Source organism: Serratia sp. X3, from assembly GCF_014982455.1.
GTDB lineage: Bacteria > Pseudomonadota > Gammaproteobacteria > Enterobacterales > Enterobacteriaceae > Serratia > Serratia ureilytica.
Genome location: NZ_JADCNB010000004.1, coordinates 113,658 through 304,202 on the forward strand (window position 1 = coordinate 113,658; position 190,545 = coordinate 304,202).

170 protein-coding genes, 6 tRNA genes and 1 other RNA gene (1 of these 177 cut by a window edge) are annotated in these 190,545 nt (G+C 59.2%); 129 read left to right on the plus strand and 48 right to left on the minus strand.

All coding sequences use genetic code 11. The annotated features are described in order from the left end of the window. Positions 1–73: the end of an acyltransferase gene (locus IMX17_RS17425; RefSeq protein ID WP_033652295.1), read on the plus strand. It extends 920 nt beyond the left edge of the window; 73 of the gene's 993 nt are visible here — the last part of the coding sequence; its start codon lies off the left edge, out of view; it ends in the stop codon at positions 71–73. Here IMX17_RS17425 and IMX17_RS17430 read toward each other — a convergent pair. The 3 genes from IMX17_RS17430 to IMX17_RS17440 all read right to left on the minus strand — a co-directional run bounded on the left by IMX17_RS17430 (position 68) and on the right by IMX17_RS17440 (position 3,034). After that, on the minus strand, positions 68–991 hold the full coding sequence (locus IMX17_RS17430; protein WP_193550025.1) for a GlxA family transcriptional regulator: 924 nt from the start codon (positions 989–991) through the stop codon (positions 68–70). The two genes, IMX17_RS17425 and IMX17_RS17430, sit on opposite strands and share 6 nt — an antisense overlap. A gap of 2 nt (positions 992–993) precedes the next feature. After that, positions 994–1,545, minus strand: a complete 552-nt coding sequence (locus IMX17_RS17435) for an isochorismatase family protein (protein WP_046898791.1) — start codon at positions 1,543–1,545, stop codon at positions 994–996. Between the two features lie 100 nt (positions 1,546–1,645). Beyond that, entirely contained in the window at positions 1,646–3,034 is a 1,389-nt protein-coding gene (locus IMX17_RS17440; protein ID WP_046898792.1) for an amidohydrolase family protein, read from the minus strand. Between the two features lie 206 nt (positions 3,035–3,240). On the opposite strand from IMX17_RS17440, the gene IMX17_RS17445 reads away from it, so the two are divergent. Both IMX17_RS17445 and IMX17_RS17450 read left to right on the plus strand, forming a co-directional pair. Then, complete coding sequence (locus IMX17_RS17445) at positions 3,241–3,861, plus strand: nucleotidyltransferase domain-containing protein (protein ID WP_046898793.1); 621 nt, start codon at positions 3,241–3,243, stop codon at positions 3,859–3,861. Beyond that, on the plus strand, positions 3,812–4,252 hold the full coding sequence (locus IMX17_RS17450; protein ID WP_046898794.1) for a hypothetical protein: 441 nt from the start codon (positions 3,812–3,814) through the stop codon (positions 4,250–4,252). Before IMX17_RS17445 ends, IMX17_RS17450 begins: the two co-directional genes overlap by 50 nt. A 6-nt stretch (positions 4,253–4,258) precedes the next feature. Here the strand turns inward: IMX17_RS17450 and IMX17_RS17455 are convergent, their stop codons facing one another. Further along, positions 4,259–5,113: a LysR family transcriptional regulator gene (locus tag IMX17_RS17455; RefSeq protein WP_193550026.1), complete on the minus strand. Its 855-nt coding sequence runs from the start codon at positions 5,111–5,113 to the stop codon at positions 4,259–4,261. Between the two features lie 126 nt (positions 5,114–5,239). On the opposite strand from IMX17_RS17455, the gene IMX17_RS17460 reads away from it, so the two are divergent. The 6 genes from IMX17_RS17460 (at position 5,240) to IMX17_RS17485 (ending at position 12,043) form a co-directional block, all read left to right on the plus strand. Continuing rightward, the gene (locus IMX17_RS17460; protein WP_072056095.1) at positions 5,240–6,439 is read left to right on the plus strand and encodes a cyanate transporter; all 1,200 of its coding nucleotides are present in this window, start codon (positions 5,240–5,242) and stop codon (positions 6,437–6,439) included. A gap of 75 nt (positions 6,440–6,514) precedes the next feature. Beyond that, positions 6,515–7,858, plus strand: a complete 1,344-nt coding sequence (locus tag IMX17_RS17465) for an esterase-like activity of phytase family protein (RefSeq protein WP_193550027.1) — start codon at positions 6,515–6,517, stop codon at positions 7,856–7,858. A gap of 98 nt (positions 7,859–7,956) precedes the next feature. After that, positions 7,957–8,051, plus strand: a tRNA-Sec gene (locus IMX17_RS17470). 162 nt (positions 8,052–8,213) lie between these two features. Beyond that, positions 8,214–9,392 (plus strand): integrase arm-type DNA-binding domain-containing protein, encoded by a 1,179-nt coding sequence (locus IMX17_RS17475; RefSeq protein ID WP_193550028.1) that lies wholly within the window; start codon positions 8,214–8,216, stop codon positions 9,390–9,392. Beyond that, complete coding sequence (locus tag IMX17_RS17480; RefSeq protein ID WP_193550029.1) at positions 9,389–10,888, plus strand: hypothetical protein; 1,500 nt, start codon at positions 9,389–9,391, stop codon at positions 10,886–10,888. Before IMX17_RS17475 ends, IMX17_RS17480 begins: the two co-directional genes overlap by 4 nt. 57 nt (positions 10,889–10,945) lie before the next feature. After that, a complete protein-coding gene (locus IMX17_RS17485) occupies positions 10,946–12,043 on the plus strand; it encodes a serine/threonine-protein kinase (protein WP_193550030.1) in 1,098 nt (365 codons plus the stop codon). Positions 12,044–12,308: 265 nt separating this feature from the next. On the opposite strand, the gene IMX17_RS17490 is transcribed toward IMX17_RS17485, so the two are convergent. After that, positions 12,309–12,563 carry an ogr/Delta-like zinc finger family protein gene (locus IMX17_RS17490; RefSeq protein WP_015376189.1) on the minus strand — a complete coding sequence of 85 codons (255 nt, stop codon included), beginning with the start codon at positions 12,561–12,563 and terminating at the stop codon, positions 12,309–12,311. Continuing rightward, a complete protein-coding gene (locus tag IMX17_RS17495; protein ID WP_193550031.1) occupies positions 12,560–13,285 on the minus strand; it encodes an NAD-dependent aldehyde dehydrogenase in 726 nt (241 codons plus the stop codon). Before IMX17_RS17495 ends, IMX17_RS17490 begins: the two co-directional genes overlap by 4 nt. Before the next feature lie 530 nt (positions 13,286–13,815). Here IMX17_RS17495 and IMX17_RS17500 point away from each other — a divergent pair. The 11 genes from IMX17_RS17500 (at position 13,816) to IMX17_RS17550 (ending at position 24,084) form a co-directional block, all read left to right on the plus strand. After that, positions 13,816–14,079 (plus strand): AlpA family transcriptional regulator, encoded by a 264-nt coding sequence (locus tag IMX17_RS17500; RefSeq protein ID WP_193550032.1) that lies wholly within the window; start codon positions 13,816–13,818, stop codon positions 14,077–14,079. Next, positions 14,076–14,321: a hypothetical protein gene (locus IMX17_RS17505; protein WP_193550033.1), complete on the plus strand. Its 246-nt coding sequence runs from the start codon at positions 14,076–14,078 to the stop codon at positions 14,319–14,321. The genes IMX17_RS17500 and IMX17_RS17505 overlap by 4 nt, the downstream gene beginning before the upstream one ends. 5 nt (positions 14,322–14,326) lie before the next feature. Then, entirely contained in the window at positions 14,327–14,869 is a 543-nt protein-coding gene (locus IMX17_RS17510; protein WP_193550034.1) for a host cell division inhibitor Icd-like protein, read from the plus strand. Beyond that, positions 14,866–15,129 carry a hypothetical protein gene (locus IMX17_RS17515; RefSeq protein ID WP_015376559.1) on the plus strand — a complete coding sequence of 88 codons (264 nt, stop codon included), beginning with the start codon at positions 14,866–14,868 and terminating at the stop codon, positions 15,127–15,129. The genes IMX17_RS17510 and IMX17_RS17515 overlap by 4 nt, the downstream gene beginning before the upstream one ends. Then, complete coding sequence (locus IMX17_RS17520; RefSeq protein ID WP_170852952.1) at positions 15,126–15,461, plus strand: DUF5375 family protein; 336 nt, start codon at positions 15,126–15,128, stop codon at positions 15,459–15,461. The genes IMX17_RS17515 and IMX17_RS17520 overlap by 4 nt, the downstream gene beginning before the upstream one ends. Positions 15,462–15,472: 11 nt before the next feature. Next, the gene (locus IMX17_RS17525) at positions 15,473–17,806 is read left to right on the plus strand and encodes a primase-helicase zinc-binding domain-containing protein (protein ID WP_193550035.1); all 2,334 of its coding nucleotides are present in this window, start codon (positions 15,473–15,475) and stop codon (positions 17,804–17,806) included. Between the two features lie 1,089 nt (positions 17,807–18,895). Next, positions 18,896–19,657 (plus strand): WYL domain-containing protein, encoded by a 762-nt coding sequence (locus IMX17_RS17530; protein WP_193550036.1) that lies wholly within the window; start codon positions 18,896–18,898, stop codon positions 19,655–19,657. Between the two features lie 562 nt (positions 19,658–20,219). Beyond that, the gene (locus IMX17_RS17535) at positions 20,220–21,263 is read left to right on the plus strand and encodes a virulence RhuM family protein (RefSeq protein WP_193550037.1); all 1,044 of its coding nucleotides are present in this window, start codon (positions 20,220–20,222) and stop codon (positions 21,261–21,263) included. Positions 21,264–21,479: 216 nt separating this feature from the next. Continuing rightward, the gene (locus IMX17_RS17540) at positions 21,480–21,992 is read left to right on the plus strand and encodes a DUF962 domain-containing protein (protein ID WP_046898875.1); all 513 of its coding nucleotides are present in this window, start codon (positions 21,480–21,482) and stop codon (positions 21,990–21,992) included. Between the two features lies 1 nt (position 21,993). Then, positions 21,994–22,734 (plus strand): nucleotidyltransferase domain-containing protein, encoded by a 741-nt coding sequence (locus IMX17_RS17545; protein ID WP_193550038.1) that lies wholly within the window; start codon positions 21,994–21,996, stop codon positions 22,732–22,734. Between the two features lie 183 nt (positions 22,735–22,917). Further along, complete coding sequence (locus IMX17_RS17550; protein ID WP_046898799.1) at positions 22,918–24,084, plus strand: MFS transporter; 1,167 nt, start codon at positions 22,918–22,920, stop codon at positions 24,082–24,084. Between the two features lie 87 nt (positions 24,085–24,171). Here the strand turns inward: IMX17_RS17550 and IMX17_RS17555 are convergent, their stop codons facing one another. Genes IMX17_RS17555 through IMX17_RS17565 form a run of 3 tightly spaced genes read right to left on the minus strand, consistent with a single transcriptional unit; the run spans position 24,172 to position 27,772 of the window. Next, a complete protein-coding gene (locus IMX17_RS17555) occupies positions 24,172–24,771 on the minus strand; it encodes an NADPH-dependent FMN reductase (RefSeq protein WP_193550039.1) in 600 nt (199 codons plus the stop codon). Continuing rightward, entirely contained in the window at positions 24,771–25,967 is a 1,197-nt protein-coding gene (locus IMX17_RS17560; RefSeq protein WP_046898801.1) for an MFS transporter, read from the minus strand. The genes IMX17_RS17555 and IMX17_RS17560 overlap by 1 nt, the downstream gene beginning before the upstream one ends. A gap of 5 nt (positions 25,968–25,972) precedes the next feature. Further along, positions 25,973–27,772 carry a WD40 repeat domain-containing protein gene (locus tag IMX17_RS17565; protein WP_152665263.1) on the minus strand — a complete coding sequence of 600 codons (1,800 nt, stop codon included), beginning with the start codon at positions 27,770–27,772 and terminating at the stop codon, positions 25,973–25,975. Between the two features lie 489 nt (positions 27,773–28,261). On the opposite strand from IMX17_RS17565, the gene ribA reads away from it, so the two are divergent. From ribA to IMX17_RS17580, 3 genes are read left to right on the plus strand one after another with little or no spacing between them, the layout of a single operon-like run. Continuing rightward, positions 28,262–28,885 carry a GTP cyclohydrolase II RibA gene (ribA, locus tag IMX17_RS17570; protein ID WP_046898803.1) on the plus strand — a complete coding sequence of 208 codons (624 nt, stop codon included), beginning with the start codon at positions 28,262–28,264 and terminating at the stop codon, positions 28,883–28,885. Positions 28,886–28,903: 18 nt separating this feature from the next. After that, positions 28,904–30,619, plus strand: coding sequence for a WD40 repeat domain-containing protein (locus IMX17_RS17575; protein ID WP_046898804.1), 1,716 nt, complete (start codon positions 28,904–28,906; stop codon positions 30,617–30,619). Further along, positions 30,612–31,592: an SUMF1/EgtB/PvdO family nonheme iron enzyme gene (locus IMX17_RS17580; protein ID WP_182265633.1), complete on the plus strand. Its 981-nt coding sequence runs from the start codon at positions 30,612–30,614 to the stop codon at positions 31,590–31,592. The genes IMX17_RS17575 and IMX17_RS17580 overlap by 8 nt, the downstream gene beginning before the upstream one ends. A 20-nt stretch (positions 31,593–31,612) precedes the next feature. Here IMX17_RS17580 and IMX17_RS17585 read toward each other — a convergent pair whose 3' ends face one another. After that, the gene (locus IMX17_RS17585) at positions 31,613–32,314 is read right to left on the minus strand and encodes a LuxR family transcriptional regulator (RefSeq protein ID WP_046898806.1); all 702 of its coding nucleotides are present in this window, start codon (positions 32,312–32,314) and stop codon (positions 31,613–31,615) included. A gap of 387 nt (positions 32,315–32,701) precedes the next feature. Here IMX17_RS17585 and IMX17_RS17590 point away from each other — a divergent pair, with 387 nt between their 5' ends. Then, positions 32,702–33,160 (plus strand): bifunctional diaminohydroxyphosphoribosylaminopyrimidine deaminase/5-amino-6-(5-phosphoribosylamino)uracil reductase RibD, encoded by a 459-nt coding sequence (locus IMX17_RS17590; RefSeq protein WP_072056096.1) that lies wholly within the window; start codon positions 32,702–32,704, stop codon positions 33,158–33,160. Here the strand turns inward: IMX17_RS17590 and IMX17_RS17595 are convergent. Beyond that, entirely contained in the window at positions 33,138–33,887 is a 750-nt protein-coding gene (locus tag IMX17_RS17595) for an NAD(P)-dependent oxidoreductase (protein ID WP_046898808.1), read from the minus strand. The genes IMX17_RS17590 and IMX17_RS17595 overlap by 23 nt on opposite strands. A 660-nt stretch (positions 33,888–34,547) precedes the next feature. On the opposite strand from IMX17_RS17595, the gene bglF reads away from it, so the two are divergent. From bglF to IMX17_RS17610, 3 genes are all read left to right on the plus strand, one after another. After that, positions 34,548–36,413, plus strand: a complete 1,866-nt coding sequence (bglF, locus tag IMX17_RS17600; RefSeq protein WP_193550040.1) for a PTS beta-glucoside transporter subunit IIABC — start codon at positions 34,548–34,550, stop codon at positions 36,411–36,413. A gap of 14 nt (positions 36,414–36,427) precedes the next feature. Beyond that, a complete protein-coding gene (locus IMX17_RS17605) occupies positions 36,428–37,831 on the plus strand; it encodes a glycoside hydrolase family 1 protein (protein ID WP_046898810.1) in 1,404 nt (467 codons plus the stop codon). 150 nt (positions 37,832–37,981) lie between these two features. Then, positions 37,982–39,352 (plus strand): carbohydrate porin, encoded by a 1,371-nt coding sequence (locus IMX17_RS17610; RefSeq protein WP_370571523.1) that lies wholly within the window; start codon positions 37,982–37,984, stop codon positions 39,350–39,352. Here IMX17_RS17610 and IMX17_RS17615 read toward each other — a convergent pair whose 3' ends face one another. After that, complete coding sequence (locus tag IMX17_RS17615; RefSeq protein ID WP_033652280.1) at positions 39,353–39,952, minus strand: HD domain-containing protein; 600 nt, start codon at positions 39,950–39,952, stop codon at positions 39,353–39,355. Between the two features lie 97 nt (positions 39,953–40,049). Here IMX17_RS17615 and IMX17_RS17620 point away from each other — a divergent pair, with 97 nt between their 5' ends. The 8 genes from IMX17_RS17620 (at position 40,050) to IMX17_RS17655 (ending at position 47,061) form a co-directional block, all read left to right on the plus strand. Beyond that, entirely contained in the window at positions 40,050–40,514 is a 465-nt protein-coding gene (locus IMX17_RS17620) for a MarR family winged helix-turn-helix transcriptional regulator (RefSeq protein WP_033652279.1), read from the plus strand. A 160-nt stretch (positions 40,515–40,674) separates the two neighbouring features. Beyond that, on the plus strand, positions 40,675–41,100 hold the full coding sequence (locus tag IMX17_RS17625; RefSeq protein ID WP_004934114.1) for an organic hydroperoxide resistance protein: 426 nt from the start codon (positions 40,675–40,677) through the stop codon (positions 41,098–41,100). 226 nt (positions 41,101–41,326) lie between these two features. Beyond that, positions 41,327–43,021: a kdo(2)-lipid A phosphoethanolamine 7''-transferase gene (gene eptB, locus IMX17_RS17630; protein WP_046898812.1), complete on the plus strand. Its 1,695-nt coding sequence runs from the start codon at positions 41,327–41,329 to the stop codon at positions 43,019–43,021. 119 nt (positions 43,022–43,140) lie between these two features. Further along, positions 43,141–43,731: a transcriptional regulator UhpA gene (gene uhpA / locus IMX17_RS17635; RefSeq protein WP_033645065.1), complete on the plus strand. Its 591-nt coding sequence runs from the start codon at positions 43,141–43,143 to the stop codon at positions 43,729–43,731. Beyond that, positions 43,728–45,272 carry a signal transduction histidine-protein kinase/phosphatase UhpB gene (gene uhpB, locus IMX17_RS17640; protein WP_182265635.1) on the plus strand — a complete coding sequence of 515 codons (1,545 nt, stop codon included), beginning with the start codon at positions 43,728–43,730 and terminating at the stop codon, positions 45,270–45,272. Before uhpA ends, uhpB begins: the two co-directional genes overlap by 4 nt. 95 nt (positions 45,273–45,367) lie before the next feature. Beyond that, positions 45,368–46,699 (plus strand): MFS transporter, encoded by a 1,332-nt coding sequence (locus IMX17_RS17645; protein WP_182265636.1) that lies wholly within the window; start codon positions 45,368–45,370, stop codon positions 46,697–46,699. A 120-nt stretch (positions 46,700–46,819) separates the two neighbouring features. Further along, positions 46,820–46,896, plus strand: a tRNA-Pro gene (locus IMX17_RS17650). Between the two features lie 36 nt (positions 46,897–46,932). Continuing rightward, a non-coding RNA gene (locus IMX17_RS17655) (RtT sRNA) lies at positions 46,933–47,061 on the plus strand. 48 nt (positions 47,062–47,109) lie between these two features. Here IMX17_RS17655 and IMX17_RS17660 read toward each other — a convergent pair. Next, the gene (locus IMX17_RS17660; protein WP_046898815.1) at positions 47,110–47,457 is read right to left on the minus strand and encodes a glycosyl transferase family 1; all 348 of its coding nucleotides are present in this window, start codon (positions 47,455–47,457) and stop codon (positions 47,110–47,112) included. After that, positions 47,457–47,744: a DUF6516 family protein gene (locus tag IMX17_RS17665; RefSeq protein WP_182265637.1), complete on the minus strand. Its 288-nt coding sequence runs from the start codon at positions 47,742–47,744 to the stop codon at positions 47,457–47,459. The genes IMX17_RS17660 and IMX17_RS17665 overlap by 1 nt, the downstream gene beginning before the upstream one ends. A 397-nt stretch (positions 47,745–48,141) precedes the next feature. Between IMX17_RS17665 and IMX17_RS17670 the strand changes: the two genes are divergently transcribed. The 6 genes from IMX17_RS17670 to dppF all read left to right on the plus strand — a co-directional run bounded on the left by IMX17_RS17670 (position 48,142) and on the right by dppF (position 56,126). Beyond that, the gene (locus tag IMX17_RS17670; protein WP_193550041.1) at positions 48,142–49,833 is read left to right on the plus strand and encodes a glycosyl hydrolase family 18 protein; all 1,692 of its coding nucleotides are present in this window, start codon (positions 48,142–48,144) and stop codon (positions 49,831–49,833) included. Between the two features lie 601 nt (positions 49,834–50,434). Next, a complete protein-coding gene (gene dppA, locus IMX17_RS17675) occupies positions 50,435–52,042 on the plus strand; it encodes a dipeptide ABC transporter periplasmic-binding protein DppA (RefSeq protein ID WP_042783430.1) in 1,608 nt (535 codons plus the stop codon). Between the two features lie 168 nt (positions 52,043–52,210). Then, positions 52,211–53,230 (plus strand): dipeptide ABC transporter permease DppB, encoded by a 1,020-nt coding sequence (gene dppB, locus IMX17_RS17680; protein WP_033645060.1) that lies wholly within the window; start codon positions 52,211–52,213, stop codon positions 53,228–53,230. A gap of 11 nt (positions 53,231–53,241) precedes the next feature. After that, positions 53,242–54,144, plus strand: a complete 903-nt coding sequence (dppC, locus tag IMX17_RS17685) for a dipeptide ABC transporter permease DppC (protein WP_033645059.1) — start codon at positions 53,242–53,244, stop codon at positions 54,142–54,144. Between the two features lie 15 nt (positions 54,145–54,159). Beyond that, positions 54,160–55,140: a dipeptide ABC transporter ATP-binding protein gene (gene dppD, locus IMX17_RS17690; protein ID WP_033645058.1), complete on the plus strand. Its 981-nt coding sequence runs from the start codon at positions 54,160–54,162 to the stop codon at positions 55,138–55,140. Further along, positions 55,137–56,126 carry a dipeptide ABC transporter ATP-binding subunit DppF gene (dppF, locus tag IMX17_RS17695; protein ID WP_015376237.1) on the plus strand — a complete coding sequence of 330 codons (990 nt, stop codon included), beginning with the start codon at positions 55,137–55,139 and terminating at the stop codon, positions 56,124–56,126. Before dppD ends, dppF begins: the two co-directional genes overlap by 4 nt. A 296-nt stretch (positions 56,127–56,422) precedes the next feature. On the opposite strand, the gene bcsG is transcribed toward dppF, so the two are convergent. The 3 genes from bcsG to bcsE are packed head-to-tail and all read right to left on the minus strand — an operon-like array spanning position 56,423 to position 59,836. After that, positions 56,423–58,078: a cellulose biosynthesis protein BcsG gene (bcsG, locus tag IMX17_RS17700; RefSeq protein WP_193550042.1), complete on the minus strand. Its 1,656-nt coding sequence runs from the start codon at positions 58,076–58,078 to the stop codon at positions 56,423–56,425. After that, on the minus strand, positions 58,075–58,281 hold the full coding sequence (gene bcsF, locus IMX17_RS17705) for a cellulose biosynthesis protein BcsF (protein WP_033645228.1): 207 nt from the start codon (positions 58,279–58,281) through the stop codon (positions 58,075–58,077). The genes bcsG and bcsF overlap by 4 nt, the downstream gene beginning before the upstream one ends. Beyond that, the gene (gene bcsE / locus IMX17_RS17710) at positions 58,268–59,836 is read right to left on the minus strand and encodes a cellulose biosynthesis protein BcsE (protein WP_046898817.1); all 1,569 of its coding nucleotides are present in this window, start codon (positions 59,834–59,836) and stop codon (positions 58,268–58,270) included. The genes bcsF and bcsE overlap by 14 nt, the downstream gene beginning before the upstream one ends. 189 nt (positions 59,837–60,025) lie before the next feature. On the opposite strand from bcsE, the gene bcsR reads away from it, so the two are divergent. The 9 genes from bcsR to IMX17_RS17755 all read left to right on the plus strand — a co-directional run bounded on the left by bcsR (position 60,026) and on the right by IMX17_RS17755 (position 76,073). Then, positions 60,026–60,217: a cellulose biosynthesis protein BcsR gene (bcsR, locus tag IMX17_RS17715; protein WP_046898818.1), complete on the plus strand. Its 192-nt coding sequence runs from the start codon at positions 60,026–60,028 to the stop codon at positions 60,215–60,217. Between the two features lie 3 nt (positions 60,218–60,220). Beyond that, entirely contained in the window at positions 60,221–60,970 is a 750-nt protein-coding gene (gene bcsQ / locus IMX17_RS17720) for a cellulose biosynthesis protein BcsQ (protein ID WP_193550043.1), read from the plus strand. After that, the gene (bcsA, locus tag IMX17_RS17725) at positions 60,967–63,570 is read left to right on the plus strand and encodes a UDP-forming cellulose synthase catalytic subunit (protein WP_046898820.1); all 2,604 of its coding nucleotides are present in this window, start codon (positions 60,967–60,969) and stop codon (positions 63,568–63,570) included. The genes bcsQ and bcsA overlap by 4 nt, the downstream gene beginning before the upstream one ends. Positions 63,571–63,632: 62 nt before the next feature. Beyond that, the gene (gene bcsB / locus IMX17_RS17730) at positions 63,633–65,939 is read left to right on the plus strand and encodes a cellulose biosynthesis cyclic di-GMP-binding regulatory protein BcsB (protein ID WP_193550044.1); all 2,307 of its coding nucleotides are present in this window, start codon (positions 63,633–63,635) and stop codon (positions 65,937–65,939) included. Between the two features lie 5 nt (positions 65,940–65,944). Continuing rightward, complete coding sequence (bcsZ, locus tag IMX17_RS17735) at positions 65,945–67,057, plus strand: cellulose synthase complex periplasmic endoglucanase BcsZ (protein WP_193550045.1); 1,113 nt, start codon at positions 65,945–65,947, stop codon at positions 67,055–67,057. Next, positions 67,039–70,512 (plus strand): cellulose synthase complex outer membrane protein BcsC, encoded by a 3,474-nt coding sequence (gene bcsC / locus IMX17_RS17740; protein ID WP_193550046.1) that lies wholly within the window; start codon positions 67,039–67,041, stop codon positions 70,510–70,512. The genes bcsZ and bcsC overlap by 19 nt, the downstream gene beginning before the upstream one ends. Before the next feature lie 228 nt (positions 70,513–70,740). After that, a complete protein-coding gene (hmsP, locus tag IMX17_RS17745; protein ID WP_042783438.1) occupies positions 70,741–72,747 on the plus strand; it encodes a biofilm formation regulator HmsP in 2,007 nt (668 codons plus the stop codon). Positions 72,748–73,020: 273 nt separating this feature from the next. After that, a complete protein-coding gene (locus tag IMX17_RS17750) occupies positions 73,021–74,307 on the plus strand; it encodes a dicarboxylate/amino acid:cation symporter (RefSeq protein ID WP_033645049.1) in 1,287 nt (428 codons plus the stop codon). A gap of 260 nt (positions 74,308–74,567) precedes the next feature. Further along, positions 74,568–76,073 carry a pitrilysin family protein gene (locus IMX17_RS17755; RefSeq protein WP_193550047.1) on the plus strand — a complete coding sequence of 502 codons (1,506 nt, stop codon included), beginning with the start codon at positions 74,568–74,570 and terminating at the stop codon, positions 76,071–76,073. Positions 76,074–76,097: 24 nt separating this feature from the next. Here IMX17_RS17755 and ppiC read toward each other — a convergent pair whose 3' ends face one another. Continuing rightward, complete coding sequence (gene ppiC, locus IMX17_RS17760; RefSeq protein WP_004934175.1) at positions 76,098–76,379, minus strand: peptidylprolyl isomerase PpiC; 282 nt, start codon at positions 76,377–76,379, stop codon at positions 76,098–76,100. Between the two features lie 109 nt (positions 76,380–76,488). Here ppiC and rep point away from each other — a divergent pair, with 109 nt between their 5' ends. Continuing rightward, positions 76,489–78,513, plus strand: a complete 2,025-nt coding sequence (gene rep, locus IMX17_RS17765) for a DNA helicase Rep (protein WP_033652441.1) — start codon at positions 76,489–76,491, stop codon at positions 78,511–78,513. A gap of 32 nt (positions 78,514–78,545) precedes the next feature. Here rep and ppx read toward each other — a convergent pair whose 3' ends face one another. After that, a complete protein-coding gene (gene ppx, locus IMX17_RS17770) occupies positions 78,546–80,042 on the minus strand; it encodes an exopolyphosphatase (RefSeq protein WP_182265643.1) in 1,497 nt (498 codons plus the stop codon). 5 nt (positions 80,043–80,047) lie between these two features. Then, positions 80,048–81,334: an ATP-dependent RNA helicase RhlB gene (gene rhlB, locus IMX17_RS17775; RefSeq protein ID WP_025160400.1), complete on the minus strand. Its 1,287-nt coding sequence runs from the start codon at positions 81,332–81,334 to the stop codon at positions 80,048–80,050. 131 nt (positions 81,335–81,465) lie between these two features. Here rhlB and trxA point away from each other — a divergent pair, with 131 nt between their 5' ends. From trxA to IMX17_RS17870, 19 genes are all read left to right on the plus strand, one after another. Beyond that, positions 81,466–81,792, plus strand: coding sequence for a thioredoxin TrxA (trxA, locus tag IMX17_RS17780; RefSeq protein ID WP_004934187.1), 327 nt, complete (start codon positions 81,466–81,468; stop codon positions 81,790–81,792). A gap of 400 nt (positions 81,793–82,192) precedes the next feature. After that, the gene (gene rho, locus IMX17_RS17785; protein ID WP_004934188.1) at positions 82,193–83,452 is read left to right on the plus strand and encodes a transcription termination factor Rho; all 1,260 of its coding nucleotides are present in this window, start codon (positions 82,193–82,195) and stop codon (positions 83,450–83,452) included. A 296-nt stretch (positions 83,453–83,748) separates the two neighbouring features. Then, positions 83,749–84,846 (plus strand): UDP-N-acetylglucosamine--undecaprenyl-phosphate N-acetylglucosaminephosphotransferase, encoded by a 1,098-nt coding sequence (wecA, locus tag IMX17_RS17790; protein WP_025160399.1) that lies wholly within the window; start codon positions 83,749–83,751, stop codon positions 84,844–84,846. A 27-nt stretch (positions 84,847–84,873) separates the two neighbouring features. Next, complete coding sequence (gene wzzE / locus IMX17_RS17795; RefSeq protein ID WP_182265644.1) at positions 84,874–85,929, plus strand: ECA polysaccharide chain length modulation protein; 1,056 nt, start codon at positions 84,874–84,876, stop codon at positions 85,927–85,929. A gap of 87 nt (positions 85,930–86,016) precedes the next feature. Further along, positions 86,017–87,147 carry a non-hydrolyzing UDP-N-acetylglucosamine 2-epimerase gene (wecB, locus tag IMX17_RS17800; protein ID WP_004934198.1) on the plus strand — a complete coding sequence of 377 codons (1,131 nt, stop codon included), beginning with the start codon at positions 86,017–86,019 and terminating at the stop codon, positions 87,145–87,147. Beyond that, positions 87,144–88,406 (plus strand): UDP-N-acetyl-D-mannosamine dehydrogenase, encoded by a 1,263-nt coding sequence (wecC, locus tag IMX17_RS17805; protein WP_193550048.1) that lies wholly within the window; start codon positions 87,144–87,146, stop codon positions 88,404–88,406. Before wecB ends, wecC begins: the two co-directional genes overlap by 4 nt. Continuing rightward, positions 88,403–89,470 carry a dTDP-glucose 4,6-dehydratase gene (rffG, locus tag IMX17_RS17810; protein ID WP_182265646.1) on the plus strand — a complete coding sequence of 356 codons (1,068 nt, stop codon included), beginning with the start codon at positions 88,403–88,405 and terminating at the stop codon, positions 89,468–89,470. Before wecC ends, rffG begins: the two co-directional genes overlap by 4 nt. Positions 89,471–89,518: 48 nt before the next feature. Then, a complete protein-coding gene (gene rfbA / locus IMX17_RS17815) occupies positions 89,519–90,400 on the plus strand; it encodes a glucose-1-phosphate thymidylyltransferase RfbA (protein ID WP_193550049.1) in 882 nt (293 codons plus the stop codon). After that, positions 90,378–91,109, plus strand: a complete 732-nt coding sequence (gene rffC / locus IMX17_RS17820; protein WP_193550050.1) for a dTDP-4-amino-4,6-dideoxy-D-galactose acyltransferase — start codon at positions 90,378–90,380, stop codon at positions 91,107–91,109. Before rfbA ends, rffC begins: the two co-directional genes overlap by 23 nt. Further along, on the plus strand, positions 91,096–92,226 hold the full coding sequence (gene rffA, locus IMX17_RS17825; RefSeq protein WP_033631478.1) for a dTDP-4-amino-4,6-dideoxygalactose transaminase: 1,131 nt from the start codon (positions 91,096–91,098) through the stop codon (positions 92,224–92,226). The genes rffC and rffA overlap by 14 nt, the downstream gene beginning before the upstream one ends. A 1-nt stretch (position 92,227) precedes the next feature. Beyond that, positions 92,228–93,478, plus strand: a complete 1,251-nt coding sequence (gene wzxE, locus IMX17_RS17830; RefSeq protein ID WP_033631479.1) for a lipid III flippase WzxE — start codon at positions 92,228–92,230, stop codon at positions 93,476–93,478. After that, a complete protein-coding gene (locus IMX17_RS17835; protein WP_033631480.1) occupies positions 93,475–94,560 on the plus strand; it encodes a TDP-N-acetylfucosamine:lipid II N-acetylfucosaminyltransferase in 1,086 nt (361 codons plus the stop codon). Before wzxE ends, IMX17_RS17835 begins: the two co-directional genes overlap by 4 nt. Continuing rightward, a complete protein-coding gene (gene wzyE, locus IMX17_RS17840; RefSeq protein WP_033631481.1) occupies positions 94,557–95,924 on the plus strand; it encodes an ECA oligosaccharide polymerase in 1,368 nt (455 codons plus the stop codon). The genes IMX17_RS17835 and wzyE overlap by 4 nt, the downstream gene beginning before the upstream one ends. Positions 95,925–95,938: 14 nt before the next feature. Continuing rightward, positions 95,939–96,679: a lipopolysaccharide N-acetylmannosaminouronosyltransferase gene (wecG, locus tag IMX17_RS17845; protein ID WP_033631482.1), complete on the plus strand. Its 741-nt coding sequence runs from the start codon at positions 95,939–95,941 to the stop codon at positions 96,677–96,679. A gap of 365 nt (positions 96,680–97,044) precedes the next feature. Continuing rightward, positions 97,045–98,448: an amino acid permease gene (locus IMX17_RS17850; protein WP_004934226.1), complete on the plus strand. Its 1,404-nt coding sequence runs from the start codon at positions 97,045–97,047 to the stop codon at positions 98,446–98,448. A gap of 135 nt (positions 98,449–98,583) precedes the next feature. After that, a tRNA-Arg gene (locus IMX17_RS17855) sits at positions 98,584–98,660 on the plus strand. A 63-nt stretch (positions 98,661–98,723) separates the two neighbouring features. Further along, positions 98,724–98,799 (plus strand) — tRNA-His (locus tag IMX17_RS17860). A gap of 42 nt (positions 98,800–98,841) precedes the next feature. Then, positions 98,842–98,928: transfer RNA gene (locus tag IMX17_RS17865), tRNA-Leu, on the plus strand. A gap of 74 nt (positions 98,929–99,002) precedes the next feature. Next, positions 99,003–99,079, plus strand: a tRNA-Pro gene (locus tag IMX17_RS17870). 869 nt (positions 99,080–99,948) lie between these two features. Here the strand turns inward: IMX17_RS17870 and hemY are convergent. Genes hemY through hemC form a run of 4 tightly spaced genes read right to left on the minus strand, consistent with a single transcriptional unit; the run spans position 99,949 to position 103,974 of the window. Next, the gene (gene hemY / locus IMX17_RS17875) at positions 99,949–101,145 is read right to left on the minus strand and encodes a protoheme IX biogenesis protein HemY (protein ID WP_033645031.1); all 1,197 of its coding nucleotides are present in this window, start codon (positions 101,143–101,145) and stop codon (positions 99,949–99,951) included. Between the two features lie 3 nt (positions 101,146–101,148). Beyond that, entirely contained in the window at positions 101,149–102,273 is a 1,125-nt protein-coding gene (gene hemX / locus IMX17_RS17880; RefSeq protein ID WP_046898830.1) for a uroporphyrinogen-III C-methyltransferase, read from the minus strand. Positions 102,274–102,295: 22 nt separating this feature from the next. Then, on the minus strand, positions 102,296–103,036 hold the full coding sequence (gene hemD, locus IMX17_RS17885; RefSeq protein WP_033645028.1) for a uroporphyrinogen-III synthase: 741 nt from the start codon (positions 103,034–103,036) through the stop codon (positions 102,296–102,298). Further along, on the minus strand, positions 103,033–103,974 hold the full coding sequence (hemC, locus tag IMX17_RS17890) for a hydroxymethylbilane synthase (RefSeq protein ID WP_182265650.1): 942 nt from the start codon (positions 103,972–103,974) through the stop codon (positions 103,033–103,035). Before hemC ends, hemD begins: the two co-directional genes overlap by 4 nt. A gap of 316 nt (positions 103,975–104,290) precedes the next feature. On the opposite strand from hemC, the gene IMX17_RS17895 reads away from it, so the two are divergent. Next, positions 104,291–106,843 (plus strand): class I adenylate cyclase, encoded by a 2,553-nt coding sequence (locus IMX17_RS17895; protein ID WP_193550051.1) that lies wholly within the window; start codon positions 104,291–104,293, stop codon positions 106,841–106,843. Positions 106,844–106,879: 36 nt separating this feature from the next. Here the strand turns inward: IMX17_RS17895 and cyaY are convergent, their stop codons facing one another. Further along, positions 106,880–107,200 (minus strand): iron donor protein CyaY, encoded by a 321-nt coding sequence (gene cyaY, locus IMX17_RS17900; protein WP_094141601.1) that lies wholly within the window; start codon positions 107,198–107,200, stop codon positions 106,880–106,882. 78 nt (positions 107,201–107,278) lie between these two features. On the opposite strand from cyaY, the gene IMX17_RS17905 reads away from it, so the two are divergent. The 6 genes from IMX17_RS17905 (at position 107,279) to uvrD (ending at position 112,956) form a co-directional block, all read left to right on the plus strand. Then, positions 107,279–107,485 carry a lipoprotein gene (locus tag IMX17_RS17905; protein WP_080350231.1) on the plus strand — a complete coding sequence of 69 codons (207 nt, stop codon included), beginning with the start codon at positions 107,279–107,281 and terminating at the stop codon, positions 107,483–107,485. Between the two features lie 71 nt (positions 107,486–107,556). After that, positions 107,557–108,381 (plus strand): diaminopimelate epimerase, encoded by an 825-nt coding sequence (gene dapF, locus IMX17_RS17910; RefSeq protein WP_004934244.1) that lies wholly within the window; start codon positions 107,557–107,559, stop codon positions 108,379–108,381. After that, a complete protein-coding gene (locus tag IMX17_RS17915) occupies positions 108,378–109,091 on the plus strand; it encodes a DUF484 domain-containing protein (protein ID WP_193550052.1) in 714 nt (237 codons plus the stop codon). The genes dapF and IMX17_RS17915 overlap by 4 nt, the downstream gene beginning before the upstream one ends. Then, positions 109,088–109,999 carry a tyrosine recombinase XerC gene (xerC, locus tag IMX17_RS17920; protein ID WP_033645020.1) on the plus strand — a complete coding sequence of 304 codons (912 nt, stop codon included), beginning with the start codon at positions 109,088–109,090 and terminating at the stop codon, positions 109,997–109,999. The genes IMX17_RS17915 and xerC overlap by 4 nt, the downstream gene beginning before the upstream one ends. Then, on the plus strand, positions 109,999–110,715 hold the full coding sequence (gene yigB / locus IMX17_RS17925) for a 5-amino-6-(5-phospho-D-ribitylamino)uracil phosphatase YigB (protein WP_033636653.1): 717 nt from the start codon (positions 109,999–110,001) through the stop codon (positions 110,713–110,715). The genes xerC and yigB overlap by 1 nt, the downstream gene beginning before the upstream one ends. Before the next feature lie 78 nt (positions 110,716–110,793). Next, on the plus strand, positions 110,794–112,956 hold the full coding sequence (gene uvrD, locus IMX17_RS17930) for a DNA helicase II (protein WP_046898834.1): 2,163 nt from the start codon (positions 110,794–110,796) through the stop codon (positions 112,954–112,956). 43 nt (positions 112,957–112,999) lie between these two features. On the opposite strand, the gene IMX17_RS17935 is transcribed toward uvrD, so the two are convergent. Continuing rightward, positions 113,000–113,473 carry a WbuC family cupin fold metalloprotein gene (locus IMX17_RS17935; protein WP_025160392.1) on the minus strand — a complete coding sequence of 158 codons (474 nt, stop codon included), beginning with the start codon at positions 113,471–113,473 and terminating at the stop codon, positions 113,000–113,002. 446 nt (positions 113,474–113,919) lie between these two features. Between IMX17_RS17935 and corA the strand changes: the two genes are divergently transcribed. Then, positions 113,920–114,870 carry a magnesium/cobalt transporter CorA gene (gene corA / locus IMX17_RS17940; protein WP_004934262.1) on the plus strand — a complete coding sequence of 317 codons (951 nt, stop codon included), beginning with the start codon at positions 113,920–113,922 and terminating at the stop codon, positions 114,868–114,870. Between the two features lie 16 nt (positions 114,871–114,886). Here corA and rarD read toward each other — a convergent pair whose 3' ends face one another. Next, complete coding sequence (rarD, locus tag IMX17_RS17945) at positions 114,887–115,774, minus strand: EamA family transporter RarD (RefSeq protein ID WP_074055635.1); 888 nt, start codon at positions 115,772–115,774, stop codon at positions 114,887–114,889. Between the two features lie 66 nt (positions 115,775–115,840). Beyond that, positions 115,841–116,311, minus strand: coding sequence for a thioesterase family protein (locus tag IMX17_RS17950; RefSeq protein WP_193550053.1), 471 nt, complete (start codon positions 116,309–116,311; stop codon positions 115,841–115,843). A 199-nt stretch (positions 116,312–116,510) separates the two neighbouring features. Between IMX17_RS17950 and recQ the strand changes: the two genes are divergently transcribed. Both recQ and rhtC read left to right on the plus strand, forming a co-directional pair. Then, complete coding sequence (gene recQ / locus IMX17_RS17955) at positions 116,511–118,343, plus strand: ATP-dependent DNA helicase RecQ (RefSeq protein ID WP_193550054.1); 1,833 nt, start codon at positions 116,511–116,513, stop codon at positions 118,341–118,343. 12 nt (positions 118,344–118,355) lie between these two features. After that, positions 118,356–118,976: a threonine export protein RhtC gene (gene rhtC, locus IMX17_RS17960; protein WP_046898835.1), complete on the plus strand. Its 621-nt coding sequence runs from the start codon at positions 118,356–118,358 to the stop codon at positions 118,974–118,976. A 48-nt stretch (positions 118,977–119,024) separates the two neighbouring features. Here rhtC and rhtB read toward each other — a convergent pair whose 3' ends face one another. Beyond that, positions 119,025–119,645, minus strand: coding sequence for a homoserine/homoserine lactone efflux protein (rhtB, locus tag IMX17_RS17965; RefSeq protein WP_033645013.1), 621 nt, complete (start codon positions 119,643–119,645; stop codon positions 119,025–119,027). A 147-nt stretch (positions 119,646–119,792) separates the two neighbouring features. Between rhtB and pldB the strand changes: the two genes are divergently transcribed. Continuing rightward, complete coding sequence (gene pldB / locus IMX17_RS17970; RefSeq protein WP_046898836.1) at positions 119,793–120,836, plus strand: lysophospholipase L2; 1,044 nt, start codon at positions 119,793–119,795, stop codon at positions 120,834–120,836. A gap of 4 nt (positions 120,837–120,840) precedes the next feature. Beyond that, positions 120,841–121,638, plus strand: a complete 798-nt coding sequence (gene yigL, locus IMX17_RS17975; RefSeq protein ID WP_046898837.1) for a sugar/pyridoxal phosphate phosphatase YigL — start codon at positions 120,841–120,843, stop codon at positions 121,636–121,638. A 217-nt stretch (positions 121,639–121,855) separates the two neighbouring features. Here yigL and glpQ read toward each other — a convergent pair whose 3' ends face one another. Both glpQ and glpT read right to left on the minus strand, forming a co-directional pair. Then, positions 121,856–122,935, minus strand: coding sequence for a glycerophosphodiester phosphodiesterase (glpQ, locus tag IMX17_RS17980; RefSeq protein WP_193550055.1), 1,080 nt, complete (start codon positions 122,933–122,935; stop codon positions 121,856–121,858). Positions 122,936–123,017: 82 nt separating this feature from the next. After that, positions 123,018–124,370 (minus strand): glycerol-3-phosphate transporter, encoded by a 1,353-nt coding sequence (gene glpT / locus IMX17_RS17985; protein WP_015376273.1) that lies wholly within the window; start codon positions 124,368–124,370, stop codon positions 123,018–123,020. A 364-nt stretch (positions 124,371–124,734) separates the two neighbouring features. On the opposite strand from glpT, the gene glpA reads away from it, so the two are divergent. Genes glpA through glpC form a run of 3 tightly spaced genes read left to right on the plus strand, consistent with a single transcriptional unit; the run spans position 124,735 to position 128,838 of the window. Then, positions 124,735–126,384, plus strand: a complete 1,650-nt coding sequence (glpA, locus tag IMX17_RS17990) for an anaerobic glycerol-3-phosphate dehydrogenase subunit A (protein WP_193550056.1) — start codon at positions 124,735–124,737, stop codon at positions 126,382–126,384. Further along, the gene (glpB, locus tag IMX17_RS17995; RefSeq protein ID WP_038874127.1) at positions 126,374–127,642 is read left to right on the plus strand and encodes a glycerol-3-phosphate dehydrogenase subunit GlpB; all 1,269 of its coding nucleotides are present in this window, start codon (positions 126,374–126,376) and stop codon (positions 127,640–127,642) included. Before glpA ends, glpB begins: the two co-directional genes overlap by 11 nt. Then, positions 127,639–128,838, plus strand: coding sequence for an anaerobic glycerol-3-phosphate dehydrogenase subunit GlpC (gene glpC, locus IMX17_RS18000; protein WP_182265654.1), 1,200 nt, complete (start codon positions 127,639–127,641; stop codon positions 128,836–128,838). The genes glpB and glpC overlap by 4 nt, the downstream gene beginning before the upstream one ends. A 34-nt stretch (positions 128,839–128,872) precedes the next feature. Here glpC and IMX17_RS18005 read toward each other — a convergent pair whose 3' ends face one another. The 3 genes from IMX17_RS18005 to IMX17_RS18015 form a co-directional block, all read right to left on the minus strand. Next, positions 128,873–129,436: a DcrB family lipoprotein gene (locus IMX17_RS18005; protein ID WP_025304887.1), complete on the minus strand. Its 564-nt coding sequence runs from the start codon at positions 129,434–129,436 to the stop codon at positions 128,873–128,875. Between the two features lie 80 nt (positions 129,437–129,516). Then, entirely contained in the window at positions 129,517–129,951 is a 435-nt protein-coding gene (locus IMX17_RS18010; protein ID WP_182265655.1) for a GNAT family N-acetyltransferase, read from the minus strand. Between the two features lie 41 nt (positions 129,952–129,992). After that, positions 129,993–130,652, minus strand: a complete 660-nt coding sequence (locus IMX17_RS18015) for a 7-cyano-7-deazaguanine/7-aminomethyl-7-deazaguanine transporter (protein WP_182265656.1) — start codon at positions 130,650–130,652, stop codon at positions 129,993–129,995. A 220-nt stretch (positions 130,653–130,872) separates the two neighbouring features. On the opposite strand from IMX17_RS18015, the gene tusA reads away from it, so the two are divergent. The 3 genes from tusA to IMX17_RS18030 all read left to right on the plus strand — a co-directional run bounded on the left by tusA (position 130,873) and on the right by IMX17_RS18030 (position 131,656). After that, the gene (tusA, locus tag IMX17_RS18020) at positions 130,873–131,118 is read left to right on the plus strand and encodes a sulfurtransferase TusA (protein ID WP_025304890.1); all 246 of its coding nucleotides are present in this window, start codon (positions 130,873–130,875) and stop codon (positions 131,116–131,118) included. Positions 131,119–131,180: 62 nt separating this feature from the next. Continuing rightward, positions 131,181–131,381 (plus strand): stability determinant, encoded by a 201-nt coding sequence (locus tag IMX17_RS18025; protein ID WP_227414621.1) that lies wholly within the window; start codon positions 131,181–131,183, stop codon positions 131,379–131,381. Continuing rightward, positions 131,381–131,656 (plus strand): type II toxin-antitoxin system RelE/ParE family toxin, encoded by a 276-nt coding sequence (locus tag IMX17_RS18030; protein WP_094141612.1) that lies wholly within the window; start codon positions 131,381–131,383, stop codon positions 131,654–131,656. The genes IMX17_RS18025 and IMX17_RS18030 overlap by 1 nt, the downstream gene beginning before the upstream one ends. Positions 131,657–131,715: 59 nt before the next feature. Here the strand turns inward: IMX17_RS18030 and IMX17_RS18035 are convergent, their stop codons facing one another. Next, a complete protein-coding gene (locus tag IMX17_RS18035) occupies positions 131,716–134,034 on the minus strand; it encodes a zinc/cadmium/mercury/lead-transporting ATPase (protein ID WP_182265657.1) in 2,319 nt (772 codons plus the stop codon). Positions 134,035–134,714: 680 nt separating this feature from the next. On the opposite strand from IMX17_RS18035, the gene IMX17_RS18040 reads away from it, so the two are divergent. Both IMX17_RS18040 and IMX17_RS18045 read left to right on the plus strand, forming a co-directional pair. Beyond that, a complete protein-coding gene (locus tag IMX17_RS18040) occupies positions 134,715–136,178 on the plus strand; it encodes a serralysin family metalloprotease (protein WP_046898846.1) in 1,464 nt (487 codons plus the stop codon). A 54-nt stretch (positions 136,179–136,232) separates the two neighbouring features. Continuing rightward, complete coding sequence (locus IMX17_RS18045; RefSeq protein WP_025304893.1) at positions 136,233–136,610, plus strand: AprI/Inh family metalloprotease inhibitor; 378 nt, start codon at positions 136,233–136,235, stop codon at positions 136,608–136,610. 40 nt (positions 136,611–136,650) lie between these two features. Here the strand turns inward: IMX17_RS18045 and IMX17_RS18050 are convergent, their stop codons facing one another. Together IMX17_RS18050 and IMX17_RS18055 are read right to left on the minus strand one after the other, a co-directional pair. Beyond that, positions 136,651–137,277 (minus strand): lysoplasmalogenase, encoded by a 627-nt coding sequence (locus tag IMX17_RS18050; protein WP_046898847.1) that lies wholly within the window; start codon positions 137,275–137,277, stop codon positions 136,651–136,653. Positions 137,278–137,535: 258 nt separating this feature from the next. Next, the gene (locus tag IMX17_RS18055; RefSeq protein WP_193550057.1) at positions 137,536–138,102 is read right to left on the minus strand and encodes a hypothetical protein; all 567 of its coding nucleotides are present in this window, start codon (positions 138,100–138,102) and stop codon (positions 137,536–137,538) included. Positions 138,103–138,529: 427 nt separating this feature from the next. On the opposite strand from IMX17_RS18055, the gene IMX17_RS18060 reads away from it, so the two are divergent. Continuing rightward, positions 138,530–138,886: a DUF2500 domain-containing protein gene (locus IMX17_RS18060; RefSeq protein ID WP_046898849.1), complete on the plus strand. Its 357-nt coding sequence runs from the start codon at positions 138,530–138,532 to the stop codon at positions 138,884–138,886. A 3-nt stretch (positions 138,887–138,889) separates the two neighbouring features. Here the strand turns inward: IMX17_RS18060 and IMX17_RS18065 are convergent, their stop codons facing one another. Beyond that, positions 138,890–139,162 (minus strand): DUF1145 family protein, encoded by a 273-nt coding sequence (locus IMX17_RS18065; RefSeq protein ID WP_004934327.1) that lies wholly within the window; start codon positions 139,160–139,162, stop codon positions 138,890–138,892. Continuing rightward, positions 139,152–139,772 (minus strand): 16S rRNA (guanine(966)-N(2))-methyltransferase, encoded by a 621-nt coding sequence (gene rsmD / locus IMX17_RS18070; RefSeq protein ID WP_042783457.1) that lies wholly within the window; start codon positions 139,770–139,772, stop codon positions 139,152–139,154. The genes IMX17_RS18065 and rsmD overlap by 11 nt, the downstream gene beginning before the upstream one ends. 242 nt (positions 139,773–140,014) lie before the next feature. On the opposite strand from rsmD, the gene ftsY reads away from it, so the two are divergent. From ftsY to rpoH, 4 genes are all read left to right on the plus strand, one after another. Beyond that, positions 140,015–141,472, plus strand: coding sequence for a signal recognition particle-docking protein FtsY (ftsY, locus tag IMX17_RS18075; RefSeq protein ID WP_193550058.1), 1,458 nt, complete (start codon positions 140,015–140,017; stop codon positions 141,470–141,472). Between the two features lie 5 nt (positions 141,473–141,477). Next, on the plus strand, positions 141,478–142,149 hold the full coding sequence (ftsE, locus tag IMX17_RS18080; RefSeq protein WP_004934337.1) for a cell division ATP-binding protein FtsE: 672 nt from the start codon (positions 141,478–141,480) through the stop codon (positions 142,147–142,149). Next, entirely contained in the window at positions 142,139–143,092 is a 954-nt protein-coding gene (gene ftsX, locus IMX17_RS18085; RefSeq protein WP_004934340.1) for a permease-like cell division protein FtsX, read from the plus strand. Before ftsE ends, ftsX begins: the two co-directional genes overlap by 11 nt. A gap of 317 nt (positions 143,093–143,409) precedes the next feature. After that, positions 143,410–144,267, plus strand: coding sequence for an RNA polymerase sigma factor RpoH (gene rpoH, locus IMX17_RS18090; RefSeq protein ID WP_004934345.1), 858 nt, complete (start codon positions 143,410–143,412; stop codon positions 144,265–144,267). A gap of 64 nt (positions 144,268–144,331) precedes the next feature. On the opposite strand, the gene IMX17_RS18095 is transcribed toward rpoH, so the two are convergent. From IMX17_RS18095 to panM, 3 genes are read right to left on the minus strand one after another with little or no spacing between them, the layout of a single operon-like run. Next, on the minus strand, positions 144,332–146,344 hold the full coding sequence (locus tag IMX17_RS18095) for a hypothetical protein (RefSeq protein ID WP_370571524.1): 2,013 nt from the start codon (positions 146,342–146,344) through the stop codon (positions 144,332–144,334). Between the two features lie 43 nt (positions 146,345–146,387). After that, positions 146,388–147,605 carry a DUF3142 domain-containing protein gene (locus tag IMX17_RS18100; protein ID WP_182265660.1) on the minus strand — a complete coding sequence of 406 codons (1,218 nt, stop codon included), beginning with the start codon at positions 147,603–147,605 and terminating at the stop codon, positions 146,388–146,390. After that, positions 147,602–147,994 (minus strand): aspartate 1-decarboxylase autocleavage activator PanM, encoded by a 393-nt coding sequence (gene panM, locus IMX17_RS18105; protein WP_004934355.1) that lies wholly within the window; start codon positions 147,992–147,994, stop codon positions 147,602–147,604. Before panM ends, IMX17_RS18100 begins: the two co-directional genes overlap by 4 nt. 405 nt (positions 147,995–148,399) lie before the next feature. Here panM and IMX17_RS18110 point away from each other — a divergent pair, with 405 nt between their 5' ends. From IMX17_RS18110 to IMX17_RS18165, 12 genes are all read left to right on the plus strand, one after another. Continuing rightward, positions 148,400–149,515 carry a branched-chain amino acid ABC transporter substrate-binding protein gene (locus IMX17_RS18110; protein WP_033639000.1) on the plus strand — a complete coding sequence of 372 codons (1,116 nt, stop codon included), beginning with the start codon at positions 148,400–148,402 and terminating at the stop codon, positions 149,513–149,515. 117 nt (positions 149,516–149,632) lie between these two features. Beyond that, positions 149,633–150,559, plus strand: coding sequence for a high-affinity branched-chain amino acid ABC transporter permease LivH (livH, locus tag IMX17_RS18115; protein ID WP_015376290.1), 927 nt, complete (start codon positions 149,633–149,635; stop codon positions 150,557–150,559). Next, complete coding sequence (locus IMX17_RS18120) at positions 150,556–151,839, plus strand: high-affinity branched-chain amino acid ABC transporter permease LivM (RefSeq protein ID WP_193550060.1); 1,284 nt, start codon at positions 150,556–150,558, stop codon at positions 151,837–151,839. Before livH ends, IMX17_RS18120 begins: the two co-directional genes overlap by 4 nt. Next, positions 151,836–152,603, plus strand: a complete 768-nt coding sequence (livG, locus tag IMX17_RS18125; protein ID WP_046898854.1) for a high-affinity branched-chain amino acid ABC transporter ATP-binding protein LivG — start codon at positions 151,836–151,838, stop codon at positions 152,601–152,603. The genes IMX17_RS18120 and livG overlap by 4 nt, the downstream gene beginning before the upstream one ends. Positions 152,604–152,607: 4 nt before the next feature. Then, on the plus strand, positions 152,608–153,309 hold the full coding sequence (gene livF, locus IMX17_RS18130; protein WP_015376292.1) for a high-affinity branched-chain amino acid ABC transporter ATP-binding protein LivF: 702 nt from the start codon (positions 152,608–152,610) through the stop codon (positions 153,307–153,309). A 44-nt stretch (positions 153,310–153,353) separates the two neighbouring features. Continuing rightward, a complete protein-coding gene (locus IMX17_RS18135) occupies positions 153,354–154,541 on the plus strand; it encodes a PLP-dependent aminotransferase family protein (RefSeq protein WP_046898855.1) in 1,188 nt (395 codons plus the stop codon). Between the two features lie 311 nt (positions 154,542–154,852). Beyond that, positions 154,853–156,172 carry a sn-glycerol-3-phosphate ABC transporter substrate-binding protein UgpB gene (ugpB, locus tag IMX17_RS18140; RefSeq protein ID WP_046898856.1) on the plus strand — a complete coding sequence of 440 codons (1,320 nt, stop codon included), beginning with the start codon at positions 154,853–154,855 and terminating at the stop codon, positions 156,170–156,172. A gap of 78 nt (positions 156,173–156,250) precedes the next feature. Continuing rightward, complete coding sequence (gene ugpA, locus IMX17_RS18145; protein WP_193550061.1) at positions 156,251–157,138, plus strand: sn-glycerol-3-phosphate ABC transporter permease UgpA; 888 nt, start codon at positions 156,251–156,253, stop codon at positions 157,136–157,138. Further along, positions 157,135–157,980 (plus strand): sn-glycerol-3-phosphate ABC transporter permease UgpE, encoded by an 846-nt coding sequence (gene ugpE, locus IMX17_RS18150; protein WP_004934403.1) that lies wholly within the window; start codon positions 157,135–157,137, stop codon positions 157,978–157,980. The genes ugpA and ugpE overlap by 4 nt, the downstream gene beginning before the upstream one ends. 5 nt (positions 157,981–157,985) lie before the next feature. Further along, positions 157,986–159,056 carry a sn-glycerol-3-phosphate import ATP-binding protein UgpC gene (locus tag IMX17_RS18155; protein ID WP_193550062.1) on the plus strand — a complete coding sequence of 357 codons (1,071 nt, stop codon included), beginning with the start codon at positions 157,986–157,988 and terminating at the stop codon, positions 159,054–159,056. Then, positions 159,056–159,793 (plus strand): glycerophosphodiester phosphodiesterase, encoded by a 738-nt coding sequence (gene ugpQ / locus IMX17_RS18160; protein WP_193550063.1) that lies wholly within the window; start codon positions 159,056–159,058, stop codon positions 159,791–159,793. The genes IMX17_RS18155 and ugpQ overlap by 1 nt, the downstream gene beginning before the upstream one ends. Positions 159,794–159,853: 60 nt before the next feature. Further along, positions 159,854–160,810, plus strand: a complete 957-nt coding sequence (locus tag IMX17_RS18165; RefSeq protein ID WP_046898859.1) for an AEC family transporter — start codon at positions 159,854–159,856, stop codon at positions 160,808–160,810. Here the strand turns inward: IMX17_RS18165 and IMX17_RS18170 are convergent. After that, positions 160,791–161,120, minus strand: a complete 330-nt coding sequence (locus tag IMX17_RS18170; protein ID WP_193550064.1) for a hypothetical protein — start codon at positions 161,118–161,120, stop codon at positions 160,791–160,793. The two genes, IMX17_RS18165 and IMX17_RS18170, sit on opposite strands and share 20 nt — an antisense overlap. Before the next feature lie 151 nt (positions 161,121–161,271). On the opposite strand from IMX17_RS18170, the gene IMX17_RS18175 reads away from it, so the two are divergent. Beyond that, entirely contained in the window at positions 161,272–162,132 is an 861-nt protein-coding gene (locus IMX17_RS18175; RefSeq protein ID WP_182265662.1) for a carboxylate/amino acid/amine transporter, read from the plus strand. Positions 162,133–162,147: 15 nt separating this feature from the next. On the opposite strand, the gene metR is transcribed toward IMX17_RS18175, so the two are convergent. Beyond that, complete coding sequence (metR, locus tag IMX17_RS18180; protein ID WP_016929455.1) at positions 162,148–163,092, minus strand: HTH-type transcriptional regulator MetR; 945 nt, start codon at positions 163,090–163,092, stop codon at positions 162,148–162,150. Between the two features lie 90 nt (positions 163,093–163,182). On the opposite strand from metR, the gene metE reads away from it, so the two are divergent. Further along, complete coding sequence (gene metE, locus IMX17_RS18185; RefSeq protein WP_080350232.1) at positions 163,183–165,471, plus strand: 5-methyltetrahydropteroyltriglutamate--homocysteine S-methyltransferase; 2,289 nt, start codon at positions 163,183–163,185, stop codon at positions 165,469–165,471. An 84-nt stretch (positions 165,472–165,555) separates the two neighbouring features. Here the strand turns inward: metE and IMX17_RS18190 are convergent, their stop codons facing one another. Beyond that, a complete protein-coding gene (locus tag IMX17_RS18190; protein ID WP_046898861.1) occupies positions 165,556–166,383 on the minus strand; it encodes a dienelactone hydrolase family protein in 828 nt (275 codons plus the stop codon). 487 nt (positions 166,384–166,870) lie between these two features. On the opposite strand from IMX17_RS18190, the gene udp reads away from it, so the two are divergent. The 12 genes from udp (at position 166,871) to hemB (ending at position 177,490) form a co-directional block, all read left to right on the plus strand. Further along, a complete protein-coding gene (udp, locus tag IMX17_RS18195; protein WP_004934432.1) occupies positions 166,871–167,632 on the plus strand; it encodes a uridine phosphorylase in 762 nt (253 codons plus the stop codon). 129 nt (positions 167,633–167,761) lie between these two features. After that, positions 167,762–168,544: a tyrosine-protein phosphatase gene (locus IMX17_RS18200; protein WP_193550065.1), complete on the plus strand. Its 783-nt coding sequence runs from the start codon at positions 167,762–167,764 to the stop codon at positions 168,542–168,544. A 79-nt stretch (positions 168,545–168,623) separates the two neighbouring features. Continuing rightward, the gene (locus IMX17_RS18205; RefSeq protein WP_019455291.1) at positions 168,624–169,154 is read left to right on the plus strand and encodes a DedA family protein; all 531 of its coding nucleotides are present in this window, start codon (positions 168,624–168,626) and stop codon (positions 169,152–169,154) included. A gap of 140 nt (positions 169,155–169,294) precedes the next feature. Then, a complete protein-coding gene (rmuC, locus tag IMX17_RS18210) occupies positions 169,295–170,842 on the plus strand; it encodes a DNA recombination protein RmuC (protein WP_193159563.1) in 1,548 nt (515 codons plus the stop codon). 78 nt (positions 170,843–170,920) lie between these two features. After that, positions 170,921–171,676, plus strand: coding sequence for a bifunctional demethylmenaquinone methyltransferase/2-methoxy-6-polyprenyl-1,4-benzoquinol methylase UbiE (gene ubiE / locus IMX17_RS18215; protein ID WP_004934443.1), 756 nt, complete (start codon positions 170,921–170,923; stop codon positions 171,674–171,676). A 13-nt stretch (positions 171,677–171,689) separates the two neighbouring features. Further along, a complete protein-coding gene (locus IMX17_RS18220; protein ID WP_046898864.1) occupies positions 171,690–172,298 on the plus strand; it encodes an SCP2 domain-containing protein in 609 nt (202 codons plus the stop codon). After that, on the plus strand, positions 172,295–173,926 hold the full coding sequence (gene ubiB, locus IMX17_RS18225) for a ubiquinone biosynthesis regulatory protein kinase UbiB (protein WP_182265664.1): 1,632 nt from the start codon (positions 172,295–172,297) through the stop codon (positions 173,924–173,926). The genes IMX17_RS18220 and ubiB overlap by 4 nt, the downstream gene beginning before the upstream one ends. An 80-nt stretch (positions 173,927–174,006) precedes the next feature. After that, positions 174,007–174,270 (plus strand): Sec-independent protein translocase subunit TatA, encoded by a 264-nt coding sequence (tatA, locus tag IMX17_RS18230; protein WP_004934452.1) that lies wholly within the window; start codon positions 174,007–174,009, stop codon positions 174,268–174,270. Between the two features lie 3 nt (positions 174,271–174,273). Further along, entirely contained in the window at positions 174,274–174,843 is a 570-nt protein-coding gene (tatB, locus tag IMX17_RS18235; RefSeq protein WP_046898865.1) for a Sec-independent protein translocase protein TatB, read from the plus strand. A 3-nt stretch (positions 174,844–174,846) separates the two neighbouring features. Next, complete coding sequence (gene tatC / locus IMX17_RS18240; RefSeq protein WP_046898866.1) at positions 174,847–175,617, plus strand: Sec-independent protein translocase subunit TatC; 771 nt, start codon at positions 174,847–174,849, stop codon at positions 175,615–175,617. A 53-nt stretch (positions 175,618–175,670) separates the two neighbouring features. After that, positions 175,671–176,453, plus strand: a complete 783-nt coding sequence (tatD, locus tag IMX17_RS18245) for a 3'-5' ssDNA/RNA exonuclease TatD (protein ID WP_182265665.1) — start codon at positions 175,671–175,673, stop codon at positions 176,451–176,453. Positions 176,454–176,467: 14 nt separating this feature from the next. Next, positions 176,468–177,490 (plus strand): porphobilinogen synthase, encoded by a 1,023-nt coding sequence (gene hemB / locus IMX17_RS18250; protein ID WP_042783470.1) that lies wholly within the window; start codon positions 176,468–176,470, stop codon positions 177,488–177,490. A gap of 42 nt (positions 177,491–177,532) precedes the next feature. On the opposite strand, the gene rfaH is transcribed toward hemB, so the two are convergent. Continuing rightward, positions 177,533–178,021, minus strand: a complete 489-nt coding sequence (gene rfaH, locus IMX17_RS18255) for a transcription/translation regulatory transformer protein RfaH (RefSeq protein WP_033644965.1) — start codon at positions 178,019–178,021, stop codon at positions 177,533–177,535. 245 nt (positions 178,022–178,266) lie between these two features. Between rfaH and pepE the strand changes: the two genes are divergently transcribed. The 3 genes from pepE to fre are packed head-to-tail and all read left to right on the plus strand — an operon-like array spanning position 178,267 to position 181,312. Beyond that, the gene (pepE, locus tag IMX17_RS18260) at positions 178,267–178,992 is read left to right on the plus strand and encodes a dipeptidase PepE (protein ID WP_033644964.1); all 726 of its coding nucleotides are present in this window, start codon (positions 178,267–178,269) and stop codon (positions 178,990–178,992) included. Positions 178,993–179,039: 47 nt separating this feature from the next. Next, positions 179,040–180,560, plus strand: a complete 1,521-nt coding sequence (gene ubiD / locus IMX17_RS18265; protein ID WP_193550066.1) for a 4-hydroxy-3-polyprenylbenzoate decarboxylase — start codon at positions 179,040–179,042, stop codon at positions 180,558–180,560. Positions 180,561–180,610: 50 nt separating this feature from the next. Next, positions 180,611–181,312 carry an NAD(P)H-flavin reductase gene (fre, locus tag IMX17_RS18270; RefSeq protein WP_069100519.1) on the plus strand — a complete coding sequence of 234 codons (702 nt, stop codon included), beginning with the start codon at positions 180,611–180,613 and terminating at the stop codon, positions 181,310–181,312. A 172-nt stretch (positions 181,313–181,484) separates the two neighbouring features. On the opposite strand, the gene fadA is transcribed toward fre, so the two are convergent. Next, a complete protein-coding gene (fadA, locus tag IMX17_RS18275) occupies positions 181,485–182,648 on the minus strand; it encodes an acetyl-CoA C-acyltransferase FadA (RefSeq protein ID WP_033644961.1) in 1,164 nt (387 codons plus the stop codon). A 10-nt stretch (positions 182,649–182,658) separates the two neighbouring features. Next, positions 182,659–184,848 (minus strand): fatty acid oxidation complex subunit alpha FadB, encoded by a 2,190-nt coding sequence (gene fadB / locus IMX17_RS18280; protein WP_193550067.1) that lies wholly within the window; start codon positions 184,846–184,848, stop codon positions 182,659–182,661. Between the two features lie 233 nt (positions 184,849–185,081). Between fadB and IMX17_RS18285 the strand changes: the two genes are divergently transcribed. The 5 genes from IMX17_RS18285 (at position 185,082) to hemG (ending at position 190,378) form a co-directional block, all read left to right on the plus strand. Continuing rightward, complete coding sequence (locus IMX17_RS18285) at positions 185,082–186,278, plus strand: MFS transporter (RefSeq protein WP_182265667.1); 1,197 nt, start codon at positions 185,082–185,084, stop codon at positions 186,276–186,278. A gap of 112 nt (positions 186,279–186,390) precedes the next feature. After that, the gene (gene pepQ / locus IMX17_RS18290; protein ID WP_046898871.1) at positions 186,391–187,722 is read left to right on the plus strand and encodes a Xaa-Pro dipeptidase; all 1,332 of its coding nucleotides are present in this window, start codon (positions 186,391–186,393) and stop codon (positions 187,720–187,722) included. Next, the gene (locus IMX17_RS18295) at positions 187,722–188,336 is read left to right on the plus strand and encodes an IMPACT family protein (protein WP_182265668.1); all 615 of its coding nucleotides are present in this window, start codon (positions 187,722–187,724) and stop codon (positions 188,334–188,336) included. Before pepQ ends, IMX17_RS18295 begins: the two co-directional genes overlap by 1 nt. Positions 188,337–188,371: 35 nt before the next feature. Further along, entirely contained in the window at positions 188,372–189,823 is a 1,452-nt protein-coding gene (trkH, locus tag IMX17_RS18300; protein ID WP_004934492.1) for a Trk system potassium transporter TrkH, read from the plus strand. A 21-nt stretch (positions 189,824–189,844) separates the two neighbouring features. Continuing rightward, entirely contained in the window at positions 189,845–190,378 is a 534-nt protein-coding gene (hemG, locus tag IMX17_RS18305) for a menaquinone-dependent protoporphyrinogen IX dehydrogenase (RefSeq protein ID WP_182265669.1), read from the plus strand. Positions 190,379–190,545: the final 167 nt, after the last annotated feature.

Here is a 190,545-nt window from a genome sequence, read left to right on the forward strand (position 1 = left end):
CGTGGCGCTGGGGGGCAGCCTGCTGCTGTCTGTCGGCCTGCAGCGGCTGGATACCCGCCGGCTGGTGTCATAGCGACGAGCGCTGGCGCTGCTGGGCGCGGCGCAGCTGCCGCCCGGAAGAAAACCCAGCCGCCAGCGCGGCCTTCTCCAAGCCATACCCTTGCTGCAGGCGCTGTTGCGCCACCGCCAGCCGCAGCTGCTCATGATATTCCCGCACGCTGATGCCGACGTGGTTGCGAAACAGCCGCGCCAGGTGGCGGCTGCTGACGTGCGCCTTCTCCGCTATCTGCGGCACTGACCAGTCGGCCTCCGGCTCGGCGGCCATCACGTCCTGCGCGCGGTGCACCGCCGGGTGCAGGTGGTTGCGGTAGCGCAGCCAGGGCGACAGCTGCGGATCGTCACCGGCGCGGCGGAAATAAACCACCATGTCGCGTGCGACGTCGCGCGCCCGGCCGGAGCCACAGTGGTGGTGGACCAGGTGCAGCGCCAAATCGATGCCGGTGGTTATGCCCGCGCTGGTGTAGACGCCACGGTCTTCGACGAAGATGCGGTTTTCTTTCACCTGCGCCGCCGGCGCCTGCAGGCGGATACGTTCGATGACGTCGTGGTGGGTGGTGCACTGATAGCCGTCGAGCAGCCCGGCCTGCGCCGCCAGCAGCGCGCCGGAACAGATGCACACCAGGGTGATGCGCTGCCGTTGCAGATCGGGCCGCAGCGTCGCCAGCCAGCGGCGCGCCTGCTCGGCCTCCTCTCCGGCGAAATAGCGCTGCGAATCGCCGACGCCCGGCAGCACCAGGATGGCGCCGTCTTCCAGGCGCTCGGGCAACGGCTGCAGGCCGCTCAGCGTCATGCCGATGGAGCAGACGATCTGCGGCGCCGGGCTGAGGTAACGCAGGCTGAACTGCCCGGCGAGGCGCAGGGTTTCCGCCGGGCCGCTGACGTCCAGCGACAGCACGTTGGGCAACAGCAGAAAATAGACGGCCTGCGACATGGTTACTCCTGTGCGAGTTGCGCCAGCGCCTCATCCACGCTGGCGATGCGGGCGAAACGATCGACCAGTACGGTTTCAGTATGCCGCTTCAACTGCGCGGGGGTAAAGACTTCGCCGTCGGGATGGCGCATCGGGAAGGTCAGCGTCGCCTCGGTGACGAAAGTCACCCGATAACCGAGATCGGACGCCACCCGGGTGGTGGTTTCGCAGCACTGTTCGGTGCGGATGCCGGAGACGATCAGGTGGTTGATGTCCCGCTCGCGCAGCCAGGCGTCGAGGCCGGATTCGGTCAGCGCATTGTGCACATGCTTGTGTACGGTGATATCCGCCTGATGGGTGAGGAACGGCAGGCGCTGCACATGGCCCGAAGCCAGTGAGAACGGACCTTGCGGCGAAACGTGCAGCACGTCGACCAGGGCCGCGCCGCGCTGTCGGCAGCCCGCAATCAGGCGGGTCAGCGCCTGTTGAAACGCCGGCAGATCGTCCTCCTGCCAGAATGGACGGTGCTGGAATGATTGCTGGACATCGATGATCAATAACGCGCTCTGTGACATTTTCGGCCCTCCGCCAGTGTGTGTGGCGACCATCTTGCGCCGCGCCTTACTCTGGCAGAAGGCCAAAAACGGCCATCATGATGACAACAACGGACCGACCTTAGGCTTTGCTCACCTGACCGGCCACCAGGCGCCCCTGATGGAAGGTGGCGCTGCGCGCCGGCAGACGGGCGACCGCCTCGGCGGAACAGCTGGCGTTGACCAGCACGAACTCCGCGGCATCGCCGGCTTTCGGCCAGGCGCGCTGGCCCTTATCGTCCAGCGGCAGCACGCCGCCGGTGGAGATGGCCATGGCGCGCGACAGGTGATACTCGTCGGAACCGCGGTACAGCTGGGCGTAAAGGTTCGCCTTCTCCAGAATGTCGCCGGTGCCGAACGGCGACCAGTGGTCGATTACGCTGTCGGTGCCGGTCATCACGAACACCCCTTTCTCGCTGAGCTGCGGCAGCGGCATCATCAGGCCGCCGATCGGCACCGTGGAGGCGATGGTGATCTGCTGCGCCGCCAGCCGGGTGGCGGTTTCCGCCAGTTCACCCGGCGTCAGCGTGGTCAGGGCGAAAGCGTGGCTGATGGTGACCTTGCCGCGCAGCGCCGGGTTTTTCTCCACGGTGGCGATCATGTAGTTGATGGCGGCGACCCCGGCCGGGCTGGTTTCATGCAGGTGGATATCCACACCTTTGCCGGTATCGAGGGCGATCTGGAACATGGCGTCGAGCGATTTCTCCATCGCGCCGTCGACGTTGGTCGGATCCAGCCCGCCGACGTACTGCACGCCCATCTGCATCGCTTCACGCATCAGCGCATCGACCCTGGAGTGCAGCAGGCCGTGCTGCGGGAAAGCGACGATTTCACAGCTGAAGTCCGCCCGGTGGTTTTCCAGCGCGCGCTGCAGGTGTTCCAGGCTTTTCAGGCCGCTGACCGGATCGATATTGCAGTGGCTGCGCGCCACGGTGCTGCCTTTGGACTGCAGCAGGGCGATCAGGTTTTCCGCCCGTTGCTGCGAGGTGGGCAGCAGTGTCGGGATCAGCGTCTGCTCCAGCGCGATCATGTCCATGATGGTCTTGCCCTGACGCGGGCGCGGCGCCTGCCACGGCCCGCTGTAGAAGGTTTTGTCAAGGTGGATGTGCATATCGCGAAACGCCGGCAGCAGCAGTTGGCCCTGCGCCTTATAGCGGGGCGCGCCGGCGGGCAGCGCGGCGTTGGCGGCGTGAATGGCGGCGATCTTGCCGTCTTTGATCTCCAGTGTGTACAGCGCGGTGCGGGTGCCGATCACCGTGTCGCCGTCGTATTCAAAGCCGTCTTCCAGCCGCACCTCGCTCAGGCAGTAGTGACGATCGGTCAGGGTCATCGGCGTTGGCGCACACGGCTCGCCGCCAAGAGACGCGGCCTGTGCCACACCGCCGGTCAGGCCGATCACCGCGCAGGCGGTGGTGAGTTTGCCGGTTTGGCTGAGGAAGGCTCTGCGGCCCGGTTGTTGAGGGTTTTCCACGTTCGGTTCCTTAATCCAGAGGTGAGGGGTGAAAACATCCTCCAATTTAGGAGAGGAACCGGCCGGTTGGCAGCGACATTTGCCACTGGTGACTATTCGATTTGGTAATGATCGGCGTGCGGCCGGGGCAAGGATTTTCCTGGCTTGCTCTTTCGTAGCTTTAATAGCTACATTTGTAGTCATTAAAGCTACATGAGGTTAGCGTGATGCACGATCCGATGCTCGAATTGCTGTTCAGCGAATACCGTAGAAAAGTGCTAAGCCTGCTGTTTATTGAAGCCGGGCGTGCGTTTCATGTGCGAGAAATTGCGCGGCGCACCGCAACTCAGGCTGGCACTTTACATAAAGAGTTGAGCAGGTTGGCGGAGAGCGGCATCTTGCTCAGGCAGCGGCAGGGTAACCAAATTTGCTATCAGGCCAACGCCGATTGCCTGATTTTCCCTGAGCTGGCGGCGATTTTCCGCAAGGTTTGCGGGCCGGCGGAGTGCTTAAGGCAGACATTGGCAGCGTTTGGCGAAGCTATTGAACGCGCTTTTATTTTTGGTTCTGTCGCCAGTGGCAAAGCGACGGCGGCCAGTGATATCGATGTTCTGATTGTCGGCAAACTGTCTTTTGCGGAGGTGATTCAGGCGGTTTACCCGCTGCAGGAAACGCTGGGTCGGGAAATTAACCCCAAACTGTACTCGCCAGAAGAGTGGCGAGCGGCTTTGGCCGAGAACTCCGCGTTTATACAGGACATTATGCAGAAACCCCAACTTTGGATTGCGGGAGACAAGGATGACGCTGGACAATCTGGTCGGGCTGGGACTGGAGGTGATAACGCCTGACGCGGGGGCGATTAAAAAATTGCTGGCCGCCGCCGCTCGCAATCGACGCGATGCGGGTATCACTCAGCTCAGCAATGAGAGCCGTTTCGACACGGCATATAAAGCGGTCATGCAAATGGCGAATGCCGCTTTGCAAGCCAAAGGATACCGCACGCTGACCAGCAAACCCGGCCATCACCAGATCATGATCCAATCGTTGCCGCTCACCGTAGGGCTGCCGCGAGAGGAAATGATCTGCCTGGATGCATTGCGAAAGCAGCGCAACGTGGCGGATTATTCCGGCGACTTGGTGACGGACGCGGCGGTACAGGCTTGCCTTGAGCAGACAGAAGCGCTGTGGGTACGGATTATCGACTGGCTGCAGCGCGAATATCCGCAGATAGTGGCGTAAGCTGCCTTACTTAAGCCCGCAAAACGCCGCCAGCCGCTGGGCCAGCGCCAGCGTGGCGGCGGGGGCGCCGTCGCGGTAGTAGAGCGCCAGTTCGAAGCTGTCTATCGGCGGCAATCCTTCGGCCGCGCCCAGCACCCGGTGCGTTGGCAAACGGCAGCCGGCCGGCAGCAGGGTGACGCCCAGCCCGGCGGCGGAGGCGGCGGTCAGCGCCGCCAGGCTGGCGCTGCTGTAGCCGATGCGCCAGCGTTTGCCGAGGTTGTCGAGCGCCTGGCACAGCTCGTCGCGGTACAGGCCGTTCAGTGGAAATACCGCCAGCGGCACCGGCGATTGCTCGATGGCCGGGAAGGCCAGGCTGTCCAGCCACAGCAGCGGTTCCGGCCGCGCGGCGCGCGGCGGTTGCCGGCGGCGCTGCTTCACCATGATCAGATCCAGCTCTTCACGCGCGTAGGCGCTGTGCAGATCGGCGCTCAGGCCGCTGGCGACGTCCAGCCGCAGGTGCGGGTGCTCACGGTTGAATTCGGCCAGCAGCCCGGTGGTGGGCACGGCGAAATCTTCCGGCATGCCGATCCGCAGCACGCCGTCGCGCCAGATGCCGGTCAGCGCATCGTGGGCTTCTTCATTCAGCGCGATAATGCGGCGCGCGTAGCTCAACAGCTTGACGCCTTCTTCGGTCAGCAGCACCTGATGCGAGGAACGCTCAAACAGCGACTTGCCCAGCATCTCTTCCAGCCGGCGCACCTGCTGGCTGACGGTGGACTGCGACAAAAACACCCGCTCTGCGGCACGGGTGAAGCTGTTGCTGTCGCACACGGCGACGAAGCTGAGCAGCAGCTGCGGATTGAACATCGGGTAACGATTCATTTTCCCACTGTTGGCTATTTTATTATTTAATTTCCCAATACTAGCGGCGTTGCCTACAGTAACGCAACGCTGCGGCGATCGCGCTGTGACGCCGCACTCTTCATTTCGCAGTACCAGGAATATACCGTGTTAAATCATTCTGTTAATTCATCTTCTCCACGCCGCTGGCTCAATCCTCTGCTGCTGGCGCTGGTGTTGATCGGCCTGAACATGCGGCCGCTGTTGACCTCGATTGGCCCGTTGCTGCCGACGTTGCGCCAGGCCACCGGGCTGAGTTTTGGCGGCGCGGCGCTGCTGACCACGCTGCCGGTGCTGATGATGGGGCTGATGGCGTTGGCGGGCGGCGCCATCAATCGGCTGTTCAACGAACGCAGCGCCGTGGCGTTGAGCCTGCTGGCGATCGGGCTGGGCGCGCTTTGGCGCGAACTGGCCCCCGGCAGCGTGCAACTGCTGATGAGCGCGGTGCTGGGCGGGCTCGGCATCGGGGTGATCCAGGCGGTGATGCCCGGCATCATCAAGCATCACTTCCTTAAAAGCATGGCGCTGGTGGCCGGGCTGTGGTCGGCGGCGCTGATGGGCGGTGGCGGGTTGGGGGCGGCGATCACCCCGTGGCTGATGAGTACGGGGCACGACTGGCACAGCGCGCTGGCCTGGTGGGCGTTACCTGCCCTGGTGGCGCTGCTGGCCTGGTGGCCGGTCAGCCGCGGGCTGTCTCGCCTGGGCGCGGCGGGCGAACACCGCGGGCCAGGCCTGCTGCGCAACCGGCGCGCCTGGCTGCTCGGCGCCTATTTCGGCCTGATCAACGGCGGTTATACCAGCCTGATCGCCTGGCTGCCGCCGTATTACATGCAGCTCGGCTGGCAGCCGCAGGCCAGCGGTTCACTGCTGGCGCTGATGACCTTCGGCCAGGTGATGGGCGCGCTGCTGCTGCCGGCGCTGGCGCGCAATCATGACCGGCGGCCGCTGCTGTTGTTGGCGCTGATGATGCAACTGATCGGCTTTATCGGCCTGATTTATCTGCCGCAGACGCTGCCGTGGCTGTGGGTGTTGCTTTCCGGGCTGGGGCTGGGCGGCGCGTTCCCGCTGTGTTTGGTGCTGGCGCTCGATCACCTGCACCAGCCAGCGGCGGCCGGGCGACTGGTGGCCTTTATGCAGGGCGTCGGCTTCCTGCTGGCGGGCGTGACGCCCTACCTCTCCGGCCTGCTGCGCGACTACAGCGGTGGCTTCGTGCTGGACTGGCAGATCCACGCGCTGCTGGTGGTGGTGTTGATCGCCATCACCTGGCGCTTCCATCCGCACAGTTACCGGCGGGCGTTCGCCGAATAATATTTCTGTCATTGCCGCTCCCTATAGTGACGTTGCTTTTACTTCTGGGCGATAACAACGAAAAGGGACAATGACATGCACAACACCAAAACCCGGCTGGCGCTGCTGGTCGGCTGCATGGCGCTGAGCGCCAACCTGTGGGCCGAGGCGCAGCCGGTGCCGGCGACGCTGGCGGGGCATGCGCTGCTGCCGGTGAAATCCGCCGTTTCCACACCGAAGGACGCGCCGAGCGATCTGCAACAGAGTGGCAAATACACCAGCGGTAAACGCGTCACCGAGTTGGGCAGCGTGGCGGGTAAATCCGCCGATCGCCTGACCGGCATCGGCCTGCCGATCAACGGCCAGCCGCTGCAGGGCCACTCCGGCATCAAACACATGCCCGACGGTACCTACTGGGTGCTGACCGACAACGGCTTCGGCAGCAAGGCCAACTCCCCGGACGCCATGCTGTACCTCAACCACTACAAGATCGATTTCAAAGACGGCACGGTCGCGCCGCTGAAGACGGTGTTCCTGCACGATCCGGATAAAAAGGTGCCGTTCCACATCATCAACGAGAGCACCGAGCAGCGCTATCTGACCGGCAGCGATTTCGATCCGGAAAGCTTCCAGTTTGCCGACGATGCCTTATGGATCGGTGAAGAGTTCGGGCCTTACCTGATCAAGGCCGACCTGAACGGCAAGGTGCTGGCGGTGTTCGACACCAAAGTGGACGGCAAGGTGGTGAAATCGCCGGACAACCCGACGCTAACCCTGCCGGGCGCGCCGGACGGCAAACAGAACTTCCAGGTGGCGCGTTCCAAAGGCTTTGAAGGCATGGCCGCCTCGCCGGACGGCAGCAAGCTGTACCCGCTGCTGGAAGGGGCGCTGTGGGATGGCGAACAGTTCGAGAACGTCGACGGCAAACGCTACCTGCGGGTGCTGGAGTTCGACGTCAAACAGCAGGCCTGGAGCGGCCGCAGCTGGCAGTACGTACTGGAAGACAACCAGAACGCCATCGGCGACTTCAACATGATCGACGCCAGCCACGGGCTGGTGATCGAGCGCGACAACGGCGAAGGCACGCCGGATAAAGCCTGCGCCGCCGGCGCGCCAACCGACAACTGCTTCAGCCAGGTGGCCAAGTTCAAGCGAGTGTATAAAATCGCTTTCTCGGACGCCAACGTCGGCAAACCGGTCGAAAAACTGGGCTATATCGACCTGATGAACATTCAGGATCCGAACAAGCTGGCGCGCAAGCCGCTGAACGACGGCGTGCTGACCTTCCCGTTCTTCACCATCGAGAACGTGGACGTGGTGGACGCCAACCACATCATCGTCGGCAACGACAACAACTTCCCGTTCTCCTCCAGCCGCCAGCCCAATATGGCGGATGACAACGAGTTCATCCTGCTGGACGTGAAGGATTTCCTGAAGTAGCGCTCCCCGGCCGCCGAATCGCCGGCGGCCGCCATTTCCCGCTTAGCGCAGCGAACAAACTGCGCTATAATCAGCGCCTTGCTTCTTCTCTTCTCCAAGGAAGATCCTCGTCCCCGGTGGGGCGGCCGGACTTCAAATCCGGTTGGGGCCGCCAGCGGTCCTGGGCAGGTTCGACTCCTGTGATCTTCCGCCAAAGCTTGTCCGGGTAGTTCCTGAAAAGTCAATTAAAATGCATAAAATCAATTGATTATATGGTTTTCTTGTCCGCTGGAGTCCGTGTATAACCGCCTGAATCCGAGATAAATGTGTATAATGGTGCGTATAACATTTTTATACACAGAATCCACTTATACACATGCTTCTAACTGACATACAAATTCGACGTTCCAAACCGCAGGAAAAACCCTACACCCTCAACGACGGCCAAGGCCTGTCCCTTCTTATCAATACTGATGGGAGCAAAGGTTGGCGTTTTCGCTATCGCTATGCCGGAAAAGCCAAGCTGATGTCCTTTGGCACCTACCCCTTGGTAACGCTGGCCGACGCACGAGAAAAACGCGGGGAGGCCCGTAAGCAGGTTGCGAATGGCATTGATCCAGTAGCCGAGAAAAAGGCGCAAAAGCTCGCTCAGCAGCTTTCGGTTGAGAATTCCTTTGAAGCAATTAGCCGCGAGTGGCACAAGCACAAGGCTGATCGGTGGACTTTGGCCTATAGGGAAGAAATCATGCGTACCTTTGAACAGGATGTGTTTCCGTATATTGGTCAACGCCCCATTGCCGAAATTAAGCCCTTAGAGCTGCTGGAAGTGCTACGGCGCATTGAGAAGCGCGGGGCATTGGAGAAGACCCGTAAGGTTCGCCAGCGTTGCGGAGAGGTCTTCCGCTACGCAATTATTACCGGCAGGGCAGAATACAATCCCGCTCCGGATCTCGCCAGTGCTCTGGCCGTCCCTAAACAAAAGCATCACCCGTTCCTTTCGGCCGAGGAACTGCCTTACTTTGTTAAGGATTTGGAAGGATATACCGGCAGCATCATCACGAAGAATGCAGCTAAGATCGTTATGCTGACCGGCGTCCGCACGCAAGAAATGCGTTTTGCTACATGGGAAGAAATTGATTTTGAACGGGGTATCTGGGAGATCCCAGCCGAACGTATGAAAATGCGCCGTCCACACATTGTGCCGCTCTCTACTCACGTGGTTGAGCTATTTAAACAGCTACAACCGATCACCGGTCACTATCCTTACATTTTCATTGGACGAAACAACCGCAAAAAGCCTATAAGTAAGGAAAGCGTGAATCAGGTTATAGAACTGCTGGGATATAAGGGACGAGCCACCGGTCACGGTTTCAGGCATACGATGTCTACTATCCTGCATGAAAATGGGTTTGATTCCGCATGGATTGAGATGCAATTAGCGCATATAGATAAGAACGGTATTCGGGGTACTTATAATCATGCTCAATATCTTGAGAACAGAAGAAAGATGTTAGAATGGTATTCCAATAGCGTAATAAATGGGTTTCGAGAATGAAAAAAATAGTGAAACAGGATGGTTTTAATGAGTCTGAAAGGTATTTAGCAGACTTGTGCAGCAAGACTTTCTTAAGCTTGTGGAGTTATCCTAACGTCTATACTGATGAGGGTAAGAAAAGTGATAGTGGTGATGGTAAAGAGCTATGTGATTTATTGGTGGTATTTAATCATCATGTCATTATCTTTTCTGATAAAGATATTAGTTTTAAAGATACCGGGAATATTGAAGTTGATTGGGGTAGATGGGTTAAACGAGCAGTTTTAAAGTCGGCAAGCCAATTGTACGGCGCCGAAAATTGGATCAGGGAAAGGTCAAACAGAATATATCTCGACCCTAAATGCAAGGATAAGTTTCCACTTAGCTTCCCTAGCACAGAAGTTATTAAAATACATAGGGTCGCCGTAGCTAAGAATGCGACCAAGCGATTTTCTTCGATAGTTCAAGGTTCAGGAAGTCTGATAATCAACCCATTAATAACAGGAGATGAACACTTTAAAAACCCATTTATGATTGGCATGCCTATACCAAATAAGCCATATGTTCATATTTTTGATGATGTCGCATTAGATGTTGTATTAAATGAACTGGATACGATATCAGATTTTATTGATTACTTAGAGAAAAAAGAAGAGCTCATAATCTCAGGGAAATTAATTTCTGCTGCTGGGGAAGAAGATTTACTAGGTCATTATTTAATGAGTGCAGAGAAAGGCCGTGATCCTGGGTTTTATATCGAGCATAATCATAAGGCAGTGATTGTAGAGGGTCAGTATGAGTCTTTAATAAAATTACCTCAATACGTACGAGGTAAAGAATATGACAGAATATCTTATTTCTGGGATGAATTCATTGAGCATTTCTCCAGACATGCTTTGGGAGGGACTTTACTATATGAGAACAAACACCCATTATCAGATGCAACTTTAGGCCTACAAATAATGGCATCAGAGAGGAGAGTAGCCCGTCGAGTATTATCAAGATCAATTTTAGAAAAAATAGAGAGCACTCCACCACAAAAAAAATCAGTTCGTATCATGGGCTCACCCACCAATCCAAATTATGGGTATGTTTGGCTGATATTACCCATTCCACCTCAAGCTCAATCATATGAAGATTATAGGCACTATAGAAAGGAGTGCCTTTATATTTATTGCACATCCGCAAAGTTATTATACCCGAATTTTAGTAATATCGTTGGAGTAGCTACTGAGCCACGTGACGGTGGGGGTGGAGAGGATATGATCTATCTTGATACTAATAATTGGGAAGCGGCTGATTTCGAGCAAGCGGAGCAAGATCGAAAAAATTTTGGGATATTACTACCTGAAAATGTTCAGCAGTTCTCTGGTGTTGAATATCAGTATCCAGTAAATGATGATGAGGGTTTGTATTCAGAAAAACAATTACGGCCCGTTATAAATATTAAGCAAAAAAAGAAAAATAAAAATAAAGCTCAAAAGAAAGCTAGAAAATTAAATCGTAAGCAAAAGTAGTCATAAGTTAATTGGAATAAATCTAGGAAAGCAAAATATAGTTAATAGGAATTAATTATGGATAAATACTTTAGAATACGCCCTCAGTGGAGCTTAGTAGAAGCATTTGAAGAGACAAATAAATACTATCAGCCAGGGAGCATGGTAACAGGTGCCGCCCGTAACGTTCAAATTGAGAATTGGGGTATATTGATCGGTAGAACTAGGGCATTAGCTGAAATAAAATATGCCATTAGTTTATTCGGTTCGAAAAGTAAACTATGCGAGCATATAAAAATGTCAGCAAAATACTTTAATATGTTGGTGGATTTCTATCAAGAATTACCGGATGATAAAAAACCCGGAAAAATTTATCAAGGAATGACTATATCAGGATATTTCCTTTTAAAGAAAATTGGTGGTGGTGGTAATGCTGTAGTTTGGGAGGTAAGGGATCCTAAAGGCAAAGTCCACGCTTTGAAAATCCTAAAAAGACCTAATGCCACATCAATAAATCGCTTCAATGACGAAATTTTAACATTAAAAAAAATTGAAGACTTAAATGATAGCATGATGAATGTTATCAATGTTACCGATAGCTATCAACTTGGTTCCAAGGATAATCTGCCATGGTATGCAATGCCTAAGGCCATCTCACTAGATAATTACATTGAAAAACATTCCCCCTCGCCGTTGAGCATACTAAAAGGAATGCTAGAGATATGCATAACTATTGAATCCCTTCACAAACAAAAAATATTTCACAGGGATATTAAACCTGACAATATTCTTATCTACAAAAATAAATGGCATCTATGTGATTTTGGAATTGCCACTTTCCCGAACAGACAAAGGATCACAAAGGAGGGGGAGAAATTAGGCTCATTGCACTTTCATGCCCCAGAAATGCTAATGACTTCAGAGCAAGACTCGGGAGAGAGTGCAGACATATATAGCTTTGCTAAAACACTATGGGTTCTTTTGAGTGGACACAAATATCCGATTGCAGGCGAATTGCGTTTAGATCGAAGTGAAGCTTTATTATCAACTTATTGTCAGATGAAAAACATCCATTATCTAGATTCAGCTATATCTGAATGTACACGGTTTAACCCAAGTGAAAGACCAAAAATGGAGTCGGTAAGGTGCTACATTGAAAAGGTATTATCGGAATAAATATTATTGAAGGCAGCGCGCAATGCTATCCCCGCCTCGCCTGCGCGCTTCATGTGTCACTTTTCATGCAGTTGCATGAACGGCCGTAGGCCGCGCCAGTACTGGTGCTGGCGGGGATGAAAAGTGCATTTTCTTGCATGCAAAATCATGCACCCTATGCATGCACGCGCAATTTGAGGCTGGCTAGCCAGGAAAAAGGCTGTTTTGGGCGAGGCGGAAGGGGAATGCCCCGCGAGGCTGTCGAGAGCGGCGGGGCGGAGTGTGCTTAGTGCAGGGTAGGATTGCTGTTGTAACGGCGATAGCGGTTCAACGTCCGTTTCTCGGGCGGTGGCAGGGCATTCTCATCGACCGGTTGCGCTTGTATCGGCTGGCACAGGATTTTATCGACGCTTTCCACCGTCTTGAATGTGCAAGAACAGGTCAGGCTCTGACATTGGTAATACGCCTCTTTCGTCCGCTCCGTGATATAGCGGCTGGTTCGTGTATAGGACGCATGAGTGCACAGCGGGCAGCGCATCATGATTTGGCCCCTTTCTGCTGCAAGCGTTGACGTTTTTCCTTCAGTTCTGAGATAACCTGCATACGCTTGGCAGGACTGCTTTGCAGTTCCGGCAATGCGCCGGTTTCTTGCGGTATCGTCAGGCCAATCTCATTAAGCACCGGGTGGTCGATATTTTGCGTAGCCATGGTAGCGCGAATGCGGCCTTGTAGCGTGCCCAGTACCTGTTGCTCAATCATCCTCATCGGATTGTCCGCATAGACGCCGTAAGCCCGTGAAGCCAGTGCACACGCCTTGATAACGTCAGGGCTGATAAGCGCTGTGCTCAGCGCATCCACCGCCTGATGCATCGCATGAGCAGCAAAGGTCGTGAGGGCGTCTTTGTGCGCGTTCACCACCTTCGGGGCTGTACCGCCGCAGCTGAGGTGAAGCTGCATTTTGTCCAGCTCCATCTCTTCAATCAGGCCGTCGAACTCTTTCGCCAGCTCCCGCTTGGAAATCCGACTGTGGTGCTGTGCTTGCAGTTCCGGCGTCATTTCTCCGCGCAGTTTGCGAAACAGGGTGCGCCACTGGTTTTCTGCCTCCTGGCTCTGCACTTCGGTGTCTTTCTTCTGTTGGTGGCAGCGGGCAATGCCGGTTACGACGTCGGTCAACGCCTGATAGTTTTTGTCGTGGGCGGCGCGAGCGTCACGCAGGGCTTGCAGTTTATCGGTGATGTATTTCGGTAAGGCGGTGCTGCTCATGGTCATGTCTCCGGTGTCAGTCAATGTGAAGCTATTCTGCTGACCGCCGTACAACATCGCCATTCATCCCGGTTGGACTGTCCCCAGGACAACAGCCTTGAGCACTGATGAGAAAACCATCAAGCCGTTTTTAGTTTTACCTAAAACTATTCACTACTGTTCACCTAAATAAAAAGTATAGATAAATCAGTAAATAAGTGGGTGAACAGTTTTCTACAAACTCTTCACCCGGTGTTCACCACTGTTCACCCGGCCCAAAACGACCTTTTCCCTGGCTAGCGGTGGTTAGTCTGTTTATACCTATTTATTAGCAATGAATTCATTGTTGAAAACTATGGGGTAATGTTGAGGAAGGGTGAGGAGTGGTGAGGATTGCTGAGCTATTATAATTTGTTGTTTTTATGATCATTTCTTAATGGGCCACACAACAACGTCTTGTTGCCACCCCGGTAAATATTCACATAATAGGGCGCTACCGAAGTTCACACAGTCCCGGCCAGCGTTGGCCGGACACAAAGAGGTAGCGTTTTATGTTGACCGTTTCCACCCCCTCTCCATCCACCCCGTCGCCGGTGTTTCAAAATGGCTACACCCCGCGCGAGCGCTTTATTCGCTTGCCGGAAGTGCTCTACACCACCGGTCTATCCCGCTCCACCGTGTACGAGATGATGAGCCGTAAGCAGTTCCCGGCCCAGGTCTCCCTCGGCGGTAAAAACGTCGCCTGGCTGGCCTCCGAGATCGAGCAGTGGATGGATGAACGTATCGCCAACCGTCACCAGGGGGCCGCCGTATGATGCAGCTAACCTTTGGTCGCCAGCATTTTACCCTCGATGAGCGCGACGCGCTGTTTGTGGCGGAAGCTATTCTGTTACAACGCAAAGAGCCTGGCGTCGTCTTGCCGGAGCACCGCAGCGAAAAACACGGCGTTATTCGTCTGGCGAGTCGCCAGGCTGAGCCGCGCCTGTTCAGTGCCGGGCCGGTGCCGCTGACCTGCGCGGCTGCCGATACTCGCAACGACCAGCTTACCGACTGTTGATCACTATGCGATCGATTGAACGTCCGGGGGCGTCTTACGGCTTGCCCCCCTGTCCGGCCTTGCGCTATAGTCCTCCCGCTGCCGCAAAATCGGCAGCCGGGCGTGAGAACCCGTGTATCTCTAAGGCGACACAACACGCGCCAGGCGTGTTTTTTTATGTCGCAGCCTTTGCTCGCTCATTTTTTGCGCGGTGGATGTTATGCTACCGCAGCAGTCAATCAATGGTGGCTCAGGCGGGGCAGCCTTCGGGCTGGCCGGTATTCTTAGAGGCCGGTTTCTCACCCCCGTCTGGGCTACCACCCTTGCGTGAGAACTTTGGTGGTAGCAATAACCTTTACTCTAAGGAGGCTGCCGCCATGGCTACGACCCTCACCCCGACTCACCCTACATTCTGCTTTTTGTTTGCGGCCGTGCGCCGTTCTGCGCTGACGGCTTCGCCACGTATCGTGCACACCGTGGCGGATAGCGAACGCAACGCCCGCCGTAGGCTTTCCCGTGATTACGTGTTGTCCTTTGCCGGTCGTCTGCCGGTTAAGGCAGCAGCATGAACACTCTGGCCGATCGCTACTACCGCGATACCCATTACCCTATCCCGCACGCCGATTTTCTGCGTCTTCAGCATGCGCACGCTACCGGCGTGCTGTTCCTCGACCTGCTGGACACCCTCGACCTCGGCGGGCAACGCCCCGATGCCGTGCAACAGGCATCGTTTGCTTCGGTCATTGCCTTGCTGACCGACCAGCTCGGCCACGTCGTCAACACCTGTGAATCCCAAATCCTTGCCCGCATGGAGGCCACCGCCGCATGAACACTGCATCCTGTTTACCGATTGAAGTCCGTACCGCCGTTTTCCGCCGCGCCGTGGCGCAAGCCTATCTGGATACCTGTGCCTTTTACCGGGTGAGCCTCGGGTACACGCTGGACGAGCTGCAGATGACGATTGCCCTGCGTCTGGAGGGGCATTTTGTGCATCAGTACGGCGCAGAAGACGGCATGGACATGGCATGCACGATGTTGAGTGACATGGTGCAGCCGGACGTTCTGGTGGCCGCACCGCGCCTGACTGCGCTGGGGCAAAAGATGATGGACGAGCTGTGCTGCGAACGCCTGTCGGCATCGCAGAACGCCACCGTACACTGAGGAGAGAAAGGATGAGCGCCCACTTCGTATCCCAGACCGTACGCACCGCCACCGGCCACTGGCCGGTGATACTCCCGGCCCTCGGCATCGCCTTGCAGCCGAACGGCAAGCCGCAACCGTGCCCGACCTGCGGCGGCAAAGACCGTTTCCGCTTCGACAACCAGGACGGCCGTGGCTCCTGGTTCTGCAACCAGTGCGGGGCCGGTGACGGCCTCAACCTGGTGGAAAAAGCCCTGTCACTGTCTACCCGAGCTGCTGCCGAACAGGTGGCTGCCGTGATGGGGGATAATGCCAGCACTTTACCACCGGCCGCTGAGGCCGGTCATTCACCACGAGACAAAGCCGAGGCCCAGCACAAGGCCGCGCGACAGGCACAGGCTCTGGTGGCCGCTGCCCGGCCTCAGACGGGCAACGCCTACCTGAGCGCCAAAGGCTGGCCGGAGGCAGAAACCCTGACTCTGCACGGCCAGCCGCTGCGCGTTGGCGGTATCACCTTCCAGCCCGGCGACCTGCTGCTGCCGCTGTACAATGCCGGGGGAGAAGTGGTTAACGTGCAACTGATTAACGCCGCCGGTGACAAGCGCATGTTGGCAGGCGGGCAGGTGAAAGCCGCCTGCCACACCCTCTGCGGCCCAGACAACACGGTTATCTGGCTCACAGAAGGCTATGCCACCGGCCTCACCGTGCACCGCCTGACCGGTGAGACGGTGTGCATGGCGCTCAGCGCCAACAACCTGGCGGCCGTGGCGCAGCAGGTGCGCAGCCACTACCCGGACGCACGGCTACTGCTGGCGGCCGATAATGACCGCAGCAGCACTGGGCAGACCCGCGCCGCCGAGGCGGCCACACTCACCGGCGGTATCCCGGCACTGCCGCCCACGGAAGGCGACTGGAACGACGTCTACTGTCAGCAGGGCGCTGAGGCCACGCGCGCGCAGCTCCGGGCGTTCAGCCAGCCGCCGCAGCCGAGCCCGTTCGACACGCTGAGCGATGCCGACTTAAAAGCCATGAGCGCCAGCGAGAAAGCCGAACTGCTGGCCGAGCACTACGGCAACACCCTGGCGGTGCCGCCGGTGGGGGAAGAGCTGTGCCGTTATACGCGTGGCGCTTGGCAGGTGCTACCGCACCGGCAGCTGAGCCGGGAGATTGCCGCGCTGTTCCAGAAGGTACGCGCGCCGTTCTCCGCCGCCGGTATCAACAGCATTTTGGACACCCTAAAACTGATGGTGCCGCAGATGGGCGATCCGGCCCGCCGGTTGATAGGCTTTCGTAACGGCGTCTTTGATACCGTCAGCGGCCAGTTCGGCGCCCACCGGCAAGCGCACTGGCTGCGCACCGTCAACAGCGTGGACTACACCCCGCCGCGCGCCGGGGAGAACCTGGCCGACCATGCACCGCACTTCTGGCACTGGCTGACGCGGGCCGCCGGGGGCAATCACGACAAGCAGGAGCGTATTCTCGCGGCGCTCTTTATGGTGCTGGCCAACCGTTACGACTGGCAGCTGTTCCTCGAAGTGACCGGACCCGGCGGCAGCGGCAAGAGCGTAATGGCGGCTATCGCCCGGCTGTTGGCAGGTAGTGACAACACCACCTCCGCCACCATCGATAACCTGGAGTCGGCGCGCGAGCGTGCCAGCGTGGTCGGCTTCTCGCTGATTATCCTGCCCGACCAGGAGAAGTGGAGCGGTGACGGGGCGGGTATCAAGGCCATCACCGGCGGCGATGCAGTCGCCATCGACCCCAAATACCGCGACGCCTACGCGGCGCACATCCCGGCGGTGATTTTGGCGGTCAACAACAACCCGATGCAGTTCAGCGACCGCAGCGGCGGCATCTCGCGCCGCCGGGTGATCCTGCCGTTCCCGGAAGCTATCGCACCCGAGGAGCGCGACCCGTTGCTATTGGCGAAGATCACCGAAGAGCTGGCCGTGATTGTGCGTCACCTGATGCAACGCTTTGCCAACCCTAATGACGCGCGTGCACTGCTCCAGGCGCAGCAAAGTTCGGCGGAAGCCCTGGAAATCAAACGGCATGCCGATCCGCTGGTCGATTTTTGTGGTTACCTGACGGTGCTGGGTACCCCGGAAGGGATGATGATCGGCAATGCCAACATCACCCCGCCGAACCCGCGCCGCTATCTGTACCACGCCTACCTGTCGTTTATGGCGGCACGGGGCTATCAGCACGTGATGAACCTGACGGCGTTCGGCCAGGCGGTGCCGCAAACGCTGAAAGAGTATGAGCACACGCTGCTGAAACGCCGCACCAAGCAGGGAATACAAACCAACCTGATATTGAGTGAAGAGTGCGAAGCGGACTGGCTGCCGAAGTGCGGGGCGGTGTGACGAGAAACGGGTCGATCGGCCGGGCCGATCAATAGGCCTTTATTGATCTGCCGAACCCATTGGACGCTCAATCGCCGCGCCGCCTATAGTGGCAGTGACCCGAATACACGCAGCAACACCAGGGCATCCTATCGGCCGCTGAACGGCCAACATCATAACGACAAGCGCTCCCCAAACCGGCTCAGGCCGGTTTTTTTAAACACTATGATCATTAAAATGTGATATTTCAATTAGTTGATAATTAAATGAATTATTTTAAATGGATAGCTGGTATTTCGATGAGGTGCATGAAAATTTCTTGATAGGAAAAAGGGGAGTGAAACCTCCCCTTTAATGGTCTATCAAGCGGCGTGCGGTAGTGAACGCCAGTGTGCGCATACATACTCTAAACGTCCTAGGCGACGGCGTACGTAAGAGCACACATGTACAACTTTTTGTTGATTCATATGAATCCCTCTATTGCATTAAGGAGGGATCTCTGGATATATAGGGGCCAGAAGAGTATAATCTTCGCGTCTTATCAAAGGTCATGCTCTGGGATTGAGACCTCCCGTGTAGCATCCTCGCTTGTTTAATATTCCACTATTAACCAAGCTCTAGCCCCAAGGATAGCCATTTTCGTTCCACCGATAATGGCTATTTTTCTTTGCGAACTCCTTTAAACGGAGTCCCATCCGATTTCACATCGATGAATCGTCCTGTATCAGTATCTCGCTTAACCCAATGACCCGAGGGGGTTTGGCACTGGCTGCGATCCCGTACCGCACCAATTCGATGTCCATCACCATATGGTTTGTTGACTGCCATGATATGCCCTTCCTATGTGCGTGGCATTATTGCCGATTGTCAGTATACCAACGGCGCAGAATTGATCAAGCATTAATCGAATCAAAATGATCTCATCAATGGAACAAAAACGATCTGATGTGTGTCATAATATCTACATGTAGTGTTTTCTATTGATTTTTTTACCAAGAGGGTGTGGCGATTATGAACCCAATATCTAGTTTTATACCTCATGGCCGTGACAGGCTGAAGTACATAGAGTTTTCACTAATCTTTAAAGGGGAGGTGTCAAGAGCGAACCTCATGGATACATTTGGTATCAAAGAGGCGTCTGCTACAAGAGATCTGAATCAATACATTGAGTTAACTAATGAAAAGAACAGTTTTTTTGATAAAAAGTCTAAAAAACATGTAATTAGAGATGAAACTTTCTCTCCACACTTTGAGCTTACTGACATAGACGCACTTTGCTGGTTAAAGGCGGAGAAAGTTGATAAGAGTGAACAGTATTATACTTACAGATGCCAAAGGATAAATTTGCCTTCGCAAAGAGAGTTTGCTCCAATTACTAGAGCGATCACGCAGAAATCGAAGGTGGAGATTGAATATCTATCGGTTGATAATGGCATTTCTAAAAGAATTATTACACCACACAGCCTTTTTGATGATGGGTTAAAGATATATATAAGAGCATTTGATAGCAATAGAAAGAAATTCTTAAACTTTTCACCATCAAGAGTGGTTTCCTCTAAACTGCTTGACTCAAAGCCAGGTGTGGGCGAAAAAATTGAGGATGATGAAAAGTGGAATTTATTCATTGAGTTAGATATTGTTCCTCATCCAGCTATAAAGGTGAAAGAGACAATAGAATATGAATACAAAATGATTAGAGGAATGCTAAAAATAAAAGTAAGAGAGGCAACAGCTGGATTTTTTCTGAGGTCATGGAATGTTGATTGTTCTCCTGACGCTACGCTTTCCCCCAAAGTGTATCATTTGTATTTAAATAATGTTAAAAATTTTGAGGGGTCCGAAATGCTATTTATTGCCCCAACATCTTGGTGAGTTATAATATTTACGCTATACTCATGACGATAAAGTATACTCGCTGATATGATAAAAATATTTAAAACCGGCTCTGTCCGGTTTTTTTTGTGCCTGAGGTTCAGACTGTTCACCCTGTAGGTGAACAGGTGTGTACACTGAGAAGGTAGCTATACACCAACTAATATATTGAAATTAAAAAGAAAATAAAAAAGGTGTATAGGGTGAACAGTTTTACGATAAATCTTTTTTGTAAGTGGAGTAAGCGCCGGTATTGGCTGTAATTTAAACAACTCTGAATGTAGCGGTAACAAGTATGTATATGTGTGTGTATACTATGGCTGGGTGATGAATAATTATTTTATTTAAAACAGTGGGTTGTGTTGCTTTTAGTGCTCCTGTGATCTTCCGCCAAATTACTGTTTCCCTCACTTTCTTAAATTCAACAAAATCCTATCCAAGCGAGTCAGCTTGCAGACATTTTTTTGGAAAATAACAGTTGTTCGAGTAATGAGCTTCGATGTGCTTCTCTGGCATACTAAGCGAATTACAGCGCTGTAAGTCAGATTAAAGCGGAGGCGACATGACAGACAAGCACTTAACCCAATCACCGGCAGGTGAGTTTGTTATGTTTGCCAGCGATGACGGCGAAGTGCGCGTTGAATGCCGTTTTGAACAAGAAACGCTGTGGCTGCCCCAGTCGACCATCGCGAATCTTTATCAAGTGACTCCCCAGGCGATTACGCAGCACATCAAAGCGATCTACGAAGAAGCGGAACTTGAACAAAACGCAACCTGTAAGTCTTACTTACAGGTTCAGCAGGAAGGGGCCCGTCAGGTAAGTCGCAATATCCTGCACTATAGTCTGCCCGTTATTCTTGCTGTTGGTTATCGTGTTCGTTCGCCTCGTGGCACCCAATTTCGCCAATGGGCGACCCAAACGCTTCAGGAATACCTGATCAAAGGCTTCGTGATGGATGACGAACGGCTTAAAAATCCGCCCGTGGGTTCATCCGCTGTACCTGATTACTTTGATGAGATGCTGGAGCGCATCCGTGATATCCGTGCCAGTGAGCGTCGGGTTTATTTGCGGGTTAGGGAGATCTTCGCATTAGCCGCCGACTATCAGCCGTCACTTAAAGAGACAACGTTGTTTTTCCAAACTATCCAAAACAAGCTGCATTTTGCCTGCACAGGCCACACCGATGCTGAACTCATCCATCAGCGGGCTGACGCCAACCAGCCCCATATGGGCTTGAGCAACTATAAGGGCGAGGAAGTACGTAAAAGCGACGTGACGGTGGCGAAAAATTACCTCAATCAAGACGAAGTCAGCGAACTCAACCGCGTGGTCAACATGTGGTTGGATTTCGCTGAAGATCAGGCGCGGCGTCGCCAACAGGTGTTCCTGCGTGATTGGCAGGATAAGCTGGATCAGTTTCTGCAATTTAACGACCGTGACGTTCTACAAGGTGCTGGCACGGTCAGTAAGAAAGCGGCAGATGAAAAAGCGCAGGCTGAATACGTCCAGTATGCCGAGCAGCAGCGCCGCTTAAAAGAAGCTGCGGGGGAACAGGATATCGCCGGTTTACTGCAGTGGAAAACCGATACCAAAAAGCGGCCATAAAGCCTCTTAAACTCCACAAGCAAAATCATTTGGGGGCAGAATAGGGGGCATGGTTCAAAATCGAACTGGATAAAACTGAGTAAATTCAACTGAAATTGCTATCAAATGTGACTCCTGTGATCTCCGCCAATCCCTGACCATTTTCCTATGCTGAACGATACGGCTATCTTTAATGCAATGAGTAAGCTCGGCTGTGCGCGTCATTCGGAGGTCAACATGCGAAGCTTGGAAGATCAACTTGCCGCTTATGCCGCCTATCACCGCGATGCGCGCAATATCGCCACGCATTTTATCGGCATCCCCCTGATCGTCGTCAGCCTGCTGGCGCTGCTCTCCCGGCCGGTATGGGGCGCGGGGGGGCTGCCGTTTTCGCCGGCCTGCGCGATGGTTATCGTTGCGGCCCTTTATTACCTGCGATTGAATCTGCGCCTTGGCATTCTGATGCTGGCGTTGCTGCTGCTGTGCCTCGTGTTCGGCGCCTGGTTGGCGTCGTTGTCGACGGCGGCGTGGCTGAGCGTCAGCATCGGCGGCTTCGTCATCGGCTGGCTGTTTCAGTTTGTCGGGCATTTCTGGGAGGGGCGAAAACCGGCGTTTATGGACGACGTGACGGGCCTTGTCATCGGCCCGCTGTTCGTGCTGGCGGAAGCCTGCTTCCTGGCCGGCGGGCTACGCGAACTGCAGCGGAACATCGAAATGCGCTCGGGCAAAGTGCGCAACGGGAGGGGCTGAGGTGGCGTTGATTCCCACGGTGACGGCGTTTCCGCTGCAGCAGGCTTTTATCCCGCTGCTGGAGGCGCTGACGGCGGAGCTGCCGCGCCAATTCCCGGCGCTCATCCACAGTATTTACCTCTATGGCAGCGTCGCGCGCGGCGCAGCCCTTCCCGGCGTGTCCGATCTGGACATCACGCTGTTGCTCATCAAGCCGGCCGATAGCGGGGCGTTGCAGCGTCTTGAGGTGTGGCGGCAAGCCTTTCAGCTGGAGCAGCGTATCGTGAGCAAGGTCGACTTTGACATCGGCTGCGTTGATGAAGCATTGGCGCCGGAGCATCACGATTCCTGGGGATTTTGGCTGAAGCATCACTGCCGCTGCCTGGGGGGCGAAGACGTGTCCGCCGTTTTTCCGCTGTTTCGACCCGATCGGCGCATCGCGTTGGCGGTTAATGCCGATGTGCGCCGCGTATTGGAGCGTTATCGGGAGCAGCTGTTGCTGGCAGAGCCGTCTTCGGATGAACGGCGCTTAAAACGCGAAGCGGCCAGAAAGCTGATCCGCGCCACCAATATGCTGCGCGCCGAGGAAAGCGAATTCTGGCCAACAACGCTAACCGATTATGCCGAACAGCTGTTGGCGCGCTATCCGGAACAGCAGGCTGAAATGACATATTTGCTTGTCCATGCGCTTGGCGAGGCGAATGACGCCGCCTTTGCCGATCGGATGATGGATTTTCTTGCGTGGATAGAAAGCCGCCGGTAAACCGGCCGCCACGCGAGATCGCATCGGGTGACGGATGCCGATATCCGCCCCCTCCCGCCGCACTTTTAACAAAATCGCAAAAGTCTTTTAGCCTTCCGCCTGCTTATCTTTGGTGTGATCAATGTCATACTTTTGGCATCTTAACTTTCCCGCGCTTCGGCAGCGGTTAACCGGAGTTGTTGAATGAAAATTAACTTTCCCTTATTAGCCCTGGCGGTGGGGGCGTTCGGCATCGGCACGACCGAGTTTTCCCCGATGGGGTTGCTGCCGACGATCGCCAAAGGGGTGGACGTCTCCATCCCGATGGCCGGCATGTTGATCAGCGCCTACGCCGTTGGCGTGATGGTCGGCGCACCGCTGATGACGTTGCTGCTTTCTCACCGGGCGCGCAGAAGCGCGCTGATCTTCCTGATGGCGATCTTTACCCTGGGTAATGTGCTGTCGGCGGTTGCGCCTGACTACACCACCCTGATGCTGTCGCGCATCATCACCAGCCTGAACCACGGCGCGTTCTTTGGTCTCGGTTCAGTGGTGGCCGCCAGCGTGGTGCCGAAGGAGAAACAGGCCAGCGCCGTGGCGACCATGTTTATGGGCCTGACCATCGCTAATATCGGCGGGGTGCCGGCTGCGACCTGGCTGGGTGAAACCATCGGCTGGCGCATGTCGTTCCTGGCGACGGCCGGGCTGGGCGTGATCGCCATGCTGGGGCTGTGGTTCTCGTTGCCGAAAGGCAGCGCCGGCGCACACCCTGATGTGAAACGCGAGCTGTCGGTGTTGGTACGCCCGCAGGTGCTGTCCGCCTTGCTGACGACCGTGCTGGGCGCGGGCGCGATGTTCACGCTCTATACCTATATCTCGCCGGTGTTGCAGCACATCACCGATGCGACGCCGCTGTTCGTGACGGTCATGCTGGTGTTGATCGGCGTCGGTTTCTCCATCGGCAACTACCTGGGCGGCAAATTCGCCGACCGCTCCGAGAGCGCGACGCTGAAGGGGTTCTTGCTGCTGCTGGTGGTCATTATGCTGGTGATCCCGTTCCTGGCTCGCAGTGAAATCGGCGCCGCGGTCAGCATGGTGATTTGGGGTGCGGCGACCTTCGCGGTGGTGCCGCCGCTGCAGATGCGCGTGATGCGCGTGGCCAGCGAAGCGCCGGGTCTGTCGTCATCGGTCAATATCGGTGCCTTCAACCTGGGCAATGCGCTGGGCGCCGCCGCCGGTGGCGCGGTGGTCTCCGCCGGTCTGGGTTACAGCTTCGTGCCGGTGATGGGGGCGATTATCGCCGGGTTGGCGCTGCTGTTGGTATTGTTCACCAGTCGCCGAGCCGAAAAGGTGGCCTACGCCAACGGTTAAAAACGGCAGCGTGCGGCGGGTTTTACCACCGCACGCTTTTTGAGCGCGTATTGGTTGAGGAGGCCGGGCATTGCGCGCAGCGGATGGTCACATGCCGTATCGGAATTGCTCAAAATCAACGACGCCGGACGCGCGCACTTGAGACAACGCCGCGCCATACTGCAGCAACAGGTTCAGCTGATAGTCGATCCTTGCCCGCAGTAGCTGCTCATAGTCGTCAGCGGGCAGCGGGGTTCTCAACGTATCGTTGGCGTAGCGCACGATAATGTGATCCGGGAGGTAACAAATATGGTTGTTTTTATAGCCACTGCTCCGCAGTTCATGGATCGGATAAGCGCCGCCCATGCCCGATGACACGCTGACCAACAGCGCCGGTTTATGGCCGACATATTCTGCTTCGCAGAGCAGTAAGAAGTTTTTCAGCATCGGCGGTGCCATGCCGTTCCACTCTGGAGTAACGATAATCAGGGCCTCGGCCTTGCTCAAACGTTCATGGCACGTTTTAAGCCCCGACCATTTCTGCTCATTCGTTTCCATATCTTCATCCCACAGGGGAAGATTGATTTCCGCTAATTCAAGCGTATCGACAAAGTGATCCTTCTGCTGGAGCTGACGGGCAATATAATTCGCCACATTCCGGGAGTTTGATTGTTTGCGATGGCTGCCGGTCACGATAGCGATGTTCATTACGATCTCCTTATTTTCTGCGGCCGATTGGCATAAAACGACCACAACATTAAGCTGGCAGGGGCGATGGCGCTGATTATCAGCACATAGGACCAGGCATATTCGTAACTTTCCTGGAATAGGATGACGACCAGCCCCGTCGCAAGCACGCGGTTGATCAAGGTGAATAACTGGCCGGTCGAAAAAACGCGCCCAATTTTTTCACTGCCTATTTCGGTAAGAACGACATTCTGGCTGCTAATACGTGATGCGGAGTTGAATAAGCCGAGGAAGAAAGCCCCGCATAAAATCACCGGCAACGTGGGGGAACTGGCGATCAACAGAACCGTTAAGGCGAAACCGCCGGTAAAAAGGTGAACCAATTTTCTCGCGGGGAATTTGGGAGCCAACCAACCCAGCAGCAGGCTGACTAAAATGGCGCCCAGGCCATAAATGATGCCGAAAGAAGCGTAAGACTCAATCGAGGCATGCAGAACTTCATGCATAAAGGGGGCCTGAATCACATTGACCACCATGATGCAGACGAAGGGTACTGCGCCGATCAGAAGATACAAAATGACATTCCGATTTTCAGGCTGGAACTGAATGAGCGAGCTTTTTGGCATCTGAGTGCTTACGGGGGAGTGCCGCTGGTAGGGGATGGCTAACAAGATGAACAGAGAAATGACAATCAGCACGACCAACAACACAAAAATAGTGTCATAGCTCAAATAGGACGACACGGAGATGACCAAAAGCGCAGAGATGAGCGTCGATGCTTGCGATTCCATCTCAAGAAGAGAGTTGGTTCGTGACAGATAATCACCGCTAAAAATATCTTTAATAAACCCCTGTCGAGCGATATAAAAAATAGCGTAATAGAATTGAACGACAAAATAGGTGATGACTAAAGGCAGCATAATGCTGAAAGAAAAATACCGGCTGAAAATAGCCAGAATGAAAGCGATGCAAATAAGGGCGTTGAGCACCGTGAGCAGGTTTTTTCTATTGAATTTGTCGACCAGCATGCCGATCCATGGCGTGACGAAGATCAGCGTTAATGAGGACATTGTCGCCATCATCGCCAACAGTCTGGGTTGCTCTCCTTCATTACTGATATACCAAGGGATGATATACATCCCTATGCTGACGGCGACCGAGGAGAAGAAATTGGATGCTATCAATAAGGCCAGGCAAGTGTTTTGCGACAAATTCATGAGTATCACGCCATTTTCAACGGTGCACCGGGTTTTATCTGCTCGTTATGCAGTTCGTATTGTTGAAGATAGCCTGAGCGTCCTAAAGTCGCAAATATATTGTCGTTGATATGTATAATGTTTTTCATATAGTCCTCGCTGTTATAGACGCTGTCTAACTGAGTCGCGGACAAACGGTCGTAGAGCCAGATTCTTCGGTTGTATGTGATGAAAACGATATAGTCGTCAATGAAAACGAAGTCCTCTACCGTATTGTCGTTCGGGCGAATAAATTCAACATGATGTTGCCACTGTTCATCAAAGAAGATTTTATGGATAGAACCACTGTAAGAAATATAGAGCGTCCGGTTATCGAACCACTTGAGGCGTTTGGGCAATCGGCAGTCGGTGGTTTCAACGACTTGGTTCTGTTCCAGATCATATAAATAGATTTTTCCCAGGCGTTCAGCAAAAGCCAGCGTCGCACCATCCGGCGAGACGCCCAGCGACCAAATCGGTTCGTCCCCTTGGTGAAGAGCGGTGATCTGGCCGCGGTGATATTGATAGACGGTGCCGTCTTCGCTGGCCAGATAGCAACACTGGCGCTGCGGGCAGTAACAAACGTCGCGAAAGGCGGTGGGCAAGTCGTGCGTCATGCTGGCGCCGTTTTGCTTGACGATGATGCGTCCACGGCTCATCACGGCGATAAAATCGTCGTCTTCCATAGGAACAATGCGTTTGATGTATCCACTGTCCGTATCCGTTAAAGGGTGTTTGGTTGGAAGACCGAGAACAGCGCCATCCTCTTGCAGCGGGATACGGTACATATAGCCGCGTTCGCCGGCGCAAATGATTTCGTCTCGGCGGCGATAGGCTGTCCAGATGGCGTCTGGCGTATTCTTCACCATCGCCAACGTTTCCCCCGTCAGGATATCGCTTTTGAGTAAACTGCCGTCGCGATTTTGCACAATGACGATGCGATCGCTATTTTTAACGAATTTTGTCCACCGTAGCTTGAATGCCGCCGTCAGCGCCACTCCCGTGCTTTTCAGCGAATCAAGATCAATGCGGTAGATCCGTCTGTCAAAGCTGCTGGCCAGGCAAATTTTCTTGTCGTGGTTGAGAGTGACATGCTCCATGTCATCATGCGCGAAAATTTCGCCGTTGCGATAGGTCAGTCGCCTGTTCTCATCGATTTGCAATTCCAATACGCGGCGTGAGTCGCAAGCGACAATGTAGCGGTTGTCCTCCAGCGGTTCGAACCAATGCACGGTTTCTGTGAGCCCTTCGGGTTTGATGCTGTTTTGCAACTCGCCGTTAGCGATGAGGCCGATGGTGCCGCCCGTGCTGCCTGCCAGCAGATAGTGGCCTGATGATGAATAGCAGAGCGTTGCAATATCTTCTTCGCATACGCGCACTTGAGAAAGCTGCGTTCCCATAAAGTCCAGTTCGACAACGGCGCTGTTGCCGCTGCGCGTGGCTATCTGCGCTTTGGTCGGGTGGATGGCGATCGCCTGAGAGGTCGAATGGAAGATGCCGAAATCGTCCGCCCCGAGGTCGCGAACCGAGAACAGGGAAACGATGTCGAGGCGATGGTCGGCATCGTAGCGCAGGATGGACACTTTCCTGTCGCCAGATAAACAAGCCAATAACTTCCTTTCCGGAGAAATGGCAATCGCTTCAATCGTTCCCCAGTGGATTTTTTTTCGCATGCTTACCGTGAACGAATCTACAGGTATGATTAATATCTCGCCGCCTTTCGTTCCGGCAAAAGCAATATTCATTTCCCGGTCGTAGGCGAAAGCATTAATGTTCTCTTTAGACATATCGCATCCTTTGGTAAGCGGCGCCAATATTGATAAATGGTGAGCAGGATCACCTGTTCACCATTTATGACTAACAAAAAATAAAGCGATTACTTCTCAGAACGAATAGCTTTCTGAACGCTGATAGTCTTAGGTGCATTTGCAGTTGCAGTTTTGATTACTTTCATGTGAATCTCCTAAGTTTATGTCGGTTTGCGGTTAGCATGACAGCTTTCATGCTGCAATCAGTATTGCTTGATGTGTTTGAGGATGTAAAACTGTTGAATCTTACAGGACGGTGTTTTGCTCTTTTTTCGCCGATTGTTATCTGTTTCGCGCTTTTTTCTGGTGCTATGTTCCGATTTGTTTTTGTTTTATGGTTTTTTATATCTGTCTGGCGGCGGTTTCATACCATTTTTTTATTATGGTCTCTCACCTGTCAAGACTGACAGTTATTTATTCCAGCATGCTGACTTACTCTCTTTTCGATGATCTCTGAGGAGAGTAGCTATGCTGACAGTCAGAAATAAGATAAAGATTTTTATCACAGACAATAAGATAACGTCATGGTTTTATAGCTTCAATAACATTGATTGTGAGGCGCTTCTTATTCATATCCCAAAGCAGAATAAAGAAGGTGGCGAAATTGCATCGCAATCGCAGGGGACCCCCTATCTTCGTATTCATTCCCAGTGTTTAACTGGCGATGTTTTCGGTTCTAAGCGTTGTGAGTGCGGCAACCAATTACACGAATCGATAAAAATCATGACGGAGTATGGCGGATATATCGCTTACTTGCCTCAGGAAGGTCGAGGTATCGGGCTGTATAACAAACTTGATGCGTATGCCTTGCAAGACCAGGGGCATGATACGTTCCAGGCAAATAAGCTTTTGGGATTCCCTGAAGATGCGCGGGAATATCATTGTGTCCCTGAAATGCTGTTGGCGGTGGGAATAGAAAAGGTATTTTTGCTGACGAATAATCCCGATAAGCATCAGGCGCTAACCGATTCAGGCATCGTGGTTGAAAAAGTGGTTTCCACATCGTGCTTTATGGGACGCGACAACCAGAAATACATACAGGCAAAGGCGGATATCGCCAGACATACGTTCGGGAAAGTTGTTTCTATCTAATAGAACCAGGAGATGACTATGTATCACACCAGTCCGATTAGCGGTATAGCGACAAACAACGTTTATGTTGCCACTGCCGGTTATGACAATAAAGTGATTCTCTGGGATGCGGAAACGCATTTGCCTCTTTCTGTCAGCTATCATGACCATTTGGCCAATCAGGTGTCGTTCAGTCCTGACGGCCGTTTCGTCGCCTCGTCGAGCAGCGATTACAGCCTGCGTGTGTGGAGCGTGCCGGATCTGCAACTTTATGCGGTCATGCGGCATGACGATGACGTTGAGGGCATCAGTTTTCACCCGACCCAGCCCTGGATAGCGACGGCGTCTCGCGATCGGCACGTTCGCGTTTTTGATCTGCACGGGAAGTTGTTGGTCAAATTCTTGGGACACACTGCCGATGTCATTTCCGTTGAATGGAAGGATGAGGACGTATTGGTGTCCAGCGGGGATGACGGCACGATTCGTTATTGGAGCCTCTCTCAGCAGAAACAAATCGCCATGATTGATATGGTCGGGGTGGAAACGGATACGCTGTGCCTGACGAAAGAAGGGTTGCTGGTTTCCGGTGATGATGAAGGTCGCATCACTGTGTTCGACGAGCAGGGGCGGCAGGTTTCGCAAGTGGATGCGCATCAATCAGGCGTCAAACGCCTGATTGTTAAAAATAACACGGTCATCAGCTTAAGTTATGATCGGTATTTCAGAATTTGGAATTTAGATCGTGGCGGATTAAGCCTGGTTCACCAAGACAAAATACTGCCACAAGTCTGGCCGCGCTCCAGCGACATCATTGGGGATCGTTATTTGGTGTTTGTCACTTTTGGCGATAGATATGCCACTTATGATTTAGATAAACGGGTGTGGGTGGAAAATGAAATTAAAGACACTCACGGAATTAATGCCGTTTATGCCTGTGGCGACGATATTATTTTTACCGGTGATGCCGGCAAGGTGGTGCGCAACGGTAAAGTCATCAATCAGCTTCCCTCGCTATGTAACTTCATTATTCAAGTGGGCGGTGTAGTGTTGCAAGGAGGGCAAGATGGCGCGGTTTATAATGGCGAAACCGGCGCAGTCGTCTATCAACATCATTCCCCGTTGAATTGCCAGACGGTGCTGAAACACCCTGAGGGTACCTTTGTTTTGGTGGGTGCCTATACCGGCGAGGTGATTTTATTGCGCGTAGATGATAACGGATGTGTGAGTTGGGAGAAAAATATCCAGGCGCATAAGAACGCGATAAAAGGCATGGCGATCAATGGTGCCATATTATTCACCGCCTGTGCGGATCACACCGTGGCCGCACACGATTTAACGGAACTGGCCCAGCCGACATTACGCTTCGTCGGTGAACACGACATGATTGTGAATGGGTGCGTCGCCTTGGATAACGGTTTTGCCTCTATCAGCCGCGACAAAACATTGCGGTTGTGGAGCCTCACGGGGGAGCAGCAGATTATCGACTCACCGCACCAGAACTCGATTAAATGCATCAGCTATGCGCCCGGATACAATCTGATTATGTCGGGCGACTATCGGGGAACCGCTGCTGTGTACGACCTCACGCAGCAACGCTGGGTCATGATGAGGAAGGTTTCCACCGCCGGTATTTCCTGTCTTGTTTTTGACGTCTCCAATGGTCGTTTCATCGCCGGCAGTTACCTGGGTGAATTGCATTTCATCCACGCGGAGGCTTTCAGCCGCACAGGGGGGAAACATGCGGCCTATGCGTGACATCAATCAACTGTCCGATCGTGAAGCGATGGGGATGGAGCCATCTTTCTATGCTTCCGAGCTGGATAATCTTGATGGCGCGATGGCGTCATTATCCCGCTGCGCCGTCAGCGATCTGGCCGGCATCGTTGAAGACGAACACCGGCCGCTGACGGTGCGTTATGCCGCCGGTTCATTGCTGGCATTGCACGGCGATCCGCGCATCAACACTCTGGCTCCCGCGATGATTGCGCTGTGCGAAGCGGACGTGGTGCTGGGGCGCGATGCGGAACAAGTCGATGAGATATGGCAAGAATATGCGGCGGTGGGCGTCAAACGGGAGTGGATTGCCAAGGAAGCGCCGGCATATCGTTGCCGGATCAAACGGTTCAACTTGGCGAAGTATTGCGTCACGCATCAGGAATATCGCGATTTTCTGCTCGATAGCCGCTATGAAAGATTGCCCGAAAGCTGGCCGTTCGGCAAATATCCCGCCCATCTCGCCAATCATCCGGTGAATTCGTTGGCGCTGGAGGATTGTGAAGCCTACTGCCGCTGGCTTTCCGCCAAAACGAATCGCACATTTCGTTTGCCGACGGAGGCGGAATGGGAGTATGCCGCCAGCGGTGGCGTCCGGCGAGAATTTCCCTGGGGAGAAAGCTACCGGCGCGATTGTGCCAATACGTTGGAGCTGGGGTTGCTGACCACCACGCCCGTCGGCATGTTCCCTAAGGGAAATTCGGCCTTTGGTTTGGCTGATATGGCGGGAAATGTGGAAGAGTTTACCGCGACGCCGTATCTGCCGTATCCCGGCGGCGAGGTGGTGGATGACGATCTGTTTCGGTTGGATGAGCAAACGCCTTACCGTGTCGCTCGCGGCGGCAGTTTCACCCGACACCATGATTTGGCTCGCTGCACCAGGCGACACGGGGCGTATCCAAAAGCCATTTATGTTATGGGCTTTCGATTGGCTGAAGATATCAAGACGCCCTAAATTTTTGTACGCTCGCTGCTTCAGCACAGCAGCGGCGTGATTGCGCCGGAGAGCAAAGCATGCGTGATGGTTTGATAGCGATTCTGGGTGCCGAACTTTTCGGAAATGTTGTTCAGATGAAAGACGACGGTGCGATCGGAACAGCCGATGATTTGCGCGATTTCCCATGAGGTTTTGCCTTCACAAGCCCAGAAAAGGCATTCCTGCTCGCGCTTGGTCAGCTTGATGGTTTGTTGCTCTAGAGACTGCATCATTTTTTCATGGATGTAGGGTGTTATCGCCAGGATCTCTTTGATGCAGCGTGCATAGTCGTCATGGCTGGGATTTTCGTCGACCGCGTTGATGCTGACAATGCCCAAAGTGCTGCTTTTCCCTCTAAAAGGGATGCTGAAACCGGGCCCGATGCCAAAGCGCAATGCGTTTTTCAATACGGCTTTGCCATCAGGATGAGCATCTTTTAACAGCTTATGCCAATGAACTGGCGTGCTGGATATTTTCGCATGAGCCAGGATGGGATCGTAATCATGGTAATTGTTTTCATCATAATGTATTCGCCATTCTTTAGGATAATTTTCAATCACTAAGCGTTCCGTTTTGGTCAGTGAACGGGAAAGAAACATAGTGATGCTAAAGAATGTGAAACCACATGAGATGATTGATTTTTTAATTGATTGATTTATATCATTATTGTTTTCATCTAACGAATCAAAGGTATCTTTCATTCGTCGGCTTCCTTCTATTTAGAATAAAACAAACAATTCATTAACATTAGTGTTGCTTAAATGTAAAGTATAATTTAATAAAAAGTTAAATATGACAGTGTGTCTATGGTGGTACTTTTTAATGATATTTCATGCTGATAGGTTTTTTTTTAGTTTAACTGTCCTGAATGGTTATTCGTTTTTGTGACTAATGTCACGGTTCATTAGGCATTCAGTAGCAGCATTCATTACCTTTTAGTCTCGACATTCCGGGTATGGGTGTTTTTCCGAGGAAATAGACGGCGCGTGTCGTGGGAATTACCGCGTGCGGGCAAACGTTCATTCCTGCGCCGGTAGGGGGGAGCGGCGTGGAAGCGATCGCCATCCACATGAGAGAGGGGAACCACGATGAGTAAAGCATGGATTATGCAAGAGGCATTGAGATGTGCGCGGCAAGCCCTGCCCGATTGCCTGCCTAACCCCCCCGTTGGCAGTATTTTGGTTAAACAAGACCGTATCGTCACACAGGGGTATACCCGAGCCCCAGGGCACTCTCATGCCGAAGCCGATGTGCTGTCGCAGGTAGAGGGAACGCTGGAAGAATATGAGCTGTACGTTATTTTGGAGCCCTGTTCATTTCACGGGCGTACGCCGTCTTGTGCCCAGGCGATAGTCGAGCGGCGCGTCGGTAAAGTTTATGTCGGCATTCTCGATCCACATCCGCGCAATCGTGGTGCCGGGATCGCTCTATTAGAACAGGCGGGGATCCCGGTGGAGTTGGGGCTCCTCGCCGAGCCCATTGCCGCGTGGCTATCCCCTTATTTGTATCATGAGCCGGAACCGTTCAGTCGAAACCGAGCAGGCTGAACGCATCGTCCTGCGGGGCGTAGCCGAGCAGGCGGCGGGTCTCTTCCAGCGATAAACGCGTATAGCGGTTATTGGAAACCCCGTGCACCACTGCATATTGCACCCCTTCGACACGAATGCAACGCTCCAGCAGGTCGGTGGCGTCGCGATGGCTGAGAAACGCGCTCATATCGCGGGCGCTGAGCCGATCACCCGGGCTTAGGGTGGTGAAGTTGGCGATGCGCACCGACAGGGCGGAAAGCCCTTCCTGATAGGCAAAATAGGCCGCGATGCCTTCGCCGAACGCCTTGCTGGCGCCGTACAGATTTTTCGGCTTCGGTGCGTCATCCGGGCGGATTTGATAATCGAGCGGATAGCCTTCCACCGCCTGCGCGCTGCTGGCGAACACCACCCGCCGGCATCCGGCGTCTTTCGCCGCGCGGAAGATATTGAAGGTGCCGAGGATGTTGTTGTCCATCAATGAGCCGCAGAAGTCGGCGTCGGGAGCCGGATCGGCGGCCAGGTGCAACACGGTGTCAATATTGGCGCAGGCCTCACGGCAGGCGTCGAGATCGGCGATGTTGAAGCTGATGACCTCATCGCCGGGCCGGCGATCGCGCAACAGAGCGAGATCTCGTTCCGCCAGCCGCAATGCATAGCGATCGCCCACTGCCTGGCGAAACGCGGTGGCGACTCGGCCGCCGGCGCCGGTAATCAAAATCCGTCCTACATCAGTACGCAACACCATGGTGACTGTCATCCCTACTCTCGATTAAGCGTTGACCAGTAATAATCCCCCGTGTGATTTTTGTCTAGTTGTTTTAATTAGTTATTCTGATGTTTATTCGCCGTATTCAATTGCGCACGGTGATTTTTGCGCGGGTGAATATCGTGGATATGCTAACAATATTCGATGAGGTTTGGCGATGTATTTGCCTTAATGGCTGCGAATATTGCCAGAAAAGCCGATTGGCCGCTGGAAAATATGTGTTTTGCTTTAGCTTGATAGTGAATTATTAGGTTAGTTAATCTTATGTTTTTTGGCGTAAAGCCGGGCGATACCCTCTAATCCCTCTCTATCGCTCGCGCGATATATCATCGGCGCAGTGATCCCGGTAGAGGGCGGCATGCATTATTTCGCGCATTGAGGCCGTTTTGCCTTTGCGATCACAGTTCGGCAATTTGCCGTCGCAAAGCCTTGCTCCGCTAAAATTTGCGGTGTTAAGGTTATAACTCAACCGATTTAGGGTTGTTACTGCTGCGGCAGGCAAAACCTAAACCTCGCGTTTCTGTTCCCCGATGGGGCAGAGGCCGCGAGGTTTAGGTTTTTTTTTGCGCCGAATTTCGCTCCTGCGCCAGGCCAGCGCAAAGGCGGGATCGGCAGAACGTGAAGTCTAAGGATAACCTTATGAAATATGACACATTAGCCAGTGAGATTTTGGCCGACGTCGGTGGCCGCGACAATGTGAAAAGCCTGGTGCATTGCGCCACCCGCCTGCGTTTCAAGCTGCGTGACGACCGCCGCGCCAACGCCGAAGCGCTGAAGAGAAACCCGGGCGTCATCATGGTGGTGGAGAGCGGCGGCCAGTTTCAGGTGGTGGTGGGGAACCACGTGGCGGAGGTATTCGACGCGGTCAACCGGGTCGGCGGGTTAGCCGAAGGCGCGTCGAACGGCAGCGATGCGGACGGTAAAAAAGACAATCTGCTCAGCCGCTTTATCGACGTGGTTTCCGGCATCTTCACCCCATTGCTCGGGGTGATGGCCGCCTCGGGGGTATTGAAGGGGTTGCTGGCGCTGAGCCTGGCCTGCGGCTGGCTGCTGGAAAGCAGCGGCGCTTTCAAAATGTTGTTCGCCGCCAGCGACGCATTGTTCTATTTCTTCCCGATCATGCTCGGTTACACCGCCGGGAAAAAATTCGGCGGCAACCCGTTCGTCACCATGGCGATCGGCGGCGCGCTGACGCATCCGCTGATGATGGCGGCGTTCGAGGCGGCGCAACAGCCGGGCGCGGTGCGTGAATATTTCTTCGGCATTCCGCTGACTTTCATCAACTACAGCTCGTCGGTGATCCCCATCATCTTTGCGTCCTGGGTGTCCTGTCGCCTGGAGCCGCTGTTTAACCGGGTGATCCACAGTGCGCTGCGCAATTTCATCACGCCGCTGCTGTGTCTGGCGATCACCGTGCCCTTGACCTTCCTGCTGATCGGCCCGGCGGCGACCTGGCTCAGCCATCTGCTGGCCAACGGCTATCAGGCCATTTACGCCTTCAACCCGATCATCGCCGGCGCTTTCATGGGGGCGATGTGGCAGGTATGCGTGATCTTCGGCCTGCATTGGGGGCTGGTGCCGTTGATGATCAACAACCTGAGCGTGCTGGGGCGCGACACCATGGTGCCGCTGCTGCTGCCGGCGGTGATGGGGCAGGTCGGCGCCACGCTGGGCGTGATGCTGCGCACTCGCGACGCCAAGCTGCGGGCGCTGTCCGGTTCGGCCATCGGCGCCGGGATTTTCGGCATCACCGAACCGGCGGTGTACGGCGTCACCCTGCCGAACAAGCGTCCGTTCATCTTCGGCTGCATCGGCGGCGCGCTGGGTGGGGCGATGATCGGTTACTTCCATACCTCGGTCTACTCGTTCGGCCTGGTGAACGTGTTCACCTTCGCGCAAATCATTCCCAAGGGCGGCATCGACGCCACGGTGTGGGGCGCGATCGGCGGCACCCTGCTGTCGTTCGTGTTCGCCGCGCTGGCCAGCTACCTGTTCGGCGTCGCGCCGGCGGAAGAGACGGCGCAGCCTGAAGCCGCCGCGCCGCTTAACCGCAAACAGGCGATCCTCAGCCCGATCGCCGGCGACATCGTGCCGCTGGATCAGGTGAACGACGCGACCTTCGCCAGCGGCCTGCTGGGGAAAGGCGTGGCGATCGCGCCGCAGCAGGGGCGGGTGGTGGCGCCGGTGAGCGGCAGCGTGGCGTCGCTGTTCAAAACCAAACACGCCATCGGCATCGAATCGGACGACGGCGCGGAGATTCTCATCCACGTCGGCATCGATACCGTGAAGCTCGACGGGACGCATTTCACCGCCCACGTGCGGGAAGGCGAGCGGATTGCGCCGGGCGATCTGCTGATCGAGTTCGACCAGGCGGCGATCCATGCCGCCGGCTATGACACCACCACGCCGATCATCATCAGCAACAGCGATGACTACGTGGACGTGTTGACCAGCGGCCTGTCTCCGGTGCAGGAACAGGCGCCGCTGCTGACTTTATTACGTTAATTGAGGAGCAAGCGATGAACGGCAAGTTTCCGCAACATTTCCTGTGGGGCGGCGCGGTAGCGGCGAACCAGGTAGAAGGCGCGTATCAGGCCGACGGCAAGGGGCTGTCGACCTCCGATCTGCAGCCGCAGGGCATCTTCGGCGCCATCACGCCGCGCACGGCGGGCGACAGTGGCATCAAGGACGTGGCGATCGATTTCTATCATCGTTACCCGGAGGATATCGCGCTGTTCGCCGAGATGGGTTTCAAGTGCCTGCGCACCTCGATCGCCTGGACGCGCATTTTCCCGCAGGGCGACGAAGAGACCCCGAACGAAGCCGGGCTGGCGTTTTACGATCGGCTGTTCGATGAGATGGCGAAATACGGCATTCAGCCGCTGATCACGCTGTCGCACTATGAGATGCCTTACGGTCTGGTGAAGCGCTACGGCGGCTGGGGCGATCGCCGCACCATCGATTTCTTCGAGCGCTATGCGCGCACCGTGTTCGAACGCTATAAGCACAAGGTTAAACACTGGCTGACCTTCAATGAGATCAACATGTCGCTGCACGCGCCCTTCACCGGGGTTGGCCTGCCGCAAGAGAGCGACAAGAGCGCCGTCTATCAGGCGATCCACCATCAGCTGGTGGCCAGCGCCAGAGCGGTGAAGGCCTGTCACGAGATCGTGCCGGAGGGGAAAATCGGCAACATGCTGCTGGGCGGCATTCTGTATCCGCTGAGCTGCAAGCCGGAAGATCTGCTGGAAACCCAGCGGCAAAACCGCGACTGGCTGTTCTTCGGCGACGTGCAGGCGCGCGGCTATTACCCGGCCTACATGCAGCGCTTCTTCCGTGAAAACGGCATTCAGGTGGCGATCACCGAGGAAGATCGGCAAACGCTGCGCGAAACCATCGACTTCATCTCGTTCAGCTACTACATGAGCGGCTGCGTTACCGCCGACCCGGAGCAGTACGAAACGGCGCGCGGCAACATTCTCGATATGGTGCCGAACCCGCACCTGGCCAGTTCGGAGTGGGGGTGGCAAATCGACCCGATCGGGCTACGCTACCTGCTCAACGTGCTGTACGACCGCTATCAGAAGCCGTTGTTCATCGTCGAGAACGGGCTGGGCGCCAAAGACCGCGTCGAGGCCGACGGCAGCATCAACGACGACTACCGCATCAACTACCTCAATGACCATCTGGTACAGGTGGCTGAGGCGATCGACGACGGTGTCGAGGTGATGGGCTACACCAGCTGGGGGCCGATCGATCTGGTCAGCGCCTCGAAGGCCGAAATGTCGAAGCGCTACGGCTTCATTCACGTGGACAGAGACGATGCCGGCAACGGTAGCCTCGAGCGCCGCCGCAAGAAGAGTTTCTACTGGTACCGCGATGTGATCCACAGCAACGGCGCCAGCCTGAAAGACCGGCGCTAACCCTTCAGCCCGGCGGCAAGTGCCGGGCGTTAACTAACCTTATTCGCTGCTGTTCATGATGGGAAATTCTCTCCCAGGGAATGCTGTTGCCCGCAGTCAGCCGTTATGCGGAGAAATATAATAATGATGAAAAGCTTATTACCTTGTTCCATGACCCTGGCGGCGCTGGCGCTGCTCTGTAGCCAGGCGCAGGCGGAAACGCTGCAAACCGGCAAGGACGTTGAAGCTCCCACCGCCAAATGGGAAGGGGTGGCGCTCGGCTTTGAACCGCCGCAGCCTGGGCTGTTGGGGGATATGCTGGGGATCAGGCCGATCCTGGAGGATCACGGTTTCCACTATAATCTCGGCTACCTCAGCCAGCTGTCGTATAACGCCGGCGGCGGTTACAACCACGATAAACAGGCGTCGTACATTGACCAATTTTCGCTGACCTTCAGCCAGGATCTGCAGGCGCTGACCGGCATTCCGGACGCGGCGATCGAAGGCAATATCGTCAACCGCAACCATGACAACAACCTGACCCGCGATCGGCTGCAGGATCCGCGCGTCGGCCTGACCGATCTGTCGCAGGAGAGCTTTGGCGGGCAGTCGATCACCCGGCTGGGCTGGTTGACCTTCAGCCGTTCCTTCCTCGACAGCCGGCTGCAATGGCGTATCGGCATGATGAACAAGGTGCAGGATTTCGATCAGATCATCCCCTGCGATTTCCAAACGCTGACGCTGTGCGGCGGCAAGTCCGCCAACTCGTTGACCTGGTACAACTGGAACGTGCATTACTGGGGCACCACGCTGCAATACAAGCTGACCGACGGCCTGACGCTCAAGGGCGGCGTGATGGAGCAGAACCCGAGCGCCCCCAGCCGCAGCCACGCCTGGAGTTGGTCCACCAAGGGCAGCAAAGGCTTTCTGTTGCCGATGGAGCTGGAGCTGAAAACCCACGCCGTCAACCAGCTGCCGGGGGTGTATAACCTGGGCGTGTTGTTTACCAATGCGCGCCAGCGCGATCTTTATGAAGGGGTATCTGGCGGGCCGGGCGCCAGCGATCCGCAGGGCTATCGCAGCCACGATCGCACCTGGTTCCTGTATACCGGTTTCAACCAGCAGGTGACGCGCCATGCGGATGACGTCAACCGTGGCCTGAGCGTGTTCTACAGCCTGGGGCTGGGGGATCAGCGCAGCAACTACCTGCACTGGTCCACTTCGACCGGCATCCGCTATCGCGGGCTGTTCGATGCGCGGCCGGACGACTGGCTGGGGCTGGGCGTTTCGGTGGTGAAACTGAGCGACCGCTATAAAGACAATCAGCGTTACCTCAACGAGATGAGCGGCATCAGCGATTATCACGATCCGAACTACCGGCCGGTGCCGGGCCACTCGGTGACGGCGGAGCTGTACTACCGCGTTAACGTCACGCCGTGGCTGCAGCTGCAGCCGGGCCTGCAATACTGGCATCATCCGGCGGGCGTCAGCGAGACGCAGGACGCCTGGGTGACGGCGTTGAAAACGGTGGTGACCTTCTGATCAGGCCGCGTCGTTCTCGCGGTAGCGCCGGCGGGCGTGCTCAAACCAGCTGGCCGGCACGTTGTGCGGCGGCTGCTGTAATCTGAGCAGCCCCTGTTCGACGATATGGCTGGCCTGGCGCCACAGCGTCGGGTCGCCTTCGGTCAGCACTTCCAGCAGGCGCTGTTTCTCGATCAGATAGGTTTGGGCGAAGTGGCTGTCGTAGTCCAGCAGCGAGCGGGTGTTGTCGATCAGATCCGCCAGTTTGATGGTTTTGGCCTGCGGCGATGCGCCGGCGCTGTGGCGCCGATCGCGGTTTTTACGCTCGAAGCGGTTGCCGTCCTCGGCGTGGCTGACGTTGGTTAACATCCGCACCAGCTCTGCTACCTGCGGCCCAAAGTGGCTTTCGATATCGCCGAGGGTGGTGGGCGTGTCTTCCACCGTGTCATGCAGCCAGGCGGCCGCCAGCATCTCTTCGGTGTGCGGCACGCTGCGCACCAGCTCCATGACCGCCTGCGGGTGGACGATGTACGGATCGTTGGTGTATTTGCGGCGCTGATCGATGGCCGCATGCGCCTTGGTGGCGTAGCGGCGCGCGCGTTCTGCAAGCGTATTCGTCATTTCCTTTCCCTCCCGGCATCCTCTGCATGAAAAAAATGTAGCATACCTCACAAGAAATAGCTTGCGATTACATCGTGCGCTATCTATATTCACTCACATGAAAAGCACCGATACCGAACAACCCAACGCGAAGAACCTGCTGCTGCTCGATCAGCAGCTCTGTTTCGCGCTGTACTCCGCCAACCTGGCGCTGCACAAAGTCTACCGCAAGCTGTTGAATCAGCTCGAGCTCACCTACCCGCAGTATCTGGTGATGATGGTGCTGTGGGAACGCGATCGGGTGACGGTATCGGATATCGGCGAGCGGCTGTTCCTCGATTCCGCCACGCTGACGCCGCTGCTGAAACGGCTGGAAACCGCCGGTTTGCTGGTGCGCTATCGCGCCACCACCGACGAGCGCCAGGTGATCATCGCGCTCACCGACGCCGGCCGCGCGCTGCGTGAACGGGCGCAGTCGGTGCCCGAGGCGGTGATGTGCGCCACCGACTGCAGCCTGGACGAGATCGTCTCGCTCAAACAGCAGCTGGAAAAGCTGCGCGGCAGCCTGATCGATCAGATTTGACCCACCGACGCCGGACGCAAGAACGGCAGGGGTGGTCTACACTGGTTAATAAGCGTCAAAAATAAGTAGTGCACGATTTAATCGTAAAAGATATATCTGTGACCGGCTACCCCTCGCGGGGGCCGTTGTCATCTCGCCAACCAGCAAGAAGGAATGAACGATGTCTATTGAGAAAGTGGTTTACCGCGCTCACGCCACCGCAACCGGTGGCCGCGACGGCCGTGCAACCTCCTCCGACGGCGTGTTGGACGTGAAACTGGGCGTACCGAAAGAGATGGGCGGCGCCGGCGGCGAAGTCACCAACCCCGAGCAGCTGTTCGCCGCCGGTTACTCGGCCTGTTTCCTCGGCGCGTTGAAGTTTGTCGCGGCGAAAGAAAAGGTCAAAATCCCGGCCGAAGCGAAGATCGACGGCACCGTCGGCATCGGTGAAATCCCGAACGGCTTCGGCATCGAAGTGCAGTTGGATATTTCGCTGCCGGGCATCGAGCGCAGCGTGGCGGAAGATCTGGTGAAAAAGGCGCACGTGGTGTGCCCGTATTCCAACGCCACCCGCGGCAATATCGACGTTACGCTGAACGTTAAGTAAGTTTTTTGCCGACACCATGGAAAAAATGGAGGGTTTATCCCTCCATTTTCTTTGATATCCCGTCTGAAAAGTGCTCAAAAAAGCGGTAAATTTTGCCCGTTTTGTGAGAATTCTCTTGATTATTACTCGCAAAATAACGCTTATTGCCGGTTGGCTGAACCAGAAGCCGCAATCAGTGTCTGACTGAGTCAGAACCGCTACACCGTCCCCGGAGCCACCGCGTTACATGAACAAAGTTAAATCGCTATCACAGCAGAATTTATCGTTATTGTTAGCGATCTATATCGGCATCTTTCTAAACCTGTCCGTTTTTTATCGCCGTTTTGATTCGCTGGCGCACGGCATTCAGGGAATTAAGCTTATTTCGGCGGTGACGGAAGTCATCGCTATCGTCCTGTTCACGTTCTTCATCATGCGGCTGGTATCGCTCGGCGGCCGGCTGTTTTATCGCATCGTCGCCTCGCTGCTGGTGCTGATTTCGGTTGCCGCCAGCTACTACATGACGTTTTTCAACGTGGTGATCGGCTACGGCATCGTGGTGTCGGTGATGACCACCGATATCGATCTGTCGAAAGAGGTGGTCGGCCTGCATTTCGTGCTGTGGATGGTGGCGCTCAGCGCCTTGCCGCTGCTGCTGATCTGGAAAAACAGCCTGCGCTTCACCCTGATCGAACAGCTGAAAACCCCCGGCCACCGCATCAAACCGCTGCTGGTGTTGTTGGCGGTGGTGGCGTTGGTCTGGCTGCCGCTGCGCATGCTGGACGACGAGCAAAGCGTGCAGGAGAAGCTCGCCAACGTCGATCTGCCGAGCTACGGCGGCGTGGTGGCGCATTCGTACCTGCCGTCTAACTGGCTGTCGGCGCTGGGGCTGTTCGCCTATACCCGCTATGACGAAAGTCAGGATCAGAGCACGCTGTTCGATCCGGGCAAACACTTCACCTATGTGCCGCCTGCGGGCATCGACGATACCTACGTGGTGTTCATCATCGGCGAGACCACGCGCTGGGATCACATGGGCATGCTGGGCTACGAGCGCGATACTACGCCGCGCCTGTCGAAAGAGAAGAATCTGGTGGCGTTCCGCGGCGAGTCTTGCGACACCGCCACCAAGCTGTCGCTGCGCTGCATGTTCGTGCGCGAAGGCGGCACCGAGGACAACCCGCAGCGCACGCTGAAAGAGCAAAACGTGTTCGCGGTGATGAAGGAACTGGGCTTCTCTTCCGAGCTGTTCGCCATGCAGAGTGAGGTGTGGTTCTACAACAACACCGAGGTGAACAACTATTCGTTCCGCGAGATGATCGCGTCCGAGAAGCGCAACGACGGCAAGGCGGTCGACGATATGCTGCTGGTGGACGAAATGAAGGAGTCGCTGGCGCGTTATCCGAAGGGCAAACACCTGGTGATCCTGCATACCAAAGGCTCGCACTACCTGTACTCGCAGCGTTATCCGCGCAGCTATGCGCGCTATCAACCGGAGTGCATGGGGGTGGATGACTCCTGCACCAAGGCGCAGCTGATCAACGCCTTCGACAATACGGTGCTGTATACCGACAGCTTTATCAGTAATGTGATCGACCAGGTGCGGGACAAGAAGGCCATCGTGTTCTATGCCGCCGATCACGGCGAGTCGATCGGCGAGAATACGCACCTGCACGGCACGCCGCGCGAAATGGCGCCGCCGGAACAATTCCGCGTGCCGATGATGGTGTGGGCGTCGGACAAATTCCTCGAGAACCCGCAGCACCTGAGCGCCTTTGAGCAGCTGCAGGCGCAGCAACGCATCGGCAGAACGCACCGTCACGTCGAGCTGTTCGACACCGTCCTCGGTTGCCTCGGCTACACCTCGCCGAACGGCGGCATCGTGGATAAAAACAACTGGTGCCATCTCCCGCAGAATAAAACGGCGCCTGCCCGCCTGTAATCCCTCCCGCCGGGTGCCTTGCGCACCCGGTAATTTCCGCCAATACATTCTCTTCATCAATTATTCCGGTGTGTGCATACGGTATACTTGCGCACTTTCCCTGCTAACCGGAGATTTCCATGACCCTGCGCGTGGCGTTTATCGACGATCATGACATTGTGCGTTCGGGCTTTGTGCAGCTGCTGTCGCTGGAGGCCGATATTCAGGTGGTGGGCGAGTTCAGCAGCGCGGCGCAGGCGCGTGCCGGCCTGCCGGGGCTGGAGGCGGAAATCTGCATTTGCGACATTTCGATGCCCGACGGCAGCGGATTGGATCTGCTGGCGGACATTCCCTCCGGCATCCGCGTGGTGATGCTGTCGATGCACGATAATCCGGCGCTGGTGGAAATGGCGCTGGAACGCGGCGCCAGCGGCTTTCTCTCCAAGCGCTGCAAGCCGGAAGATCTGATCACCGCCGTGCGCACCGTCGCCGGCGGCGGCGTCTATCTGATGCCGGAAATCGCCCAGCAGCTGGCGCGGGTGAAGGTGGATCCGTTGACCCGCCGCGAGCGCGAGATAGCGCTATTGCTGGCGCAGGGCCAGGAGGTGCGCGAGATCGCCGCCGCGCTGGGGCTGTCGCCGAAGACGGTGCATGTGCATCGCGCCAACCTGTTCGCCAAGCTGGGCATCACCAATAATGTCGAGCTGGCCAGACGGATGCTGAACCTGTGACGCAGCGTCTGATCACCCAGCTGGCGCTGTTCTTCATCTATGCCGCCAGCGCATTTTGCCTGTGGGGCATCGGCACCGCGCTGATCGACCCGCCCTGGCAGGCGCTGTTGCTGTTCCCGTTCGGCCTGCGCATGGGCATTTTGCTGCAGAGCCCGTACCGTTTCTGGCCGGGGATCCTGCTGGCCGATCTGCTGCTGATGGCGCTGCTGGCGGACCAGTACGGCTACGGCCCGGCGCTGTGGGCGTCGGTGGCGGTGCTGGTGCTGACGGTGCTGCTCAGCCTGCTGGCCTCGCCGTGGCTGTTGCGCCATCAGCAGAGCGACAGCGAATGGCGCTGGCCGCTGTTGCAGGGCGCTGTGGTCGCCATCGCCGCCTTGCTGCAGGCGTTGGTGTGGCAGCTGGTCAGCGGCGAAGGCGCCCGCGCGCTGCTGCTCGGCCTGACCGGCGGTTTCACCATCGCGCCGACCTGCCTGCTGTTGTGGCACTATCTGGCGCGCCAAATCTGGGTTCCGCTGGAGCCGGGGCTGATCCACAAGCCGGTGGAGCTGCGCCTGGGCCACCTGGCCAGCTATCTGCTGCTGTTTGCATTCAGCATCTGGCTGCAGCAGCAGGTTAACGCCGCCGAGCTGCGCCGCTTTGCGCCTTTCTGCCTGGCGATCCCGATCGTGTTCATGTCTTACCGTTATGGCTGGCAGGGCGCGCTGTTGGCGACGCTGCTCAACGGCGTGGCGCTGATGGTCAACGAGCCGCCGCAGCCCGAGTCGCACCGCGACTTGCTGTTGTCGCTGCTGGCCCAAAGCCTGACCGGGCTGCTGCTGGGCGCCGGTATTCAGCGCCAGCGCGAACTGAATCAGCAGCTGCGGCTGCGGTTGGCGGAGAACCGGCAGCTGGCGCGGGCGCTGGTGACGGCGGAGGAACAAACCCGGCGCGAGGTGGCGCGCGAGCTGCACGATGAAGTGGGGCAGACCATCACCGTGATCCGCACACAGGCCAGCATCGTCAAACGCCTGGCGCCGGAGCCGGCGGTGATCGGCTGCGCCGATACCATCGATGCGTTGGCGCTGCGGGTCTACGATGGGGTGCATGATGTGCTGACCCAGCTGTGGCCGGCGGCGCTGAACAACCTGCCGCTGTCGGCGGCGGTGGCGGCGATGCTGCGGGAGTCGCTGCCGCAGGACGCCTCGCTGGTGAGCAGCATGCAGTGGCAGGTGCCGGACGAACTGCTGGATGAAACGCTGAAAATCACGCTGTACCGGGTGTGCCAGGAAGGGGTGACCAATGTGTGCCGCCACGCCGGCGCCAGCCGCCTGGAATTGGACGCGCGCTTGCGGTCGCGCAAAGGCGCCGCGCCGCAGATTGCCCTGACCATCCGCGATAACGGCGTGGGCTTCGATGCGGACCACCATCAGCCGGGGTACGGCCTGCGCGGCATGCAGGAGCGCATCAGCGCCCTCGGCGGCAGCCTGCGGCTCACCTCTGAGCGGGGCGCCTGTTTGAGTGTGATCTTGCCCACAGTTTCACCGGCGCAAGCGCAAAACTAGGAAAAACTCCTAACCGCGTCGGGAATCCGGCGTAAGCCTCCCGCGCGCGCGGGGAGCATCATAGCGGCACTTTATTCAATCCTCTGAGGTTCCACATGTGGTCTTTCCTTAAAAGCCGCCCGGATGTGCCGCAGGTCACCGATCAACGGCAGATCGACGCCAGCTACAAATACTGGCGCATCCAGCTGATGTGCACCATGTACATCGGCTACGCCGCGTTTTACTTCACGCGCAAAAGCTTCAACTTCATCATGCCGGCGATGCTGAGCGATCTGGGCCTGACGATGTCCGACGTCGGCATCCTCGGCACGCTGTTCTACATCACCTACGGCTGCTCGAAATTCATTTCCGGCATGATCAGCGATCGTTCCAACCCGCGTTACTTTATGGGGCTGGGCCTGATCATGACTGGGGTGCTGAATATCTTCTTCGGCCTCAGTTCGTCGCTGCTGATGCTCGGCACGCTGTGGATCCTCAATGCCTTCTTCCAGGGTTGGGGCTGGCCGCCGTGCTCCAAAATCCTCACCAGCTGGTATTCGCGCTCCGAGCGCGGCAGCTGGTGGGCGATTTGGAACACGTCGCACAACGTCGGCGGCGCGCTGATCCCGCTGCTGGTGGGCTTTATCTCGCTGCACTTCAGCTGGCGTTACGGCATGATCATTCCCGGCATCATCGGCGTGGTGCTCGGCCTGCTGATGTGCTGGCGCCTGCGCGACAAGCCATCTACCCTGGGGCTGCCGAGCGTTGGCAAATGGCGCAACGACGCCATGGAGCTGGTGCAGGAATCGGAAGGCCAGGGGCTGAGCAACCGCGAGATCATCAAGCGCTACGTGCTGACCAACAAGTACATCTGGCTGCTGGCGGTCTCTTACGTACTGGTGTACATCGTGCGCACCGCGATCAACGACTGGGGCAACCTCTATCTGACGCAGGAAAAGGGCTATTCGCTGATGACCGCCAACTCGGCCATTTCGCTGTTTGAAGTGGGCGGCTTTATCGGTTCGCTGGTGGCCGGTTGGGGTTCCGACAAGCTGTTCCGCGGCAACCGCGGCCCGATGAACCTGATCTTCGCCATCGGCATCTTCCTGTCGGTAGCGGCGCTGTGGCTGATGCCGGGCGTCACCTACCTGCTGCAGGCCTGCTGCTTCTTCGCCATCGGCTTCTTCATCTTCGGCCCGCAGATGCTGATTGGCATGGCGGCGGCGGAGTGCTCGCATAAAGATGCGGCGGGCGCGGCGACCGGTTTCGTCGGCCTGTTCGCCTACCTGGGCGCGGCGCTGTCCGGCTACCCGATCGCGCGGGTGATGGAAATCTGGCACTGGAACGGTTTCTTCGTGGTGATTTCCATCGCCGCCTGCCTGTCGGCGCTGTTCCTGCTGCCGTTCCTGCGTGCACAGACGCCGGCGCTGAAAACCGCCAAAGCCTGAGTAAAATGCGCTGCGCAACCCCCGGTGCAGCGCATTATGGCGCTTTTATCACCACTTGAAATGCAGGGGAAAAAAAGTGATTGACGCCTATAACCGCCAGCAGTAAGATGCGCCCCGCATCGGCGAGTAGCGCAGCTTGGTAGCGCAACTGGTTTGGGACCAGTGGGTCGGAGGTTCGAATCCTCTCTCGCCGACCATCATTCGAAAAACCTGCTTTTTAAAGCAGGTTTTTTTTCGCCTGTCGTTTATGAGGATGAGTACCTCCGCAGGAGGTTCGAGCCTCGCGAAGCGAGACAACGTTGCTTCAGCAACGGCCCGCAGGGCGCGCATCAATGATGCGCGTAATCCTCTCTCGCCGACCACCATTTGAAAAACCTGCTTTTTAAAGCAGGTTTTTTTTCGCCTGTCGTTTAGGCGGCTTTGCCTACAACGAAGTCAAAATGGATTTCGTCATAGGGGAAAATCACGCCTTGTTGACCTTTATCGACGATGCCGCAGCCTAACAGCGCCTGCAGATCGGTATGCACCGCTTTCACATCGCGTTTCACTCGGCGTGCAACTTCCCGAATGGAAAGCTCGCCGGCGCCGGTCATGGTATGCAAGATATGCATTTTCTTGGGTGATAAGGTTTTCCACAGCCGCTCCCAATCCAGGAATGTGATGTAATGCCCTTGAGCGCTTTGCTGGCCTGTTGCGGCTTCCTTCAGTGCGAGTTTCATTTCTTCGACTGAAGCGACTCGAATGGTGACTGTGTTCATCATGACTCCTCTGTAAGCTGCATAACCTCGCGCCAGAAACTGTCGAGCAAGGCATCAATGGTCGTGAAATTAAGCGGCTCTTCTTTGCCATCGATATGTTTGTGATCGCCTTTGCCCGCTTCATTGTCATAGCGCAGTCGACAAATGCCGTCTTTTACATAGGCAAATCGGTATTTATAACAGTGGCCGCTGGCCCTGACGGGCGGCTCTACCCGCCAAATAACGAGTTGTGCAAATGCGGCAGGTGGCAGGGGGATCCTGTCTTGGTAAATTAGCTGCGAAGGCATGCTCTTTCCTTAAGTGTTGTTCACAGTACCAACACAGTCAGGGTGTTGTCAATAATGACAACACCCTGACTGCGGAGTGTGGTGTAATCCTGATAAATATTTATCTTTCCTTAATAAAAAATTCACTATCCTTATTTGTCGTGCTTTCTTTTATTTATATTAAAATAAATTCACACTTGCTGAATAAAACCCAGTGGATAGCGCTCTTGTTTTCACGCCTTTTTTATTTATAGTCTGAATGTACGCGGTGGGAATGATTATTTCGCCACGTGGAAAGACGCTGTTGCTATTTATTGATTTTAATCTTCGAGGATTATTGCGGAATTTTTTCGCTTCGGCAATGCATCGCGACGATTAACTCTTTTATGTTTATCCTCTCGGAATAAAGGAATCAGTTATGCGCAAATTTAATAAACCGCTGTTGGCGCTGTTGATCGGCAGCACGCTGTGTTCCGCGGCGCAGGCCGCCGCGCCGGGCAAGCCGACCATCGCCTGGGGTAACACCAAGTTCGCTATCGTTGAAGTTGACCAGGCGGCTACCGCTTATAATAATCTGGTGAAGGTAAAAAATGCCGCCGATGTTTCGGTCTCCTGGAATTTATGGAATGGCGACGCGGGCACGACGGCCAAGATTTTATTAAATGGCAAAGAGGCGTGGAGCGGCCCTTCAACCGGTTCTTCCGGTACGGCGAATTTTAAAGTCAATAAAGGCGGCCGTTATCAAATGCAGGTGGCATTGTGCAATGCCGACGGCTGCACCGCCAGCGACGCCACTGAAATTGTGGTGGCCGACACCGACGGCAGCCATTTGGCGCCGTTGAAAGAGCCGCTGCTGGAAAAGAATAAACCGTATAAACAGAATTCCGGCAAAGTCGTCGGTTCTTATTTCGTCGAGTGGGGCGTTTACGGGCGCAATTTCACCGTCGACAAGATCCCGGCGCAGAACCTGACTCACCTGCTGTACGGCTTTATCCCGATCTGCGGCGGCAACGGCATCAACGACAGCCTGAAAGAGATCGAAGGTAGCTTCCAGGCGCTGCAGCGCTCCTGCCAGGGCCGCGAGGATTTCAAAGTCTCTATCCACGATCCGTTCGCCGCGCTGCAAAAAGCGCAGAAGGGCGTCATCGCCTGGGATGACCCCTACAAGGGCAACTTTGGCCAGCTGATGGCGCTGAAGCAGGCGCGTCCCGATCTGAAAATCCTGCCGTCGATCGGCGGCTGGACGCTGTCCGATCCGTTCTTCTTCATGGGCGACAAGGTGAAGCGCGATCGCTTCGTCGGCTCGGTGAAAGAGTTCCTGCAGACCTGGAAGTTCTTCGACGGCGTGGATATCGACTGGGAGTTCCCGGGCGGCAAAGGCGCCAACCCGAATCTGGGCAGCCCTCAGGACGGGGAAACCTATGTGCTGCTGATGAAAGAACTGCGGGCGATGCTGGATCAGCTGTCGGCGGAAACCGGCCGCAAGTATGAGCTGACCTCCGCCATCAGCGCCGGCAAGGACAAGATCGATAAGGTGGCATACAACGTCGCGCAGAACTCGATGGATCACATCTTCCTGATGAGCTACGACTTCTACGGCGCCTTCGATCTGAAAAACCTGGGGCATCAGACCGCGCTGAATGCGCCGGCCTGGAAACCGGACACCGCCTACACCACGGTGAACGGCGTGAATGCGCTGCTGGCGCAGGGCGTCAAGCCGGGCAAGATCGTGGTCGGCACCGCCATGTATGGCCGCGGTTGGACCGGCGTGAACGGCTACCAGAACAACATTCCGTTCACCGGCACCGCCACCGGGCCGGTCAAAGGCACCTGGGAGAACGGCATCGTGGACTACCGGCAGATCGCCAGCCAGTTCATGAGCGGCGAGTGGCAGTACACCTACGACGCCACGGCGGAAGCGCCTTACGTGTTCAAACCTTCCACCGGCGATCTGATCACCTTTGACGATGCCCGCTCGGTGCAGGCCAAAGGCAAGTACGTGTTGGATAAGCAGCTGGGCGGCCTGTTCTCCTGGGAGATCGACGCGGACAACGGCGATATTCTCAACAGCATGAACGCCAGCCTGGGCAACAGCGCCGGCGTTCAATAATCGGTTGCAGTGCGTTGCCGGGGGATATCCTTTCGCCCCCGGCTTTTTCGCCGCCGAAAGTTTTTTTACGCCGCACAGATTGTGGGCCTGCCCGGCGAAAAATGCGCTCATCGGACTCACCCTTTTGGGTAATCCTTCAGCATTTCCTTCTGTCTTTAACGGCGATCACAAAAATAACCGTTCAGATATTCATCGTTCAGCAACAAAGTTTTGGGGTTTTTTAGCGGAGTTTAAAACCAGTAAATTTATCAGGGTCAGACCAATGCGCTAAAAATGACCGCTTAGCATAAATTTTCATGCTGGAACTGTTAACAAAAGGTTTTTTTTATGTTTGTTTGCTGTTTCTCACAGTCTGCGTAAATCCCCACTGGTTATATTGACGACACCCCAAACAGTTGGCAACTTGATAGCCTCAGGGGTAAGAGCGAGAGTTGTTTGAGTGAATTCCACGCGCTCAGACGTCCCCGTCGCGATGCGTTCCATCCGGCATCCTCTCATCGTACGCCTTCTGCCTTCGGGCGCTGACCGCACAGGCCACGCAATAAAAAATACAGGTCTGGCGGCAATTACACACATCACATCACACAATGGAGCACTAACGATGACACGTTCCTTGGGTAAATCGGGGGTTCTGAAATTCGGCATTGGGCTGATCGCGCTGACCGTGGCGGCCAGCGTACAGGCCAAGACGTTGGTTTACTGTTCTGAAGGTTCCCCGGAAGGGTTCAACCCGCAGCTGTTCACCTCCGGCACCACCTACGACGCCAGTTCGGTACCGATCTACAACCGCCTGGTCGAATTCAAAGTCGGCACCACCGAACTGCAGCCGGGCCTGGCTGAGAAGTGGGACGTCAGCGAAGACGGCAAAACCTATACCTTCCACCTGCGTAAAGGCGTGAAGTGGCAGAGCAGCAAAGATTTCAAACCGACGCGCGACTTCAACGCCGACGACGTGGTGTTCTCCTTCGAACGCCAGTTGGATGCCAATAACGCCTACCACAAAGTGTCCGGCGGCAGTTACGAATACTTTGAAGGCATGGACATGCCGAAGCTGATCGCCAAGATCGAAAAAGTAGACGACAACACCGTGCGTTTCGTGCTGAACCGCCCGGAGGCGCCGTTCCTGGCTGACCTGGGCATGGACTTCGCGTCCATCCTGTCCGCCGAATACGCTGACGTCATGATGAAAGCCGGTACGCCGGAAAAAGTCGACCTGAACCCGATCGGCACCGGCCCGTTCCAGCTGTTGCAATACCAGAAAGACTCAAAAATCCTGTACAAGGCGTTCGACGGTTTCTGGGGCACCAAGCCGAAGATCGATCGTCTGGTGTTCTCCATCACGCCTGACGCTTCCGTGCGTTACGCCAAGCTGCAGAAAAACGAATGCCAGGTGATGCCGTTCCCGAACCCGGCCGATATCGCCCGCATGAAGCAGGACAAATCCATCAACCTGATGGAGCAGCCGGGGCTGAACGTGGGTTACCTGTCGTTCAACACCGAGAAAAAACCGCTGGATAACGTGAAGGTGCGTCAGGCGTTGACCATGGCGGTCAACAAGCAGGCGATCATCGACGCGGTTTATCAGGGCGCGGGCCAGGCGGCCAAGAACCTGATCCCGCCGACCATGTGGGGCTATAACGACGCGGTGCAGGATTACGCTTACGATCCGGCCAAGGCGAAAGAACTGCTGAAAGAAGCGGGCATGGCCGACGGTTTCAGCATCGACCTGTGGGCGATGCCGGTACAGCGTCCTTACAACCCGAACGCGCGCCGCATGGCGGAAATGATCCAGGCCGACTGGGCCAAGATCGGCGTGAAAGCCAAAATCGTGACCTATGAGTGGGGTGAATACCTCAAGCGCGCCAAAGCGGGCGAGCACCAGACGGTGATGATGGGCTGGACCGGCGACAACGGGGATCCGGACAACTTCTTCGCCACGCTGTTCAGCTGCGCGGCGGCGAAAGACGGCTCCAACTACTCCCGCTGGTGCTACAAGCCGTTTGAAGATCTGATTCAACCGGCGCGCGCCGAGTCCAACCACGACAAACGCATCGAACTGTACAAGCAGGCGCAGGTGGTGATGCACGATCAGGCTCCGGCGCTGATCGTCGCGCACTCCACCGTGTATGAGCCTGTGCGTAAGGAAGTGAAGGGCTACGTCGTGGATCCGCTCGGCAAGCATCACTTCGAGAATGTCTCTGTAGACTGATTCCGACCTAAACCGGAGATGCACGAATGGACTTGCAGGGGCGCAACAGGTTTGCGCCTCTGCTGACCAGTCTCCGGCGTATGGCCGTTGGATCGTTCAAAGGCATGTGAGCGTTAATAAGCCTGGCGGACGATGAGCTGCCGGGCATTGATACAGAGAGTTCGGGATATGTTGCAGTTCATACTCCGACGTTTGGGGTTAGTTATCCCAACGTTTATCGGCATTACATTGCTGACTTTTGCATTCGTCCATATGATCCCCGGCGACCCGGTGACCATCATGGCCGGGGAACGCGGTATCTCCGCCGAGCGCCACGCGCAGCTGATGGCGGAAATGGGGCTGGACAAGCCGCTCTATCAACAATACTTCTCCTATGTGTCCAACGTGCTGCACGGCGATCTGGGCACCTCACTCAAAAGCCGCATCTCCGTCTGGAGCGAGTTCGTTCCGCGCTTTCAGGCCACGCTGGAGCTGGGCCTGTGCGCGATGATCTTCGCGGTGCTGGTGGGCATCCCGGTCGGGGTGCTGGCGGCGGTCAAACGCGGCTCGGTCTTCGACCATACCGCGGTGGGCATCTCGCTGACCGGCTATTCGATGCCGATTTTCTGGTGGGGCATGATGCTGATCATGCTGGTGTCGGTGCAGCTTAACCTGACGCCGGTGTCGGGGCGCATCAGCGACACGGTATTCCTCGACGACAGCCACCCGCTGACCGGCTTCATGCTGATAGACACCCTGATCTGGGGCGAACCGGGCGACTTTATCGATGCGGTGATGCACATGATCCTGCCGGCCATCGTGCTGGGCACCATCCCGCTGGCGGTGATCGTGCGCATGACCCGCTCCTCGATGCTGGAGGTGTTGGGCGAAGACTATATCCGCACCGCGCGCGCCAAGGGCGTGAGCCGCATGCGGGTGATCGTCGTTCACGCGCTGCGCAACGCGCTGCTGCCGGTGGTGACGGTGATCGGGCTGCAGGTCGGCACCATGCTGGCCGGCGCCATTCTGACCGAAACCATCTTCTCCTGGCCGGGTCTGGGCCGCTGGCTGATCGACGCGCTGCAGCGCCGTGATTACCCGGTAGTGCAGGGTGGGGTGTTGCTGGTCGCCTGTATGATCATTCTGGTTAACCTGCTGGTAGACGTGCTCTACGGCGTGGTCAACCCGCGTATTCGCCACAAGAAATAAGGGGCGCTCTCATGTCTCAAATCACTGAGTCTGCAGTTAAAGGTGCGCCGAAGCCGATGACCCCGTTTCAGGAGTTCTGGCACTATTTCAAGCGCAATAAAGGGGCCGTGGTCGGCCTGGTGTATATCGTTTTGATGCTGGTGATCGCGCTCGGCGCCGGGGTGCTGGCGCCGCATGCGCCGGCGGACCAGTTCCGCGACGCGCTGCTCAAGCCGCCGGTGTGGCAGGAGGGCGGCAGCTGGCAATACATCCTGGGCACCGACGACGTGGGCCGCGACGTGCTGTCGCGCCTGATGTACGGCGCACGGCTGTCGCTGCTGGTCGGTTGTCTGGTGGTGGTGTTGTCGCTGGTCATGGGCGTGGTGTTCGGCCTGCTGGCCGGCTACTTCGGCGGCGCGGTGGACGCGGTGATCATGCGCGTCGTCGACATCATGCTGGCCCTGCCGAGCCTGCTGCTGGCGCTGGTGCTGGTGGCGGTATTCGGACCGTCGATCGTCAACGCCTCGCTGGCGCTCACCTTCGTCGCCTTGCCGCACTATGTGCGTCTGACGCGCGCGGCGGTGCTGGCGGAGGTGAACCGCGATTACGTCACCGCTTCGAGAGTAGCGGGCGCCGGCGCGCTGCGTCAGATGTTCGTCAATATTCTGCCTAACTGCCTGGCGCCCTTGATCGTTCAGGCTTCTCTCGGTTTCTCGAACGCCATTCTCGACATGGCCGCTCTCGGCTTTCTGGGCATGGGCGCGCAACCGCCGACGCCGGAGTGGGGCACCATGCTCTCCGACGTGTTGCAGTTCGCGCAAAGCGCCTGGTGGGTAGTGACCTTCCCCGGCCTGGCGATCCTGCTGACGGTGCTGGCATTCAACCTGATGGGGGACGGTTTGCGTGACGCTCTCGACCCCAAACTCAAGCAGTAACAGAGGACGAGAGAGATGGCGTTATTGAATGTAGACAAGCTTTCGGTGCACTTCGGTGACGAAGGCACCCCGTTCCGCGCGGTAGACCGCATCAGTTACAGCGTGGATCAAGGTCAGGTGGTCGGCATCGTCGGTGAATCCGGCTCCGGCAAATCCGTCAGCTCGCTGGCGATCATGGGCCTGATCGATTTTCCCGGCAAAGTGATGGCTGACAAGCTGGAGTTTAACGGCCAGGACTTGCGCAAGATCTCCGAAAAAGAGCGCCGCCAGCTGGTGGGCTCCGAAGTGGCGATGATCTTCCAGGATCCGATGACCAGCCTGAACCCGTGCTACACCGTCGGTTATCAGATTATGGAGGCGCTGAAGGTGCATCAGGGCGGCAACCGCCGCACCCGCCGCCAGCGCGCTATCGACCTGCTGACGCAGGTGGGGATTCCCGATCCGGCCTCGCGGCTGGACGTGTACCCGCACCAGCTTTCCGGCGGCATGAGTCAGCGCGTGATGATCGCCATGGCCATTGCCTGTCGGCCGAAGCTGCTGATCGCCGATGAGCCGACGACCGCGCTCGACGTGACCATCCAGGCGCAGATCATCGAACTGCTGCTGGACCTGCAGCAGCGCGAGAACATGGCGCTGTTGCTGATCACCCACGATCTGGCGCTGGTGGCGGAAGCGGCGCATCACATTATCGTGATGTACGCCGGCCAGGTGGTGGAATCCGGCAAAGCGGCGGAGATTTTCCGCGCGCCGCGCCACCCGTACACCCAGGCGCTGCTGCGCGCGCTGCCGGAGTTCGCCGCCGACAAGGCGCGGCTGGCTTCGCTGCCGGGCGTGGTGCCGGGCAAATACGATCGCCCGACCGGCTGCCTGCTCAATCCGCGTTGTCCGTACGCCAACGAGCGCTGCCGTAACGAGGAGCCGGAACTGCGCAGCATTCCCGGCCGTCAGGTTAAATGTCACACACCGCTGGATGATGCGGGGAGGCCGACCGTATGAGCCAGAATCAACCTTTACTGCAGGCGATCGACCTGAAAAAGCATTACCCGGTGAAAAAGGGCCTGTTCGCGCCGGAGCGGCTGGTCAAGGCGCTGGACGGCGTGTCGTTCACTCTGGAGCGCGGTAAAACGCTGGCGGTGGTCGGTGAGTCGGGCTGCGGCAAATCCACGCTTGGCCGCCTGCTGACGATGATCGAAGTACCGACCGGCGGCGAGCTGTACTACCAGGGACAGGATCTGCTGAAGCCGGACGTTTCCGCCGAGAAATTGCGGCGCCAGAAGATCCAAATCGTGTTCCAGAATCCTTACGGATCGCTCAACCCGCGCAAGAAGGTCGGGCAGATCCTCGAGGAGCCGCTGTTGATCAACACCTCGCTCAGCGCCGCCGAACGGCGGGAAAAAGCGCTGGAGATGATGGCGAAGGTCGGCCTGAAGACCGAGCATTACGATCGCTATCCGCACATGTTCTCCGGCGGCCAGCGTCAGCGTATCGCCATCGCTCGCGGGCTGATGTTGAATCCGGACGTGGTGATCGCCGATGAGCCGGTGTCGGCGTTGGACGTGTCGGTGCGCGCGCAGGTGCTGAACCTGATGATGGATCTGCAGCAGGAGCTGGGGCTGTCCTACGTGTTCATCTCGCACGATCTGTCGGTGGTGGAACACATCGCCGATGAAGTGATGGTGATGTACCTGGGCCGCTGCGTGGAAAAGGGCAGCAAAGAGGCGATCTTCAACAACCCGCGCCATCCGTACACCCAGGCGCTGCTGTCGGCGACGCCGCGGTTGAACCCGGATATGCGCCGCGAGCGCATCAAGCTGACCGGCGAACTGCCCAGCCCGATGAACCCGCCACCGGGCTGCGCATTCAATGCCCGCTGCCGCCGCGCCTTCGGCACCTGCGTACAACTGCAGCCGCAGCTGAAGCAGTACGGTGAGCAGATGGTGGCCTGTTTTGCGGTCGATCAGGACGAACATCCGGGGGCGTAAAGCGTCGGATTTCACCGCATAAACCCACGCCGGCTTAACGCCGGCGTTTTTTATTATTCAATCAACGGGTTAATCATTAAACTATCTTCAGCACCCGATATTTCATGACTTTGTTGCTGTAAATCGGCCTGTCGTTATTTTTTTTAAGAATCTTCGCATGAAAATAATAATCGAATAATAGAATTTAAAGGTTTGTTGTTAATTACATTCTGTCGGTCGAGCGGCTTCACTGTTTTTTTATAAAAAACAAATAAAAAAGCACGCCGTCGGCGTGCTTTGGGTCGATAAGGCCGCGCTTATTGCGGATAAGGCACCCAATCGCCGCCGTTCAGGCGAATGTAAGGTTTCCCCTGATATTGCATCACGATGGCGTTGTCGTTTTCGGAGATGACCGGCGTCTGCGGCAGCCCCTGGGTCAGCGCCTGCCAGTCGACGCTGGATTCGCTGAAGACTTTGCCGTCCACCAGACGTGATACCAACTCCGACAGCGCCAGATAGCTGCTCGGGGTTTTGATCTGCAGCGGGCTGCCCTGATGCGGCGCCTTCATGCCGATCAGTTTGATGCCGACCGGCGTATGGGTGATGTTCGGGCTGGGGATATCGCGCAGGCCGGACATCTGCATCTTGTCACCCACTAACGCCGCCCCGTGTTCCGGCACGATCACTACCACCACTTTGCGGTCGGATTTTTCCAGCTGATCGAGGAAGGTGTTCAGCTGATCGAACAGCTTCTGCGCGCGCGGCTGATAGTCGGCGCTCTTGTTAGAGCCGACGAAGCGGTTGCCGTCGTGCAGCGGGATGACGTTGAAGAAGGTGGCGGTGCGGGCGTCTCCGGCTTTTTGCTGCTGATCCAGCCAGCGGGTCAGCAATTCCAGATCGTTATAAATCGGCTCGCCGTCGAACGACGTCAGCTCGTTGCCGACGCCGGCCTGCGACATCAGCGGCGCCTGCATATCACCCTGTTCACGCAGCTCTTTCAGGAAGTTGCCGAACACCCCGGAGTGATCGAGCATCAGCTGTTCCTTGAAGCCGAGCTTCGCCAGGTTGTCGAACAGGTAACACTGCTGGTTCACCGGCTGGTACAGATCGTGATGCGAAAGCTGGCCGCAGCTGGCGCGCAGCAACCGTATAGCCGCCGGGCCGCTGTAGGCGGTGGCCGAGTTGAAGCTGTCGAACATGATATCCATCTTCGACCACAACGGATGATTCTGCAGGTTGACCGCCTCCATATCGGCCCAGGCCAGCGAGCAGATGTTGATCACCAACAGATCGAACGGTTGGGCGTCGGCGGGCAAAGTGGCCGGGAACGCGGTGGCGCGGCCTTTTTCCCGCTCGTAGAACTGGTTCAGATAGGCCGTCAGGTTGGCGCTGGTCGGCGGCAGGCTGTCTGCGGGCGCATTATCTCCTGCCGTCGGCGCGGCCGTGGCCGGCGTGCCGGCGCCGCCGGCGGCAGCCGTGGAACTGGCGGGCAGCAGTGAGACCGCCGGCCCGGCGATGTTGACGATATTGAGCCACACCAGCGCGGCCACGGTGAACACCGTAACGCGCACCCACTGGGCGACGAACAGATAAGCGATAAGCAACACGAAGGCGGCGCCGACCATCTGCCAGTTGATAAAGCGGCTGACCAGCTCCAGCAGATACTGGGCGCTGAAGCCGGCCAGCTGAGAGCCCTGGCTGAGAATGCTGTTGATGCCCGGCAGCCAGGTATCGTGGTAGAACAACGCGATGCCGATCGGGATGGCGAGGTAATGGCGCCAGCGGTGCAGCCGCGGCGAGGGGATCGGCATCAGCAGATAGGCCATGAACACCAGGTTCGGCAGCGCGTGGAAATTCAGGTAGCCGAACCACAGCAGGGCGAATTTCGCCAGAAAGTAGAGGTTCCAGCCACCCAGCCCGCGCCAGTAGCGCCACAGAGCGTTATCGGATTGCGTATTTGAGTTTGGATTCATGGCTGCTTCTTATGACGTTTAATCTGGGAGGATGAGCCTGTGCGCACCCATAAACCGGCGGATTTCAAATAGCGCGGCGATAACAACAGGTTTTGCCAGTATTGACGCAAATGCGGAAAACGCCGGTGAAAGGCGTAGCCCAGCGGAATGAAGACCAGCGCGCACAGCAAGATCAGTTGCAGGATGTCGTTAAGGTTCAGCATGCTTTTCCTCCTGCGGGCCAAGTGGCAGCGTGAAAGCGATCGGCTGGCGGCGTTCTGCGGGCTCTGCGGCCGTCACCACGGGGGGCGGCGGCGCGACGCCCGCGGCGCCGGTGGCGGTAAGCTGCCAGCGCCCCTGAGCCATGCGTTTGATTTCCGAAATGATATCGACATCCTGGTGCCACACCACCCGGTTGCTGAAGGCTTCATCCACCGGCAGGCGGAAGATGAACTTCAGCGCGGTGTTCAGATCGTTGATGCGGCAGGTGGAGAGGAACAGCACCAGGCGCCCCTGCACCACGGTCATCACGTCGCCGAAACGCCGCAGGTGGCACAGGGTCATCGCCTGTTCGGCGCGCAGGCCGGTGGCCGGGCGCAACGCCACCATCACGCCTTTGCCGTCCTCGGGCAGCAAGGTGTTGCCCATCAGCGAAAGCACCGCCTGGCTGAACGCTTCCGGCCGCATGTAGCCTTTCAGCTGCAGCGGACGCAGCCCGGCCAGCAGCGCATCGATGTCGGCGGGCACGTGACGTGAGAAACGCTGCCCCTGGATGCCCTCAAGCATGGTCAGAAAACGCGACAGCGGCGCGACGTGCGGCACGATCAGGTTGGCGCCGCAGGCCAGCAGCAGCCGCTCGTCGCTGTAGCGCAGGCTGGCGCTCATCTCGCGCACCGCGATTTTCAGGCCGTTGCCGCGGCTGCGGCGCAGGGTGTGGATCTGGTGCGCCAGATGATCGATTTGGTCGCTTTGATACAATGCGAAAATCAACGTCGCCGAGAGTCTCAGCATGCCGTGCTGCGCCAGTTCGTCGTTGTTCTCCAACAGCTGCCAGTTGGCGGACAGCGGCGGCGCGCCTTCCAGGATGCTGCGCTCGGCCAGATACTGGCCTTCGTCGCTGCGCAAGGCGGTGGGGGAGGGCTGGCTATTTTCATCCTCGCCCTGCCAACCGCCTTCCGCCGCATACAGCGTCAGCAGCTGATTGGCGTTGATGCCGTTTTCGGTGCTCCACCAGTTCACCAGGTATTGCGCGCTGTCCTGCTGCCATTGCAGGCTGGACAGGCCGTTCAGGATGCGGTGCTGTGTGCTGAGCTGCCCTTTGAGCTTATTGATGCCGCCGCCGTGGCTGAGGATCAACAGCGTACACCCCTGCCGCCGCAGCCAGGCGGCGAGGGTGCGCGTCCATTCGCGCAGTTCTTCGGTAGTGAAGGTTTGCCACAGGCTGGCGTGGGCCAGCAGGATAAGTAAGCGATTTTGCGGCCGCAGGGCGCGCATCAGATCGTCGCTCAACTGCGCCAGCGCGGCTTTTTTCTCCGGTAGTTGATACAGCGGCAGCTTCTGCAAAGCGGGCGCAGCCAGCTCGGCCAGCAGGCGATCGGGTTTGTCTCCGCTGCAGATCAGGGCGAGCTTGTGGGTGGCCGGCTGGGCGGCGATGGCCTGGCGACACAACAGCGCGGCGTCGCTTTGCCTGTCGATATTGATCCAATAAAGCCCGGGGGCCTGCATCACCGACAGCTCTTCCCAAATCTGCCGAATGCCTAGAGAAAAAGAGTGCGCCATAGGATGTGTTCTACTTTCGTTGAAAGCCGACTAAAGGCGTTTATATTTAAAGATAGCCATTTTTACGCTGGCAATAACAAATCTCCGATGCTCTTCAATAATATTTGTTGAGAATCATCTTATTGCCTGTCTCTTTTTGTATCGTTGCTATAGTTAATTAACATAGCCTATTTTCGCCAAGGCGGAAGAATGAATAACGCACCCAGCCATTTTCGTGCAGCGACGCCGGAGGAGAGCCAGGATGACCTGCAGGCGCTCAGCCAGGCTTTTTCATTACCAAAATTAAGCTATGTCGATATTTCGCGGCAGGAGCGGTTAACGCAAATGATGACGCGCTGGCCGCTGCTGGCCGAATTGGCGCAGAACGCGGGGAGCCACTGATCTATGCCGGCGATTGCGCTGCAAGGGTTACGGGGTGGAATGGGGACGACGTCAGTCACGGCGGCACTCGCCTGGGCGTTGCGCCAGCTTGGCGAGTCGGTGCTGGCGATAGACTTTACGCCGGATAATCTGTTGCGCCTGCATTTCAACACGCCGTTCGAACTGGCGCGCGGCTGGGCACGCGCGGAACAGGACGGCGGCGGTTGGCGGGAAGGCGCACTGCGCTATTGCGAAAACCTCGACTTTTTACCGTTTGGCCGCCTGAATGCGGCGGAACGGCTGGAAGTGCAACATCGGTGTCAGGCGCATCCCGATCGCTGGCGTGATAATTTGCGTCAGCTGATGGCCGGCGATCCGCAGCGCTGGATCCTGCTGGATGTTCCGGTCGGGGACGGCGCGCTGGCGCAACAGGCGCAACAGGCGCTACAGCTTGCCGACAGCGTGTTCGTGCTGTTGAATCCCGACGCCAACTGCCAGGTGCGGCTCCATCAGCAGACGCTGCCGAACGATTGTCGTTTCCTGGTCAATCACTACTCCTCCGCCAGCCGGCTGCAGCAGGATCTGCATCAGCTGTGGCTGCAAACCCTGGGCGGTCTGCTGCCGGTGGTGATCCATCGCGATGAAGCGTTGGCGGAAGCGCTGGCGGTCAAGCAGCCGTTGGGCGAGTACCGCCCCGAGAGCCTGGCGGCGGATGAAGTGCTGACGCTGGCCAACTGGTGCCTGATCAACCTCAAACGGGGCGTTGCGCCATGAGTCGGGTGCTGAGCCTGCTGCTGGTGCCACCGGTGCGTCAGGCGGTGCAGGCGCGCTACCGCACCTATCGCCGCAGCGGCGCGTCGGCGCTGACCGCCTTTTTCGCCACGCTGCTGGTGGCGCTGGGGTGGCTGCTGCTGCGCTTCGAGTCGCCGGCCTGGCAACGCGTGCGCGCCGGCCGCGCTTATTGGTTCCCGCACCTGTCTGCCGAACGTCCGCGTCCGGCGGATGCGCTGCGCTATCTGCTGCAAGGGCTGTGGCTGCTGCTGTTCCGCAGCGGCCGCGCGCCGGTGCAGCGCGATTATTTCGCCGGTTGGCGGCGGCTGCAGCAGCGTTATGCCGATTGGCTGCAGGGCTTGCCGCAGCGGCTGAAAAACGCCGGCGTGGAACAGCGCTCGGTAGAGCGACTCGGCCGCATGAACCGCGGATTACGGCGCGCGCTGTTCATTCTGGTCGGCGTGCTGGCGGCGATCCTCGCCATGCTGTGCATCTCGCAACCGTTCGATCTGTCGGCGCAGTTCGTGTTCGTTCTGCTGCTGTGGGGGATCGCGATGGTGGTGCGCCGGGTGCCGGGGCGCTTGCCTGCGTTGATGCTGATCGTGCTGTCGTTGACCGTCTCCTGCCGTTACCTGTGGTGGCGCTATACCGCCACGCTGAACTGGGACGATCCGCTCAGCCTGGTCTGCGGCCTGCTGTTGCTGGTGGCGGAAACCTACGCCTGGGTGGTGTTGGTGCTGGGCTATTTCCAGACTATCTGGCCGCTTAACCGCCAGCCGGTGCCGTTGCCCGAAGACAGCGCCACCTGGCCGACCATCGATCTGATGGTGCCGACCTACAACGAAGACCTCGGGGTGGTGAAGCCCACCATCTATGCGGCGCTGGGCATCGACTGGCCGAAAGAGAAAGTGAACATCTATATCCTTGATGACGGCAATCGCCCCGAGTTCCGGGCGTTCGCCGCCGAGGTGGGAGTGAAGTACATCGCCAGGCCGACTCACGAACACGCCAAGGCCGGCAACATCAACAACGCGCTGAAGCAGGCCACCGGCGAGTTCGTGGCGATTTTCGACTGCGACCACGTCCCGACGCGCTCCTTCCTGCAGCTGACCATGGGGTGGTTCTTCAAAGACAAAAAGTTGGCGATGCTGCAGACCCCGCACCACTTCTTCTCGCCGGATCCGTTCGAGCGCAACCTTGGCCGCTTCCGTCAGACGCCCAACGAGGGCACTTTGTTCTACGGGCTGGTGCAGGACGGCAACGACATGTGGGACGCCACCTTCTTCTGCGGCTCTTGCGCAATCCTGCGCCGCAGCGCGCTGGACGAAATCGGCGGCATCGCGGTGGAAACCGTCACCGAAGACGCCCATACCTCGCTGCGCTTGCACCGGCGCGGGCATACCTCGGCTTATATCCGCATTCCGCAGGCCGCCGGGCTGGCGACCGAAAGCCTGTCGGCGCACATCGGCCAGCGCATTCGCTGGGCGCGCGGCATGGTGCAGATCTTCCGGCTCGACAACCCGTTGCTGGGCAAGGGGCTGAAACTGGCGCAGCGCCTGTGCTACGCCAACGCCATGCTGCACTTCCTGTCGGGCATTCCGCGGCTGATCTTCCTCACCGCGCCGCTGGCGTTTTTGCTGTTGCATGCCTACATCATCTTCGCGCCGGCGCTGGCGATCGCGCTTTACGTGCTGCCACACATGATCCACGCCAGCCTGACCAACTCGCGCATCCAGGGGAAATATCGCCATTCATTCTGGAGCGAAATCTATGAAACGGTGTTGGCCTGGTATATCGCGCGGCCGACGACGGTGGCGCTGTTCAATCCGCACAAGGGCAAATTCAACGTGACCGCCAAGGGCGGGCTGGTGGAGGAGGAGCACGTCGACTGGGTGATCACCCGGCCTTACATGTTCCTGGTGGTTCTTAACCTCGCCGGGCTGGCGTTCGGCGCCTGGCGGCTGGCCTATGGCCCGACGGACGAGGTGATGACGGTGATCATCAGCCTGGTGTGGGTGCTGTACAACATGACCATTCTCGGCGGCGCGGTGGCGGTGGCGGTGGAAGCCAAACAGGTGCGTCAGGCGCACCGCGTGGAGATCGCCATGCCGGCGGCGATCGCGCGTGCCGACGGCCACCTCTACCCCTGCACGCTGCGCGATTACTCCGATGGCGGCGTGGGCATCGAGATGCGGGTGGCGGACACGTTGAAAGAGGGCGACAAGGCCTCGCTGCTGCTCAAACGTGGCCAGCAGGAATACAGCTTCCCCTGCGTGGTGACGCGCGCCTTCGGCAACAAGGTGGGGGTGCGCCTGCTCGATCTCGGCACCCGTGAACACATCGATTTTATTCAGTGCACCTTCGCCCGCGCCGATACCTGGGCGCTGTGGCAGGACGGGTTCCCTGAAGACCGGCCGATAGAAAGCCTGCGCGACGTGCTGGCGCTGGGCTTCCGCGGCTATGTGCGCATGGCGGACTACGCGCCGCCGCTGGTGCGCGGTCTGCTGGTCGGGGTCACGTCGCTGACCGCCTGGGTAGTGTCGTTTATTCCGCGCGGCGTCGGCAGGGATCCGACCTTGGGTCAACAAGAAACCGTGGGTTAGCTGCGAGTTCAACCGCCCGCTCACTCGCCCGGTGAACAGGCTCCAACATTGATGATGATACGATGACGAGAAAAATAACCTGGTTAACTGCTCTGGCCTTAGGCATCAGCACCCTGTCGCAGGCCGAAACCGCCACCGCGCCGACCGTGGCGGCCCAGCCGCCGATCGCCGCGGCGGCCGATACGGCGACCGCGCCACCGCCGGCCGCCGCGCCGCAGGATCCGAATGCGCCGGTGCGCGACGTGTCGCTGCCGTTCGCGCAGATAGCGCCGCCGCCGGGCACCTTTGTTCTGCGCGGCACCCGGCCGGACGGGCAGATCGAATTCGGCGTGCGCAGCGATGAGGTGGTCTCGCAGGCGATGCTCGACCTGGAATTTACGCCGTCGCCGGCGCTGATCCCGGTCGAGTCGCACGTCAAGGTCTACCTGAACGACGAGCTGATGGGCGTAACCACGATCGCCAAGGAGCAGTTGGGCAAGCCCAATCGCATCCAGATGGCGATCGATCCGCGCTATATCACCGATTTTAACCGCGTCCGGCTGGTGTTCGTCGGCCATTATCAGAACATCTGCGAAAACCCGGCCAGCACTTCGCTGTGGCTCGACGTCAGCAAATCGAGCGCGCTGAAGCTGCGCTTCCAGACGCTGCCGGTGAAAAACGAGCTGTCGCATTTCCCTGAGCCGTTCTTCGACAGCCGCGACAATCGGCCGCTGACGCTGCCGATGGTATTCGCCGGCCAGCCGGATCTGGCCCAGCAGCGCGCGGCGGGCATTCTGGCCTCGTGGTTCGGCAGCAAGGCGCAGTGGCGCGGGCAATCCTTCCTGACGCTGTATAACGCGCTGCCGACGCAGCACGCGGTGGTGTTCGCCACCAATAAGCAGCGCCCGGATTTCCTGCGCGATTACCCGGCGGTCAACGGCCCGACGGTGGAAATGATCAGCCATCCCGACAATCCGTACGTCAAACTGCTGCTGATTCAGGGGCGCGACGACAACGATTTGATCACCGCGGTGAAAGGCATCGCGCAGGGCGACATCCTGTTCCGCGGCCAGAACGTGACGGTGGACAAGGTGGAACAGCTGGCGCCGCGCCAGCCTTACGACGCGCCGAACTGGGTGCGCACCGATCGGCCGATGACCTTCGCCGAACTGCAGCAATACGCCGAACAGCTGCAAACCAGCGGCATCGAGCCCGGCCCGATTTCGCTGACCATGAACTTGCCGCCGGATCTGTTCCTGATCCGCAGCACCGGCATCGACATGCACCTCAAGTATCGTTATACCGCGCCGCGCATTCAGGACGGTTCACGGCTGAGCGTCAGCCTGAACAACCAGTTTGTGCAGGCTTACTCGCTGGTGCCGGAACACGAGCAGGGCGCGCAGCTGCTGCGCCTGCCGTTGACGCAGGGGCTGCTCGATTCCGACAAGAACGTCAGCATCCCGGCGCTGCGGCTCGGGGCTACCAACCAGCTGCGTTTTGATTTCGACTACACCACGCTGCTGGCCAGCGGCGCGGAAGGGCGCTGCGAAACCTACTCCTTCACGCAAAACCACGCGGTGATCGATGGCGCTTCCACCATCGATTTCTCCGGCTACCGCCACTTTATGGCGATGCCGGATCTACGCGCCTTCGCCAACGCCGGCTTCCCGTTCAGCCGCCTGGCGGATCTGTCGCAAACGCTGGTGTTGGTGAACCAGAAACCTCAGCCGGCGCAGGTCAGCGCGCTGCTGAACGCGCTGGGCGTGATCGGCGCGCAAACCGGCTACCCGGCGCTGGCCTTCACGCTGAGCGACGACTGGTCTCAGGCCAAGGATCGTGACGACGATATCCTGATGGTCGGCACCATTCCGCAGGCGCTGCGCGACGACAAGAAAATCAGCCTGCTGGTGGACGCGACCCAAAGCTGGGTGAAACAGCCGACGCGTCAGCCGCCGCTGCCCAGCTCGGAAGTGCTGGCGGAGGATACTCGGCCGGACAGCAAGACCACCGTCAGTTCCGAGGGGGCGATGTCGGCGATCATTGGCGTGCAGTCGCCGTTCAACGACCAGCGCAGCATCGTGGCGCTGTTGGCGGACAGCCCGCGCGGCTATGAGCTGCTGAACAATGCCCTGCTGGACAGCGGCAAGCGCGCCGCGGTGTTCGGCTCGGTGGCGGTGATCCGCGAATCGGGGGTCAACAGCCTGCGCGTCGGCGATGTTTACTATGTCGGCCACCTGCCTTGGTGGGAGCGGCTTTGGTATGCCCTCTCCACCCATCCGGTCCTGCTGGCGGTGCTCGCGGTGGTGCTGGTGGTGATCCTGGGGCTGATGCTGTGGCGCGGCCTGAAGGCCTTCAGCCGGCGGCGTCTGGCGCCTGAAGATCGGGATTGACGGCGGTGAACGCGATGCTGCAACGCCTGTCGCTCGGCATGCTGCTGCTGTGCGCTTTCAGCGCGGCGGCGGCCTGCGAATGGCCGGGCTGGCAACAGTACAAGCAGTTCTACATCAGCCCGCAGGGGCGGGTGATCGATCCGAGCAGCCCGAACAAAATCACCACGTCGGAGGGGCAAAGTTACGGCCTGTTCTTCGCCCTGGTGGCCAATGACCGGCCGACCTTCGACCAGCTGTTGACCTGGACGGAGAACAACCTGGCGGCGGGCGATCTCAGCGCCCGTTTACCCGCCTGGCTGTGGGGCGAGGGCGACGACAAGCAGTGGAAGGTGCTGGACGCCAACTCGGCGTCGGACGCCGATCTGTGGATCGCTTATAACCTGCTCGAAGCCGGCCGCCTGTGGAAAAGCCGGCGTTATCAAACCCTGGGGACGCTGCTGTTGCAGCGCATCGGCCGCGAGGAAGTGGCCGACATCCCCGGCTTGGGGCTGATGCTGCTGCCGGGCAAAGTCGGGTTCGTGGCGGAAGATCGCTGGCGGCTGAACCCCAGCTACCTGCCGCCGCAGCTGTTGACGCGTTTTGCGGCGCTGAACGGCCCGTGGCGCGCGATGCGCGAGATCAATCAGCGGCTGTGGTTGGAGAGCGCGCCGCACGGCTTCTCGCCGGACTGGGTGGTATGGCGGGTCGGCGCCGGCTGGCAGCCGGACACCGTCAAGCCGAACGTCGGCAGCTACGACGCCATTCGGGTCTATCTGTGGGCCGGCATGCTGGCGGACGACGATGAACACAAGGCGGCGCTGCTCAAACGTTTCCAGCCGATGGCGCAGCTCACCGCCAGCCAGGGCGTGCCACCGGAGAAAACCGATACCGCCAGCGGCAAAACCACCGGCGACGGCCCGGTCGGCTTTTCCGCCGCGATGTTGCCGATGTTGGCGGCGCAGGCCGACGCGCTGGCGGCCCAGCGGCAACGGATCGGCGAACACCCGCCGGGTGACGACGCCTATTTCAGCGCCTCGCTGACGCTGTTCGGCCAGGGGTGGGATCAACAACGTTATCGCTTTAATCGTCAGGGTGAATTGCAACCCTCGTGGGACGGCCAATGCACAACTTCAAAATAAACTGGCTGAATTTGATTCCGCTGAGTCTGGCGATGCTGCCGCAGGCGCGCGCTGCGGAGGCCGTGGCGCCGGAGCAGTGGCTGCTGGAGCAGGTGCGCATTGGCGAGGCCGGCAACAAGGACGATCTGGTGCGCCAGTCGCTGTACCGGCTTGAGCTGATGGATCCGAACAACCCGGACGTGATCGCCGCGCGCATGCGTTTGGCGCTGCGGCAGGGCAACATGGCGCTGGCGCAGCAGCAGTTGGACAAGCTGAAAACCCTCGCGCCGCAGTCCAGCGCTTATCGCCAGGCGCAAATGAACATGCTGCTGACCCAGCCGGAAACCCGGCAAAAGCTGCAGCAGGCCCGCCTGATGGCGACCGCCGGCCGGTTGCCGGAGGCCAAGGCGCAGTACGATGCGCTGTTCCACGGTGAGCCGCCGACGCTCGATCTGGCGGTGGAATACTGGCGGCTGGTGGCGCGTTTGCCGGGGCAGGAGGCGAAGGCGTTAAAGCAGCTGCAGGCGCTGGATCAGCAATATTCCGGCAACGTGGCGCTGCGCATGTCGCTGGCGCGCATGCTGTTCAGCCAGCATCAGGACGCGCAGGCCTATGAACTGCTGCAGAAGATCGCCGCCGATCCGGCCGGGCGCGGCGATGCCGCCGATCTGTGGTTGGACAAGGTCAAAGCGATGCCGGTCAGCGCGCAGAGCGTGGCGGCGCTCAACCGTTTCCTCGGCGTGTTCGACACCGGCGATCAGGCGACCAGCGCCCGCGAAGAGCTGGCCAGACAGCAGAAACTGTTGGCCGATCCGGCCTATCAGGCGCGGGTGCGTGGCCTGGCGCAGGTGGATAAAGGCGGCAGCCGGGCGGCCATTCCGGAATTGCAAAAGGCGTTGGCGGCGACGCCGAACGACGCCGAGGTGCTGGGCGCGCTCGGCCAGGCCTATTCGCGCGCCGGCAATCGCCCACAAGCGCTGAAGCTGTTTCGCCAGGCGCTGGCAGCCGACAAGAACGGCTACGACAGCGGCAAGTGGCAAAGCCTGATCAAGAGCACCGGCTACTGGCTGGCGATCGACGAGGGCGACAAGGCGCTGAAGGCCGGTAATCTCTCGCTGGCCAGGCAGAAATATCAGCAGGCGCGTCAGCTCGACGACAGCGACGGCGACGCGTTCATCGGCCTGGGCGATGTGGCGGTGGCGAGCAAGGATGACGCCGCGGCGGAAGGGTTTTATCGGCAGGCGCTGCGGCGCGATCCCGGTAACGGCAGCGCGCTGCGCGGTCTGGTGAATATCTATCAGCGCCAGTCGCCGGAAAAAGCGCTGGCCTACCTTAATGAGCTGCCAGGCAACCAGCAGGCCAAGCTGCGCAGCACTCTCGATGGGCTGCGGCTCGATATGCTGAAACAGCAGGCGGAGGCGTTAGCGGCGCAACAACAGTGGCGGCAGGCGGCGGAAATCTATCGCCGCGCCCAGCCGTTGGATCCCGACGACGTCTGGCTGACCTACCGCTATGCCCAGGCGCTGCGCCAGGCCGGACAGCCGCAGCAGGCGGACGCCTTATTCCGGCAGCTGGCGCAGCGCCAGCACGCCAATCCGCAGTTGGTCTACGCCTATGCGCTCTATCTTTCCGGCAGCGATCGCGACCGGCAGGCACTGATGCAGCTCAATACGCTGCCGGCGGCGCAGTGGAACGACAACATGCGCGAACTGGCGCAGCGGCTGAAAATGCAGGCGACGATCGCGCATGCCGAAGGGCTGCGGGCGGCCGGTGACGAACCGGCGGCGGAAGCCTATCTGCGCCGGCAGCCGGCGGACACGCGCATTGACTTGCTGCTCGCCGACTGGGCGCTGGCGCGCGGGGAGTATGCGGCGGCACTGGACGACTATCAGCGGGTGAAACGCCGTGAACCGAACAATCCGGATGCGCAGTTGGGCGAGATCGAAGCCTATGTGGCGCAAGGGGATCTGGCAGCGGCGCGCCAGCGGCTGAAAACCGAACCGCAGCCGCAAGACGCTTCGCTCAACAGCCAACGGCGGGTCGCCAATGCCTGGGGCGCGGTCGGCGATGCGCAGCAGGCTACCGCTATCTTCGACCGACTGAAAACGGCGGCGACTTCAGAACCCGCGGGGCAGACCAAGGCGCTGATCTACCGCGACGCCGCCCGTCTGGAGCGGGCTCAGCAACAGCCTGAGCGGGCGCAGCAGGATTACCGCCAGGCGATGGTGGCCGGCGGCATCACGCCGACGCTGCCGCAGGACAATGACAGCTACACCTATTTGACGCGCAATAATCCGGGCGACGACTGGCTGAAACGCGGCATCCGCTCCGATGCCGCGGATTTGTATCGACAGCAAGACGTGAACGTCACGCTCGATCACGATTACTGGCGCTCGAGCGGCACCGGCGGCATTTCCGACTTCAACGCGCACGACACCATGCTGCAGGTGGATATGCCGCTGTATGACGGGCGCGCCTTCTTGCGCACCGACACCGTGCAGCTGGATGCCGGCCGCTTCTCGACCGACGGCAGCGGCAAATACTACGAAACCTTCGGCACCTGCCACACGCAAGGGTGCCGCGGCGATGAACACCAGAAAACCACCGGCACCAGCGTGGCGGCCGGTTGGAAAAACGATCGCTGGGCCGCCGATATCGGCACGACGCCGATGGGCTTCGAGGTGGTCGACTGGAGCGGCGGCCTGGCCTACAGCGGCGACTGGAACCACATCGGCTGGACGCTGGCGGCCTCGCGGCGGCCGATCTCCAGCTCGTTGCTGGCGTTTGGCGGCGCCAAGGATCCGAATACCGGCACTACCTGGGGCGGCGTGCGCGCCACCGGCGTCAGCCTGAGCGCCAGCTACGATCGCGGCGAGGCGAACGGCGTGTGGGCCGATCTCAGCGCGCACCAGATCACCGGCAAGAACGTGGCGGACAACCAGCGGCAGCGGTTGATGGCCGGCTATTACTACAAGCTGATCAACGAAGACAATCGCCGCCTGAGCGTTGGGCTCAATACCATGCTGTGGCACTACCAGAAAGACTTGAGCGGCTATTCGCTGGGACAGGGCGGCTATTACAGCCCGCAGCAATATCTGTCGCTGTCGCTGCCGGTCAACTATCGTCAGCGCACTGAGAACTGGTCGTGGGAGCTGGGCGGTTCGGTTTCGCTGTCGCATTCGAAAACCGACAGCCAGCGCCGTTATCCGCTGCAAGGCCTGATCCCGGATTCACTGCCTGATAAGTTCGCCGTCGAGGACGGCAGCGCCTCGAGCGGCGTCGGTTATACCCTGCGGGCGATCGTCGAACGCCGTCTCAGTTCGCACTGGACGCTCGGCACCGGCATCGATATTCAGCAGGCGAAGAACTATACGCCGAGCCACGCGTTGATTTATCTGCGTTATTCTCTGGCCGGCTGGCAGGGGGACCTCGATTTGCCGCCGCAGCCGCTGACGCCGTATGCCGACTTCAAGTAACCGGGAGGAGAGAGATTCAGAGTGTCGGACACCGGGGAGTTTTGTTACCCTGTGTCCGGGTCGTGTTTGTTCGCTCTAGGAAAAGACTGAAACCCGCGATTTTCTTGGTTATGCCTGCGGCATAGCCGGATAAAAACAGCCGATGATCGAGTATACTCAGCCCGGTTCGAGGGGGCGGGTGAGAGTCAGCCCCCTTTTTGTTTCAGCCCGATTTTACGGAGAGCAGGTTTGCGGGTCAGGCGTTCGTTAACGATTAAGCAGATGGCGACAGTGTCCGGCGTGGCGCTGGTCACGATCTGTATCTTTATCGTGATTCAGTTGTTCCATTTTGTGCAGCAGCGCAGGGATGACTACGCCCAGCAACTGGAGAATATCGCTCACTCCGTACGCCAGCCGCTGGCGGAAGCGGTGCTGCGCATGGACGTGCCGGAAGCCAAAAAGGTGCTGAATACGCTGTTGCCGGTCGGCATTCTGAGCCGGGCGGATATCGTCTTGCCGAACGAGTTTCAGGCGCTGCACGCCAATTTCCCGCCGGAGCGGCCGGTGCCGACGCTGATCGCCCGGCTGTTTGAGTTGCCTATCCAAATTTCCGTGCCGCTCTATTCGCTGGAACGGGTGCCGGCCAATCAGCAGCCGCTGGCCTACCTGGTGCTGCAGGCCGATTCGTTCCGCATGTACCAGTTTATCCTCAGCATTTTGTCGACCATGCTGTCGACCTACCTGCTGCTGGCGCTGATCCTGTCGGTGTCCATCACCTGGTGCATGAACCGGCTGATGGTGCATCCGCTGCGCGCGATGGCCAAAGAGCTGGAAAACATCTCGCAGGACGAGGCGCCTTATCACCAGCTGATGCTGCCGGCGCTGCACCAGGACGACGAGCTCGGCCTGCTGGTGCGCAACTACAACCGCAATCAACAGACGCTGGCCAAGGCGCATGCCGACATGAGCCGCCTGAGCACCCGCCACCCGGTGACCGAACTGCCGAACCCGGCCTTGCTGAACGCGTTGCTGGAACAGCATATCGCCTCCAGCCTGCGCCCCGAGCGTTTTAACCTGCTGGTGATCGGCATCGAGACGCTGCATGAAGCGTCGGGCGTGATGAGCCCGGCGATGCGTGAGGCATTGCTGTTGGCGCTGGCGAAGAAGCTGCGCGGCTGCATTGACGAAAACGGCGTGCTGGCACAGCTGAGCAATACCGAATTCGCCATCCTGGCCAAGGGCATCGAGCGGCCGTTCCACGCCATGCAGCTGGCGCGGCGCATCATGGCGGAGATCAACGCGCCGTTGACGCTGGAAGGTCTGGCGCTGCGGCCCAACGCCAGCATCGGCATCGCCCACTACCTCAATCAGGGGGAGAGCGCGGAACAGCTGCTGCGCAGCGCCACCTCGGCGATGATGTCCGCGCATCGCGAAGGGAAAAATCAGATCCTGTTCTTCGAACCCAGCCTGACGGAGCGCACGCAGAAGCGATTGACGCAGGAGAGCGAGATCCTGCACGGCATTGAGCAGCGGCATTTCACGCTGTTCCTGCAGCCGCAGATCGACATGCAGTCCAACGAGGTGATTGGCGCAGAAGCGCTGCTGCGTTGGCAGCAATACGACGGCAGCTATACCCTGCCGGCCGACGTCATTCCGCTCGCGGAAGAGCTGGGCGTGATTGTGCCGCTCGGCAACTGGGTGCTGGAAGAGTCCTGCCGTATCCTGGCGGACTGGCAGCAGCGCGGCATTGCGCTGCCGCTGGCGGTCAACGTTTCCGGCATTCAGATGCAGGACGAGGCGTTTGTTCCGCATCTGAAAAATCTGCTGGCGCAGTATCGGATCGATCCGCGCAAGCTGCTGCTGGAGATCACCGAGACGGTACGCATCGACGATCTCGACCGCGCGCTGGCGCTGCTGCGCGAGCTGCACGATCTGGGGCTGTCGATCGCGCTGGACGACTTCGGCATGGGTTACTCCAGCCTGGAGTACCTGAACCGGTTGAAATCCCTGCCGATCGATTTGATAAAAATCGACCGCAGTTTCATTCAGGGGCTGCCGGCCGACGATGCAATGGTGCGCATCGTCAGTTCAATCTCCGAAGTGCTGGCGTTGCCGGTGATGGCCGAAGGCGTGGAAAACGCCGAGCAGCGCGACTGGCTGCTGAAGCACGGCATTCGCAGCGGGCAAGGGTTCCTGTTCGCTCGGCCGCTGCCGCGTGAAGCGTTCGAAACCGAGTTTTGCCGCGCGGCGCCGTGAGCGCCGCGTTACCTTTCCGGTACTTTTCCCCGTCCGAAAATCGCTATTCTCCTCATACCTCTTTTGCGTTAGTGCAAACAAAGGCTTACGCAATTTTCAGCTTTGCACCCCGACTGACGCGTTTCAGCTCTTAAATTCACATCAACCCTGAGGAGTGGGTGCAACAAATTATTTCCATGTTGTTAAGTGGGTGTTATTTTCCGCGCAAGCAATGAACAGGCTGGATTTTTAGACTGCCGCCTGGTGCGTGTCTTCCCCCCATAGGATGTTCATATGAAAACAACAATTTTTAAGAGCCTCTATTTTCAGGTGCTGACGGCGATCACGCTGGGTATCCTGCTTGGCCACTTCTACCCTGACCTCGGCGCCCAGATGAAACCCTTGGGCGATGGCTTCGTCAAACTGATCAAGATGATTATCGCCCCGGTGATTTTCTGCACCGTGGTGACCGGCATCGCCGGCATGGAAAGCATGAAGGCGGTGGGGCGCACCGGCGCCATCGCGCTGCTGTATTTTGAAATCGTCAGCACCCTCGCGCTGATTATCGGCCTGGTGATCGTCAACCTGGTGCAACCGGGCGCTGGCATGAACGTCGATCCCGGTACGCTGGACGCCAAAGCGGTGGCGATCTACGCCGAGCAGGCGCAGCAGCAGGGCATCATTCCGTTCCTGCTGGACATCATCCCCGGCAGCGTGATCGGCGCGTTCGCCAGCGGCAACATTCTTCAGGTGCTGCTGTTCGCGGTGCTGTTCGGCTTCGCCCTGCATCGTCTGGGCGACAAAGGGCAGCTGATCTACAACGTGATCGACAGCTTCTCGCGGGTGATTTTCGGCATCATCAACATGATCATGCGCCTGGCGCCGCTGGGGGCCTTCGGCGCCATGGCGTTTACCATCGGTAAATACGGCGTCGGCACGCTGGTGCAACTCGGCCAGCTGATCGTGTGTTTCTATATTACCTGCATCCTGTTCGTGGTAGTGGTGTTGGGCAGCATCGCCCGCGCCAACGGCTTCAGCATCTTCAAATTCGTCAACTACATCAAAGAAGAGCTGCTGATCGTGCTGGGAACCTCGTCGTCTGAATCCGCGCTGCCGCGCATGCTGGATAAAATGGAGAAGTTGGGCTGCAAGAAATCGGTGGTGGGCCTGGTGATCCCGACCGGGTACTCCTTCAACCTGGACGGCACCTCTATCTATCTGACCATGGCCGCGGTATTTATCGCTCAGGCGACCAACACCCACATGGATATCATGCATCAGATTACCCTGCTGGTGGTGTTGCTGCTCTCCTCCAAAGGGGCGGCGGGCGTGACCGGCAGCGGCTTTATCGTGTTGGCCGCCACCATCTCCGCCGTGGGCCACCTGCCGTTGGCCGGTCTGGCGCTGATCCTCGGCATCGACCGCTTTATGTCGGAAGCCCGCGCGCTGACCAACCTGGTGGGCAATGGCGTGGCAACCGTGGTCGTGGCCAAATGGTGTAATCAGCTGGATGAGAAGCAGCTGAAAGACACCCTGAACAACAAAAACACCGGCGCGGACAAAACGCTGCCTTCCGCCTGATTTTGGCGGTAAATCACCGGCCGCATCCGCGGCCGGTGAGCTTCTTCCCCTGCCTCGTAACGATTTTTTGCATTAAAAACCCCGCAATCTATTATTTTTCACTCTAATGAGTGACATCCGCAAAGGCGCGCGGTCTAACACGATGGTACACTTTCTGCTTTCCGCCCCACCGTGAAACTCAGGGCGTATTTTTATGATTCCATTGAATGGAATACACGCATTTGCATAAGAAATTGGATAGTCATTAAGTAGGGGTTCACATGCAGGGCACCAGAATTCATCTTATAGTTGGTGGGCTGCTACTGGCGGCAGCCAGTGGCAGCGTGCAGGCTGAAGCACTACAACCCGATCCTGCCTGGCAGCAGGGGGCGCTGGCCAACGGGTTTTCATGGCAGATTCTCGATACGCCGCAGCGGCCGAGCGACCGCGTGGAACTGCGGCTGATCGTCAATACCGGCTCTTTGGTGGAGTCTTCGCAGCAGACCGGCTTTGCCCACCTGCTGCCGCGGCTGGCGTTGACGCGCAGCGAAAGCTTCACGGCGCCGCAGCTGCGGGCGCTGTGGCAGCAGAGCGTAGATAACGAGCGGCCGCTGCCGCCGGCTATCATCTCGTACGATTTCACCATGTATAACCTCAGCTTGCCGAACAACCGGCCCGATCTGCTGAAAGAAGCGCTGGCCTGGCTGGCGGACACCACCGGCAAACTGGCGATCGACGAGCACACGGTGCACGCGGTGATGAATTCCAGCATCAATCCGGTCGGCACTTTCCCACCCAATACCAAAGACGCCTGGTGGCGTTACCGCCTGAAAGGCTCGACGCTGCTGGCGCACGATCCGGCGCAGCCGGCGAAACGGCCGGTCAACCTTGAGCAGTTGAAGAAATTCTATCAGCAGTGGTACACACCGGACGCCATGACGCTGTTCGTGGTCGGCAAGGTTGACAGCCGCAGCCTGGGCGAGCAGATCAACAAGGCCTTCTCGCCGCTGCAGGGCAAACGTGAAACCCCGGCTCCGATGCCGACCCTGACGCCGCTGCCGCAGCAGCCGGTGAGCCTGATCAGCGAGCAGGTGAAGCAGGGTACGCTGTCGATCATGTGGGATTCGCCGTGGCACCCGATTCGCGATTCGCAAAGCCTGCTGCGCTACTGGCGTGGCGATCTCGCCCGCGAGGCGTTGTTCTGGCACCTCCAGCAGACGCTGGAAAAAAGCGACCAGAAAAACCTGCATTTGGGCTTTGACTGCCGCGTGCAGTACCAGCGCGGGCAGTGCGCCATCCACCTGGATACGCCGAACAACAATCTGAACGGCAGCCTGGGCTTCATTGCCCGCGAACTGGCCAACGTGCGTGACAACGGCCTGTCGAAAGAGGAATTCGATGCGCTGCTGGCGCAGAAAAACGATCAGCTGAGCAAGCTGTTCGCGACCTACGCCCGTACCGACACCGACGTGCTGATGAGCCAGCGTCTGCGGTCACAGCAGAGCGGGGTGGTGGATATCGCGCCGGAGCTGTACCAGAAGTTGCGCCAGGAGTTCCTGTCCAGCCTGACGCTGGAGACGCTGAATCAGGCGCTGAAGCTGCAGTTGTCTCAGGAGGCGACGCTGGTGCTGATGCAGCCGAAGGGCGAGCCGGAAATGAGCATGAAGCAGTTGCAGGATACCTATGACGGCATCATGATGCCGGCGCCGGCGGTGGTGACGGAAGAAGCCAAACCGGCCGACACCGCGGTGGCTGCGCCGGCGACGGACGCCGCTGGCGCGCAGTAATTCGTGGCAGGGGGCTCAGGCCCCCTAGTTGCGGTACAGCACCTTGATGATGTGGTAACCGAACTGGGTTTTGACCGGGCCGTAAGGTTTGAGCAGCGGAATGCTGAACACCGCTTTATCGAACGCAGGCACCATTGCGCCTTTGTTGAATTCGCCCAGCGAGCCGCCGTTGCGTTTTGACGGGCAGCTCGAGTATTTGCGCGCCAGCGTGTCGAAGCTGACGCCGCGCTTCAGCTTGGCCAGCAGCTCGTTGGCCAGCTTTTCATTGTCTACCAGAATGTGCAGGGCGCACGCCGTTTTTGCCATGGTATTGCCTTTATCGATGCGAAAATTGCGCTGATTATACCCGCTAAATCTCATCGGCGCTTTCTGCTACAATTCCCTTCCACGTTTTACAGTCGAGCCAGTCAGCGCCATGCGATTAAACCCCAGCCAACAACAAGCCGTCGAATTCGTTACCGGGCCCTGCCTGGTGTTGGCCGGTGCCGGTTCCGGCAAGACGCGCGTTATCACCAACAAGATAGCCCACCTGATCCACCACTGCGGCTACCAGGCGCGGCACATCGCCGCCGTGACCTTTACCAACAAAGCCGCGCGCGAGATGAAAGAGCGCGTGTCGCAAACCCTGGGACGCAAAGAGGCGCGCGGGCTGATGATTTCCACCTTCCACACCCTGGGGCTGGAGATCATCAAGCGGGAATATGTGGCGCTGGGCATGAAGTCCAACTTTTCGCTGTTCGACGACCAGGATCAGCTGGCATTGCTGAAAGAGCTGACCGAAAAGTGGCTGGAAAGCGATAAAACGCTGGTGGCGCAGCTGATTTCGACCATCTCCAACTGGAAAAACGACCTGATCGATCCCCAGCGGGCGGCGGAGTTGGCGCGCTCGGAGCGCGACAAACTGTTCGCCCATTGCTACGGTCTTTACCACGCCCATATGCGGGCGTGCAACGTGCTGGACTTCGACGATTTGATCCTGTTGCCGACGCTGCTGCTGCAACGCAACGAAGAGGTGCGTGAACGCTGGCAGCAGCGCATTCGCTATCTGCTGGTGGATGAGTATCAGGATACCAACACCAGCCAATACGAGCTGGTGAAGCTGCTGGTGGGCCATCGCGCGCGCTTTACCGTGGTGGGCGACGACGATCAGTCGATCTACTCCTGGCGCGGCGCGCGGCCGCAGAACCTGGTGCTGTTGAAGGAAGATTTCCCGGCGCTGCAGGTGATCAAACTGGAGCAAAACTACCGTTCCAGCGAGCGCATTTTGAAGGCGGCCAATATCCTGATCGCCAATAACCCGCACGTGTTTGAAAAACGGCTGTTTTCCGAACTGGGGTATGGCGAAGAGCTGAAGGTGGTGACCGCCAACAACGAGGATCACGAAGCCGAGCGCGTGGTGGGGGAACTGATCGCCCACCACTTCGTGAAAAAAACCAACTACGGCGACTATGCGATTCTGTACCGCGGCAACCACCAGTCGCGGGTGTTTGAAAAGATGCTGATGCAGAACCGCATCCCGTACAAGATTTCCGGCGGTACGTCGTTCTTCTCCCGCCCCGAGATCAAGGATTTGCTGGCCTACCTGCGCGTGCTGACCAACCCGGAGGACGACAGCGCCTTCCTGCGTATCGTCAATACTCCCAAGCGCGAGATCGGCCCGGCGACGCTGCAGAAGCTCGGCGAGTGGGCCAACCAGCGCAACAAGAGTTTGTTCCATGCCAGCTTCGATCTGGGGCTGAGCCAGCACCTGACCGGGCGCGGGCTGGAATCGCTGCAGCGTTTCACCCACTGGCTGGGCGGCATCGCCCAGCAGGCGGAGCGTGAGCCGGTGGCGGCGGTGCGCGATCTGATCCGCGGCGTGGATTATGAGAGCTGGCTGTTTGAAACCTCGACCAGCCCGAAGGCCGCCGAAATGCGGATGAAGAACGTCAATACGCTGTTCGGTTGGATGACGGAGATGCTGGAAGGCAACGATTTGGACGAGCCGATGACGCTGACTCAGGTCGTGACGCGTTTCACCCTGCGCGACATGATGGAGCGAGGTGAAAGCGAAGAGGAGCTGGATCAGGTGCAGCTGATGACGCTGCACGCTTCCAAAGGGTTGGAGTTCCCCTACGTGTTCCTGGTGGGCATGGAAGAGGGGCTGCTGCCGCACCAGAGCAGCATCGACGAAGACAATGTCGATGAAGAGCGGCGTTTGGCCTATGTAGGGATCACCCGTGCGCAAAAAGAGCTGATCTTCACCCTGTGCCGCGAACGCCGTCAGTACGGTGAGTTGGTGCGGCCGGAGCCGAGCCGATTCCTGTTGGAGCTGCCGCAGGACGATTTGGCGTGGGAAACCGAGCGCAAAGTGGTGAGCCCGCAGGAGCGGATGCAGAAGGGGCAGAGCCATCTGGCCAATATCCGCGCCCAGTTGGCCAAGGCCAAAGGCGGGAATTAAAAAGCAAGGGCGCTCATCGCGCCCTTGTCATTTCAACGTTGTTCTTCCAACCGCAGCGTCCAGTGGACGTAGCTCTGCCAGTGGCTTTCCTGCTCCAGCGCCTCGGCGCGCAGCGGATGCTGCTCCAGCCAACCCGGCGGCAAGATCACCGTCAGGTCATCGTCCTGATTGGCGCGTAAACGCACCGCCGGTAGCGTGTCGTCGCGGCGGCGGCTGGCGAAGATGATCGCCAGGCGCAAAATGCGGCACAGACGCTGCGCGGTGCGCGGCGGCAGGGCGTTTTGCTGGTTCAACAGCGACAGGTCGAGGGTGTTGCTCTGGTTTTGCAACAGGGTGGCCAGCAGTTTTTTCTGCGCGGGAGTAAAACCGGGTAAGTCCAGGTGGCGGATCAGGTAGGCGGCGTGTTGCGGCGCCTGCTTGAAATCGACGCTGAGGCCGAGTTCGTGGATCAGGCTGGCGCTGTGTAATAGCTCGCGACATCGCGCATCCAACTGCCACTCGTTGGCGACCTGCTGCGAGAAGTTGGCGGCGAGCTGGCTGACGCGCTCGGCCTGCTCGGTGTCGATCAGGTAGCGACGCTGCAGGTTGCGGATGGTGCGGGTGCGAATATCCTGCTCCACCGGCAGATGCAGCATGCCGTAAACCAGGCCTTCACGCAGCGCACCGCCGGCCAGCATCATGCTTTCGATACCCAGTTCCTGGAAGATGGCCAGCAGAATGGACAGGCCGCTCGGGAAGACCAGCGCGCGTTCCAGCGTCAACCCTTCGATCTCCAGCTCTTCCAGCTTGCCGCACTGAATGGCCCGCTGTTTCAACTGGCGCAGCTTGGGCAGGGTGATGCGTTCATCCATGCCTTGCGCCACCATGATTTCCTGCAGCGCTTGTACGGTGCCGGAAGCGCCGACGCAGATTTGCCAACCGTGCTGGCGCAGCTGCGGCGCGATCGGCCGCACCATTTCGCGCGCGGCCTGTTCGGCGCGCTCGAAGTTTTCTTGCCCGAGGTTGCGATCGCTGAAGTAGCGCTCCAGCCAGGTGACGCAGCCCATCGACAGGCTGTACAGCTGCGATGCCTGTGCGCCGGTGCCGGTGACCAGTTCGGTACTGCCGCCGCCGATATCGACGACCAGCCGACGATCCGGCCCGCCGGTGGTGTGTGCGACGCCGTGATAAATCAGCCGCGCCTCTTCTTCACCGCTGATGACCTGCACCGGGCAGCCGAGGATTTGCTCGGCGGCCTGCAGGAACTCATCGGCGTTGGACGCCAGACGCAAGGTGGCGGTGGCGACAACGCGGATCTGCTCGCGCGGGATGTCCTGCAGACGTTCGGAGAACAGCCGCAGACACTGCCAGCCGCGCTGCATGGCCTCATGCGACAGGTGATTATTCTGATCCAGCCCGGCCGCCAGGCGCACTTTGCGCTTGATCCGCGCCAGAGTCTGAATGCTGCCGGCCACCTCGCGCACCACCAGCATATGGAAGCTGTTGGAGCCGAGATCGATGGCAGCATAAAGCGTGCTGGAGCTGAGCATGGCGATCAGCTCGAACGTTTACGGTTGTTGCGCGGCGCGCCGCCGCGACGTGGCGCGGAGTTGCGACGTGGGCCGTTGCCGCCGCGCGGACGCGACAGGCGCTTCGGCGCCGGTAGATCGGTCAGCAGCGCATCGCTGTTGTACTTGCTCACTGGAATGCTGTGATCGATATAGGTCTCGATCGCCGGCAGGTTGAGCGCGTACTCTTCACAAGCCAGGCTGATGGAGTGACCGCTGGCACCTGCTCGGCCGGTACGGCCGATGCGGTGCACGTAGTCTTCGCAGTCGTCAGGCAGATCGTAATTGAAGACGTGCGTGACGGCGGGAATGTGCAGACCGCGCGCGGCGACGTCGGTGGCGACCAGGATATCCAGATTGCCCTTGGTGAAGTCGTCGAGGATGCGCAGGCGTTTTTTCTGCGCTACGTCACCGGTCAGCAGGCCGACGCGGTGACCGTCGGCGGCCAGGTGGCCCCAGATGTCTTCGCAGCGGTGCTTGGTGTTGGCGAAGATGATGGCGCGATCCGGCCACTCTTCTTCGATCAGCGTCTGCAGCAGACGCATTTTTTCTTCGTTGGACGGGTAGAACAGCTCTTCTTTAATGCGGTGGCCGGTTTTCTGTTCCGGTTCCACTTCAACATATTCGGCGTTGTTCATCTGCTCGAAGGCCAGTTCGCGTACGCGATAGGACAGCGTGGCGGAGAACAGCATGTTCAGGCGTTGATCGGCCGCAGGCATGCGGCGGAACAGCCAACGGATGTCTTTGATAAAGCCGAGATCGTACATGCGATCGGCTTCATCCAGCACGACGACCTGCATCGCGCCGAGATCGACATAGTTCTGCTTGGTGTAATCGATTAAACGGCCGGTGGTGCCAATCAGAATGTCCACGCCGCTTTCCAGCACTTTCAGCTGTTTGTCGTAGCCGTCGCCGCCGTAGGCCAGGCCCAGCTTCAGCCCGGTGGTCTGGGAGAGGGCTTCCGCATCGGAGTGGATTTGCACCGCCAGTTCACGCGTAGGCGCCATGATCAAGGCGCGCGGCTGATTGGTCTGGCGATCCTGTTTCGCCGGGTGGGTCAGCAAATAGTGAAAAGTAGACGCCAAAAACGCCAGCGTCTTTCCGGTACCGGTTTGCGCCTGACCTGCAACGTCACGCCCGGAGAGCGTGAGCGGCAATGCTAACGCCTGGATGGGCGTGCAATTGTGAAACCCTTTTTTCTCAAGGGCTTCAAGGACTAACGGGTGCAGGGCGAAGTCGGAAAACTTCTGTTCGGTCAAGTGTGTTTTGCTCATAGTGTGGTAGAATATCAGCTAACTATTGCTTTACGAAAGCACATCCGTTGAAATAAACGCGGTGCAATAAAATCACCTTGAGTTGGTTAATGCTACACCAACAAGGTAGACATAATCCTGTGGAGTAGAACATGAGCGATAAAATTATTCACCTGACTGACAGCAGCTTCGAAGCTGACGTGCTGAAAGCGGAAGGGCCGATCCTGGTCGATTTCTGGGCTGAATGGTGTGGGCCGTGCAAGATGATTGCTCCGATTCTGGATGAGATTGCCGAAGAGTTCGAAGGCAAACTGACCATCACCAAGCTGAATATCGATCAGAACCCGGCTACCGCGCCTAAGTACGGTATCCGTGGCATCCCTACGCTGTTGCTGTTCAAGAACGGTGAAGTGGCCGCGACCAAGGTTGGCGCGTTGTCCAAAGGTCAGCTCAAAGATTTCCTGAACGCGAATCTGTAATCGGGCGGGAAGCCCAGTATCAGGCGCCTGGCGGTGATGTTCAATTCACCGCTAGACGCCTGCCAAGAAGCGTGTTAAGTTTAACCACACTGCATATAGAACTTGCCCGAAGTTTTAAATCTAAAGAGTTTGAATCTAAAGCTATACTCTGTGTCGAACCACTGGCGTTGAAAGTAAACTGAACTCAACCCGTGTTTTGGCAATCAAACGGTTTTGCAAAAATCATTTTTAAGGTACCTTCGATCTTCAACCGTCAATGCGTGCGCCCGATGTAAGCCATTTCTTACCGCGACGGCTCTGCGCCCGGTGATCGAACGTCCAGTAAACAGGCACGCATCTCGCTGCCATACCATTCACGATACAAGTTCGAGACATACCCCGAGTTTAAGAACCCACCACTATGAATCTTACCGAATTAAAGAATACGCCGGTTTCTGAGCTGATTACTCTCGGCGAAAATATGGGGCTGGAAAACCTTGCCCGCATGCGCAAGCAGGACATCATCTTCTCCATTCTGAAGCAACATGCGAAAAGCGGAGAAGATATCTTCGGCGACGGCGTGCTCGAGATATTGCAGGATGGATTCGGTTTCCTCCGCTCTGGAGACAGTTCCTACCTCGCCGGTCCCGACGACATCTACGTATCCCCTAGCCAAATCCGCCGCTTCAACCTCCGCACAGGTGACACCATTTCCGGTAAGATTCGTCCGCCAAAAGAAGGCGAGCGCTATTTTGCCCTGCTGAAAGTCAACGAAGTCAACTACGACAAGCCGGAAAACGCCCGCAGCAAGATCCTGTTCGAGAACTTGACGCCGCTGCACGCCAATTCCCGTCTGCGGATGGAGCGCGGCAACGGCTCGACCGAAGACTTGACGGCGCGCGTACTGGATCTGGCGGCGCCGATTGGCCGCGGCCAGCGTGGCCTGATCGTGGCACCGCCGAAAGCCGGTAAAACCATGCTGCTGCAGAACATCGCGCAGAGCATCGCCTACAACCACCCAGACTGTGTGCTGATGGTGCTGCTGATCGACGAACGTCCGGAAGAAGTGACCGAGATGCAGCGCCTGGTGAAAGGCGAAGTGATCGCATCGACCTTCGACGAGCCGGCTTCGCGTCACGTGCAAGTGGCCGAAATGGTGATCGAGAAGGCCAAGCGCCTGGTTGAGCACAAGAAAGACGTGATCATTCTGCTCGACTCCATCACCCGTCTGGCGCGCGCCTACAACACCGTGGTGCCGGCCTCGGGCAAGGTGCTGACAGGTGGTGTGGACGCCAACGCCCTGCATCGTCCGAAGCGCTTCTTCGGTGCGGCGCGTAACGTGGAAGAGGGCGGCAGCCTGACCATCATCGCGACCGCGCTGGTTGATACCGGTTCGAAGATGGATGAAGTGATCTACGAAGAATTTAAAGGTACCGGCAACATGGAATTGCATCTGGCGCGTAAAATCGCCGAGAAACGCGTATTCCCGGCTATCGATTACAACCGCTCCGGTACCCGTAAAGAAGAGCTGCTCACCACCTCTGAAGAGCTGCAAAAAATGTGGATCCTGCGCAAAATCATTCATCCGATGGGTGAAATCGACGCGATGGAGTTCCTCATTAATAAGTTGGCGATGACTAAAACCAACGATGAATTCTTCGATATGATGAAACGCTCATAATTCGTTAAAAAATTCGCTGAACGCCACGCCTAGTCGTGGCGTTTTTCGCTTTTGGCGGATACGATAAGTAGCAGTAATGGAAAAGTAAGTTGTTTCCTCGACTTATTGAGAATTCATCTTGTTTGTCGGTCGGTTTCGCGCCGGTCGGCTTTGCTGCTGTCATTTTGTCAGTCGATGCGAAGAAAATAGGCATGAATCACCGTTGTCATAGGAAATGACCGAAAGGTAGCGGGGGCCGATGGCACAAGCCTTAGCCCGTGGTAAGCTGCCTTATCTTCTACAGAGATCTGTTAACTGTGAACTTACTCACTATGAGTACTGAAATTCTATTTGTTTTCCTGTTTTCTTTGGCTTTTCTCTTTGTTGCCCGCAAGGCGGCAAAACGTATTGGTCTGGTAGATAAACCCAATTATCGCAAACGCCATCAGGGGCTGATTCCTCTGGTCGGCGGTATTTCCGTTTATGCCGGGTTGTGCTTCGCGTTTTGGATCTCTGAACAACCCATCGCACACGCCAAGCTTTATCTCACCTGCGCCGGTATTCTGGTGTTTGTGGGGGCGCTCGACGATCGTTTCGATATCAGCGTTAAAATTCGCGCCCTGGTGCAGGCGCTGGTCGGCATCGCCATGATGGTGTTCGCCGGTCTGTATCTGCGCAGCTTCGGCCATGTGCTGGGTGACTGGGAGATGCTGCTGGGGCCGTTCGGCTATCTGGTGACGCTGTTCGCGGTATGGGCGGCGATCAACGCTTTCAATATGGTCGACGGCATCGATGGTCTGCTGGGCGGTTTGTCTTGCGTCTCCTTCGGGGCGCTGGGCCTGCTGCTGTACCTGAGCGGCCATCATGAGCTGGCGTTCTGGTGCTTTGCGATGATCGCCACTATCGTTCCCTATATTTTGCTCAATCTCGGCATCCTCGGCCGCCGTTATAAGGTGTTTATGGGGGATGCCGGCAGCACCCTGATCGGCTTTACCGCCATTTGGCTGCTGCTGCAAAGTTCACAGGGAAAGGCGCACTCGATCAACCCGGTGACCGCGCTGTGGATCATCGCTATTCCGCTGATGGACATGATAGCAATCATGTATCGCCGTTTACGCAAGGGGATGAGCCCCTTCTCTCCCGATCGTCAACATATTCACCACCTGATCATGCGCGCCGGCTTTACGCCGCGGCAGGCTTTCGTGCTGATCACCCTGGCGGCCGCGTTGCTGGCTGCGGTGGGCGTGATCGGCGAACGCCTGACTTTTATCCCTGAGTGGGTTATGTTGGCATTATTCTTGCTTGCCTTCTTCCTGTACGGTTACTGCATCAAGCGCGCCTGGCGGGTTGCGCGGTACATTAAGCGTATCAAGCGCCGCTTGCGGCGTTCGGGCGATAACAAGCAAGTACCTTAACCAGAGACCAGAGGCTTTTTGGCTGTGATGAATCCAGAAACAACGTCTGACAAGCATACCCCGGCGGTGGATAACGAACTCGATATCCGCGGCCTGTGCTGCACCCTGTGGCGCGGCAAACCGTGGATTATCGGCATTGCGGTGCTGTTCGCGGCGGTCGCGCTGATCGTTTCTTACCTGGTTAAGCAAGAGTGGAGCGCCACCGCGATCACTGACAGGCCGACGGTGAATGCGCTGGGCGGTTATTACTCCCAGCAGCAGTTCCTGCGCAATCTGGATGTGCGCACGCTGCCGGCGGCGGCGGCCGGCGATCAGCCGAGCATCGCGGATGAAGCGTACAATGAGTTCATCATGCAGCTGGCGGCTTACGACACCCGTCGCGATTTCTGGCTGCAGAGCGATTACTACAAACAGCGTCAGGAAGGGGATGCCCGTGCCGATGCGGCATTGCTCGACGAGCTGATCAATAACATCCTGTTCACGCCGCGCGACGACAAAAAAGTCCCGAACGACGGCGTGAAGCTGACGGCGGAAACCGCCGCGGACGCCAACCGCTTGCTGCGCCAATACGTGGCCTTCGCCAGCCACCGCGCTGCCCTGCACCTGAACGAAGAGATCCAGGGCGCGTGGGCCGCTCGCACCACCTCGATGAAGGCACAGGTCAAGCGCCAGGAAGCGGTCGCGGAGGCGGTTTACAAGCGCGAGCTGAACACCACGCAACAGGCGTTGAAAATTGCCGAGAGCCAGGGGATCAGCCGTACGCAAACCGACACTCCGGCCGAACAGTTGCCGGATTCGGATCTGTTCTTGCTGGGCCGGCCAATGCTGCAGGCGCGTCTGGAAGGCCTGCAGGCCTCCGGCCCGACCTACGATCTGGATTACGATCAGAACCGCGCAATGCTGGCGACGCTGAACGTTGGCCCGACGTTGGATGAGAAGTTCCAGACCTATCGCTATTTGCGCACGCCGGAAGAGCCGGTAAAACGCGACAGCCCACGCCGGGTCTTCTGGCTGATTTTGTGGGGCGCGATGGGCGCGTTGGTTGGCGCCGGTGTGGCCTTGGCGCGTCGGCCGCGTAGTTAAAAAAATAATATAATAATCTGATGCAGGGCGCGTGAGCGCCCCATTCGCAGGCGGGGCCTGCGATTAACCGACCAAAAGAGATTCGCTGTGAAAGTGTTGACTGTTTTCGGCACCAGACCTGAAGCCATTAAAATGGCGCCGCTGGTACATGCACTGGCCCAGGATGAGGCCTTTGAAGCAAGAGTCTGCGTAACGGCACAGCATCGTGAGATGTTGGATCAGGTATTGCGGTTGTTCGAGATCACGCCGGATTACGACCTGAACATCATGAAACCCGGCCAGGGGCTAACGGAAATCACCTGTCGCATCCTGGAAGGGCTGAAAGGGGTGCTGGAAGACTTCAAACCGGACGTGGTGCTGGTGCACGGCGATACCACCACCACGCTGGCGACCAGCCTGGCGGCGTTCTATCAACGCATTCCCGTTGGGCATGTCGAGGCCGGGCTGCGTACCGGCAATCTGTATTCTCCCTGGCCGGAAGAGGCCAACCGCAAACTGACCGGCCATCTGGCGATGTACCACTTCGCGCCGACCGAGAACTCGCGCCAAAATCTGCTGCGCGAGCTGCTGCCGGACAACCGTATTTTTGTGACCGGCAATACGGTGATCGACGCGCTGTTCTGGGTGCGCGATCGCGTGATGAGCGATGCTGCGCTGCGCGCCAGCCTGGCGCAGCGTTACCCGTTCCTCGACGCCGACAAAAAACTGATTCTGGTCACCGGCCATCGCCGGGAAAGTTTTGGCGGCGGTTTTGAGCGGATTTGCAGCGCGCTGGCGGAGATCGCCCGCAGCCACCCGGAAGTGCAGGTGGTGTACCCGGTGCATCTCAATCCGAATGTCAGCGAGCCGGTGAATCGCATTTTGAAAGGCATCGACAACGTCATGCTGATCGAGCCGCAGGATTATTTGCCGTTTGTCTATCTGATGACCCACGCTTACATGATCCTTACCGACTCCGGCGGCATTCAGGAAGAGGCGCCCTCGTTAGGCAAGCCGGTGCTGGTGATGCGCGATACCACCGAGCGCCCGGAGGCGGTAGATGCGGGCACGGTGCGCCTGGTCGGCACCGATGTGGCCAAAATTGTTGAAGCGGTGACCCGGCTGTTGACGGACGAAAGCGAATATCACGCGATGAGCCGGGCGCACAACCCATACGGCGACGGGCATGCCTGTCAGCGTATCCTCGAAGCTTTAAAGAATCATCAGGTGACACTATGAGTTTTGACACTATTTCGGTTATCGGCCTGGGTTATATCGGCTTGCCAACGGCGGCGGCGTTTGCTTCCCGCAAGAAAAAAGTGGTGGGCGTAGATGTTAACCAACATGCGGTAGATACCATTAATCGCGGTGCTATCCATATCGTCGAACCGGATCTGGATAAAGTGGTCAAGGATGCCGTCGACGGCGGTTTCCTGCAGGCGGTGACCAAACCGCTGGCGGCTGACGCGTTCCTGATCGCGGTGCCTACGCCGTTCAAGGGCGATCATGAGCCGGATCTGGCCTATGTCGAGGCGGCGGCGAAATCGCTGGCGCCGGTGCTGAAAAAAGGCGATCTGGTGATCCTTGAGTCCACCTCGCCGGTGGGCGCCACTGAACAGATGGCGGAATGGTTGGCGCAGGCGCGCAGCGATCTCAGCTTCCCGCAACAAGCGGGCGAAGCGGCGGACGTGAATATCGCCTACTGCCCGGAGCGCGTGTTGCCGGGGCAGGTGATGGTGGAGCTGATTCAAAACGATCGCGTGATCGGCGGCATGACGCCGAAGTGCTCGGCGCGCGCCAGCGAACTGTACAAGATTTTCCTCGAGGGGGAATGCGTGGTCACCAACTCACGCACTGCCGAGATGTGCAAGCTGACGGAAAACAGCTTCCGCGATGTGAACATCGCCTTTGCTAACGAACTGTCGCTGATTTGCGCCGAACAAGGGATCAACGTCTGGGAACTGATTCGCCTGGCGAACCGTCACCCGCGGGTGAACATTCTGCAGCCTGGCCCAGGCGTCGGCGGCCACTGCATCGCCGTCGATCCGTGGTTTATCGTAGCGCAGAACCCACAGCAGGCGCGCTTGATCCACACCGCGCGTCTGGTAAACGACGGTAAACCGTTGTGGGTAGTCGACCGGGTGAAAGCGGCGGTGGCCGATTGCCTGGCCGCCACCGACAAGCGGGCGTCAGAGGTGAAAATCGCCTGCTTCGGCTTGGCCTTCAAGCCGAATATCGACGATCTGCGCGAAAGCCCGGCGGTAGAAGTCGCGCACCTGATCGCCGAATGGCACGCCGGCGAAACGCTGGCAGTGGAACCGAACGTCGAGCAGCTGCCGAAGTCGTTGGCGGGCCATGTGACGTTGACGCCAATCGCCGAAGCGTTGCAGCAGGCCGATGTGATCGTGATGTTGGTCGATCATCAGCAGTTCAAGGCCATCCGGCCGGAAGATGTAAAACAAACATGGGTAATTGATACCAAAGGAGTCTGGCGTTGAAACGTATCTTAGTCACCGGTGGTGCCGGTTTTATTGGTTCTGCAGTTGTGCGGCACATCATCGAGGCCACCGGCGATAGCGTGGTGGTGGTGGATAAGCTGACCTATGCCGGTAACCTGGAGTCGCTGGCGGTAGTGGCCGACAGCGATCGTTATGCCTTCGAGCAGATCGACATCTGCGATCGCGTCGGGTTGGATCGGGTATTCGCCCAGTATCAACCGGATGTAGTGATGCACCTGGCGGCGGAAAGCCACGTCGATCGCTCTATCGACGGCCCGGCGGCGTTTATCGAGACCAACGTGGTTGGCACTTACACTATGTTGGAAGCGGCGCGCCACTACTGGCAGCCGCTGGCGGCGGAGAAGAAGCAGGCTTTCCGTTTCCATCATATCTCCACCGATGAAGTGTACGGCGATCTGCACGGTACCGACGATCTGTTCACCGAAACCACACCGTATGCGCCGAGCAGCCCGTATTCCGCTTCCAAGGCGTCGAGCGATCATCTGGTGCGCGCCTGGTTGCGTACCTACGGTTTGCCGACCCTCGTGACCAACTGTTCGAACAACTACGGCCCTTATCATTTCCCGGAGAAGCTGATCCCGCTGGTGATCCTGAATGCGGTAGCTGGCAAACCGCTGCCGGTATACGGCAACGGTGCGCAGGTGCGTGACTGGCTGTATGTCGAAGATCACGCGCGTGCGCTCTATCAGGTCGTGACCGAAGGCGTAGTAGGAGAAACTTACAATATTGGTGGCCATAACGAGCGCAAGAATATCGAAGTGGTGCAGACCATCTGTGACCTGCTGGAAGAACTGGCGCCAAACAAACCACAGGGCGTGGCGCACTACCGCGATCTGATCACTTACGTTAAGGATCGCCCGGGCCACGACATGCGTTACGCCATCGACGCCGGCAAAATCGATCGTGAGCTGGGCTGGCGCCCGCAGGAAACGTTCGAAAGCGGCATTCGCAAGACGGTAGCCTGGTACCTGGCTAACGAAACCTGGTGGCGCCGGGTGCAAGACGGGTCTTATGCCGGCGAGCGTTTGGGGTTGTCAGATTAATTTAACGCCGCGCCGCCCTGAAGTGGCGCGGCGGGTTTTGGAGTAAGTATGAAAGGTATTATTCTGGCCGGCGGTTCCGGCACGCGTCTGCATCCGATTACTCGTGGTGTGTCCAAGCAACTGCTGCCAATCTACGACAAGCCGATGATCTATTACCCGATGTCGGTACTGATGCTGGCGGGGGTCCGCGATATTTTGATTATCTCTACCCCGGAAGATCTGCCGTCCTTCGAGCGTTTGTTGGGTAACGGCGAACAGTTCGGCGTCAATCTCAGCTACGCTGCACAGCCTAAGCCTGAAGGCTTGGCCCAGGCGTTCCTGATCGGCGAGGAGTTTATCAACGGCGATTCTTGCTGCCTGGTGTTGGGGGATAACATCTTCTTCGGCCAGTCTTTCAGTCCGAAATTAAAAAACGTCGCGGCTCGCACCGAGGGTGCCACCGTGTTCGGTTATCAGGTCATGGATCCTGAACGCTTTGGCGTGGTGGAGTTTGACGATAACTTCCGTGCGCTGTCGATCGAAGAAAAACCGAAGAAACCGAAATCTGATTGGGCGGTGACCGGCCTGTATTTCTACGATAGCCAGGTGGTGGAGTTTGCCAAGCAGGTGAAGCCTTCCGAGCGCGGCGAGCTGGAAATCACCAGCATCAACCAGATGTATCTGGAGCGCGGAGAACTGACCGTCGAGCTGCTGGGGCGCGGTTTTGCCTGGCTGGACACCGGCACTCACGACAGCCTGCTGGAAGCCAGCAGCTTCGTGCAGACGGTAGAAAAACGCCAGGGCTTTAAAATCGCCTGTCTGGAAGAGATCGCTTGGCGCAACGGTTGGCTGGATGACAAGGGGCTGAAACGCGCCGCCACCTCGTTGTCCAAAACGGGCTACGGCAAGTATTTGCTGGATCTGCTGCATGCACGTCCACGCCACTATTGAGCCTTTGTCATGGGAAAGTGAGTTTTTTGCGCTGGACAGCGCGAAACTCAGTTTCTCCTCCTCAGCCCCGGTTCTGGCTGAGGCCGACTTGGCGGCTTATGCCCTGGTGCAGGCTAAAGTCTCCGCACAGCAATTGGCCTTGGCGGATGGCCTGGCCGATTTGGGCTTCCGCCTGGTTGAGGGCGAGGTCGATCTGGTTTTGGCGCTTGATAACAGGTCGATACTTAAATTTGGTGACCGCGTACAGGCGATACGCTTCGCGACCGAGGCCGATATCCCCGCATTGCGTAGCGCGGCGGCTCAGGCGTTCGCCGCCAGCCGCTTTCGTGCACCCTGGTATCAACCTGATGACAGCGGCCGGTTTTATGCTTTATGGATCGAAAAGGCCGTTTTGGGCACTTTCGATCATCAATGCCTGTTGGCGCTGGACGAACAGGGGCACCCAGAAGGATTCGTCAGCCTGCGTGACATTGGCGACCAGGAAATGCGTATCGGTTTGCTGGCGGCCTATCCCGGCGCATCCGGCCGGGGGATTGGTTCCAGGCTGATGGCGGCGGCGATCGCCGAATGCCGGCGGCAGGGGATGCAGCGCCTACGGGTCGCGACCCAGATAGGCAATATCGCCGCATTACGACTCTATCAACGACAGGGTGCCGTGATTGAAAGCACCGCGTACTGGTTATACAGAGGTAGACATGATTCCATTTAACGCACCACCGGTTGTTGGCACTGAACTGGAATATATGCAGGCTGCCATGGGCAGCGGCAAGTTGTGCGGCGACGGCGGTTTTACCCGTCGCTGCCAGCAGTGGATGGAACAGCATTTCGGCAGCGCGAAAGTGCTGTTGACGCCTTCCTGCACCGCGTCGTTGGAAATGGCCGCCATCCTGCTGGATATTCAGCCGGGCGACGAAGTGATCATGCCGAGCTTTACCTTCGTTTCAACCGCCAACGCCTTTGTGCTGCGCGGCGCCAAAGTGGTGTTCGTCGATCTGCGGCCGGACACCATGAACATCGACGAAACCAAAATCGAAGCGGCGATTACCGATAAAACCCGCGCGATCGTGCCGGTACACTACGCCGGCGTCGCCTGCGAGATGGATACCATCATGGCGCTGGCGAAGAAATATAACCTGTTCGTGGTTGAAGATGCCGCGCAGGGCGTGATGTCGACCTACAAAGGCAAGGCATTGGGCACCATCGGCCATATCGGCTGCTTCAGCTTCCATGAAACCAAAAACTATACCGCCGGCGGCGAAGGCGGCGCGACGCTGGTGAACGATCCGGCCCTGATCGATCGGGCGGAAGTCATCCGCGAGAAAGGCACCAACCGCAGCCAGTTCTTCCGTGGCCAGGTCGACAAATATACCTGGCGCGACATCGGCTCCAGCTACTTGATGTCTGACTTGCAGGCCGCCTACCTGTGGGGTCAGCTGGAAGTGGCGGAGCGCATCAACCAGCGCCGCCTGTCGCTGTGGCAGAAGTACTACGACAGTTTCCTGCCGTTGGTTCGGTCAGGCCGTATCGAGTTGCCGAGCATTCCGGCGGACTGCGTGCATAACGCGCACATGTTCTATATCAAGTTGCGCGATATCGAAGAGCGCACGGCCTTTATCGACTACCTGAAGGAAGCTGAAATCATGGCCGTGTTCCACTATATCCCGCTGCATGACTGCCCGGCCGGCGAACAGTTTGGCCGCTTTGCCGGCGAAGACCGTTACACCACGCAGGAAAGTGCGCGTCTGGTGCGTTTGCCGCTGTTCTACAATATGTCCGATGTCAATCAGCGTACGGTAATCAATACCATCCTGAGCTTCTTCGCCTGATATGTCGTTGGCAAAAGCGTCGATATGGACCGCCGGTTCCACGCTGATCAAAATTGGCGTGGGACTACTGGTGGTGAAACTGCTGGCGGTGGCGTTTGGCCCCAGCGGCGTGGGGCAGGCGGGTAACTTTCGCCAGTTGATCACCGTGCTGGGCGTGCTGTCCGGCGCGGGCATTTTTAACGGCATCACCAAATACGTGGCGGAGTACCACCAGGACTCGCAGCGTCTGCGTCTGGCGGTCGGCACCGCGTCGAGCATCGTGCTGGGCTTTTCGACCTTGCTGGCGCTGGTGTTTTTGTTCGCCGCCGAGCCGATCAGCGTCGGGCTGTTCGGGCATGCCGATTACGTCGGCGTGGTGCGCGCCGTCGCCTTCATTCAGATGGGCATCGCCTACGCCAACCTGTTCATGGCGGTGCTGAAAGGTTATCGCGACGCGATGGGCAACGCGCTGGCGGTGATCGGCGGCAGCCTGATCGGCGTGGTGGCTTATTATCTGTGCTTCAAGCTGGGCGGCTATGAAGGCGCGCTGGCAGGGCTGGCGTTGGTGCCGGCGTTAGTGGTGTTGCCGGCCGGGCTGATGCTGTGGCGGCGCAAAACGTTGCCGCTGCGCTACCTGGCTCCGCGCTGGGACAACGGGGTGGCCGGCAACCTCGGCAAATTCACCCTCATGGCGTTGATCACCTCGGTGACGCTGCCGGTGGCCTACGTGATGATGCGTAACCTGTTGGCCGCGCATTACGGTTGGGATGAGGTGGGGATCTGGCAAGGCGTCAGCAGCATTTCCGATGCCTATCTGCAGTTTATCACCGCCTCGTTTACCGTCTATCTACTGCCGACGCTGTCGCGGTTGACGGACAAGGGCGCCATCTCGCGGGAGATCGTGCGCTCGCTGAAATTCGTGCTGCCGGCGGTAGCGGCGGCGAGCTTTACGGTGTGGTTGCTGCGTGATTTCGCCATCTGGCTGCTGTTCTCGGACAAGTTCGTCGCCATGCGCGATCTGTTTGCCTGGCAGCTGGTGGGCGACGTGCTGAAAGTCGGGGCCTATGTGTTCGGCTATTTGGTGATCGCCAAAGCGTCGCTGCGCTTTTATATCCTGACGGAAGTCAGCCAGTTTCTGCTGTTGACGCTGTTCTCGCACTGGCTGATCCCGCTGCGCGGCGCGCTGGGGGCGGCTCAGGCCTATATGGCAACCTACATCGTGTATTTCGCGCTCTGTAGCTGCGTGTTTCTTATTTATCGTAGACGAGTATGACCACACTGATTCACGTTCTGGGATCCGATATCCCGCATCATAACCAGACGGTGCTGCGCTTCTTTAACGACGTGCTGGCGCCGCGTTTGCCGGCTGAGCAGACGCGGCATTTTATGGTGGCGGCCAAGGATGTGGCGGCACTGGGGGATTTCCCCGCCCTGAACATTGAGCCTTACGCCGACAAGAAGAGTCTGGCGGCGGCGGTGATCGCCCGCGCCCAGGCCGATCGCGATGCGCGCTTCTTCCTGCACGGTCAGTTCAATCCGGGGCTGTGGCTGGCGCTGCTGAGCGGCAAGATCAAGGCACGTCAGGTCAGTTGGCATATTTGGGGCGCCGATCTGTACGAAGACGCCACCAGCTGGAAATTTCGGCTGTTTTACCTGCTGCGCCGCATTGCGCAGGGGCGAGTGGGGAACGTGTTCGCCACCCGCGGCGACGTGATCCACTATCAGCAGCGCCATGCGCGGGTGCCGGCCTCGTTGTTGTACTTCCCGACGCGGATGGATCCGGCGCTGACCGACGTTCACGTCGAGAAAAATCTGGCCGGGCCGATGACAATTCTGGTGGGCAACTCCGGCGATCGCAGCAACCGGCATATCGAAGCGCTGCAGGCGATCCATCAGCAGTTCGGCGCCGACGTGCGCGTGATCCTGCCGATGGGCTATCCGGCCAATAACGACGCCTACATCGAGCAGGTGCGCGCCGCCGGATTGCCGCTATTCGGCGAGAAAAATCTGCAGCTGCTCACGCAGCAGGTGGCGTTTGAGGACTACCTCAACATCCTGCGCGCCTGCGATCTCGGCTATTTCATTTTCAATCGCCAGCAGGGGATAGGCACCCTGTGCCTGCTGATTCAGTTCGGCGTGCCTTTCGTGCTCAGCCGGCAAAACCCGTTCTGGCAGGATTTGGCGGAGCAGCACCTGCCGGTGCTGTTCTACGGCGACTCGCTCGACGAGGCGGTGGTGCGCGAAGCGCAGCGCCAGCTGGCGGCGGTGGACAAGCAGACGATCGCCTTCTTTAATCCGAACTATGTCGACGGCTGGCAGCAAGCCCTGGCGCTGGCGGCGGGAGAGCACTCATGACGTTGGCGCAATTCGGCGGCCTGTTCGTCGTCTACCTGGTCAGCCTGACGTTTATTCTGACGCTGACCTACCAGGAGTTTCGGCGCGTGCGCTTTAACTTCAACGTCTTCTTCTCGCTGCTGTATTTGCTGACGTTTTATTTCGGCTTCCCGCTGACCTGTCTGCTGGTGTTTCAGTTTGACGTCGAGGTGGTGCCGGTGGAGTTTCTGCTGTACGCCTTGCTGTCGGCGACGGCGTTTTACGCCATCTATTACGTCACCTACAAGACCCGGCTGCGCAAGCGCCGCTCTCAGCCGCGCGCGGCGCTGTTCACCATGAACCGGGTGGAAACCCATATGACCTGGGTGCTGCTGGCGCTGGTGGCGATCGGGACCGTGGGGATTTTCTTCATGCAGAACGGCTTCCTGCTGTTCAAGCTCAATTCCTACAGCCAGATCTTCTCCAGCGACGTGTCCGGCGTGGCGCTCAAACGGTTCTTCTACTTCTTCATTCCGGCGATGCTGGTGGTCTATTTCCTGCGGCAGGATCTGCGCGCCTGGTTCTTGTTCCTGGTGGCGACGGTGGCGTTCGGCATTTTGACCTACGTCATCGTCGGCGGCACCCGCGCCAATATCATCATCGCCTTCGCGCTGTTCCTGTTTATCGGCATCGTGCGCGGCTGGATCACGCTGTGGATGTTGGCGGCGGCGGGCATATTCGGCGTGGTCGGCATGTTCTGGCTGGCGTTGAAGCGCTATAGCCTGGACGTCAGCGGCGCGGAAGCGTTTTATACCTTCCTCTATCTGACCCGAGACACCTTCTCGCCGTGGGAAAACCTGGCGCTGCTGCTGCAAAATTACGACAAGATCGATTTCCAGGGCCTGGCGCCGATCTTGCGTGATTTCTACGTCTTTATCCCAACGTGGCTATGGCCGGGCCGGCCGGACGTGGTGCTGAACTCGGCCAACTATTTCACCTGGGAAGTGCTGAACAACCACTCCGGGCTGGCGATATCCCCGACGCTGATCGGTTCGCTGGTGGTGATGGGCGGCGCGCTGTTTATCCCGCTCGGTGCGATTCTGGTGGGCATGATCATCAAGTGGTTCGACTGGCTGTATGAGTTGGGCAAAACCGAACCGAACCGCTATAAGGCGGCTATCCTGCAAGGATTCTGCTTCGGTGCGGTGTTCAACATGATTGTATTGGCGCGCGAAGGGGTGGACTCATTCGTTTCGCGCGTGGTGTTCTTCTGCATTATTTTCGGCGCCTGTCTGGTGCTGGCGAAGTTGCTGTATTGGCTGTTCGATACCGCCGGGCTCATCAAGGCCAGAGTGACGCGCGCCCGCGCGCTGGCCTCTCCCCCACGGGCGGACGGTCTTTTGTAAGGGTAATGACGACGATGGAAACAAAGATTTCGGTGCCGCAGTATGAGCTGCGCGGTTTCAGCCTGTGGGGCTTTCGCGATATGGCACACTGTATGGACTTTCTGTTCGACGGCGGCCGGGTCAAACAGGGCACGTTGGTGGCCATGAATGCGGAAAAGATCCTGAAGGCGGAAGAGGACCCGGCGCTGCATGCGTTGCTGGATGAAGCGGAGTACAAGTACGCCGACGGCATCAGCATGGTGCGCTCGATTCGCCGCAAATACCCGGCGGCGGACGTTTCGCGCGTCGCGGGCGCCGATCTTTGGGAAGCCTTGATGCAGCGTGCCGGCCGTGAAGGCACGCCGGTCTTCCTGATCGGCGGCAAGCCGGAGGTGCTGGCGGAAACCGAACGGAAGCTGCGCAGCCAGTGGAACGTTAACCTGGTGGGCAGCCAGGACGGCTATTTCAAACCGGAGCAGCGAGAGGCGCTATTCGAGCGTATTCGCGCCAGCGGCGCCGCCATCGTGACGGTGGCGATGGGATCGCCGAAGCAGGAGATCCTGATGCGCGACTGCCGCAAGGTGCATCCGCAGGCGCTGTATATGGGCGTGGGCGGCACCTACGACGTGTTTACCGGCCACGTGAAGCGTGCGCCCAAGGTGTGGCAGAACCTCGGTCTGGAATGGCTCTACCGCCTGCTCAGCCAGCCCAGCCGCATCGGCCGGCAGCTGAAGCTGTTGAAGTTTGTCGGCTACTACTACAGCGGCAAAATGTAATCGCTTATTCGGGGTGGAATGTGTCGGTTCGCCCCGGTCTGCTGTACCAATAATCTGCTTTTGCCTATTTCTCCCGCATATCTATAACCCCCAGCCCTAAACGTCGCCGCATTTATTCCATAAAGTTTTAAATTGCGGTTTGCTTATAGCGACGAAATGCGAAACGATACCGCCCGGAAATTATCCCTGGCCGCTGAAGCCTGATGCGACAGCGCTGAACGATGTTCTTCTCACGGTAACTTCGCTCCGACTACCCGTTGATGCCAACCCGAACGGCAGGGGATGATTTATTCTTTTAATAATGACAATAACGACCGGCAGCGGCCGGCAGGCAAACACAACCCGAGAAAAATTATTGAGGATTTATGGCACACAAAGAGAAACCGCAAGGGCTACACCGAGGCCTTGAGGCCCGGCACATCGAGCTTATCGCTCTCGGGGGCACCATTGGTGTCGGCCTGTTTATGGGATCGGCCAGTACGCTGAAATGGGCCGGGCCGTCGGTACTGCTGGCTTACATCATCGCCGGGCTGTTCGTGTTCTTCATTATGCGTTCGATGGGGGAGATGCTGTTCCTCGAGCCGGTCGCCGGGTCGTTCGCCGTTTACGCGCATAAATACATGAATCCCTATTTCGGCTACCTGACCGCCTGGGGTTACTGGTTTATGTGGATCGCCGTCGGCATTTCGGAGATCACCGCCATCGGGGTGTATGTGCAGTTCTGGTTCCCGGAAATACCGCAGTGGGTCCCCGCGCTGATCGCCGTGGCGATGGTGGCGCTGGCCAACCTGGCGGCGGTGCGCCTGTACGGTGAGCTGGAGTTCTGGTTCGCCATGATCAAGGTCACCACCATCATCGTGATGATTTTGGTGGGGCTGGGGGTGATCTTCTTCGGTTTCGGCAACGGCGGTGAACCTATCGGTTTCGCCAATCTGACGGCGCACGGCGGCTTCTTTGCCGGCGGCTGGAAGGGCTTCCTGTTTGCGCTGTGCATCGTGGTGGCGTCCTATCAGGGGGTTGAGCTGGTGGGCATTACCGCCGGAGAAGCCAAAAACCCGCAGGTAACGCTGAAACGTGCGATCAACAATATCCTGTGGCGCATCCTGATCTTCTATGTCGGCGCGATCTTCGTCATCGTGACCATCTTCCCGTGGAACGGCATCGGCACTACCGGCAGCCCGTTCGTGCTGACCTTCGCCAAGATCGGCATCGTCGCCGCTGCCGGCATCATTAACTTCGTGGTACTGACCGCCGCGCTTTCCGGTTGCAACAGCGGCATGTACAGCGGCGGCCGCATGCTGTACGCCTTGGCCAAGAATCGCCAACTGCCGGCGGCGCTGACCAAGCTTTCCGCCAGCGGCGTGCCGGTCAACTGCATCGCCGTCACCATCGGCTGCCTGTTGGTGGGCTCTGCGCTGAACTACATCATCCCTAATCCGGAGCAGGTGTTCGTCTATGTCTACAGCGCCAGCGTGTTGCCGGGCATGGTGCCGTGGTTCGTGGTGCTGATAAGCCAACTCTATTTCCGCCGCGCGCACAAGGAAGCGATCAAAAACCACAGCTTTAAGTCGATCATGTTCCCGTATGTGAACTATCTGACCATCGCTTTTCTGGTTTGCGTGCTGGTCGGCATGGGAATCAACCCGGATACGCGAATTTCCCTGCTGGTCGGGGCGATTTTCTTAGCGGGCGTCAGCCTGTGCTACTTCGCTTTCGGCATGCATAAGAAACATCATCCGGCTGAAAATCGGGTAGAAACGCGGCAATAAACGGTGAAAAGGGGCTACGGAGTGCGCTTTCCTGCGCAGGAGTGAGCAAAGCGTAATCAAACGCAACATTTCTGCGAAAAAGCACTAGACAGGATTGGCGTAAATCCGTAGTATCCCCTCCCGCAACGGCGCTACGCGCCCGTAGCTCAGCTGGATAGAGCGCTGCCCTCCGGAGGCAGAGGTCTCAGGTTCGAATCCTGTCGGGCGCGCCATTAAGTTTGTGCGCAGGAGCTGCGGTGGTAATATTACCGCGTGAGTAAGAAGAAGTAGTAATGGTGGCTATAGCTCAGTTGGTAGAGCCCTGGATTGTGATTCCAGTTGTCGTGGGTTCGAGTCCCATTAGCCACCCCACTTCCTAAGCGAAGTGAAGATTTAGCAGTATTTTGTGACAGTGCGAAGGTGGCGGAATTGGTAGACGCGCTAGCTTCAGGTGTTAGTGTTCTTACGGACGTGAGGGTTCAAGTCCCTCTCTTCGCACCACGCAAAATATCTGATAAATATAAGATTTATATGGACAACGGTCTGATAAATCGGGTAGTATGAGCAACACAAATCGGCGAGTAGCGCAGCTTGGTAGCGCAACTGGTTTGGGACCAGTGGGTCGGAGGTTCGAATCCTCTCTCGCCGACCACTTTCAAAGAAACCGACGCAAGTCGGTTTTTTTACGCCTGCAGTTTATGAGCATGAGCCCTTCCGCAGGAGGTTCGAGCCTCGCGAAGCGAGACAACGTTGCTTTCGCAACGGCTCGAAGGGCGTTACATCCTGGGGCGCGCGTCATCTTTCTCTCGTTGACCAGTTTCAAAGAAACCGACGTAAGTCGGTTTTTTTACGTCCGCCGTTTATGAGGGTAAGTCCTTGCCGCCGCGAGGAAACGTATAGCGGCCAACCCGCGTAGCATTGCACGGGATTTTGCGTATCTGAACATTGGCATTTTGTCTCAACCGGCACGTGTGTAGGTTTTCAGCGACAATGTGGTTCGACGCTGTCGCCAGTTTGAGACACATAATTAATTGATTTTAAACATTAAAAATGGCCTTGGCTTAAGTCGTCGTTTTGCGGCGACAGCGTCAGATCGGCCGTGGGTAAAGAACGACAGGGGACGGCATGCTGAGAGAAAGTTAGGCGTAAATAAAAATTCAATATTTTCAATAAATTGAGTGCTATTTTTTATGGCGACTTACCTGAAACTGAAAGTTGGCACGCCAAGTGCAATACTTACAACGTAGATGCTCATTCCATTTCTTATGTTCGCCTTAGGCTTCATAAACCCTGGGAATGACGCAGAGCCGATTTAGGGTGCCTATCGCCCACGAGAACGATGACTAACCCGTCATCACGCTCAGGGCAAAACGTTGAGTGAGGCACCGCCCCTGTTGTCCTAGACCTGATTGCTTCTTTATACACTTGCCATGCGGCAAGTGTTTTTTTTTGCGCTTCAGCAAGCTAACGGGCAAAAAAAAGCGCGGCACCGAGGCCACGCTTTCTCTACCGGGCGGGCCGTTATTCGCCGCCGTTCTGCTTCAGCGTCAACATCAGTCCTTCACGCCGCATCTGCGCCGCTTCATCCGAACGATGCAGTTTCTCCAGCGTATCGGCCAGCCAGGCGTAATCGTAGGCGTCCGGACGCTGTTTCAGCGCTTCGCGGAAGGCGTCGGCCGCCTGCTGCCACTCGCCGTGCTTCATCAGCAACTGCCCCAGCGTGCTGTTCAACAGCGGCGTCGCGCCGTGCTGCTTCATCTGCTGACGCAGCGCTTTCTCAAGCTGCTCGGGGTTGCCGGACTTCAGCCGTGGCAGCAACAGCACCAGGCGCTCGTCATATTGGCGTTTCAGGCCGTCGAGCACAATCTCCTGCGCCAGTTCGTGGTCGTTACATTCGATCAGGTGCTCCACCATCGCGATTTGCAGCGGCACTTCGTGACGCGTCTTGCGGCTCTGATCTTTCCACCAGCGTTTCAGGCCTTCGCTGCCTTCGTCCGCCATCGCCTGATTCATCAGCCCGATGTAAGCCTGTTGCTGCAACGCCTGCAGCTGCTCTTCGCTGTGCAGTTCGATTTTACGCATCGACGGCAGCACTTCCAGCAGCGACGCGTAGGCGCCGGTGCGCAGATAAGCTTGTTCCGCCAGGCGCAACACTTCCGGATGGCGCGGCGCCTGGTTCAGCAGGCGATCGACGCCGTGGCGCGCGGCGTGGTTCTCGCCCTGCGCCAGCTGGATGCGAACCCGGGTGATATCCACCGGCAGCTGATCGGTGTCGGCGGCTTCGGCGGCGCGTTCCAGATATTGATTGGTACGGAAGTCATCGCCGCGTTGCTGCGCGGCCTCGGCGGCCAGCAGGTAGTTCACCACCGGCTGTTCAGCGTGGTCGGCGTTGCGCGTCATCAGCTTCTCAACCTGCTTATAGTCGCCCTCCGCCAGTTTGATCAGCGCGGCTTTGGTTTGCTGGCGCGCGCGGGTGCGCTTGCGGCCGATAAACCAACCGCGCGTGCGGGCGCCGGTACGGAAGATGCGGCGCAGGATCCACTCTATCGCCAGCAGCACCACGAACAGCAGCACCAACATGATCACCAGGCCGGTGACGCTGGTTTCAATATTGTAGTTATCGGTCTGGATCAGCACATAGCCCTGGTGCCCGGCCAACATCGGCCCGAGCACCACGCTGGCGATCACCACCAGGAACAGAAATAGCACGCGTAACATGGCTTAACCCTCCTGATGAGCGGCAGGGGACGGGGTCATCAGGTTGCGCACCCGGGTCTGCATCACTTTTTCGAGCAGCGGCTGGCTTTTCAGCTGATCCGGCACGTCCATCGAGATCGACTGCTGGCTCAGGCTGTCCAGTTCTTCAAGGAAGGCTTTGGTCGCCGGGTCGGTGGTGTCGAAATAGGCGCGCACCCAGGTGGAGACGGTTTCCAGCGACTGCTTGTAGGTCTCGTTCTGGTGACGCGGAATGGCCTGTGCGGCCACCAGCAGGCGCGAACGGATGTTTTCGCGCAGGTAGATGTCCTGATTCGGGGCTAGCAGCGGTTCGGCGCTGGTATCGCGACGGCGGATGGTGATGAAGTCGGCCATGAAATTGCGCCAGCTCTTGGCCAGGTTCTGCCGCCATTCGCCGATCGAGCCGGAGAGCTCGCTGCTGTTTTGATCCATCGGCGCTTCGTCGGTGTCGTTATCGGCCAGGCGCAGGTTATCCACCTGATTGGACAGCTGATTGACCTTGAGGATGATGCCGTCGTAATCGACCTGGGTCAGCGTAGAAAGCGTGCTGATGTCTTCGGTAATGGCGCGGCGCACGTCGAGCAGGCTCGGATCGTTCATGTCCGCCAGGCTGGCGTCGGCGCTTTTCAGCAGCGCGGCGGCGCTGGTCACGTCCTGATCGCTCCATAGCTTGCGGCCGGCCATTTTCACCAGGAAATCGGCCTGCGCCAGCAGCCAGGTTTTGGCGTCGCTGCCGGAGATGGTCGCCACTTTTTCCTGCAGCTCGCTCAGTTGGCGCGCCAGGTTCGCCTGCTCGCGATCGGCGGCGTCCAGGGTTTTACCCTGCTGTTGCAACAAGCCTTCCAGCGCATTTCTTTCCTGCTGCTGGCTCTGCTTCACGCCGTCAAGCTGCTGCTGCAGCGCCTGATTGGCGGCGATCAGCTGTTGTGCCTGCTTGTGCGTATGGTAATAACCGCCCGCGCCGAGGGCGATGACCAGCACGATAGCGATCGCGCCGAGCACCGGGCCGGTGTTCTTGCCTTTGCGGCTGGCAGCGGCTGGCTGCTGGGAGCTCTCAACCGCGGTGGTGGGTTCTTCAACCGGGGCGGCTGGGGTATTTTGTTCCGTCATAGTGGCACATCCCATAGTCAGATTATTGTAGCGCGCGGATCAGCGCGTCATTATCGGCGTTGTCAGCTACCCGAATCGTACGCCAGCCCAATTCCCGGGCGAGGGTAGCCAGGCGTTCGCTCACTACTACCAGGCGGCAACGCAGCAGCCATGAAGAACGATAGTAATCAGGAACTAAAGTATAGAGCTGTTGTAACATTTCACCGCTGGTCACCACCAGCGTATCCACACCGGCGCGCTGCCAGTGGGCGCTTTGCTCGCTGCCGTCGTAGTGCACCGGGCTGCGTTGATAGCATTCATAATAGCTGACGTCGGCGCCGCGCTCGCTCAGCGTCGACCCCAACAGTTCGCGGCCGCCGTTGCCGCGTAAAATCAGCGCGCGTTTGCCCGCCAATTTTTGCAGCGCCGGCAGCAGCAGCAGCGTTTCGCTGATCTCGCGTTCGCGCGGGTATTCCACCGGCAAACTGCTGATGCGGTGCAGCGCCAGCCCGGTGGTGCGGCCGATGGCGTAATAAGCCAGGTGAGCGGGCCAGCTCAGCCCGGCGCGGCCGATAACTGAATCGGCATAACTCACCGAATGTTGCGACAGCACGAAGACCAGATCGCCGGCGCTAAGCTGCTGCAACGCCTGCGGCAGCTTCGGCAGATCGCCGCCCGGCGCGAAGTCGATCAGCGGTGCATGATAGGCAACCCGGCCGAGTGCGCGCAGCCGGCTCACTAACAGCTCCCCCGAAGGCGATGGGCGGGTTACCAGGATCGTCATGCCGGCGGATTTCCCTGATAAACCTCGCGCAGGATCTCGCGCGCGCCGCGCGCCAGCAGCTCTTCCGCCAGCTCAATGCCCATCCGTTCGGCCTCGGCGGCCGGGCCGCGGCGTTCGCCGCGCACCATCTGGCTGCCGTCCGGCGCGCCGACCAGGGCGCGCAGCCACAGGCTGTCGCCATCCAGTTCGGCATAGCTGCCGATCGGCACCTGGCAGCCGCCTTCCAGGCGGGTGTTCATCGCCCGCTCGGCGCGCACGCGGGTTTCGGTGGCCGCATGGTTCAGCGGCGCCAGCAGCGCGCGGGTGACGCTGTCGTCGAGACGGCATTCAATGCCGACTGCACCCTGGCCGACCGCCGGCAGGCACTCTTCGGCGCTCAGCGGGCTGCGGATGCGTTGCTCCAGGCCTAAACGCTTCAAGCCGGCCACCGCCAGGATAATCGCGTCGTAGTCGCCGTTGTCCAGCTTGGCCAGGCGAGTGCCGACGTTGCCGCGCAGGTCGCGCACGATCAGATCCGGGCGGCGTTCACGCAGCTGGCACTGACGGCGCAGGCTGGAGGTGCCGACCACGCTGCCCAGCGGCAGCTGATCGAGCGAGGCGAAACGATTGGAAACAAAAGCGTCGCGCGGATCTTCGCGTTCGCAAATGGTGGTCAAACCGAGCCCGCCAGGGAAATCGACCGGCACGTCTTTCATCGAATGCACGGCAATGTCGGCGCGGCCTTCCAGCAGCGCGAGCTCGAGTTCTTTAACAAACAGGCCTTTACCGCCGACTTTCGCCAACGGCGTATCCAGAATAACGTCGCCGCGGGTGACCATCGGCACCAACTCGACCTGCAGGCCGGGATGGCAGGCCATCAGACGTTGCTGCACATAATGTGCTTGCCAAAGTGCAAGCGGGCTTTGTCGGGTGGCAATTCGAATAATTTTGTCTAACATGCTTGTTACCGTTTTTATATTTCGCCATCCATCCTACCACTGAGAGTCAATACTGTCAGTGCAAGAAGCCGGAGGCGGAAAAAGGACAACGGAATCAAAGGGACGTGTGATGTGCTTTGGGGCAGTTAACACTGCGGGTAAATCGTTTAGGGAAGCGCTACAATAATTGTGAAGCGTTACCTCCTTTACGGTCAATCAGCAAGGTGTTAAATTGATCACGTTTCCAGCAATAAGTCGCCAAATATTCTTCTTACACTAACGGCGCTCATGGAATACGGGTTTTTTTCTAAACACCGGGATAATCAGGCGAGACGTCTTGTACCTCTACATCGAGACATTGAAGCAGAGACTGGATGCGATCAATCAGCTACGCGTCGATCGCGCCCTGGCGGCTATGAAGCCCGCGTTTCAACGGGTATACAGTCTGCTGCCCACCTTACTGCACCACCACCACCCGCTGATGCCGGGTTACCTGAACGGTAACGTTCCCCACGGCATTTGCCTCTACACGCCTGATGAAACTCAACAAGATTACCTGAACGATTTAGAAGACAAATGGGGTAGCCCGTTTGACAAACCGGCCAGCGGCGAGCTGCCGATCACCGGCGTCTATTCGATGGGCAGCACCTCGTCTATTGGCCAAAGCTGCAGCTCGGATCTCGACATCTGGGTCTGTCACCAGTCCTGGCTGGACAACGAAGAACGCACCCGCCTGCAGCAAAAATGCAGCCTGCTTGAGAAGTGGGCCGCGTCGATGGGGGTGGAAGTCAGCTTCTTCCTGATCGACGAAAACCGTTTCCGCCATAATGAAAGCGGCAGCCTGGGCGGCGAAGACTGCGGCTCGACGCAGCACATCCTGTTACTGGACGAGTTCTACCGCACCGCGGTGCGCCTGGCCGGTAAACGCATCTTGTGGAACATGGTGCCGGGCGAAGAAGAAGCGCACTACGATGAATACGTGCTGTCGCTGTACGCGCAGGGCGCGCTGACGCCGAACGAGTGGCTGGATCTCGGCGGCTTGAGTTCGCTGTCGGCGGAAGAGTACTTCGGCGCCAGCCTGTGGCAGCTGTACAAGAGCATCGATTCGCCTTACAAGGCGGTGCTGAAAACACTGCTGCTGGAAGCCTATTCCTGGGAATATCCCACTACCCAACTGCTGGCGACGGACATCAAACATCGCCTGCACCAGGGCGAGATCGTCAGCTTTGGGCTCGACGCCTACTGCATGATGCTCGAGCGAGTCACCCGCTACCTGACCGACATCAACGACACCATCCGCCTCGATCTGGCCCGCCGCTGCTTCTACCTGAAAGTGTGTGAAAAGCTGTCGCTGGCCAAGGCCTGCGTCGGCTGGCGGCGCGAGATCCTCAGCCAATTGGTCAGCGAGTGGGGCTGGAGCGAAGAGCGTCTGGCGATGCTGGACAACCGCGCCAACTGGAAGATCGAGCGAGTGCGCGAAGCGCATAACGAACTGCTCGATGCGATGATGCAGAGCTACCGCAATCTGATCCGTTTCGCCCGCCGCAACAACCTCAGCGTCAGCGCCAGCCCGCAGGATATCGGCGTGCTGACCCGCAAACTGTATGCGGCGTTCGAAGCGCTGCCCGGCAAGGTGACGTTGGTGAACCCGCAGATCTCCCCGGACCTGTCGGAAAACGATTTAACCTTTATTCATGTGCCGGTTGGCCGCGCCAACCGCACCGGCTGGTACCTGTACAATCAGGCGCCGGCCATGGATTCGATCGTCAGCCATCAGCCGCTGGAATATAACCGCTACCTGAACAAGCTGGTGGCCTGGGCCTATTTCAACGGCCTGCTGACGCCGCAGACCCGCCTGCACATCAAGAGCGGCAACCTGTGCGACACCGCCAAGCTGCAGGAGCTGGTGGCCGACGTTTCCCATCACTTCCCGCTGCGCCTGCCGGCACCGACGCCGAAAGCGTTGTACAGCCCGTGCGAGATTCGCCATCTGGCGATCATCGTCAATCTGGAAAACGATCCGACCGCCGCCTTCCGCAATCAGGTGGTGCACTTCGATTTCCGCAAGCTGGACGTGTTCAGCTTTGGTCAGCAACAGCAATGTCTGGTCGGCAGCATCGATCTGCTGTACCGCAACTCCTGGAACGAAGTGCGCACCCTGCATTTCAGCGGCGAGCAGTCGGTGCTGGAAGCGCTGAAAACCATTCTCGGCAAAATGCACCAGGACGCCGCGCCGCCGGAGTCGGTGGAGGTGTTCTGCTACAGTCAGCATCTGCGCGGCCTTATTCGCACCCGCATTCAGCAGCTGGTGTCGGAGTGCATCGAGCTGCGCCTGTCCAGCACCCGGCTGGAACCCGGTCGCTTCAAGGCGGTGCGCGTCGCCGGGCAGACCTGGGGGCTGTTCTTCGAGCGCCTGAGCGTATCGGTGCAGAAGCTGGAGAACGCGGTGGAGTTTTACGGCGCCATCTCCAACAACAAGCTGCACGGCCTGTCTATCAAGGTGGAAACCGATCAGGTGCATCTGCCGCCGGTGGTGGACGGCTTCGCCAGCGAGGGGATCATCCAGTTCTTCTTCGAAGACACCTCAGACGACAAGGGCTTCAACATCTATATTCTGGATGAGTCGAATCGGGTGGAGGTGTATCACCACTGCGAGGGCAGCAAAGAGGAGCTGGTGCGCGACGTCAGCCGCTTCTATTCCTCGTCGCACGACCGCTTTACCTACGGCTCCAGCTTCATCAACTTCAACCTGCCGCAGTTCTATCAAATCGTGCAGCTCGACGGGCGCACGCAGGTGATTCCGTTCCGCAGCAACGTGCTGTCCAGCCTGTGCGTGACGGTGGCCGACGGCGCCGCTCAGCCGCTGAAGCAGCAGTTCCAGCTGCATTGACGCCGCAAGGGCTCGATTGCCGAGCCCTGCTTAGCCTCAGGAAAAACGCAGTTCCTCGCCGGCCTGCGCGCTGGCCGCTTCGCTGAGCAGTTGGTAAAACGGCTGCCCGCTGCGATCGCATACCCAGACGCCGTCGCGGTAGTTGAAGTGGTAACCGCCGGCCTTGGTGGCGAGCCACACCTGGTGCAGCGGCTCCTGGCGGTTGATGACGATTTTGGTGCCGTTTTCGAAGCTCAGCGTCATCACGCCGCCATTGGTTTCGTAATCGATATCCGCATCGCCGTCAAAATCGTCCAGTGTCTCTTCAATATTCAGCATCAGCTGGTCGGCCAACTGGTGAAACTCACTGTCGTTCATATTCAATTCCTATTGCTTTTCATGATCCACCTGCGATTATAGAGACCTTGGACGCATGAATTACAGGCATTAATGCAAATGAAAAAACAACTACGCTATGCGCTGATGGCCGTTCTGGTTACCGGCCTCGCCGGCTGTGGTCTGAAAGGCCCGCTTTACTTCCCACCTGCCGACTCCGCCGGCCAAAAAACGGCCAAACCGCCGGTGCAAACGGGCGATCAGGTGCAAAAGAACCAGCAGGAGCAGTCTGGCTCTCAGCAAAAACCGTCGATGGTTGCCCAGTAACACCCGGTTTGCGGTGGCGAGCGCCGCCGCAAAATCAAGACGGATAGCGCGTCCAGATAGCGGAGTATGATATGCAGTTCTCCAAAATGCACGGTCTGGGCAACGACTTTATGGTGGTCGATGCCGTTACACAGAATGTCTATTTTTCACCTGAGCTGATCCGCCGGCTGGCCGATCGGCACCTGGGCGTCGGCTTTGACCAGATGCTGGTGGTAGAACCGCCTTACGATCCCGAGCTGGATTTTCACTACCGAATTTTTAACGCCGACGGCAGCGAAGTGGCGCAGTGCGGCAACGGCGCGCGCTGTTTCGCGCGCTTTGTGCGGCTGAAAGGGTTGACCAACAAGCGCGATATCCGCGTCAGTACCCAAACCGGGCGTATGGTGCTCAGCGTCACCGACGACGATCTGGTGTGCGTCAACATGGGCGAGCCGAATTTCGATCCGCAGGCGGTGCCGTTCCGCGCCGCCAAGGCGGAAAAGACCTACATCATGCGCGCGGCGGAACATACCGTGCTGTGCGGCGTGGTGTCGATGGGTAACCCGCATTGTGTTTTGCAGGTGGATGATGTAAAAACCGCCAAGGTGGAGCTGCTTGGGCCGGTGCTGGAAGGGCACGAGCGCTTCCCGGAACGGGCCAACATCGGCTTTATGCAAGTGGTCAGCCGCGATCACATCAAGCTGCGCGTTTACGAGCGCGGCGCCGGTGAAACGCAGGCCTGCGGCAGCGGCGCCTGTGCGGCGGTGGCGGTAGGGATCCAACAGGAATTGCTGTCAGAAGAGGTGCATGTAGAACTGCCGGGCGGCAGCCTGCATATTCGCTGGAAAGGGCCGGGCAATCCGCTGTTTATGACCGGTCCGGCAACCCATGTCTATGACGGATTTATTCATCTATGAAAAGCGTAGAAGAACAGAGCGTCGCCGGCCTGGCGCTGGATGACGACGCCGTGATGCAGTACCTGCTGCAGAACCCGGATTTCTTTATTCGCAACGCGCGCCAGGTTGAGCAGATGCGCGTGCCTCACCCGGTGCGCGGCACTGTTTCGCTGGTGGAATGGCATCTGGCTCGCCAGCGCAATCACATCGAACGGCTGGAAGAAGAGATCACGCTGTTGATGGAGCAGGCCAGCGCCAACGAAGGGCTGTTCGCCAGGCTGCTGCACCTGCAGGCCGATCTGGCCACCGCCGACAGCCTGCAGGACATGCTAAACCGGCTGCAGCGCTGGGCGCGCGGCTTCGGTTTGGCCGGCGCCACGGTTCGGCTGTTCGCCGAGCGCTGGAATATCGGCGCCCCTTCCGATTTCACCCACCTGGCGCTGACGCGTTCGTCGTTCGAGCCGTTCCGCATTCAGCGGCTGGGCAGCGAACAACACTATCTAGGCAGCCTGAACGGCCCCGAGCTGCTGCTGCTGTTGCCGCAGGCCAAACAGATTGGCCAAATTGGCTCGGTGGCGCTGTCGATGTTGGGCGACGACGGTGAGCTGGGCATGGTGATCTTCAGCAGCCGCGATACGCAACATTATCAGCAGGGCATGGGCACGGTGATGCTCAATCAGCTGGCACGCATGCTGCCGGCGCTGCTGGAACGCTGGATCGAACGCGCATGACGCCGATTGCGCCCAGCCTGCAGCAGCCGGTGGACGCTTTTCTGCGTTATCTCAAGGTAGAACGGCAACTTAGCCCGCTGACGCAGCTCAGCTATTCACGCCAGCTGACGGCGCTGATGCGCCTGGCGCAGGAGATCGGCGTAACCGACTGGACGACGCTGGACGCCGCCCGGGTGCGCATGCTGGCGGCGCGCAGCAAACGCGCCGGTCTGCAGTCCGCCAGCCTGGCGCTGCGGCTCTCTTCGTTGCGTAGCTTCCTCGACTGGCTGGTCAGCCAGGGCGTGCTGCACGCCAACCCCGCCAAGGGCATCCGCACACCGCGCAGCGGCCGCCATCTGCCGAAAAACATCGACGTCGATGAAATGAACCAGCTGCTGGAGATCGATCTCAACGATCCGCTGGCGGTGCGCGATCGCGCCATGCTGGAGGTGATGTACGGCGCCGGCCTGCGCCTCTCCGAGCTGGTGGGGCTGGATTGCCGCCATGTCGATATGGCGGCCGGCGAGGTGTGGGTGATGGGGAAAGGCAGCAAAGAACGCAAACTGCCGATTGGGCGCACCGCCGTCACCTGGCTGGAACACTGGCTGGCGATGCGCGATCTGTTTGGACCGCAGGACGACGCCATGTTCCTGTCCAATCAGGGGCGACGCATCTCGACGCGCAACGTGCAAAAACGCTTCGCCGAATGGGGCGTGAAGCAGGGCGTCAACAGCCATATCCACCCGCACAAGCTGCGCCACTCCTTCGCCACCCATATGCTGGAGTCCAGCGGCGATCTGCGCGCGGTGCAGGAGCTGCTCGGCCACGCCAACCTGACCACCACGCAAATTTATACCCACCTCGACTTTCAACATCTGGCGAACGTGTACGATGCCGCGCATCCGCGCGCCAAACGGGGGAAATCCTGATGCATTTTTATCGCCCGCTGCGCCCGCTGGCGGCGCTGACTTTCGATCTGGACGACACGCTGTATGACAACCGTCCGGTGATCCGGCAAACCGAGCAGCAGTCGGTGGCCTTCCTGCAGAGCTACCACCCCGGCCTGAACGGCTTCCAGTCGGCGGATTTCCACCGCCTGCGCCAGGAACTGCGCGAGCAGGATCCGGAGATCTACCACGACGTCACTCAGTGGCGCTGGCGCGCCATTCATCTGGCGCTGAGCCGGCAGGGGCTGCGCGACGCCGAAGCGGCGATCGGGGCCGATGCGGCGATGCAGAATTTCGCGCTGTGGCGCAGCCGTATCGAGGTGCCGGAAGCGACCCATGCCACGCTGAAGGCGCTGGCGGCGCGCTACCCGCTGGTGGCGATCACCAACGGCAACGCCGATCCGGCGCAGTGCGGCCTGGACGGCTACTTCCAGTTTGTGCTGCGTTCCGGGCCGGACGGGCGTGCCAAGCCGTATCAGGACATGTATCACCTGGCCGTCGAGCGGCTGGGCGTGGCGCCCGAGCAGATCCTGCACGTGGGCGACGATCTGACCACCGACGTAGCCGGCGCGCTGCGCGCGGGGCTGCAGGCCTGTTGGATCAACGATCGGCAACGCAGCCTGATGCAGGCCGCCGACAGCCGCCTGCTGCCGCATATTGAGATTTCGCAGTTGGCATCGCTGACAGCATTGTTATAATCCCTGCCAGAACTCTGTATAAATTTCCAGTGAAAAACCCGTCGCCGGCGGGTTTTTCCTTAACCATTAGTGGTGCCTATGGACGTCTCCGATCTGCTCGACAGCCTGAATGAAAAACAACGTGAAGCCGTGGCGGCGCCGCGCAGCAACCTGTTGGTTCTGGCCGGAGCGGGCAGCGGCAAGACGCGGGTGCTGGTGCATCGCATCGCCTGGCTGCTGTCGGTGGAGAACTGCTCGCCGTATTCGATCATGGCGGTGACCTTCACCAACAAGGCGGCGGCGGAAATGCGCCACCGTATCGAACATCTGATCGGCACCAGCCAGGGCGGCATGTGGATCGGCACTTTCCACGGTCTGGCGCACCGCCTGCTGCGCGCTCATCATCTGGAAGCCAACCTGCCGCAGGATTTCCAGATCCTCGACAGCGATGACCAGCTGCGGCTGCTCAAGCGCATCATCAAGGCGCTGAACGTCGACGAGAAGCAGTGGCCGCCGCGTCAGGCGATGTGGTACATCAACGGCAAGAAAGACGAAGGCCTGCGGCCGCAGCACGTCGAGACCTACAACAACCCGGTGGAGGCCACCTGGCTGCGCATCTACCAGGCCTATCAGGAAGCCTGCGATCGCGCCGGGCTGGTGGATTTCGCCGAGCTGCTGCTGCGCGCGCACGAACTGTGGCTGAACAAGCCGCATATCCTCAACCACTACCGCGAGCGTTTCACCAACATACTGGTGGACGAATTCCAGGATACCAACAGCATCCAGTACGCCTGGATCCGCCTGCTGGCGGGCGGCAACAGCAACGTGATGATCGTCGGCGACGACGACCAGTCAATCTACGGCTGGCGCGGCGCGCAGGTGGAAAACATCCAGCGCTTCCTGAAGGATTTCCCCGGCGCGGAAACCATCCGCCTGGAGCAGAACTACCGTTCTACCAGCAACATTCTGAAAGCGGCCAACACCCTGATCGCCAACAACGACGGGCGCATGGGAAAAAACCTGTGGACCGAAGGCGGCGAAGGCGAGCCGATTTCCCTCTACTGCGCCTTCAACGAACTCGACGAAGCGCGCTTTGTGGTCAACCGCATCAAGACCTGGCAAGACAACGGCGGCGCGCTGAACGATTGCGCCATTTTGTACCGCAGCAACGCCCAGTCGCGCGTGCTGGAAGAGGCGCTGCTGCAGACGGCGATGCCGTACCGCATCTACGGCGGCCAGCGGTTCTTCGAACGTCAGGAAATCAAGGATGCGCTGGCTTACCTGCGCCTTATCTCCAACCGCAACGACGACGCGGCCTTCGAGCGCGTGGTCAACACCCCGACGCGCGGCATCGGCGATCGCACCCTCGACGTGGTACGCCAGGCGGCGCGCGATCGCCAGCTGACGCTGTGGCAGGCGACGCGCGAACTGATGCAGGACAAGGTTCTGGCCGGCCGCGCCGCGTCGGCGTTGCAGCGCTTCATCGAGCTGGTGGAGTCGCTGGCGCATGAAACCGCCGATATGCCGCTGCACGTGCAAACCGATCGGGTGATCCGCGACTCCGGGCTGTTCATCATGTATGAGCAGGAAAAGGGCGAGAAGGGACAGGCGCGCATCGAAAACCTTGAGGAACTGGTGACGGCGACGCGCCAGTTCAGCTATCAGGAAGAAGATCAGGATCTGATGCCGCTGCAGGCATTCCTGTCGCATGCGGCGCTGGAAGCGGGCGAAGGCCAGGCCGACGCCTATCAGGACGCGGTGCAGCTGATGACCCTGCACTCGGCCAAGGGGCTGGAGTTCCCGCTGGTGTTTATCGTCGGCATGGAAGAAGGCATGTTCCCGAGCCAGATGTCGCTGGACGAAGGCGGCCGTCTGGAGGAGGAGCGCCGTCTGGCCTATGTGGGCGTGACGCGCGCCATGCAGAAACTGACGCTGACCTATGCTGAAACGCGCCGTCTGTACGGCAAAGAGGTTTATCACCGGCCGTCGCGCTTTATCGGCGAATTGCCGGAGGAGTGCGTGGAAGAAGTGCGCCTGCGCGCCAGCGTATCGCGCCCGGTCAATCACCGCCGCATGGGCACGCCGATCAGCGAGAACGACACCGGTTACAAGCTGGGCCAGCGCGTGCGTCATCCCAAGTTTGGCGAAGGCACCATCGTCAATCTGGAGGGCAGCGGCGAGCACAGCCGGCTGCAGATCGCCTTCCCGGGTGAGGGCATCAAATGGCTGGTGGCGGCCTACGCGCGTTTGGAAACGGTATAAAGAGAGAGGCGTTGCAGGGGCTAGCCCCTGCAACCTTTCACGATCAGTGAGGGTACCGGTCGCCGACCTGTGCGGTGGCATACCAGCGCATCACCGCTTCGGTGCCTTCACCGCCTTCCTGCGGCGCCCACTGCATGCAGTCTTCTTCGGTCAGCGCCTGATACGGGCCCTGCTTCACTTCGAACACTACGCCGCCGGCATCGACCGATAGCACCGCATGCCAGGTAAAGGCCGGCATCTCCAGCACTTTGGTTTCTTCGCCGAGCAGGGTGCGCTGTGTTACGACGCCGTCATCGTTGAACTGCAGCACCACAAAGCGGCCGCGCAGCGGCGTCAGCAGCTCCCAGGTTTGCGGGTGGCGGTGCGGGCGGATATAGGTGCCGGGTTCCATGGCGATCGCCAGGCGTTGCACCGGGTCGCTCAGCTCTTCGTGTAAGGTGCGGTGCGCGCGCAGGCGGGCCACGCTGGCGGCCTGTTCGCTCATCGCGGTCAGTTCATGGGCGGTAATCTGTTTCATCATTTAAATCCGCATGCTTGTCGTACCATTAGGGTGATGTCATCTTAGCAACATTCTTGGTGGCGGTAAGCGATCGCCGCGACTTTTTCAGTACGGTTTAAGCCCCATTTCTGCTATTGATCATCGTGATGATTTGTTGCGCAATTATCCCGCCTAACGTGTTGACAGGCTTTTTCTTCTCGGCGTAACATGCGCGCACTATTATCATTGAGGACAGACGCCTTGGACACACCCAGTAGATACTGGCTCACTGACCTGCGCCGCAGGTATAACTTCTAAGGCTCTCCGTTTTTGCTGATAGCCTTCGTGGTTGTCGGCGACCCCGCAAAGTGTCGCTATGAGTCAGATCTCTTCATGGTCTGAAACAAATCGGTGATACGCATCTCCCTCTGTTTCTGTGCTTCAACGCGTTGTCCGCACCCGTTACCTTCACGGAGTTTTGGCACATGCTGAGCGCTTTTAAATTAGATAACCGCCGCTTGTCCCGTCTGGAACTGGACGACTCAGATGATCTCACGTCATCGCTGTGGGTTGATCTGGTCGAGCCGGAAGAGGGCGAGCGTGAGCGCGTGCAGAATGAGCTGGGACAAAGCCTGGCGACGCGTCCTGAACTGGACGACATCGAAGCCTCCGCCCGTTTCTTCGAAGACGAAGACGGTCTGCATATCCACTCCTTCTTCTACTTTGAAGATGCGGAAGATCACGCCGGCAACTCCACGGTGGCGTTCACCATCCGCGACGGGCGTCTGTATACCCTGCGCGAGCGCGAACTGCCGGCGTTCCGCCTGTACCGCATGCGCGCCCGCAACCAGACGATGCTCGAAGGCAACGCTTACGAACTGCTGCTGGATCTGTTCGAGACCAAGATTGAACAGCTGGCGGACGAGATAGAGAATATCTACAGCGATCTGGAACAGCTCAGCCGGGTGATCATGGAAGGGCATCAGGGCGACGAATACGACGCCGCGCTGTCGACGCTGGCGGAGCTGGAAGATATCGGCTGGAAGGTGCGTTTGTGCCTGATGGATACCCAGCGCGCGCTCAACTTCCTGGTGCGCAAGGCGCGTTTGCCAACCGGCCAACTGGAGCAGGCGCGTGAAGTGCTGCGCGACATCGAATCCCTGCTGCCGCACAACGAATCGCTGTTCCAGAAGGTGAACTTCCTGATGCAGGCGGCGATGGGCTTCATCAACATCGAACAGAACCGCATCATCAAGATCTTCTCGGTGGTGTCGGTGGTGTTCCTGCCGCCTACGCTGGTGGCTTCCAGCTACGGCATGAACTTTGAATTCATGCCGGAACTGAAATGGTCGTTCGGCTACCCGGGCGCCATCACGCTGATGATCCTGGCGGGCCTAGCCCCTTACCTGTACTTCAAGCGCAAGAACTGGCTGTAACCCGGCGGCGCCGGGCTCAGCGCAGCTTGCGCTGGGTATAGAGCGCGTCGAGGGTGAATAGGATCAGCGCCGCCCAGATAAAGCCGAAGGTCACCAGCTTGTCCTGGCCGACGGTCTCGCCGTAGAAGGTGACCGCGAGCAGGAACATCAGCGTCGGGCCGAGATACTGGAAGAAACCGAGCGTCGACAGGCGCAGCCGGGTAGCCGCCGCGGTGAAGCACAGCAGCGGCACGGTGGTGACGATGCCGGCGGCGACCAGCAGCAGGTTCAGCGACCACGGGTTGGCGCTCAGGTGGCTGGTGGGGCTGTCGGCGAACAGGAACAGATAGGTCGCCGCCACCGGCAGCAGCCACAGCGTTTCAATCAGCATGCCGGTCTGCGCGTCGATGGCGATTTTCTTGCGCAGCAGGCCGTAGAAGGCGAAGCTGAACGCCAGCCCCAGACCGATGATCGGCAACGACCCGAACTGCCAGAGCTGCACCAGCACCCCGGTGAACGCCAGCGCCACCGCCACCCACTGCATGCGGCGGAAACGTTCGCCGAGAAACAGCATCCCCAACAGCACGTTAACCAGCGGGTTGATGAAGTAGCCCAGGCTGGCTTCCAGCATATGGTGATTGTTCACCGCCCAGATGAACAGCAGCCAGTTGCCGCCGATCAACAGCGCGGTGACCGCCAGCAACAGCAGCCGTTTGCGATTTTGGCAGGCGGCGCGCACTTTAGGCCAGTTGCGGCCCAGCGTGATCAGCGCCAGCATGAAGAAAAACGACCAGATGATCCGGTGGGTGAGGATCTCATCCGCGGACACTTGCTGGATCAGTTTGAAATAAGCCGGGGCGATGCCCCACATAAAATAGGCGGCCAGGGCAAAGAAAATGCCCTGACGCGTTTGCTTTGCGTCCATGACGTCACTCTGGTGGGGAACTTAAGATGCGGTGAGTGTACTGAAGACGCTCACCGCACACAATCATCAGCCGACCAGGTAGGTGGCGGTGGCGGTCGCGATATGCAGGCCGTCGTGGTTATGCAGTTCTACGCGCGCGACGGCGACTTTGTTGCCACTACGCAGCACGCTGGCGGAGGCGACGAAGTGCTCGCCGCGGCCGGGGCGCAGGTAGTCGACGCGCAGGTCGATGGTGCCCATGCGCGACAGCTTGGCGGCGATCTCCTCTTCGACTAGCGGCTCCAGGCGCGTCAGCACGCCGCCGGCGCAGGCTAGCCCGGCGGCGACGTCAAGCACCGCGGCGATCACGCCGCCGTGCAGAATTTCCTGCGCGGCGTTGCCGACCAGCTTGCGCTGGTTGGTGAAGCTCAGCTCGACGTAGTCATCGTCGAAGCGGCGCAGCTCCAGGCCAAGTTCGCGGTTGAACGGCATGTGGTAGACAAAAATTTCGCCGATCTTGCGGCGGGCGGCTTCCAGGGTCAGTGATGTTGTCGACATAGCGGGTTTCCGTTTTTCTTTTGCGTTTTAAGGGAGCTAACTGGTCAGTCCAGGTTAATGGAATGTTGATTTTATGCTTAACCTTTGTTGCTTGCCAGCCCGTTTAGGCAAAAGAGTCACGCGCGCGTTGGTGTCATGCTGAACGATATTGTGTAATCATACCCGGTGGGTGTGTACCGATGAAAAAATGGGGAAGTGTGTGTCAACCGCAGCAGTGATTAACAGAGAGTTGCTGGCCGAGCAGGTATTGCGTGATACCTTCGGCTACCAGCAATTCCGTCCGGGGCAGCAAACGATTATCAATGCCGCGATCGGCGGGCAGGATTGCCTGGTGGTGATGCCGACCGGCGGCGGCAAGTCGTTGTGTTACCAAATCCCTGCGCTGGTGATGGACGGCCTGACGCTGGTCGTTTCTCCGCTGATCTCGCTGATGAAGGATCAGGTCGACCAACTGTTGGCCTACGGCGTTTCCGCCGCCTGCTACAACTCGACGCAAACCCGCGAGGAGCAGCTGGACGTCATGGCCGGCTGCCGCAACGGCACCATCAAGATGCTGTACATCGCGCCGGAGCGGCTGATGATGGAAAGCTTCCTCAACCTGCTCGATCACTGCCCGCCGACGATGCTGGCGGTGGATGAGGCGCACTGCATCTCCCAATGGGGCCACGATTTCCGGCCGGAATACCGCGCGCTGGGTCAGCTGAAACAGCGCTTCCCGTCGATGCCGGTGATCGCGTTGACCGCCACTGCCGATGAAGCCACGCGCGGCGATATCGTGCGTCTGTTGTCGCTGCAGGATCCGCTGGTGCAGGTCAGCAGCTTCGACCGGCCGAACATTCGCTACACGCTGGTGGAAAAATTCAAACCGCTCGATCAGCTGTGGCGCTTCGTGCAGGATCAGCGCGGCAAGAGCGGCATTATTTATTGCAACAGCCGCGCCAAGGTGGAAGACACCGCCGCGCGCCTGCAAAGCCGCGGCCTGAGCGTCGGCGCTTACCACGCGGGGCTGGACAACGATCGCCGCGCCCAGGTGCAGGAAGCGTTCCAGCGTGACGATCTGCAGGTGGTGGTGGCCACTGTCGCCTTCGGCATGGGCATCAACAAACCCAACGTGCGTTTCGTGGTGCATTTCGACATCCCGCGCAATATCGAATCCTATTATCAGGAGACCGGCCGCGCCGGGCGCGACGGCCTGCCGGCCGAAGCCATCCTGCTGTACGATCCGGCCGACATGGCCTGGCTGCGCCGCTGTCTGGAGGAGAAACCCGCCGGGCAACAGCTGGACATCGAGCGTCACAAGCTGAACGCCATGGGCGCTTTCGCCGAGGCGCAAACCTGCCGTCGCCTGGTGCTGCTCAACTACTTCGGCGAAGGCAAGCACGAAAACTGCGGCAACTGCGATATCTGCCTCGATCCGCCCAAGCGCTACGACGGGCTGGAGGACGCGCGCAAGGCGCTGTCTTGCGTGTACCGCGTCGGCCAGCGCTTTGGCCTCGGGTACATCGTGGAAGTGCTGCGCGGCTCCAACAACCAACGCATTCGCGAATACGGTCACGACAAGCTGCCGGTGTACGGCATCGGCCGCGATCAAACCACCGAACACTGGACCAGCGTGCTGCGTCAGCTGATCCACCTGGGCTTTATCACCCAGAACATCGCCATGCACTCGGCGCTGCAATTGACTGAGGCGGCGCGTCCGGTGTTGCGCGGCGAGGTGGCGCTGCAGCTGGCGGTGCCGCGCATTCAGAGCCTGAAGTCGCGCAGCAGCGCCAACCAGAAATCCTACGGCGGCAATTACGATCGCAAGCTGTTCGCCAAGCTGCGCAAACTGCGCAAATCGATCGCCGACGAAGAAAACATTCCACCCTACGTGGTGTTCAACGACGCCACGCTGCTGGAAATGGCCGAACAGATGCCGATCAAGGCCGGCGATCTGCTGAGCGTCAACGGCGTGGGGCAGCGCAAACTGGAGCGTTTCGGCGCGCCCTTTATGGCGATGATCCGCGACCATCTCGACAATGACGAAGACTGAGGGCGATAAATCATGCTGATGCTATTTCTCACCGTGGCGCTGGTGCATCTGATTGCGCTGATGAGCCCGGGGCCGGACTTCTTTTTCGTGTCGCAGACCGCCGCCAGCCGCTCGCGCCGCGAGGCGATGATGGGCGTGGTTGGCATTTCGCTCGGCATCGTGGTATGGGCCGGCGTGGCGTTGATGGGGTTGCATCTGATCCTGCAGAAGATGGCCTGGCTGCATCAGATCATCATGGTCGGCGGCGGCATTTACCTGTGCTGGATGGGGTGGCAACTGCTGCGTTCCGCGCGGGCGCAGCAAGCTCCGCCGGCGGCAGAGGCCCAGGTGGCGTTGCCGAAGGCCGGGCGCAGCTTTATTCGCGGCTTCTTGACCAACCTGTCCAACCCGAAAGCGGTGATCTATTTCGGCAGCGTGTTCTCGCTGTTCGTCGGCGACAGCGTCGGCGCCGGGGCGCGCTGGGGGCTGTTCTTGCTGATCGTCGCCGAGACCTTCGTCTGGTTCAGCCTGGTGGCGGTGGTGTTCGCGCTGCCGGCGATGCGCCGCGGTTATCAGCGGTTGGCCAAGTGGATAGACGGAGCGGCGGGCGTGCTGTTTACCGGCTTCGGGTTACACCTGATCTTTACCCGCTAACCGGCAGTGAAATGCCCAAGGCCGAGCAGCGATGCCCGGCCTTTTTTGTCAGGCTTTGCGGGCGGTCGCCAGCAGCCCCGCCACCAAAATGAACAGCGAACCGAACACCCGGTTCAGCAACTGCATCTGACGCGGGGTCTTCAGCCAGCCGGCGATGCGCGTCGCCAGGGTGGCGTAACCGATCATCACCAGAATATCCACCACCACGGTGGTGACGCCGAGCACCAGATACTGTTCGGCCTGCGGCTGATGGGGCAAGATGAACTGCGGGAACAGCGCGGCGAGGAACACGATGCTTTTCGGGTTGGTCAGGTTGACCAGCACCGCGCGGCGGAACAGGCGGCGGCGCGGCATGCTGCCCGCCAGCGCATGCAGATCCAGCGCGCCGGCGGCGCGCCATTGTTGGATGCCGAGCCACACCAGGTAGGCGGCGCCCAGCCATTTCAGCAGCTCGAACGCCAGCAGCGATTGAGAAATCAGCGCGCCGAGGCCGATGCCCACCAGCACGATGTGCGCGCTCAGCCCGACCTGCAGCCCGGCGATCGACGCGGCGGCGCCGCGATAGCCGTGGCTGATGCCGGTGCTCATGGTGTTGATGGCGCCTGAGCCGGGGGACAGGCTGAGGATAAGCGTGGTCAGCAGATAGGTTAACCACCAGTCCAAGGTCATGGTTCTCGGCTCCCTGAAAGTGTCGTTTTGTGCCACAATGCGCCTAGGCGGCGCCGTTTTTTGTCAGAATTGAATCACAATACGCTAGTATGATTTCTTGTGCCAGCGGTCACATTTTCCGCCGGCTCCACAGGGAAAACGTTCTCGATGACCTCGTTCACTCTCAGCTCCGATGACTGGTTAACGCGTGAAACGCAGTTCGCTGCCTTCGCCACCGGGCCGCTGCTGGATTTCTGGCGGCAGCGTGAAGAAGGCGAGTTCCGCGGCGTGGACGGCGTGCCGATCCGCTTTGTGCGCTTCCGTTCCGCGCGGCATCAGCGGGTGGTGGTGGTCAGCCCCGGCCGCATCGAAAGCTACGTGAAATACCCTGAGGTGGCCTACGACCTGTTCCACTGCGGTTACGACGTGGTGATCGTCGATCATCGCGGGCAGGGGCGCTCCGGGCGTTTACTGGCGGATACGCACCGCGGTCATGTGGTAAACTTCGACGACTACGTGGACGATTTCGAGCAGCTGTGGCTGCGCGAGGTCGAGTCGCGCGGTTATCGGCAGCGCTTCGCGCTGGCGCATTCGATGGGCGGCGCGATCCTGGCGCGGTTCCTGCAGCGTCGGCCGCAGGCGTTCGACGCGGCGGCGTTTTGCGCGCCGATGTTCGGCATTCAGTTGCCGATGCCGGGCTGGCTCGCCGACCGTATTCTCGACTGGGCGGAGGCGCGCCCGGCGATCCGCGACTATTACGCGGTGGGCACTGGCCAGTGGCGTCCGCTGCCCTATGTGGTCAACGTGTTGACCCACAGCCGCGAGCGCTACCGGCGCAGCCTGCGTTATTACGCCGACTATCCCGAGCTGCAGGTGGGCGGGCCGACCTACCATTGGGTGCGGGAGAGCATCCGCGCCGGTCGGCAGATTATCGCGCAGGCCGGGGAGATAACAACGCCGCTGTTGCTTTTGCAGGCCGGTGAGGAACGGGTGGTCGACAACCGTTCGCACCAGGCTTTTTGTCAGGCTCTGTCAGACGCGGGGCGCCCTTGCGAAGGGGGGCTCCCGTTGGTTATCAACGGCGCACGCCATGAGATCCTGTTCGAGCGGGACGCGATGCGCGCCGAAGCACTGAACGCAATTCTGCGCTTCTTTGCTCAACACTTAGGCGGCGCGCTGCCGCCGACAACTCCATCAGAGGTTAGAACATAACGCTATGTATCACGTCGTCGCTTCCGATTTAGATGGCACGCTGCTGTCTCCCGACCATACCCTGTCGCCGTACGCCAAAGAAACGCTGAAGTTGCTGACCCAGCGCGGCGTGCATTTCGTGTTCGCCACCGGCCGCCACCATATCGACGTGGCGCAGATCCGCGACAGCCTGGAGATCAGTGCCTTTATGATCACCTCCAACGGCGCGCGGGTGCACAACACGGCCGGCGAGCTGATCTTCAGCCATAACCTGGACGGGGATATCGCCCGCGATCTGTACGGCATGCTGCACGACGATCCGCAGATCACCACCAACGTCTACCGCAACGACGATTGGTTTACCAACCGCGAAAGCCCGGAGCAGGAAGAGTACTTCCAGGAGTCGGTGTTCAAATATCAGCTGTTCGAGCCGGGCCTGCTGGAAACCGACGGCGTCTGCAAGGTTTACTTCACCTGTGAAGATCACGAGCGGTTGCTGCAGGTGGAAGACGCCATCAACGCGCGCTGGGGCGATCGGGTCAACGTCAGCTTCTCGTTCCCGACCTGCCTGGAAGTGATGGCGGGTGGCGTGTCGAAAGGGCATGCGCTGGAAGAAGTGGCCAAGATCATCGGTTATACGCTGCAAGAGTGCATCGCCTTCGGCGACGGCATGAACGATCTGGAGATGTTGTCGATGGCCGGCAAGGGCTGCATCATGCGCGATGCGCATCAGCGCCTGAAGGATATGCTGCCGGAGCTGGAAGTGATCGGCTCCAACGTCGATAACGCGGTGCCGCACTACCTGCGCAAGATGTTCCTCTGAAATAAACAGGCCGTTTCTCTGAAATAACAAGGGCGCCTTGCGGCGCCCTTAAAGTAAATGATAAACCGGATGACGTTGCCGAGCTTACAGCAGGCAATATCTAAAAAAATAAGGAAAATCAATTTATTGATTTTCGACTGATATCCACAAAGGAGGAAAAACCACGCGTTTTCCTCCTTTGTCAGCAATCCAAGGGCGCCTTGCGGCGCCCTTGGCGTTACTTGTGCTGGCCCTGCTTCTGCAGGAACTGCACGCCCTTGTCCGGGAAGTCGGTGAACACGCCGTCGACGCCGGCCTGGTTGTAAATCACGTCATACAGCTGATTCACGTCGGTCACGTACTTCGGCAGCGCATCGGCGCGAATGGTGAACGGGTGCACCGCCAGCTTGCTGGCGTGCGCTTCTTTCACCATGTCGGTCAGCACGATGTGGCCCGGCTTGGATTTATCCGCCACCACCAGCATGTGGTAGTCCGGCCCGATGCCGTCGGCATACTGAGCGATTTTCTTCATCGCGCCCGGTTTGAACATCCAGCCGTAGTCGTATTCCACCCACTTGCCATCGGCTTTCTGCTCGTAGGTTTCCTGCCAGTCGTTGTAGGCGATCAGCTGCACCAGCTTCAGATCCATGCCCAGCTTCGGTTCCAGCTCGTTCTTGATGCGCTTGAGCTCGTTGGCGTCGAAGCACTGTAGGTAGACGTTGTCGTTCTTGCCGGTGTAGCCGTACTGTTTGAGCACCGCCAGCACTTTGCTGGAGATGTCTTTGCCTTCCTGCTTGTGGAACCAAGGCGCTTTGATTTCAGGATAGATGCCGATGTTTTTGCCGGTCGAATGGTTCAGACCCTGTACGAACTCGATCTCTTCCTGGAAGGTGTGGACGCGGAAGTCGGATTTGCCCATCGGGAAGCGGCCAGGGTAGCCCTGCACCTTCTTGCCGTTTTCGATGTCAAAGCCTTCGGTGAACTTCAGCGATTTGATCTCCGCCAGCGTAAAGTCGATGGCGTAATAACGGCCGTCTTTACGCGCGCGGTCCGGGAAGCGTTCGGCGACGTCGGTGACGCGATCGAGGTAATGGTCGTGCAGCACCACCAGCTCGTTGTCCTTGGTCATCACCAGATCTTGTTCGAGATAATCGGCGCCCTGCGCGTAGGCCATCGCCTTCGCCGGCAGGGTGTGTTCCGGCAGGTAGCCGCTGGCGCCGCGGTGGGCGATGACCACTTTGTCCGCCGCCTGCGCGGCGCTGACCATCGAGGTGGCGAGAATGATCCCTGTCAGCAGGGCTTTGACTTGAGTCCGCATTCCGTTTTCTCCGTGTTGTTGGGGGCAGGGTAGTAAAAAGGCCGCAGGGCGGCCTTTAAATCATGCAAAAGTCGTGTGACGCTTAACCGCGCTTGGCGGCGATTTCCGCGTGGTGTTTCTTCTCGTTCAGCATGGTCAGCAGCAGCAGGATGACCGCTGCGATGCTGCCGCCGATCATCACCATGAAGCCGCCGTCCCAACCGAAGAAGTCCACGGTGTAACCGACGATGGCGCTGGCCGCGACCGAGCCGCCCAGGTAGCCGAACAGGCCGGTGAAGCCCGCGGCGGTGCCGGCGGCTTTCTTCGGCGCCAGCTCCAGCGCGTGCAGGCCGATCAGCATCACCGGGCCGTAGATCAGGAAGCCGATGACCAGCATACAGATCATGTCCACGGTCGGGTTACCGGCCGGGTTCATCCAGAACACCACGGTGGCGATGGTCACCAGCGTCATGAAGAACACGCCGGTGGCGCCGCGGTTACCTTTGAACACTTTGTCCGACATCCAGCCGCACAGCAGAGTGCCTGGGATACCGGCGTATTCATACAGGAAGTAGGCCCAGGAAGACTTGTCCAGCGCGAAGTGCTTCACTTCTTTCAGGTAGGTCGGCGACCAGTCCAGAATGCCGTAACGCAGCAGGTAGACGAACACGTTGGCGACCGCGATGTACCACAGCAGCTTGTTCGGCAGGATGTACTGCATGAAGATCTGCTTGGCGGTCAGCTCTTCTTCGTCTTTTTCGCTGTAGTCGTCCGGATAGTCGTTTTTGTACTCTTCAATCGGCGGCAGGCCGCAGGATTGCGGGGTGTCGCGCATCAGGGCGAAGGCGATCAGGGCCACCAGGATGGCGCCGAAGGCCGGCATGTACAGCGCCGCGTGCCAGTCGTTGAACCAGGCCATACCCAGCAGGAACAGCAGCGGCGGCAGGCCGCCACCCACGTTGTGGGCGCAGTTCCAGATGGAAACGATGCCGCCGCGTTCTTTCTGCGACCACCAGTGCACCATGGTACGGCCGCACGGCGGCCAACCCATGCCCTGGAACCAGCCGCACAGGAACAGCAGAACGAACATCACCGCGATGCTGGAGGTGGCCCACGGCACGAAGCCCATGAACAACATCACCGCCGCCGCCAGGATCAGGCCGGCAGGCAGGAACACTCGCGGGTTGGAACGGTCGGAGACCGAACCCATGATGAATTTGGAGAAGCCGTAGGCGATGGAGATGCCCGACAGCGCGAAGCCGAGGTCACCGCGGCTGAAGCCTTGTTCGATCAGGTAAGGCATGGCCAGGGTGAAGTTCTTACGCACCAGATAGTAGGCGGCGTAACCGAAGAAGATCCCCAGGAAAATTTGCCAGCGCAGCTTACGGTAGAGCGGGTCTACCTTATCGCTCGGCACACGGGCGATGTGTGCGGCCGGCTTAAAAATACTCAACATGAGCGCCTCCGATGGCTTTATCTGTTATCACATCAATATGACCTTTTACGTTCATTTGATGATTGAGCGGATATCGAATGTGGTGTTTTTGTGTTCCATAACGAGCGCCATTGTCATCAAATACGCCTGGTGTCGCTGTGACGAATGGCGCAATTGTTACACTTTCATGAAACCACGGCGGATTTTGAGCGATTCGTTAACGTTATGAAATAGAAAAACGTCCAAAAATCGTGATTATGATCACATTGATGGTTTTTTGTGGACATTTTTATTTCGTTTTATGTTCGTTATTGTTCCTTATCAAACAAAGACCCTAATAACCGTGGCTCAATAGGCTCATAACTACCGATCCTGAGGGAGCGACATGAGCAGCTATTTTGACGGCGGCGAAACGGATGTGATCATCATCGGCGGCGGCGCCACCGGCGCAGGCATTGCCCGCGACTGTGCGCGGCGCGGCTTGCGATGCATTTTGCTGGAGCGCCACGACATCGCCACCGGCGCCACCGGCCGCAACCACGGTTTGCTGCACAGCGGCGCGCGCTATGCGGTGACCGACGGCGAGTCGGCGCGCGAATGCATAGAAGAGAACCGCATCCTGAAACGCATCGCGCATCACTGTATCGAGCGCACCGACGGGCTGTTCATCACCTTGCCGCAAGACTCGCTGGACTATCAGCAGCAGTTTATCGCCGCCTGTCGCCAGGCAGACATCGACGCCGAAGCGATCGACCCGCAGCTGGCGCTGCGGCTGGAGCCGGCGGCTAACCCGGCGCTGATTGGCGCGGTGCGGGTGCCGGACGGCACCGTCGATCCTTTCCGGCTGACCGCCGCCAATATGCTGGACGCGCGCGAGCACGGCGCGCAGATCCTGACCTACCATCAGGTGGTGGGGTTGCTGCTCAGCGGCGATCGGGTGACGGGCGTGCGCGTTTACGACCATCAGAATCAGCGGCGCTATGAGCTGCACGCGCCGGTGGTAGTCAACGCCGCCGGCATCTGGGGCCAGCAGATCGCCGAATACGCCGATTTGCGCATCCGCATGTTCCCGGCCAAGGGAGCGCTGCTGATCCTCGGCCATCGCATCAACAACATGGTGATCAACCGCTGCCGCAAACCGGCGGATGCCGACATCCTGGTGCCGGGCGACACCATCTCGCTGATCGGCACTACCTCGACCCATATCGACTACGACCAAATTGACAACATGCTGGTGACCCCGCAGGAGGTGGACATTCTGATCCGCGAAGGGGCGCTGTTGGCGCCCACCCTGGCGCAGACCCGCATTTTGCGCGCCTATGCCGGGGTGCGGCCGCTGGTAGCCAGCGACGACGATCCCAGCGGGCGCAACGTCAGCCGCGGCATCGTGCTGCTCGATCATGCCGCCCGCGACGGGCTGGAAGGGTTTATCACCATCACCGGCGGCAAGCTGATGACCTACCGCCTGATGGCGGAGTGGGCCACCGACAAGGTATGTGAAAAGCTCGGCGTAAATAGTCCGTGCACCACCGCGCAGGACGCGCTGCCCGGATCCCGTCAGTCGGCGGAAGAAACGGTGCGCAGCGTGGTTTCTCTGCCCGCCAGCATCCGCGGCTCGGCGATTTACCGGCACGGCGATCGCGCCAGCCAGGTGCCGGCGGCCGATCGGCTCGACACCAGCCTGGTGTGCGAGTGCGAGGCGGTGACCGCCGGGGAAGTGCGTTATGCGGTCAACTCGCTGACCGTCAATAACCTGGTGGATCTGCGCCGCCGCACCCGCGTCGGCATGGGCACCTGCCAGGGCGAACTCTGCGCCTGCCGCGCCGCCGGGCTGTTGACGCGCTTTAACGTCAGCACGCCGCAGCAATCCATCGCGCAGCTGTCGCAGTTCCTCAACGAACGCTGGAAAGGCGTACGGCCGATCGCCTGGGGCGATGCGCTGCGCGAGAGCGAATTCACCAGCTGGGTTTACCAGGGATTATGCGGGCTTGAAGCCCAGACCGACCAGGAGCAGGAGGCGGATGATGCGATTTGACGTTGTGGTGATTGGCGGCGGCCTGGCGGGCCTGAGCTGCGCCATTGCCGTGGCCGAACAGGGCAAGCGCTGCGCGGTGGTCAGTTCTGGCCAGAGCGCGCTCTACTTCTCCTCCGGCTCGCTCGATCTGCTGGCGAGATTGCCGGACGGCACGCCGGTCGAGATGCCGCTGGCGGCGTTGCCGCAGCTGGCGCAACAGGCGCCGCAGCATCCGTACGCTCTGATCGGGCCCGGCCGGGTGGCGGCGCTGTCCGCCGCCGCGCAGCGGCTGCTGGAACGCTGCGGGCTGAATCTGCAGGGCGAGGGGGTGAACAACCATCTACGCATCACGCCGCTCGGCACGCGCCGCGCCACCTGGCTCAGCCCGCAAGCGATCCCGACGCTGCCGCTGACCGGCCAACTGCCGTGGCGGCGCATTGCGGTGATCGGCATCGAAGGGTTCCTCGACTTCCAACCGCAGATGGCCGCCGACGCCTTAAGCCGCGAGCTCGGCGTGCAGACGGACGTGGCCTATCTGCACATGCCGGCACTGGACAGATTGCGCAATAACCCCAGCGAGTTCCGCGCGGTGAACATCGCCCGGGTACTGGATTTGATGGAAAGCCTGCCGCCGATGGCCGAAGAGCTGCGGCGGCTGGCGGGCGAGGCCGAGGCGCTCTTCCTGCCGGCCTGTCTGGGCCTGGAGGACGACGCGTCGCTGGCGGTGCTGCAGGATGCGGTCGGCAAGCCGATCCGACTGCTGCCGACGTTGCCGCCTTCGGTGCCCGGCATGCGCTTGCACCAGGCGTTGCGGCGGCGTTTCCAGCAGTTGGGCGGCGTTTTCATGCCGGGCGACAGCGTGCTGCGCGCCGAGAGCGAAGCCGGCCGCGTCACCGGTTTGTACACCCGCAACCACGGCGATATTCCGCTGCGGGCGCAGCAGGTGGTGCTGGCCAGCGGCAGCTTCTTCAGCAACGGGCTGGTGGCCGATTTCGACGGGGTGCGTGAGCCGATCTTCGGGCTGGACGTACACAGCCGGGCGGATCGCGCCGACTGGAGCAGACGCGAGCTGTTCGCGCCGCAGCCTTACCTGCAGTTCGGCGTGCGTACCGACGGCAGGCTGCGGGCGATGAAGCAGGGCGTGCCGTTCGACAACCTGTACGCCATCGGCGCGGTCGCCGGCGGCTACGATCCGCTGCAGCAGGGCTGCGGCGCCGGCGTGTCATTGATCGGCGCGCTGCACGTCGCGCAGCAGATCGCCGCGGAGGAGAACGTATGAGCCTGCATCGGGACCACAGCTTTGAAAGCTGCATTAAATGCACCGTCTGCACCACTTACTGCCCGGTCGCCAAAGTGAACCCGCTCTACCCGGGGCCGAAACAGGCGGGACCGGACGGCGAGCGGCTGCGGCTGAAAGACCCGGCGCTGTACGATGAAGCGCTGAAATACTGCACCAACTGCAAGCGTTGTGAAGTGGCCTGCCCGTCCGACGTCAAAATCGGCGACATCATTCAGCGCGCCCGCGCCGACTTCGCCCAGAGCAAGCCGACGCTGCGCGATGCCATCCTCAGCCATACCGATATCATGGGATCGCTGTCGACGCCGTTTGCGCCGATCGTCAACGCCGCCACCGGGTTGAAACCGGTACGCAAGCTGCTGGACAAGGCGCTGAAGATCGATCACCGGCGCGAACTGCCGAAATATTCCTTCGGCACCTTCCGCCGCTGGTACCGGCAACAGGCGCAGGCTCAGCAGCGTTACGCCGAGCAGGTGGCATTCTTCCACGGTTGCTTCGTCAACTATAACCACCCGCAGCTGGGCAAGGATTTGGTCCGGGTGTTCAACGCGCTGGATATCGGCGTGCAACTGCTGAAACGCGAGAAATGCTGCGGCGTGCCGCTGATCGCCAACGGGTTTATCGATCAGGCTAAAAAGCAGGCCAGGGTCAATGCCGAATCGCTGCATGAAACGGTGCTGGATCGCGGCATTCCGGTGGTGGCGACCTCATCGAGCTGCACCTTCACCCTGCGTGACGAATACCCTCATCTGCTGGACGTAGACACCACTGCGGTGCGCGATCGGGTGGAGCTGGCGACGCGCTATCTCTATCGCCTGATCAACCAGGGGCGCAGCCTGCCGCTCAAGCGCACGCCGCTGCGGGTGGCTTATCACACGCCTTGCCATATGGAGAAGATGGGCTGGACCGCCTACACCCTGGAGCTGCTGCGGCAGATACCGGGGCTGGAGCTGGTGGTGCTGGATTCGCAGTGCTGCGGCATCGCCGGCACCTACGGGTTCAAATCGGAGAACTATGCCACGTCGCAAGGCATTGGCGCGCCGCTGTTCCGGCAGATAGAAGAGAGCGGAGTGGATCTGGTGGTGACCGACTGCGAAACCTGCAAATGGCAGATAGAAATGTCCACCAGCAAGCGCTGCGAACATCCGATCACCCTGCTGGCGCAGGCGTTGGCATAAAGACTCAGGGGCCGGCAAACCGGCCCCTGCGGGATTACTGCTTCAGTTTCAGGGTGGAGATGATGCCTTCGGCTTCGGTCTGCGCCTGCTGCTGGTTGTCCGCCGGCAGCGTCACCTGAATGGTCAGCATGTTGTTGTTCAGCGAACCGATCAGGACGGAAGAATAGGCTTTCTCGCCGCCGCTGGTGATGATGCTGTCCAGCTGACGCAGCGGCACGCCGTTGACGTCGAGCGCCTTGTTGGTGATCACCTGCAGGTTGGCGTCACGCGCGCGCTGGGTGTTCTCCAGGCGCTTGGCCAGAGTCTCCAGGCTGTCGGCAGTCTTGTCGCCCAAGATGACGATCACTGCGCGCTGGCCGGTGCTGTCTGCGTAAACATGCATGTTGTTGGCCTGGTTGCCCAGCTTGCCGCTCTGATCCGCCATGCCGACCGGCAGGGTGAACGCCAGTTTACCATCCAGCAGGCTCACCTGCTGCCCGGCCGGCGCGCTGGCCGCCGCGCCGTCTGGCGCTGCCTTGGTGTCTTTGGTGTTGCCGTCGCAGGCCGCGAGGCCAAGCGCCAGCAGGCTGATACCCATCAATTTCGCTACTTTACGCATCGGGCTTCCTTATTCCTTTCCGGTAGGGATTCACTGTCGTATCGCAACCTATTCCAGGTTGAAATGCAAGGCAGATGTTGTCACAAGTTTTTTTCCAGTAATAGCCGATAATCAGCCACTTCGCCTTTCTTTTCCAGATGAACAATCTGATAGTGATGGGCGAGCAGCATCGTCAGCATGGCGCGGAACCGGTTACGGGTTTTGACCGTCAGTTGGTGATAGCCCTGCGCCCGCGCCCAGCGCTCTTGTTCGGCCAACAAGGTCTGCGCCACGCCGTGGCGACGGAACGCTGGCAGCACGCCGCCCAGCCAGCTGTAAAACACCGTTTCCTGCTGTTGATAACCGAGTTTGAAACCGGCCGGCTGTCCGCCTATCTCGGCGATCAACAGGCTGGCGGGGGCGGTGCCGATACGTTGCTGCAGATCGGCCAGGCTGTGCAGGCCGCCGAATTCGGGGATGCGTTGGTAAAGGCGGTGGATTTCTTCGAGCGTGGCGGTGCGGACGATTGGGGTCATGAGCGGCCTCCAAAGGATAAGGCCGCCCAGAATAACACGACTCAGCCCGGCTGCAGGCTGCCGCTGCGCGCCGCGATGCGTTTGAGCAGCATGTTCAGCAACACGCCGTACATCGGCAGGAAGAACAGTAGGCAGATCATCACCTTGAAGCTGTAATCCACCAGCGCGATCTCCACCCAGTTGTTGGCCATGAAGGGATCGCTGCTCTTATAAAAGGCGATGAAGAAGAACGCCAGCGTATCGCTGATGTTGCCGAGGAACATCGCCGCCGCCGGCGCCACCCACCAGGCGCTGCGTTGACGCAGGCGATTGAAGACGTGTACGTCGAGGATCTGGCCGAGCACATAGGCCATAAAGCTGGCCACGGCGATGCGCGCCACGAACAGGTTAAAACTGCTCAGCGCGGCGATGCCCTGCCATTCTCCCTGATAGGTGACGGTGGAGATCACGTAGGAGATGAACAGCGCCGGCACCATCACCGCCAGGATGATGCGCCGCGCCAGCGGCGCGCCGAAGATGCGCACGGTCAAATCGGTCGCCAGGAAGATAAACGGGAAGGTAAAGGCGCCCCAGGTGGTATGGAAGCCGAAAACGCTGATCGGCAGCTGCACCAGGTAGTTGCTGGAGGTAATGATGGCGATATGAAACAGCGAAAGCCAGACCAACGCCGTGAAGCGCTGCTGTGCGGTAAACGAATACATGTTGTAGCCTTTTTAGCAGTGGGGTGAGGGAACCCAGTGTGTCTTGTCAAAACAGCAAAAAACGCTGCGCGGCGGCATGATACGCGTTTGCGCAACCAATGCAATGGTTAAATTTAACGCAAACGTTAACGCATCTTGCGCAGAAAAACTACCGGCGTAAACTAGGCGCTAATGAGATGCGGCGAGCGTTCGCCGATCGTTTTTGAACGAGAAAAATTGCATGACTGACTTATTTGCCCAGGCAGACCAGACGCTCGACGCGCTGGGGCTGCGTTGCCCGGAACCGGTGATGATGGTGCGCAAAACCGTGCGCCATATGGACAACGGCGAAACGCTGCTGATTATCGCCGACGATCCGGCCACCACCCGCGATATCCCGGGGTTCTGCCGCTTTATGGAGCATACGCTGGTGGCGCAGGAGACCGAGCAGGCGCCATACCGTTATCTGTTACGTAAAGGTGTATAGTTTTTAATCGTCTCGTAAGATAAGCTCCCTGCGATTGGGGGAGCGTTCGAAAGGGACAAACGATGATGAGTATTTTACTAGTGCCTACGGTTGCCAAGATGGAAAATGAGGAACACACGCAGGGCTATGAGCGCTGGTTTCTTGAAAAAGTTCAGGAAGCCATGGATGAGCCATTGCCCGGTATTCCTCATGATGACGTGATGGCTGAAATGGATGCTGTTATCGCTGCTGCAGAAGCCAGGATCAAAGCTAAACAGTCATAATGCTCAGCATCGAATGGACTCGAGCCGCACGTCAGGATCTGGCGGAGATTGTGGGATTCATCGCCAATGACAATCCTTTGGCGGCCAGAAAAATGAAGCTTCTCATCATGGAGGCGGTCATTCCCGCCGCCAGTCATCCTCGACTTTTCCGGCGTGGCAGAGTGGACGGCACGCATGAAATTCCTCTACATCCCAATTATCTCTTGGTTTATCAAGTGCTGGAAACTCACATCCGGGTGTTGAGGGTTTTACATGCGCGCCGACAATATCCTTAGTATCGGCACCGTAATCCATCATACCGGGCTTCCATTGAGAAACCCGGTCTGACACCATGTTATTGGCGCTTTCTCAACAGTCGCAACGCGTTGGCGGTGACCAGCGCGGTGGCGCCGGAGTCCGCCAGCACCGCCAGCCACAGCCCGGTTAACCCCAGCAGGCTGGTGATCAGAAAGACCCCTTTCAATCCCAGCGCGATGGTGATGTTTTGCCGGATGTTGGCGTGGGTGGCGCGCGAGATGCGGATCATTTCCGCGACGCCCAGCAGCCGGTTGTGGGTCAGGGCGGCGTCGGCGGTCTCCAGTGCCACATCGGTGCCGCTGCCCATGGCGATGCCGATGTTGGAGGCTTTCATCGCCGGGGCGTCGTTGATGCCGTCGCCGATCATCGCCGTCGGGCGCAGTTCGCTCAGCTCGGTGACCGCTTTGACCTTATCTTCCGGCAGCAGACCGGCGCGATAGTCGAGGCCCAGTTCGCCGGCGATCGCCGCGGCGGCGCGCGGGTTGTCGCCGGTCAGCATCACGCCGCGGATACCCAGCGCGTTCAGTTCGGCTATCGCCTGTTTGGCGTCGCCGCGCAGCGTATCGCGCAGCGCCAGCAAACCGATGGGCGTGCCGTCTGCCAGCACCACCACCGCCGTTTTACCGGCGTTTTCCAGCTTGTCCACCCGGGTCTGCCATTGGGTGTCGAGCAGGCCTGGCGCCAGCTTGCCCGGCGCGCTGATCAGCACGGTCTTGCCGTCCACTATCCCTTCCACACCGATGCCGGCCAGCGCGCGGCGCGCCTGCGCCAGCGGTAGCTCAGCCCCGCTCTCGGCGGCGCGGTTGATGATCGCTTGCGCCAGCGGGTGATGTGAACCGGCTTCCACCGCGGCGGCAAGCTGCAACAGTCGTTGTTCGGTGAGCGTGCCGATGGGCAGCACGTCGGTGACCGTCGGCTTGCCCTCGGTCAGGGTACCGGTTTTATCGAAGGCGATGGTTTGCACCTGCCCCAGCTGTTCCAGCGCTGCGCCGCCTTTAATCAGCGCGCCGCGCCGCGTGGCGGCCGCCAGTCCGGAGGTAATGGCCGCCGGGGTCGAGATCACCAGCGCGCATGGACAGCCGATTAACAGCAGCGTCAGGCCGCGATAGATCCAGGTATCCCATGGTTGCGAGAACAGCAGCGGCGGCACCAGGATCACCGCGACCGCCAGCAGCATAATGGCCGGGGTGTAATAGCGGCTGAAGCGATCGAGGAAGCGTTCGATCGGCGCACGGCGCTCTTCGGCCTCTTCAATCAACTGCAGAATACGGTCGATGGCATTTTTGCCGGGCTCGGAGATTACCTTCATCTGCGCCGCCTGATCGACGGACAGGCTGCCGGCGGCCACTTTTTCCCCCTGTTGACGCTCGACCGGCACCGATTCACCGGTCAGGGCGCTTTCGTCGAAGCTGGCGAACGGATTGAGCAGCTCGGCGTCGGCCGGCAGGCGCCCGCCGGGCGCGATTTCAATCACGTCGCCGGGGCGCAGGCTGGCGACCGGCACGCGTTTGCGTTCCGTGCCTTGCAGCAGCAGCGCATCTTCCGGCACCAGCTCCATCAGCGCCTTTACCCCGCGCCGCGCACGGTTGGCGGCGTAGGATTCCAGCAGCTCGCCGACCATAAACAGCAGCAGCACCATCGCCGCCTCGGCGGTGGCGCCAATGAACAGCGCGCCGATGGCCGCCACGCTCATCAGCGTTTCGATGGCGAACGGCGTGCCGGAGCGAATCAGACGCAGCGCCTTGGCGGCGACCGGCGCCAACCCGACCAGCGTGGTGGCGATAAAGGCGATGCGACCCAGCTCCGGGTTAATCCGATCCAGCACCCAGCTGACCACCATCAGGGTGGTTAACAACAGCAGCGGCGCAAATTCGCCGAAGCGCGAGGCTTTTGGCGCGGCATCTTTGGCGGTCTGAGCGCCGAGCAGGGTAAAACCGGCCTGGGCGACCGCGTCCTGGATCCGCAGGCTGATATCGGACTGTGCGTCGACCACCAGTTTTTCGGTGGCGAACAATACGCGTGCGCTGTCAACGCCGGGGAGCGCGGTGACGGCATTTTCGATTTTCTTGGCGCAGCTGGGGCAGTCCATGCCGGTGACTTTCCAGCTGAAACGTTGGCTGCCGGAAGGGGGAGCGGCGGCCAGCCTGTCGCTTTCCTCGTCCGGATCGTCGGGGGCGGCGGCGCAGCAGCCGCTATCGCCATGATCGTGATGGTGGTGGGCGTGTTCGGTCTGCACAGCGGCGTTCTTCGGCTCGCTGCTGCAGCCATGCTGGGTTTTGCTGTGGCTGTGGTTGCAGCCGCATCCGCCTTCGGCGTGGTGATGTTCCTGATGATTATGATTTTGCTGATTGTGCATAACGTCCCCCTTCGGGCAGTTAACCGGGTTTGCTCAGCTGACTCTACACCCTGGAGCCCACTCCAGAGTCAAGCTCCGGATGAGAATTATTGCTAACGGCGTTCGGGCGTTATGGGGGGATTCATTCAATAATGAATAATGCGAATTTTAATCTATTGCTTTTTCTTATTGCCTATTTCGAGAAAAAGTCTCGCCGCCGTTAGTTTAAATAAGAAAATAATATTCCTATAGAAACTAAAAAGTCGCCCGGTCTAATAATAAAGAGTTATTTATCTATAACGCGTTAGCAAAATTTATCTTTTTGCGCCTAATCAGCCAGCATGATTCGCTTGTGTCTGCAAGCCGCATTGCTATTGAAGTTTGGTGCCAACTTCTCCTCTCTAAGTTTCATTTGTTTTGTAAATAAGCGCAAAAAGTAGCATAACAAACTTTCGTTGCGATAATAAATGGTTGATTATTTTATGTGCAGTTTTGCGGTCCTGCCTATAATTGGAATCGATTACCATTTTTAATGGTGATCTTATTTGCTGATATATATGCATTAATTCTACCAAACACACTGCCGGCAACGGCGCATAAGCCCCTTCCAGCAAGCTTAAGGTTCATTAACCGTGGCTTACGGGGAGGTTATGTCTATCTGTCTGATTGATATCAATCAGGTAATGAGTGGAATCGAACCAATGCAATCTACTAAAAAGGCAATTGAAATTACTGAATCCAACTTCGCGGCCGCCACAACCGGCTACGATGCTGTAGACGACCTGTTGCATTATCATGAGCGGGGCAACGGGATTCAGATTAATGGCAAGGATTCATTTTCTAACGAGCAAGCTGGGCTGTTTATTACCCGTGAGAACCAAACCTGGAACGGTTACAAGGTATTTGGCCAGCCGGTCAAATTAACCTTCTCCTTCCCGGACTATAAGTTCTCTTCCACCAACGTCGCCGGCGACACCGGGCTGAGCAAGTTCAGCGCGGAACAGCAGCAGCAGGCTAAGCTGTCGCTGCAGTCCTGGGCCGACGTCGCCAATATCACCTTTACCGAAGTGGCGGCCGGACAAAAGGCCAACATCACCTTCGGTAACTACAGCCAGGATCGTCCCGGCCACTATGATTACGGCACCCAGGCCTACGCCTTCCTGCCGAACACCATTTGGCAGGGGCAGGATCTGGGAGGCCAGACCTGGTACAACGTCAATCAGTCCAACGTGAAGCATCCGGCGACCGAAGACTACGGCCGCCAGACGTTCACCCATGAGATTGGCCATGCGCTGGGTCTGAGCCATCCGGGCGATTACAACGCCGGTGAAGGCAACCCGACCTATCGCGACGTCACTTATGCGGAAGACACCCGCCAGTTCAGCCTGATGAGCTACTGGAGCGAAACCAACACCGGTGGCGATAACGGCGGTCATTACGCCGCAGCTCCGCTGCTGGATGACATTGCCGCTATTCAACATCTGTATGGCGCCAACCTGTCGACCCGCACCGGCGACACCGTGTACGGTTTTAACTCCAACACCGGTCGTGACTTCCTCAGCACCACCAGCAACTCGCAAAAACTGATCTTTGCGGTATGGGATGCGGGCGGCAACGATACCTTCGACTTCTCCGGTTACACCGCTAACCAGCGCATCAATCTGAACGAGAAGTCGTTCTCCGACGTGGGCGGCCTGAAAGGCAACGTCTCGATCGCCGCCGGTGTGACCATCGAGAATGCCATTGGCGGTTCCGGCAACGACGTGATCGTCGGCAACGCGGCCAATAACGTGCTGAAAGGCGGCGCGGGTAACGACGTGCTGTTCGGCGGCGGCGGGGCGGACGAGCTGTGGGGCGGTGCCGGTAAAGACATCTTCGTGTTCTCTGCCGCCAGCGATTCCGCGCCGGGCGCTTCAGACTGGATCCGCGACTTCCAGAAAGGGATCGACAAGATTGATCTGTCGTTCTTCAACAAAGAGGCGCAGAGCAGCGATTTCATTCACTTCGTCGATCACTTCAGCGGCGCGGCCGGTGAAGCGCTGCTGAGCTACAACGCGTCCAACAACGTGACCGATTTGTCGGTGAACATCGGTGGTCATCAGGCGCCGGACTTCCTGGTGAAAATCGTCGGTCAGGTAGACGTCGCCACTGACTTTATCGTGTAACGCAGCAACGGAGCGCCCGGCGCAGTCTCGGCCGGGCGTGATGTGGGAGCCGGTATGAAAGGTACTTTAACGCGCGCCGCCCTGGCGGCGGGAGGCATGATGGTGACGAGTGCGGTGATGGCCGGCAGTCTGGCGCTGCCGACCGCGCAGTCGCTGGCGGGGCAATGGCAGGTAGCCGACAGCGAACGGCAATGCCAAATCGAGTTTCTGGCCAATGAGCAAAGCGAGACCAACGGCTACCAGCTGGTGGATCGGCAGCGTTGTCTGCAAAGCGTATTTGCGGCCGAGGTGGTGGGCTGGCGCCCGGCGCCGGACGGCATCGCCCTGCTGCAGGCGGATGGCAGCACGCTGGCGTTCTTCTCGCGCGACGGCGATCTGTACCGCAATCAACTGGGTGCGGGTGATGCCCTGACGTTGAAAGCGCTGGCTTGATGAAGAAACGGGTTCGGCGCGCCGAACCCGCGGCAGGTCTCTACAGGTAGAGCGAACGCACGATCAGGAAGTGGCCGGAAAAGTAACAGAAAGCCACGATGGCGTCCGCCGCGCGGAAGGTGAAGCGGTAGCGGTTGAGCAGCCAAACCACATTGGCCAGCAGCAGCAGCGAGGTGCCGGTCAGCAGCGAGAAGCCGAAATCGGTGCTGCGCAGGAAATATTGCTCGCCCGCCAGCCAGACCATCAGCAGCGTCATCGCCACATAGGTGACGATCGGCCAACGCATCTCTTCCAACCGGGTCCAAAGGGTGGCCAGCAGCAATGCACCGATCGCCAGCAGCGCCAGCGGCAGCGGCCAGAACAGACTGAACGTCATCTGGCTGGCGAAACTCAGGGTGTACAGCAAGTGGGACAGGAAAAAGGCGCCGATGGCGTACAGCACCCGCTCGCGCGGCAACAGAAGCAGCCCATCGCCGATCAGCGTCGCCAGCAGGCCGAGTACGATCAGATAACCCGCGGCGCTGAGCACCGGTGCCTGCCAGGCCAACAGCAACAGCAGCAGCAGCGTGACGGGTTTGAACACCCAACGCTGCCAGCGCGGCCCGCGGTAAGAGGCGTCGACGAACAGCCAACCGGAAAAGAATACGGCAAGGAACGGCCAACTCATTTATGTCTTCCTTATGTAGAAGGGAGCCGCAACCACCGGCTCCAAACTGTCACCCATGTCACTTCTTCATTTCAGTGTAGGTAGCCTGCCGACGTTCGACAATGCTTTCTTGCGTACGGGCGGCGGCCGGTCTGCTTGGCAGTTTCTCTTGTGAGTAGCATTCTGGCAAGGGGGAGTATGCGCTATCGCATTTTGAATTAAAAAAACAACGAGGGAGATATTCCCCCTCGCTTTATTATTAGCTGCGGTGTCACGGCACTATTTCTGCGTAGCGATTTTTGCGATGACTTTTCCAAACTCCGCCTGCTGATGCTCTCTTTTTAGGATGGTGCAGGTTCTATCAACGCCACCAGATTTAATTTTCAGCTTAAATGATTGAGGCCTGTCTTGTATCAGCGTGACGTCACTTATTGGAATGATAAACGTTTCGGCATATAGCGCCGGTGTGACAATCAAATTATCCTGTGAGAGGCCGATCATTATGCGGCCTTCCAAGCGGGATGAATTGACCAGTGCTACCACCCCGGCGGCGACCAACACCCAACCGACGTTGATACCAATCAGGCCGATAACGATGCCGAGGACGATACATAATATCCCGGATAATGAAAATTGCTTCAAATTGAATCCCAGGCTGACATCAAGCGGAGGGTGAGCATCGGCGTTGAAGAGCGTCAATCCGCGGTTGTAACGCCATTCATAGCTGAACAGATAGCCGATGAAGAAGATCATGCTCAGTGGCAACATCAGGACGGTGGCGATAAAGGCGAGCACGCGGCCCGCTTTCGGCGCTTTAGATAAAAGCAACAGGCTGATAACCTGCATAGGTATTGATATTGCGAATATAATAAGAACTATTTTAATGAAATCTTCAAGGAGCAGCTCTTCATAGCTGCTTAATGCGCCATTCTAAGATGAATAAAATTGGATGATTGCAGCCAGGGTGATATTAATCACCAGGCCTGTCCAAGCTAATTTGCTTATTTTTTCCATGTCAAATCCGTTTGATTAAGGTTGATTGTTTAGCGGGTCTTTATTTTGTTATTCAGAAGGGTGTTAATATATTTTCGGGGTTAGGCTAGCATAGTAATTAATCATTTCCAAACAGAGAAACGTTGTGAGCATCTATAATAGAATGGCGAAGCAAGTTCTTGCTGCTTTGTACCCCTTCGGGAGAGCATAGAGTTTCACGTCGGGTTGTGCAGGTGTGCTATGTTTACGCTGATTTAGCCGTGAAGGAAATAGGAAACCGATGAGTAAGCCACCGCTATTTTTTGTCGCCGTCATTGCGTTGATCGCCGTGCTGGCCACGCAACGTTACTTCAAACAGCGCCAGCAGGAGGCGGAAAACGATCGCGCGCCGATGCGCAGTCTGCAGGTGACGGTGAGCGACAAACGCGCGGTGCCGGTCGCCAAGACTCGCGCACCGCAGCGCGAGCCGTTGGTCAACGAGCCGATGTATTACGAGGTGGTGTTCAGCCCGAACCAGGGCGGTGAAAACATTACGCTGCGGCTGAAGCAATGGCAGTACAACCCGATAGAAAAAGGCGCGCAGGGCACGTTAAACATGCAGGGCGCGCGCTTCGTCTCGTTCACCGTTCAGCCGTAGCGGTCACTTTTTCTTGATGGGCGGCTGTTTCTTTTGCCAGGCCAGCAGCTCGAACACGCCAAAGATAAAGATCTTGGCCTCTTGCCAGTAGCTGATCGGCTGATCCTTCGGCTGGGTGGATTTCAACAGCACCAGCTGCAGGCCGTGCATCACCACCATAAAGAACAGCGCCACGTCGATGAAATACTTCAGCGGCTTGGGAAACGGATGGAACAGGTTAGAGAGCAGGAAGCCCCATACGCACAGCATCAGCAGGCGGCCCAGATTAATCAGCATGGTCGGTTTTCTCTTGCGAACGAAGATAAAGGCGATAAGCCACCTGGCCGGCGACCTTCTCCCGGTGCAACTGCCAGCTGGCAGGCACGTCTGCCGCGGCGCTTTCCGCCTCGGCTTCTACATAGATCCAGGCCTCGTCGGCCAGCCAGCCCCGCTGCTCCAGCAACAAGACGGTCTCCGCCAGCAGGCCTTTGCGAAACGGCGGATCGAGGAACACCACGTCGAACGGTTGACCGTCGCCCGCCAGCCAGCTCAGCGCGTTGGTGTTGATAACCACCCCTTTGCCCTGCAGCAGCGCCAGATTTTTTTCCAGCTGCTGCGCCACCGGCCGTTCGAATTCGAGCAGCGTGGCGCTGCCGGCATAGCGCGACAGCGCTTCCAGCCCTAATGCGCCGCTGCCGGCGAAGCAGTCCAGGCAGCGCGCGCCCTGAATCACCGGCGCCAGCCAGTTGAACAGGGTTTCGCGTACCCGATCGGTGGTGGGGCGCAGCCCCGGGCTGTTCGGCACCGGGAGCTTACGGCCGCGCCATTGGCCGCCGATGATGCGGATCTGTCCGGCGGCGGCCTGGGGCGGTTTTTTGGCCGCCGCCCGTGGCGAGAGTCTTGTCATAAGCGTTGTTTGATTTCTTTTGCGGCGCGGGGCCGCCGAGGTTAACGAAAAGTTGTCCCTATTCTACCGGTGACGGGCGTCGGGGGGAACGGTAAAACGTTGTTGTCTGATTTCACACCGGAAAGCATGCCGGATGCGTGTTGCTGCGCGAGGGAAAGTGATAGACTCGGCGGATTATTGTCAGCATATATCCTTCAGGTATGTAGGGTAAGCGAGCCTTCGGTACGGAGTAGAGTCATAACATGGCAAAAGATAAGAAACGTGGGTTTTTCTCCTGGCTGGGCTTTGGCCAGAAGGAGAAGGAAGAAGAGCAACAGCAACCTGAGCAGCCGGTAGAGCAGGCGGAAGCTCAGGCCGCGGAGACGCCGGCTGCACCGGCCGCCGCCAAGCTGGACGACAAGCTCCCCGCCCAGGAATCTGAACCTGCCGCCTCCGTCGACACCCCGGGAGAGTGGGATAACGGTCAGGCCGGCGAGCAAATCGCGGAAAATTTGCCGGCGGCGGCTGAACAGCCGGCGGCGCAAGCGCTGGCCGAAGAGATCGTCAGCGTCACCGAACAGGTGGCGGCGCAACAGCAAGCGGTCGTTGAACCTGAGCCGGTCGTTGAGCCTGAGCCGGTGGTTGAACCTGAGCCGGTCGTTGAGCCTGAGCCGGTCGTCGAGCCTGTGTCGGTTGTTGAGCCGGTGCCCGTTGTTGAACCTGAATCCGTGCCGGAAGTGGAAGAAGAACCGCTTGAGCCGATGGTGCCGGCCGCGGCGCAAGAACAGGAAAGGCCGACCAAAGAAGGCTTCTTCGCCCGCCTGAAGCGCAGCCTGCTGAAGACCAAACAAAACCTCGGCTCCGGCTTTATGGGGCTGTTCCGCGGTAAAAAGATCGACGACGATCTGTTCGACGAGCTGGAAGAACAGCTGCTGATCGCTGACGTCGGTGTGGATACCACGCGCAAAATCATCACCTCCCTGACCCAGCACGCCAGCCGCAAGCAGCTGAAAGACGCCGAAGCGTTGTACGGCAAGCTGAAGGAGGAAATGTCCGAAATTCTGGCCAAGGTCGATCAGCCGCTGGATGTCAGCGGGAAAACCCCGTATGTCATCCTGATGGTCGGCGTGAACGGCGTGGGTAAAACCACCACCATCGGCAAGCTGGCGCGTCAATTCCAGGCGGAAGGCAAGTCGGTGATGCTGGCGGCGGGGGATACCTTCCGCGCCGCCGCGGTGGAGCAGCTGCAGGTGTGGGGCGAACGCAACCGCATTCCGGTGGTGGCGCAGCATACCGGCGCGGATTCCGCTTCGGTGATCTTCGATGCAGTGCAGGCCGCCAAGGCGCGCGGCATCGATGTGTTGATCGCCGATACCGCCGGCCGTCTGCAGAACAAATCGCACCTGATGGAAGAGCTGAAGAAGATCGTCCGCGTCATGAAAAAACTGGACGACCAGGCCCCCCATGAGGTTATGCTGACGCTCGATGCCAGCACCGGCCAGAATGCGGTCAGTCAGGCGAAATTATTTAATGAGGCCGTGGGCTTAACCGGCATCACGCTGACTAAACTGGACGGTACCGCCAAGGGCGGGGTGATCTTCGCCATCGCCGATCAGTTCGGTATCCCGATCCGCTATATCGGCGTCGGGGAAGGCATCGAAGATTTGCGGCCGTTTAAGGCTGACGATTTTATTGAGGCACTTTTTGCCCGAGAGGATTAATACGGATGATTCGCTTTGAACAGGTCAGTAAAGCTTATCTGGGCGGACGGCAAGCGCTGCAGGGGGTTGATTTCCATCTGCGCCCGGCGGAGATGGCGTTTCTGACCGGCCATTCCGGCGCGGGGAAAAGTACCCTGCTGAAACTGATTTGCGGTATCGAACGGCCCAGCGCCGGCCACATCTGGTTTGGCGGTCACGACATCAGTCGCTTGAAAAACCGCGAGGTGCCGTTCCTGCGTCGGCAGATCGGCATGATCTTCCAGGATCACCACCTGCTGCTGGATCGCACGGTGTATGACAACGTGGCGATGCCGCTGATCATCGCCGGCGCCAGCACCGAAGATATCCGCCGCCGCGTTTCCGCCGCGCTGGACAAGGTCGGTTTGCTGGATAAAGCGAAAAACTTCCCGATTCAGCTGTCCGGCGGTGAGCAGCAGCGCGTGGGCATCGCCCGTGCGGTGGTGAACAAGCCGGCGGTGCTGCTGGCGGATGAACCGACCGGTAACCTGGATGATGCGCTGTCGGAAGGCATTCTGCGCCTGTTTGAAGAATTCAACCGCGTCGGCGTGACCGTACTGATGGCGACGCACGACACCGGGCTTATCGCCCGCCGCAATTACCGCATCCTGACGCTGAGCCAGGGCCGCATGCAAGGGGGCGCTCACCATGGCCAATAACGCAAAAACCGCCAAGAGCAAGGCGCTGCGCGGCGGCTGGCGCGAACAGTGGCGTTACGCCTGGATGAACGCCATCAAAGACATGCTGCGTCAGCCGTTGGCGACGCTGCTGACGGTGATGGTGATCGCCATTTCCCTGACGCTGCCGAGCGTGTGCTACATCGTGTGGAAAAACGTCAGCACTGCGGCCAGCCAGTGGTATCCAACGCCGCAGCTGACCGTTTATCTGGATAAATCGCTCGATGACGACGCCGCGCTGAAAGTGCTCGACGCCATCAAGGCGGAAGCCGGCGTGGAGAAGGTGAACTACCTGTCGCGTGAAGAAGCACGCGGCGAGTTCCGTAACTGGTCGGGCTTTGGCGGCGCGCTGGACATGCTGGAAGAGAACCCGCTGCCGGCGGTGGCGATCGTCACGCCGAAGCTGAGCTTCCAGAGTTCGGACACCCTCAACACCCTGCGCGATCGCGTGGCGGCGGTGCAGGGCGTGGAAGAAGTGCGTATGGATGACAGCTGGTTTGCCCGCCTGGCGGCGCTGACCGGGCTGGCGGGCCAGATTGCGGCGATCATCGGCGTGCTGATGATTGTGGCGGTGTTCCTGGTGATCGGCAACAGCGTGCGTCTGAGCATCTTCAGCCGCCGCGACACCATCAACGTGATGAAACTGATCGGCGCCACCGACGGTTTTATCCTGCGGCCGTTCCTCAACGGCGGGGCGATGCTGGGCTTTGCCGGCGCGCTGCTGTCACTGGTGCTGTCCGGCGCGCTGGTGTGGCAGCTGGAGTCGGTGGTCGCCGGGGTAGCCAAGGTATTCGGCACCACCTTCACCCTGCACGGGCTGGGCTGGGATGAGGCGCTGCTGCTGCTGATCATCTCCGCGATGATCGGCTGGATCGCCGCCTGGCTGGCGACGGTGCAACATTTACGCCGATTTACACCACAGTAAGATTTTTTTGGTATACTCTTCTCCTGCTGCTTTTGATCGCGTTGCGGGAGAAGAGTGACCTCAAGCGAAGTCAGCACCATCCCTCTCTTCTTAGCGCACAAATTCCCTATCGGCCTGCACCCTCGTCACGTATTGTCAGCAACAATGCTTGCAAAAAAGGGTGAACTTTTAGGGCGGAGTACGGTCAAAAATTGCAGCAAATGTTAAGGTGCCCGGCGTGTGGAACCGCTTTTGCTTCAGCAACTGCCGTAGAATCAATCATTTCCCCGCTGTAATAATCACCTGCATGATTTTGTATTCTCATAGAGAGGGTTTGAATGACCAAAGAAATGCAAACTTTAGCCTTAGTACCCCAAGGTAGCTTGGAAGCCTATATCCGGGCAGCCAACGCCTATCCGATGCTGACGGCAGAGGAAGAGCGGGAGCTGGCTGAACGGCTGCATTATCAGGGCGATCTGGATGCCGCTAAGCAGCTCATCCTGTCTCACCTGCGCTTTGTCGCTCATATTGCCCGCAACTATTCAGGCTATGGTCTGCCGCAGGCGGATCTGATTCAGGAAGGCAACATCGGCCTGATGAAAGCCGTTCGCCGCTTCAACCCGGAAGTCGGCGTGCGTCTGGTTTCCTTTGCGGTGCATTGGATTAAGGCGGAAATCCACGAGTACGTATTGCGCAACTGGCGCATCGTGAAAGTGGCGACCACCAAAGCGCAGCGTAAGCTGTTCTTTAACCTGCGCAAAACCAAACAGCGTTTGGGCTGGTTCAACCAGGACGAAGTGGAACTGGTGGCCCGTGAGCTGGGCGTCACCAGCAAAGACGTGCGCGAGATGGAATCGCGCATGGCGGCGCAGGACATGACATTCGATCCGACTCCGGACGACGAGGCCCGCGATGGCCAGTCGATGGCGCCGGTGCTGTACCTGCAGGACAAGAGCTCGGACTTCGCCGAAGGCATCGAGGAAGATAACTGGGAAAGCAACGCCGCAGACAAACTGGCCTATGCGCTGGAAGGTCTGGACGAGCGCAGCCAGCATATCATCCGCGCCCGTTGGCTGGATGACGACAACAAATCGACGCTGCAGGAGCTGGCCGATCAGTACGGCGTTTCCGCCGAACGCGTGCGTCAGCTGGAAAAGAACGCCATGAAGAAACTGAAAATGGCGATCGAAGCCTGAGTCGATGCGAGATTCGATAAAAAAAGCCCGGCAAGCCGGGCTTTTTAGTGCCTGAAATTCGGCGTTATGGCGCCACGGCGGCGAAGTCCGGCGCCGGGCAGTCGTAGCCGAATTTCGCCGCCCACGGATAACGGGTGCCGGTGTTGATATAGCGCTGATAAAGCGCCCGGCCGGTTTTGGCGTCGCGTTTGATAACCCAGCTGGCGGCGTTACACAGCACGGCGGCATAGGCCTGGCTCTTCGGCGGCAGCAGATCGGCCGCCTGTTGCGCCAGCCCCACCGCCTGCCAGCGATAGTGCAGGAAACGGTTGTCTTCCTCCGGTAGCGCCGCCTTGGCGCGCGCCGCTTCTGCGCTGTCGATCCAGCTTTTATGCTTCAGCTCGCGGGTATCGAACGCATCCCCCAGATAGGAATAGCCGGCACCATAGATGGCGTAATCCGGCGTCATCTCATAGCCGGTGAACTCCAGCCCCTGAGAACGCAGCAGGTTGGCGGCGCGATAGTAAGCCTGCGCGCGCGCCAGCGGCGCAGCGGATTTGTCCTTGGCGGCCTTCAGCTCGTCGGCGAACTGCTGCGCCGCTTGCCGGTAGTTGGGGATATCGAAGTAGGCCAGCGCCTCCGGCGCTCGCCCGGCGCGCATCAGCCGCCGCGCCAGCAGTTCGCGCAGCTGCACCTCCGGCGTGATCTGCTGGCCGCCGTAATCGTCCGGATTAACCGGCTTGAGCGGCGTCGTCGGCGCCGGGGCGTGCTTATCGACAAAGCCTTTCAACTCATCGACGGTCAGCACCCGTTCCGCCACGTCGGCCACGTCGGCCCAGTAGAGCGCTTTGCCGCGATACAGCAGGTCCATCGCCTGCAGATAGTCGCCTCGGTTCAGCGCCAGGATAGCCTGTTCGCCGGCCACCCGGCACTCGGGCACGATGGTTTCCGCGACGAAGTCGGCGTTGCGCTGTTCACCCCAACTTTCGTCGGCGGGAAACGCGCTTGCCGCCTTGGCGTAGGCGGCGGTGGCGGCTTTCACGTCGCCGTCGCGCAGCGCCATTTTGGCGCGCAGCCACCACGCCAGGCCGCTGTCGCCGGCGTTTTTCAGCAGGCTGGCCGCCATCGGGTACTGCCCCGAACGGTAAGCCAGCGCCGCCAGCCGATCGCTGCCGGCGAAGCCGCTTTTCACTGAGCCGTCCAGCAGCGTCAGGATCTGGTTGATGATTTGCGCGGAGCGGCCGTTGCCGTCGGTATCCGCCATTTGCAGGTTGCCGCTGCGGGCGAACAGCTCAATGGTCACTAGCTGCTGGATCAACGGATCGCCGATAATCTGTTTCAGCGTGTCCAAATGGTCGGGGTTGACCAGGAAGCTGGAGACGTACTGCAGCGACTGCCCGCCGCTCGGATCGCCCTGCGCCGCCTGTTGCGCGTACAAGTGGGCGGCGGGAGCGACGTCACCCAGCCACAGGTGGATGCGCGCCTGCTGCCCAAGGCTGCTCAGCGCCAGCCGATCGGGATCGGCGGTGCCGTTTTTCACCCGATCGATCACCTGCTGGAATGCTGCCAGCGCCTGTTCCAGTTCGGCTTTTGGCGGGTGGCCGGCGGTGAGCGCCGGTTCACCAGATTCATTCACCGGGGTGCCGTGGTCATCCATCAATACCCGCCCAAGCGAATACTGCGCCCGCAGCCCCCAATCGCCCTGCTCGGCGGCCGGTAGCTTCAGCACCTGCTGGAAATAGTCTGCGGCGCGCGGATCGAGGCTGGCGAAAGCGACGGCACCCAGTTGATAAAGGCGGGCGGCGTTGGATAGCCCCTGCGTATTGACGGCGTCAGCTTCTTCCACCGTCTTGGCGGCGCGCATTTTGCCGATCGCGATCGTTTCCGGCGACTGCGGCATTGGTTTCGGCGGCATCGGTGGCGGTGGGGCTTGCCAGTGCGGCAACTGTTTATCCATCGGCACCAGCCGGCCGGCTTCGAAGGCGAAATTGCCCTCCGGCATATACAGCAGGGTGCCGTTGCGATCGATCAGCAGCCGGTTAGGAAAATCCGGGCCGCAGGCATAGCCGCCCAGCGGCAGTGCGGCGCCGATCAGCATGGCCAGCGGAAGAAGGCGGCGGGTGTTCCGTGCCGCGCGCGAATCAAGGTGTGACAAGGGTGCCTCCTGGCGTCAGTTGTTGGCAGCGCAGCCAACCCAGCGGCCGGGATTGCCCGGCGCGCAGCTGGTCGCTGCTGATGCGAATAAAGCGTTGCCGTTGCGGTGCGGATTCCAGCCGGTAGTTGCCGACCGCGTCCGCCGCCAGGCAGTCGTCGGCGCGGATGTCGATCGTTTGCGGCAGCGGGGCGTCCACCGGCCCGTTGTTGTGAATTATCAGATCATACAGCCCGTTTTGCTGTGGCTGGGGCCTAAATTTTACCTGCCAGTCGACATTCAGCGGCCGCCGTTCGATCACCGCTCGCAGCGTGGCGAGCGACCAGGCGCGCCGATCGTCCGCCAGCGGCAGTCTGAACCAAATCACGCCGCGCAGCCGGGGCGGCGTTTGCTGCGCCAGCGTTTGCAGAAAATCGGCGATCTGCTGCGGCGCGACCGTCAGTTCACGGCCGTTGCCGGCCACGCGCAGCGAGGATTCGCTCTCCACCTGCGCGCCCTGCGCATCAAACCCCAGCAGCGCCATGCCATAGGCCGGCAGCGCGACGCGAAACGGCTTCGGTGTGACGGCGGCGTACTGCCGCACCCAGCGCAGCGCCAGCGGGCCGTCAAACAGCCCCTGCTGAGGTGAGAGCACCGCATGCACTTGCAGAACTGAACTGTTGGCCTGTTGCAGTACGCCGGGCAGAGCGGGCGAACCGATCCAGGCGGGCAGGGCGGTGATGCCGAGTTGCAAAGCGGCGGGCAGCCGTTGGCGCAGCCGCTGCAGAAAACGTTGGTAATCCGGCAGGCGAGCCGTGGCGGCGTCATGATCGATCTCGACGCCGGTGACGGGCAACCCGGCCGCCTGCCAGCGCTGGGCGAGCGCCAGCAGACGCTGGATAATGGCTTCTTGGTCCAGCTGCGGCAGCTGGCCGTCAAGGCGCGCTACCAGCCAGAGCGGGCGGCCGTCCCGCTTCAGCAGGCTGAGATCGGCCGGGATTTCCCGCCAGCCTTCGCGTGGATGCACCTGCAGCGCCAACACCCGCAGCCCAGCGAACAGATCGCGGCTGTGCGCCAGCGCATCGGCGTGTTGCGGTGTCCAAACCCGCTGCCAAACGTAGACCTGCTGATCCCAGCCTGAGGCCTGGCGCAGCGCCTGCTGACGCCCGGCGAACCAGGCCGCCAGCCCCAGCGCAATCAAAATCAGCGCCGCCGGCAGGCGCTTCATTTTTGCCAGAGATCGCCCTGCGGCGCGAAGCCGCAGGCGCGCATGAAGTTATCGACTTCCCCACGTTCGCGCGGCGCCAGACCGGCGGTCGACAGCTGCCAATGGGCGACCTGCGGCAGCTGACGCTGTGCATCTTGCACCAGGTAAAGACCGACGCCGCGGCGGCGCGTCACTTCGCGTACCAGCAGATCCTGCAGTTCGGCGCGGTCGTCCTGCAGCGCAATTTTCACCGCGCCCAGCAGACGCTCGTTGAAGCGGGCGGCGAACAGCGCCTTGCCGCCGCTCAACCAGCTCTGCCACTGTTCCGGCTGCTGGTGCGGCCAAATTTTACCGAGATCGATAAGGTCTTGCGGGGACAGCGCGGTCAGGCGCTCGATGGTCAGTTTCATGCAGAATTTCCGCGCAGCTAAATGATGTCGACAGTGTAATAGATCTTGTGCAGAGCGTTGTGTAAGTTTTTCTGTACGATTACTGTGCAATATGTTTTTTGCACGGGGCATTTTCCGAGTAAATAGTTAGTAAAGGGATTGTTAACCAGCACAACGCGCTACGCCTCAAGGTAAACAGCGCAGATTTAATTCGAATTTTATCCTGTTTACACCGCTTGTTTCTGCCGGATGAAGTTGATTTGCAGCAGAAAATTCCTGTTTAATGGTATGAAAAATAAAGTCTTATTAGAAAATAATGCCAACAAAATGCCTAAATCATTATTACTTATAACAAAAGCGGTCAATAACGATCGGGCGCAGGCAAACACAACAGGTACGTTCACAACGACAGATGGGGATTTGCGGATGAAATTAACAACAGGTAAGGCACTGCTGGCGGGTTGTATTGCGATGGCCATGAGCCAGGCGGCCATGGCGAAAGACATCAAGGTGGCGATCGTCGGGGCGATGTCCGGCCCGGTCGCGCAGTATGGCGACATGGAGTTTACCGGCGCGCGCCAGGCGATTGCCGACATTAACGCCAAGGGCGGCATCAAGGGCGACAAGTTGGTCGGCGTGGAATACGACGACGCCTGCGACCCGAAACAGGCGGTTGCGGTCGCCAACAAGGTGATCAACGACGGCATTCGCTACGTGATCGGCCACCTGTGCTCCTCTTCCACCCAGCCGGCGTCCGATATCTATGAAGACGAAGGCGTGATCATGATTACCCCGGCGGCCACCAACGCCGATCTGACCACCCGCGGCTACAAGATGATCCTGCGCACCACCGGTCTGGATTCGGATCAGGGCCCGACCGCCGCCAAATACATCCTCAGCGACATCAAGCCGAAGCGCATCGCCGTGGTGCACGATAAGCAGCAATACGGCGAAGGCCTGGCGCGCTCGGTGCGCGACAGCCTGAAAAAACAGGGCACCGAAGTGGCGATGTTCGAAGGCATCACCGCCGGCGACAAAGACTTCTCCACCCTGGTGGCGCGCCTGAAGAAAGAGAATATCGACTTCGTGTATTTCGGCGGTTATTACCCGGAAATGGGCCAGATCCTGCGTCAGGCCAAACAGGCCGGGTTGACCACCCGCTTTATGGGGCCGGAAGGCGTGGGCAACTCCTCACTGTCCAACATCGCCGGCGCCGCTTCGGAAGGCATGCTGGTGACGCTGCCGAAACGCTACGATCAGGTGCCTGCCAACCAGCCGATCGTCGATGCGTTGAAAGCCAAGAAGCTGGATCCGACCGGCCCGTTCGTCTGGACCACCTATGCCGCGCTGCAGTCGCTGACCACCGGGATGGAGCGCAGCGGCAGCCAGGAGCCGGCGGACATCGTCAAGGATCTGAAAACCGGCAAGCCGGTGGAGACCGTGATGGGGCCGCTGAGCTGGGATGACAAGGGCGACCTGAAAGGCTTCGAGTTCGGCGTGTTCGAGTGGCATGCCAACGGCACGTCCACACCGATCAAATAAGCCATAATGATTAGGGTGGGGCGCAGTTTGCTGCGCCCGGCGGGTCGGCTTGCCGACCCCGTCTCCCTTTACCCGCCGGTTCTCCGCCGGCGGGTTTCGCAGCCAAGGGTTCAGAGTATGTCAGAGCAGCTCCTCTATTTTCTGCAGCAGATGTTCAACGGCTTAACGTTGGGCAGCACCTATGCATTGATCGCCATCGGTTACACCATGGTTTACGGCATCATCGGCATGATCAACTTCGCCCACGGTGAGGTATACATGATCGGCAGCTATGTCTCCTTTATCGTTATCGCCGCCCTGATGATGCTCGGCATCGACGTCGGCTGGCTGCTGATCGGCGCCGCGTTCCTGGTCTCGATCGTCATCGCCAGCGCCTACGGCTGGAGCATCGAGCGGGTGGCCTACAAGCCGGTGCGCAACTCCAAGCGCCTGATTGCGCTGATTTCGGCCATCGGCATGTCGATATTCCTGCAAAACTACGTCAGCCTGACGCAGGGCTCACGCGATCTGGCGCTGCCCAGCCTGGTCACCGGCCAGTGGGTGCTGGGGGAAAGCAACGGCTTCGCCGCCACCATCAGCACCATGCAGCTGACCATCTGGCTCGTGACCTTCCTGGCGATGCTGGCGCTGACGCTGTTTATCCGCTATTCGCGCATGGGCCGCGCCTGCCGCGCCTGTGCGGAAGATCTGAAGATGGCCAGCCTGCTGGGCATCAACACGGACCGGGTGATCTCGCTGACCTTCGTCATCGGGGCGGTGATGGCGGCGGTGGCCGGGGTGTTGCTCGGTCAGTTCTACGGCGTCATCAACCCTTACATCGGCTTTATGGCCGGTATGAAAGCCTTCACCGCCGCGGTTCTGGGCGGCATCGGCAGCATTCCCGGCGCGATGATCGGCGGCCTGGTGCTGGGCGTGGCGGAAGCGCTGACCTCCGCCTACCTGAGCACCGAATACAAAGACGTGGTGTCGTTCGCGCTGCTGATCGTGGTGCTGCTGATCATGCCGACCGGCATCCTCGGGCGTCCGGAGGTTGAGAAAGTATGAAACTCAATCTGCTCAATGCGCTGATCGCCACGGCGGTGCTGTTCGTGATGGCGTCGTTCCTGATGGGCATGCAGCTCAGCCTGGACGGCACCAAACTGGTGGTGCACGGCGCGGCGGAAGTGCGCTGGATGTGGATCGGCATCGGCTGCGTCATCGTCTTCTTCTTCCAGCTGTTGCGCCCGCTGCTGCAGCAGAGCCTGAAAAAGGTCTCCGGCCCGGCGTTCGTGCTGCCGAGCTTCGACGGCACCACGCCGCGGCAAAAGCTGCTGGCGGCTCTGCTGCTCGTCGCGGCGGTCGCCTGGCCGTTCCTGGTGTCGCGCGGCACGGTGGATATCGCCACTCTGACGCTGATCTACGTGATGCTGGGCCTCGGCCTCAACGTGGTGGTGGGCTTGTCCGGTCTGCTGGTGCTGGGCTACGGCGGTTTCTACGCCATCGGCGCCTACACCTACGCGCTGCTGAATCACTATTACGGTTTCGGATTTTGGGAGAGCCTGCCGCTGGCGGGTATCGTCACCGCCGCCTTCGGTTTCCTGCTCGGTTTCCCGGTGCTGCGGCTGCGCGGCGACTATCTGGCGATCGTGACGCTCGGCTTCGGCGAGATCGTGCGCATCCTGCTGCTGAACAATACCGAGATCACCGGCGGGCCGAACGGCATCAGCCAGATCCCGAAACCGACCTTCTTCGGCCTGGAGTTTAATCGCAGCGTGCGCGACGGCGGCTGGGATACCTTCCATAACGTCTTCGGCCTGAAATACGATCCGAGCGATCGCATCGTATTTTTGTACCTGGTGGCGTTGCTGCTGGTGGTGCTGACGCTGTTCGTCATCAACCGCCTGCTGCGCATGCCGCTCGGGCGCGCCTGGGAAGCGCTGCGCGAAGACGAGATCGCCTGCCGCTCGCTGGGCCTCAGCCCGACGCGCATCAAGCTGACCGCCTTTACCATCAGCGCCGCGTTCGCCGGGTTTGCCGGCACGCTGTTCGCCGCGCGACAGGGTTTCGTCAGCCCGGAATCTTTCACCTTCGTCGAGTCGGCCTTCGTGTTGGCGATCGTCGTACTGGGGGGCATGGGATCGCAGTTCGCGGTCATTCTGGCGGCGATCCTGCTGGTGGTGTCGCGCGAGCTGATGCGCGATCTGAATGAATACAGCATGCTGCTGCTGGGTGCGCTGATGGTGCTGATGATGATTTGGCGGCCGCAGGGGCTGTTGCCGATGAAACGGCCGCAGCTGAAGCTGCAGGCGGCGGACATTCACGCGGGCAAGGGGGAGCAGGCATGAGCGTTCAACCTTTACTGCAGGTGGAAGGCCTGTCGATGCGTTTTGGCGGGCTGCTGGCGGTCAACAATGTCGCGTTGACGCTCAATGAAGGCGAAATTGTCTCGCTGATCGGCCCCAACGGCGCCGGTAAAACCACGGTGTTCAACTGCCTGACCGGTTTCTACCGCCCGAGCGGCGGCACCATCAAATTGCGCGATCGCCATCTGGAAGGGCTGGCGGGGCAGGCCATCGCCCGTATGGGCGTAGTGCGCACCTTCCAGCATGTGCGGCTGTTCCGTGAAATGACGGTGGTTGAGAACCTGTTGGTGGCGCAGCATCAGCACCTGAAAAGCGGCGTCTTCGCCGGGCTGCTGAAAACCCCGGCCTTCCGCCGCGCCGAAGCCGAGGCGCTGGCGCGCGCGGCGGAGTGGCTGGAGCGCGTCGGCCTGCTATCGATGGCCAACCGTTCGGCGGGCAACCTGGCCTACGGGCAGCAGCGTCGGCTGGAGATCGCCCGCTGCATGGTGACCCGGCCGGAGCTGCTGATGCTGGACGAACCGGCCGCCGGTCTGAACCCGAAAGAGACCGACGAGCTGGATCATCTGATCGTCGAGCTGCGCGATCGGCATAAGGTCTCGGTGTTGCTGATCGAGCACGACATGAAGCTGGTGATGGGCATCTCCGATCGCATTTACGTGGTGAATCAGGGCACGCCGCTGGCGCAGGGCACACCGGCGGAGATCCGCAACAACCCGGACGTGATCCGGGCTTATTTGGGCGAATAATAATATGTTGTCATTCAATCAGGTATCCGCCCATTACGGCAAAATTCAGGCGCTGCATCAGGTCAGTCTCACGATTAGTCAGGGCGAAATCGTGACGTTAATCGGCGCCAACGGCGCCGGTAAAACCACGCTGCTCGGCACCCTGTGCGGCGAACCGCGCGCCAGCGAAGGCAGCATCGTCTTCCAGGGGCAGGACATCACCCAGTGGCAAACCTCGCGCATCATGCGCGAAGCGGTGGCGATCGTGCCGGAAGGGCGGCGCGTCTTCTCGCGCATGACGGTGGAAGAAAACCTGGCGATGGGCGGCTTCTTCGCCGATCGTCACCAGTATCAACAGCGCATCGAACGGGTGTTCACGCTGTTCCCGCGCCTGCTGGAGCGCCGAAGCCAGCGCGCCGGCACCATGTCCGGCGGCGAACAGCAAATGCTGGCCATCGGCCGCGCGCTGATGAGCCAGCCGAAGCTGCTGCTGCTCGACGAACCTTCGCTTGGGCTGGCGCCCATCATCATCCAGCAGATTTTCGACATCATTCAGCAACTGCGGGAAGAGGGCATGACCATCTTCCTGGTGGAGCAAAACGCCAATCAGGCGCTGAAATTGGCGGACCGCGGTTATGTGCTGGAAAACGGCCGCGTGGTGTTGGAAGATACGGGGGCTGCATTGTTAGCCAACGAAGCAGTGAGGTCGGCGTATCTGGGCGGTTAATCCGTCCCCCTACGAATTAAAATAATCAGGTACGAGAAGAAGAAATGAAGACAGAAGGGTTACTCGCGCAGCGCATCGTTAACGTAAAAAGTTCGGCCATCCGTGAATTGCTTAAGCACAGCAAGATGGAACACGTCATTTCGCTGGCGGGCGGCATCCCCTCTGATGCGCTGTTCGATTTCGAAGGATTGAGCATTGCCACCCAGCAAGCGATCACCGAACAGCCGAAAAGCGCGTTCCAGTATGGCTTGACCGAGGGGAGCCCGCTGCTGCGTGAGCGCATTTGCGCGCTGTGCGCCGAGCGCGGCATCACCGCGCGCGCAGAAGAGGTGATGGTCACCGCCGGCTCTCAGCAGGCCCTGGATTTGGTGATGCGCGCCATCGTCAACCCGGGCGACGTATTTGTGGTGGAGCGCCCGACCTACCTGGCGGCGCTGCAAACGCTGGAACTGGCGGAGGCCAACATCATGTCGGTCTCGTCCGACAGCGACGGCATGGTGGTGGAAGAGCTGGCCGAGCTGCTGAAAACCCAGCGTATCAAGGGCGTGTACGTGGTGCCGAACTTCGGCAACCCGAGCGGCATCACCCTCAGCGCCGCGCGCCGCGAACTGCTGGTGAAGCTGGCCGCCGAACATAATTTCCTGATCATCGAAGACGATCCGTACGGCGAGCTGCGTTTCACCGAAGAGCGCCACCCAACGCTGCATCAGGTGTCGCAGCGGGTGCTGGGCAACACCGACCACATCATCTATACCTCGACCTTCTCCAAGATCCTGGCGCCGGGCCTGCGCCTGGGCTGGGCGATCCTGCCGCCGTTCCTGCTGCATAAAGTGGCGATCATCAAACAGGCGGCGGATCTGCACGCCAGCGCCCTATCGCAGAGCATCGTCGAATGCTACCTTGGCCTGGATCGCCTGCCGGCGCAGATCGACAAGATCCGCGCTGCCTACAAACACAAGGGCGAGATCCTGGCCGGTTTGGTGGAGCAGGAGCTGGGCGACTACATCACCTTCGATAAACCGAAGGGCGGCATGTTCCTGTGGGCGCGTTTCCGCCAGCCGTTCAACGCCACCGAATGGCTGAACACTACGCTGCAGCAGGGCGTGGTGTTCGTGCCGGGGGAATACTTCTTCTCCGACAACCCGGATCGTTCGACCTTCCGCCTGTCGTTCGCCACCGCCACCGAGCAGCAGATGCAAGAAGCGGTGGCGCGCCTGCGCCGTTCGCTATAAGCCTCGCGGCGGCGGAGCCCATGCCCGCCGCCGACATCAAACCGCCATCTTCACTTCACTTTGCCGTCATGTGGCTGTCATCTAACGGTTATTTTTCTGTCATCCGAGCATGGCATGTTATCCCCCGTCATCTTTCGAGCCGCAGCGTTGTTGGCTGCCCGGCTGCCCCCCTGCCACTTAGTTAGCTAAGCTCCAGGGTGCCAGCAGGTTGCCGCCTGGCTGCAACTCGAAAGCTATAGGGGGCACTCCCTCATCAAGAATTGATTCTTTTCGCTCACGCGCTTTTACACCAGCTTTTTCAGGAGTTAGGCATGCTCACCTACGCTATTCGCAAAACCACGCTGTGCGTCGCATTGACCCTGGCGGTCAGCGCCCAGGCGCTGGCGGCGACAGAAATCCCGTTCTGGCATTCGATGGAAGGCGAACTGGGTAAAGAAGTGGACTCTCTGGCGGATCGCTTCAACCAGTCGCACAGCGACGTCAAGATTGTGCCGGTTTATAAAGGCAACTACGAACAGAGCCTGGCGGCGGGCATCGCCGCTTACCGTTCCGGCAAGGCGCCGGCGATCCTGCAGGTTTACGAGGTGGGCACCGCCACCATGATGGCCAGCAAAGCCATCAAGCCGGTCTATGAAGTGTTTAAAGAGGCCGGTATCAACTTCGACGAATCGGTGTTCGTGCCGACGGTGGCCGGCTATTACACCGACAACAAGAGCGGGCATCTGCTGTCGCAGCCGTTCAACAGCTCCACGCCGGTGCTGTACTACAACAAAGACGCCTTCAAAAAGGCCGGCCTGAACCCGGATCAACCGCCGAAAACCTGGCAGGAACTGGCGGCGGGTACCGCCAAGCTGCGCGAAGCCGGCATGAAGTGCGGTTACGCCAGCGGCTGGCAGGGCTGGATCCAACTGGAGAACTTCAGCGCCTGGCACGGCGTGCCGTTCGCCAGTGAAAACAACGGTTTTGGCGGCACCAGCGCCAAGCTGGAGTTCAACCAACCGCTGCAGGTCAAACATATTGCGCTGCTCGAAGCGATGAACAAGAAGGGCGACTTCACCTATTTCGGCCGCAAAGACGAATCCACCGAGAAGTTCTATAACGGCGACTGCGCCATCACCACCGCCTCATCCGGTTCGCTGGCGGACATCAAGCACTACGCCAAATTCAACTACGGCGTCGGCATGATGCCGTACGACGCTGACGCGAAAAATGCGCCGCAAAACGCCATCATCGGCGGGGCCAGTCTGTGGGTGATGAACGGCAAAGACGCCGCCACCTACAAGGGCGTGGCCGAATTCCTGCAGTACCTGGCGCAGCCGGAAATCGCCGCCGAATGGCATCAGAAGACCGGCTATCTGCCGATCACCACCGCGGCTTACGATCTGACCAAGCAGCAGGGCTTCTACGACAAGAACCCGGGTGCCGACGTCGCTACTCGCCAGATGCTGAACAAGCCGCCGTTGCCGTTCACCAAGGGCCTGCGCCTGGGCAACATGCCGCAGATCCGCAGCGTGGTGGATGAGGAGCTGGAAGGCGTGTGGACCGGCAAGAAAACGCCGCAGCAGGCGTTGGACGCCGCCGTGCAGCGCGGTGACGTGCTGCTGCGCCGTTTCGAAGCGTCGACCAAGTAATCCTGTGTCGCGGGCCCGGCGGACCGGGCTCGCATCTTCACGCCGATCCTCCCGCACCCGATTAATGGTTTAACGTCTATGTCATCTTCCCGTCCCGGTTTCGGCTGCAGCTGGTTGCCCTATGCATTGGTGCTGCCGCAGCTGCTGATTACCGCCGTGTTCTTTTTATGGCCCGCCGGCGAGGCGCTGTGGTATTCGGTGCAGAGCCTCGATCCGTTCGGCCTGTCCAGCCAGTTTGTCGGGCTGGATAACTTTAAGCAGCTGTTCCAGGATCCTTACTACCTCGACTCGTTCTACACCACGCTGATCTTCAGCTTCCTGGTGGCGGGCATCGGGCTGGCGGTCTCGCTGTTTTTCGCCGCGCTGGTGGACTACGTGCTGCGCGGCAGCCGCCTCTACCGCACGCTGATGATCCTGCCCTATGCGGTGGCGCCGGCAGTGGCGGCGGTGCTGTGGATCTTTCTGTTCAACCCCGGTCTCGGGTTGATTACCCATTTCCTCAATGGGCTGGGCTATAACTGGAACCATGCGCAAAACAGCGGCCAGGCGATGTTCCTGGTGGTGCTGGCCTCGGTATGGCAGCAGACAAGCTATAACTTCCTGTTTTTCCTCGCCGCGCTGCAGTCGATCCCGCGTTCGCTGGTGGAGGCGGCCGCCATCGACGGCGCCGGCCCGGTACGCCGCTTCTTCCATCTGGTGCTGCCGCTGATCGCGCCGGTGAGCTTCTTCCTGCTGGTGGTCAATCTGGTGTACGCCTTCTTTGATACCTTCCCGGTGATCGACGCCGCCACCGGCGGCGGGCCGGTGCAGTCCACCACCACGTTGATCTACAAGATCTACCGCGAAGGCTTCGCCGGATTGGATCTCTCCAGCTCCGCCGCGCAGTCGGTGATCCTGATGCTGCTGGTGATCGGCCTGACGGTGATCCAGTTCCGCTTCGTTGAACGTAAGGTGCGCTACCAATGATTGAGAATCGACGCGGGCTGGACATCTTCAGCCATGTGATGCTGATTATCGGCGTGCTGGTGGTGCTGTTCCCGCTGTACGTGGCCTTTGTCGCCGCCACGCTGGACGACAAACAGGTGTTTCAGGTGCCGATGACGCTGGTGCCCGGCGGTCACCTGTGGGAGAACATCCGCAATATCTGGCAGGGCGGCGTGGGCAACCTCAAGGTGCCGTTCTCGCTGCTGCTGCTCAACAGCGTGATCATGGCGCTGGCGATCACCTGCGGCAAGATCGCGGTGTCGGTGCTGTCGGCTTACGCCATCGTGTATTTCCGTTTCCCGCTGCGCAGCCTGTTTTTCTGGCTGATTTTCCTCACCCTGATGCTGCCGGTGGAGGTGCGCATTTTCCCGACGGTGGAGGTGATCTCCAACCTCAACCTGCTGGACAGCTATACCGGCCTGACGCTGCCGCTGATGGCCTCGGCCACCGCCACCTTCCTGCTGCGCCAGTTCTTCATGACGTTGCCGGATGAGCTGCTGGAGGCGGCGCGCATCGACGGCGCCGGGCCGATGCGTTTCTTCTGGGACATCGTGTTGCCGCTGTCGAAAACCAATCTGGCGGCGCTGTTCGTCATCACCTTTATCTACGGCTGGAACCAATACCTGTGGCCGATCCTGATCACCAGCGACGCTTCGATGGGCACCGCGGTGGCGGGCATCAAGAGCATGATCTCCACTTCCGGTGCGCCGACCCAGTGGAACCAGGTGATGGCGGCGATGATTCTGACTTTATTGCCACCGCTGGCGGTGGTGCTTCTGATGCAGCGCTGGTTTGTGCGCGGTCTGGTTGATAGCGAGAAATAACGACGATGGCAGGATTAAAACTACAGGCGGTCACCAAGTCTTACGACGGTAAAACGCCGGTGATCAAACAGATCGACCTCGACGTGGCGGACGGTGAATTCATCGTGATGGTCGGCCCGTCCGGCTGCGGCAAATCCACGCTGCTGCGGATGGTGGCCGGGCTGGAGCGCACCACCAGCGGCGATATCTATATCGATACCCGGCGCGTGACCGATCTGGAGCCCAAGGATCGCGGCATCGCGATGGTGTTCCAGAACTACGCGCTCTATCCGCACATGAGCGTGTACGACAACATGGCTTACGGCCTCAAGATCCGCGGTTTCGGCAAGGAGCATATCCGCCAGCGGGTGGAGGAGGCGGCGCGCATTCTGGAGCTGGAGCCGCTGCTCAAGCGCAAACCGCGCGAACTTTCCGGCGGCCAGCGCCAGCGGGTGGCGATGGGGCGCGCCATTGTGCGCGAACCGGCGGTGTTCCTGTTCGATGAGCCGCTGTCCAACCTGGATGCCAAGCTGCGGGTGCAGATGCGCCTGGAGCTGCAACAGTTGCACCGACGCCTGAAAACCACCAGCCTGTACGTGACTCACGACCAGGTGGAGGCGATGACGCTGGCGCAGCGGGTGATCGTGATGAATAAGGGCGTGGCGGAGCAGATCGGCACGCCGAGCGAAGTGTACCAACGGCCGGCTTCGCTGTTCGTCGCCGGCTTTATCGGCTCGCCGGCGATGAACCTGCTGCCCGGCACCCTGAGCGCCGACGGTAGCCAGCTGCTGCTGGCGGACGGCATGGCGCTGCCGTTGCCTGCGGCCAAGCCGCAGTGGGCGGGGCGGCCGTTGACGCTGGGCATTCGGCCGGAGCATATTCAACGGGTGGCGCAAGGCCAGGGCGTACCGCTGCAGCTGCAGACGCTGGAACTGCTGGGGGCCGACAATCTGGCGCACGGCCAGTGGGGCGGCCACGGAGTGATAGCGCGGCTGTCGCATGAAACCTTGCCGACGGCGGGCAGTACGCTATATTTGCAGCTGCCTGCTCAGGCGCTGCACTTTTTTGACACCCACAGCGGATTACGGATGGATTGATGACGAGACCCTGGCCTTACCCTCATATTGTCGCCCACCGCGGCGGCGGTTCTCTGGCGCCGGAAAACACCCTGGCGGCGATCGACGTCGGCGCGCGCCACGGCCACAAGATGATCGAGTTCGACGTCAAGCTGGCGCAGGACGGGCAAATTTTCCTGCTGCACGACGACACGCTGGATCGCACCAGCAACGGTTGGGGCGTGGCGGGTGAGCTGCCGTGGGACAAACTGGTGCAGCTGGACGCCGGCAACTGGTACAGCTCGGCCTTCAAGGGCGAGCGGCTGCCGCTGCTGTCGGAGGTGGCGGAACGCTGCCGGGAACACGGCCTGATGGCCAATATCGAGATCAAACCGACCACCGGCAGCGACGATGAAACCGGGCGGGTGGTGGCGCTGGCGGCGCGGTTGCTGTGGCAAGGGCAGACCGACCCGCTGCTCTCCTCCTTCTCGGTGGAAGCGTTGGCGGTGGCGCAGCGCACCGTGCCGGATTTGCCGCGTGGCCTGCTGCTGGAGGACTGGGACGACAACTGGCGCGAGCTGACGGAGCGTCTGGACTGCGTCTCGCTGCATATCGACCACAAAGCGCTGACCGCCGAGCGGGTGAAAGCGTTGAAAGACGCCGGTCTGCGCATTCTGGTGTATACCGTCAACCAACCGGATCGCGCGCGTCTGCTGCTCGACTGGGGCGTTGACTGCATTTGCACCGACCGGATAGATTTGATTGGCCCGGATTTTTAATCCGGCGCCGATGAATCCCGCGACGACAAGCCTTGCCGCCGCGCCACCGGAAGGAATGCGATGCCAGGCTTTATGATGTCACTGTGGCACCAGATCGTGCTGTCTTTACCGCTGTTCGTCCTGATCGCGTTGGGTTATGGGCTGATTCGCTGGGGGAAATGGCCTTCCAGCATCACCGATGGCCTGACGCGCTTCGTGTTTTCCCTCGCCTTGCCCGCCATGCTGTTTCGCATGATGTGCGACTTCTCGCAGCGCCCGGCGGTCGATGCCCGGCTGTTGATCGCGTTCTTCGGCAGTTGCCTGATGGTGTTCGTGCTCGGCCGCCTGGTCGCCCGGCACCTCTTCCGGCTGGATGGCGTCGCCGGATCGGTGTTTGCGCTGGGCGGTATTTTCTCCAATAACGTGATGCTCGGTTTACCGATCGCCAGCGTGATGCTGGGGCAGGCGGCGATCCCGTCGGTGGCGCTGGTGCTGGTGTTCAACGGCCTGATCCTGTGGACGCTGGTCACGGTGTCGATCGAATGGGCGCGCAACGGCTCGCCGACGCTGGGCGGCTTTGCTAAAACCGCGCGCAGCGTGCTGACCAACCCGCTGATCGTCGGCATTCTGTCCGGCACGCTGTTTAGCCTGACCGGCTTGCCGCTGCCGGACTTCGTCGATCGGCCGGTCAGCATGCTCGGCCAGGTGGCGGCGCCGCTGTCGCTGGTGGTGCTTGGCATGGGGCTCGCCGAGTACCGCATCAGCGAAGGCTGGCAACTGAGCAGCGCCATCTGCGTGCTGAAGTTGCTGGTGCAGCCGTTGGTGATTTGGCTGCTGGCCTGGATGATGGATCTGCCGCCGATGGAGACCCGCGTGGTGGTGCTGCTGGGCTCAATGGCGGTGGGGGTGAATGTCTACCTGATGTCGCGCCAGTTCAATACGCTCACCGGCCCGGCCGCCACCAGCCTGGTGATGTCCACCGTGCTGGCGGCGATCACCACGCCGCTGATCCTCACCGTTATGGGCGTGCGGGCGTAGCCGGCAGCGGGGCCTGCGGCACCGCCGGCGCGGTGCGATTGAACGGATCGCGCGGCTGGTTGCCGTTAGGCAGCAGTTGCCCGCCGTTCGGCGCGGTTTGCAACAGCTGTTGCCGTTGATTGTCGAACTGTCGCTGCTGCTGCAGGCGGCGTTGATCCATCTGCCGGTTGTTCAACAAGCGCTGCTGTTGCGCCTGCTGGCTGTGTTGGTTGAGTAACTGCTGCTGTGAGCGCAGGTCGGTTACGCCGTTGGCCGCCGCCGCCAACCCAGGCAGCAACAGCAGAGCGAACAGAATATGAGAAGTTTTCATGATGGTTACCTCGCCTTTTTATTAAGCCTAACTCAGCGGTGAAATTTTGCTGGTAGTTTGTCTTTTGTTCAGATGTAAACCGCCTTTCATCCACTTATGCGTCCATCTTCCGTTACAATCGCGGTTTATGAATTGCTAGGATGAACCCATCGTGCTGCTCTTGGTTATCACCACCATTCTGTGGGCGTTCTCTTTCAGCCTGATCGGCGAATATTTGGCGGGCCATGTCGACAGCTGGTTCTCGGTGCTGATGCGCATCGGGCTGGCGGCGCTGGTGTTCCTGCCGTTTCTGCGCTGGCGCAACATCAAACTCAAGGTGATCCTGCTGTATATGCTGGTAGGCGCCTGCCAACTGGGGATCATGTATCTGTTCAGCTTCCGTGCCTACCTCTACCTGACGGTGCCGGAGTTCCTGCTGTTTACCGTGCTGACGCCGCTTTACATCACGTTGATCTATGACTTGCTGAGCGGCCGACGCTTGCGCTGGGGCTACGTATTCAGCGCGCTGTTGGCGGTGCTGGGCGCGGCGATCATCCGCTATCACCAACTGAGCGAGCACTTCTGGTGGGGGCTGTTGCTGGTACAGGCGGCGAACATCAGCTTCGCCATCGGCATGGTCGGCTATAAGCGCCTGATGGAAGTGCACCCCTTACCGCAACATACCGCCTTTTCCTGGTTCTACCTGGGGGCGGCGGCGGTGGCGGTGGTGGCCTGGTTCCTGTGGGGCAACCCGCAGCAATTGCCAACCACCAACCTGCAGTGGGGCGTGCTGATCTGGCTGGGTGTGGTGGCATCGGGGCTGGGTTACTTCATGTGGAACTATGGCGCGACGCAGGTGGATGCGGGCACGCTCGGCATCATGAACAATATGCATGTGCCGGCCGGGCTGTTGGTCAACCTGGCTATTTGGCAACAGCAGCCGCACTGGCCGAGCTTTATCCTCGGCGGGGCGGTGATCGTCGCTTCGCTGTGGGTGCACCGCCGCTGGGTGGCGCCGAAACAGCTCGGCTAAACGGGGGCCGGCAGTTTACACGCCGGCCGCCAACGCTTTGGCGCCGGTCGCGCCGGGGCGTGCGGCGTCGCGCACGAACGGCAGATGATCGCAGGCGTGCTGGCGGGCCGAGCGGATAAAGGCTTCGGTCACCGCCTGGCGCTGTTCGCCGTCGCGCACGGCGGCGTACAGACGGCTCCACAGGCCGTCACCCAGGGTTTTGGTCACCACCAGCCCCTGCCGTTCGAAACTTTCCACCACCCAATGCGGCAGCGCCGCAATCCCCATCCGCGCCGAGACCATCTGGATCAGCAGCAGCGTGTTATCGACGTTCTTCAACGCCGGGTTGACGCCCGCCGGCTGCAGGAAATGCCGCCAGATATCCAGCCGCTGGCGCTGCACCGGGTAAATCAACAGCGTTTCATCGCTCAAGTCTTCCGGCTCGATGTGCGGCTTGCCGGCGAGCGGATGATCCGGCGCCAGCACCAGACGCACCTCAAAATCGAACATCGGCGAATAGTGCAGGCCGCTGCGCGGCAGGATATCCGACGTCATCACCAGATCCAGCTCGCCCTGTTGCAGGGCCGGCTGCGGGTCGAAAGTGACGCCGGAGGTGAAGTCCATCACCACCTGCGGGAAACGCTGGCGGAAGTTGTCCAGCGCCGGCGTCAGCCACTGAATGCAGCTGTGGCATTCGATGGCGATGCGCAGCGTGGTTTGATGCGGCTCGTGGCAGGCCTGCAGCGCCTGCTGGATCTGCGGCAACACCTGTTCCGCCAGCTGCAGCAGGATCTCGCCCTGGGCGGTGAAGCGCAGGGGTTGGCTCTTGCGCACAAACAGCTTGAAGCCCAGACGTTGCTCAAGATCGCTGAACTGGTGCGACAGGGCAGACTGCGTCTGATGAAGTTGGGCCGCCGCCCCCGCCAACGAACCGCTGTTGCGCAGAGCCTGCAGCGTCCGTAAATGTTTCAGTTCGATCATGAGAGTCCTTCACATTGACAGTGAATAAATTGCGCTTGTGGTTAATACAGTACCTGCTGATTATGGATGTGTAAACATCTGGACGGCTAAATGGGGAATATGACGATGGCAATTTTGAATCACACACTGGGTTTTCCTCGCGTTGGGCTACGACGTGAGCTGAAAAAAGCTCAGGAAAGCTACTGGGCCGGCAACTCGACGCAGGAAGAGCTGTTGGCGGTTGGCCGCGAGCTGCGCGCTCGTCATTGGCAGCAGCAACGGCAGGCCGGGGTGGATTTGGTGCCGGTCGGCGATTTCGCCTGGTACGATCATGTGTTGACCACCAGCCTGCTGCTGGGCAACGTGCCGGCGCGCCATCAGAATGCGGATGGCTCTATTGATCTAGACACGCTGTTCCGCATCGGCCGTGGCCGCGCACCGACCGGCGAGCCGGCGGCCGCGGCGGAAATGACCAAATGGTTTAACACCAACTATCACTACATGGTGCCCGAATTCCAGCAAGGCCAGCAGTTCAAGCTGGGCTGGACCCAACTGCTGGACGAAGTGGACGAAGCGCTGGCGCTGGGGCATCACATCAAGCCGGTGCTGCTTGGCCCGGTGACCTATCTGTGGCTGGGTAAAGTGAAGGGCGAGCCATTCGACCGCCTGTCGCTGCTGAAAGACATCCTGCCGGTTTACCAGCAGGTGCTGGCGGAGCTGGCGAAGCGCGGCGTCGAGTGGGTGCAAATCGACGAACCTGCGCTGGTGCTGGAGCTGCCGCAAGCCTGGCTGGACGCCTTCAAACCGGCGTATGACGCGTTGCAGGGGCCGGTTAAGTTGCTGTTGACCACCTACTTCGACAGCGTCGGCCATAACCTCGACACCATTCGCACGCTGCCGGTACAGGGGCTGCACGTCGATCTGGTCGCCGGCCATGACGATATCGCCGCGCTGAGCGCCGCATTGCCGCAAGACTGGCTGCTGTCGCTGGGGGTGATCAACGGCCGCAACGTTTGGCGCGCCGATCTGAGCCGCTGGTTCGAACGGCTGCAGCCGCTGGTGGGGCAGCGCCCGCTATGGATCGGCACCTCCTGTTCACTGCTGCACAGCCCGATCGATCTGAGCGTGGAAAGCCGTCTGGACGAAGAAGTGAAAAGCTGGTTCGCCTTCGCGCTGCAAAAATGCGCCGAGCTGGCGCTGTTGAGCTCGGCGCTGAACGAGCCTGACGCGACGAAACAGGCTGAGCTGGACGCCTACAGCGCGCCGATCCGCGCCCGTCGCCAATCGAACCGCGTGCATAACCCACAGGTTGAGCGCCGCCTGGCCGCGATCACCGCGCAGGACTGCGAACGCCGCAGCGCGTACGCCGAGCGCGCCAGGGCGCAGCGCGAGCGTTTTAAGTTGCCGGCCTGGCCGACGACGACCATTGGTTCGTTCCCGCAGACCACCGAAATCCGCGGCCTGCGTCTGGACTTCAAACAGGGCCGTTTGGACGGCAGCAACTACCGCACCAGCATCGGTGAGCACATCAAACAGGCGATCGTCGAGCAGGAGCGCCTCGGGCTGGACGTACTGGTGCACGGTGAAGCCGAGCGCAACGACATGGTGGAATATTTCGGCGAGAACCTCGACGGCTTCGTGTTTACCCAGAATGGTTGGGTGCAGAGCTACGGTTCCCGCTGCGTGAAGCCGCCGGTGATCATCGGTGACGTCAGCCGCCCGGAAGCCATTACCGTCGAATGGGCCAAATTCGCCCAGTCGTTGACCGACAAGCCGGTGAAAGGCATGTTGACCGGGCCGGTGACCATCCTGTGCTGGTCGTTCCCGCGTGAAGACGTGACCCGCGAAGTGATCGCCAAGCAGATTGCGCTGGCGCTGCGCGACGAGGTGGAAGATTTGGAAAAAGCCGGCATCGGAATCATTCAGATCGACGAACCTGCGCTGCGCGAGGGGCTGCCGCTGCGTCAATCCGACTGGGCCGCCTACCTGAGCTGGGCGGTGGACGCCTTCAAATTGAACGCCGCCGTGGCGCAGGATGACACCCAGATCCACACCCACATGTGTTACTGCGAGTTCAACGACATCATGGACTCCATCGCCGCGCTGGACGCCGACGTGATCACCATCGAGACCTCGCGTTCCGATATGGATCTGCTGGAAGCCTTCAAAGAGTTCGAATACCCGAACGAAATCGGGCCGGGCGTCTACGATATCCACTCGCCGAACGTGCCGAGCGTGGAATGGATCGAAGCGCTGCTGCGTAAAGCGGCGCAGAACATCCCGGCGGAACGCCTGTGGGTCAACCCCGATTGCGGCCTGAAAACCCGCGGTTGGCCGGAAACCCGGCAGTCGCTGGCCAACATGGTATTGGCGGCGCAGCGCCTGCGCGAGCACGCGTGATGCCGTGCGGCGGATAAACCGCCGCTTATAGGTTTACTGGTGTGATGATTGGGCGCTTCGGCGCCCTTTTTTATGCGAGGAGGATTACTTGACGCCGTGCTGGGCGAACCACGCCAGCATACGCTGCCAGCCGTCTTCCGCCGCTTCGGCGTTGTAGCTGGGGCGATAGTCGGCGTTGAATGCGTGCCCGACGCCAGGATACACCACGATTTCGGCATCGGCGTTGGCGGCGCGGATCGCCTGACGCATGTTTTCCACCGTCTCCAGCGGAATGCCGCTGTCTTGCCCGCCATACAGCCCCAGCACCGGCGTTGACAAGTGCGTGGCGACATCGACCGGATGCTTCGGCGAATTCAGCGTTTTTTCACCCACCAGTTTGCCGTACCAGGCGACGGCCGCTTTCAACTGCGGGTTGTGCGCCGCGTACAGCCAGGTAATGCGGCCGCCCCAGCAAAAACCGGTGATTGCCAGCTTGCCGGCGTCGCCGCCGTGGCGGATAGCCCAGTGCGCGGCGTGATCCAGATCCGACAGCACCTGACGATCCGGCACCTTGGTCACCAGCTGCTGGAACAGCTCGCCGATATCGGTGTAGTCGTTGGCGTCGCCCTGGCGGAAATAGAGCTCGGGGGCAATCGCCAGATAGCCCTGTTTGGCCAGGCGGCGGCACAGATCCTGAATATGTTCATGGACGCCGAAGATTTCCTGCACCACCAGCACGATGGGGAAGGGGCCGTTATGGTCGGCGGGTTTGGCGACGTAGGCCGGCAGCGCGTCTCCCTGGGAAGGAATAGTCGTTTGCCCGGCGTGAATGCCCTGTTCATCGGTGATAATCGCGGAGGCGGCCACCGGCTCGGCGGCCGGGGCGAATCCTCCCTGAGCCTGTTCTAATGTCATCACATGTTCGGTTTTCATTGCGGTCTCCGTGCAATAGAAAAAAGCGCTGAGATTAACTATAGGAAAGATTACCCATTATTGGCGCTGCGTGGCGCACTTTCGGACAAGTCGATAAAAAACGGCTAATTATCTGGCTTTACGGCATTTTTAAGCGCTTTTTATCATGTTATTACGCGTTTTGGCCCGCGTAAGTGCCATAAGGTGCGTTAGAGGGCTTTTTTGTCCCTAAACAACCGATAAGATGGGGGTATTTCGAATTGATGAGCTAAATAGTTTCAGTCGGCAACCAACGGGCAGGGAGCGGCAAGGTTTGTCGGCTAGACTGAGGTTTAGCGGTGCGTTCTGAATGCCTTATAGTGCTTTTTTGTGATAAAAATCACAAAAAATATGTAGCATGTAATTTGTTTCTCTTTTCATAGTGACTATCGTCACGAAATTAAGCGGCGATTTTCAGTAGAGTGCTTTTTTGTTCCTCCCAATAAACATGATCCATGAGGAGTCTCGTATGTCTCAGTCTGATGTTTTTCATCTCGGCCTCACCAAGAACGATTTACAAGGGGCCCAGCTTGCCATCGTGCCGGGCGATCCGCAGCGCGTAGAGAAGATTGCCAAGCTGATGGAAAATCCGGTGCATCTGGCCTCCCATCGTGAATTCACTACCTGGCGCGCAGAGCTGGACGGCAAGGCGGTGATCGTCTGCTCCACCGGCATCGGCGGCCCGTCTACCTCTATCGCGGTGGAAGAGCTGGCGCAGCTGGGCATCCGCACCTTCCTGCGCATCGGCACCACCGGCGCCATTCAGGCGAACATCAACGTCGGCGACGTGCTGGTGACTACGGCAGCGGTACGCCTCGACGGCGCCAGCCTGCACTTTGCGCCGATGGAGTTCCCGGCGGTCGCGGACTTCGCCTGCACCACTGCGCTGGTGGAAGCGGCCAAGGCCAGCGGCGCTACCACGCACATTGGCGTGACCGCCTCCTCCGATACCTTCTATCCGGGCCAGGAGCGTTACGACACTTACTCCGGCCGCGTGGTCAGCCGCTTCAAAGGCTCGATGGAAGAGTGGCAGGCGATGGGTGTGATGAACTATGAAATGGAATCCGCCACGCTGTTGACCATGTGCGCCAGCCAGGGCCTGCGCGCCGGCATGGTGGCCGGGGTGATCGTCAACCGCACCCAGCAAGAGATCCCGAACGCCGAGACCATGAAAAACACCGAAAGCAAAGCGGTGCAGATCGTGGTGGACGCCGCCCGCCGTCTGCTGTAATCACCTTCCCTGAACGGGCCGCCGACGCGGCCCGTTTTTCCATTCGCGGCTAATCTGTTACGGTGATACTCCTCAGCGCTGCGCCGATGGCCGCCGCGCGTTGTCATAACAACAACAACGAGGACGTTTATGACCGCCCAAATCCTGCTTCATCCTTCGCTTGCGCCGCTCGACGGCGGCATTAATTTCCGTGACTTCGGCGGCAACGGCGTGGCCGATGGGCGCCGCATCAAGCGCGGCCTGCTGTTCCGCTCCGGTTCTCTCGAGCGGCTGACGGAAAACGACTGCACTTTCCTCGCCGGCGTGCCGGTGCGTTCGGTGCTGGACTACCGCGATGCCGACGAAGTGCAGGCCAAACCGGATATTCTGTGGAATGGCGCCGACTATCACCACGTGCCGGCTAACCCGCAGAGTAGCGAAGTCAACGCCAACCTGGAAAAGCTCACCAACGAAACGCTGGCTGCTTTCGACGCCCGCGCGTTCATGCTGGAGCTGTATCGCCGCCTGCCGTTCGGCAACGCGGCCTATCAGCGGTTGGCGCAACTGCTGAGCAACCCCGGCGGCGGCGCGATCGTGCAGCACTGCGCGGTCGGCAAGGATCGCACCGGGGTCGGTTCGGCGCTGGTGCTGTTCGCGCTGGGGGCTGACGAAGCGACGGTGCTGGAGGACTATCTGCTGACCGAAACCACGCTGGCCGCTTTTCGCGAGCAGATGCTGGATCAGCTGTCTATCAAGCTGAATGCGGCGGCGCTGGAGCAATTCGCCTACGTGCTCAGCGCGCGCGAGGAGTTCCTGATGACGGCGCTGGGCTGCATCCGCCAACAATACGGCTCCACCGACCGCTGGCTGGAAGCGGAATACGGCCTGGGCGCGGCCCAGCGAGAAGCGCTGCAGGCGTTCTACCTCGAGTAAATTGCCGCGTGTTTAGCCGGGGTTTAACTCGCCCCGGCTTATCCTAGGCGGCGAACCATCGCGTATCAGGAGCCCCGCATTGAGCCTCAATGACGTTATCAACTGGGTCAGCGACGTCGTGCGTCAGCACGAAGGCTGGGCCATTCCCATCATCTTCTTCCTGGCGTTCGGCGAGTCGCTGGCGTTTTTGTCGCTGCTGCTGCCGGCCACGGTGATCCTGCTGGCGCTGGGCGCGCTGATCGGCGAAAGCGGCATCGCCTTTTGGCCGATTTGGGCCGCCGCCGCCGTCGGGGCATTTTTCGGCGACTGGCTCTCTTACTGGATCGGCTACCACTATCAGGATCGGGTGGCCCATATGTGGCCGCTGTCGCGCAATCCGCAGCTGCTGGCGCGTGGCCACGCCTTCTTTGAACGCTGGGGCGTGCTGGGCATTTTCATCGGCCGCTTCTTCGGTCCACTGCGCGCCGTGGTGCCGCTGGTGGGGGGCATTTGCGGCATGCCGCAGCGCTACTTCCAGTTGGCCAACGTCACGTCGGCGATGATCTGGGCGTTCGGCATTCTGGCGCCGGGGGCGTTCGGCATCAAGTGGCTCAGCCAGTGGCTGGGCTGATTTCTCGCTAAATTGCGCAGCGCCGCGCAATATTGTGCGCGGCGGGTAAAATCAGGCTGGACATCCATACAGCCTCCCCTTAACGTGACGGGCAATGGGCGTGCGAAACGCCGGAACGGCAAGGTGTAACAGGAGGCAGGGTGGATACCAGTCTGATTTATGGGATTGGCGGCGTCGCGATCGGCATGCTGTTAGGGTGGCTGATCGCCAGTCTACGAGTGCAGCAGACGAACGCGCAACATGAAACCGAACTGCGGTTGCTGGAGCAAGCGTTGCAGCAGGCGCAGCAGGAGACGGCCGTGCGGCAGGAGGCCCTGCAGCGCCACGAACAGCAGTCGCGCCAGAGCGAGCTGGAGCTGCGCAACCTGCACAGCCAGCTGGCGGCCGGGCATGAAAAACTGCAACAGCTCAACCATTGGCGCAACGAATGCGAGCTGCTCAACCAAGAGCTGCGCGCCCAGCGCGAGGTGAACAGCGCGCAGGAGGCCGAGCTGCGCGAAGTCACCATCCGTCTGGAAGAGACGCGCATGGCGGCGGAGGAGAAGCAGCGTCTGCTGATCAACAGCGAACAGCGCCTCACCACCCAGTTTGAAAACCTCGCCAACCGCATTTTTGAACACAGCGGCCGCAAGGTGGACGAGCAAAATAAGCAAAGTTTGGATCGGTTACTGCTGCCGCTGCGCGAACAGCTGGACGGTTTCCGCCGACAGGTGCAGGACAGCTTTGGCCAGGAGGCGCGTGAGCGTCACACGCTGACGCACGAGATACGCAATCTGCAGCAGTTGAATGCGCAAATGGCGCGCGAGGCCATCAACCTCACCAAGGCGCTGAAAGGCGACAACAAGACCCAGGGCAACTGGGGGGAAGTGGTGCTGAGCCGGGTGCTGGAGGCCTCCGGCCTGCGCGAAGGGCACGAGTATGAAACGCAGGTCAACGTGCGGGTCGATCATCAGAGCCGCATGCAGCCCGATGTGATCGTGCGCCTGCCGCAGGGCAAGGATGTGGTGATCGACGCCAAGATGTCGCTGATCGCCTACGAGCGCTATTTCAACGGCGAGGATGAGGCGGAGCGCGAAGCGGCGCTGAGCGAACATATCGCTTCTCTGCGCGGCCACATTCGCATGCTGGGCCGCAAGGACTACCAGCAGCTGCCGGGGCTGCGTTCGCTGGACTATGTGCTGATGTTCATTCCGGTCGAGCCGGCCTTCCTGCTGGCTATCGATCGTGAACCGGAGCTGATCAGCGAAGCGCTCAAGCACAACATCATGCTGGTTAGCCCGACCACGTTGCTGGTGGCGCTGCGTACCATCACCAACCTGTGGCGCTATGAGCATCAGAGCCAGAATGCCCAGCGCATCGCCGAGCGCGCGGCGAAACTGTATGACAAGATGCGGCTGTTCGTGGACGATATGTCCGCGCTGGGGCAGAGCCTGGACAAGGCGCAGGGCAGTTATCGTCAGGCGATGAACAAACTGAGTGAAGGCCGTGGTAATCTTATCGGCCAAATTGAAGGTTTCCGCGCGCTGGGGGTTGAGGTCAAGCGGCCGATAAACCCGCTGCTGGCGCAGCAAGCCGGCGCGCAACACGATGAAGCGGAAGAGGCGAACGACGACGAGGTCGCCGCGCTGCCGCAGACGAACGACGATGATGATACCACCGGGGAACCGGGCTTCGTTTCGCACGGCTGAGGCCGTGGCGAGGTGGGGTATTCCTCGGGCTTCTGGTACACTCATCCACACAAAATTGACTGAATAGCAGGCAGGACAATGGCAGATCAATCGCAGGAAACCACCGATTTCGGTTTTCGCACCGTCGCTAGAGACGAAAAACAGGCCATGGTGGCGGACGTTTTTCATTCGGTAGCGGCAAAGTATGACGTGATGAACGACCTGATGTCGTTCGGCATCCACCGTATCTGGAAGCGTTTCACCATTGACTGCAGCGGCGTGCGCCGCGGGCAGCGCGTGCTGGATCTGGCCGGTGGCACCGGCGACCTGGCCGCCAAGTTCTCCCGCATGGTTGGCGAGCAGGGGCAGGTGGTGCTGGCGGACATCAACGATTCGATGCTGAAGATGGGGCGCGAGAAGCTGCGCGATCGCGGCATCGTCGGCAACATCAATTACGTGCAGGCCAACGCCGAGGCGCTGCCGTTCCCGGATAACTACTTCGATTGCATCACCATCTCCTTTGGCCTGCGCAACGTCACCGACAAAGACAAAGCGCTGCGTTCGATGTTCCGCGTGCTGAAGCCGGGCGGCCGCCTGTTGGTGCTGGAGTTCTCCAAACCGCTGCTGGCGCCGCTGAGCAAAGCTTACGACGCATACTCTTTCCACGTGCTGCCGAAGATCGGCGAGCTGGTGGTGAAAGATCCGGACAGCTATCGCTATCTGGCGGAATCGATCCGTATGCACCCCGATCAGGAAACCCTGAAGGGCATGATGGGCAACGCCGGTTTTGAAAACGTCACCTATTTCAACCTGACCGGTGGGATTGTCGCCCTGCATCGCGGCTTCAAGTTCTGAGAGGGAGATGCCGATGCTGTTTACCCCTCTGCTGACCGGTGCGCTGGAAACCTCGCTGAATAACCTGCTGTTTCGCGATCGCAGCATGAAAGCCGCCCGCCAACGCCTGGCGGGCAAGGTGCTGCGCATCGAACTGGAAGAGTTGGCTTCACCGCTGGTGCTGGTGTTCAGCGAACTGCGCGTGGATGTGCTGGGGCAGTCTGAAGACAGCGCCGATTGCACGGTGCGCAGCCGCATTCCCTCCTTACTGAAGCTGCGCGATCGCCAGCAGCTGCCGGTGCTGATGCGCAGCGGCGAATTGACGGTGGAAGGGGATATTCAGGTGGTGCAACAGCTGGTTGGCCTGCTCGATCTGGCGGAGTGGGATCCGGCGGAATGGCTGGCGCCCTATATCGGCGATATCGCCGCTCAAGGCATTACGCAGGCGCTGGGCAAAGGCGCTTCGTTACTCAAGGCCGGATTGATGCGTCGGCAGCAAGACATGGCTGAGGCGCTGACGGAAGAGTGGCGTTTGGCGCCGGGGCCGCTGGAAGTGGTGTGGTTCAATGAAGAAGTGGATGCGCTCGCCCGCGGCGCGGAAGCGCTGATTGCCCGCATGGATAAGCTGGAGGGCAAGCGATGACCCCAGGCGAACTGCGTCGTTTGTATTTTATCGTCCGCGTTTTTCTCAGCTATGGGCTGGACGAGCTGATCCCTAAAATGCGTTTGACGCTGCCGCTGCGCTTCGGCCGCCGGCTGCTGTTCTGGATGCCTAATCGGCACAAGGACAAACCGCTGGGCGAACGTCTGCGGCTGGCGCTGCAGGAATTGGGGCCGGTCTGGATCAAGTTCGGCCAGATGATGTCGACCCGCCGCGATCTGTTCCCGCCGCACATTGCCGATCAGCTGACGCTGCTGCAGGATCGGGTGGCGCCTTTCGACGGTGCGCTGGCGCGCAAGCATATCGAGCTGGCGATGGGCGGCCCGCTGGAAACCTGGTTCGACGACTTCGAGCAGCAGCCGCTGGCGTCCGCCTCGATCGCGCAGGTGCATACCGCGCGGCTGAAAACCACCGGCCAGGAAGTGGTGCTGAAGGTGATCCGGCCGGATATCGGGCCGATTATCAAAGCCGACGTGCGCTTGATGTACCGGCTGGCAGGCTGGGTGCCGAAGCTGTTGCCGGACGGTCGCCGCCTGCGTCCGCGCGAAGTGGTACGCGAGTACGAGAAAACCCTGCTGGACGAATTGAACCTGCTGCGCGAAGCGGCCAACGCCATTCAGCTGCGTCGCAATTTCGACGGCAGCCCGATGCTGTACGTGCCGGAAGTCTACTCCGACTACTGCCGCGAAAGCGTGTTGGTGATGGAGCGTATCTATGGCATTCCGGTCTCGGACATCGCCACGCTGGAGCAGCAGGGCACCAACATGAAACTGTTGGCGGAACGCGGCGTTCAGGTGTTCTTTACCCAGGTATTTCGCGACAGCTTCTTCCATGCGGACATGCATCCCGGTAATATTTTCGTCAGCTACGAACATCCTGAAGATCCTTGCTACATCGGCATCGACTGCGGCATCGTCGGTTCGTTGAACAAGGATGACAAACGCTATCTGGCGGAAAACTTCATCGCCTTCTTCAACCGCGATTACCGCAAGGTGGCGGAACTGCACGTCGACTCCGGCTGGGTGCCGCGCGACACCAACGTGGAAGACTTCGAATTCGCCATCCGCACGGTGTGCGAACCGATTTTCGAGAAGCCGCTGGCGGAGATCTCCTTCGGCAACGTGCTGCTGAACCTGTTCAACACCGCGCGCCGCTTCAATATGGAAGTGCAGCCGCAGCTGGTGTTATTGCAGAAGACCTTGCTGTATGTTGAGGGGTTGGGGCGTCAGCTTTACCCGCAGTTGGATCTGTGGACCACCGCCAAGCCGTTCCTCGAGAGTTGGCTGCGCGATCAGGTCGGCATTCCCGCCGTGGTGCGCGCGCTGAAAGAGAAAGCGCCGTTCTGGGCGGAGAAACTGCCCGAACTGCCCGAACTGTTTTACGACAGCCTGCAGCAGCATAAACTGTTGCAACAAAGCGTTGATAAGCTGACCAACCAGATGCAGGCTCAGCGGGTTCGTCAGGGGCAGTCACGTTATTTGTTCGGCGTTGGCGCTACACTGTTGGTAAGCGGCACGCTGTTGCTGCTGGGGCAAATCGAGGTGTTCCCCGCCTGGATGATGGCCGCCGGCATCGTATGCTGGGTGATTGGCTGGAAGCGAACCACCTGATTTAATTCGTTACTCTGGTAAAGTCGGCTCTATAATGCGGGCTGGCTTTAAAAGACCCCTTAAAATTAGAGGTAATTAAAATGGGCGGTATTAGTATTACGCAATTGTTGATCATCGCAGTGATCGTGGTGCTGCTGTTCGGTACCAAAAAACTGCGCACGCTGGGTTCCGATCTCGGCGCCTCGATCAAGGGCTTCAAAAAAGCGATCGGCGACGATACGCCGTCGACCCCCAACACGGCTGAAAAAAGCAGCCTGGATGACGCTGATTTCTCGGCCAAGCCTATTACCGATAAGCAGCCGGAAGTGAAACCGGAAGAGTCGAAGAACAAAGAGCAGGTATAAACCGTGTTTGACATTGGGTTTAGTGAGCTGCTGCTGGTGCTGGTGATCGGCCTGGTTGTTCTGGGGCCGGAACGCTTGCCGGTTGCGGTCAGAACGGTATCGGGCTGGATCCGCGCGCTGCGCTCGCTGGCGGCCTCGGTGCAGCACGAACTGTCTCAGGAGCTGAAACTGCAGGAGCTGCAGGACAGCCTGAAGAAAGCCGAACAGGCCGGCCTGCAGAACCTGACGCCGGAGCTGAAGGCGTCGATGGATGAGCTGAAAGACGCGGCGGAATCTTTGAAACGCACCTACCGGGGCGAGAAAGAAGAGCTGGCGAACACCATCCATAATCCGCAGGTCACCGATCCGGAAGCCTTGCACGACGGCGTGACGCCGGCTGAAGCGGCAACCCGCGCCAGCGCGCCCGCCGCTGCGCCACAACCGCCAGCGGAACCTGAAGCCGTCGCGCCCGTGTCACCGGTGCCGCCAGTGACGGCGCAACCCGCTAAAGCGCCGGTGGAAACCGCGTCTGCTCCTGTCGAACCTGTTGCGGATAAAACCCCAGCGTCTCACCAACCTAGTGGCGATCGTTAATACATGGCTGTTGAAGATACCCAACCCCTTATCAGTCATCTGATAGAGCTGCGCAAGCGGCTGTTGAACTCGATTATTTGCGTGCTGGCGGTGTTCGTGGTGCTGGTATTTTTCGCCAACGACATTTACCAGCTGGTTTCTGCGCCGCTGCTCAAGCAGTTGCCGGCCGGCGCGAGCATGATCGCCACCGACGTGGCGTCACCGTTCTTTACCCCGATCAAGCTGACCATGATCGTCTCGGTGTTCGTCTCTGCGCCGATGATTCTGTATCAGGTATGGGCGTTCATCGCGCCTGCGCTGTACAAGCATGAACGCCGCCTGATGATGCCGCTGCTGGTGTCCAGCAGCCTGTTGTTTTACCTCGGCATGGCCTTCGCCTACTTCATCGTGTTCCCGCTGGCCTTCGGCTTCTTCGCCAAGACCGCGCCGATGGGGGTGACCATTGCGACCGACATTAAAAACTACCTCGATTTCGTCATGGCGCTGTTTATGGCGTTTGGCGTCGCCTTCGAAGTGCCGGTCGCCATTATTCTGCTGTGCTGGAGCGGCGTCACTTCGCCGGACGACCTGAAGAAGAAACGGCCGTATGTGCTGGTCGGCGCGTTTGTGGTCGGCATGTTGTTGACGCCGCCGGACGTGTTTTCGCAAACCTTGTTGGCGATACCGATGTATCTGCTGTTTGAAGTGGGGGTGTTCTTCGCTCGCTTCTATACCGGCAAACGCCGTCCGCAGGCGGAAGACGACGACGAGGGTGACGAACCCCCAGCGCCTTGATCCACATTGATTGCGAAGCCGCCCATAGGGCGGCTTTTGCTTTGGGAAAAACCATGTTTGATATTGGCGTTAACCTCACCAGCAGCCAATTCGCCAAAGACCGCGAGACCGTGGTGGAGCGCGCCCGCGCGGCGGGCGTTACCGGGATGTTGATTACCGGCACCGATCTGTCTGAGAGCCGCGAGGCCGCCAAACTGGCGCAGCAGCATGCGGGCTATTGCTGGTCCACCGCCGGTGTGCATCCGCATAACGCCAGCAGCTGGGATGAACGCAGCGCCGAGCAGATTTATGCCCTGGCCGCCGGCTCAGAAGTGGTGGCGATCGGTGAATGCGGTCTGGATTTCAACCGCAACTTCTCGACGCCGGAGCAGCAGGAAGCGGCGTTCAGCGCGCAACTGGCGCTGGCGGCGGAGTTGGCGCTGCCGGTGTTTCTTCACTGTCGCGACGCACACGCACGTTTTGCCGAGCTACTGACGCCGTGGTTGGATAAACTGCCCGCGGCCGTGGTGCACTGCTTCACCGGCACCGCCGAAGAATTAGCAAGCTGCCTGTCGCTGGGCCTGTCGATCGGGATTACCGGTTGGGTCTGCGACGAGCGGCGCGGTCTGGAATTGCGCGCCCTGCTGCCGCAGATCCCGGCCGAGCGTCTGCTGCTGGAAACTGACGCCCCTTATCTGTTGCCCCGGGATTTACAGCCTAAACCCGCATCTCGCCGCAACGAACCCTGTTTCCTGCCCCACATCGTGCATCAGGTCGCCGTCTGGCGGCAGGAAGAGCCGCAATGGCTGGGGCAAAAAACCGATGAGAACGCCCGCCGGCTATTCCGGCTGGTTTGAGCTAGGAGAAAACTATGAGCTATGCATTTCCGGGCACCTTTCCTGGTCGCCGTATGCGCCGCGTGCGCCGTCATGACTTCAGTCGCCGTCTGGTCGCCGAGAACCAACTGACGGTCAATGACCTGATTTATCCGGTGTTCGTCATGGAAGGCAGCAACCGCCAGGAAGAAGTGGCCTCGATGCCGGGCGTATCGCGCATGACGATCGATCTGCTGGTCAAGGAAGCGGAAACCATCGCCAAACTCGGCGTGCCGGTGATCTCCCTGTTCCCGGTGATTGAACCGGGCTTGAAGTCGCTGCATGCGGAAGAAGCCTATAACCCGGAAGGGCTGGTGCAGCGCACGGTGCGCGCGCTGAAAGACGCTGTGCCTGAGTTGGGCATTCTGACCGACGTAGCGCTCGATCCCTACACCACCCACGGTCAGGACGGGGTGATCGATGAGCAGGGCTACGTGATTAACGACGTGACCAAAGACATTCTGGTGCGCCAGGCGCTGTCTCATGCCGAAGCGGGCGCGGAAATCGTGGCGCCGAGCGACATGATGGACGGCCGTATCGGGGCGATCCGCGATCGTCTGGAACTGCAGGGCCTGGTGAACACCCAGATCATGGCCTACTCCGCCAAGTACGCTTCTTGCTATTACGGTCCATTCCGCGATGCGCTGGGCTCCAGCGGCAACCTGAAAGGCGGCAACAAAAAGACCTATCAGATGGATCCGGCCAACAGCGATGAAGCGCTGCAAGAGATTGCGCAGGATCTGCAGGAAGGCGCGGACATGGTGATGGTGAAACCGGGCATGCCTTACCTGGATGTGGTGCGCCGGGTGAAGGATACCTTCGGCGTGCCGACTTTCGCTTATCAGGTGTCCGGCGAGTACGCCATGCACATGGCGGCGATTCAGAACGGCTGGCTGCAGGAGCAACCTGCGGTGATGGAGTCGTTGATGTGCTTTAAACGTGCCGGCGCCGACGGCGTGCTGACCTACTTCGCCAAGCGTGTCGCCCAATGGCTGCATGAAGAAGCGCTGCGCCGCTAAGCGCGATACCGTAAAAAAGGCGCCTGAGGGCGCCTTTTTGCATTACATTTTCTGGAATTGCCGATTGTCGATGCTTTGACTGACCTGTTTGTTGATCAGGTTGAGCAACAGCATCGAGCGGGCCTCGCCGTCCGGCTCGGTGTAGATCGCCTGCAGCCCTTCGAATACGCCGTCGACGATCAGAACGGTATCACCCGGCTGCGGGGTTTCCGGATCGACGTAGGTCTCGCTGGTGTGCGTGCGCAGCTCATCGATCACCTTGCTCGGGATGACGCTCGGCAGCGCGCCGAAACGCACGAAGTGGCTGACGCCGCGGGTGGCGCTGATGGTGGTGGTGTGAATGCGCTCCGGGTCGAACTCCACAAACAGATAATTGGGAAACAGGGGTTCGCTGACCGCGATGCGCTTGCCACGCACGATTTTTTCCAGCGTGATGATCGGGCTGAGGCAGTTTACCTGCTGCCGCTCCAGATGTTCCTGCGCTCGCAACAGCTGACCGCGTTTGCAATAAAGTAGATACCAGGATTCCATAATTTCACATGCCTTTCTGCCAGCCGGTAAGCATATCAAAAGCTATTCCGGATACATAGTGATGCAAGTTTCAGCATGTAACATCGCCTATCTTTCTGAATCTACGGCTATTAGCGAGGGGTCACACACTTATCGATACGGCGCTGGTATAACAGAGGGCTAAAAATTTGTTACCGTCACAGTATGGCAAGGCGTTGCGCCGCCGGCTGTGACGCTATTCATCGTTTTTGACCGAGGGGAGAAAAATGGAGCTGTTTCTGTTGAGCAACGGCAAGCTGTCTGGCGAAGCCGAGCTGCTGGGGTACGCCAAAAGCCAACTGCTGGCGATGATTGCGCGCCGCGGCATCAAATCCGCCGTCTTTATCCCTTACGCGCTAATCCGTTACGACTACGATCGGCGCGCGCAGGAGCTGGCGCAAACATTGGGCATTGAAGTCACCAGCATTCACCACGCCGCTTCACCGGCGGCGGCGATTGCGCAGGCCGAATGCATTTTGGTCAGCGGCGGCAACACCTGGTTGCTGAACCAGATGCTGCATGAACAAAGCCTGATCGTGCCTATCCAGCGCGCGGTGCGCGAGCGTGAAGTGCCTTACGTCGGCTGGAGCGCAGGTTGCAACGTGGCGACGCCGAGCATTCGCACCACCAATGACATGCCGGTGCGCTGCAGCGTGGTATTGCCGGCGCTGGGGTTGTTCCCGGTGCAGATTAACCCGCATTACATCGATGCGCACATCAGCGGCCACATGGGCGAAACCCGTGACGAGCGTCTGGCTGAGTTCTGCGCGATCAACCCGAGCGAATCGGTCGTGGCGTTGCGTGAAGGCAGTCTGTTGCACGTTGAAGGCAATGCGCTACGTTATTTCAGCGCCAACGGGCAGGGTTTTAAGGTGTTCCGCCACGGCGAAGAGACGCGCGAATATCAGGATACGCGCGCACTGGCTGCGCTGGTGCCGTTCAACTGCGGCTGAGGGCGGCGTTAACAAAATTGCAGCAACAACCTTGAAGAGGGCTTATAATGCCCTCCCCACTGGCCGCTATAATGATCAGCATGAAATACCGTGACTTACGCGATTTCCTCTCGTTGCTGGAGAAGAGAGGGGAACTAAAACGCATCAGCCAGCCGATCGATCCTTACCTGGAAATGACGGAAATTGCCGATCGCACCCTGCGGGCGGGCGGCCCGGCACTGCTGTTTGAAAACCCGAAAGGGTACGACATGCCGGTGCTGTGCAACCTGTTCGGTACCGCCAATCGCGTGGCGATGGGCATGGGGCAGGAAGACATCAGCGCGCTGCGCGAAGTCGGCAAACTGCTGGCTTTCCTCAAAGAGCCGGAGCCGCCGAAAGGTTTCCGCGATCTGTTCGACAAAATACCGAAGTTCAAGCAGGTGCTGAACATGCCGACCAAGGTACTGGGATCCGCGCCTTGTCAGGAGCAGGTATGGCAGGGCGAGGATGTCGATCTGGGCCGCATTCCGGTGATGCACTGCTGGCCGGAAGACGCCGCGCCGCTGATCACCTGGGGGCTGACGGTGACCCGCGGCCCGCATAAGGAACGGCAAAACCTCGGTATCTATCGTCAGCAGGTGCTGGGCAAGAATAAAGTGATTATGCGCTGGCTGTCGCACCGCGGCGGCGCGCTGGATTACCAGGAGTGGTGCCAGGCGCACCCCGGCGAGCGTTTCCCGGTTGCGGTAGCGCTGGGTGCCGATCCCGCCACTATCCTCGGCGCGGTGACGCCGGTGCCGGATACCCTATCTGAATACGCCTTTGCCGGGCTGCTGCGCGGCAATAAAACCGAAGTGGTCAAGTGCCTTTCCAACGATCTGGAAGTGCCCGCCAGCGCTGAAATCGTGCTGGAAGGCTATATCGAGCCGGGTGAAATGGCGCCGGAAGGCCCCTACGGTGACCACACCGGTTACTACAATGAAGTCGACCAGTTCCCGGTATTCACCGTCACGCACATCACCCAGCGTCGCAACGCGATTTACCACTCGACCTACACCGGCCGGCCGCCGGATGAGCCGGCGATCCTGGGCGTGGCGCTGAATGAAGTGTTCGTGCCGATCCTGCAAAAACAGTTCCCGGAAATCGTTGATTTCTATCTGCCGCCGGAAGGGTGCTCGTATCGCCTGGCGGTGGTGACCATGAAAAAACAGTACGCCGGCCACGCGAAACGCGTGATGATGGGCGTCTGGTCGTTCCTGCGGCAGTTTATGTACACCAAATTTGTTATCGTCTGTGACGATGACGTCAATGCGCGCGACTGGAATGACGTGATTTGGGCGATCACCACACGAATGGATCCGGCAAGGGATACGGTTCTGGTGGAGAATACGCCGATCGACTATCTGGACTTCGCCTCGCCGGTTTCCGGACTGGGTTCGAAGATGGGGCTGGACGCCACCAACAAATGGCCGGGTGAAACCGATCGCGAATGGGGCCGTCCGATTCAGATGGATGAAAAGGTACGTGCGCGCGTCGACGAAATCTGGGATGAGCTCGCAATTTTCAGTGACAGGGAACCGACGTTATAGCGTCAGGCCCTGTTCTCAGCTTTGCATTGATGACCCGACAGAGGGAACGCATGACAATATTGAGCTGTAAAGTGACCTCGGTAGAGGCCATTACCGATACGGTTTATCGGGTACGTCTGGTGCCCGAGCAGCCGTTTTCTTTCAAGGCAGGGCAATATCTGATGGTGGTGATGGACGAGCGCGACAAACGTCCGTTCTCGCTGGCATCAACCCCGACGCAGCAAGATTACATCGAGCTGCATATCGGTGCTTCGGAGCTGAATCTGTACGCCATGGCGGTGATGGATCGCATTCTGAAAGAGCAGGCGATCACCGTCGATATGCCGCACGGCGACGCCTGGCTGCGGGAAGAGGGCTGCCGTCCGCTGGTGCTGATCGCCGGCGGCACCGGCTTCTCCTATGCGCGCTCAATCCTGTTGACCGCGTTGGAGCAGCAGCCCGATCGCGACATTTCCATCTACTGGGGCGGGCGTGAGCTGAAGCACCTGTACGATCTGAGCGAGCTGGAAGCGCTGTCGGTGCAACACCCGAACCTGAAGGTGATCCCGGTGGTCGAGCAGCCGGAGGCTGAATGGCGTGGCCGCAGCGGCACCGTGCTCAGCGCGGTGTTGCAGGATTTCGGCACGTTGGCGGAACATGACATCTACATCGCCGGGCGTTTCGAGATGGCGAAAATCGCCCGCGAGCGTTTCTGCGCCGAGCGCGGCGCGCAGGAAGCGCATATGTTTGGCGACGCGTTTTCGTTTATCTGACAGTGGCGATGCGCAGTGAACGGGGTGGCCGAGGGTCGCCCCGTTTTTATTTGGGCGTCGGCAAATTTCAGGCATAAAAAACCCGCCCCTGACAGGCGGGAAGAACGGCAACTAAACTTGGCGGGATGCCGCGATTTGAAGTGGTGACGCGGTCATCCCAAGATAGACACAGCTAAACGCGTTCAAACACGGTGGCGATACCCTGGCCCAGGCCGATGCACATGGTCGCCAGGCCGAACTGCGCGTCGCGACGTTCCATGTTGTTCAACAGGGTGGTCGAGATGCGGGAGCCGGAACAGCCCAGCGGGTGGCCTAGCGCGATGGCGCCGCCGTTCAGGTTAATCTTGTCGTCGATGCTGTCCATCAACCCCAGATCCTTGATGCACGGCAGCGACTGGGCGGCGAACGCTTCGTTCAGCTCGAACAGATCGATGTCCTGCACGCTCAGACCGGCGCGTTTCAACGCCAGCTTGCTGGCCGGCACCGGGCCGTAGCCCATGATGGAAGGATCGCAGCCGACGACCGCCATCGAGCGAATACGGGCGCGGGCTTTCAAACCGAGCGCTTTGGCGCGTGATTCGCTCATCAGCAGCATGGCGGAAGCGCCGTCCGACAGAGCGGAAGAACTGCCGGCGGTGACGGTGCCATTGACCGGATCGAACGCCGGGCGCAGAGCCGACAGGCTTTCGACGGTGGTTTCCGGGCGGATGACTTCATCAAAATCGTAACGGGTCAGCACGCCGTCGGCGTCGTGGCCGTTGGTCGGAATGATCTCGTTTTTAAAGTAACCCGCCAGCGTCGCCGCATGTGCGCGTTGGTGGGAGCGCGCGGCGAACTCATCCTGCATCTGGCGGCTGATGTTGTGCATCTTGGCCAGCATTTCAGCGGTCAGCCCCATCATCCCGGCGGCCTTGGCCACGCTGCGGCTCAGGCCCGGATGGAAATCCACGCCGTGGTTCATCGGCACATGGCCCATGTGTTCCACGCCGCCGATCAGGCTGATGTGCGCGTCGCCAACCATGATGGCGCGCGCCGCGTCGTGCAGCGCCTGCATCGAAGAGCCGCACAGGCGGTTGACGGTCACCGCCGGCACGCGGTGCGGGATCTCGGCCAGCAGCGCGGCGTTGCGGGCGATGTTGAAGCCTTGTTCCAGCGTCTGCTGCACACAGCCCCAGTAAATGTCATCGATCTCGTCGGCGTTCAGCGCCGGGTTGCGGCTTAGCACTTCACGCATCAGATGAGCGGAGAGATCTTCGGCGCGCACCTGGCGGAAGGCGCCGCCCTTGGAGCGGCCCATCGGCGTGCGTACGGCATCAACAATAACTACGTTTTCCATCTTTATGACCTCATGCCGGTTGGCGGGTTGCGACGTCGGACAGCGGTGTCGCCACCGGGTAGTAGCTTTCATTGCGTTCGGCCTTGGCGCGCAGACCGGCCGGCACCTGATACAGGGCACCGAGGTGTGCGTAACGCTGGGCCAGCTCAACGTAGTTGGCGGTGCCGAGCGTATCCAGGTAGCGGAACGCGCCGCCGTGGAACGGAGGGAAACCGATGCCGTAGACCAACGCCATATCGGCTTCGGCCGGGCTGGCGACGATCTTCTCTTCCAGGCAACGCACCACTTCGTTGATCATCGGGATCATCATGCGCGTAACGATCTCTTCGTCGCTGATGGTCTGCCGCGGTTGGCTCACTTCGGCCAGCAGTGCATCGGTCTGCTCGTCGTTGTCCTTGCGCGGCTTACCTTTGTTGTCCTGGCTGTAGCGGTAGAAGCCCAGCTGGTTTTTCTGACCGAAGCGCTGGTTGTCGAACATCACGTCAATGGCGTCGCGATAGTCTTTGCTCATGCGCTCCGGGAAGCCGGCCGCCATTACCGCTTGCGCGTGGTGTGCGGTGTCGATGCCCACCACGTCGAGCAGGTAGGCCGGGCCCATCGGCCAACCGAACTGTTTTTCCATCACTTTATCGATCTGACGGAAGTCGGCGCCGTCGCGCAGCAGCAGGCTGAAGCCGGCGAAGTATGGGAACAGCACGCGGTTGACGAAGAAGCCCGGGCAGTCGTTCACCACGATCGGCGTTTTGCCCATGCGGCCGGCGTAGGCCACCACTTTGGCAATGGTCTCGTCGCTGGTTTGTTCGCCGCGGATGATTTCGACCAGCGGCATACGGTGTACCGGGTTAAAGAAGTGCATGCCGCAGAAGTTTTGCGGACGCTTCAACAATTTTGCCAGATGATTAATCGGAATGGTCGAGGTGTTCGACGCCAGAACGGTGTCTTCGCCGATCAGGTTTTCCACTTCCGACAGCACGGCGGCTTTGACCTTCGGGTTCTCCACGACCGCTTCGACGATCACCTGCGCGCGCTCGATGCCGGCGTAGTCCAGCGTCGGCTGAATGGTCGACAGCACCTGCGCCATTTTCAGGCCATCCAGCTTGCCGCGTTCCAACTGCTTATTGAGCAGCTTGGCCGCTTCGTTCATGCCCAACGTCAGCGATTTGTCGCTGATGTCCTTCATGATCACCGGCACGCCTTTCAACGCCGATTGGTAAGCAATGCCGCCGCCCATGATGCCGGCGCCCAACACCGCCGCCTGTTTCGGCGCGTCCACATTCTTGGCCAGCTTTTTCGCCTGGCCCTTCACGAACTGATCGTTAAGGAAGATGCCGACCAGCGCACGCGCTTCGTTGGAGCGCGCCAACGGCACGAAGCTGGCGGTTTCCAGTTTCAGCGCTTCATCGCGGCCCAGCTTGGCGGCGGCTTCAATGGTTTTCACCGCGGTCATCGGCGCCGGGTAATGTTTGCCGGCGGTCTGCAGCACCATGCCTTTGGCGGTGGTGAAGCTCATTGCTGCCTCGATCGGGCTGAGCTTCAGCGGCTCCAGCTTCGGTTGACGCGCGGCGCGCCAGTTCAGCTTGCCGTCGATCGCCTGTTGCAGCATGTTGAGCGCGGCTTCGGCCAGTTTTTCCGGCGCCACTACCGCATCGACCAGGCCGACTTTCAACGCGTCTTTGGCGCTGACGTCTTTGCCGGCGGCGATGATTTCCAGCGCGCTGTCGTTACCCAGCAGGCGCGGCAGGCGGACGGAGCCGCCGAAGCCCGGCATGATGCCCAATTTGGTTTCAGGCAGGCCGATGCGCGCGTCCGGTGAGGCGACGCGGAAATCGGTCGCCAAAATGCATTCGCAACCGCCGCCGAGCGCATAGCCGTTAATGGCAGAAATGGTCGGCACCGGCAAATCTTCCAGCCGGTTAAAGACGTTGTTGGCGAATACCAGCCACTCTTGCAGCTTTTCAGCCGGCGCGGCGAACAGAGAAAGGAATTCGGTGATATCGGCGCCGACGATAAATGCGGCTTTGGTGGAGCGCAGCAGCAGCCCCTTGAGCTCTGGCTGGTTTTCCAGCACGGTGAGCGCTTCGCCCAGGCTGGCGACGGTGCGGGTGTCCAGCTTGTTGACCGAGCCCGGTGCGTTGAACACCAGCTCGGCGATGCCGTTATCGAGCCAGTGCAGTTGTAATGTTTCGCCTTGGTAGAGCATGTCTATCTCCTGAATCAGCGTATGATCTGGTATGACCAGATGAAGAGGAGTGTGGTTTTTATGTTAACAATATGCAAATGAGAGATTGCATTTTTGCTGGTCGGATCACATGTTGCCAAGTTAGTTTTTTGATTTGAAACGAAGTTATATTTTATGTGCTATCGGCATTTGCCGGAGCTTGTCGGCCTTCATACACTTGCTCGCAGCGAATGATCATTCAGACGAGGTTACGCATGACTAAGGCAGCTTGTGTTAAACGCAGCGGCTTATGGAGCATTCCCGCCAGAACCATGACGCTGGCGTGTCTGTTGGTGTTTATGGCGCAAATGGCGACGACCGTGTACTTGCCTTCGTTGCCGACGGTGATGCGGGAGCTGGCGATGAGCCGGCGCGCCACCGAGCTGTCCATTTCAATCTTCGTCATCGGCGCCGCCTTGCCGGTGCTGTTTTGGGGCGCGGCCGCCGATCGCTTTGGCCGCCGCGCGCCCCTGACGCTGTCTTTATTTCTTTTCATTGGCTGCAGCGGGCTGTTGGCGCTGTGCAGCAACGGCGCCCAATTGCTGACGCTGCGTGCGCTGCAGGGCGTGGGTGCCGGCGGTGCGGCGATCATCGCGCGCATCATCGTGCGGGATAACTGGAGCGGGGACGAACTGGCGCGGCGTCTGTCGGTGCTCTCCATCGCCTTTATCACCGCGCTGGGCGGCGGTCAGTTTATCGGCGGCCTGCTGAGCCAATATGCGCACTGGCAGATGGGCTTCGTCCTGATGGGCGCCACCGGTTTGATCATTCTGGCGCTGATGGTGACGCTGCCGCTGGAGGCGGGACGGGCAGGGGGCGTGCGCCCGGCGATGGCGGCAACCTACTTTGCCATCCTGCGGCGGCCTGGGTTCTTTTGGCCGGCCTGTGTCGGCGGGCTGGGGTTTGCCACCACGGTGACACTGCAGGAAGTGAGTCCGTTCGTGATGCAGCAGGAGTTTGGTCTCAACGTCACGGCGTTCGGCGCCCTGGGACTGGTGATCGGCGTCGCCTACTTCAGCGGGGCGTTGACGGTGAACCGTACGGTGGCGCGTCTCGGCGGGATAAAACTGATGCAGGCCGGCAGCGGCATCGTGGCGCTGGCGACGGCGGCGATCCTGCTGTTGTGGTGGAGCGGCGTCCTGGCCGGCCTTTCCGGCATGGCGCTGTTCATCGCGCTGTATTGCCTGACCATTTTTGGCCAGGCGGTGCTGTTTCCCAACAGCATGGCGATGGCCGTCAGCGATGCCAAAGAGTACGGCGCTTATGCGATGGCGCTGTGTGGCTTTCTGCAGCAGTGTCTGGCAGGCGTCGCCGCGGCCGGCGCGGTGTTGTTGGAACACCATGGCCTGTGGGCGCTGGCGATAGCGCTGCTCGGTTTGGGCGGCTGGTTAATGGTTAAGCTGCGGATGTAACGGCATTTGCAGGGAATTGCGAGCTGCTCCGCAGGCCCAACGCGATGAGGTTGGTGCCTCGGAGCGCTGTGTTAAGATGGCTTCTTTCGTGCTAAGGCATAAGGGTACTGTGATGGAAACGCTGGCTTCTTTGTATAACGACCACCTGGCAGAACTGCAAAAACGCGCGCGTGAAGTGCTGGAACGCAACAAGTTGGATGCGCTGCTGATTCACTCCGGGGAACTGCAAAAGGTATTTTTGGACGACCATAGCTACCCGTTCAAAGTGAACGCGCATTTCAAAGCCTGGGTGCCGGTGACATCGGTGCCGAACTGCTGGTTGTGGATAGATGGCGTCAACAAGCCGAAGCTGTGGTTCTACTCCCCGGTTGACTACTGGCACAGCGTAGAGCCGCTGCCGAACAGTTTCTGGACCAAGTCCCTCGAATTGATGCCGCTGGCCAACGCCGATGCGATCGCGCAGCAGCTGCCGCCGCAGCGTGAGCGCGTCGGCTATATCGGTTATGCCCAACAGCGCGCCCGCGATCTCGGCATTCCTGCGGAAAACATCAACCCGAAAGCGGTGCTGAACTACCTGGATTTCCACCGTTCGATTAAAACCGGCTATGAGCTGGCCTGCATGCGCGAAGCGCAGAAGACGGCGGTAACCGGCCATCGTGCCGCGCATGAGGCCTTCCTCTCCGGCATGAGCGAGTTCGACATCAATCTGGCCTACCTGACGGCTACCGGCCACCGCGATACCGATGTGCCTTACGACAACATCGTGGCGTTGAACGAGCACGCTTCGGTGCTGCACTACACCAAGCTGGATCATCAGCCGCCGGCCGAGTCCCTGAGTTTTCTGATCGACGCCGGCGCGGAATATAACGGCTACGCCGCCGATCTGACGCGTACCTATGCGGCGCAAAGCGGCAGCGAGTTCGCTCATCTGGTGAAAGATCTCAATAGTGAACAGCTGGCGCTGATCGACACCATTAAAACCGGCGTGCGTTACACCGACTATCATGTGCAGATGCACCAGCGCATCGCCAAGCTGCTCAAGAATCACAAACTGGTGAATGGCCTCAGCGAAGAGGCGATGGTCGAAACGGGGATCACCACGCCGTTCCTGCCGCACGGGTTGGGCCATCCGTTGGGCCTGCAGGTGCACGACGCCGCCGGTTTTATGCAGGATGAGCAAGGCACCCATCTGGCGGCGCCGTCCAAGTACCCGTTCCTGCGTTGCACCCGCGTGTTGCAGCCGGGCATGGTGTTGACCATCGAACCGGGTCTGTACTTCATCGAGTCTCTGTTGGCGCCGTGGCGCAGCGGCGAGTTCAAGCAGCACTTCGCCTGGGATCGCATCGATGCGCTGAAACCGTATGGCGGTATTCGCATCGAAGACAACATCGTGATCCATGAAAAGCGCATCGAGAACATGACGCGCGATCTGAACCTGGCTTGATGCGGCCGTACCCGATACCGGCGGAAGCAACCTGCTTTACCGAAGAGATAAAGAAGAGCCGTTTCATCACCCTGCTGGCGCCGACCGGCGGGGTGGAGGCGGCAAAGGCGTTTATTCAGCAGGTGCGGGATGAGCACCCGGCGGCGCGGCACCACTGTTGGGCTTTCGTCGCCGGTAGCCCCGATGATTCGCAGCAGCTGGGGTTCTCCGACGATGGAGAACCGTCGGGTACCGCCGGCAAACCTATCCTCGCGCAGCTGATAGGCAGCGGTATCGGTGAAGTGACCGCCGTAGTCGTTCGGTACTACGGCGGTGTCAAGCTGGGCACCGGCGGACTGGTGAAAGCTTATGGCAACGGTGTTCAACAGGCATTGAAGCAGCTGGCGCTGGTGCAAAAGGTGCCCGAAGCCGAATATATCTTGCAGTGCGACTATGCGCAGTTGGCGCTGGTGGAGAACTTGTTGCAGCAAACCGCAGGTCGGATCCTGCAGGGCGAATACGGCGTCGCCGTCGTGCTGCATTTGGCGCTGCCGGCGACTGAGGTCGAGCTGTTTGGGAATAAATTGCGTGATCTCAGTCGCGGTAATTTGCAATTAACCCCCATTTCGCAATAATTCCTCCCAATTGAATTGCTAAGGATCGTGCTGAAATGCATTTTCGCGCCATAACCCGTATCGTTGGTCTGCTGGTCATCTTGTTCTCTGGGACGATGTTTATTCCCGGCCTGGTGGCATTGATTTATCGCGATGGGGCGGGGCGAGCGTTCAGCCAAACGTTCTTCGTGGCGTTGACCATCGGGCTGATGCTGTGGTGGCCGAACCGTAAGCAGAAACACGAGCTGAAGCCGCGTGAAGGTTTCCTGATCGTTGTGCTGTTCTGGACCGTGCTGGGCAGCGTGGGGGCATTGCCGTTCCTGTTTTCGGAACGTCCTAATTTGTCGCTGACCGACGCCTTCTTTGAATCCTTCTCGGGATTGACGACTACCGGCGCAACGACGCTGGTGGGGCTGGACTCGTTGCCTAAGGCCATCCTGTTCTATCGCCAAATGCTGCAATGGATGGGTGGGATGGGGATCATCGTGTTGGCGGTGGCGATACTGCCGATACTCGGCGTCGGGGGCATGCAGCTGTATCGGGCGGAAATGCCCGGGCCGCTGAAAGATAACAAGATGCGTCCGCGTATTGCCGAAACCGCCAAAACCCTGTGGCTAATCTATGTGTTGCTGACCGTCGCCTGTGCGCTGGCGCTCTGGGGGGCCGGGATGTCGGTATTCGACGCCATCGGCCACAGTTTCTCGACCATCGCCATTGGCGGGTTTTCTACCCACGATGCCAGTATCGGTTATTACGCCAGCCCGACCATCAACACCATCATTGCCGTGTTCCTGCTGATTTCCGGCTGTAACTACGGTCTGCACTTCGCTTTGCTAAGCGGCCGCAGTCTGAAGGTCTATGGGCGCGATCCTGAATTCCGCATGTTTATCTTCGTTCAACTGACGCTGGTGGTGGTGTGCACGTTGGTGCTCTGGGGACATGGCGTCTATAAGAGCGGTATGGAAACGCTCAATCAGGCGTTCTTCCAGGTGGTATCGATGGCGACCACGGCCGGTTTTACGACCGACAGCATCGCCAAGTGGCCGCTGTTCCTGCCGATGCTGTTGCTGTGTTCGGCATTCATCGGCGGTTGCGCCGGTTCGACCGGCGGCGGCCTGAAGGTGATCCGTATTCTGCTGTTGTACCTGCAGGGCTCGCGCGAATTGAAAAGGCTGGTGCACCCCAACGCGGTCTATACCATCAAATTGGGCAATCGCGCACTGCCGGAACGTATTCTGGAAGCGGTGTGGGGATTCTTCTCCGCCTATGCACTGGTGTTTATCGTCAGCATGCTGGCGATCATTGCGACCGGCGTTGATGATTTCTCCGCGTTTGCCGCAGTGACGGCAACGCTGAATAACCTTGGTCCTGGTCTGGGCGTGGTGGCGGACAACTTCACCACGATGCCAGCGGCGGCCAAGTGGATCCTGGTGGTGACGATGCTGTTCGGGCGCCTGGAAGTGTTTACATTGCTGGTGCTGTTCACGCCAACCTTCTGGCGTGAGTGAGCCTGTTATAAGGAGTACGCCATGAAGGCATTGATACTTTATTCGAGCCGTGACGGGCAAACACGTGCTATCGCTTCTTATATAGCAAGCAAATTGCAGGATACGCTGCGCTGTGAGGTGATCGATCTGCTGCAGGCGGAACCGATCGACCTTAGCCAGTATCAGCAGGTGATAATCGGCGCTTCTATTCGCTACGGGCACTTTAACCCGGCGCTGGATAAATTCGTTAAACGTCATGCCGAGCAGTTGAATCGGATGCCGAGCGCATTCTTTGCCGTCAACCTGACCGCGCGCAAACCGGAAAAGCGTTCGCCGCAAACCAACGCCTATACCCGTAAGTTCCTGTTGGCGTCGCCGTGGCAGCCAAAACAGTGCGCGGTATTTGCCGGGGCGTTGCGTTATCCACGTTATCGCTGGTTCGATCGCATCATGATTCAATTTATTATGCGTATGACCGGTGGAGAAACGGATACCAGTAAGGAGGTTGAGTACACAGATTGGCAGCAAGTCGATCGTTTCGCCCAGGAATTTAGCCAGATTCAGTACGAAAAGTGACGAAAATGCGGGTTTGGCCAGCGTTTTGCCGAAAAAATCCGCGCTTGAAAAGTTTTTTGCATTTAGGGGTTGCGGCCCGCCGAGAACTCCCTATAATGCGCCTCCACTGACCGGGAACAACGACTGACAAGCCGCCGGGTCAGCGAGAGGAAAGCGAAATAAACGCT

What these genes read in the sequence shown, in the direction of transcription:
- IMX17_RS17430 (WP_193550025.1), bottom strand. Translation starts at nt 991, where the DNA reads ATGTCGCAGGCCGTCTATTTTCTGCTGTTGCCCAACGTGCTGTCGCTG.
- IMX17_RS17435 (WP_046898791.1), bottom strand. Translation starts at nt 1,545, where the DNA reads ATGTCACAGAGCGCGTTATTGATCATCGATGTCCAGCAATCATTCCAG.
- IMX17_RS17445 (WP_046898793.1), top strand. Translation starts at nt 3,241, where the DNA reads ATGCACGATCCGATGCTCGAATTGCTGTTCAGCGAATACCGTAGAAAA.
- IMX17_RS17450 (WP_046898794.1), top strand. Translation starts at nt 3,812, where the DNA reads ATGACGCTGGACAATCTGGTCGGGCTGGGACTGGAGGTGATAACGCCT.
- IMX17_RS17455 (WP_193550026.1), bottom strand. Translation starts at nt 5,113, where the DNA reads ATGAATCGTTACCCGATGTTCAATCCGCAGCTGCTGCTCAGCTTCGTC.
- IMX17_RS17465 (WP_193550027.1), top strand. Translation starts at nt 6,515, where the DNA reads ATGCACAACACCAAAACCCGGCTGGCGCTGCTGGTCGGCTGCATGGCG.
- IMX17_RS17475 (WP_193550028.1), top strand. Translation starts at nt 8,214, where the DNA reads ATGCTTCTAACTGACATACAAATTCGACGTTCCAAACCGCAGGAAAAA.
- IMX17_RS17480 (WP_193550029.1), top strand. Translation starts at nt 9,389, where the DNA reads ATGAAAAAAATAGTGAAACAGGATGGTTTTAATGAGTCTGAAAGGTAT.
- IMX17_RS17485 (WP_193550030.1), top strand. Translation starts at nt 10,946, where the DNA reads ATGGATAAATACTTTAGAATACGCCCTCAGTGGAGCTTAGTAGAAGCA.
- IMX17_RS17490 (WP_015376189.1), bottom strand. Translation starts at nt 12,563, where the DNA reads ATGATGCGCTGCCCGCTGTGCACTCATGCGTCCTATACACGAACCAGC.
- IMX17_RS17495 (WP_193550031.1), bottom strand. Translation starts at nt 13,285, where the DNA reads ATGAGCAGCACCGCCTTACCGAAATACATCACCGATAAACTGCAAGCC.
- IMX17_RS17500 (WP_193550032.1), top strand. Translation starts at nt 13,816, where the DNA reads ATGTTGACCGTTTCCACCCCCTCTCCATCCACCCCGTCGCCGGTGTTT.
- IMX17_RS17505 (WP_193550033.1), top strand. Translation starts at nt 14,076, where the DNA reads ATGATGCAGCTAACCTTTGGTCGCCAGCATTTTACCCTCGATGAGCGC.
- IMX17_RS17510 (WP_193550034.1), top strand. Translation starts at nt 14,327, where the DNA reads ATGCGATCGATTGAACGTCCGGGGGCGTCTTACGGCTTGCCCCCCTGT.
- IMX17_RS17515 (WP_015376559.1), top strand. Translation starts at nt 14,866, where the DNA reads ATGAACACTCTGGCCGATCGCTACTACCGCGATACCCATTACCCTATC.
- IMX17_RS17520 (WP_170852952.1), top strand. Translation starts at nt 15,126, where the DNA reads ATGAACACTGCATCCTGTTTACCGATTGAAGTCCGTACCGCCGTTTTC.
- IMX17_RS17525 (WP_193550035.1), top strand. Translation starts at nt 15,473, where the DNA reads ATGAGCGCCCACTTCGTATCCCAGACCGTACGCACCGCCACCGGCCAC.
- IMX17_RS17530 (WP_193550036.1), top strand. Translation starts at nt 18,896, where the DNA reads ATGGATACATTTGGTATCAAAGAGGCGTCTGCTACAAGAGATCTGAAT.
- IMX17_RS17535 (WP_193550037.1), top strand. Translation starts at nt 20,220, where the DNA reads ATGACAGACAAGCACTTAACCCAATCACCGGCAGGTGAGTTTGTTATG.
- IMX17_RS17540 (WP_046898875.1), top strand. Translation starts at nt 21,480, where the DNA reads ATGCGAAGCTTGGAAGATCAACTTGCCGCTTATGCCGCCTATCACCGC.
- IMX17_RS17550 (WP_046898799.1), top strand. Translation starts at nt 22,918, where the DNA reads ATGAAAATTAACTTTCCCTTATTAGCCCTGGCGGTGGGGGCGTTCGGC.
- IMX17_RS17555 (WP_193550039.1), bottom strand. Translation starts at nt 24,771, where the DNA reads ATGAACATCGCTATCGTGACCGGCAGCCATCGCAAACAATCAAACTCC.
- IMX17_RS17560 (WP_046898801.1), bottom strand. Translation starts at nt 25,967, where the DNA reads ATGAATTTGTCGCAAAACACTTGCCTGGCCTTATTGATAGCATCCAAT.
- IMX17_RS17565 (WP_152665263.1), bottom strand. Translation starts at nt 27,772, where the DNA reads ATGTCTAAAGAGAACATTAATGCTTTCGCCTACGACCGGGAAATGAAT.
- ribA (WP_046898803.1), top strand. Translation starts at nt 28,262, where the DNA reads ATGCTGACAGTCAGAAATAAGATAAAGATTTTTATCACAGACAATAAG.
- IMX17_RS17575 (WP_046898804.1), top strand. Translation starts at nt 28,904, where the DNA reads ATGTATCACACCAGTCCGATTAGCGGTATAGCGACAAACAACGTTTAT.
- IMX17_RS17580 (WP_182265633.1), top strand. Translation starts at nt 30,612, where the DNA reads ATGCGTGACATCAATCAACTGTCCGATCGTGAAGCGATGGGGATGGAG.
- IMX17_RS17585 (WP_046898806.1), bottom strand. Translation starts at nt 32,314, where the DNA reads ATGAAAGATACCTTTGATTCGTTAGATGAAAACAATAATGATATAAAT.
- IMX17_RS17590 (WP_072056096.1), top strand. Translation starts at nt 32,702, where the DNA reads ATGAGTAAAGCATGGATTATGCAAGAGGCATTGAGATGTGCGCGGCAA.
- IMX17_RS17595 (WP_046898808.1), bottom strand. Translation starts at nt 33,887, where the DNA reads ATGGTGTTGCGTACTGATGTAGGACGGATTTTGATTACCGGCGCCGGC.
- bglF (WP_193550040.1), top strand. Translation starts at nt 34,548, where the DNA reads ATGAAATATGACACATTAGCCAGTGAGATTTTGGCCGACGTCGGTGGC.
- IMX17_RS17605 (WP_046898810.1), top strand. Translation starts at nt 36,428, where the DNA reads ATGAACGGCAAGTTTCCGCAACATTTCCTGTGGGGCGGCGCGGTAGCG.
- IMX17_RS17610 (WP_370571523.1), top strand. Translation starts at nt 37,982, where the DNA reads ATGACCCTGGCGGCGCTGGCGCTGCTCTGTAGCCAGGCGCAGGCGGAA.
- IMX17_RS17615 (WP_033652280.1), bottom strand. Translation starts at nt 39,952, where the DNA reads ATGACGAATACGCTTGCAGAACGCGCGCGCCGCTACGCCACCAAGGCG.
- IMX17_RS17620 (WP_033652279.1), top strand. Translation starts at nt 40,050, where the DNA reads ATGAAAAGCACCGATACCGAACAACCCAACGCGAAGAACCTGCTGCTG.
- IMX17_RS17625 (WP_004934114.1), top strand. Translation starts at nt 40,675, where the DNA reads ATGTCTATTGAGAAAGTGGTTTACCGCGCTCACGCCACCGCAACCGGT.
- eptB (WP_046898812.1), top strand. Translation starts at nt 41,327, where the DNA reads ATGAACAAAGTTAAATCGCTATCACAGCAGAATTTATCGTTATTGTTA.
- uhpA (WP_033645065.1), top strand. Translation starts at nt 43,141, where the DNA reads ATGACCCTGCGCGTGGCGTTTATCGACGATCATGACATTGTGCGTTCG.
- IMX17_RS17645 (WP_182265636.1), top strand. Translation starts at nt 45,368, where the DNA reads ATGTGGTCTTTCCTTAAAAGCCGCCCGGATGTGCCGCAGGTCACCGAT.
- IMX17_RS17660 (WP_046898815.1), bottom strand. Translation starts at nt 47,457, where the DNA reads ATGAACACAGTCACCATTCGAGTCGCTTCAGTCGAAGAAATGAAACTC.
- IMX17_RS17665 (WP_182265637.1), bottom strand. Translation starts at nt 47,744, where the DNA reads ATGCCTTCGCAGCTAATTTACCAAGACAGGATCCCCCTGCCACCTGCC.
- IMX17_RS17670 (WP_193550041.1), top strand. Translation starts at nt 48,142, where the DNA reads ATGCGCAAATTTAATAAACCGCTGTTGGCGCTGTTGATCGGCAGCACG.
- dppA (WP_042783430.1), top strand. Translation starts at nt 50,435, where the DNA reads ATGACACGTTCCTTGGGTAAATCGGGGGTTCTGAAATTCGGCATTGGG.
- dppB (WP_033645060.1), top strand. Translation starts at nt 52,211, where the DNA reads ATGTTGCAGTTCATACTCCGACGTTTGGGGTTAGTTATCCCAACGTTT.
- dppC (WP_033645059.1), top strand. Translation starts at nt 53,242, where the DNA reads ATGTCTCAAATCACTGAGTCTGCAGTTAAAGGTGCGCCGAAGCCGATG.
- dppD (WP_033645058.1), top strand. Translation starts at nt 54,160, where the DNA reads ATGGCGTTATTGAATGTAGACAAGCTTTCGGTGCACTTCGGTGACGAA.
- dppF (WP_015376237.1), top strand. Translation starts at nt 55,137, where the DNA reads ATGAGCCAGAATCAACCTTTACTGCAGGCGATCGACCTGAAAAAGCAT.
- bcsG (WP_193550042.1), bottom strand. Translation starts at nt 58,078, where the DNA reads ATGAATCCAAACTCAAATACGCAATCCGATAACGCTCTGTGGCGCTAC.
- bcsF (WP_033645228.1), bottom strand. Translation starts at nt 58,281, where the DNA reads ATGCTGAACCTTAACGACATCCTGCAACTGATCTTGCTGTGCGCGCTG.
- bcsE (WP_046898817.1), bottom strand. Translation starts at nt 59,836, where the DNA reads ATGGCGCACTCTTTTTCTCTAGGCATTCGGCAGATTTGGGAAGAGCTG.
- bcsR (WP_046898818.1), top strand. Translation starts at nt 60,026, where the DNA reads ATGAATAACGCACCCAGCCATTTTCGTGCAGCGACGCCGGAGGAGAGC.
- bcsQ (WP_193550043.1), top strand. Translation starts at nt 60,221, where the DNA reads ATGCCGGCGATTGCGCTGCAAGGGTTACGGGGTGGAATGGGGACGACG.
- bcsA (WP_046898820.1), top strand. Translation starts at nt 60,967, where the DNA reads ATGAGTCGGGTGCTGAGCCTGCTGCTGGTGCCACCGGTGCGTCAGGCG.
- bcsB (WP_193550044.1), top strand. Translation starts at nt 63,633, where the DNA reads ATGACGAGAAAAATAACCTGGTTAACTGCTCTGGCCTTAGGCATCAGC.
- bcsC (WP_193550046.1), top strand. Translation starts at nt 67,039, where the DNA reads ATGCACAACTTCAAAATAAACTGGCTGAATTTGATTCCGCTGAGTCTG.
- IMX17_RS17750 (WP_033645049.1), top strand. Translation starts at nt 73,021, where the DNA reads ATGAAAACAACAATTTTTAAGAGCCTCTATTTTCAGGTGCTGACGGCG.
- IMX17_RS17755 (WP_193550047.1), top strand. Translation starts at nt 74,568, where the DNA reads ATGCAGGGCACCAGAATTCATCTTATAGTTGGTGGGCTGCTACTGGCG.
- ppiC (WP_004934175.1), bottom strand. Translation starts at nt 76,379, where the DNA reads ATGGCAAAAACGGCGTGCGCCCTGCACATTCTGGTAGACAATGAAAAG.
- rep (WP_033652441.1), top strand. Translation starts at nt 76,489, where the DNA reads ATGCGATTAAACCCCAGCCAACAACAAGCCGTCGAATTCGTTACCGGG.
- ppx (WP_182265643.1), bottom strand. Translation starts at nt 80,042, where the DNA reads ATGCTCAGCTCCAGCACGCTTTATGCTGCCATCGATCTCGGCTCCAAC.
- rhlB (WP_025160400.1), bottom strand. Translation starts at nt 81,334, where the DNA reads ATGAGCAAAACACACTTGACCGAACAGAAGTTTTCCGACTTCGCCCTG.
- trxA (WP_004934187.1), top strand. Translation starts at nt 81,466, where the DNA reads ATGAGCGATAAAATTATTCACCTGACTGACAGCAGCTTCGAAGCTGAC.
- rho (WP_004934188.1), top strand. Translation starts at nt 82,193, where the DNA reads ATGAATCTTACCGAATTAAAGAATACGCCGGTTTCTGAGCTGATTACT.
- wzzE (WP_182265644.1), top strand. Translation starts at nt 84,874, where the DNA reads ATGAATCCAGAAACAACGTCTGACAAGCATACCCCGGCGGTGGATAAC.
- wecC (WP_193550048.1), top strand. Translation starts at nt 87,144, where the DNA reads ATGAGTTTTGACACTATTTCGGTTATCGGCCTGGGTTATATCGGCTTG.
- rfbA (WP_193550049.1), top strand. Translation starts at nt 89,519, where the DNA reads ATGAAAGGTATTATTCTGGCCGGCGGTTCCGGCACGCGTCTGCATCCG.
- rffC (WP_193550050.1), top strand. Translation starts at nt 90,378, where the DNA reads ATGCACGTCCACGCCACTATTGAGCCTTTGTCATGGGAAAGTGAGTTT.
- rffA (WP_033631478.1), top strand. Translation starts at nt 91,096, where the DNA reads ATGATTCCATTTAACGCACCACCGGTTGTTGGCACTGAACTGGAATAT.
- wzxE (WP_033631479.1), top strand. Translation starts at nt 92,228, where the DNA reads ATGTCGTTGGCAAAAGCGTCGATATGGACCGCCGGTTCCACGCTGATC.
- IMX17_RS17835 (WP_033631480.1), top strand. Translation starts at nt 93,475, where the DNA reads ATGACCACACTGATTCACGTTCTGGGATCCGATATCCCGCATCATAAC.
- wzyE (WP_033631481.1), top strand. Translation starts at nt 94,557, where the DNA reads ATGACGTTGGCGCAATTCGGCGGCCTGTTCGTCGTCTACCTGGTCAGC.
- wecG (WP_033631482.1), top strand. Translation starts at nt 95,939, where the DNA reads ATGGAAACAAAGATTTCGGTGCCGCAGTATGAGCTGCGCGGTTTCAGC.
- IMX17_RS17850 (WP_004934226.1), top strand. Translation starts at nt 97,045, where the DNA reads ATGGCACACAAAGAGAAACCGCAAGGGCTACACCGAGGCCTTGAGGCC.
- hemY (WP_033645031.1), bottom strand. Translation starts at nt 101,145, where the DNA reads ATGTTACGCGTGCTATTTCTGTTCCTGGTGGTGATCGCCAGCGTGGTG.
- hemX (WP_046898830.1), bottom strand. Translation starts at nt 102,273, where the DNA reads ATGACGGAACAAAATACCCCAGCCGCCCCGGTTGAAGAACCCACCACC.
- hemD (WP_033645028.1), bottom strand. Translation starts at nt 103,036, where the DNA reads ATGACGATCCTGGTAACCCGCCCATCGCCTTCGGGGGAGCTGTTAGTG.
- hemC (WP_182265650.1), bottom strand. Translation starts at nt 103,974, where the DNA reads ATGTTAGACAAAATTATTCGAATTGCCACCCGACAAAGCCCGCTTGCA.
- cyaY (WP_094141601.1), bottom strand. Translation starts at nt 107,200, where the DNA reads ATGAACGACAGTGAGTTTCACCAGTTGGCCGACCAGCTGATGCTGAAT.
- IMX17_RS17905 (WP_080350231.1), top strand. Translation starts at nt 107,279, where the DNA reads ATGAAAAAACAACTACGCTATGCGCTGATGGCCGTTCTGGTTACCGGC.
- dapF (WP_004934244.1), top strand. Translation starts at nt 107,557, where the DNA reads ATGCAGTTCTCCAAAATGCACGGTCTGGGCAACGACTTTATGGTGGTC.
- IMX17_RS17915 (WP_193550052.1), top strand. Translation starts at nt 108,378, where the DNA reads ATGAAAAGCGTAGAAGAACAGAGCGTCGCCGGCCTGGCGCTGGATGAC.
- xerC (WP_033645020.1), top strand. Translation starts at nt 109,088, where the DNA reads ATGACGCCGATTGCGCCCAGCCTGCAGCAGCCGGTGGACGCTTTTCTG.
- yigB (WP_033636653.1), top strand. Translation starts at nt 109,999, where the DNA reads ATGCATTTTTATCGCCCGCTGCGCCCGCTGGCGGCGCTGACTTTCGAT.
- uvrD (WP_046898834.1), top strand. Translation starts at nt 110,794, where the DNA reads ATGGACGTCTCCGATCTGCTCGACAGCCTGAATGAAAAACAACGTGAA.
- IMX17_RS17935 (WP_025160392.1), bottom strand. Translation starts at nt 113,473, where the DNA reads ATGAAACAGATTACCGCCCATGAACTGACCGCGATGAGCGAACAGGCC.
- corA (WP_004934262.1), top strand. Translation starts at nt 113,920, where the DNA reads ATGCTGAGCGCTTTTAAATTAGATAACCGCCGCTTGTCCCGTCTGGAA.
- rarD (WP_074055635.1), bottom strand. Translation starts at nt 115,774, where the DNA reads ATGGACGCAAAGCAAACGCGTCAGGGCATTTTCTTTGCCCTGGCCGCC.
- IMX17_RS17950 (WP_193550053.1), bottom strand. Translation starts at nt 116,311, where the DNA reads ATGTCGACAACATCACTGACCCTGGAAGCCGCCCGCCGCAAGATCGGC.
- rhtC (WP_046898835.1), top strand. Translation starts at nt 118,356, where the DNA reads ATGCTGATGCTATTTCTCACCGTGGCGCTGGTGCATCTGATTGCGCTG.
- rhtB (WP_033645013.1), bottom strand. Translation starts at nt 119,645, where the DNA reads ATGACCTTGGACTGGTGGTTAACCTATCTGCTGACCACGCTTATCCTC.
- pldB (WP_046898836.1), top strand. Translation starts at nt 119,793, where the DNA reads ATGACCTCGTTCACTCTCAGCTCCGATGACTGGTTAACGCGTGAAACG.
- yigL (WP_046898837.1), top strand. Translation starts at nt 120,841, where the DNA reads ATGTATCACGTCGTCGCTTCCGATTTAGATGGCACGCTGCTGTCTCCC.
- glpQ (WP_193550055.1), bottom strand. Translation starts at nt 122,935, where the DNA reads ATGCGGACTCAAGTCAAAGCCCTGCTGACAGGGATCATTCTCGCCACC.
- glpT (WP_015376273.1), bottom strand. Translation starts at nt 124,370, where the DNA reads ATGTTGAGTATTTTTAAGCCGGCCGCACACATCGCCCGTGTGCCGAGC.
- glpA (WP_193550056.1), top strand. Translation starts at nt 124,735, where the DNA reads ATGAGCAGCTATTTTGACGGCGGCGAAACGGATGTGATCATCATCGGC.
- glpB (WP_038874127.1), top strand. Translation starts at nt 126,374, where the DNA reads ATGCGATTTGACGTTGTGGTGATTGGCGGCGGCCTGGCGGGCCTGAGC.
- glpC (WP_182265654.1), top strand. Translation starts at nt 127,639, where the DNA reads ATGAGCCTGCATCGGGACCACAGCTTTGAAAGCTGCATTAAATGCACC.
- IMX17_RS18005 (WP_025304887.1), bottom strand. Translation starts at nt 129,436, where the DNA reads ATGCGTAAAGTAGCGAAATTGATGGGTATCAGCCTGCTGGCGCTTGGC.
- IMX17_RS18010 (WP_182265655.1), bottom strand. Translation starts at nt 129,951, where the DNA reads ATGACCCCAATCGTCCGCACCGCCACGCTCGAAGAAATCCACCGCCTT.
- IMX17_RS18015 (WP_182265656.1), bottom strand. Translation starts at nt 130,652, where the DNA reads ATGTATTCGTTTACCGCACAGCAGCGCTTCACGGCGTTGGTCTGGCTT.
- tusA (WP_025304890.1), top strand. Translation starts at nt 130,873, where the DNA reads ATGACTGACTTATTTGCCCAGGCAGACCAGACGCTCGACGCGCTGGGG.
- IMX17_RS18025 (WP_227414621.1), top strand. Translation starts at nt 131,181, where the DNA reads ATGATGAGTATTTTACTAGTGCCTACGGTTGCCAAGATGGAAAATGAG.
- IMX17_RS18030 (WP_094141612.1), top strand. Translation starts at nt 131,381, where the DNA reads ATGCTCAGCATCGAATGGACTCGAGCCGCACGTCAGGATCTGGCGGAG.
- IMX17_RS18035 (WP_182265657.1), bottom strand. Translation starts at nt 134,034, where the DNA reads ATGCACAATCAGCAAAATCATAATCATCAGGAACATCACCACGCCGAA.
- IMX17_RS18040 (WP_046898846.1), top strand. Translation starts at nt 134,715, where the DNA reads ATGCAATCTACTAAAAAGGCAATTGAAATTACTGAATCCAACTTCGCG.
- IMX17_RS18045 (WP_025304893.1), top strand. Translation starts at nt 136,233, where the DNA reads ATGAAAGGTACTTTAACGCGCGCCGCCCTGGCGGCGGGAGGCATGATG.
- IMX17_RS18050 (WP_046898847.1), bottom strand. Translation starts at nt 137,277, where the DNA reads ATGAGTTGGCCGTTCCTTGCCGTATTCTTTTCCGGTTGGCTGTTCGTC.
- IMX17_RS18055 (WP_193550057.1), bottom strand. Translation starts at nt 138,102, where the DNA reads ATGCAGGTTATCAGCCTGTTGCTTTTATCTAAAGCGCCGAAAGCGGGC.
- IMX17_RS18060 (WP_046898849.1), top strand. Translation starts at nt 138,530, where the DNA reads ATGAGTAAGCCACCGCTATTTTTTGTCGCCGTCATTGCGTTGATCGCC.
- IMX17_RS18065 (WP_004934327.1), bottom strand. Translation starts at nt 139,162, where the DNA reads ATGCTGATTAATCTGGGCCGCCTGCTGATGCTGTGCGTATGGGGCTTC.
- rsmD (WP_042783457.1), bottom strand. Translation starts at nt 139,772, where the DNA reads ATGACAAGACTCTCGCCACGGGCGGCGGCCAAAAAACCGCCCCAGGCC.
- ftsY (WP_193550058.1), top strand. Translation starts at nt 140,015, where the DNA reads ATGGCAAAAGATAAGAAACGTGGGTTTTTCTCCTGGCTGGGCTTTGGC.
- ftsE (WP_004934337.1), top strand. Translation starts at nt 141,478, where the DNA reads ATGATTCGCTTTGAACAGGTCAGTAAAGCTTATCTGGGCGGACGGCAA.
- ftsX (WP_004934340.1), top strand. Translation starts at nt 142,139, where the DNA reads ATGGCCAATAACGCAAAAACCGCCAAGAGCAAGGCGCTGCGCGGCGGC.
- rpoH (WP_004934345.1), top strand. Translation starts at nt 143,410, where the DNA reads ATGACCAAAGAAATGCAAACTTTAGCCTTAGTACCCCAAGGTAGCTTG.
- IMX17_RS18095 (WP_370571524.1), bottom strand. Translation starts at nt 146,344, where the DNA reads ATGCTGATCGGCGCCGCACTGCCGCTGGGCGGCTATGCCTGCGGCCCG.
- IMX17_RS18100 (WP_182265660.1), bottom strand. Translation starts at nt 147,605, where the DNA reads ATGAAGCGCCTGCCGGCGGCGCTGATTTTGATTGCGCTGGGGCTGGCG.
- panM (WP_004934355.1), bottom strand. Translation starts at nt 147,994, where the DNA reads ATGAAACTGACCATCGAGCGCCTGACCGCGCTGTCCCCGCAAGACCTT.
- IMX17_RS18110 (WP_033639000.1), top strand. Translation starts at nt 148,400, where the DNA reads ATGAAATTAACAACAGGTAAGGCACTGCTGGCGGGTTGTATTGCGATG.
- livH (WP_015376290.1), top strand. Translation starts at nt 149,633, where the DNA reads ATGTCAGAGCAGCTCCTCTATTTTCTGCAGCAGATGTTCAACGGCTTA.
- IMX17_RS18120 (WP_193550060.1), top strand. Translation starts at nt 150,556, where the DNA reads ATGAAACTCAATCTGCTCAATGCGCTGATCGCCACGGCGGTGCTGTTC.
- livG (WP_046898854.1), top strand. Translation starts at nt 151,836, where the DNA reads ATGAGCGTTCAACCTTTACTGCAGGTGGAAGGCCTGTCGATGCGTTTT.
- livF (WP_015376292.1), top strand. Translation starts at nt 152,608, where the DNA reads ATGTTGTCATTCAATCAGGTATCCGCCCATTACGGCAAAATTCAGGCG.
- IMX17_RS18135 (WP_046898855.1), top strand. Translation starts at nt 153,354, where the DNA reads ATGAAGACAGAAGGGTTACTCGCGCAGCGCATCGTTAACGTAAAAAGT.
- ugpB (WP_046898856.1), top strand. Translation starts at nt 154,853, where the DNA reads ATGCTCACCTACGCTATTCGCAAAACCACGCTGTGCGTCGCATTGACC.
- ugpA (WP_193550061.1), top strand. Translation starts at nt 156,251, where the DNA reads ATGTCATCTTCCCGTCCCGGTTTCGGCTGCAGCTGGTTGCCCTATGCA.
- ugpE (WP_004934403.1), top strand. Translation starts at nt 157,135, where the DNA reads ATGATTGAGAATCGACGCGGGCTGGACATCTTCAGCCATGTGATGCTG.
- IMX17_RS18155 (WP_193550062.1), top strand. Translation starts at nt 157,986, where the DNA reads ATGGCAGGATTAAAACTACAGGCGGTCACCAAGTCTTACGACGGTAAA.
- ugpQ (WP_193550063.1), top strand. Translation starts at nt 159,056, where the DNA reads ATGACGAGACCCTGGCCTTACCCTCATATTGTCGCCCACCGCGGCGGC.
- IMX17_RS18165 (WP_046898859.1), top strand. Translation starts at nt 159,854, where the DNA reads ATGCCAGGCTTTATGATGTCACTGTGGCACCAGATCGTGCTGTCTTTA.
- IMX17_RS18170 (WP_193550064.1), bottom strand. Translation starts at nt 161,120, where the DNA reads ATGAAAACTTCTCATATTCTGTTCGCTCTGCTGTTGCTGCCTGGGTTG.
- metR (WP_016929455.1), bottom strand. Translation starts at nt 163,092, where the DNA reads ATGATCGAACTGAAACATTTACGGACGCTGCAGGCTCTGCGCAACAGC.
- metE (WP_080350232.1), top strand. Translation starts at nt 163,183, where the DNA reads ATGGGGAATATGACGATGGCAATTTTGAATCACACACTGGGTTTTCCT.
- IMX17_RS18190 (WP_046898861.1), bottom strand. Translation starts at nt 166,383, where the DNA reads ATGAAAACCGAACATGTGATGACATTAGAACAGGCTCAGGGAGGATTC.
- udp (WP_004934432.1), top strand. Translation starts at nt 166,871, where the DNA reads ATGTCTCAGTCTGATGTTTTTCATCTCGGCCTCACCAAGAACGATTTA.
- IMX17_RS18200 (WP_193550065.1), top strand. Translation starts at nt 167,762, where the DNA reads ATGACCGCCCAAATCCTGCTTCATCCTTCGCTTGCGCCGCTCGACGGC.
- ubiE (WP_004934443.1), top strand. Translation starts at nt 170,921, where the DNA reads ATGGCAGATCAATCGCAGGAAACCACCGATTTCGGTTTTCGCACCGTC.
- IMX17_RS18220 (WP_046898864.1), top strand. Translation starts at nt 171,690, where the DNA reads ATGCTGTTTACCCCTCTGCTGACCGGTGCGCTGGAAACCTCGCTGAAT.
- ubiB (WP_182265664.1), top strand. Translation starts at nt 172,295, where the DNA reads ATGACCCCAGGCGAACTGCGTCGTTTGTATTTTATCGTCCGCGTTTTT.
- tatA (WP_004934452.1), top strand. Translation starts at nt 174,007, where the DNA reads ATGGGCGGTATTAGTATTACGCAATTGTTGATCATCGCAGTGATCGTG.
- tatC (WP_046898866.1), top strand. Translation starts at nt 174,847, where the DNA reads ATGGCTGTTGAAGATACCCAACCCCTTATCAGTCATCTGATAGAGCTG.
- tatD (WP_182265665.1), top strand. Translation starts at nt 175,671, where the DNA reads ATGTTTGATATTGGCGTTAACCTCACCAGCAGCCAATTCGCCAAAGAC.
- hemB (WP_042783470.1), top strand. Translation starts at nt 176,468, where the DNA reads ATGAGCTATGCATTTCCGGGCACCTTTCCTGGTCGCCGTATGCGCCGC.
- rfaH (WP_033644965.1), bottom strand. Translation starts at nt 178,021, where the DNA reads ATGGAATCCTGGTATCTACTTTATTGCAAACGCGGTCAGCTGTTGCGA.
- pepE (WP_033644964.1), top strand. Translation starts at nt 178,267, where the DNA reads ATGGAGCTGTTTCTGTTGAGCAACGGCAAGCTGTCTGGCGAAGCCGAG.
- ubiD (WP_193550066.1), top strand. Translation starts at nt 179,040, where the DNA reads ATGCCCTCCCCACTGGCCGCTATAATGATCAGCATGAAATACCGTGAC.
- fre (WP_069100519.1), top strand. Translation starts at nt 180,611, where the DNA reads ATGACAATATTGAGCTGTAAAGTGACCTCGGTAGAGGCCATTACCGAT.
- fadA (WP_033644961.1), bottom strand. Translation starts at nt 182,648, where the DNA reads ATGGAAAACGTAGTTATTGTTGATGCCGTACGCACGCCGATGGGCCGC.
- fadB (WP_193550067.1), bottom strand. Translation starts at nt 184,848, where the DNA reads ATGCTCTACCAAGGCGAAACATTACAACTGCACTGGCTCGATAACGGC.
- IMX17_RS18285 (WP_182265667.1), top strand. Translation starts at nt 185,082, where the DNA reads ATGACTAAGGCAGCTTGTGTTAAACGCAGCGGCTTATGGAGCATTCCC.
- pepQ (WP_046898871.1), top strand. Translation starts at nt 186,391, where the DNA reads ATGGAAACGCTGGCTTCTTTGTATAACGACCACCTGGCAGAACTGCAA.
- IMX17_RS18295 (WP_182265668.1), top strand. Translation starts at nt 187,722, where the DNA reads ATGCGGCCGTACCCGATACCGGCGGAAGCAACCTGCTTTACCGAAGAG.
- trkH (WP_004934492.1), top strand. Translation starts at nt 188,372, where the DNA reads ATGCATTTTCGCGCCATAACCCGTATCGTTGGTCTGCTGGTCATCTTG.
- hemG (WP_182265669.1), top strand. Translation starts at nt 189,845, where the DNA reads ATGAAGGCATTGATACTTTATTCGAGCCGTGACGGGCAAACACGTGCT.